193 protein-coding genes and 10 pseudogenes are annotated in these 225,049 nt (G+C 73.7%); 110 read left to right on the forward strand and 93 right to left on the reverse strand.

What is annotated here, in order from left to right; all coding sequences use genetic code 11:
* Positions 1-501: 501 nt before the first annotated feature.
* The 7 genes and pseudogenes from ACF1A5_RS14295 to ACF1A5_RS14325 all read left to right on the forward strand — a co-directional run.
* Positions 502-1,263 (forward strand): annotated as a pseudogene (locus tag ACF1A5_RS14295) (ribonuclease BN); the annotation flags it as partial.
* A 528-nt stretch (positions 1,264-1,791) separates the two neighbouring features.
* A complete protein-coding gene (dhaK, locus tag ACF1A5_RS14300) occupies positions 1,792-2,784 on the forward strand; it encodes a dihydroxyacetone kinase subunit DhaK (protein WP_392193142.1) in 993 nt (330 codons plus the stop codon).
* A gap of 61 nt (positions 2,785-2,845) precedes the next feature.
* Entirely contained in the window at positions 2,846-3,454 is a 609-nt protein-coding gene (gene dhaL, locus ACF1A5_RS14305; protein ID WP_392193143.1) for a dihydroxyacetone kinase subunit DhaL, read from the forward strand.
* Complete coding sequence (locus tag ACF1A5_RS14310) at positions 3,447-3,857, forward strand: PTS-dependent dihydroxyacetone kinase phosphotransferase subunit DhaM (RefSeq protein ID WP_392193144.1); 411 nt, start codon at positions 3,447-3,449, stop codon at positions 3,855-3,857. Before dhaL ends, ACF1A5_RS14310 begins: the two co-directional genes overlap by 8 nt.
* A gap of 350 nt (positions 3,858-4,207) precedes the next feature.
* Complete coding sequence (locus ACF1A5_RS14315; RefSeq protein WP_392193481.1) at positions 4,208-5,218, forward strand: fibronectin type III domain-containing protein; 1,011 nt, start codon at positions 4,208-4,210, stop codon at positions 5,216-5,218.
* A 79-nt stretch (positions 5,219-5,297) separates the two neighbouring features.
* Positions 5,298-6,239, forward strand: coding sequence for a LysR family transcriptional regulator (locus ACF1A5_RS14320; protein WP_392193145.1), 942 nt, complete (start codon positions 5,298-5,300; stop codon positions 6,237-6,239).
* 189 nt (positions 6,240-6,428) lie between these two features.
* A complete protein-coding gene (locus tag ACF1A5_RS14325; RefSeq protein WP_392193146.1) occupies positions 6,429-6,962 on the forward strand; it encodes a hypothetical protein in 534 nt (177 codons plus the stop codon).
* A gap of 46 nt (positions 6,963-7,008) precedes the next feature.
* On the opposite strand, the gene ACF1A5_RS14330 is transcribed toward ACF1A5_RS14325, so the two are convergent.
* Together ACF1A5_RS14330 and ACF1A5_RS14335 are read right to left on the reverse strand one after the other, a co-directional pair.
* Positions 7,009-7,560, reverse strand: coding sequence for a PadR family transcriptional regulator (locus ACF1A5_RS14330; RefSeq protein WP_392193147.1), 552 nt, complete (start codon positions 7,558-7,560; stop codon positions 7,009-7,011).
* 63 nt (positions 7,561-7,623) lie between these two features.
* Positions 7,624-9,639 (reverse strand): FAD-dependent oxidoreductase, encoded by a 2,016-nt coding sequence (locus ACF1A5_RS14335; RefSeq protein ID WP_392193148.1) that lies wholly within the window; start codon positions 9,637-9,639, stop codon positions 7,624-7,626.
* A 221-nt stretch (positions 9,640-9,860) separates the two neighbouring features.
* Here ACF1A5_RS14335 and ACF1A5_RS14340 point away from each other — a divergent pair, with 221 nt between their 5' ends.
* Complete coding sequence (locus ACF1A5_RS14340; protein WP_392193149.1) at positions 9,861-11,420, forward strand: PQQ-binding-like beta-propeller repeat protein; 1,560 nt, start codon at positions 9,861-9,863, stop codon at positions 11,418-11,420.
* Positions 11,421-11,492: 72 nt separating this feature from the next.
* Here the strand turns inward: ACF1A5_RS14340 and ACF1A5_RS14345 are convergent, their stop codons facing one another.
* Positions 11,493-11,861, reverse strand: a complete 369-nt coding sequence (locus tag ACF1A5_RS14345; protein ID WP_392193150.1) for a hypothetical protein — start codon at positions 11,859-11,861, stop codon at positions 11,493-11,495.
* 350 nt (positions 11,862-12,211) lie between these two features.
* Here ACF1A5_RS14345 and ACF1A5_RS14350 point away from each other — a divergent pair, with 350 nt between their 5' ends.
* Positions 12,212-14,290, forward strand: a complete 2,079-nt coding sequence (locus ACF1A5_RS14350) for a SpoIIE family protein phosphatase (protein ID WP_392193151.1) — start codon at positions 12,212-12,214, stop codon at positions 14,288-14,290.
* A 129-nt stretch (positions 14,291-14,419) separates the two neighbouring features.
* Here the strand turns inward: ACF1A5_RS14350 and ACF1A5_RS14355 are convergent, their stop codons facing one another.
* Complete coding sequence (locus ACF1A5_RS14355; protein ID WP_392193152.1) at positions 14,420-15,283, reverse strand: putative protein N(5)-glutamine methyltransferase; 864 nt, start codon at positions 15,281-15,283, stop codon at positions 14,420-14,422.
* A 298-nt stretch (positions 15,284-15,581) separates the two neighbouring features.
* Between ACF1A5_RS14355 and ACF1A5_RS14360 the strand changes: the two genes are divergently transcribed.
* Positions 15,582-16,088 (forward strand): MarR family winged helix-turn-helix transcriptional regulator, encoded by a 507-nt coding sequence (locus ACF1A5_RS14360; protein ID WP_392193153.1) that lies wholly within the window; start codon positions 15,582-15,584, stop codon positions 16,086-16,088.
* Positions 16,089-16,134: 46 nt separating this feature from the next.
* Here ACF1A5_RS14360 and ACF1A5_RS14365 read toward each other — a convergent pair.
* Positions 16,135-16,848, reverse strand: a pseudogene (locus ACF1A5_RS14365) (GNAT family N-acetyltransferase); the annotation flags it as partial.
* A gap of 186 nt (positions 16,849-17,034) precedes the next feature.
* Here ACF1A5_RS14365 and ACF1A5_RS14370 point away from each other — a divergent pair.
* From ACF1A5_RS14370 to ACF1A5_RS14385, 4 genes are all read left to right on the forward strand, one after another.
* Positions 17,035-17,640, forward strand: coding sequence for a sulfite oxidase-like oxidoreductase (locus tag ACF1A5_RS14370; protein WP_392193154.1), 606 nt, complete (start codon positions 17,035-17,037; stop codon positions 17,638-17,640).
* Entirely contained in the window at positions 17,633-18,388 is a 756-nt protein-coding gene (locus tag ACF1A5_RS14375; RefSeq protein ID WP_392193155.1) for a ferredoxin reductase, read from the forward strand. The genes ACF1A5_RS14370 and ACF1A5_RS14375 overlap by 8 nt, the downstream gene beginning before the upstream one ends.
* A gap of 327 nt (positions 18,389-18,715) precedes the next feature.
* Entirely contained in the window at positions 18,716-19,405 is a 690-nt protein-coding gene (locus ACF1A5_RS14380) for a hypothetical protein (protein WP_392193156.1), read from the forward strand.
* A 122-nt stretch (positions 19,406-19,527) separates the two neighbouring features.
* Positions 19,528-20,283 carry a GntR family transcriptional regulator gene (locus ACF1A5_RS14385; protein ID WP_392193157.1) on the forward strand — a complete coding sequence of 252 codons (756 nt, stop codon included), beginning with the start codon at positions 19,528-19,530 and terminating at the stop codon, positions 20,281-20,283.
* Positions 20,284-20,349: 66 nt separating this feature from the next.
* Here the strand turns inward: ACF1A5_RS14385 and ACF1A5_RS14390 are convergent, their stop codons facing one another.
* Together ACF1A5_RS14390 and ACF1A5_RS14395 are read right to left on the reverse strand one after the other, a co-directional pair.
* On the reverse strand, positions 20,350-21,081 hold the full coding sequence (locus tag ACF1A5_RS14390; protein WP_392193158.1) for a class I SAM-dependent methyltransferase: 732 nt from the start codon (positions 21,079-21,081) through the stop codon (positions 20,350-20,352).
* Positions 21,081-21,650 carry a PadR family transcriptional regulator gene (locus ACF1A5_RS14395; RefSeq protein WP_392193159.1) on the reverse strand — a complete coding sequence of 190 codons (570 nt, stop codon included), beginning with the start codon at positions 21,648-21,650 and terminating at the stop codon, positions 21,081-21,083. Before ACF1A5_RS14395 ends, ACF1A5_RS14390 begins: the two co-directional genes overlap by 1 nt.
* Before the next feature lie 74 nt (positions 21,651-21,724).
* Between ACF1A5_RS14395 and ACF1A5_RS14400 the strand changes: the two genes are divergently transcribed.
* Positions 21,725-22,123, forward strand: a complete 399-nt coding sequence (locus tag ACF1A5_RS14400; RefSeq protein ID WP_392193160.1) for a nuclear transport factor 2 family protein — start codon at positions 21,725-21,727, stop codon at positions 22,121-22,123.
* Between the two features lie 157 nt (positions 22,124-22,280).
* Here ACF1A5_RS14400 and ACF1A5_RS14405 read toward each other — a convergent pair whose 3' ends face one another.
* Positions 22,281-23,495: a cytochrome P450 gene (locus tag ACF1A5_RS14405; RefSeq protein WP_392193482.1), complete on the reverse strand. Its 1,215-nt coding sequence runs from the start codon at positions 23,493-23,495 to the stop codon at positions 22,281-22,283.
* 496 nt (positions 23,496-23,991) lie between these two features.
* Here ACF1A5_RS14405 and rho point away from each other — a divergent pair, with 496 nt between their 5' ends.
* Positions 23,992-25,137 (forward strand): transcription termination factor Rho, encoded by a 1,146-nt coding sequence (gene rho / locus ACF1A5_RS14410; protein ID WP_392193161.1) that lies wholly within the window; start codon positions 23,992-23,994, stop codon positions 25,135-25,137.
* Positions 25,138-25,404: 267 nt separating this feature from the next.
* Positions 25,405-26,100, forward strand: a pseudogene (locus ACF1A5_RS14415) (D-alanyl-D-alanine carboxypeptidase family protein); the annotation flags it as partial.
* A gap of 83 nt (positions 26,101-26,183) precedes the next feature.
* On the opposite strand, the gene ACF1A5_RS14420 reads toward ACF1A5_RS14415, so the two are convergent.
* The 11 genes from ACF1A5_RS14420 to ACF1A5_RS14470 form a co-directional block, all read right to left on the reverse strand.
* Positions 26,184-27,539, reverse strand: a complete 1,356-nt coding sequence (locus ACF1A5_RS14420) for a glycosyltransferase 87 family protein (RefSeq protein WP_392193162.1) — start codon at positions 27,537-27,539, stop codon at positions 26,184-26,186.
* The gene (gene mptB / locus ACF1A5_RS14425; RefSeq protein WP_392193163.1) at positions 27,536-28,930 is read right to left on the reverse strand and encodes a polyprenol phosphomannose-dependent alpha 1,6 mannosyltransferase MptB; all 1,395 of its coding nucleotides are present in this window, start codon (positions 28,928-28,930) and stop codon (positions 27,536-27,538) included. Before mptB ends, ACF1A5_RS14420 begins: the two co-directional genes overlap by 4 nt.
* Positions 28,931-29,078: 148 nt before the next feature.
* Positions 29,079-30,413, reverse strand: coding sequence for a hypothetical protein (locus ACF1A5_RS14430; RefSeq protein WP_392193164.1), 1,335 nt, complete (start codon positions 30,411-30,413; stop codon positions 29,079-29,081).
* Positions 30,414-30,520: 107 nt separating this feature from the next.
* The gene (locus ACF1A5_RS14435) at positions 30,521-31,453 is read right to left on the reverse strand and encodes a glutaminase (protein WP_392193165.1); all 933 of its coding nucleotides are present in this window, start codon (positions 31,451-31,453) and stop codon (positions 30,521-30,523) included.
* Positions 31,454-31,589: 136 nt separating this feature from the next.
* Entirely contained in the window at positions 31,590-32,606 is a 1,017-nt protein-coding gene (locus ACF1A5_RS14440) for an asparaginase (RefSeq protein WP_392193483.1), read from the reverse strand.
* 56 nt (positions 32,607-32,662) lie between these two features.
* Positions 32,663-33,388, reverse strand: a complete 726-nt coding sequence (locus ACF1A5_RS14445; RefSeq protein ID WP_392193166.1) for a FadR/GntR family transcriptional regulator — start codon at positions 33,386-33,388, stop codon at positions 32,663-32,665.
* Between the two features lie 157 nt (positions 33,389-33,545).
* Positions 33,546-34,382, reverse strand: a complete 837-nt coding sequence (locus ACF1A5_RS14450) for an undecaprenyl-diphosphate phosphatase (RefSeq protein ID WP_392193167.1) — start codon at positions 34,380-34,382, stop codon at positions 33,546-33,548.
* A 71-nt stretch (positions 34,383-34,453) separates the two neighbouring features.
* Positions 34,454-34,831, reverse strand: a complete 378-nt coding sequence (crcB, locus tag ACF1A5_RS14455) for a fluoride efflux transporter CrcB (protein ID WP_392193168.1) — start codon at positions 34,829-34,831, stop codon at positions 34,454-34,456.
* Positions 34,828-35,208 carry a DUF190 domain-containing protein gene (locus ACF1A5_RS14460; protein WP_392193169.1) on the reverse strand — a complete coding sequence of 127 codons (381 nt, stop codon included), beginning with the start codon at positions 35,206-35,208 and terminating at the stop codon, positions 34,828-34,830. The genes crcB (ACF1A5_RS14455) and ACF1A5_RS14460 overlap by 4 nt, the downstream gene beginning before the upstream one ends.
* Entirely contained in the window at positions 35,205-35,666 is a 462-nt protein-coding gene (crcB, locus tag ACF1A5_RS14465) for a fluoride efflux transporter CrcB (protein ID WP_392193170.1), read from the reverse strand. The genes ACF1A5_RS14460 and crcB (ACF1A5_RS14465) overlap by 4 nt, the downstream gene beginning before the upstream one ends.
* 273 nt (positions 35,667-35,939) lie before the next feature.
* Positions 35,940-36,227: an ArsR family transcriptional regulator gene (locus ACF1A5_RS14470; protein ID WP_392193171.1), complete on the reverse strand. Its 288-nt coding sequence runs from the start codon at positions 36,225-36,227 to the stop codon at positions 35,940-35,942.
* Between the two features lie 351 nt (positions 36,228-36,578).
* Between ACF1A5_RS14470 and ACF1A5_RS14475 the strand changes: the two genes are divergently transcribed.
* Both ACF1A5_RS14475 and ACF1A5_RS14480 read left to right on the forward strand, forming a co-directional pair.
* The gene (locus ACF1A5_RS14475) at positions 36,579-36,923 is read left to right on the forward strand and encodes a VOC family protein (RefSeq protein ID WP_392193172.1); all 345 of its coding nucleotides are present in this window, start codon (positions 36,579-36,581) and stop codon (positions 36,921-36,923) included.
* A gap of 59 nt (positions 36,924-36,982) precedes the next feature.
* The gene (locus ACF1A5_RS14480; protein ID WP_392193173.1) at positions 36,983-37,369 is read left to right on the forward strand and encodes a MarR family winged helix-turn-helix transcriptional regulator; all 387 of its coding nucleotides are present in this window, start codon (positions 36,983-36,985) and stop codon (positions 37,367-37,369) included.
* A 64-nt stretch (positions 37,370-37,433) separates the two neighbouring features.
* Here the strand turns inward: ACF1A5_RS14480 and ACF1A5_RS14485 are convergent, their stop codons facing one another.
* The 5 genes from ACF1A5_RS14485 to ACF1A5_RS14505 form a co-directional block, all read right to left on the reverse strand.
* A complete protein-coding gene (locus tag ACF1A5_RS14485; protein ID WP_392193174.1) occupies positions 37,434-37,835 on the reverse strand; it encodes an SseB family protein in 402 nt (133 codons plus the stop codon).
* 153 nt (positions 37,836-37,988) lie between these two features.
* Positions 37,989-38,126 carry a hypothetical protein gene (locus tag ACF1A5_RS14490; protein WP_392193175.1) on the reverse strand — a complete coding sequence of 46 codons (138 nt, stop codon included), beginning with the start codon at positions 38,124-38,126 and terminating at the stop codon, positions 37,989-37,991.
* Positions 38,127-38,344: 218 nt separating this feature from the next.
* Entirely contained in the window at positions 38,345-39,070 is a 726-nt protein-coding gene (locus ACF1A5_RS14495; protein ID WP_392193176.1) for a GNAT family N-acetyltransferase, read from the reverse strand.
* A gap of 480 nt (positions 39,071-39,550) precedes the next feature.
* On the reverse strand, positions 39,551-41,074 hold the full coding sequence (glpK, locus tag ACF1A5_RS14500) for a glycerol kinase GlpK (protein WP_392193177.1): 1,524 nt from the start codon (positions 41,072-41,074) through the stop codon (positions 39,551-39,553).
* 42 nt (positions 41,075-41,116) lie between these two features.
* Complete coding sequence (locus ACF1A5_RS14505) at positions 41,117-41,884, reverse strand: IclR family transcriptional regulator (protein ID WP_392193178.1); 768 nt, start codon at positions 41,882-41,884, stop codon at positions 41,117-41,119.
* 146 nt (positions 41,885-42,030) lie between these two features.
* Here ACF1A5_RS14505 and ACF1A5_RS14510 point away from each other — a divergent pair, with 146 nt between their 5' ends.
* The 8 genes from ACF1A5_RS14510 to sbnA all read left to right on the forward strand — a co-directional run bounded on the left by ACF1A5_RS14510 (position 42,031) and on the right by sbnA (position 54,091).
* The gene (locus ACF1A5_RS14510; RefSeq protein ID WP_392193179.1) at positions 42,031-42,459 is read left to right on the forward strand and encodes an ATP-binding protein; all 429 of its coding nucleotides are present in this window, start codon (positions 42,031-42,033) and stop codon (positions 42,457-42,459) included.
* Between the two features lie 116 nt (positions 42,460-42,575).
* The gene (locus tag ACF1A5_RS14515) at positions 42,576-43,730 is read left to right on the forward strand and encodes a Gfo/Idh/MocA family protein (protein WP_392193180.1); all 1,155 of its coding nucleotides are present in this window, start codon (positions 42,576-42,578) and stop codon (positions 43,728-43,730) included.
* Positions 43,731-43,949: 219 nt separating this feature from the next.
* Positions 43,950-44,636, forward strand: a complete 687-nt coding sequence (locus ACF1A5_RS14520) for a class I SAM-dependent methyltransferase (RefSeq protein WP_392193181.1) — start codon at positions 43,950-43,952, stop codon at positions 44,634-44,636.
* A gap of 177 nt (positions 44,637-44,813) precedes the next feature.
* A complete protein-coding gene (locus ACF1A5_RS14525) occupies positions 44,814-47,435 on the forward strand; it encodes a Pls/PosA family non-ribosomal peptide synthetase (protein WP_392193182.1) in 2,622 nt (873 codons plus the stop codon).
* A 13-nt stretch (positions 47,436-47,448) separates the two neighbouring features.
* A complete protein-coding gene (locus ACF1A5_RS14530; RefSeq protein ID WP_392193183.1) occupies positions 47,449-50,712 on the forward strand; it encodes an amino acid adenylation domain-containing protein in 3,264 nt (1,087 codons plus the stop codon).
* A gap of 219 nt (positions 50,713-50,931) precedes the next feature.
* Positions 50,932-51,936, forward strand: coding sequence for a TauD/TfdA family dioxygenase (locus tag ACF1A5_RS14535; RefSeq protein WP_392193184.1), 1,005 nt, complete (start codon positions 50,932-50,934; stop codon positions 51,934-51,936).
* On the forward strand, positions 51,933-53,012 hold the full coding sequence (sbnB, locus tag ACF1A5_RS14540; RefSeq protein WP_392193185.1) for a 2,3-diaminopropionate biosynthesis protein SbnB: 1,080 nt from the start codon (positions 51,933-51,935) through the stop codon (positions 53,010-53,012). The genes ACF1A5_RS14535 and sbnB overlap by 4 nt, the downstream gene beginning before the upstream one ends.
* A gap of 35 nt (positions 53,013-53,047) precedes the next feature.
* On the forward strand, positions 53,048-54,091 hold the full coding sequence (gene sbnA, locus ACF1A5_RS14545) for a 2,3-diaminopropionate biosynthesis protein SbnA (protein ID WP_392193186.1): 1,044 nt from the start codon (positions 53,048-53,050) through the stop codon (positions 54,089-54,091).
* A gap of 123 nt (positions 54,092-54,214) precedes the next feature.
* Here the strand turns inward: sbnA and ACF1A5_RS14550 are convergent, their stop codons facing one another.
* Positions 54,215-55,897, reverse strand: coding sequence for a hypothetical protein (locus ACF1A5_RS14550; RefSeq protein WP_392193187.1), 1,683 nt, complete (start codon positions 55,895-55,897; stop codon positions 54,215-54,217).
* Positions 55,898-55,937: 40 nt separating this feature from the next.
* Between ACF1A5_RS14550 and ACF1A5_RS14555 the strand changes: the two are divergent.
* The 7 genes and pseudogenes from ACF1A5_RS14555 to ACF1A5_RS14585 all read left to right on the forward strand — a co-directional run.
* Positions 55,938-56,519: pseudogene (locus tag ACF1A5_RS14555) on the forward strand (glycoside hydrolase domain-containing protein); the annotation flags it as partial.
* 118 nt (positions 56,520-56,637) lie between these two features.
* Positions 56,638-56,925: a metal-sensitive transcriptional regulator gene (locus ACF1A5_RS14560; RefSeq protein ID WP_392193188.1), complete on the forward strand. Its 288-nt coding sequence runs from the start codon at positions 56,638-56,640 to the stop codon at positions 56,923-56,925.
* 80 nt (positions 56,926-57,005) lie between these two features.
* Complete coding sequence (locus ACF1A5_RS14565; protein ID WP_392193189.1) at positions 57,006-57,425, forward strand: DUF302 domain-containing protein; 420 nt, start codon at positions 57,006-57,008, stop codon at positions 57,423-57,425.
* 85 nt (positions 57,426-57,510) lie between these two features.
* On the forward strand, positions 57,511-58,869 hold the full coding sequence (locus ACF1A5_RS14570) for a rhodanese-like domain-containing protein (RefSeq protein WP_392193190.1): 1,359 nt from the start codon (positions 57,511-57,513) through the stop codon (positions 58,867-58,869).
* A 44-nt stretch (positions 58,870-58,913) separates the two neighbouring features.
* Positions 58,914-59,279, forward strand: a complete 366-nt coding sequence (locus ACF1A5_RS14575) for a rhodanese-like domain-containing protein (protein ID WP_392193191.1) — start codon at positions 58,914-58,916, stop codon at positions 59,277-59,279.
* On the forward strand, positions 59,276-60,019 hold the full coding sequence (locus ACF1A5_RS14580; RefSeq protein WP_392193192.1) for a sulfite exporter TauE/SafE family protein: 744 nt from the start codon (positions 59,276-59,278) through the stop codon (positions 60,017-60,019). Before ACF1A5_RS14575 ends, ACF1A5_RS14580 begins: the two co-directional genes overlap by 4 nt.
* 104 nt (positions 60,020-60,123) lie before the next feature.
* Complete coding sequence (locus ACF1A5_RS14585; RefSeq protein ID WP_392193193.1) at positions 60,124-60,699, forward strand: rhodanese-like domain-containing protein; 576 nt, start codon at positions 60,124-60,126, stop codon at positions 60,697-60,699.
* Positions 60,700-61,018: 319 nt separating this feature from the next.
* Here ACF1A5_RS14585 and ACF1A5_RS14590 read toward each other — a convergent pair whose 3' ends face one another.
* Positions 61,019-62,287 carry an MFS transporter gene (locus tag ACF1A5_RS14590; RefSeq protein ID WP_392193194.1) on the reverse strand — a complete coding sequence of 423 codons (1,269 nt, stop codon included), beginning with the start codon at positions 62,285-62,287 and terminating at the stop codon, positions 61,019-61,021.
* A gap of 52 nt (positions 62,288-62,339) precedes the next feature.
* On the opposite strand from ACF1A5_RS14590, the gene ACF1A5_RS14595 reads away from it, so the two are divergent.
* Positions 62,340-63,011: an ArsR/SmtB family transcription factor gene (locus ACF1A5_RS14595; protein ID WP_392193195.1), complete on the forward strand. Its 672-nt coding sequence runs from the start codon at positions 62,340-62,342 to the stop codon at positions 63,009-63,011.
* Positions 63,012-63,144: 133 nt separating this feature from the next.
* Positions 63,145-64,536: an MFS transporter gene (locus tag ACF1A5_RS14600; RefSeq protein WP_392193196.1), complete on the forward strand. Its 1,392-nt coding sequence runs from the start codon at positions 63,145-63,147 to the stop codon at positions 64,534-64,536.
* 209 nt (positions 64,537-64,745) lie between these two features.
* On the opposite strand, the gene ACF1A5_RS14605 is transcribed toward ACF1A5_RS14600, so the two are convergent.
* The 4 genes from ACF1A5_RS14605 to lnt all read right to left on the reverse strand — a co-directional run bounded on the left by ACF1A5_RS14605 (position 64,746) and on the right by lnt (position 69,814).
* A complete protein-coding gene (locus tag ACF1A5_RS14605; RefSeq protein WP_392193197.1) occupies positions 64,746-66,725 on the reverse strand; it encodes a helix-turn-helix domain-containing protein in 1,980 nt (659 codons plus the stop codon).
* Positions 66,726-66,802: 77 nt separating this feature from the next.
* Positions 66,803-67,603 (reverse strand): 3-hydroxybutyrate dehydrogenase, encoded by an 801-nt coding sequence (locus tag ACF1A5_RS14610; protein ID WP_392193198.1) that lies wholly within the window; start codon positions 67,601-67,603, stop codon positions 66,803-66,805.
* 54 nt (positions 67,604-67,657) lie between these two features.
* Positions 67,658-68,137: an NUDIX domain-containing protein gene (locus ACF1A5_RS14615; RefSeq protein WP_392193199.1), complete on the reverse strand. Its 480-nt coding sequence runs from the start codon at positions 68,135-68,137 to the stop codon at positions 67,658-67,660.
* 66 nt (positions 68,138-68,203) lie between these two features.
* Positions 68,204-69,814 (reverse strand): apolipoprotein N-acyltransferase, encoded by a 1,611-nt coding sequence (gene lnt / locus ACF1A5_RS14620; protein WP_392193200.1) that lies wholly within the window; start codon positions 69,812-69,814, stop codon positions 68,204-68,206.
* Between the two features lie 540 nt (positions 69,815-70,354).
* Here lnt and ACF1A5_RS14625 point away from each other — a divergent pair.
* On the forward strand, positions 70,355-71,344 hold the full coding sequence (locus ACF1A5_RS14625) for an O-antigen ligase family protein (protein WP_392193201.1): 990 nt from the start codon (positions 70,355-70,357) through the stop codon (positions 71,342-71,344).
* 47 nt (positions 71,345-71,391) lie between these two features.
* Here the strand turns inward: ACF1A5_RS14625 and ACF1A5_RS14630 are convergent, their stop codons facing one another.
* Both ACF1A5_RS14630 and ACF1A5_RS14635 read right to left on the reverse strand, forming a co-directional pair.
* Complete coding sequence (locus ACF1A5_RS14630) at positions 71,392-71,934, reverse strand: hypothetical protein (protein ID WP_392193202.1); 543 nt, start codon at positions 71,932-71,934, stop codon at positions 71,392-71,394.
* A gap of 106 nt (positions 71,935-72,040) precedes the next feature.
* A complete protein-coding gene (locus ACF1A5_RS14635; RefSeq protein ID WP_392193203.1) occupies positions 72,041-72,826 on the reverse strand; it encodes a glutamate racemase in 786 nt (261 codons plus the stop codon).
* Positions 72,827-72,883: 57 nt separating this feature from the next.
* Here ACF1A5_RS14635 and ACF1A5_RS14640 point away from each other — a divergent pair, with 57 nt between their 5' ends.
* Positions 72,884-74,290: a glycosyltransferase gene (locus ACF1A5_RS14640; RefSeq protein WP_392193204.1), complete on the forward strand. Its 1,407-nt coding sequence runs from the start codon at positions 72,884-72,886 to the stop codon at positions 74,288-74,290.
* Between the two features lie 39 nt (positions 74,291-74,329).
* On the opposite strand, the gene ACF1A5_RS14645 is transcribed toward ACF1A5_RS14640, so the two are convergent.
* Positions 74,330-75,673 carry a TerD family protein gene (locus ACF1A5_RS14645; RefSeq protein WP_392193205.1) on the reverse strand — a complete coding sequence of 448 codons (1,344 nt, stop codon included), beginning with the start codon at positions 75,671-75,673 and terminating at the stop codon, positions 74,330-74,332.
* A gap of 312 nt (positions 75,674-75,985) precedes the next feature.
* Here ACF1A5_RS14645 and ACF1A5_RS14650 point away from each other — a divergent pair, with 312 nt between their 5' ends.
* The 4 genes from ACF1A5_RS14650 (at position 75,986) to ACF1A5_RS14665 (ending at position 80,601) form a co-directional block, all read left to right on the forward strand.
* Positions 75,986-76,417, forward strand: a complete 432-nt coding sequence (locus tag ACF1A5_RS14650; protein ID WP_392193206.1) for a DUF6643 family protein — start codon at positions 75,986-75,988, stop codon at positions 76,415-76,417.
* A gap of 39 nt (positions 76,418-76,456) precedes the next feature.
* Positions 76,457-77,281, forward strand: a complete 825-nt coding sequence (locus ACF1A5_RS14655) for an MOSC domain-containing protein (protein ID WP_392193207.1) — start codon at positions 76,457-76,459, stop codon at positions 77,279-77,281.
* Between the two features lie 168 nt (positions 77,282-77,449).
* Positions 77,450-78,055 (forward strand): hypothetical protein, encoded by a 606-nt coding sequence (locus ACF1A5_RS14660; RefSeq protein ID WP_392193208.1) that lies wholly within the window; start codon positions 77,450-77,452, stop codon positions 78,053-78,055.
* 107 nt (positions 78,056-78,162) lie between these two features.
* Positions 78,163-80,601, forward strand: coding sequence for a right-handed parallel beta-helix repeat-containing protein (locus ACF1A5_RS14665; protein WP_392193209.1), 2,439 nt, complete (start codon positions 78,163-78,165; stop codon positions 80,599-80,601).
* Here ACF1A5_RS14665 and ACF1A5_RS14670 read toward each other — a convergent pair.
* Positions 80,571-83,030, reverse strand: coding sequence for a hypothetical protein (locus tag ACF1A5_RS14670; protein WP_392193484.1), 2,460 nt, complete (start codon positions 83,028-83,030; stop codon positions 80,571-80,573). The genes ACF1A5_RS14665 and ACF1A5_RS14670 overlap by 31 nt on opposite strands.
* Before the next feature lie 395 nt (positions 83,031-83,425).
* Between ACF1A5_RS14670 and ACF1A5_RS14675 the strand changes: the two genes are divergently transcribed.
* On the forward strand, positions 83,426-84,271 hold the full coding sequence (locus ACF1A5_RS14675; RefSeq protein WP_392193210.1) for a DeoR/GlpR family DNA-binding transcription regulator: 846 nt from the start codon (positions 83,426-83,428) through the stop codon (positions 84,269-84,271).
* A 116-nt stretch (positions 84,272-84,387) separates the two neighbouring features.
* On the opposite strand, the gene ACF1A5_RS14680 is transcribed toward ACF1A5_RS14675, so the two are convergent.
* Positions 84,388-85,512: a PLP-dependent cysteine synthase family protein gene (locus ACF1A5_RS14680; protein WP_392193211.1), complete on the reverse strand. Its 1,125-nt coding sequence runs from the start codon at positions 85,510-85,512 to the stop codon at positions 84,388-84,390.
* A 381-nt stretch (positions 85,513-85,893) separates the two neighbouring features.
* Between ACF1A5_RS14680 and ACF1A5_RS14685 the strand changes: the two genes are divergently transcribed.
* Both ACF1A5_RS14685 and ACF1A5_RS14690 read left to right on the forward strand, forming a co-directional pair.
* Positions 85,894-86,217, forward strand: coding sequence for a hypothetical protein (locus ACF1A5_RS14685; RefSeq protein ID WP_392193212.1), 324 nt, complete (start codon positions 85,894-85,896; stop codon positions 86,215-86,217).
* Between the two features lie 183 nt (positions 86,218-86,400).
* Positions 86,401-86,937: an ATP-binding protein gene (locus ACF1A5_RS14690; protein ID WP_392193213.1), complete on the forward strand. Its 537-nt coding sequence runs from the start codon at positions 86,401-86,403 to the stop codon at positions 86,935-86,937.
* A gap of 15 nt (positions 86,938-86,952) precedes the next feature.
* Here ACF1A5_RS14690 and ACF1A5_RS14695 read toward each other — a convergent pair.
* From ACF1A5_RS14695 to ACF1A5_RS14705, 3 genes and pseudogenes are all read right to left on the reverse strand, one after another.
* Positions 86,953-89,548 (reverse strand): annotated as a pseudogene (locus ACF1A5_RS14695) (ABC transporter permease).
* Positions 89,545-90,294, reverse strand: a complete 750-nt coding sequence (locus tag ACF1A5_RS14700) for an ABC transporter ATP-binding protein (protein ID WP_392193214.1) — start codon at positions 90,292-90,294, stop codon at positions 89,545-89,547. Before ACF1A5_RS14700 ends, ACF1A5_RS14695 begins: the two are co-directional and overlap by 4 nt.
* On the reverse strand, positions 90,291-90,605 hold the full coding sequence (locus ACF1A5_RS14705; protein WP_356179923.1) for an SHOCT domain-containing protein: 315 nt from the start codon (positions 90,603-90,605) through the stop codon (positions 90,291-90,293). The genes ACF1A5_RS14700 and ACF1A5_RS14705 overlap by 4 nt, the downstream gene beginning before the upstream one ends.
* Before the next feature lie 160 nt (positions 90,606-90,765).
* On the opposite strand from ACF1A5_RS14705, the gene ACF1A5_RS14710 reads away from it, so the two are divergent.
* On the forward strand, positions 90,766-91,344 hold the full coding sequence (locus ACF1A5_RS14710; protein WP_392193215.1) for a TetR/AcrR family transcriptional regulator: 579 nt from the start codon (positions 90,766-90,768) through the stop codon (positions 91,342-91,344).
* 64 nt (positions 91,345-91,408) lie between these two features.
* Entirely contained in the window at positions 91,409-92,005 is a 597-nt protein-coding gene (locus ACF1A5_RS14715; RefSeq protein ID WP_392193216.1) for a DUF4865 family protein, read from the forward strand.
* Positions 92,006-92,140: 135 nt separating this feature from the next.
* Here ACF1A5_RS14715 and ACF1A5_RS14720 read toward each other — a convergent pair whose 3' ends face one another.
* A complete protein-coding gene (locus ACF1A5_RS14720) occupies positions 92,141-93,379 on the reverse strand; it encodes an ROK family protein (RefSeq protein ID WP_392193217.1) in 1,239 nt (412 codons plus the stop codon).
* Positions 93,380-93,427: 48 nt separating this feature from the next.
* Positions 93,428-94,078, reverse strand: coding sequence for an alpha-ketoglutarate-dependent dioxygenase AlkB family protein (locus tag ACF1A5_RS14725; RefSeq protein ID WP_392193218.1), 651 nt, complete (start codon positions 94,076-94,078; stop codon positions 93,428-93,430).
* Between the two features lie 113 nt (positions 94,079-94,191).
* On the opposite strand from ACF1A5_RS14725, the gene ACF1A5_RS14730 reads away from it, so the two are divergent.
* Positions 94,192-95,352 (forward strand): methyltransferase, encoded by a 1,161-nt coding sequence (locus ACF1A5_RS14730; protein ID WP_392193485.1) that lies wholly within the window; start codon positions 94,192-94,194, stop codon positions 95,350-95,352.
* On the opposite strand, the gene ACF1A5_RS14735 is transcribed toward ACF1A5_RS14730, so the two are convergent.
* Together ACF1A5_RS14735 and ACF1A5_RS14740 are read right to left on the reverse strand one after the other, a co-directional pair.
* Entirely contained in the window at positions 95,342-96,214 is an 873-nt protein-coding gene (locus tag ACF1A5_RS14735; RefSeq protein ID WP_392193219.1) for a ketose-bisphosphate aldolase, read from the reverse strand. The genes ACF1A5_RS14730 and ACF1A5_RS14735 overlap by 11 nt on opposite strands.
* Before the next feature lie 64 nt (positions 96,215-96,278).
* The gene (locus ACF1A5_RS14740) at positions 96,279-97,160 is read right to left on the reverse strand and encodes an SIS domain-containing protein (protein WP_392193220.1); all 882 of its coding nucleotides are present in this window, start codon (positions 97,158-97,160) and stop codon (positions 96,279-96,281) included.
* 136 nt (positions 97,161-97,296) lie between these two features.
* Between ACF1A5_RS14740 and ACF1A5_RS14745 the strand changes: the two genes are divergently transcribed.
* Positions 97,297-98,094, forward strand: a complete 798-nt coding sequence (locus ACF1A5_RS14745; RefSeq protein WP_392193221.1) for a DeoR/GlpR family DNA-binding transcription regulator — start codon at positions 97,297-97,299, stop codon at positions 98,092-98,094.
* Positions 98,095-98,129: 35 nt separating this feature from the next.
* Here the strand turns inward: ACF1A5_RS14745 and ACF1A5_RS14750 are convergent, their stop codons facing one another.
* On the reverse strand, positions 98,130-98,507 hold the full coding sequence (locus tag ACF1A5_RS14750; protein WP_392193222.1) for a luciferase family protein: 378 nt from the start codon (positions 98,505-98,507) through the stop codon (positions 98,130-98,132).
* Positions 98,508-98,801: 294 nt separating this feature from the next.
* Here ACF1A5_RS14750 and ACF1A5_RS14755 point away from each other — a divergent pair, with 294 nt between their 5' ends.
* Both ACF1A5_RS14755 and ACF1A5_RS14760 read left to right on the forward strand, forming a co-directional pair.
* On the forward strand, positions 98,802-99,629 hold the full coding sequence (locus ACF1A5_RS14755) for an MIP/aquaporin family protein (protein WP_392193223.1): 828 nt from the start codon (positions 98,802-98,804) through the stop codon (positions 99,627-99,629).
* 168 nt (positions 99,630-99,797) lie between these two features.
* Entirely contained in the window at positions 99,798-100,379 is a 582-nt protein-coding gene (locus ACF1A5_RS14760; protein WP_392193224.1) for a hypothetical protein, read from the forward strand.
* Positions 100,380-100,403: 24 nt separating this feature from the next.
* On the opposite strand, the gene htpG is transcribed toward ACF1A5_RS14760, so the two are convergent.
* On the reverse strand, positions 100,404-102,335 hold the full coding sequence (gene htpG / locus ACF1A5_RS14765) for a molecular chaperone HtpG (protein WP_392193225.1): 1,932 nt from the start codon (positions 102,333-102,335) through the stop codon (positions 100,404-100,406).
* 66 nt (positions 102,336-102,401) lie between these two features.
* A complete protein-coding gene (locus tag ACF1A5_RS14770; protein ID WP_392193226.1) occupies positions 102,402-104,924 on the reverse strand; it encodes an ATP-dependent Clp protease ATP-binding subunit in 2,523 nt (840 codons plus the stop codon).
* A 153-nt stretch (positions 104,925-105,077) separates the two neighbouring features.
* Between ACF1A5_RS14770 and ACF1A5_RS14775 the strand changes: the two genes are divergently transcribed.
* Entirely contained in the window at positions 105,078-105,815 is a 738-nt protein-coding gene (locus ACF1A5_RS14775; RefSeq protein ID WP_392193227.1) for a maleylpyruvate isomerase family mycothiol-dependent enzyme, read from the forward strand.
* A 40-nt stretch (positions 105,816-105,855) separates the two neighbouring features.
* Here ACF1A5_RS14775 and ACF1A5_RS14780 read toward each other — a convergent pair whose 3' ends face one another.
* The 3 genes from ACF1A5_RS14780 to ACF1A5_RS14790 form a co-directional block, all read right to left on the reverse strand.
* Entirely contained in the window at positions 105,856-106,521 is a 666-nt protein-coding gene (locus ACF1A5_RS14780; RefSeq protein ID WP_392193228.1) for a response regulator, read from the reverse strand.
* A complete protein-coding gene (locus ACF1A5_RS14785; protein WP_392193229.1) occupies positions 106,518-107,750 on the reverse strand; it encodes a sensor histidine kinase in 1,233 nt (410 codons plus the stop codon). The genes ACF1A5_RS14780 and ACF1A5_RS14785 overlap by 4 nt, the downstream gene beginning before the upstream one ends.
* Positions 107,751-107,944: 194 nt before the next feature.
* On the reverse strand, positions 107,945-108,634 hold the full coding sequence (locus tag ACF1A5_RS14790) for a TetR/AcrR family transcriptional regulator (protein ID WP_392193230.1): 690 nt from the start codon (positions 108,632-108,634) through the stop codon (positions 107,945-107,947).
* Positions 108,635-108,763: 129 nt separating this feature from the next.
* Here ACF1A5_RS14790 and ACF1A5_RS14795 point away from each other — a divergent pair, with 129 nt between their 5' ends.
* Complete coding sequence (locus ACF1A5_RS14795) at positions 108,764-109,216, forward strand: nitroreductase family deazaflavin-dependent oxidoreductase (protein ID WP_392193231.1); 453 nt, start codon at positions 108,764-108,766, stop codon at positions 109,214-109,216.
* Here the strand turns inward: ACF1A5_RS14795 and ACF1A5_RS14800 are convergent.
* Entirely contained in the window at positions 109,206-110,468 is a 1,263-nt protein-coding gene (locus tag ACF1A5_RS14800; RefSeq protein WP_392193232.1) for a geranylgeranyl reductase family protein, read from the reverse strand. The two genes, ACF1A5_RS14795 and ACF1A5_RS14800, sit on opposite strands and share 11 nt — an antisense overlap.
* A 215-nt stretch (positions 110,469-110,683) precedes the next feature.
* Between ACF1A5_RS14800 and ACF1A5_RS14805 the strand changes: the two genes are divergently transcribed.
* Positions 110,684-112,039, forward strand: a complete 1,356-nt coding sequence (locus ACF1A5_RS14805) for a dipeptidase (protein ID WP_392193233.1) — start codon at positions 110,684-110,686, stop codon at positions 112,037-112,039.
* Positions 112,040-112,106: 67 nt separating this feature from the next.
* Positions 112,107-112,809: pseudogene (locus tag ACF1A5_RS14810) on the forward strand (MBL fold metallo-hydrolase).
* 242 nt (positions 112,810-113,051) lie between these two features.
* Here the strand turns inward: ACF1A5_RS14810 and ACF1A5_RS14815 are convergent.
* From ACF1A5_RS14815 to ACF1A5_RS14830, 4 genes are all read right to left on the reverse strand, one after another.
* Positions 113,052-114,092: an NUDIX domain-containing protein gene (locus ACF1A5_RS14815; protein ID WP_392193234.1), complete on the reverse strand. Its 1,041-nt coding sequence runs from the start codon at positions 114,090-114,092 to the stop codon at positions 113,052-113,054.
* A gap of 146 nt (positions 114,093-114,238) precedes the next feature.
* On the reverse strand, positions 114,239-114,433 hold the full coding sequence (locus tag ACF1A5_RS14820) for a hypothetical protein (RefSeq protein ID WP_392193235.1): 195 nt from the start codon (positions 114,431-114,433) through the stop codon (positions 114,239-114,241).
* 217 nt (positions 114,434-114,650) lie between these two features.
* Positions 114,651-115,910 carry an MFS transporter gene (locus ACF1A5_RS14825; RefSeq protein ID WP_392193236.1) on the reverse strand — a complete coding sequence of 420 codons (1,260 nt, stop codon included), beginning with the start codon at positions 115,908-115,910 and terminating at the stop codon, positions 114,651-114,653.
* Positions 115,911-116,609: 699 nt separating this feature from the next.
* The gene (locus tag ACF1A5_RS14830; protein WP_392193237.1) at positions 116,610-117,563 is read right to left on the reverse strand and encodes an ROK family protein; all 954 of its coding nucleotides are present in this window, start codon (positions 117,561-117,563) and stop codon (positions 116,610-116,612) included.
* A gap of 178 nt (positions 117,564-117,741) precedes the next feature.
* On the opposite strand from ACF1A5_RS14830, the gene ACF1A5_RS14835 reads away from it, so the two are divergent.
* On the forward strand, positions 117,742-118,818 hold the full coding sequence (locus ACF1A5_RS14835; protein ID WP_392193238.1) for a LacI family DNA-binding transcriptional regulator: 1,077 nt from the start codon (positions 117,742-117,744) through the stop codon (positions 118,816-118,818).
* A 57-nt stretch (positions 118,819-118,875) separates the two neighbouring features.
* Positions 118,876-119,604: pseudogene (locus ACF1A5_RS14840) on the forward strand (hypothetical protein).
* Positions 119,605-119,880: 276 nt separating this feature from the next.
* Here ACF1A5_RS14840 and ACF1A5_RS14845 read toward each other — a convergent pair.
* From ACF1A5_RS14845 to ACF1A5_RS14865, 5 genes are all read right to left on the reverse strand, one after another.
* Positions 119,881-121,185, reverse strand: a complete 1,305-nt coding sequence (locus tag ACF1A5_RS14845; protein WP_392193239.1) for a DUF6986 family protein — start codon at positions 121,183-121,185, stop codon at positions 119,881-119,883.
* A 190-nt stretch (positions 121,186-121,375) separates the two neighbouring features.
* Positions 121,376-122,338 (reverse strand): electron transfer flavoprotein subunit alpha/FixB family protein, encoded by a 963-nt coding sequence (locus ACF1A5_RS14850; protein ID WP_392193240.1) that lies wholly within the window; start codon positions 122,336-122,338, stop codon positions 121,376-121,378.
* A 74-nt stretch (positions 122,339-122,412) separates the two neighbouring features.
* A complete protein-coding gene (locus ACF1A5_RS14855) occupies positions 122,413-123,198 on the reverse strand; it encodes an electron transfer flavoprotein subunit beta/FixA family protein (RefSeq protein WP_392193241.1) in 786 nt (261 codons plus the stop codon).
* Positions 123,199-123,419: 221 nt separating this feature from the next.
* A complete protein-coding gene (locus tag ACF1A5_RS14860; protein ID WP_392193242.1) occupies positions 123,420-123,929 on the reverse strand; it encodes a flavin reductase family protein in 510 nt (169 codons plus the stop codon).
* A 217-nt stretch (positions 123,930-124,146) separates the two neighbouring features.
* Positions 124,147-124,554 carry a TlpA family protein disulfide reductase gene (locus ACF1A5_RS14865; RefSeq protein WP_392193243.1) on the reverse strand — a complete coding sequence of 136 codons (408 nt, stop codon included), beginning with the start codon at positions 124,552-124,554 and terminating at the stop codon, positions 124,147-124,149.
* Between the two features lie 250 nt (positions 124,555-124,804).
* Between ACF1A5_RS14865 and ACF1A5_RS14870 the strand changes: the two genes are divergently transcribed.
* Positions 124,805-125,527 (forward strand): lysophospholipid acyltransferase family protein, encoded by a 723-nt coding sequence (locus ACF1A5_RS14870; RefSeq protein ID WP_392193244.1) that lies wholly within the window; start codon positions 124,805-124,807, stop codon positions 125,525-125,527.
* A gap of 67 nt (positions 125,528-125,594) precedes the next feature.
* Here the strand turns inward: ACF1A5_RS14870 and ACF1A5_RS14875 are convergent, their stop codons facing one another.
* From ACF1A5_RS14875 to ACF1A5_RS14895, 5 genes are all read right to left on the reverse strand, one after another.
* Positions 125,595-126,290, reverse strand: a complete 696-nt coding sequence (locus ACF1A5_RS14875; RefSeq protein ID WP_392193245.1) for a B3/4 domain-containing protein — start codon at positions 126,288-126,290, stop codon at positions 125,595-125,597.
* Between the two features lie 8 nt (positions 126,291-126,298).
* The gene (locus ACF1A5_RS14880; protein WP_392193246.1) at positions 126,299-126,892 is read right to left on the reverse strand and encodes a transglutaminase domain-containing protein; all 594 of its coding nucleotides are present in this window, start codon (positions 126,890-126,892) and stop codon (positions 126,299-126,301) included.
* Positions 126,893-126,997: 105 nt separating this feature from the next.
* Positions 126,998-128,068, reverse strand: coding sequence for a threonine aldolase family protein (locus tag ACF1A5_RS14885; RefSeq protein ID WP_392193247.1), 1,071 nt, complete (start codon positions 128,066-128,068; stop codon positions 126,998-127,000).
* On the reverse strand, positions 128,065-128,829 hold the full coding sequence (locus tag ACF1A5_RS14890) for an SDR family NAD(P)-dependent oxidoreductase (protein ID WP_392193248.1): 765 nt from the start codon (positions 128,827-128,829) through the stop codon (positions 128,065-128,067). Before ACF1A5_RS14890 ends, ACF1A5_RS14885 begins: the two co-directional genes overlap by 4 nt.
* A gap of 32 nt (positions 128,830-128,861) precedes the next feature.
* The gene (locus ACF1A5_RS14895; protein WP_392193249.1) at positions 128,862-130,259 is read right to left on the reverse strand and encodes a DUF6421 family protein; all 1,398 of its coding nucleotides are present in this window, start codon (positions 130,257-130,259) and stop codon (positions 128,862-128,864) included.
* A gap of 519 nt (positions 130,260-130,778) precedes the next feature.
* On the opposite strand from ACF1A5_RS14895, the gene ACF1A5_RS14900 reads away from it, so the two are divergent.
* Positions 130,779-131,462: a glycerophosphodiester phosphodiesterase gene (locus ACF1A5_RS14900; RefSeq protein WP_392193250.1), complete on the forward strand. Its 684-nt coding sequence runs from the start codon at positions 130,779-130,781 to the stop codon at positions 131,460-131,462.
* Positions 131,463-131,534: 72 nt separating this feature from the next.
* Here the strand turns inward: ACF1A5_RS14900 and ACF1A5_RS14905 are convergent, their stop codons facing one another.
* Positions 131,535-132,098 (reverse strand): GNAT family N-acetyltransferase, encoded by a 564-nt coding sequence (locus ACF1A5_RS14905; RefSeq protein WP_392193251.1) that lies wholly within the window; start codon positions 132,096-132,098, stop codon positions 131,535-131,537.
* A 70-nt stretch (positions 132,099-132,168) separates the two neighbouring features.
* Here ACF1A5_RS14905 and ACF1A5_RS14910 point away from each other — a divergent pair, with 70 nt between their 5' ends.
* Together ACF1A5_RS14910 and ACF1A5_RS14915 are read left to right on the forward strand one after the other, a co-directional pair.
* Positions 132,169-132,561 (forward strand): VOC family protein, encoded by a 393-nt coding sequence (locus tag ACF1A5_RS14910; protein ID WP_392193252.1) that lies wholly within the window; start codon positions 132,169-132,171, stop codon positions 132,559-132,561.
* Between the two features lie 262 nt (positions 132,562-132,823).
* Positions 132,824-133,630: a VOC family protein gene (locus ACF1A5_RS14915; RefSeq protein WP_392193253.1), complete on the forward strand. Its 807-nt coding sequence runs from the start codon at positions 132,824-132,826 to the stop codon at positions 133,628-133,630.
* A 77-nt stretch (positions 133,631-133,707) separates the two neighbouring features.
* On the opposite strand, the gene ACF1A5_RS14920 is transcribed toward ACF1A5_RS14915, so the two are convergent.
* A complete protein-coding gene (locus tag ACF1A5_RS14920) occupies positions 133,708-134,409 on the reverse strand; it encodes a MarR family winged helix-turn-helix transcriptional regulator (RefSeq protein ID WP_392193254.1) in 702 nt (233 codons plus the stop codon).
* Positions 134,406-136,085 (reverse strand): FUSC family protein, encoded by a 1,680-nt coding sequence (locus tag ACF1A5_RS14925; protein ID WP_392193255.1) that lies wholly within the window; start codon positions 136,083-136,085, stop codon positions 134,406-134,408. Before ACF1A5_RS14925 ends, ACF1A5_RS14920 begins: the two co-directional genes overlap by 4 nt.
* A 186-nt stretch (positions 136,086-136,271) precedes the next feature.
* Here ACF1A5_RS14925 and ACF1A5_RS14930 point away from each other — a divergent pair, with 186 nt between their 5' ends.
* From ACF1A5_RS14930 to ACF1A5_RS14970, 9 genes and pseudogenes are all read left to right on the forward strand, one after another.
* Entirely contained in the window at positions 136,272-136,823 is a 552-nt protein-coding gene (locus tag ACF1A5_RS14930) for a DUF5134 domain-containing protein (protein ID WP_392193256.1), read from the forward strand.
* Between the two features lie 159 nt (positions 136,824-136,982).
* A complete protein-coding gene (locus tag ACF1A5_RS14935) occupies positions 136,983-137,918 on the forward strand; it encodes a M56 family metallopeptidase (protein ID WP_392193257.1) in 936 nt (311 codons plus the stop codon).
* A 96-nt stretch (positions 137,919-138,014) separates the two neighbouring features.
* Positions 138,015-138,716, forward strand: a complete 702-nt coding sequence (locus tag ACF1A5_RS14940) for a phosphatase PAP2 family protein (RefSeq protein WP_392193258.1) — start codon at positions 138,015-138,017, stop codon at positions 138,714-138,716.
* A gap of 9 nt (positions 138,717-138,725) precedes the next feature.
* Positions 138,726-139,424, forward strand: a complete 699-nt coding sequence (locus ACF1A5_RS14945; protein ID WP_392193259.1) for an HAD family hydrolase — start codon at positions 138,726-138,728, stop codon at positions 139,422-139,424.
* Between the two features lie 241 nt (positions 139,425-139,665).
* The gene (locus ACF1A5_RS14950) at positions 139,666-140,367 is read left to right on the forward strand and encodes a TetR/AcrR family transcriptional regulator (protein WP_392193260.1); all 702 of its coding nucleotides are present in this window, start codon (positions 139,666-139,668) and stop codon (positions 140,365-140,367) included.
* 131 nt (positions 140,368-140,498) lie between these two features.
* The gene (locus ACF1A5_RS14955; RefSeq protein ID WP_392193261.1) at positions 140,499-141,851 is read left to right on the forward strand and encodes an FAD-dependent oxidoreductase; all 1,353 of its coding nucleotides are present in this window, start codon (positions 140,499-140,501) and stop codon (positions 141,849-141,851) included.
* Between the two features lie 144 nt (positions 141,852-141,995).
* Positions 141,996-142,424: pseudogene (locus tag ACF1A5_RS14960) on the forward strand (solute carrier family 23 protein); the annotation flags it as partial.
* Positions 142,425-142,715: 291 nt separating this feature from the next.
* A complete protein-coding gene (locus ACF1A5_RS14965; RefSeq protein ID WP_392193262.1) occupies positions 142,716-144,704 on the forward strand; it encodes a recombinase family protein in 1,989 nt (662 codons plus the stop codon).
* Positions 144,689-145,294 (forward strand): annotated as a pseudogene (locus tag ACF1A5_RS14970) (solute carrier family 23 protein); the annotation flags it as partial. The gene ACF1A5_RS14965 and the pseudogene ACF1A5_RS14970, both read left to right, overlap by 16 nt.
* Here ACF1A5_RS14970 and ACF1A5_RS14975 read toward each other — a convergent pair.
* Positions 145,247-145,606 carry an ArsR/SmtB family transcription factor gene (locus tag ACF1A5_RS14975; RefSeq protein ID WP_392193263.1) on the reverse strand — a complete coding sequence of 120 codons (360 nt, stop codon included), beginning with the start codon at positions 145,604-145,606 and terminating at the stop codon, positions 145,247-145,249. The pseudogene ACF1A5_RS14970 and the gene ACF1A5_RS14975 overlap by 48 nt on opposite strands.
* 146 nt (positions 145,607-145,752) lie before the next feature.
* On the opposite strand from ACF1A5_RS14975, the gene ACF1A5_RS14980 reads away from it, so the two are divergent.
* Positions 145,753-146,832 (forward strand): NADH:flavin oxidoreductase/NADH oxidase, encoded by a 1,080-nt coding sequence (locus ACF1A5_RS14980; RefSeq protein WP_392193264.1) that lies wholly within the window; start codon positions 145,753-145,755, stop codon positions 146,830-146,832.
* A 115-nt stretch (positions 146,833-146,947) separates the two neighbouring features.
* On the opposite strand, the gene ACF1A5_RS14985 is transcribed toward ACF1A5_RS14980, so the two are convergent.
* From ACF1A5_RS14985 to ACF1A5_RS14995, 3 genes are all read right to left on the reverse strand, one after another.
* Positions 146,948-151,273, reverse strand: a complete 4,326-nt coding sequence (locus tag ACF1A5_RS14985; RefSeq protein ID WP_392193265.1) for an HAD-IC family P-type ATPase — start codon at positions 151,271-151,273, stop codon at positions 146,948-146,950.
* Between the two features lie 9 nt (positions 151,274-151,282).
* Positions 151,283-151,987 (reverse strand): hypothetical protein, encoded by a 705-nt coding sequence (locus ACF1A5_RS14990; RefSeq protein WP_392193266.1) that lies wholly within the window; start codon positions 151,985-151,987, stop codon positions 151,283-151,285.
* Positions 151,988-152,209: 222 nt separating this feature from the next.
* Positions 152,210-152,959: a PaaX family transcriptional regulator C-terminal domain-containing protein gene (locus ACF1A5_RS14995; protein WP_392193267.1), complete on the reverse strand. Its 750-nt coding sequence runs from the start codon at positions 152,957-152,959 to the stop codon at positions 152,210-152,212.
* A gap of 72 nt (positions 152,960-153,031) precedes the next feature.
* On the opposite strand from ACF1A5_RS14995, the gene ACF1A5_RS15000 reads away from it, so the two are divergent.
* Positions 153,032-154,846 (forward strand): acyl-CoA dehydrogenase family protein, encoded by a 1,815-nt coding sequence (locus tag ACF1A5_RS15000; protein ID WP_392193268.1) that lies wholly within the window; start codon positions 153,032-153,034, stop codon positions 154,844-154,846.
* Positions 154,847-155,277: 431 nt separating this feature from the next.
* Here ACF1A5_RS15000 and ACF1A5_RS15005 read toward each other — a convergent pair whose 3' ends face one another.
* Positions 155,278-155,907, reverse strand: coding sequence for a hypothetical protein (locus ACF1A5_RS15005; RefSeq protein WP_392193269.1), 630 nt, complete (start codon positions 155,905-155,907; stop codon positions 155,278-155,280).
* 225 nt (positions 155,908-156,132) lie between these two features.
* Here ACF1A5_RS15005 and ACF1A5_RS15010 point away from each other — a divergent pair, with 225 nt between their 5' ends.
* The 4 genes from ACF1A5_RS15010 (at position 156,133) to ACF1A5_RS15025 (ending at position 160,450) form a co-directional block, all read left to right on the forward strand.
* On the forward strand, positions 156,133-157,290 hold the full coding sequence (locus tag ACF1A5_RS15010) for a WD40/YVTN/BNR-like repeat-containing protein (protein WP_392193270.1): 1,158 nt from the start codon (positions 156,133-156,135) through the stop codon (positions 157,288-157,290).
* 203 nt (positions 157,291-157,493) lie between these two features.
* Positions 157,494-158,171: a uracil-DNA glycosylase gene (locus tag ACF1A5_RS15015; protein WP_392193271.1), complete on the forward strand. Its 678-nt coding sequence runs from the start codon at positions 157,494-157,496 to the stop codon at positions 158,169-158,171.
* Positions 158,172-158,335: 164 nt separating this feature from the next.
* Entirely contained in the window at positions 158,336-159,334 is a 999-nt protein-coding gene (locus ACF1A5_RS15020; RefSeq protein WP_392193486.1) for an N-acetylglucosamine kinase, read from the forward strand.
* Positions 159,335-159,526: 192 nt separating this feature from the next.
* Entirely contained in the window at positions 159,527-160,450 is a 924-nt protein-coding gene (locus tag ACF1A5_RS15025) for a sirohydrochlorin chelatase (RefSeq protein ID WP_392193272.1), read from the forward strand.
* 88 nt (positions 160,451-160,538) lie between these two features.
* Here ACF1A5_RS15025 and ACF1A5_RS15030 read toward each other — a convergent pair whose 3' ends face one another.
* Positions 160,539-161,579, reverse strand: a complete 1,041-nt coding sequence (locus tag ACF1A5_RS15030) for a lactonase family protein (RefSeq protein ID WP_392193273.1) — start codon at positions 161,577-161,579, stop codon at positions 160,539-160,541.
* Between the two features lie 690 nt (positions 161,580-162,269).
* Positions 162,270-163,766, reverse strand: coding sequence for an FUSC family protein (locus ACF1A5_RS15035; protein ID WP_392193274.1), 1,497 nt, complete (start codon positions 163,764-163,766; stop codon positions 162,270-162,272).
* Between the two features lie 328 nt (positions 163,767-164,094).
* Here ACF1A5_RS15035 and ACF1A5_RS15040 point away from each other — a divergent pair, with 328 nt between their 5' ends.
* Positions 164,095-164,571 carry an Lrp/AsnC family transcriptional regulator gene (locus ACF1A5_RS15040; RefSeq protein ID WP_392193275.1) on the forward strand — a complete coding sequence of 159 codons (477 nt, stop codon included), beginning with the start codon at positions 164,095-164,097 and terminating at the stop codon, positions 164,569-164,571.
* Positions 164,572-164,582: 11 nt separating this feature from the next.
* Here the strand turns inward: ACF1A5_RS15040 and ACF1A5_RS15045 are convergent, their stop codons facing one another.
* On the reverse strand, positions 164,583-165,425 hold the full coding sequence (locus ACF1A5_RS15045; RefSeq protein ID WP_392193276.1) for a LysR family substrate-binding domain-containing protein: 843 nt from the start codon (positions 165,423-165,425) through the stop codon (positions 164,583-164,585).
* Positions 165,426-165,483: 58 nt separating this feature from the next.
* Between ACF1A5_RS15045 and ACF1A5_RS15050 the strand changes: the two genes are divergently transcribed.
* The 4 genes from ACF1A5_RS15050 (at position 165,484) to ACF1A5_RS15065 (ending at position 171,709) form a co-directional block, all read left to right on the forward strand.
* Positions 165,484-165,879 (forward strand): DUF5997 family protein, encoded by a 396-nt coding sequence (locus ACF1A5_RS15050; protein WP_392193277.1) that lies wholly within the window; start codon positions 165,484-165,486, stop codon positions 165,877-165,879.
* Positions 165,880-166,198: 319 nt separating this feature from the next.
* Complete coding sequence (locus tag ACF1A5_RS15055) at positions 166,199-167,632, forward strand: cytochrome P450 (RefSeq protein WP_392193278.1); 1,434 nt, start codon at positions 166,199-166,201, stop codon at positions 167,630-167,632.
* Positions 167,616-168,620 (forward strand): (-)-alpha-amorphene synthase, encoded by a 1,005-nt coding sequence (locus ACF1A5_RS15060; RefSeq protein WP_392193279.1) that lies wholly within the window; start codon positions 167,616-167,618, stop codon positions 168,618-168,620. The genes ACF1A5_RS15055 and ACF1A5_RS15060 overlap by 17 nt, the downstream gene beginning before the upstream one ends.
* A gap of 176 nt (positions 168,621-168,796) precedes the next feature.
* Entirely contained in the window at positions 168,797-171,709 is a 2,913-nt protein-coding gene (locus tag ACF1A5_RS15065) for an ATP-binding protein (protein ID WP_392193280.1), read from the forward strand.
* A gap of 270 nt (positions 171,710-171,979) precedes the next feature.
* On the opposite strand, the gene ACF1A5_RS15070 is transcribed toward ACF1A5_RS15065, so the two are convergent.
* Genes ACF1A5_RS15070 through ACF1A5_RS15085 form a run of 4 tightly spaced genes read right to left on the reverse strand, consistent with a single transcriptional unit; the run spans position 171,980 to position 176,895 of the window.
* Positions 171,980-173,137 (reverse strand): XdhC family protein, encoded by a 1,158-nt coding sequence (locus ACF1A5_RS15070; protein ID WP_392193281.1) that lies wholly within the window; start codon positions 173,135-173,137, stop codon positions 171,980-171,982.
* A complete protein-coding gene (locus tag ACF1A5_RS15075; protein WP_392193282.1) occupies positions 173,130-175,271 on the reverse strand; it encodes a xanthine dehydrogenase family protein molybdopterin-binding subunit in 2,142 nt (713 codons plus the stop codon). The genes ACF1A5_RS15070 and ACF1A5_RS15075 overlap by 8 nt, the downstream gene beginning before the upstream one ends.
* Positions 175,268-176,281 (reverse strand): FAD binding domain-containing protein, encoded by a 1,014-nt coding sequence (locus ACF1A5_RS15080; protein ID WP_392193283.1) that lies wholly within the window; start codon positions 176,279-176,281, stop codon positions 175,268-175,270. Before ACF1A5_RS15080 ends, ACF1A5_RS15075 begins: the two co-directional genes overlap by 4 nt.
* A complete protein-coding gene (locus tag ACF1A5_RS15085) occupies positions 176,278-176,895 on the reverse strand; it encodes a 2Fe-2S iron-sulfur cluster-binding protein (protein WP_392193284.1) in 618 nt (205 codons plus the stop codon). Before ACF1A5_RS15085 ends, ACF1A5_RS15080 begins: the two co-directional genes overlap by 4 nt.
* Before the next feature lie 369 nt (positions 176,896-177,264).
* Here ACF1A5_RS15085 and ACF1A5_RS15090 point away from each other — a divergent pair, with 369 nt between their 5' ends.
* From ACF1A5_RS15090 to ACF1A5_RS15100, 3 genes are all read left to right on the forward strand, one after another.
* A complete protein-coding gene (locus tag ACF1A5_RS15090) occupies positions 177,265-177,852 on the forward strand; it encodes a TetR/AcrR family transcriptional regulator (protein ID WP_392193285.1) in 588 nt (195 codons plus the stop codon).
* Positions 177,853-178,036: 184 nt separating this feature from the next.
* On the forward strand, positions 178,037-178,885 hold the full coding sequence (locus tag ACF1A5_RS15095) for a patatin-like phospholipase family protein (protein ID WP_392193286.1): 849 nt from the start codon (positions 178,037-178,039) through the stop codon (positions 178,883-178,885).
* A gap of 78 nt (positions 178,886-178,963) precedes the next feature.
* A complete protein-coding gene (locus ACF1A5_RS15100; protein WP_392193287.1) occupies positions 178,964-179,704 on the forward strand; it encodes a class I SAM-dependent DNA methyltransferase in 741 nt (246 codons plus the stop codon).
* A gap of 151 nt (positions 179,705-179,855) precedes the next feature.
* On the opposite strand, the gene ACF1A5_RS15105 is transcribed toward ACF1A5_RS15100, so the two are convergent.
* The 3 genes from ACF1A5_RS15105 to ACF1A5_RS15115 form a co-directional block, all read right to left on the reverse strand.
* The gene (locus ACF1A5_RS15105) at positions 179,856-180,470 is read right to left on the reverse strand and encodes an SH3 domain-containing protein (protein ID WP_392193288.1); all 615 of its coding nucleotides are present in this window, start codon (positions 180,468-180,470) and stop codon (positions 179,856-179,858) included.
* Positions 180,470-182,206, reverse strand: coding sequence for a lamin tail domain-containing protein (locus ACF1A5_RS15110; protein ID WP_392193289.1), 1,737 nt, complete (start codon positions 182,204-182,206; stop codon positions 180,470-180,472). Before ACF1A5_RS15110 ends, ACF1A5_RS15105 begins: the two co-directional genes overlap by 1 nt.
* A 225-nt stretch (positions 182,207-182,431) precedes the next feature.
* The gene (locus tag ACF1A5_RS15115) at positions 182,432-182,887 is read right to left on the reverse strand and encodes a hypothetical protein (protein ID WP_392193290.1); all 456 of its coding nucleotides are present in this window, start codon (positions 182,885-182,887) and stop codon (positions 182,432-182,434) included.
* Positions 182,888-183,339: 452 nt separating this feature from the next.
* Between ACF1A5_RS15115 and ACF1A5_RS15120 the strand changes: the two genes are divergently transcribed.
* From ACF1A5_RS15120 to ACF1A5_RS15150, 7 genes are all read left to right on the forward strand, one after another.
* Positions 183,340-183,984 carry a pyridoxal 5'-phosphate synthase gene (locus ACF1A5_RS15120; RefSeq protein WP_392193291.1) on the forward strand — a complete coding sequence of 215 codons (645 nt, stop codon included), beginning with the start codon at positions 183,340-183,342 and terminating at the stop codon, positions 183,982-183,984.
* A gap of 907 nt (positions 183,985-184,891) precedes the next feature.
* A complete protein-coding gene (locus ACF1A5_RS15125) occupies positions 184,892-184,999 on the forward strand; it encodes a keywimysin-related RiPP (RefSeq protein ID WP_116152784.1) in 108 nt (35 codons plus the stop codon).
* A 356-nt stretch (positions 185,000-185,355) separates the two neighbouring features.
* Positions 185,356-187,011, forward strand: coding sequence for an asparagine synthase-related protein (locus ACF1A5_RS15130; protein WP_392193292.1), 1,656 nt, complete (start codon positions 185,356-185,358; stop codon positions 187,009-187,011).
* Between the two features lie 131 nt (positions 187,012-187,142).
* The gene (locus ACF1A5_RS15135) at positions 187,143-187,403 is read left to right on the forward strand and encodes a lasso peptide biosynthesis PqqD family chaperone (RefSeq protein ID WP_392193293.1); all 261 of its coding nucleotides are present in this window, start codon (positions 187,143-187,145) and stop codon (positions 187,401-187,403) included.
* A 90-nt stretch (positions 187,404-187,493) separates the two neighbouring features.
* Positions 187,494-187,910 (forward strand): lasso peptide biosynthesis B2 protein, encoded by a 417-nt coding sequence (locus tag ACF1A5_RS15140; protein ID WP_392193294.1) that lies wholly within the window; start codon positions 187,494-187,496, stop codon positions 187,908-187,910.
* Positions 187,911-187,913: 3 nt separating this feature from the next.
* Positions 187,914-189,908, forward strand: a complete 1,995-nt coding sequence (locus ACF1A5_RS15145; protein ID WP_392193295.1) for an ABC transporter ATP-binding protein — start codon at positions 187,914-187,916, stop codon at positions 189,906-189,908.
* 366 nt (positions 189,909-190,274) lie between these two features.
* Positions 190,275-191,000 (forward strand): Pr6Pr family membrane protein, encoded by a 726-nt coding sequence (locus ACF1A5_RS15150; protein WP_392193296.1) that lies wholly within the window; start codon positions 190,275-190,277, stop codon positions 190,998-191,000.
* A 229-nt stretch (positions 191,001-191,229) separates the two neighbouring features.
* Here ACF1A5_RS15150 and ACF1A5_RS15155 read toward each other — a convergent pair whose 3' ends face one another.
* Both ACF1A5_RS15155 and ACF1A5_RS15160 read right to left on the reverse strand, forming a co-directional pair.
* On the reverse strand, positions 191,230-192,270 hold the full coding sequence (locus ACF1A5_RS15155) for a M4 family metallopeptidase (protein WP_392193297.1): 1,041 nt from the start codon (positions 192,268-192,270) through the stop codon (positions 191,230-191,232).
* Positions 192,271-192,481: 211 nt separating this feature from the next.
* The gene (locus tag ACF1A5_RS15160; RefSeq protein WP_392193298.1) at positions 192,482-192,904 is read right to left on the reverse strand and encodes a secondary thiamine-phosphate synthase enzyme YjbQ; all 423 of its coding nucleotides are present in this window, start codon (positions 192,902-192,904) and stop codon (positions 192,482-192,484) included.
* A 226-nt stretch (positions 192,905-193,130) separates the two neighbouring features.
* Between ACF1A5_RS15160 and ACF1A5_RS15165 the strand changes: the two genes are divergently transcribed.
* Positions 193,131-194,210 carry an NAD(P)-binding domain-containing protein gene (locus ACF1A5_RS15165; protein ID WP_392193487.1) on the forward strand — a complete coding sequence of 360 codons (1,080 nt, stop codon included), beginning with the start codon at positions 193,131-193,133 and terminating at the stop codon, positions 194,208-194,210.
* A 24-nt stretch (positions 194,211-194,234) separates the two neighbouring features.
* On the opposite strand, the gene ACF1A5_RS15170 is transcribed toward ACF1A5_RS15165, so the two are convergent.
* Entirely contained in the window at positions 194,235-196,037 is a 1,803-nt protein-coding gene (locus ACF1A5_RS15170) for an ABC transporter ATP-binding protein (protein ID WP_392193299.1), read from the reverse strand.
* 114 nt (positions 196,038-196,151) lie between these two features.
* Here ACF1A5_RS15170 and ACF1A5_RS15175 point away from each other — a divergent pair, with 114 nt between their 5' ends.
* The gene (locus ACF1A5_RS15175) at positions 196,152-196,610 is read left to right on the forward strand and encodes a MarR family winged helix-turn-helix transcriptional regulator (protein ID WP_392193300.1); all 459 of its coding nucleotides are present in this window, start codon (positions 196,152-196,154) and stop codon (positions 196,608-196,610) included.
* Positions 196,611-196,637: 27 nt separating this feature from the next.
* Here the strand turns inward: ACF1A5_RS15175 and ACF1A5_RS15180 are convergent, their stop codons facing one another.
* Together ACF1A5_RS15180 and ACF1A5_RS15185 are read right to left on the reverse strand one after the other, a co-directional pair.
* On the reverse strand, positions 196,638-198,287 hold the full coding sequence (locus tag ACF1A5_RS15180) for a peptide-N4-asparagine amidase (RefSeq protein WP_392193301.1): 1,650 nt from the start codon (positions 198,285-198,287) through the stop codon (positions 196,638-196,640).
* Between the two features lie 122 nt (positions 198,288-198,409).
* On the reverse strand, positions 198,410-199,159 hold the full coding sequence (locus ACF1A5_RS15185; RefSeq protein WP_392193302.1) for a L,D-transpeptidase family protein: 750 nt from the start codon (positions 199,157-199,159) through the stop codon (positions 198,410-198,412).
* A 291-nt stretch (positions 199,160-199,450) separates the two neighbouring features.
* On the opposite strand from ACF1A5_RS15185, the gene ACF1A5_RS15190 reads away from it, so the two are divergent.
* The 3 genes from ACF1A5_RS15190 to ACF1A5_RS15200 all read left to right on the forward strand — a co-directional run bounded on the left by ACF1A5_RS15190 (position 199,451) and on the right by ACF1A5_RS15200 (position 204,123).
* Positions 199,451-201,361: an ABC transporter ATP-binding protein gene (locus ACF1A5_RS15190; protein WP_392193303.1), complete on the forward strand. Its 1,911-nt coding sequence runs from the start codon at positions 199,451-199,453 to the stop codon at positions 201,359-201,361.
* Complete coding sequence (locus tag ACF1A5_RS15195; RefSeq protein WP_392193304.1) at positions 201,358-203,271, forward strand: ABC transporter ATP-binding protein; 1,914 nt, start codon at positions 201,358-201,360, stop codon at positions 203,269-203,271. The genes ACF1A5_RS15190 and ACF1A5_RS15195 overlap by 4 nt, the downstream gene beginning before the upstream one ends.
* Before the next feature lie 384 nt (positions 203,272-203,655).
* On the forward strand, positions 203,656-204,123 hold the full coding sequence (locus ACF1A5_RS15200; RefSeq protein WP_392193305.1) for a DUF5709 domain-containing protein: 468 nt from the start codon (positions 203,656-203,658) through the stop codon (positions 204,121-204,123).
* Between the two features lie 89 nt (positions 204,124-204,212).
* Here the strand turns inward: ACF1A5_RS15200 and ACF1A5_RS15205 are convergent, their stop codons facing one another.
* Entirely contained in the window at positions 204,213-205,007 is a 795-nt protein-coding gene (locus ACF1A5_RS15205; RefSeq protein ID WP_392193306.1) for a metal-dependent hydrolase, read from the reverse strand.
* A gap of 145 nt (positions 205,008-205,152) precedes the next feature.
* Between ACF1A5_RS15205 and ACF1A5_RS15210 the strand changes: the two genes are divergently transcribed.
* Together ACF1A5_RS15210 and ACF1A5_RS15215 are read left to right on the forward strand one after the other, a co-directional pair.
* Positions 205,153-207,666, forward strand: a complete 2,514-nt coding sequence (locus ACF1A5_RS15210) for a DEAD/DEAH box helicase (protein ID WP_392193307.1) — start codon at positions 205,153-205,155, stop codon at positions 207,664-207,666.
* Between the two features lie 19 nt (positions 207,667-207,685).
* A complete protein-coding gene (locus ACF1A5_RS15215; protein ID WP_392193308.1) occupies positions 207,686-208,552 on the forward strand; it encodes an acyl-CoA thioesterase in 867 nt (288 codons plus the stop codon).
* 40 nt (positions 208,553-208,592) lie between these two features.
* Here ACF1A5_RS15215 and ACF1A5_RS15220 read toward each other — a convergent pair whose 3' ends face one another.
* Both ACF1A5_RS15220 and ACF1A5_RS15225 read right to left on the reverse strand, forming a co-directional pair.
* A complete protein-coding gene (locus ACF1A5_RS15220) occupies positions 208,593-209,510 on the reverse strand; it encodes a DUF6397 family protein (protein ID WP_392193309.1) in 918 nt (305 codons plus the stop codon).
* A 120-nt stretch (positions 209,511-209,630) separates the two neighbouring features.
* Positions 209,631-210,044, reverse strand: a complete 414-nt coding sequence (locus tag ACF1A5_RS15225) for a roadblock/LC7 domain-containing protein (protein ID WP_392193310.1) — start codon at positions 210,042-210,044, stop codon at positions 209,631-209,633.
* Between the two features lie 94 nt (positions 210,045-210,138).
* On the opposite strand from ACF1A5_RS15225, the gene ACF1A5_RS15230 reads away from it, so the two are divergent.
* Positions 210,139-210,567 (forward strand): PPOX class F420-dependent oxidoreductase, encoded by a 429-nt coding sequence (locus ACF1A5_RS15230; protein ID WP_392193311.1) that lies wholly within the window; start codon positions 210,139-210,141, stop codon positions 210,565-210,567.
* Between the two features lie 49 nt (positions 210,568-210,616).
* Here ACF1A5_RS15230 and ACF1A5_RS15235 read toward each other — a convergent pair whose 3' ends face one another.
* A complete protein-coding gene (locus ACF1A5_RS15235; RefSeq protein WP_392193312.1) occupies positions 210,617-211,222 on the reverse strand; it encodes an ATP/GTP-binding protein in 606 nt (201 codons plus the stop codon).
* Positions 211,223-211,504: 282 nt separating this feature from the next.
* Here ACF1A5_RS15235 and ACF1A5_RS15240 point away from each other — a divergent pair, with 282 nt between their 5' ends.
* Positions 211,505-212,104, forward strand: coding sequence for a class I SAM-dependent methyltransferase (locus ACF1A5_RS15240; RefSeq protein WP_392193313.1), 600 nt, complete (start codon positions 211,505-211,507; stop codon positions 212,102-212,104).
* Between the two features lie 72 nt (positions 212,105-212,176).
* Here ACF1A5_RS15240 and ACF1A5_RS15245 read toward each other — a convergent pair whose 3' ends face one another.
* Complete coding sequence (locus tag ACF1A5_RS15245) at positions 212,177-213,082, reverse strand: oxygenase MpaB family protein (RefSeq protein ID WP_392193314.1); 906 nt, start codon at positions 213,080-213,082, stop codon at positions 212,177-212,179.
* Between the two features lie 98 nt (positions 213,083-213,180).
* On the opposite strand from ACF1A5_RS15245, the gene ACF1A5_RS15250 reads away from it, so the two are divergent.
* From ACF1A5_RS15250 to ACF1A5_RS15260, 3 genes are all read left to right on the forward strand, one after another.
* Positions 213,181-213,492: a hypothetical protein gene (locus tag ACF1A5_RS15250; RefSeq protein ID WP_392193488.1), complete on the forward strand. Its 312-nt coding sequence runs from the start codon at positions 213,181-213,183 to the stop codon at positions 213,490-213,492.
* Between the two features lie 120 nt (positions 213,493-213,612).
* On the forward strand, positions 213,613-214,491 hold the full coding sequence (locus tag ACF1A5_RS15255) for a hypothetical protein (RefSeq protein ID WP_392193315.1): 879 nt from the start codon (positions 213,613-213,615) through the stop codon (positions 214,489-214,491).
* 179 nt (positions 214,492-214,670) lie between these two features.
* Entirely contained in the window at positions 214,671-216,059 is a 1,389-nt protein-coding gene (locus tag ACF1A5_RS15260) for a tannase/feruloyl esterase family alpha/beta hydrolase (protein WP_392193316.1), read from the forward strand.
* A 4-nt stretch (positions 216,060-216,063) separates the two neighbouring features.
* Here ACF1A5_RS15260 and ACF1A5_RS15265 read toward each other — a convergent pair whose 3' ends face one another.
* Positions 216,064-216,246, reverse strand: a complete 183-nt coding sequence (locus tag ACF1A5_RS15265; protein WP_392193317.1) for a hypothetical protein — start codon at positions 216,244-216,246, stop codon at positions 216,064-216,066.
* A gap of 275 nt (positions 216,247-216,521) precedes the next feature.
* Between ACF1A5_RS15265 and ACF1A5_RS15270 the strand changes: the two genes are divergently transcribed.
* A complete protein-coding gene (locus ACF1A5_RS15270; RefSeq protein ID WP_392193318.1) occupies positions 216,522-217,862 on the forward strand; it encodes an esterase-like activity of phytase family protein in 1,341 nt (446 codons plus the stop codon).
* Between the two features lie 309 nt (positions 217,863-218,171).
* Here the strand turns inward: ACF1A5_RS15270 and xylA are convergent, their stop codons facing one another.
* Complete coding sequence (xylA, locus tag ACF1A5_RS15275; protein ID WP_392193319.1) at positions 218,172-219,338, reverse strand: xylose isomerase; 1,167 nt, start codon at positions 219,336-219,338, stop codon at positions 218,172-218,174.
* 181 nt (positions 219,339-219,519) lie between these two features.
* On the opposite strand from xylA, the gene xylB reads away from it, so the two are divergent.
* The 6 genes and pseudogenes from xylB (at position 219,520) to ACF1A5_RS15305 (ending at position 225,041) form a co-directional block, all read left to right on the forward strand.
* On the forward strand, positions 219,520-220,965 hold the full coding sequence (xylB, locus tag ACF1A5_RS15280) for a xylulokinase (RefSeq protein ID WP_392193320.1): 1,446 nt from the start codon (positions 219,520-219,522) through the stop codon (positions 220,963-220,965).
* 187 nt (positions 220,966-221,152) lie between these two features.
* Positions 221,153-222,385: an ROK family protein gene (locus tag ACF1A5_RS15285; protein ID WP_392193321.1), complete on the forward strand. Its 1,233-nt coding sequence runs from the start codon at positions 221,153-221,155 to the stop codon at positions 222,383-222,385.
* Between the two features lie 16 nt (positions 222,386-222,401).
* A complete protein-coding gene (locus ACF1A5_RS15290; RefSeq protein WP_392193498.1) occupies positions 222,402-222,659 on the forward strand; it encodes a hypothetical protein in 258 nt (85 codons plus the stop codon).
* Positions 222,641-223,000, forward strand: a pseudogene (locus tag ACF1A5_RS15295) (acetamidase); the annotation flags it as partial. The gene ACF1A5_RS15290 and the pseudogene ACF1A5_RS15295, both read left to right, overlap by 19 nt.
* Positions 223,001-223,050: 50 nt before the next feature.
* Complete coding sequence (locus ACF1A5_RS15300) at positions 223,051-223,650, forward strand: N-acetylmuramoyl-L-alanine amidase (protein ID WP_392193322.1); 600 nt, start codon at positions 223,051-223,053, stop codon at positions 223,648-223,650.
* Between the two features lie 113 nt (positions 223,651-223,763).
* Positions 223,764-225,041 carry a GAF domain-containing protein gene (locus ACF1A5_RS15305; protein WP_392193489.1) on the forward strand — a complete coding sequence of 426 codons (1,278 nt, stop codon included), beginning with the start codon at positions 223,764-223,766 and terminating at the stop codon, positions 225,039-225,041.
* Positions 225,042-225,049: the final 8 nt, after the last annotated feature.

Below are 225,049 nucleotides of genomic sequence, written 5' to 3' on the forward strand. Positions count from 1 at the left end.
ACGCACTCCAGGACCTGCTGAGGTGCTGGACCGGCACCTGCACCACCTGCGGCCGGACCCTTCCCAGAAACAGCCGCAGAAGCAGAAGCAGAACCGACCTGTCCGGCGGATCAAGTCGCAGAGAGGCAACGGCGCCTCATCAGCGCAGGTGAGCGGGGGTCTGGGGCCTCCAGCTGCAAGGCGGAGGAGGGCGTCGGCGCGGAGCGTCGGCAACCGACGACAACGCCGCAGATGGGCCTGCAGGACCCCGCGTCTGCGGCGTGATCCACCGGACCGACCCCAGCCCCCGTCACCCCCTCCCCCGCCCGGGGCACGCGTCCCCTCGTCCCGGCTCCCGGATGCGGCGCGACGGTCCCGTCGCGATGATGGGGGTGCGCGGCCGCGCGCCGGTTCAGCCGGGGTCCGGAGAGGAGGCGCCGTCGCCATGTCACGCCTGCCCCGCCCGCCCGGCCCGACGCCGGGCACCGCCGGTCACGGAGACGGACACCGCCGGCGGCGGCGTTGAGCGGCGAGCGGCCCGGCGACCGCCCCGCGGCAGCCCCTGGGTGGGCCGCCGAGCTCTACCGGCGCGGCAAGGAACTGGAGCTGATGCACCGGGCGCTCGGCTTCGCCACGCTCGCGCTGGTGACGCTGGCCCCGCTGCTGATCGTCGTCGCGGCGGCCGATCCCCTGCACCACGGCGGGTTCGCGCTGTGGCTGGTGGACGGCATGGACCTGTCCGGCCGGTCCGAGCGGGTGCTGTCGGAGGCGTTCAGCCCGTCTCACAGGGTGGTCGGTACGCTCAGCGTCTGGGGCGGTGTGCTGCTGGCCCTGTTCGGTCTGTCGTTCGCCTCCAGCGTGCAGAACGGCTACGAGCGGGTGTGGCGGCTGCCGGCCGGCCCCTGGCACCGGATCTGGCGGCAGGCCGTGTGGCTGCTCGCGCTCATGACGTACCTGTACGTGCAGGTGCAGACCCGCACGGTGCTGGCGGGGACGTACCGGATGCTGCTCAGCCTGGCGATCGGCGTGCTGTTCTTCTGGTGGGGCCCGCACTTCCTCCTCGGCCGCCAGGTGCGCTGGCGGCTGCTGCTGCCCGGCGCCGTCGCGACCATGGCGGGCCTGGTGGGCCTGCGGGCGTTCTCGTACCTGGTGTTCACCCCGCTCATCGTGACCAACGCGGTCAGCTACGGAGCCGTGGGTACGGTCCTGATCGTGGAGTCCTGGCTCGTCGGGGCCGGATTCGTGGTCCACGGGGGCGCGCTGGTGGGCCATCTGTTCTGCGACCGCGCGGGGCACCTGCTGGCGCACGAGGAGCGTGGGGTGGCCGAGGGGGCCGACCGGATCCACGAGATCGACGGCATCGGCGCGAGCGGCAGGACCCACGTGACCCGCCGGACCCACGGGACCGAGGAGAACACGGACGTCGCGACGCCCGGCGGGCCCGAGGAGCCGGAGACCGGGAAGCACGGGGCGACCGGGGAGGACAAGGGGACCCGGGAGACCAGGGAGCCCGGGGAGTATGACGGGACCAGGCAGGACAGGGAGCCGGGGAAGGACGGGCCTTCCGGGCGGCACGACGGCACCGGCGGCTGATCCGCGCCCGCGCCCTCCCGCGCACGGCGGCCGAACCGCCGGGGCAGACAGTACAGGTGACCATCTCCGCCACAGGGCCGATACTGCGGAGAGCGGGCGGCCGGGCCCGCGCACGACGCCCGTCCGACGGCGAGGGACGGGCGCCCCGACCACCGGACCTCGCCCACGACGCACGGAAGCCGGACCGAGACAGCCCACCGGGCTCACCAGGAGGCAGCCATGAAGATGCTCATCAACGTCGCGGAGACCGTGGTCGCGGACGCGTTGCGCGGTATGGCGGCCGCCCATCCCGAGCTGACCGTCGACGTGGAGAACCGGGTGGTCGTACGGCGGGACGCGCCCGTGGACGGGAAGGTCGCCCTGGTCTCGGGCGGCGGCTCCGGGCACGAGCCGCTGCACGTGGGGTTCGTCGGCCCGGGGATGCTGTCGGCGGCCTGCCCGGGAGAGGTCTTCACCTCGCCGGTCCCCGACCAGATGCTGAGGGCCGCCGCGGCCGTGGACAGCGGGGCGGGCGTGCTGTTCGTCGTGAAGAACTACACCGGCGACGTGCTGAACTTCGACATGGCGGCCGAGCTGGCCGAGGACGAGGGCATCCAGATCGCCAAGGTCCTCGTCAACGACGACGTGGCGGTCACCGACAGCCTGTACACGGCAGGCCGGCGCGGCACCGGGGCGACACTGTTCGTGGAGAAGATCGCGGGCGCCGCCGCCGAGGGGGGACAGCCCCTGGAGCGGGTCGAGGCGATCGGCCGGCAGGTCAACGAGAACTCCCGCACCTTCGGTGTCGCGCTCAGCGCGTGCACCACCCCGGCCAAGGGCAGTCCGACCTTCGACCTGCCGCCGGGCGAACTGGAGCTGGGCATCGGCATCCACGGCGAGCCGGGCCGTGAGCGGCGGGCGATGATGACCTCGCGCGAGATCGCCGACTTCGCGGTGCACGCGATCCTGGAGGACATGAACCCGCGCAACCCGGTCCTGCTGCTGGTCAACGGCATGGGCGCGACGCCGCTGCTGGAGCTGTACGGCTTCAACGCCGAGGTGCACCGGGTGCTCGCCGAGCGCGGTGTGCCCGTCGCCCGGACCCTGGTCGGCAACTACGTCACCTCCCTGGACATGGCGGGCGCCTCGGTCACCCTGTGCCAGATCGACGAGGAGCTGCTGCGGCTGTGGGACGCGCCGGTGAACACGGCGGGCCTGCGCTGGGGCATGTGACACGGCGGCGGCCCCCTCGCACGCGAGGCGCGTCAACGTACCTACCACGCAAGGAGATGCAGTGCTCGACGCCGATTTCTTCCGCCGTTGGATGACGGCGACCGCCGCGTCCGTCAACCGCGAGGCGGAGCGGCTCACCGCCCTCGACTCCCCCATCGGGGACGCCGACCACGGCGCCAATCTGCAGCGCGGGTTCACGGCCGTACGGGCCGCGCTGGAGAAGGAGGAGACGCAGACGCCCGGTGCCGTCCTCACCCTCGCCGGACGGCAGTTGATCTCCACTGTCGGCGGCGCCTCCGGCCCGCTGTACGGGACGCTGCTGCGCCGGGCCGGCAAGGCGCTCGGGGACGCCGCCGAGGTCGGCGAGGAGCAGCTCGCCGAGGCTCTGCGGGCGGGCGTCGACGGGGTGATGACCCTGGGCGGGGCGAAGCCCGGCGACAAGACCATGGTCGACGCGCTGCTGCCGGCCGTGGACGCGCTCGGCGACGGTTTCGCCGCAGCGCGGACCGCCGCCGAGGAGGGCGCCGTGGCCACGACGCCGATGCTGGCCCGCAAGGGCCGGGCGAGCTACCTCGGGGAGCGCAGCATCGGGCACCAGGACCCCGGCGCCACCTCCTCGGCACTGCTCGTCGCCGCGCTGGCCGAAACCGCGGAGGCCGACGGTGAGTGAGGAGAGGCTGGTCGGGATCGTGCTGGTGTCGCACAGCGCCGAGGTCGCCGAGTCCGTGGCGCGGCTGGCGCAGGGACTGGCGAGCGGGGGCGCGGCGGTGCCCGTGGCCCCGGCGGGCGGCCGGGAGGGCGGCCGGCTGGGCACCAGCGCCGAGCTGGTCACCGCCGCGGCCGCGTCCGTGGACCGGGGGGCGGGGGTGGCGGTCCTCACCGACCTCGGCAGCGCCGTGCTCACCGTGAAGGCGCTGCTCGCGGAGGGTGACGAACTGCCGGGCAACACACGTCTGTTGGACGCCCCGTTCGTGGAGGGCGCGGTGGCCGCGGTCGTCACGGCGGCGACGGGGGCCGACCTGGACGAGGTGGAGGCGGCGGCCACGGAGGCCTACGGCTACCGGAAGGTCTGAGGCGCGGAGGGGCCCGGAGAGGCCCGGAGTCCGAAGGCCGCGCCCTCGGTTCAAGCGTCACGCGTGCCGGGTGGCCGGGGGCCGGAACCCGTGTCGGTTCCGGCCCCCGGCCACCCCTGCCGGCGCGGCATCAGCGACGACAGCGGTCCGCGCCGCAGCGTGAAGTCCCCTGCCCTCGGGGCCTGTTCAGCCGAGACGACACCAGCATACGTAACCCTCCCGGACACTCACCGGCGACCGCCCCCTTGAGGGGGACCCCACCGGCGGTGCATATTGGTCCGGACCATTGCGGGGCGGCGTCCGCGCCGCTCTCGCCGCCGTTTCCGGGGGAGGCCGTTCTCGTGCGACGCGTGCCCGGCCGGACCCTCCTCCCCCGCCGCGTTCCCGCGCGTACCGTCGCGGCCTGCGCCGCACTACTGGTGCTCGGCGGCTGCGGAGGGGACGGCTCCGGCGACGGCGGCGGCCCGCTGCCCGGGGCGCCCACGGGCGTCACCGCGGTGGCGGGGAGCGCGACCAGCGTGCACGTGATGTGGAACGCGGTGTCCGCGCCGTCCGGCATCGCCGGGTACGAGGTGTACCGGGGCACGGCCGAAGTGAGGGACGTACCGGCGTCCGCGCACATGGTGGACGTCCCCCGGCTCAGACCGGCGACCACGTACGTCTTCACGGTGCGGGCCCGCGACGCGGACGGCCGGCTCGGGCCCCGCAGCCGCGCGGTCCGGGCGACCACGCCCGGCGCCGCTCCGGCGGACGGCTCGGCGCCGATCACGCCGGGCGCCGTGCGCGGCCGGGCGGCGGGGAGCCACGCCGTCCGGCTGTCCTGGTCCCGCTCGGCGGACGACCGGGGCGTGGTCTCGTACGACGTCCTCCAGGGCGGCACGAAGATCCACAGTGTGCGCGGGGACGGGACGGGGACGGTGGTCACGGGGCTGCGGGCCGGGACGCGGTACTCCTTCACCGTCCGGGCCCGCGACGCGGCCGGGAACCTCTCCCCGGCCGGCGCCCCGGTCCGCGTCACCACCGCGCCGGGCTCCGACGACGGCCGGGACCTCGCGCCCCGCGGCTTCCGCGCCGGCACCCACCGGGCCGACGGGGCCTACTACCTCGACCTCTCCTGGGTTCCGCCGCGCACGGACGGGGTGGTGACGGAGTACCAGATCCAGCTCGACCGGCGTCCGGCCACCTCCCTCGTCTGGGGCGGCACGGCACCGCGCGGGAGCGCGCGGTACAGCTTCTACGTGGGGCGGGAGGCCGGGGTCGGCCACCGGGTGCGGATCAGGGCCAGGCTCCCGGACGGAACCTGGGGCGGCTTCTCGGCCGAGCGAACGGTGACCACCGGCCCGCGGGCGAGCACACGGTGACCACCGGCCCGCGGGCGAGCGCACGGTGACCACCTGCCCGCGGGCGGGGCGGCCATAGACCGACCGTAGTATCGAGACCATGGCCCATAGGAATTCCGATGGCCGGGCGGGTCCGCAGGCACCCCTGGACCTGTCCCTGCTGCGCACCTTCCTCGCCGTGCACCGCGCCGGTTCGTTCACGGCGGCGGCGCGGCTGCTGGGGCTCGCGCAGCCGACGGTGACGGCACAGATCCGTGCTCTGGAGGAGCAGCTCGGGCGGGAACTGTTCGAGCGTCAGTCGCGCGGCGTGGCGCCCACCCCGGTGGCTGACCAGCTGGCCGGCCGGGTGGCGGCACCGCTGGACGCGCTCGCCGCCGTCGCGGATCCCGGCGGTCTCGGGGCCGACCGGCCGCCGGAGCCGGTCCATCTGGCGGGTCCGGCCGAGATCCTGTGCACCCATGTGCTGCCCGCGCTGGCCCCGCTGGTCGCGCGGGGCGTACGGCTGCGGGTCGGCACCGGGCTCACCGACGATCTGCTGGCCGAACTGCGGGCCGGCCGCCACGACCTGGTGATCGCCACCTCCCGGCCGCGCGGCCGCACACTGACCTGGGTCCCGCTGATGGACGAGGAGTTCGTGCTCGTGGCGGCACCCGCCTGGGTGGAGCGCATCGGCACCGGACGGATCGCCGCCGAGGGGCCCGCCGTACTGGCCGAGGCGCCCCTGGTCACCTACGCCGAGGACCTGCCGATCGCCCGGCGCTACTGGCGGCACGTCTTCGGCACCCGGCTGACCGGCCAGGCCGCCGTCACCGTGCCGGACCTGCGGGGCGTGCTGTCCGCGGTGGCCGCCGGGGCCGGGATCACCGTGCTCCCCCGCTACCTGTGCCGCGCCGAACTGGCCTCCGGCGCGCTCGTGCCCCTGCTCTCCCCGGAGGACCCCCCGATCAACACCGCCTATCTCACCCAGCGTCCGGGAGGCCCGGACCACCCCCACGTCGCCCTGGTCCGGGAGCGGCTGCTCCAGGCCGCTCCGGCCTGGTGAGCGAGCCGGGCGACCCGCCCGGCCCGGCGCGTGCGCACCCGGCCGCGCCTCAGCGTTACCCGACCGGGTGCGCCCCGGCTGCGGGAGACGGCCCGGGGACATTGGCTGCCCCTGGGGCAGCACGGGCCTTTCCCTATCTCCGGCGGTACACGGGACGGACCGCCGACCGTGCCGCCGGAGGACAGTCCGATGCGCATTTCTCAGCCGTTGCTCCGCTCCGTCCCCGTCGCGGCGGCCGCCGCGCTCGCGCTCGGCGTGGCCGCCGGGCCCGCCGGCGCGGGGCCGGGAATCTCCGTCGCCACCAGCGGTTCCACCGTCTCGGTCACCACCAGCGCGTGCAGCGCCGTCGACGGCGACTGGGGCACCGCCTCGCTGTTCGGCGGCGACCGGCCGGACCTCGGCCCGGGGCGCCAGGTGCCGCTGCGGGGCACCAGCGTGAGCCAGTCCGCCGCCTGGCGGGGCGTCACGCCGGGCACCTACACGGTGGTCGTCGTGTGCGCGCACTACCTCACCGCGGGCAGCCAGTCCGTCGTCGTCCCCGAGCCCCCGGCGCGCACGTCCCCGGCCGCCTCCGCGCCGCCGCGCGGGGTGGCGGGCGGTCTCGGTGGAGACACCGGGGGCCACGGCACGGCCGCCTACGCGGTGGGGGGCGCGCTGGCGGCAGCGGCGCTGGCCGCCCTGGGAGGGGTGCTGCGGCGCCGCCCGAAGCCGTACCGGCTCTGAGCGCCGTACCGGCTCCGAGCGGAGGACCGGCTCGGAACGGCCGGGGTCACGCCGGGTCGTGGCCGGGCAGTTCGGCGAACTCCTCCAGGGCGTGCCTGAGCCACCCCGTCCAGAACGTCTCCAGGTCGATCCCGGCCCGCAGCACCAGATGCTGCAACCGCTCCTGGGGGCCGTCCTTCCCGGGTGGGAAGTCGCGCCGTTCGATCTCCCGGTAGGTGGCCAACTGCTCCTCGTGCAGCTCCAGATGGCGGCGGAGGTCGACCTCCAGGCCGGCCGTGCCGACCACGGCCGCGGCACGCAGCCGCAGCAGCAGCGCGTCGCGGTGCGGCTTGGGTTCCTGGTGCGCCGCGGTCCAGCGGGCGAGTTCGGCGCGGCCCGCGGGCAGCACCTCGTAGCTCTTCTTCTGTCCGCGGGCGGGCTGTTCGGCCGGCAGTGCGCGGATGAGTCCATCGGTCTCCAGCCGTCCCAGCTCGCGATAGATCTGCTGATGCGTCGCCGACCAGAAGTAGCCGATCGACTTGTCGAAGCGGCGCGTCAGCTCGAGCCCCGACGAAGGCTTCTCGAGCAGGGCGGTGAGGATCGCGTGCGGGAGTGACATGAGGTCATCCTAGGGACGGGCCGCGGGGGGCAGCCCCTGCGGCCCGTCCGGTCCGGGCGACGGCTACAGGGCCGCCGCGACCTCCGTGCCCTGCTTGATCGCGCGCTTGGCGTCGAGCTCCGCGGCGACGTCGGCGCCGCCGACGAGGTGGGCGCTGCGCCCGGCCGCGATCAGCGCCTCGTACAGGTCCCGGCGCGGCTCCTGCCCGGTGCACAGCACGATCGTGTCGACGTCGAGGACGCTGCTGACGCCGTCCACGGTGATGTGCAGCCCGGCGTCGTCGATCCGGTCGTAGCGCACACCCGGGACCATGGTGACGCCCCGGTGCTTGAGCTCGGTGCGGTGGATCCAGCCGGTGGTCTTGCCCAGGCCCGCGCCGACCTTGGTGGTCTTGCGCTGGAGCAGGTGCACCCGGCGCGGCGGGGCGGGACGCTCCGGGGCGGCGAGGCCGCCGGGCGCGCGGTAGTCCATGTCGACGCCCCAGGCCCGGAAGTACGTCGCCGGGTCCTCGCTCGCCTTGTCGCCGCCGTCGGTGAGGTACTCGGCGACGTCGAAGCCGATGCCGCCCGCGCCGAGGATCGCCACCCGGTCGCCGACGGGAGCGCCGTCGCGCAGCACGTCCAGGTAGCCGAGGACGCGCGGATGGTCGGCGCCGGGGATGTCGGGGACGCGCGGGGTGACGCCGGTCGCGACGACGACCTCCTCGAAGCCGTCGAGGCCGCCGGCCTCCACCCGGGTGCCGAGGCGCACGTCGACGCCGTGCTCGTCGAGCCGGTGGCGGAAGTAGCGCAGCGTCTCGTCGAACTCCTGCTTGCCGGGGACCTTGCGGGCGACGTTGAGCTGGCCGCCGATCTCGCTCGCCGCGTCGAACAGGGTGACCGCGTGGCCGCGTTCGGCCGCCGACACTGCGCAGGCGAGTCCGGCGGGTCCGGCGCCGACCACGGCGACCCGCTTGCGCAGCCGGGTCGGAGACAGCACCAGCTCGGTCTCGTGGCAGGCGCGCGGGTTGACCAGGCAGGACGTGATCCGGCCGCTGAAGGTGTGGTCGAGGCAGGCCTGGTTGCAGCCGATGCAGGTGTTGATGGCCTCCGGCCGCCCGGCGGCGGCCTTGGCGACGAAGTCGGGGTCGGCGAGCATCGGGCGGGCCATCGACACCATGTCGGCGTACCCGTCGGCGAGCAACTGCTCGGCCAGTTCGGGAGTGTTGATGCGGTTGGTGGTGACGAGGGGGACCGAGACCGCGCCCATGAGCTTCTTCGTGACCCAGGTGTAGGCGCCACGCGGCACGGAGGTGGCGATGGTGGGGATGCGGGCCTCGTGCCAGCCGATGCCGGTGTTGATGATGGTCGCCCCGGCCGCCTCGACGGCGCGGGCGAGCGTGACCACCTCCTCCAGGGAGGAACCGCCGGGCACCAGGTCCAGCATGGACAGCCGGTAGACGATGATGAAGTCCTCGCCGACCGCCTCACGCACCCGGCGCACGATCTCCACCGGGAAGCGCATCCGGTTCTCGTAGGAGCCGCCCCAGCCGTCGGTGCGGTGGTTGGTCTGCGCGGCGACGAACTCGTTGATGAGGTAGCCCTCGGAGCCCATGATCTCCACGCCGTCGTAGCCGGCCTGCCGGGCGAGGAGGGCGGTGCGCGCGTAGTCGTCGATGGTCCGCTCGACGTCTGCGTCACCGAGCTCGCGCGGCACGAAGGGGCTGATCGGCGCCTGGAGCGGGCTCGGGGCGACCAGGTCGCGGTGGTAGGCGTACCGGCCGAAGTGGAGGATCTGCAGCGCGATCCGGCCGCCCTCGCGGTGGACCGCGGCGGTCACGCCGGCGTGCTGCTCGACCTCCGCCTCGGTGGTGAGCTTGGCTCCGCCCTCGTAGGGCCGCCCCTCCTCGTTGGGCGCGATGCCGCCGGTGACGATCAGGCCCACTCCCCCGCGGGCCCGGGCGGCGTAGAACTCCGCCATCCGCTCGAAGCCGCGCTCGGCCTCCTCCAGGCCCACGTGCATCGAGCCCATGAGGACGCGGTTGGGCAGGGTGGTGAAGCCCAGGTCGAGCGGGCTCAGCAGGTGCGGGTAACGGCTCATCGGCCCCTCCGTGCGCGGTGTCGTGCCTGTAGTTGTAGAGGACGGAGCCCCCCTTATGCAACTAGTTGCACAAAGCCTCGCCCGCGAAGGCCCGGAACCGGCGCCACGGTCGTCCGCGAGGACTGCTGACGTGATCCACTCGCCCGGGTTATGCTCCAGCGCCGGTCGGGGGCGGGCGGTGGCGCGAGGAGGCGCCGGGGACGCACGGGGGTGGGCGCACGATGGTCGAGGACAGCAGACCGCGCGGAGGAGGAAGGCTCGCGTGGCCCGTCGCGGCGGCTCTCGCGGTCCTGGCGGCGGGCGCGGCCCTCGGACTGGCGGTGGAGTTCCACTTCCTGGGGTGGACGTCCCTTCCCGGTAACAGCTGCGGCGGCCGCTACGCCCCCTGCCCGGACGGCACCATGCCGACCCTGCTGCTCGCGTTCCTCTTCACCTTCACCGGCTTTCCGGCCGCCACGGCCGCCGTCGCCGCGCTCACCAAGGCCCGCCCGGGCAAGGTCCTGCCCGCCGTGCTGCTGACGGCGGGCGTGCTGCTGGCACTGTGGCCGGGGCGGCAGGCCTACCTGTGGATGCGGGGCCCGGTGCTCGACGTCGCCTGGAAGGCGGGCCTGGACCGCCCGCCGACGGTGCGCGGCCTCGGGGTGTGGACCGTGGGCCCCGGGTCCGCGACAGTGGTACGGGTCCGCAGTGACGCGCTCGTCGCCTACGACGCCCGCGGCGGTGATCGGGCATGGACCCTGCGGGCCCCGGTGCGCGAGTCGGTGTGCGGGATGAGCAAGTCGGTGACCGACGGGATCGGCCTGGTCGCCTTCGGGCGTTTCGCCAAGCCGTGCGACACGGTGTGGGGCGTCGACGTGCGCAGCGGCCGCAAGGTGTGGGAACGCGGGATCGACGGGGTGCCCGATGCCACCGAGGCCCGCGACAGCCTGCTCACGGCCGACGCCGGGGTGGCCGTGACCCTGGCCGACGGCTCGGTCCGCGGATTCGGGCTCGCCGACGGGGCCCCGCGCTGGACGGTGAAGGTCACCGATGCGGGTGCCCGGAAGGACGACGTGGAGTGCGTGCCGCTCGCCGTCTCCGCGGCACGCGGCACGACCCGGGTGGTGGTCACGTGCTCGTCGTCGGCCGGCGACCAGCGGACGGCGCGGCTGCTGACCCTGGACACCGCCACGGGCCGGGAGATCGGACGCCGCCCGCTGCCCGTGGAGAGCACGGTGAGCACGGCCGTGGTGGTCTCGGCCGAGCCGTTCACGCTGCTTCTCCAGGAGGAGGACAAGCGCGGGCTCGCCGCCGTCCTGTCCTGGAGCAGCACCGGTGGCGAGCCGGTGAACATCCCCCTCGCCACCGACGACGAGGACCTGGCCGTCCTCCCCGACGACGGCTCCTTCCCCGCCCGTCCGGCGCTGTCCGCCGTGGTCGAGGGCCGCTCGCTGGTCGTCGCGGCCACCGTGCCGGGCCGGGCCGACCCCGAGCGGATCTCCGCCTACTCCCTGACCGACGGTCGGCCGCTGTGGCACACGGACCTGGGCACCCCGATCGCCGCGCTGGCACCGGCGGACCGCGGCGAGCTCGCCGTCCTCGGGTCGGACGCCCGGCTGTACACGCTCGACGAGCGCGACGGAGGCCGCCGGGGAGAGGACGACGGCACGACGGTGCGCGGAGCCAACGGCGACTACGGCGACCTGGCGGGCGGCTCGCAGCTGCTCCGGGCGGGCGGCACCTGGATCGTCGTCAATTCCACCGGCAGCAGCAGCCCGCCCGTACTCGGGCTGAGGCCCTGACGACCGCGGCGGCGGCAGCGGGACGCCCGGCGCGGCCCGTGCGGCTCGGCGGCCGTCCAGGCGTCGTAGGGCTCAACGGCTCTCCAGGCGTACGTGCAGTTCTCGCTCCTGGTCCCCGGAGGCGGTGCACAGGTCCTGGACGGTGAAGAGGGAGTCCAGGGTCGTACGGAACCGGTCGATCGCCCAGTAGCCGCCCTGGACGTCGGCCGTGACGGACGCCCCGAGCCGGCCGGGGCCGTGGGCCCGGTGGGCGTCGGCCACGTCGAAGGTGCCGAGCCACACGGTCGGACGCACCTCGTCGTAGTCGCGGGGCACGTCGTCCGCGCCCCGGTCGGACGAGAAGCACGCGCACAGGGCGTCGAAGACGATCCTGGCGTCCTCCTTGGTGCAGCCGCTCAGTTCCACCGAGACGGGCTCCGGGTGCGGTCGCTCGCTGTCCATGGTGATCGCTCCTCTCCTGGCCGCGCCGCACTACGGCGGGAGCCCCGCGGAACCGCACCCGCCGTCAGCACGGCACCACCTTCCAGGAGAGCACCACACGCGCCGGCGCACATCCTCGGGGCCCTGGCGGGCACCCGAGTGTCAGGGGCCGCGTGCGGCGCCGACCATCCCGCGCGCCCCCGTCCCCGTGCGCTGCCGTCCGGCCGACTCGGGGGGACGGCCCCCGCTTCGTTGAGAGATGGTGGAGGAAGGCGCCGAACCGTCGGTGAGATACCGGCGGGCGCGGTACAACAGGGTGTGTCGGCACCGGGGACGGCGGGCCGCGCGGACAGGCGAAGGCGGTGCGTGGGATGACTGCAGCCGGGGCTCCCTTGGCCGAGGGCGATGAGCCGGTGCGCGGGCCCGTCCGGGCGAGCGGGCTGCTCGACGTGCTGGGCGTGGCCTCGGTCGTCCTCGACGCGAAGGGCCGCATCGTGCTGTGGAGCCCGCAGGCCGAGGAGCTGTTCGGCTACACGGCCCAGGAGGCGCTGGGCCAGTACGCGGCCCGGATCATGGTCCACGAGCAGCACCTCGACCTGGTCGTCAAGCTCTTCGCCGACGTGCTGGAGACGGGCGAGGGCTGGGCCGGCGCCTTCCCCATCCGGCGCAAGGACGGCACCACACGGCTGGTGGAGTTCCGCAACATGCGGCTGCTGGACGACCGGGGGGCCGTCTACGCACTCGGCCTCGCCGCGGACCAGTCGACCGTGCAGCGGCTGGAGCGGGACCTGGCGCTGTCGGCGCGGATCGTCTCGCAGTCGCCGATCGGCCTGGCCGTCCTGGACACCCGGCTGCGGTACGTCTCGGTCAACCCGGCCCTGGAGCGGATCAACGGCATGACGGCCGGGGAGCACCTCGGCCGCACCGCCCGCGAGGTGCTCCCGCAGTGGGACACCGACGCGCTGGAGGACGCGGCGCAGCGGGTGCTGGAGACCGGGCAGCCCCTCATCGACGTGTCGGCCGTGGGCCGCACCCCGGCCGATCCGGACGAGGACCACGCCTGGTCTCTCTCGCTGTACCGGCTGGAGGACGCCCTGGGGCGGGTACTGGGGGTGGCCGCCTCGGTCGTGGACATCACCGAGCAGTACCGGGCGGGCATCGAGGCGGAGGCCGCGCGGCGGCGCCTGGCCCTCATCGCCGACGCCTCCGCCCGGATCGGCACCACCCTCGACCTGGAGCGCACCGCCCGCGAGCTGGCGGACGTCGCCGTGCCGGAGCTGGCCGACGTGGCCGCCGTGGACCTGCTGGAGGAGATCGTCGGGGGCCGCCGCCGCAGTCTGGGGCCCGCCGAGCCGGCGGTGATCCGCGCCCTGGCCGTGCGCGCCGAGTACGCCACGGACGCCCTGGAGGCGGCCGACCCCCCGGGCCGGATGGCCCGCTACGGCCCCGACCGCCTCGTCACCGAGTGCGTGCGGACCGCGGGCCCGGTGCTCGTGGCCCAGGTGAAGGACGAGGACCTGGCGAGGATCGCCCGCTCGGCGGAGGCGGCCGTGCTGCTGGCCCGCGCCGGCGTGCACTCGTACCTGGCGGTGCCGCTGATCGCACGCGGGGAGGTGCTGGGCGCCCTCGACCTCAAGCGCACCCGCAACCCGCTGCCGTTCAGCGAGGACGACGTGCTGCTGGCCCGCGAGCTGGCGGCGCGCGCGGCGGTGCAGATCGACAACGCCCGCTGGTACCAGAGCGCCCGCGACACCGCCCTCACCCTCCAGCGCAGCCTGCTGCCCAGCCTGCCGTCCGTCACCGGCGGGCTCGAGGTCGCCTCCCGCTACCAGCCCGCGGGCGCGACGATCGAGGTGGGCGGCGACTGGTTCGACGTGATCCCGCTGGAGGACGACAAGACGGCGCTCGTCGTGGGCGACGTCATGGGCAGCGGGATCAACGCGGCCGCCACGATGGGCCGGCTGCGCACCGCGACGAACACCCTCGCCTCGCTCGACCTCGATCCGGCGCGGCTGCTCGAACACCTCGACCGGATCACCGACCAGCTCGACCAGGCCATCGCCACCTGCCAGTACGTCGTCCACGACCCCCGCCGGCGGCAGTGCCGGATCGCCAACGCGGGACACCTGCCACCGGTCCGGGTCCGGGTGGGCCGCCCCCCGGAGCTGCTCGACCTGCCCACCGGGGCGCCGCTGGGCGTGGGCGGCGTCGAGTTCTCCACCACCACCGTCGATCTGGACCCCGGTGACCAGCTCGTGCTGTACACCGACGGCCTGGTCGAGACCCGCCGGCATCCGCTGGACGAGCGCCTGGAGGCCCTGCTGGCCCTGCTCGACGACCCGTCTCGTCCCCTGGAGGACGTCTGCGACCTCCTGCTGCGCCGGATGCACGAACCGGACAACCACGACGACGTGGCCCTGCTGATCGCCCGCGCGCGGGAGCTGCCGTAGCCGCGCGGACACCGCCGCGGAGCGCGCGACCCGCCCTGGAGCGCCCGGGCACCACCCTGGGGCGCTCGGGCCCTGCCGTGGAGCGCGCGGGCACCGCTCGCGGCTACGGGCCCGCGGAGGCGGGCGGGCTCAGCGCATCGGGCCGGCCGTGCCCACCACGACGTTCGCGCACAGCTCCTCCGAGACGGCCAGACGGGGCGTCAGCCCGGCCCGCCGGAAGGCCTCCAGTGCGCCCGGCGCCTGGCGTTCGCTCGTCTCGACCAGCAGGCAGCCGCCCGGAGCGAGCCAGTCGCCCGCCCCGGCGGTGACCCGGCGCAGCACGTCGAGGCCGTCGGCGCCGCCGTCGAGGGCGGCCCGTGGTTCGTGGTCGCGGGCCTCGGGCGGGAGCAGGGCGACCTGCGCGGTGGGCACGTAGGGGACGTTGGCCGCGAGGACGCCGATGCGGCCGCGCAGCGCGGCGGGGAGTGCCTCGAACAGGTCGCCGGTGTGCACCCGGCCCCCGGCGGGGCCCACGTTGCGGGCCGCGCAGCGCACCGCGGCCGGATCGATGTCGGCTGCGTGCAGCTCCACGGGGCCGAGCGCGGCGGCCAGCGCCACGCCCACCGCGCCCGAGCCGCAGCACAGGTCCACCACGACGGAGGCGTCCGGCGCCTGGGCGACGGCCTGGTCGACCAGGAACTCGGTACGGCGCCGGGGCACGAAGACGCCGGGCTCCACGACGATGCGCAATCCGTGGAACTCGGCCCAGCCCAGGACCTGTTCGAGGGGCAGCCCGGCGGCACGCCGCTCGACGAGGGCGGTGACCTCGTCCGGCGTCCGGGCGCCGGCGAGGATCAGCTCCGCCTCGTCCTCGGCGAACACACAACCGGCGGCGCGCAGCGCGGTGACGACCGCGTCCCGCAGGGCCCGCGAGAACGGGGACGGAGATGACGAAGAGGGCGAAGTGGGCGAGGAAGACGGAGAGGACGGGATCGGGGACGACAGTGGAGGCATGGAGGCCGAGAACCTTTCGGGAGCCGCAGGGCGCCCTCGCGGTCACCTGCTTCCGGTGATCCGCGCCGTCTTGAGGTGAGAGCACCCGGTCTGACACGTGGTGATGGGTCCCACCTCCTCCGCTCGCCTCGGCCGGGAGCGTCCACGACCGGACGGCAACCCTACCCCAACACCGGGCCGCTCACGGTCTCTTCGACCCCTTCCACTCGGGCCCGCCCGGCACTTCGGTTGTACGGTGCCACCAGGGGCTCGCCCGCAGGACGAGACGACGACGCGCAGGGGGGAAGGGAGGAACGCCGTGACAGCAGCCGAAGGGACCGACGCGGAGCCGGCCGGAGAGGCGACCGGAGAGGCGACCGGGGGGACGGCCGCGGCGACGGCCGTGGAGACCATCCAGCGCGAAATGACGATCTTCGCCCGCCGGGCCCGCGCCTCCGCGGGACGTATGCATCCCGAGCTGTCGCTGGTGTCGTACACGCTGCTCGGGCATCTGGAGGAGAGCGGCGGCTGCCGCACCACCGACCTGGCCGCGCACTACGCGCTGGACAAGTCCACGGTCAGCCGCCAGGTGTCCGCCCTGGAGCGCGCCGGGCTGGTCGAGCGGCGCCTCGACACGGACGACCACCGGGTCCAGGTGCTCCATCTGACGGAGGCGGGCCGGCGGATCCTCGCCCAGGTCACCGAGAGCCGCCGGGCGGCCCTCCGCGAGCGGCTCGCGCACTGGCCGGCGGAGGACCTGGAGCGGTTCGCGGGCTACCTCGCGCGCTACAACGCCTGGCCCGGGCACCGCCCGGAGGACGGCTGACCGGACGCAGGGCCGGGCGCACACCCCGCCCCACCGGTACGGCGACCCGGCCGTCCGCCGGCCGTTCGGGCGCGCGGGCCGCGAGGAAGGCGGTACGACGCCGCAGCCGGAAGCCCAGCGACTCGTAGAGCCGGATCGCCCGCGTGTTCTGGGCGCCGGTGTGCAGGAACGGGGTCTCGCCACGGGCGCGGATGCCGTGGACGACGGCGAGGACCAGCCGGGACGCGAGGCCCTGGCCGCGGACGGACGGGTCGGTGCACACCCCGCTGATCTCGGTCCAGCCCGGCGGCCGCAGCCGCTCCCCCGCCATGGCGACGAGCGCACCGTCACGGCGTATGCCCAGGTAGGTGCCCAGTTCGATGGTGCGGGGCAGGAACGGGCCGGGCTGGGTGCGGGCGACCAGGTCGAGCATCTCGGGCACGTCGGCCGGGCCGAGGCGGACCGCCTCCGGGTCGGGTGCGGCGGCCAGGCCGTCGTCGACGAGCTGCACGCCCTCGGTGTGGAAGGTGATCTCCCAGTCGTCCGGGACCCGCCCCACGAACCCGAGCAGCGGGACCTCGCTGCCGGGGCCGGCCAGGGCCGCGACGTCCGCCCAGTCGTCGGCGTCGGGCTCGGGGGGCAGCGCCAGCCACGGCGTGACGTCGGCCGGGTAGCGCAGCACGCGGCCACGGCGCTCGGCGAAGTGCGCGTGCGGTCCGCTCAGAGAGGTGAGGGCGGGATGGTCGAGGACATGACCGGGGGCGGTGTCGGCGGTGCTCATACGGCGTCCATTGTCCTCCACGGTCGCGCGGGCGCCGGTCGCGGGGCCCGTCGCAGGGTGCGCCGGAGCCAGGGTGGTCCCGCGGCCGGGGCGGCCGTGCCGGGCGCGTACGGTTGAATGCGTAAGCAATCATCACGTTCGACCGGCGGGCCGCGCGCGCGGCGGCGGCCTGGAGGCACCACCCCCATGAACGTCACCCGAGGCTTCACCGGGCGCCCCCGCGTGGCCGACCCGGGCCTGCCACCCGGGCAGTACGACGCGGGCGACGACTGGCCCGTGCTGTCCGCGGAGGTCACGCCGGACCTCGTCCCCGAGGACTGGACCTTCCGCGTCGACGGCCTGGTGGCCGCGCCCCGCACCTGGACCGGGGAGCAGGCCCGGCGGCTGCCGGACTCGGCGTACGAGGGCGACATCCACTGCGTGACGGGCTGGTCGAAGTTCGGGGCGCGGTTCGGCGGTGTGTCGCTGGACGTGTTCCTGGAGGCGGTGCGGCCCGACGCCTCGGCCACCCACGCGGTCGCCTGGTCCCACACCGGGTACACCACGAGCCTCCCGCTGGCGGACCTGACCGGCGGGCGCGCGTGGATCGCGTTCACGTACGACGGCAGGCCGCTGGCCCCGGAGCACGGCGGCCCGGCGCGGCTGCTGGTGCCGCACCTGTACTTCTGGAAGAGCGCCAAGTGGATCGCCGGGCTGCGGCTCCTGGACCACGACGAGCCGGGCTTCTGGGAGCAGAACGGCTACCACGCCCGGGGCAACCCCTGGGAGGAGCAGCGGTACTCCGGTGACTGAGACGTTCACACCCCCCACGCGTTTCGCGGTGCCGGGACGCATCGCCGTCGGCGAGCAGGTCGCCGCGGCCTGGCAGACCGCCACGCTCGCCGAGATCCGGCGGGAGACCCCGCGGGCGGCCACCTTCCGCTTCGCGGTGCCGGGCTGGGCGGGGCACCTGCCCGGCCAGCACCTGATGCTGCGGCTGACCGCCGAGGACGGTTACGTGGCCCAGCGCCACTACTCGATCGCGTCGGCGCCCGACGACTCCGGGCACATCGAGCTGACCCTGGACCACGTCGACGGCGGAGAGGTGTCCGGCTGGTTCCACACCGTCGCCCGGCCCGGTGACCGGGTCGAGCTGCGCGGCCCGCTGAGCGGTTTCTTCGCCTGGCCCGGCGACCGGCCCGCGCTGCTGATCGGCGCGGGCTCCGGGGTCGTACCGCTGATGTCGATGGTGCGGCACCACCGGGCGCGGCGGCTGTCCGTGCCGCTCAGGCTGCTGGTGTCCGCGCGCAGCCCCCAGGAGCTCATCTACGCGCGCGAGTTGGGGGCGGAGACCACACCGGTGTTCACCCGGAGCGCTCCCCCGGGCACGCGGGTGGGGCGGATGACGGCCGCCCAGGTCGCGCCCCTGCTGTCCGAACGGCCGCCGGACGGCTGGGAGGCGTACGTGTGCGGGTCCAACGCCTTCGCCGAACACGCCTCCCGGCTGCTGGTCGCGGCGGGACAGCCCGTGGACCGCATCCGGATCGAACGCTTCGGCTGACGACGGGTCGGGTGCGGGCGCCCGGAGTCCGGGGCCCCGGGGGCGCTCCCTCAAGTGCCCGGTCCGCGCGGGCGGATGAGGCAGGTGGCCCGCAGTACCGCGGCGGGCCCGGGCGTTTGGGGGCGGTACCGCTGGGGACTTGGCCGGGGTACGGAAACCGCCCCCTGCCCCGGGCCGTGCGCCGGTTCTTGGACATGGGGCTCCTCGCGTGGAGAGACCTGCGCTCGCCGCGCCGCCTCGGGGGCGCGCGGAGCGGTCGCCGCGGCGCGCCCGCCGCTCCACGTGCGTCAGCGGGTGGAGGGCGACCGCGGGAAGGGGTCGGGAGCGATGCGCAGGGAGGAGCCGGACGGCCGCGGGCACACGCGCGGCCCGGACGGCCTTGGCCGCGGCCACGCCGGGGCTTGCGGTCCCGTCGGCGGCGGGAGGGCCGGGTCGCGGACCCGGCTGCGGGGCCGGCGTCGGCGGCACAGTCCGCTGCGGCGCCGCTCGGACGTCGTGGAGGCGTGGACGACGCTGGCCGTCGCGGTTCTGCTGTTCCTGGGCGCGCCGCTGGCCGGGGTCGCCGCGGCCTGGTGGGCACACGACGCGGCACGTGCCGTCGCGGCGGTCGAGCGGGCCGACCGGCACCGCGTCCCGGCCGAGGTCGTGGGCAGGGTGCCCGGCTCGCCGACCCCGGCGCGGAGCGGCGGCGAGCACACCGCGCGGGCGAAGGTGCGCTGGGGCGGGCCCGGCCGGGAGGCGCGCACCGCGGTGGCGCGTGTTCCGGCCGCGGCGCGGCACGGTGACCGGCTGGACGTGTGGCTCGACTCCCGCGGCCGGGCCGTGCCCCCTCCGCCGGACGGCACCACGGTCTGGCAGAACACCCTGACCGTGGGCGCCGCCGCCACGGGCGGCACCGCCGCCCTCGTCCTCCTCGTCCACTCCGCGGTCCGGCGGGTCGCGCTGCGGCGTCGGCTGGCCGAATGGGAGCGGGAGTGGGCCCGGCTGGGGCCGGAATGGACCCGGCGCCGGGCGTGAGGGCGCGGGCCGGTTTCGGCCGAAAGGCCGGACCGCTCTTCCTTGGTGGTTTAGACCAATGCTAGACCTGGTGGCGCAATGAGCCCGCACGGCTACGGTACGTCACCCACAGGAGGCGCGGCATGGCCCGCACCACCCCGCACGACCACCCCGCGACGGAAGGAACGACCGACGGAGAGCCGCTGTACTGGAGGGTCGCCGGCCGGCTGCTCGGCGCACTGCGCGACGGCACCGTCGCACCCGGCGAACGGCTGCCGGGCGAGCGGCACCTGGCCGCGCACTTCGGGGTCAGCCGGGAGACCGTACGGCAGGCGCTGGAGGTGCTGCGCCGCGACGGCCTGGTCGCCACCGACCGGCGCGGCAGCCACGCCACGCTGCCCGGGCTGCCGGTGGAGGCGCCCTCCTCGCTGACCTTCCCGGTCGGCGCCCGCACCGCCGAGGCCGCCGCCTTCGACCGGACGACGGTGACCTGGGAGGCGCCGCCGCCGGAGCACGCCGAGGCTCTCGGACTCACCCCGCACCGGCCCACCCTGGTGCACCGCTACCGGTCCGCCGCCGCCGACGGCACCTCCCTGCGCACGGCGGTGACGTCGTTCTCCGCCGTGGCGCTGCGCGAGGTGGAGGAGCTCGCCCGCTACCGGGACCGCGCGGACGGCTCGGGTGCCGCGCAACTGCGGCGCGCCTACGACTGGATGCGCAGGGCGGGCCTGACCCTGCACCACCGGGACGCCATCACCCGCTTCCCGGACGGGCCGTCGATGCGGGTGACCCGCCGTGTCCACGACCAGTACGCGCGCCCGCTGGAGATCACCGACCTGGTCGTGGACACCCGCCAGGACGCCCTGGTCTACGAGTTCACCCTGCCGGCGGCGGTCTGACCGGCGCCGGGTGCGTCCCGTGGGGAACCGGACGCGCGTACGGCGGAGGTGCGACGACAGAGCGCCCTACGGCAGCCTGCGGGCCGCGACCATGCGGACCCGCGGGCTTCCGTCGCCGCGCCGCCCGAACTCCGGCAGCACGTGGAGCTCCACCCGGAACCCGGCGCACTCCAGCTCCCGTTGCACGTCCCCGAGCCGGAAGGAGCGGTAGTACATGACGAAGGGCGGCCGCCACAGGGCGTTGCGCACCCGCATCACCGCGTCGAAGCCGAGCAGCATCCAGAAGGCGGCCGAGGTGGGCCGGGGAGGCGCGAGCACGGGGAAGGCGAACAGGCCGCCGGGGCGCAGCACGGCGTGGACCTGGCCGAAGAGGCCCGGCAGCTCGCGCGGCAGGAAGTGCCCGAGCGCGCCGAACGTCACCACCAGGTCGAAGGCGGCCCGGAACGGCAGGGCACGGGCGTCCCCGCGCACCCAGGCGGTCCGCGGCCCCGCGCCCCGAGCGGCCTCGCGAGCACGGGCCACGGCGAGCATTCCGGCGCTGAAGTCGACCCCGGTGGCACCCTGCCGGCACACCCGCTCCACCACCCTGGTGCCGGCGCCGGTGCCGCAGCACAGGTCGAGTCCGTCGTCGAACGGCCCGAGCCGTTCCAGCGTCGAGGCGACGGAGTCGAGCACCGGCTCCGGCGTACGGAAGGGGGTGCGGTCGAACTTCGGCGCGAGCAGGTCGTAGCCGTGCTCGACCGAGGACAGCGCCTGGACGGCTAGTTCACGCAGGCTCGGGCCTCCGGGAGCGAACATCACGCCCCCTTCAGGGCGGCGCGCTGCCGGAGGATCCGCAGCGCGCGCTCGCACCAGCGCAGGTTCTCCCGCTCGAAGGCGATGCCCGCCATGAGCGTGAGGTACGGGCCGACGCGCTCGGCGTCCCGCAGGTACTCCTCCTCGTCGCGGCCGGCGAGGAGACGCTCGCGCACCCTTTCGTAGCGGCCGAGCTTGCCGCGCGCCCAGGACGTGCGCTCCTCGAGCATGTCGGCCGCGACCGCGGGATCCGCGCCGTCCATGGCCTGGATCTTGATCAGGAGTTCGTCGCGGATGGCGGTGGGGCGCCGGGGCGGCTCGGCCGCGAAGGCGCCGAGGTCGCGCCGGCCGGCCTCGGTGAGCGTGAACATCCGTTTGTTGGGGCGGCGCTCCTGCCGCACCACCCGCGCCTGGACCAGTCCGTCCTGGGACAGGCGCTCCAGCTCCCGGTACAGCTGCTGCGGCGTGGCCGGCCAGAAGTTCGCCAGCGAGACGTCGAACACCTTGGACAGTTCGTAGCCCGACGCCTCCCCTTCGAGGAGGGCCGCCAGCACGGCGTACTTGAGAGACATGTGGACACCGTAGCAACCGGTGATTATTCTCTCCCGCACCTATTCAAATAATTGACTATGACCGGGGTGATCCAATGCGCGCGTTCCGCGAGGCGGTCGAGGCGCACGACCTCGACGCCGTCGAGGCGCTGCTGGCCGAGGACGTCGTCTTCACCAGCCCTGCCGTGTTCAAGCCGTACTCGGGCAAGCCGATCACCACGGCGATCCTGCGCGCCGTCGCCGAGGTCTTCGAGGACTTCCGCTACGAGCGGGAGCTGAGCGGCGCGGACGGCCGCGACCACGCGCTGGTCTTCGCCGCGCGGGTGGGCGACCGCTCGCTCGAGGGCTGCGACTTCCTCCATGTCGGCGAGGACGGGCTGATCGACCGGCTGACCGTGATGGTCCGCCCGCTGTCGGCCGCGCAGGCGCTGGCGGCGGCCATGGGCGCGCGGTTCGAGCAGATCGCCGCGGAGGCGGCGGCACGGTCGGTCTGAGGGACGCGGGGCGCGGGCCGGACGGGGGCCCGTTCGGGCGCCGGTCCGGGGGGTCGGGCCGCGGACCGGACCGGGTGCCCGTTCAGGGGCCGGTCCAGGAGTCGGGGGCACAGGCCCCGCCAGGAGCCGGGGCGGCGCGCCGCCCCGGCGATCCGGCTCAGGGTGTCAGACGCACCGGGAGGGTGCGCACGCTGTTGCCCACGAAGCCGGCGTGCGGCGCGAGTTGGGGTTCGGGCACGGCGAGGTCGAGAGCGGGGAAGCGGGTGAACAGCCGCTCCAGCGCGACGGTCGCCTCCAGCCGGGCCAGCGGAGCACCCAGGCAGTAGTGGGCGCCGTGCCCGAGCGAGAGGTGCCGCACCGCGTCCGGCCGTGCGGGCCGGGTGACGTCGAACCGGTCGGCGTCCGGCCCGTGCACGGCCGGGTCCCGCCCCGCGGCGGAGTAGCCGGCCAGGACCGGCGTGCCCCGGGTGACGACGGTCCCGCCGACGGTCAGGTCCCGCACCGGATACCGGAACGGGAAGTAGCTGACGGGCGCGTCCCAGCGCAGCGTCTCCTCGACCACGTCGGCCCAGCTCGCCGTCCCCGCGCGGACGAGGCCGAGCTGGTCCCGGTGCCCGCACAGGGCCCGTACCGCGTTGGTGATCAGGTTCAGCGTGGTCTCGTGCCCGGCGACGACCATCAGCACGAGGGTGCCGATCAGCTCCTCGTGGCTGAGCCGGCCGCCGTCCTCGTCGCGGGCGGCGATCAGCGCGCCGATCAGGTCGTCGCCGGGCTGTTCGGCCTTGGCGGCGGCGATCGCGCCGAGGACGGCGAGGAGTTCGCGGTTGGCGGCGACGACCTGCTCGGGCCCCAGGTCGGTGGCGACGACCTGGCTGGAGAGCGCGTGCAGCCGGTCGCGGTGTTCGGCGCCGACGCCGAGGAGTTCGCCGATGACTCCCATCGGCAGGGGCATCGCGAAGTGACGGCGCAGATCGGCCACTTGGCCGTTGGTTTCGGCGGCACGGGCAAGACCGTCGAGCAGCCGGTCGGTCAAGGCCTCCACAGGGGGCCGCAGTTCCGCCACCCGCCGGGCGGTGAACGCCTGGCTCACCAGTGACCGCAGCCGCCGGTGGTCGGACCCGTCCGCGGTGGTCATCCCCCGCACCGTCGCGAAGGTCAGCAGCGGCCATCCCTCGGCGATCCGCCCCTCGCGCAGGGCGGTGAAGTGCCGTGCGTCCTTGGCGACTTCGGGGTGCGCGAGGAACTCCTTCAGCGCCTCGTGCCCGAGGACGACCGCTCCGTCGATCTCCCCCGGCAGAACCACCGGGGCGACGGCGCCCCGGGCGAGCAGCCGTGCGTTGACGGGGTGCGGGCAGCCACCGGACGGGTCCATGCGGTGCGGCGCGGAGCGGGAGGTGTCCACCGGTGCGTTCCTCTGCGTCGGGGCCGGATCGAGGCCGTACGGCAGTCGATTCTGCCTGCCCGGCGCACGCCGCGCAGCACCCCCGCCCGGCCTGCCGTGCCGGACGGTTCCTCCCTTCCCGTCCGGGTCGGCGGAATCAAAGCGGCCGTCCTGACGTTGACCCTCTCGAAAGCGGATCGTTCCCCCACCGGCGTTCCCGGTGCTACAGTGCGGTCAGCACCCGTGCACGCCCTGTCGTGGGCGCCGGTGTGATCTTCTGCGAGTTCGCCGAGCCGTTCCGCCGCTCGTGTCGGCACCATCGGCTTCTTCTCCCCGTCCCTGAGCGACGTCATCCCGCCGCCCCCGGCGGTCTTCCGCACTCAGGTGGTGTTCCCCGCCGCCGGAGGCCCGTGTCCCGCGCCTCCCGCCCGCGGCTTCTCCCCCTCCCCCGCACGTCCCCCGTTCACCGTCCGTGAAAGGACCGCCCATGACCACCACACTCGAACATCCCCCCGTACGACAGCGGCCTCCGGCCGTGCAGCCCGTCACCGGTGTCCTGGACATCGACGCGAGCGGCAAGGGCCGGCTGCGTCCCGGGGACTGCCTGCCCGCCCCGTCCGACCCGCAGGTCTCCCCCGCGCTGATCCGGCGCCACGGCCTGCGCAGGGGCGATCTGGTCGGAGGCGTGCGCGACGGCCGTGGCGCCCTCACCGAGGTCGCGGCCGTGAACGGGCACACCCCTGGCGAGCTGCGCGGCCGCCGCCACTTCCACGACCTGACTCCGCTGCACCCGCGGGAGCGGATCCGCCTCGAACACCCCGCCGCCGGCCTGGCCGGGCGGGTGGCCGACCTGATCGCGCCCGTCGGCAAGGGGCAGCGCGGGCTGATCGTCGCACCGCCCAAGACGGGCAAGACGGTGCTGCTCCAGCAGATCGCCGCCGCGGTGGCCGGGAACCACCCCGAGTGCCACCTCATGGTGGTGCTGCTCGACGAGCGCCCCGAGGAAGTCACCGACATGCGGCGCTCCGTGCGCGGCGAGGTGTACGCCTCCACCTTCGACCGGGCGCCCAAGCAGCACATCGCGCTCGCCGAACTCGTCGTCGAGCGGGCCAAGCGGCTCGTCGAGGCGGGCGAGGACGTCGTCGTCCTCCTCGACTCCCTGACCCGGCTGTGCCGGGCCCACAACAACGCGGCCGCGGCGGGCGGCCGCACCCTCAGCGGCGGTGTCGACGCGGCCGCGCTGCAGGGCCCCAAGCGGCTCTTCGGCGCCGCCCGCCTGGCCGAGGAGGGCGGCTCGCTCACCATCCTCGCCACCGCGCTGGTGGAGACCGGCTCCCGGGCCGACGACTTCTTCTTCGAGGAGCTGAAGGGGACCGGCAACCTGGAGCTCCGGCTGAACCGCGAACTCGCCTCACGCCGGCTCTTCCCGGCCGTGGACATCAACCCCTCCGGCACCCGCCGCGAGGAACTCCTCCTGTCCCCCGCCGAGTTGGCCACCACGCAGGGGCTGCGCCGCGCGCTGCAGTCCCGCGACGGCCAGGCCAACCTGGAAACCCTCCTGGAGCGGCTGCGCGCCACCCCCGACAACGCCACGTTCCTGCAGCGGATCCAGCCGACCCTGCCCACCGGCTGACCCGGCACCGGTGCCGCCTCAGCCGCGGGCCCCGCGGAGCGTCCGCTAGCGCATCCGGGTGCCCGCGCCCCCCGTTCGGCCCTCGGCAGCAGCCCCGTACCGCCGATGACTTCCTACGTTGGCGGTATGACGATCGGAATCCTTTCCCGGACTGCCGTGGCGACCTGCGCTCTGTGTGCGGCGGGCGCTCTGGCACTCGCCTCCCCGGTCGCGGCGGCGGGCGGCGGCGGGGCGGACCCCGGCCCACCGGGGCGGTCCCGGGCGGCCATGCCCGCCCCCGCCCTGCTGGAGCGCTCCGGGACCCATGTCCGGCTCCGTGCAGGCGCCCCCGAACTCCCGGAGGTCACGGCGCTGTCCTGGCTGGTGTCGGACGCGCGCACCGGCGAGGTGCTCGCCGCGCACGACGCGCACCGCAGGCTGCCGCCCGCGAGCACCCTGAAGACACTGTTCGCGCTCACCGTACTGCCCACCCTCCCGGCCGACGTCCGGCACACCGTCAGCTCGGAGGACCTGCGCGGCATCGGCGAGGGCAGCAGCCTGGTCGGGGTCACCGAGGGCCACACCTACCGGGTGTCCGACCTGTGGCGCGGAGTGTTCCTCAACTCCGGCAACGACGCCGTGCACGTGCTCGCCGCGCTCAACGGCGGCTGGCACCACACGGCGCGGCAGATGCAGGCCAAGGCCCGGGCCCTGGGCGCGCTCGACACCCACGTCCTCTCACCGGACGGCTACGACGCCGACGGGCAGGTGTCCTCGGCGTACGACCTGGCCGTGTTCGGACGGGCCGGGCTGCGCAACGCGGACTTCGCCCGCTACTGCTCCACCGCGCAGGCCGCCTTCCCCGGCGACGGGGGCACGTACGAGATCGCGAACACCAACCGGCTGCTGACCGGCGCGAACGGGGTGGTGCCCTATCCGGGTCTGATCGGCATCAAGAACGGCTACACCAGCCACGCGGGCAACACCCTCGTCGCGGCGGCCCGGCAGGGCGGGCGCACCTTCGTCGTGACCGTGATGAACCCTCAGGAGGGCGGCGGCCTCGCCGTCTACGAGGAGGCGCGCGAGCTGCTCGACTGGGGGTTCGCCGCCGCCGACCGGGTCGATCCGGTCGGTTCGCTCGACGGGATGCGCCCCGTCGCGCACGGGCCCTCGGTCGTCGCCCCGGCCGCGGCGGCCGCCGGGGACACGCCGGACTGGCCGCTGACCGGGACGATCGCGGGCGCGGCCGGGCTGGGCGCCGGGGGCGTGCTGCTGGCCCTGCGGGCCAGGGCCCGCAGGGGCACGCGCGGCTGACCGGCCGGCAGGCCGAGCAGCAGGCCGAGCGCGATCCAGGCGTACGCGTTGCCGCCGAGGAAGCCGTCCGGACCGGAGGCGTCGTCGACCCACAGCCAGACCACGCTGCTGCACAGCACGGCGTACAGGGCGGCCGCGGTCCGGACCCGGCCCGCGCGCAGCAGGACGGCCAGCGCCGGCAACAGCCACACCAGGTGGTGCACCCAGGTGACCGGGCTGACCAGGCAGGCGGCCGCCCCGGTGAGGGCGAACGCGGCCGGCCAGTCGCCCGCCGCCACCGCTCGCCGCGCCCGCCACGCCCAGAGGGCCAGCAGCAATGCGACCGCCGCCGCCCACACCGGGCGGCCGGTCTCGCCGAGCCGGGCCAGGACGCCCTGCGCCGACTGGTTGGAGACGTAGGCGAGACGCCCGACCCGGCTCGTGTCCCACAGCGCCCCGGTCCAGTAGACCCGCGAGGCGTCCGGGTCCGCCACGGCGGCCAGGGCGGTCGCTCCGGCGGCGACCGCGGTGGCGACGCCCGTGGCCCGCCACCGTCTCGCCACCAGCAGCAGGCAGATGAAGAGCGCGGGCGTGAGCTTGATGGCGGCGGCCAGGCCGGTGCCGACGCCGGCCCAGCGGCCGCGTCCGGTGGACAGCGCAAGGGCGTCGGTCAGCACCAGCGCCAAGAGCAGAACGTTGACCTGGCCGAAGCTGAAGGTGTCCCGCAGCGGTTCGAACAGCGCCAGCAGGCACACGGCCGTCGCCACGCGGAACCAGCCGGGGCGCAGCCGACCGGGACCGGCCAGGACATGGAGCACCACGGCCAGGGCCGCCAGGTTCAGCAGCAGCGTGACGGCGACGGCGGTGTCCCATCCGACGAGCGCCATCGGCAGCATGCAGACGGCCGCGAACGGCGGGTAGGTGAAGCCGTACGCCGTCCCCGGCACCCGGTAGTCGTAGATCCGGCCGCCGTGGTGGACCCAGCTGTCGACGGTGCCGTAGTAGACCCTCAGGTCGAACCAGTCGCGCAGCAGCGGCACGGTGGCCGTGAAGACGGTGACGGCGGCGGCCAGCGCGAGAACGGCGAGTGCCCGGCCCAGCGGGCGGCGGGCGGTGTGCGGTCCGCTCATGCGGTACGTCCCAGGGCCGGGGCCAGGGCCGCCTGGTGGGCCTGCCAGAGGACGACCACGCCGAGCGCGCCGCCGCACACCGCGAGGACCAGCTGTCCGGCGTCGGCCGGGCCGCCACCGGGCAGGACGGCGAGCGCGAGTACGGCGGTGGCGGTGGCGGTCCGGTGGCCCACCGGGGTGCTGGGCGCGGCGGCGGCGATGAGGAACAGGCCCCACAGGGCGTACCAGGGGCGGATCGCCGGGCCGAGCGCGGCCACCGCCGTCAGGCTGAGGCCGAGGGCGTAGAGGGGGCGGGGGCGCAGCCGCGCCCAGATGACGACGACGGCGGCCGCGGTGGCCACGAGTCCCAGCAGGTGCCAGGCGGGGACCGCCAGTGGGGCGAGGCCGCTGCCGAGCCGGGTCAGCAGCGCGCCGGTGGCCCGGCCGAGCAGGCTGGTGAGCGCCCAGTTCCGCGGGGACACCGGCGTGTCCAGGGCCCGTATCCAGCCGTAGCCGGTGCCCGCGGCGGCCGTGGCTGCGACGGTGGTGGCGGCGGCCGCGGCCGTGGTCGTGAGAACCGCCCGCGCCGGGTGGTGGCCGGCGAGCAGCCGCAGCGCCACGACCGCGGCGAGACCGAGCACGGCGGGCGCCTTGACCAGGGCGGCCAGTGTGACGAGCACGGCGCCCAGGACCGGGCGGCGGCCGACCGCGGCGACCAGTCCGGCGCCCAGCAGCCCGAGCATGATCGCGTCGTTGTGGGCACCGGTCACCAGGTGCAGCAGCACCAGCGGATTGAGGGCGCCCAGCCACAGCGCGGCGGAGGGGTCGGCGCCGCTGTGCCGGGCCAGCCGGGGCAGCGCGGCGGCCATCAGCGCGACCCCGAGCAGAGCGAGCAGGCGCATGCCGAGGAGTCCGGCGGGCACCTGCCCCCGGGTCAGGCCGGACAGCACGGAAGCGGCGGCGAGGAACACCGGGCCGTACGGGGCGCCGGTGTGCCGCCAGAGGGGGGCGACCTCGTCGGCCAGGGGGCCGCCGAGCCGGGCGGGGCCGTACGCGTGGACGTCCATGTGGGCGTCGACCATCGCGCCCTGCGCCAGGTAGCTGTACACGTCCCGGCTGAACAGCGGCGGCGCGATGAGCAGCGGGGCCGCCCAGACGGCGAGCACGAGGAGCAGGGCGCGCGGCGTCGGCGGCCGGGGGCCGTGCACCAGCCGCCCCAGCAGCGCCCAGGCGGCGATCAGCAGGACGATGCCGAAGTACACCCCGACCAGGCCCAGGGAGGCGCGGGCCGAGGACGGCGCGAGCAGGTCCCGCACGGGGAGCGCCCCCGCCGTCCCACCACCAAGCGCGAGGCAGGTGGTACCGGCCAGTCCGAGCACCTGGCAGCGGCGGAGATCGACGGGAAAAGCCATGGCCAACACTCGGTCAGCCTGCCGACGCCCGGTGGCCGGAAGGCGACCACCCGGCTTCCGGCCGACGGCTCCCACATGACCGGCGCGTGATCGTCTCCGGGCCGGCGCCCACGGCCGGCCGGACGCCGCAGGCGGCGCCCGCCCGCCGTCAGGCGAACCGGGAGCTCGGTACGGGCCCGGAGGTCCTGAGGCCCGACCGGTCCCCGTGCAGCCAGGCGCTGTGGACCGCGCTCACGAAGCCGGTGAGGTCCTCGACCGTGTCCTTCGGGGCCCCCTCGTCGCCCTCGTCCGGCGCCGCCGGGTCGGCTCCGTCCGGCGCCGCGGCGATCTCCGCCGCGATCTCCTCCGCCGGACGGTCGTCGGCGGGCGACCGCTCGACGCCGCCGTCGTCCCCCTGCCGCAATTGTCCCTCCCAGGGGGCCACCACCGACTGGTGCAGGAGCGTGACGCTGTCGGCGGTGACGACCGGCGGATCGGTCCAGTTGCTCGCGTGCTCGTGGAGCACCTGGCCGGGCGCGCGCTCGAAGAGCCGCGCGAGGATCTCCGGGCCCTCGTCCACCGCCGCCACCTCGTTGAGGTCGTACGCGACGACGACGGTGTCCTGCCGCCCGGGTTCGAAGGGCCCCGCCGGCAGGTCCAGCACCTCGGCGGCCGCCAGGCCCAGGATGCGGCTCGCGCGGTCGGGCAGCAGGGACACCGAGCGCGGTCGCGCGCCGGCGGCGTCGAGGACGGCCCTCAGCCGCAGCAGTCCGCGCAGGCACTGGCCCGGGGAGTCCTGCAGCCAGGCGTACCGGCCGGTCATCCCCGCGTCGAAGCCGAACGGCGAGAGCGTGCCGAGCACCGTTCCGCCCATCACGAACTGCCATCCGCGCAGGTCGGTCAGGTCCAGCGCGCTCACGGACCCGACGCGGTCGGCCCGCTGGAGCATCCGGCCCTGCCGCTGGTGCGGGGGCAGCCATCGCGGGTCGTCCGGCTCCGGCAGCAGTGCCCGGTGGCGGCGGGCCAGGGCCAGGTCGCCCGCCATCACCGCGTTGTGGACCAGCAGGTAGCGGCCGGTCCAGTCGGCGGGGCCGCTCTCGTGGGCGGTCAGCGCCTCGACGGCCTCCCGGTGGCGGCCCTCGCGCTCGTACGCGGTGACCAGTTCGTGCAGCACCGCCGCCGAGTCGGGTGCCTGGCGCAGGGCCTCGCGCAGCGCGGGGACCGCCAGACGCGCTGCGCCGCGCTCGACGCACGCGTGGCCGAACCGGTACTGCTCCCGCGCCCCGTCCGGCCGCGCGGCCAGGGCCGCGGCGGCCTCCCGCAGGTCGTCGAAGCCGGCCGCCCCGGCCGCCCGGCCGACCACGAGGGCGACCTCGCCGAGCGGCTGCGACTCGGCGGCGGAGCGCAGCAGGCGCAGCGCTCCGGGGACGTCGCCTGCGTCCAGGCGCTCCCAGGCTTCGAGGAGTTCCGGGGACGTCGGACGGCGGTTTCTGCGCGAGAACATGCGGTGATCTTCGACCACGAACCGGCTTGCCGACAAAGGGTTTTCGAGGGCCGGCGCGCCGTACGCGCACCGAGCCCGGGGGGTTCGGGACGGCAGCCGGGAGCGGTTCAGAAAACCGACAGTCCGGTGAGGGTGGTGAAGCGGTCCAGGGCCGCGACCCCCGCCACCGAGTTGCCCCGCTCGTCCAGCCCCGGGCTCCACACGCACAGCGTGCACCGGCCCGGCACGACCGCGATGATCCCGCCGCCCACCCCGCTCTTGCCGGGCAGGCCGACCCGGTAGGCGAAGTCGCCCGCCGCGTCGTAGGTCCCGCACGTCAGCATCACCGCGTTGACCTGTTTGGCCTGGCTGCGGGTGAGCAGCCGGGTGCCGTCGGCACGGGTGCCGTGCCGGGCCAGGAAACCGGCGGCGAGGGCCAGGTCGGCGCAGGACGCGGCGACCGAGCACTGCCGGAAGTACTGGTCGAGCAGGACCGGCACCGGGTTGTCGATGTTGCCGTAGGACGCCATGAAGTGGGCGAGCGCGGCGTTGCGGTTCCCGTGCGTGGTCTCGGAGGCGGCGACCTCCTCGTCGAAGTCCAGCCCGGGGTTGCCGCTCTCGGCGCGCAGGAAGGCGAGCAGTTCGCCCGCCGCGTCGCCGGTACGGGTCTGTAGGCGGTCGGTGACCACCAGGGCGCCCGCGTTGATGAAGGGGTTGCGCGGGATGCCGCTCTCGTACTCCAGCTGCACCAGGGAGTTGAACGGGTTGCCGGACGGCTCTCGGCCCACGTGCTCCCAGAGTTCGTCGCCCTCGCGGGCCAGGTCGAGCGCCAGGGTGAACACCTTGGTGACGGACTGCGCGGAGAACGGCTCCCGCCAGTCCCCCACGCCGTACACCGTGCCGTCCGGCTCCGCGACGGCCATGCCGAACGCACGCGGGTCACGGGCCGCGAGCGCCGGAATGTAGTCGGCGGGCCGCCCGCGCCCGGGCGTCCGCTCGATCTCCTCCGCGATGCGCTCCAGGACCGGCTGGAAGGAGGGGGACAACGTCATGATCACCATTGTGCTCTGTGGTCGGTACCGGTGCGTGGTGCGGGCGGGGGCGGGGCCCCGCGGGCCCGGGCCGGCGAGGGACGAGCTCGTCCCCGGGAAGCGGGTGTGGCCGGCCGGGCGGCTCCCCGGGCGAGTGGACCGGGACTCAGGCGCAGGCCGTCAGCGGGGCCGGGGCCAGAGCGGGGACCGGGCGGACGCGGCCGACCGGGCGGCCGCCGCCGAGCAGGGGTTCGCCCGCGAACGCGGTGAGCAGGGACGGGTCGACGCCGGCCCGCGCGAGTGCGGCGGCGGCGACCGGGACGCGGGCCCGGACCGCGCCGTCGGCGATCTTCACGGCGATCGCCCTGCCGTCCGGCAGGGCAGCGACCTGGACGCCCTCGAAGCCGTCCTTGGCGAGCAGTCCGGGCACGGCCCGCATCAGAGCGGCCACGTCCCGGCCGGAGCCGGAGGCCATCTCGGCATGCTCGCGCATCGCGTCCGCCACCCGGGCCTCGGGGGTGCCGGGCGCGGCGGTGGTGAGGCGGGCTGCGGCGCGGGCCAGGCCGTGCAGGGAGACGGAGAACAGGGGGGCGCCGCAGCCGTCGACGGTGACCTGGGCGATGCGCTGCCCGGTGAGCTCCTCCACGGTCGCGGCGATCGCCCCCTGGAGGGGGTGCGCCGGGTCGAGGTAGTCGTCCAGGGACCAGCCGCCCAGCACACAGGTGTACAGCATGGCCGCGTGCTTGCCGGAGCAGTTCTGGGCGAGCCGGGAGGGCCGGCGGCCCTGGCGTACCCAGGTGTCCCGGACGACCGGGTCGTAGGGCAGGTCCGGCACGTTGCGCAGGTCGTCCTCCGTCAGGCCGGCCCGTTCGAGGATCCGCCGGGCGCCGGCGAGGTGGCGTTCCTCGCCGGAGTGGCTGGCGGCGGCGAGCGAGAGCAGCTCGCCCTCCAGCGGGAGCCCGGCCCGCAGCATGGCGACGGCCTGGAGGGGTTTGAGGGCGGAGCGCGGATAGCAGGCGGCCTCGATGTCGCCGAGCCGGCAGCGGACCTCGCCGTCCGCGCCGAGCACGACGACGGAGCCGTAGTGGACGCCCTCGATCATCCCGCCGCGTATGAGGTGGGCGACCGGGACGTGGTGGGGTTCACGGATCGCGGGCGCCTCCGCGAGGGGGGTGCCGTCGATCGCGTGCACCTCCGCCCCCGCCACCGGGGCCGGCGCGTTCCTCGGGGAGTGCTCGTTCAACGTTCGGTGCTGCCTTCCAGGGGGGTGCGCGCCGCGCGCACGATGTCGGTGAGGGTCGTCTCCACGCGGTCGAGGTGGTGGGACATGGCCGCCACGGCCGCGTGTTCGCTGCCTTCGGCCAGTGCCTCGAGGATCGCCCGGTGCTCGCGGTTCGACTGGTCGCGCCGGCCGCCCAGCTCGTTGAGGAAGGCGGACTGGCGGGCCAGCGCGTCCCGGATCTCCTCGATGACCCGGCGGAAGACCGGGTTCCGGGCGGCCTGGGCGACGGTCAGGTGGAAGAGCGTGTCGAGCGCGACCCAGGAGGTGGTGTCGGTCTCGCTCTCCATGCGGGCCAGCAGGTGCGTGAGGCGGTCGAGGTCCTCGGGCGTGCGGCGCGCGGCGGCGTAGCCCGCGACGGGCACCTCGACGTGCCGGCGCACCTCCAGCAGGTCGCTGGCCGCGTAGTCGCCGAAGGTGGGGTCGTCCGCCGTCGCGGCGACCACGAAGGTGCCCCTTCCGGTCCTCGACACGGTGAGCCCCATGGTCTGCAGGGCGCGCAGCGCCTCGCGCAGCACGGGCCGGGACACCTCGAGCGTGCGGCAGAGCTCGGCCTCGGAGGGGAGCTTGTCGCCGATTGCGTAGTCGCCGCGCTCGATGGCGGTGCGCAGGTGGGTGAGCACCGCCTCCATCGCGCTGACGCGTCGCGGTACCCCGCCACCTGTCTGGCTGTCTGACAGGTTCACGGGCCGATGGTGCGGCGTACGGGAGGGAACTGTCAAGGCGGGACCGCAGGGGCGGGCGGCCCCCGGCACCGGCGCACGGGGGGCGGCCCCGGAAAACCCGGCGGGGTGCGACGCCGGCGGCCGGCGTCGCACCCCGTCGCGGTGGGGCCGGGGGATCTCAGCTCTCGAGCACGCCCGCGCCCAGCAGACCGAAGAGCAGCACGCCGACCACGATCCGGTAGATGACGAAGGCGTTGAAGGAGTGCTTGGCGACGAACTTCAGCAGCCAGGCGATGGAGGCGTAGGCGACCACGAAGGAGACGATCGTGCCGACGGCCAGCGGGGCGGCGCCCACACCCGTACCGAGGGCGTCCTTCAGCTCGTACAGGCCGGCGCCGGTGAGGGCCGGGATGCCGAGGAAGAAGGACAGGCGGGTGGCGGCGACCCGGTCCAGGTCGAGGACGAGCGCGGTGGACATGGTGGCGCCGGAGCGGGAGAAGCCGGGAAAGAGCAGCGCGAGGATCTGCGAGCAGCCGACCAGCATCGCGTCCTTGAAGGAGGTGTCGTCCTCACCGCGCTTGTGGCGGCCCATCTGGTCCGCGGCCCACATCACGCCGCTGCCGACGATGAGCGAGCCCGCGACCACCCACAGCGAGGCCAGTGGGCCCTCGATGAGGGGCTTGGCGGCCAGGCCCACCACGACGATCGGGATGGTCGCGTAGATGACCCACCAGGCGAACTTGTAGTCGTGGTGGTAGCGCTCCTCGCGGTTGGTCAGCCCGCGGAACCAGGCGGAGACGATCCGCACGATGTCCTTGAAGAAGTACACGAGCACGGCGGCGATGGCGCCGACCTGGATGACGGCCGAGAACCCGACGACCGCGTTGTCGTCGACGGGAATCCCCATGAGCCCCTCGGTGATCTTGAGGTGGCCGGTGGAGGACACGGGGAGGAATTCGGTCACCCCCTCGACTGCTCCGAGGACGACGGCCTGACCGACGGAGATGGCGCTCATGGGATCCAGTTCTGAGGAGAGTTGGTCGACAGTGCTGTAGACAGTCTTACTACGCCGAGATGAAGGCAGGGTTATCCGGGCCACAGAGCGCCGGCGGCGGACGCCCCGGCGAACGCGGCGCCGAGGCCCGCCGCCACGCTCACGACGGCGTTGGCCGCAGCGTAGAGCCCGGCACCGGTCTCGGTAAGCCTCAGGGTCTCGTACGAGAAGGTCGAGTACGTCGTCAGGGCCCCGCACAGGCCGGTGCCCAGCAGCAGCTGCAGGTGGGGTCCCGCGGCGCCCGCCGAGACTGCGCCGGTCAGCAGGCCGAGGACCAGGCAGCCGGTGACGTTCACCACGAACGTGCCCCAGGGGAAGACCGAGTCGTGCCGGGACTGCACCGCCCGGTCGGTGAGATAGCGGAGAGGGGCTCCGACCATGGCTCCCCCGACCACCAGCAGCCAGTTCACAACGACTTCTTACCCTTCCCGCCCGCCTCCGCGGGACCGCCCGGGCGCCCGGCGTACCGGATGACCTCGCACGCGTCGAGGGTCACGAGCCCCTCGGCGACCAGCTCGTCCAGCTGCGGCAGGAACGCCCGCACCCGCTCCTCGGTGTCCACGATCACGACCGCCACCGGCAGGTCCTCGCTCATCGACAGCAGCCGCGAGGTGTGGATCAGGGAGGAGGCGCCGAAGCCCTCGACGCCCCGGAAGACGCTGGCGCCCGCGAGGCCCGCGGCATGGGCCCGGTGGACGATCTCGGAGTAGAGGGGCCGGTGGTGCCAGGTGTCGTTCTCGCCGATGAACACGGTCAGGCGCAGGGCGCTGCCGGTGAGTCTCGTCATCGCTGCCTCCGGGCCAGGACGCGGCGGGCCGCCGTCACCGCGAGCCACACCGCCGCGAGCGCCGCGAGCAGGGTCGCGGCCAGGTAGGCCAGCCCGGTGCGGGCGTGGCCGGAGTCGACCAGTTTCTGCACGTCGACGGCGTACGTGGAGAAGGTGGTGAAGCCGCCGAGCACGCCGGTGCCGAAGAACGGCCGGACCAGGCGGTGCGCGGCCCACACGTCGGTGATGACCACCATGAACACGCCGATCACCGCGCAGCCGGTGACATTGGTCCAGAACGTCGCCCACGGGAAGCCGCCGGGCGGTGCCGGCCAGCACAGCGAGGCCGCGTAGCGGGCGGTGGCACCGACGGCGCCGCCGAGCGCGACGACCGCGACCACAGGGGTCTGGGCACGCCAGGCCCGCCGCCCGGGGCGGCTCGCGGGGGCCCGGAGGCTCTCGGTGCGCGGGGCTGTCATGGTCGTACGTCTCCTACTCGCCCGGACATGCGGGGCCGCTGCCTTCGCAAGCAGGGACCGCCGTCGGCGACGGTGCCGCGGTTCGGGTACTGCGGGCCCCACCGCCGCGCCGCGGGCTGATCGCGGCCGGGTACAGACTAGCGCCGGGGGCGCGAGGGGGTAACTTCGAGCCCGTCCGCCGCCGCACGCCGCCGCCGCACGCCGCCGCCGCACGCCGCCGGCACCCGTCGCCGCGGCCGGCCCCGCTCTCCCGGCCGGTCGTGCCGGGGCCGCTCACCACCCCTTCTCGAACAGCCGGGCCACTTCCGCGATACGGATGTCGTCACGGCGGTAGTAGGTGCGGCGCCGGATGCGGCGGGTACGCAGCAGGCCGAGGTCGGCGAGCAGCGCGAGGTGGGTCGCGGCGACCCGGCGGGGCACGCCGAGCTTGGCGGCGACGGCCCGTTCGGTGACACCGTCGAGGGCGGGGTCGCCGTGCCGCTGCCGGGGGAAGTGGGCGGCCGGGTCCTTGAGCCACTCCAGGATGACCCGACGTGTCTGGCCGGCGGGAGTCCTCAGCATCGCCGCCTCCTCCGTCGATGGCGTCCCGTCCCCATTTTTTCCACTCTCGCGCGGCCGGACCCGCCACGTCCCGGACTCGGCGTCCCTTGTCCGGTACCGAACGCCCCTGGTGCGCCCGGTTCGGCGCGTGCGCGGGGCGCGCGGCGCCAGGGGCGGGGTGCGCGCCCGGGGGTGGGGTGCGCGCCCGGGGGTGGGGGGCGCGCCCGGCCGTGATCGGGAACGCTGTCGCGAACGTGGTCAGGATCGGAGAAGCCGCCCGGCGCTCCCCCGTCCTAGCGTGGGGCCACCGCCCGAAAGCGTCGGGCGCGTCCGACGGATCCCCGTCGGCCCCAGCTCACCGAGGAGTAGGCCATGACCGCCGGCCTGAGGACGATCGTCTACCCCGTCAAGGACCTGGACCGGGCGAAGGCCCTGTTCAGCGCACTGCTGGAGGTGGAACCGTACGCGGACGAGCCTTACTACGTCGGGTTCAAGGACTCCGGCCAGGACGTCGGTCTCGACCCGAACGGGCACGCGAAAGGGATGACGGGACCGGTGCCCTACTGGCATGTCGCCGACATCCGGGAGCGGCTGCCCGCGCTGCTGGCGGCGGGCGCCGAGCTGCTGCAGGACGTGCAGGACGTGGGGGGCGGGCGGCGGATCGCCTCGGTGAAGGACGCGGACGGCAACCTGGTCGGCCTCGTCCAGGACGCCTGAGCCTCTGAGAGGCCGCTCGGCCGTGCCGATGTCGATGCACGCGCATTAACATTGGGTGTATGGGAGCGAACGCGGCCGAGGCCCTCGAGGAGCGGTGGCGGGGCATCCTGTCGGTGCACGCCCGCACGATGTGCGAGATCGACCGGGTGCTGCATCCCCACGGGCTGGGCGCGAGCGACTTCGAGGTGCTGGACGTCCTGGCGTCCGCGCCGCCCGGTCAGGGCGGCCACTGCCGCGTCCAGAACCTCGTCGGCCGGGTCCACCTGAGCCAGAGCGCGCTCTCCCGCCTCATCGGCCGGCTGGAGAGAGAGGGCCTGGTGGTGCGGACGGTGTGCGCGGAGGACCGGCGCGGGGTGTGGGTCGCGCTGACCGGCAAGGGCCGTGACCTGCATACCGAGGTGCTGCCGCTGCAACGCGCGGTACTGGCCCGTACGTTGAGCGGCTGACCCGGGCCGGGAGGACCCACCCCGTCCCCGTCCCCGGTTGACCTCCCTCCCGGTCCGCCCCGTCCTACCGGCGGGCCAGCAGGGTGCGCACCCCCTCCGAAGTGAGGGTCAGGCCGTGCGGGGAACTGGCGTCGATGGTGAGCGACAGGTCGTCGTCCGGCCACTGGGAGGCCAGGGCCCCCAGGGGCACCAGCCGGTAGCGGGAGACGAACGGCAGCAGCTCGGTCATCTCCATCTCGGAGGTGAACACGGGCACCATCGGCGCCCCACCCGGCTGCTCGAGAACCGGCAGCGCCACGGCGGAGGGATTGGTGGCCTCCTCCTCGCTCGCGTCGTCCGGCACGGGCACCAGCACGTCGCTGCTCGCGAGCGTGTCCAGTGCCACCGCGTCCTCGGCGTTGTCCACGAGCACGTCCAGCGCTCGCTGAGCGGGCGTGGCGGTGTTGTCGTTGGCGGGTGTATCCATGGCAGATCCCCTGGTCGCGGTGGTCGTGCGGCCTCCCGGGACGTGATCGCCCGCGGGACGGTTCTGCTCGCGTACCCGAACGGACGGGGCGCAACCGTCGCTCCCCGAAGAATGCGGGGGTGAAGTGGTGAAACGTTGCTTCACAGATCGGTCTCACTCCGGCACGGACTGCTCCGGGATGGCCGCGTCCTGCGGCGGGTCGGGGCGGCGCAGCAGACGGGTTTCCAACGCGTCCAGTCCGAACAGCATCAGCATCAGTGCCACCGGGACGAGCAGAGCCAGGGCGATCACGATGCCTCCCGACGGAGCAGTGATCAAAGCTGCGCGTTGCGGCAGCCCGGTTCACCCCAGCCTGCGTCCGAACGGGCTACGGCGCACGCCCGGGGCCGGGGGCCCGTAGGCCGTTCGGGTGAAGCGGAGAGGCGGCGCGCCGGGCCACCGGTGCCCCGCCCCCCGTCACCCCGGTGCGGTGGGTCGGCGTCACCCGGGTGCGGTGGATCCAGCCGGGCTCACACCCCGACGAGCCGGCCGTCGAGTTCGCCCGGCCGCGGGCCGGAGCCCTTCGGCGTCCGGACCGGTGCGGCCGGGGAGCCGGCGGCGAGGCGCAGCTCGATGACGGCGCGGACGGCGGGCCACTCGTCGTCCAGGATCGAGTAGAAGGCGGTGCTGCGCACGGCGCCGTCCAGGCCGCGGGAGTGGGCACGCCGGACACCCTCGCAGGTCGCGCCGAGCCGTTCGATCGCCGTGCACGAGCGACGGTTGCGGGCGTCGGCGCGCAGGGAGATCCGGCGCACCCGCCAGGTCTCGAAGGCATGGCGGAGCATGAGCAGCTTCGCCTCGGTGTTGATCCCGGTGCCCTGTGCGTAGGGGGCGAGCCAGGTGTTCCCGATCTCGGCGGCGTCCGGCACGGCGGTGACCGGATCGCCGTACGGGACGCCGGTCGCGGCGGGCCACACCAGTGGGCCCTGCCAGTAGTCGAGTTCGAGGAAGCGGGTGGAGCCGACGACCAGTCCGTCGGCGGCGCGCAGCACGGCGAACGGCAGTGCCCGGCCGGCCGCCTGCTCGGCGAGGGCGCGGTCGACGTAGCCGCGGGCCGCTTCGAGGTCGTGCGGCACGGGGGTGAAAGCGTAGGAGGAGCGGTCCTCGGCCCCGGCTCGGGCCAATCCCTCGGCGTGGTGCGGAGCGAGGGGTTCCAGCCGCGTCACACGGCCGGTGAGAACGACGGGTACGGGCACAGGGCCTTCGGTCTTTCTGCGAAAGGGGGGTGGAACTGCCCGCCACCGGAACCCCGGTGCGGGGCGGTGGTACAGGGTGCGTCAGAGATCCCGTTGAGCGAGGAACGGGGACGTGAAGGACAGTAGACGGTCCGATGACGCCCCGCGCAAGACCCTCCACCCGGTTCTCTCCGACGGGGCCCGGGAGTCCGCCCGGAGTGCCCCCGGCAGCGGCGGCACGGCTGCCGGTCGCCGGTCGCGGCGGGCCCTCCGCCGTGTGCAGCGCGGAGGGCCCCGGGGCTCACTTCCGAACCCTCTGCTGTCTGGGTAACCACCCCCGCGGCCCCCGATTCGTCCTGTGCGCCACTTCCTGGAAAGCCCCGCCCCCCAGGGATGCCTCGCCGCTTCCTGCCGGGCCAGAGCCGCCACGTCCTGCCGGGCCAGGCCCGCCGCTTCCTCCCGCGCCCCGGTACGCCCCGGGCGGCTCGCCCGGCGACGGCGTCAGCGCCGCCGGTGCGGCGGTGGCTGCCTGACCCAGTCCAGGGAGCGCTCGACGGCCCGCTTCCAGCAGCCGTACTCCCACTCGCGCCATTCGGGGTCCATGTCCGGCAGCCACTGGGCGGCGCGGTGCCAGTTGCGGCGCAGGACCTCCAGGTCGGGCCAGTAGCCGGCCGCGAGCCCGGCGGCGTAGGCCGCGCCCAGGGAGACCGTCTCGGCCACCAGCGGTCGTACGACGGGGACGTCGAGGACGTCGGCCAGGAACTGCATGAGCAGGTTGTCCGAGGTCATGCCACCGTCGACCTTGAGTTCCTTCAGGGCGAGCCCGGAGTCGGCGTTCATGGCGTCGACCACCTCCCGGGTCTGCCATCCCGTGGCCTCCAGGACCGCCCGGGCCAGATGCCCCTTGGTGATGTACGAGGTCAAGCCGACGATGACGCCGCGGGCGTCGCTGCGCCAGTGCGGTGCGAACAGGCCGGAGAACGCGGGGACGATGTAGCAGCCGCCGTTGTCCTCGACGGTGCGGGCCAGGGTCTCGATCTCGGGCGCGCTGTGGATCAGGCCCAGGCGGTCCCGGAACCACTGGACCAGCGAACCGGTCACGGCCATCGGCCCCTCCAGGGCGTAGACCGTGGGCTCGTCGCCGATCTTGTACGCGACGGTGGTGAGGAGCCCGTGCCGGGAGCGTACGACGTCGGTGCCGGTGTTCATCACCAGGAAGCTGCCGGTCCCGTAGGTGCACTTGGCCTCGCCGGGCGAGAAGCAGGTCTGCCCGAACAGGGCGGCCTGCTGGTCGCCGAGGGCGGCCGTGATGCGGACGCCGGGGAGCAGCGCGCGGGCCTCGCCGTAGCTCTCGGCCGAGGACCGGATCTCCGGCAGCATCGGGCGGGGCACCCCGAAGAACTCCATCAGCTCCGGTTCCCAGGTCAGGGTCCGGATGTTGATCAGCATGGTGCGGCTGGCGTTGGTGGGGTCGGTGATGTGCAGGCCGCCGTCCTTGCCGCCGGTGAGGTTCCAGATCAGCCAGCTCTCCATGGTGCCGAACAGCACCTCACCGTTCCGGGCGCGCCCCTCCAGGCCCTCCACGTGTTCGAAGAGCCAGCGGATCCGGGGGGCGGAGAAGTAGGTGGAGGGGGGAAGGCCGCAGCGGTCGAGGAAGAACTCGTCCCCGGGCCGTTCCCTGAGCTCCTCGACGAGTGGGGCGGTGCGGGTGTCCTGCCACACGATGGCCCGGCCGTACGGCGCCCCGGTCCGCCGGTCCCAGAGCACGGTCGTCTCCCGCTGGTTGGCGATCCCGACGGCGGCGATCTGGGCGGCGTCCACCCCGGCGGCGTCCAGCGCCTCTGGCACGATGCGCCGGACGTTCTGCCAGATCTGGACGGCGTCGTGCTCGACCCAGCCCGGCCGGGGGAAGAACTGCTGGTGCTCGCGCTGCGCGACCGACACCAGCCGGCCCCGATGGTCGAACAGGATGCATCGCGTGGAGGTGGTGCCCTGGTCGACGGACAGCACGTAGCGTTCAACCATGATCGGGCCTGCCTTCCGATGCGTCGCGCGGGGTGCGGGGATCTACCAGCGGGCCGCTCCCAGGTCTCTGGAGATCGCCCGGGCCGCCTCCCGGAGCAGGGCGATCAGGGCGGGCTGGGGCCTGCCCTTGGTGTCACAGATGCGCTCGACCGGTCCGGAGAGGCCGATCGCGCCGACCACGAGGCCGCCGTGCCCCCGGATCGGCGCGGCCACCCCGGCGTCGCCCATGCTCATCTCCTGCACCTCGGCTCCCCAGCCGAGTTCCCGGATCTCGGCGAGCGCCCCGTTCAGGTCCTCCGGGAGCACCAGGGTGTGCCGTGTGTACGCGTCCAGTTCCGTCCTGAGCAGGGGTTCGACGGGCGCGGCTCCGAAGGCCAGCAGGACCTTGCCGAGCGAGGAGGCGTGCAGTGGCAGCAGCGCGCCCACGTCGAGGGTCTGGAGGGTGTCGTCCGGCCGGAAGACGTGGTGCACGATGAGCACCTTGCCCTCCAGCGGAGTGCCCAGGCGGACGGCCTCCCCGCTGCGGGCGGCGAGGGCGTCGGCCCAGTTGAGGGAGCGCGAGCGCAGCTCGTTGACGTCGAGGTAGCTGCTGCCCAGGTGCAGCAGCGCCGCGCCGAGCTGGTACTTTCCGGTCGCTTCGTCCTGCTCCACGAAGTCCACGTGCTGCAGGGTGCGCAGAATGCCGTGGGCGGTTCCCTTGGCCAGACCGAGCGACGACGCCACCTCGCCGAGCCCCAGCCTGCGCGGGCCGCCGGCGAGCAGGCGCAGGATCGCCGCCGCCCGTTCGATGGACTGCACCGGTCCGGCCATGCAGCGATCGTAGCCCGATTTGCCCTGAACCGGACTACTGTTCGGCAATGCCGACCGTTGTTCATTGACCGGACGCGTTTCCTTCCCTAGCGTGCCATATCGCGTCCGTACTCCGGTCGGACGCGCCGCCCGGAGGAGGAGGGCACATGACCGCAGCGCAACTCGCCGCAGCGCCTCGCGAGGAAGCAGACCAGGTCTTCCCGCTGCCGCCCGCCCCAGGGGCCGTCTCGGTCGTACGCCGTCGCGTGCGCGCGGTCCTGGGTGGCTGGAACCTGCCCGCCGACGCCGTCGAGGACGTGCTCCTGGTGGTGTCGGAGCTGATCACGAACGCTCTGGTGCACGCCCTGCCGCCGGCGACCCTGCGGCTGTGGCGGATCCCCGTGGACGGACGCGCCGGGGTGCGTGTCGAAGTGACCGACCGGGGCCCCGCCGCTCCGCCCGGCCCCAGGAAGTCCGCTCCCGACCCCGACGAGCACGGCCGTGGCCTCGGGATCGTCGCCGCCCTGTCCGCCCGGTGCGGTGTGCTCGCGCACCCCGCCGCGACCAGCCGGTGGGCGGAGGTGCTCACGGGCTGAGCCGGCCCGGCGGCGCCGAACGGCGCCGCCGGGGCGCGGCTCCCGCTTGACTCCTCGCGAAAACGCCGTCCAGGGTGGGCCACCAGGCCTGTGGACCGGTCCGAAGAGGGGCTGTCATGGTGGATGCGCTCGGCGTCGCCGTCGTGGGGTTCGGCTGGATGGGACGGGTGCACACCCAGGCGTACGCCCGACTGCCGCACCACTTCCCGCAGCTCACCGTGCGGCCGCACCTGGTCGCCGTGGCCGACGAGGTGCCCGGGCGGGCGGAACGGGCGGCCGGGCAGTACGGCTTCGTCTCGGCGACCCGCGACTGGCGGGAGATCGCCGCCGATCCCCGGGTGCGGGCCGTCAGCGTCACCGCGCCGAACTTCCTGCACCGCGAGATCGGCGTCGCCATGGCCCGGGCGGGCAAGCACCTCTGGATCGAGAAGCCGGTCGGCCTCACCACGGCGGACGCCCGCGCCGTCGCCGACGCCGCCGCGGAGTCGGGCGTCCGGGGCACGGTCGGTTTCAACTACCGCAACGCGCCCGCCGTGGCCGCCGCCCGCGAGATGCTCGCCGCCGGCGACATCGGCACGGTCACCCATGTCCGCATCCGGCTGTTCAGCGACTATGCCGCCCACCCCGAGGGCGCGCTGACCTGGCGGTACGAACGGGAACGCGGCGGGAGCGGGGTGCTCGGCGACCTCGCCTCGCACGGCGTCGACCTGGGCCGGCACCTGCTCGGCGAGATCGGCTCGCTGACCGCCGACACCGCCGTGTTCGTGCCCCGGCGGGCCCGCCCCACCGACGCCACCGCCGGTCACAGCCGCGCGACCGGCGGGGAGCCCGGTCCGGTGGAGAACGAGGACTACGTGAACTGCCTGCTGCGCTTCACCTCCGGCGCCCGCGGAGTGCTGGAGGCGTGCCGGGTCTCGGTCGGCGAGCAGAACGCCTACGGCTTCGAGATCCACGGCACCACCGGCGCCCTGTTCTGGGACTTCCGCCGTATGGGCGAACTCGGCGTCAGCCGCGGCACCGCCTACCAGGACCAGCCCGTCAGCACCGTCCACGTCGGCCCCGGGCACGGCGAGTACGCCGCCTTCCAGCCCGGGGCGGCCAACGCCATGGGCTACGACGACCTGAAGGTGATCGAGGCGTACCACTTCCTGCGCTCGATCACCGGGCCCGATGCCCGCGGTGCCACCCTCGACGACGCGGTGGCCGCCGCACAGGCCCTGGACGCCATGGCCCGCTCCGCCGAGGACGGGACCTGGGTGCACCTGGCGTAGGCGGCCGCCCACGGCGTTTCGGCCACGCCGCGCCGCGCGCTCGCCCCAGGGAGCGGGGGCGGCCGCGGCACGCGCCCCGGGATTCCACGGCGGGGACGCGACTCAAACCCGTGCGTTCGAAACGGCGACCGGTTCGTTGTCCCTGTCGGCATCAGCCCACCCGGCATCCGCCCGAGCCTCATCCCGTCCCCGCCCCCTGTGCCGAGGAGCGCGACCACCGTGATCAGCGACCTGGTGAATCTGCGTGCCTGGACGGCGTACGGCCGGTTCCAGATCGATCGAGGATTCCGGCCGCCGGAGCCCGCACGGCTCCACTGGGGCGCTCCCGGCGCGGACGGGCCCGGGACCGAACTGCTCGGTGACATCTCCGGCCTGCGGCTGCTCGACGCCGGCAGCGGCGCCGGGCACTACGCCGCGCATCTCGCCACCCGGCACGGCGCCCAGGTCGACGCCGTCGACGTCTCACCCACCCAGCACCGCCGCGCGGTCACGCAGTACGGCACCACCCCCGGCGTGCGCTACCTGCTCGGGGACGTCGTCGAACACCTGCGGCGCTGCGAGCCCTACGACCTCGTGTACTCGATCCACGGGCTCGGCTTCCTCGACCCCCGCCGCAGCCTGCCCGCCCTGCGCGCCGCCCTGCGCCCCGCGGGCCGGCTGGTCTTCTCCGTCCTGCACACCGATCTGCACCGGCGGGCCCCGTCCGCCGACGTCCGGCCCCGCTCGCTGCGTGTGGGACTGGCGGGCATGGAGCCCCGGGAGGTCCACATGTGGGTGCTCGCCCCGGAGTTGTGGGAGGACGTCCTCACCGCGCACGGTTTCGCCGTGGACGCCGTCGACCTGCTTCCCCGCCCGGACGGCGATCCCGTCGTCGACCAGGTCGTCCGGGCGCGCCTTCGCGGGTGAACCTCCATACGGGTGATCCACTCCTCCCTCCAGCGGGGCGGATCGGCGGAAACACCGGCATTTCTGTGGACGTGGTCGTCCCATCTCGATCGCATTCGAGTGGCAACGCGGAAGTGGCCGCACAAGACTGAGCGCCGTACGGGCCGACGTTTCGCGGGATTTCCTCGAGGAGCTCGAATGGTAGAGAAGTCCGCCGACACCCTGATAAACGCGACGGCAGAATCCGCGACCGCCGGGCGCGGCGGCGACGGCCGGACGGCGGCGGACACCGAGACGGAACTCGCCGGAATACTGGCCGGTCTCCTGTCCGTGGCGGAGGTCGCGGGCACCAGCAACTTCTTCACCGATCTCGGCGCCAACTCCCTGGTCATGGCCCAGTTCTGCGCCCGGGTCAGGAAGCACCCGGATCTGCCGTCCGTCTCCATGAAGGACGTCTACCGGCACCAGACGATCCGGGATCTGGCCGGCGCTCTGGCCGCCGCCGCACCCGCTCCAGCCGACCCGGAGCTCCCGGTGCCGCCGTCGGCCACCCGACCGGCGCCCGTGCCGGTGCAGGCCCCGGAACCGGTCACCCCGGCGAGCGATCTCGGTTACGTCCTGTGCGGAACACTCCAGTTACTGGTCTTCCTCGGCTACTCCCTCGCCACCGGATTCGCCGCCGACTGGGGGTACTCGTGGATTGCCGAGGGCTCGGGTCCGGCCGCCGTCTATCTGCGTTCCGTCCTCGCCGTCAGCGTCACATTCCTCGCCCTGTGCGCCTTCCCGGTCCTGGCGAAATGGATTCTCGTCGGACGCTGGAAACCGCGTGAGATCCCGGTGTGGAGCCTGGCGTATCTGCGGTTCTGGATCGTCAAGGTGCTGCTCCACGCCAATCCGATCGTGCTCTTCATCGGCAACCCCCTGTACGTGCTCTATCTGCGGGCGCTCGGCGCACGGATCGGCAGGAACGTCACGATCCTCTCCCGCACCGTGCCGGTCTGCACCGACCTGCTGACGATCGGCTCCGGCACCGTGGTCCGGAAGGACTCCTACTTCCTCTGCTACCGGGCGCACGCCGGGCGCATCCAGACCGGACGGGTCACCCTCGGCCGGGACGCGTTCGTCGGCGAAAAGACGGTGCTCGACATCGACACCGTCCTGGGCGACGGAGCCCAGCTCGGCCATACGTCCACCCTGTACCGGGGCCAGTCCGTCCCGGACGGCGCGCGGTGGCACGGGTCCCCGGCGGAGCCGACGGACGTCGACTACGTGAGGGTCGCACCCGCCCGCTGCGGCACGCTGCGCCGGGCCGGGTTCGGTCTGCTCTCCCTCGTGCAGATGTTCTTCCTCTACCTGCCCCTGACCGTGGGCGGCTTGTACATGATCGCCACCGGGGTTCCGGCGTTCGGCAGGTGGCTGAACCGGGAGGCGGCCCGCGTCTCCTCGGCGGAGTTCCTGCTCGACGCGCTCGTCGTCTCCGCCCTGCTGTACTTCGGCACCGTCGTCGTGGGGCTCGCCGTGCTGTTCACCGTTCCGCGCCTGCTGAACCTGGTCATCACGCCGGACAAGGTCTACCCGCTCTACGGCTTCCACTACGGGGTGCACCGGGCGATCGCCCGGATGACGAACCTGAAGTTCTTCGCCTGGCTCCTCGGCGACAGCTCCTACATCGTCCCCTATCTGCGACGCCTCGGGTACGACCTGTCCCGCGTCGAGCAGACCGGGTCCAACTTCGGCACAGAGGTGCAGCACGAGACCCCGTTCCTCGCGTCCGTCGGCACCGGGACAATGGTGGCCGACGGACTGTCCCTGATCAACGCGGACTTCACCAGTACGTCCTTCCGGGTCACCCGGGCGACGATCGGCCCGCGCAACTTCCTCGGCAACAACATCGCCTATCCGGCCGGAGCCAGGACGGGCGAGAACTGCCTGCTCGCCACGAAGGTGATGGTCCCCCTCGACGGGGAGATCCGCGAAGGCGTCGGACTGCTGGGCTCACCGTCGTTCGAGATCCCGCGCACGGTGGAGCGGGACACCCGGTTCGACCATCTGAGGACCGGGGACGAACTGCGGCGCCGGCTGGCCGCCAAGAACCGCTACAACCTCCGCTCCATGGCGCTGCATCTGCTCCTGCGGTGGCTGCTCACCTTCTTCCTGACGGCGCTGGGGCTGGCGTGCCTGACCCTCTACGGCACTCTCGGGCACCTGGTGATCGGCGCGTACCTGGCACTCACGGTCGCCCTCACCGCCGCCTTCCACGTCCTGGTGGAGCGGTGCGTCGGCGCGTTCCGCCCGCTGCGCCCCCGGTTGTGCTCCATCTACGACCCGTACTTCTGGTGGCACGAGCGGCTGTGGAAGGTGCCGGTCGAATACCTCAACCTGTTCAACGGGACCCCGTTCAAGAACATCGTCTGGCGCGCGCTGGGCGTCCGCGTCGGACGGCGGGTGTTCGACGACGGCTGCTATGTGACGGAGCGGTCGCTCACCACCGTCGGCGACGACTGCACCCTGAACGCGGGCAGCAAGATCCAGTGCCATTCCCAGGAGGACGGCACCTTCAAGTCCGACCACTCCGTGCTGGGTGCCGGCTGCACCCTCGGGGTCGGCGCCCATGTGCACTACGGCGTGACGATGGGTGACGGCGCCCAACTGGCCGCCGACTCCTTCCTGATGAAGGGCGAGGAGGTCCCCCCGTACGCGCGGTGGGGCGGAAATCCCGCGGTGGAGAGGCCGGATTCCCCCAGTGGCCCCGGCCGGGGCCACTCGGCCACGGCAGCAGGAACGTCCTCGGCGAACGGCGCCGCGGCGACGGCGCGTTGAGGAAGGCCATTCGATGGGAACGCAGGCGCAGGCGGACCGGCAGTTCTGGAGCGACGTGGTGACCGCCGGCGGCGTCACCGCCGTCCCGCGGTGGACCCGGCAGCCGGTGGCGGGTACGGCCGAGCACCGTGTCGTGGTGCCGGACGGCGTGGCGGGGGCGGTGCGTGCGCTGGCCGCCGCGTCGGACGTGCCGTTGAGCGCGGTGCTGCTGGCCGCGCACGCCAGGGTGCTGGCCGCGGTGTCGGGCGAGCGGGAGGTCGTCACGGGGTACGTGCCCGGGCCCGGACACGGCCCGCTGCCGTGCCGGCTGACCGTCCCCCCGGGGTCGTGGCGCGGCCTGGTGCTGAGCGCGCACCGGACCGAGGCGGAGGTGCTGGCGCACCGTGACTTCCCGGTGGACGAGCTGCGCCGGGAACTGGGCGTGAGCGAGCCGTCGTACGAGGTCGTGTTCGGCCCTGCGGGGTTCGACGGCGAACTGCCCGCCGAGGTCGTGCTGGCCGTGGACTGCCGTACCGAGGACGGGCGGTCGGTCCTGCGGCTGCGGTACCGCACCGAGGTGCTGGACGCCGCGTGCGCCGCCCGCCTCGGCGGCTACCACCTCACCGCGCTAGGCGCCCTCGCCGCCGACCCGGACGCGGAGCACACCGGGTGGAGTCTGCTCGCGGCCGACGAGGTCCGGTACCAGCTCGAAGGGCTCGCCGGGCCGCACCGCGAACTGCCGCCGATGCGGGCGCACGAGCTGTTCGAGCAGCGCGCGCGGGCGCACCCGGAGGCGGTGGCCGCGGTGCACGGCGCACGCTCGTGGACGTACGGCGAGCTCAACGCGCGCGCCAACCGGCTGGCGCGGGCCCTGCTGGCCAGGGGGCTGAGCAGGGAAGACGTGGTGGCGGTGGTCACCGAGCGCAATCTGGACTGGCTGGCCTCGGTGCTGGCGGTCTTCAAGGCCGGAGGCGTCTACCTGCCGATCGAGCCGCACTTCCCCGCGGGCAGGATCGCGGCGACCCTGTCGCGCGCCGGATGCCGGCTGGTGCTGACCGAGCCCGGCAGCGACCGCAACCTCACCGAGGCCCTGGGCACGCTGCCGGGGGTGCGGACGCTGCCGGTCGGTACGGCGTACGACGAGCAGGACGCCGACGGCGACGTGGGCGTGGCGGTCGCCCCGGACCAGCTGGCCTACATCTACTTCACCTCCGGCTCCACCGGGGAGCCGAAGGGCGCGATGTGCGAGCACGCGGGGATGCTCAACCATCTCCACGCCAAGATCGACGACCTGGGCATCGGTCCGGGCCGGGTGGTGGCGCAGACCGCGCCGCAGTGCTTCGACATCTCCCTGTGGCAGTTGCTGGCCGCGCTGCTGGTGGACGGGCGGACCCTGCTGGTCGAGCAGGACGTGATCGTGGACGTCGAGCGGTTCGTCGACACCCTCGTCCGCGGCCGCGTCGGGGTGGTGCAGGTCGTGCCCTCCTACCTGGAGGTGGTGGTGTCCTACCTGGAGCGGCACCCGCGCGAACTCCCCGACCTGGCCTGTGTGTCGGTGACCGGCGAGGCGCTGAAGCGGGAGCTGGTCCAGCGCTGGTTCGCGGTCCAGCCGAGGATCAGACTGGTCAACGCCTACGGGCTGACCGAGACCTCCGACGACACCAACCACGAGGTCATGGACCAGGTGCCCGAACGGGTGCTGCTGGGACGTCCGGTGAACAACGTGCGCGTCCTCGTCGTCGACGAGCGGCTGTCCCTGGTGCCGCTGGGCGCACCCGGGCTGATCGCGTTCTCCGGCGTGTGCGTGGGCCGCGGGTACGTCAACGACCCGGAGCGCACGCTCGAGGCGTACCGGCAGGACCCGTACCGCCCCGGCGAGCGGCTCTACCTGGGCGGCGACTGGGGGCGCTGGCACCCGGACGGCAAGCTGGAGTTCCTCGGCCGCCGGGACAACCAGGTCAAGATCCGCGGCTTCCGCATCGAGATCGGCGAGATCGAGAACACCCTGCTGCGGGTGCCCGGAGTGCGCGACGGCGCGGTGGTCGTCGCCGAACTCGCCGGCCACAGCACGCATCTGATCGCCTTCTACAGCGGTCGCCGCCAGGACACGGACGCGCTGCGCGAGGCGCTCGGCGCGGCGCTGCCCGCGTACATGGTCCCGAGCGCCTTCCATCGGCAGGACAGCCTGCCGCTGACCGCCAACGGCAAGATCGACCGGAAGGCCCTGACCGCGCTGGCCGAACGGGCCGCGGCGGACGCCGAGGGTGCCGGCGCCACCGGAGAGCGGAACGTCCCGCGCACCCCGGCCGAGCGCAGGCTCGCGGCCGCGTGGGCCGGGCTGCTCGGGGTGCCGGAGGAGCGGATCGGCAGGCGGGACCACTTCTTCGACTCCGGCGGCACCTCGCTGACGGCGGTGAGACTCACCCTCGCCCTGGAGCGCGCGGTGTCCCTGAAGGACATCACCCGCCATCCGGTGCTCGCCGACCTCGCCGCCCTGCTGGACGGCACGGGACGGCGGCGCGCGGAACTGCTGCAGCCGCTGTCGGTGCCGGAGGGGACCCCGGAGTGCGCCCTGGTCTGCTTCCCCCACGCGGGCGGCAACGCGGTCAACTTCCAGCCGCTGGCGAGCGCCCTGGCGGGCCACGGTCCCGCGGTGTACGCCGTCGACCCGCCGGGGCACGACCTGGCCGCCCCCCACGAGGCGTTCATGCCGCTGGAGGAGCTGGTGGAGCGGGTCGTCGCCGAGATCACCGCGCGCGGTCTGACCGGGGTCATGCTGTGGGGCCACTCCTCGGGTGCCGCGCCGGCCGTGGAGACGGCGCGGCGGCTGCGGGATCTCGGCGTCGACGTGCCCCGGGTCTTCCTCGGCGCGCAGCTCCTCGGCACCGCGAGCGAGCGGCGCGCCGCCGTCGGCGAGCTGACCTCGCTGAGCGACGCGGAGATCGCCGCCCGGCTGAGCGCGGAGGGCGGCCACACCGAGCTGGGCGAGCTCGACGCGCGGCAGGCCGAGCGCGTCGGCGCCGCCTACCGGCACGACTGCGTGGCCGCGGACCGCTACTTCGCCGCGGCTCTGGAGGCCCCGCCGGCCGACAGGCTGTCCGCCCCGGTCACCGTGGTCGTCGCGGACGACGATCCGCACACCGCGCAGGCCCCCGACCCTCACCTGGGGTGGCGGCTCCTGGCCGAACGGGTGGACCTGCACCGGCTCGCCGAGGGCGGCCACCACTTCCCCCGCACCCGTCCCACCGACGCGGCACGGGCCGTCCTCGGCGCCGCCGAACTGATGGCACCGTCCTGAGCCCGCCGCGTCCCGCGAGCTCCACGGTCCCGCGGCGAGGCCCCGCGGCACTTCGGCAGCCCTCGCGGACGCGGCCGTCCCGTCCCCAACCTCGCGAAAACGGCCTTCGCGGACCCAGCCGTCGCGGACAGCGCCCTCGCGGACCCGCCGACCCGCCAGACCTTCGCAGACCTCGCGGACCGGAGAGATCCTCCGCGGTGACGAACGAGAGGAAACCAGATGTCGTTCTCTTCCCCGGCATCCCTGCTCGAGGTGGAGCTTGAGCCGGACAGGCCCCCGGTCCTGCACGTGGACCCGCCCGAGGACGCGCCCCGCTGGGCGGCCGAGCACCGCGAGGGACTGCGGGCGCGGGTCGCCGAGCACGGAGCGCTCCTGGTCCGTGGTCTGCAAGTGCGGGAACCCGCGTCCGCCGGTGCGGTCTTCGCGGGGCTGGCCGGCGGCCTGATGACGGAGCGTGAGACCTTCGCGCCCCGGCAGCGCTACAGCCCGGGGCTGTACGCCTCCACCACCTGGCCGGCCAACCAGCCGATGTGCATGCACCACGAGCTGAGCTACGCGCTGGAGGTCCCCGGGCTGATGCTCTTCGCGTGCCTGACCGCGCCGGCCGCGGGCGGGGCGACCGCGGTGGCCGACTCCGAGCGCGTGCTCCAGGCGCTGCCCGCGGCGGTCGGCGAGCGGTTCGAGCGCGAGGGCTGGATGCTCACGCGCTCCTACAACGACGAGATCGGGGCGTCGCTGGAGGAGTCGTTCGGCACCGCCGACCGCGCCGCCGTGGAGCGCTACTGCCGCGCCAACGCCATCGAGTTCACCTGGCAGCCCGACGGCTCCCTGCACACCCGGCAGCGCCGCAGCGCGGTGGTGCGCCACCCGGTCACCGGCCGCCGCTGCTGGTTCAACCAGATCGCCTTCCTCAACGAGTGGACGCTGGCCCCGGAGGTGCGGGAGTACCTGGTGGACGTCTACGGCGAGGAAGGGCTGCCGTTCAACACCCGCTACGGGGACGGCAGCCCGATCGGCGAGGACGTGGTCGAGCTCCTCAACGCCACCTACGAGGAGCACACCCGGCGCGAGCCGTGGCAGGCCGGCGACGTGCTGATGGTCGACAACATCCGCACCGCGCACAGCAGGGAGGCCTTCACCGGCGAACGCCAGGTCGTGGTCGCCATGGCCGAGCCGCAGCGCCTGCCCGAGAGCCGTCCCGCCGGGGAGGGGAGCCGCCGATGACCTCCGTGACCTCCCCCGCCCCCCACCACACCGCCCCGCGCCCGGCGCCGGTGCCGAGCTTCTCGGTGATCTCCGGCGCCCAGGTGCGGCAGGCCCTGGAAGGCCGTGAGAAGCAGATCGTGGAACTGGTCGAGTCCGCCTACCGGCTGCACGGCCGGGGCGACTCGGTGAACCCGCCGTCGTACTTCCTGCGCTTCCCCGACCGTCCGGGTTCCCGCATCATCGCGCTGCCCGCCTCCCTCGGCGGACCGGTGGGCGTGGACGGCCTGAAGTGGATCTCCAGCTTCCCGGACAACGTGGCGGCCGGCCTGCCCCGGGCGTCGGCGGTGCTCATCCTCAACGACCGTGAGACCGGCTACCCGTTCGCCTGCCTGGAGAGCTCGATCATCAGCGCGACCAGGACCGCGGCCTCCGCCGCGCTGGCCGCGGACTGGCTCACCCGCGGCCGGTCCCGCCCCACCCGGGTCGGGTTCTTCGGCACGGGCCTGATCGCCCGCTACATCCACACCTTCCTCGTGGGCACCGGCTGGACGTTCGACTCCGTCGGGGTGCACGACCTGTCCGCCGACAGCGCCGCGGGCTTCCGCGGCTACCTGCGACAGGACGGCCGCGCCGGGCACACCGGTCGGGTCACCGTCCACGACAGCGCCGAGGAACTGATCCGCTCCAGCGACCTGGTGGTCTTCGCCACCGTCGCCGGACAACCCCATGTCACCGACCCGGCCTGGTTCGCCCACCACCCCGTCGTCCTGCACGTCTCCCTGCGCGACCTGGCCCCCGAGATCCTGCTCGCCTCGGCGAACGTGGTCGACGACGTCGAGCACTGCCTGAAGGCCGACACCTCCCCCCATCTGGCCGAGCAGCTCACCGGCAACCGCGACTTCCTGGACGGCACACTCCACGACGTCATGACGGGACGAACGAGCCTGCCCACCGACCGAACCGTGATCTTCTCGCCCTTCGGGCTCGGCGTCCTCGACCTCGCCGTCGGCAGTTACGTGCACGACGAAGTGGCCCGGACCGGAGCCCTCCACGTCATCGACGACTTCTTCCACGAGCTGCGCCGGTACGGCTGAGCGGTTTCCCTCAGCCCTGGCATGAGGAGGCCAGCGTGCCCGTCATTTCCGCTCCCCACGCGTACAACGAGGGCCAGCTCTACATCGACTTAGAGCCGATCATGGGGCGTTCCCTCTTCCTGAAGTGCGAGGGGTTCAACTTCGCCGGCTCGATCAAGCTGAAGGCCGCGGTAGAGATGGTGGAGGCCGCCGAGCGGGACGGGCTGCTGACGCCGGACTCGGTGCTGATCGAGTCCTCTTCCGGCAACCTGGGCGTGGCGCTCAGCATGATCGCGGCGAGCAAGGGCTACCGGTTCCTGTGCGTGACGGACTCCCGGTGCAATCTGTCGACGCGGCTGCTGATGGAGGCGCTGGGCAGCGAGGTGCACGTCATCGCCGACCTGGACGCCAACGGCGGCTTCCTCGGCGCCCGCATCGACTACGTACGCGCGCTGTGCGCCGCCGACGACCGGTACGTGTGGCTCAGCCAGTACACCAACCCGGGCAACTGGCGGGCGCACCACCGCACGACGGCGCCGGAGATCGCCCGTCAGTTCCCGCAGCTGGACGTGCTGTTCGTGGGTGCGGGAACCACCGGGACCCTCATGGGCTGCGCCCGGTTCTTCCGCGCCTGGCACCGGCCCGTGCGGGTCGTCGCGGTGGACACCGTCGGCTCGGTGACCTTCGGCGGCGAACCGGGCCGCCGGATGATCCCGGGAATCGGCATGAGCATGCGCCCGCCCCTGCTGGACGAGTCCTACGTCGACGAGGTGATCAAGGTCGAGGAGGCCGACACCATCCGCGTCTGCCACCGGCTGGCCCGGCGCGGGTTCCTGTTCGGCGGCTCCACCGGGACGGTGGTCAGCGGGGCGATGGACTGGCTGGCCCGGCACGACGACATGGGCGAGCTCACCGCGGTCGCCATCGCCCCGGACCTCGGTGAGCGCTATCTCGACACCATCTACCAGACCACCTGGCTCGAGGACCTCTACGGCGAGCACGTCCTCGGCGGTGAGGAGGTGACCGCCGGTTCCCCGGCGGCCGAGCCGGGGCTGCGCACACCGGTGGGCGGGCGCGAGCCGCTGAACGGCACGCCGTAGGCGGGTGCCCGGCCGGTTCCGCACCGGGCGTCCGGTGCGGAACCGGCCGGGCGCTCGATGCGGGGCGCCTCGGGACGGTGGTGCGCCTCGGGACGGTGGTGCGCCTCAGGACGGTGGTGCGCCTCAGGACGGTGGTGCGCAGCAGCCGTCGTCCGGGGCGGTGTCCAGGCGGCAGAAGCAGGACGCCGTGATCGGCACGTCGGCCACCGCGGTCGCGATCTTCAACTGCTGGGCGACGATCCGTGCCTCGGCGGTCCGGCCGAGCCGCAGCAGGCACTCGTGGAATCCGTGCAGTGCCCAGACGTTGCCGGGGTGCTGCAGCGGGCGGGGAAGCGTGTCGTCGAGCCCCAGGTCGGCCCGGTAGACCGCCTCGGCCTCCTCGACCCGTCCCCGCTCCAGGAGCAGCGCGCCGTAGGCGTGCCGGGTGGGCTGCATCCAGCCCCACGGCTCGTCGTACGGGAGGCCGTCGTCCAGTTCGATCGACCGGCGCAGCGCGGTGAAGGCCGCGTCGTGATCGCCCCGGCGGTAGTCCAGTTCGCCGTCGAGCATCGCCGAGGCGATCGCCAGGATGTCCGCGCAGGTGTTGTTGAACAACATGCGGGTCTGCGGGACTTGGGCGGCATCCTGCCGGAAGAGGGTGCGTTCCGCCTCGGCGTCGGCGATCCTGCCGGTGGCGGAGAACGCGACGCCGCGCGCGTAGTGCCGCATCGCCGTGCTCACGCAGTACAGCCGCGGGTCGGCCGGCGGCGGCAGACGCAGGATGTCGTCCCAGCGCCCGAAGCGGATCAGGACGTGCACCCGCATCGCGAGAAAGCCCTCCAGCCAGTCGGCCATCGGCGGGCTCTCCACGCGCAGCAGTTCCTCGGGCACGGCGGCCTCCAGCCGATCCGCCGTCTCCAGCGCGTCCTGGAGGCGGCCGAGGAACATCGCGCCGTAGATCCTGAAGTGGAGGTTGTGGCACCGGTAGAGGGTGTAGAAGTTCATCGCGCCTGCCCGGGCGAGGTACTTCTCGTCGGCGGCGATGGCCGCGGCGTTGTCGGAGAGCACCCGCCGGTAGTCGCCGCAGAGCACCTCCAGGTGGGACGGCATGTGCTGCAGGTGCCCGGCGTCGGGCACCAGGCCGCGCAGCCGGTCGGCGGCGGGCAGGGCGGTCTCGGGGGCCGGGGACATCTCCATCAGGTGGACGTACAGGTGCAGCAGGCCGGGGTGCCGGGTGCCCGCCCGTGTCGCCATCGCCCCTTCGAGCACGGCCCTGGCCTCGGGCGTGCGCGCGCCGGGCGCGGGGCGGCCGGTGCGGATGTCCCACAGCTGCCAGGGGGTGAGGTTCATCAGGGCGTCGGCGTACAGGGCCGCCACCTCGAGGTCGTCGGGCGCCAGCCGGTGTACGGCCCCCATGCTGTCGGCGTAGGCCGCGTTCCACACCGAGCAGTCCTCGGCGTCCTCGGCCTCCGCCCGTGGGTAGCGGGCGCGCAGCGCCTCGATGAGCGCCCGTTCCACGGGGGACGCGGACGCCGCCTTGACGTGCGCCCGCTCCACCGCGGCGTGGGTGCGCTCCACCGTCCGCGCGAGGTCCCGCTCGTCGAAGAACCCCCAGGGCTTGTTGTAGTTGGGGCCCAGGGCGTAGGCCACGCCCCAGTCGGCCATGGCGCAGTCGGGGTCCGCCGCGGCGGCCGCCTCGAAGCAGCGGACGGCCTCCTCGTGGTTGAAGGCGTACGTCCAGTTCAGCCCGCGGTCGAACCACGACTGGGCCTCGGGGGACGACGTCGTCACGCGCCGGGAGTGGCTGCCCAGGTCGTAGTAGCTCACATGTCCCGACCCTAGCGGGACTTGAAGCAAAACGTACCGATTCGCCTACGACCGGCTCGTGCGGGACCCGGCGAGAACCGCCCGCGAGGTGTGGGTGAACGGCCCCTACGACTACTACAACGCGGACAAGTACAACCCGCAGAACGAGCCCGACCTCATCGCCCCGTACACCTACCTCTCGACCGGCGAGCCGTGGAAGACCACCGACGTGGTGCACGCCGCGCTCACCCTCTTCACGGACACCCCCACCGGCATGACCGGCAACGACGACCTCGGCACCATGTCCGCCTGGAACGTGCTGTCGTCCATCGGCCTCTTCCCGGTGCAGCCCGGCTACGACACCTGGGGCCTGTCCACCCCCGTCTTCGAGCGCGTCGACCTCACCCTCGACCGGCGCCACTACCCCCGCGGCGCGCTCACGATCACGGCCCCCGCCACCTCGGACGCCCGCCGCTACATCCGGTCGGCCCGCGTCGACGGCACCCCGTACGACCGCACCTGCCTGACGACCGACGCTCTGCGGGACATGCGGTGGCTCGCGTTCACCACCGGCGCCGAGCCGTCCGCCTGGGGAACGGCCGCCGAGGCCGGACCGCCCGCGCTGAACCGACACGGAGGCTGATTCCACAGCGAAGCTGGAGGCCGCCCGAGTCCCGTCCCCTCCCCCCGGGGGAGGGACTCAGGCGTGTCCGGGGCGTACAGTGAGAGTACCCCTGGGGGTATTTTTCAAGGAGAAAACCGTGGAACTGGAGCTTGAAGGCCCGAACCTGAAGTCCGTACTGAACCGGCTGCGCCGCGCACAGGGCCAGATATCCGGCGTCATCCGGATGATCGAGGAGGGGCGCGACTGCGAGGACGTCGTCACCCAACTCGCTGCGGCGTCGCGCGCCCTGGACCGGGCGGGCTTCGCGATCATCGCCAGCGGCCTGCAGACATGCGTGGCCGACATCGACGCCGGCGGGGCGAACGGCGACGACGCCGGGCGGATCCGCACCCGACTGGAGCGGCTGTTCCTGTCGCTGGCGTGAGCCGGCACGCCCTTGGCCCGCCGATCCCTGGACACCCGTCCCACCCTGTCCCCCGCGAACCGACAGAAAGGCCACACCCCATGCGCTACGACCGCACCGTGCACCTCGACGCCGGCTTCGCCACCACCGTCGAGCGCGTCCGGGAAGCCCTGGCCGCGCAGGGCTTCGGCATCCTCACCGAGATCGACGTCACAGCCACCCTCAAGGCCAAGCTCGACCAGGACATGGAGGACTACGTCATCCTCGGCGCCTGCAACCCGCCGCTGGCGCACAGCGCACTGGACACGGACCGCACCATCGGGCTGCTGCTGCCCTGCAACGTGGTCGTCCGCACCGAGGGCGACGGCACCACCGTCCAGGCACTCGACCCCGACACCATGGTGACGCTGACCGGGCTCGACGCCCTGCGCCCCGTCGCCGACGAGGCGACCCGCCGCCTCGACGCGGCCCTCGCCTCGCTCACCGCACGGACCCCCGAGGGCACTTCGCGGGCGGACTGACCGCTACGAAATACCCCCGGGGGTACTTGTGCTACGGTGGTACACATACCCGGGGGGGTAATTTCCGTGGGAAAGGAACATCTCCGTGTTCTTCATCGACACCATTGAGCTCGAGGGCCTCGGCAACCGCCACTACCTGGCCGGCGGCAAGGAGACGGCCGTGGCGGTGGATCCGCCGCGCGACTTCGACCAGGTGCTGGTGGCGGCGGCCCGGCGCGGGGTGCGGATCACCCACGTCGTGGAGACCCACATCCACAACGACTACGTCACCGGTGGTCTGGAGCTGGCCCGGGTGACCGGCGCCGCCTACCTGGTCCCGGCCGGTGCGCACGTGGCGTTCGAGCGGGTGCCGGTCGCCGACGGCGACACCGTCGCCCTTGACGCCGGACTCGAACTGCGGGCCGTCGCCACCCCCGGGCACACCCCGCACCACACCTCCTACGTCCTGCAGGACAGGGGCGTGCCGGTGGCCGCGTTCACCGGCGGTTCGCTGCTGATCGGCACCGTGGGTCGCCCCGACCTCGTCGAGCCGCGCCTGACCGAGCAGCTGGCCCGCGCCCAGCACGCCTCCGCGCACCGTCTGGCGGCCGAGCTGCCGGACGAGACCTCCGTCCTGCCCACGCACGGTTTCGGCAGCTTCTGCTCCTCGGCGCAGGCCGAGGGCGACGCCACCACGATCGGCAAGGAGAAGGCCGTCAACGCGGCGCTGACCTCCGACGTGGACTCCTTCGTGGCCCGGCTGCTCGCCGACCTCGACGACATACCGGCGTACTACACGTACATGGGCCCGGCCAACGCCGCCGGCCCGGCCCCGGTGGACCTGACGCCGCCGGCCGTGGCGGACGCGCGGGAGATCGCCTCCCGGCTCGCCGCCGGCGAGTGGGTCGTGGACCTGCGCAACCGGGTCGCCTTCGCCGACGGCCACGTGGCCGGGTCGTTCAACTTCGAGGCGGACGGCAAGATCGCCACCTACCTGGCCTGGATGATCCCGTGGGGCAAGCCGGTCACGCTGCTCGCCGAGTCCCCGGAGCAGCTGGCCGCCGCGCAGCGGGAGCTGGTCCGGGTCGGCATCGACCGGCCCGCCGCCGCGGCGACGGGCGGGCCCGAGGAATGGGTCGCCGAGGGCGAACGTCCGGCCTCCTTCCCGCGGTCCACGTTCGCGGGGCTGGCCGAGCAGGGTACGGACGGGATCGTCGTCCTGGACGTCCGCCGCGACTCCGAGCGGGCCGGCGGACACATCGAGGGCTCCGTGCACATCCCGATCCACCAGCTGCACAAGCGGCTCGGTGAGGTGCCGGCCGGCACGGTCTGGGTGCACTGCGCCGGAGGAATGCGGGCGGGCATCGCCGCCTCGCTGCTGGACGCCGCCGGGTGGGACGTGGTGGCCGTCGACGACGGCTTCGACAACGCTCCCGGGGCCGGACTGTCGATCGTGACCGGCTGAACGGGCCCGTCGTACCCCCTTACTAGTTCTTGCGAGGTTGTGTGATGTTCCTCTTCCGTCGCGGCAGGAGCCGCGTCACCGTCGACGAAGCCCGCCGACGCACCCAGGGCACCGGCGCCCAGGCCGTCCTGCTGGACGTACGCGAGCAGCGCGAGTGGAGCGCCGGGCACGCGCCCGGCGCGGTCCACGCGCCGCTGTCCGTCCTGCAGGCCGGGGCGGCCCTGCCCGGCGCGGCCCAGGGGCGGCCTCTGGTGGTGATCTGCCGCAGCGGGAACCGCTCGCAGCGGGCGGCGGAACTGCTGACCGGACGCGGCGTGGACGCCGTGGACGTCAAGGGCGGCATGAGCGCCTGGGCCGCAGCCGGTCACCCGGTCGTCGACGAACGCGGGAACCGCGGCTCGATAGCATGACCGCTCTGATCGTCGCGCTCGTGGCCGGCGCCGTCATTGGCCTGGCCCTGGGCGGCCTCGGCGGGGGCGGCAGCGTCCTCGCCGTTCCCGCCCTGATCTACCTCCTCGACTTCACTCCGGCGGCCGCCACGACCGCCAGCCTGATCATCGTGACCATCACCTCGGTCACCGCACTGGTCGGGCACGCCCGGGACGGCAACGTGGCCTGGCGCACCGGCCTGCTGTTCGCCGCGGCGGGCATCGTGCCCGCGATGCTCGCCGGTGCCCTCTCGAGCCACCTGCCCGAGGCCGTGCTCACCGTCGCCTTCGCCGTCATCGCGGCCCTGGCGGCCCTGCGGATGCTGCGTCCCCAGCACACCGCGCGGTCCGGCCGGGTGCACGCCGGGAAGGCGGGAGCCGCCGGTGCCGGGCTGGGCGCGGTGACCGGATTCCTGGGTGTGGGCGGCGGCTTCCTGGCCGTCCCCGCGCTGGTGAGCGTGCTGGGTCTGACCATGCGCCTGGCCGTGGGCACGAGCCTGCTGGTCATCACGATCAACTCGCTGGCCGCGCTCACCGCCCGGGCGGGCAGCGGGGTGCAGCTGAACTGGGCGGTCATCGCGCCGTTCACCGCGGCGGCGATCCTCGGCGCCTGGGACGGCAAGCGCCTGTCGAAGAAGATCAAGGGCAAGACGCTCCAGCGCGTCTTCGCCTATGTGCTGCTCGCCGTCGCCGCCTTCATGCTCGTTGACGTGATCGCCTGACCACGTCATGACCACGCCACCCCCCTGATACCCCGCGGGGTACCCGTACTACTCTCCTCCTACCCCCCTCGAAGCCCCTTCGACGCACAAGGATGACTCGCCTCATGACGACCCCCACCACTCTCGATCCCGGCCAGGCCCGCACCCGCCTCCACGAGCTGACCGTCATCGACGTCCGCACGCCCGGCGAGTACGCCGGCGGCCACATCCCCGGCGCCCTCAACATCCCGCTCGACCAGCTGGACGGGGCCATGGCCGACATCCGCAGCGCGGCCCAGCGTGGCGAGGTCCTCGTCGTCTGCGCCTCGGGGGCCCGTTCGGAGAACGCCTGCCGGATGCTCTCCGAGAACGGCATCCACACCGCCACCCTCTCCGGTGGAACCGATGCCTGGGCCGCCCAGGGCCACGACCTGCAGCGCCCCCGGGGAGCCGCCAAGGCGAAGTGGGCCATGGAGCGCCAGGTCCGCCTGGTCGCCGGTTCGCTCGTCCTGACCGGCCTGCTGCTCGGTCTGTTCGTCCACCCGGCCTTCCAGCTGCTGTCCGCGGGTGTCGCGAGCGGGCTGGTCTTCTCGGCCCTGACCAACACGTGCGGCATGGCCGTCGTCCTCGGCAAGCTCCCGTACAACCGCAGCCGCCAGTGCGACCTGGACAGCGCGCGGGCCCGCCTTCGCAACAGCTGAGCCGCGTGTCGCCGCCCGGCGACTGATCGCGCGGCCGGCCCCGCGCAGCGAGATGCCCCGGACGCCTGAAGGCGTCCGGGGCATCTCGCTGCGGTGGCTTCGGGGTGGGAGACCGGCTGCTCGCCTCCGGTCCCACGGGGGCGCGCGTCCTTCACCACCGTCCTCCCCCCGGATCAGGCGAAGGGCCCCGGCAGCTGTGCCACAGGGTGGCTTCATGGCTTCGGGTCGGGAGACCGACATCTCGCGTCCGGTCACCCGAAGGTGCGTCAGTCGCCGCGTGCTCCGCCCCGGCTGAGGACGCCGGGCGCCGGCGCAAGTGCTACGGGGTGTGGGTCTCGTACATGCGGAGTGCGACCACGATCCCGGACGCGGCGGTCAGCGCGGCGACGGCCCAGACGGCGGTGGTCAGGCCGTAGGCGTCGGCGAGCGCCCCGGCGAGCAGGGCGCCTACGGCGAATCCGCCGTCGCGCCACAGCCGGTAGACGCCGACCGCGCGAGCCCGCCAGGCGGGGTGGGCGACGTCGCCGATGGCGGCGAGCAGCGTCGGGTAGACCATGGCGGTACCGGCGCCGAGCAGGACCTGCGCGAGGGCCCACACCGGGAAGGTGGTGCCGAGCGCGACCAGCCCGATGGCGACGGCCTGCAGCAACATGCCCGCGGTGATCAGGTGCTTGCGGCCGACGCGGTCGGACCACCAGCCGGTGAAGAGCTGACCGAGGCCCCATACGGCGGGGTAGAGCGCGGCGAGGATGCCGATCGCGGCGACGGACAGTCCGTGGGCCGCGTAGAGCAGGGGAAAGATGCCCCAGGCGAGGGCGTCGTTGAGGTTGTTGACCATGCCGGCCCAGCTCGCCGCCGACAGCGCCCGGTCCTTGGCGCTGGTGATCCAGGCGACCTGCCCGGTGGTCAGCTCGCCGTGGTGGTCCGGGTTCTTCGCGGGGCCGTGCTGGGCGGCCTCCAGCCGGGCGTGCGCGTGGGTCTCGCGCACGGCGAGGACCGAGAGCCCCAGCCCGACGGCCGCGTAGGCGATGCCCAGGAAGAACGGCTGCGGCCGCAGCGCGGAGTGGGCGGCGATCGCGCCGGTCGCCATGGCGGTGGCGGCGAGCGCGGCGTATCCGGCGGCCTCGTTGAATCCCATGGCGAGCCCGCGCCGCGCGGGGCCGACGAGGTCGATCTTCATGATGACGGTGGTGGACCAGGTCAGCCCCTGGTTGACGCCGAGCAGGACGTTGGCGAGGACCACCCAGCCCCAGGACGGCGCCCAGATCAGCAGCAGCGGCACCGGAAGGGCGATCACCCATCCGGCGACAAGGACCGGTTTGCGGCCGAAGCGGTCGGACAGGGTGCCCGCGAAGAAGTTGGTGATCGCCTTGGTCGCCCCGAACGCGACGATGTACGTCAGGGCCGCGGTGTAGGCGGAGAGGTGGAAGACGCTGTGCGCGAGCAGCGGCAGGACGGTGCGTTCCTGCCCGAGCATCCCTCCGACCAGCGCGTTCACAGCTACCAGCAGGGAGAACTGGGCGAGATTGGCGCGCAGACCGAGGCGGATTCCGCCGTCGGCCGCCGGGGAGGGGGCGGAGGTGTTCATGATGTCCTTGAACCGCTATTACAATAATCCATGGATTTATGGAGGATGTCATATGGGAGATCCCGCCCGCAAAGCGGAGCTGTTCGCCGCCGTCGCCCAGACCGGCAAGGCCCTGGCCCACGGCAAACGGCTGGAGCTGCTCGACCTCCTCGCCCAGGGCGAGCGCAGCGTCGACGCGCTCGCCCGGGCCGCCGGGCTCGGCCTGACCACGGCGTCCGCCCATCTGCAGGCGCTCAAGCGGGCCGGGCTGGTCACCACCCGCCGCGAGGGCGTCCGCATCCACTACCGTCTCGCCGGCGACGACGTCGCCGCCCTCTACGCGCTGCTGCAGCGGGTCGCCCGCGCCCACCGCGCGGCGGCCGGCGCGGCTCGCGCCGCCTATCTCGGCCCCGACGACACCGACTGCCTGACCCGCGAGGAACTGCTGGAACGGGTCAGATCCGGCACCGCCACCGTGATCGACGTACGGCCGCCCGAGGAGTACGCCGCCGGCCACATCCCCGGTGCCCTGTCCGTCCCGCTCGACGAGCTCGAGGCGCGCCTCGCGAGCCTCCCGGCCGAGGGAGAGATCATCGCCTACTGCCGGGGCACGAACTGCGTCCTCTCCCACGACGCCGCCCGTCTACTGGCCGCCCACGGGCGCCGCGCGGCCCGCCTGGTCGACGGCATGCTCGAATGGCGGCTCGCCGATCTCCCGGTCGAGGCGGGCACCGCGCTCTCCTGAGCGACGCATGGGGGCCGCACTTACACCCCGCACCAGAACTATGGTGTCCCACCACATGTGCGCCTGATCTGCGTCTTCCTACGGTGTGCCGACACGTACACCCGTCCCCACCGCACACGAGGAAGTGGCGCACATGGCCTCCGCAGCAACCGCTCCGCCGAAACCGGCGAACCTTCCCCGCATCGTCGCCGCCAGCCTCATCGGCACCACCATCGAGTGGTACGACTTCTTTCTGTACGGCTCCGCCGCCGCGCTCGTGTTCAACACGCTGTTCTTCCCGAACAGCGACCCGCTGGTCGGCACGCTGCTGTCGTTCCTGACGTACGCGGTCGGTTTCGCCGCCCGGCCGATCGGCGCCCTGGTGTTCGGGCACTACGGGGACCGGCTGGGACGCAAGAAGCTGCTGGTGCTGAGCCTGCTGATGATGGGCGGCGCGACCTTCGCGATAGGCCTGCTGCCCACGTACGCGAGCATCGGGGCCGCGGCTCCGATCCTGCTGACGGTGTTGCGCCTGGTCCAGGGCTTCGCGCTCGGCGGTGAGTGGGGCGGGGCCGTACTGCTGGTCTCCGAGCACGGGGACGCGCGGCGGCGCGGTTTCTGGGCCTCCTGGCCGCAGACCGGGGCGCCGGCCGGGCAGCTGCTCGCCACCGGTGTGCTGTCGCTGCTGACCGCCCTGCTCTCCGAGCAGGCGTTCGGCAGCTGGGGCTGGCGGATCCCGTTCCTGCTCTCCGGTGTCCTGGTGATGGTCGGTCTGTGGATTCGTCTCTCTGTCGACGAGTCGCCCGTCTTCAAGCAGGCGCTGGCCCACGCCGAAGCCCGCAAGGCGGCCCAGGGCGCCGAGGCCGCGACGGAGAAGCTGCCGCTGGTGTCCGTGCTGCGGCACCACTGGCGCGACATCCTGGTGGCCATGGGAGCGCGCATGGCGGAGAACATCAGCTACTACGTCATCACGGCCTTCATCCTCGTCTACGCCGTCACCTCCGCCGGTGTCTCCAAGGGGACCGCGCTGAACGCCGTGCTGATCGCCTCCGCCGTGCACTTCGCCGTCATCCCGGCCTGGGGCGCGCTGTCGGACCGGATCGGACGTCGCCCCGTCTACCTGCTGGGCGCGGCCGGGGTCGGGCTGTGGATGTTCCCGTTCTTCTCGCTCATCGACACCGGTACGTTCGTCAACCTGCTCATCGCGGTGACCGTGGGCTTGGTGCTGCACGGCGCCATGTACGCCCCGCAGGCCGCCTTCTTCTCCGAGATGTTCGCGACCCGGATGCGCTACTCCGGCGCCTCGATCGGCGCGCAGTTCGCCTCGGTCGCCGCGGGCGCGCCCGCGCCGCTGATCGCCACCGCCCTCCTCGTCGACTACGGCAGCTCCACCCCCATCGCCCTGTACGTCATCGCGGCGGCCGTCCTGACCCTGATCGCCGTCGGCGTGGCCAGCGAGACCCGGCACCGGGACCTCACCGCCGTGGAGACCTCCGACCGGACCGAGCCCGCTGCGACCGCGGCGACGGACGCCCGCACCGCCTGACGCGCCGGGCGCGCCTGGCGCGCCGACGGCCGCATCGGGTGACGGCCGTGCCGGCCGACGCCCGGGCCGTACGGACTGCGCGCCGCCCGACGGCCCCGCGCAGTCCGACGCAGCCCGACCGTCCGGCCCGGCCCCCGTACGCCCCGCGCGTACGGGGGCCTTCGCGTACGGGGGCCACGCGCGTACGAGGTCGTACGCGCGGCGGGGGGTCAGTGCTGTGCCGGTGCCGACAGCCGGTGCAGGCGCAGGGCGAGCTGGATCTCCAGGGCGCGGGCGGGTGTCTGCCAGTCGTCGCCGAGCAGGCGGCCGACGCGCTCGAGGCGCTGGGCGACCGTGTTCACGTGGACGTGCAGGGCGTCCTTGGTGCGGGCCGGGCTCATACCGCAGGCGAAGTACGCGTCCAGGGTGTGCACCAGGTCGGTGCCGCGCCGCTCGTCGTAGGCGACGACCCGGCCCATGGTGCGGTCGACGAAGCCGGCGATGTCCCGGTCGCCCGCGAGCAGCAGGCCGAGGAAGCCGAAGTCCTCGGCGGCGGCGCCGTCGCCGGAGCGCCCCAGCAGCCTCAGGGCCTCCAGGCAGCGCCGGGCCTCCGCGTAGGCGGCGGCCACGCCGTCGGGGTGGGCGGCGAGGTCCTCCACCGGCGCGGAGGCCCCGACGGTGACCGCCTCGTGCACGGCGGTGCCGAGGTGGCGGGCGGTGCGGCGGGCAACCTCCGTGGCGGTGTCACCGCGGCCCAGGGGCAGCAGCAGGACCGTGCCGCCGTCGCGGGCGGCGGCCAGTCCCTGCCGGGTGGCGGCCAGATGGGAGGCGGCCGACCACAGCCGGCGCCGGGCGTCGGCCTCCTGGTCGGCGTCGGCGGCCGGCACGTCGAGGCGGGCGGCGAGCACGACCTGGGGGGAGTCCAGGTCGGCGCGCAGCCGGGACGCCCGCTCGCGCAGCAGGCGCGGGTCGCGGTCGCGGCCGTCGAGCAGGTCGTCGAGCAGCTCGCCGCGGACGCGCTGCTCGGCCTCGGCGGCCGAGCGCCGGGCGAGCAGCAGCAGGGAGGTGACCATCGCGGCGCGCTCCAGGGTGCGCTGGTCGACGGGATCGAGTGCGGGGTGGCCGCGCAGCACCAGCGCGCCGAGCAGTTCGCCGACCGCCGCGACGGCCGCGACCCAGTCGTCCCCGTGCCGCACCGCGTGCCCGTCGGCCCGGGACGCCTCCAGCGCCTCGGCGGGTACGGCGCCGGCCTCGGTGAACTCGACCGTGCCGTCGAGGACCTCGGAGACCGCGGACGCCACGTCGTGGACGCCGCCGCCGCGCAGGACGAGCTCGGCGAGCCGGTCGTGGACGTCGGAGGCCCGCTCGATGACGGCGCTGCGGTCGCGGATGATCTCGCTGGCCTTCTCCAGACCGGCCAGGGCCGAGCGGGTCTCGGTGAGTAGGTTGGCGCTGTCCAGGGCGGCCGCGGCGAGGGCCCCGAAGGAGCCGAGCAGCGCGATCTGCTCCCGCTCGAAGTGCCGCTCCCGCCGGTCCGCCGCGAACAGCACCCCGATCACGTGCGACCCGAGCACCAGGGGCACGCCGAGGATGGCGACCAGGCCCTCGTCCCGCACACCGGTGTCGATGGTGCCGGTGTGCTGGAAGCGGGGGTCCTTGAAGTAGTCGTCGGTGACGTAGGGGCGGGCCGTCTGCGCGACCAGGCCGCCGAGGCCCTCCCCCATGCCCAGGCGCAGCTGCTGGAAGCGGGCCGCCACCGAGCCCTCGGTCACGCGCATGTACGTGTCGCCCCGGTCCCGGTCGTGCAGGGTGAGGTAGGCGACGTCCGTGCCGAGCAGGGAGCGGGCGCGCTGCACGATGGCCTGGAGCACCGAGTCCAGGTCCCGCAGGCCGGCCAGGTCGTGGGCGGTCTCGAACAGGGCGGACAGCTCCGCCTCGCGGCGCCGGCGCCCCTCCAGCTCCGCGCGCACGCGCAGGGCGAGGGCCTTGGCGTGGTCGAGTGCGGCGATCCACGCGTCCGGCCGGCCCTCGGCGCGGGCGAGCAGCACCGGCTGTTCGTAGGCCTCCGCGGACGCGCCCCGGGCGAGCAGTTCGAGGAAGGGCGCTTCCGCGCCGTCGGCCGTGACGCCGGAGGTGACGTCGGCAGGGCCGGCCGGCGCCCCGGTGCCGTTGGCGGGGCGCCCGGCGGACCGCACGTGATCGCTGGACATGCTCACAGGATTCCCCATCCTCCGCCCGTCCGCCGAGCCCTGTGGACAACTCGGCGGACGGGCGGACGCCGGGTCGGTCAGTGCGCGGTCCAGCCGCCGTCCAGCACCAGCGAGGTGCCGGTGACGAAGGACGCCTGCGGGCTGCACAGATACGCCACGGCCTCCGCGACGTCCTCCGGCTCGATCAGCCGCTTGACCGCGCTGTCCTGCAGGAGCACCTCGGTCAGGACGCGCTCCTCCGGGATGCCGTGCGCCTGCGCCTGGTCGGCGAGCTGCCTCTCGACCAGCGGCGTGCGGACGTAGGCGGGGTTCACGCAGTTGGAGGTGACGCCGTGCGGGGCGCCTTCGAGGGCGGCCGTCTTGGACAGTCCCTCCAGGCCGTGCTTGGCCGCGACGTACGCCGACTTGAAGGCGGAGGCACGCAGGCCGTGCACGGAGGAGATGTTCACGATGCGGCCCCAGCCCTGCCCGTACATGTGGGGCAGCGCGCCGCGGATGAGCCGGAACGGCGCCTCCAGCATCACGGTCAGCACCGTGTGGAACACCTCGGGCGGGTACTCCTCGATGGGGCGCACCAGTTGCAGGCCCGCGTTGTTGACGAGCACGTCCGTGCCCGCGGCCGCCTGCTCGGCGGCGTCGAGGTCGGTGAGGTCCAGGACCTGCGGCTCGAGGGTGCCCGCCAGAGCGGCGGACTGCTCGGCGAGCGCGTCCAGGCCGGCCGCGTCCCGGTCGACGGCTCTGACCTTCGCCCCGGCGGCGGCCAGCCGCAGCGCGCAGGCGCGGCCGATCCCGCCGGCGGCACCGGTGACGAGAGCCGTGCGACCGCCGAGGTCGAGCGAGGGGGCGTGGGGGGCCGGAAGGGCGTCGGGCGTGGTCATGTGCCGACCCTAGGCACGCCCCCACCCCTGCCACATGTGGCAGCAACCCATACTTCAGCCGGAGTGCATGGGGTCGAACCACGTGGGTGCGTCGGCCATGGACTGCTTGATCCGGAACAGCCCGAACTCGTTGAGCTCGGGCAGCGCGTCCACCGGGAACCAGCCCACGTCCAGGGACTCGTCGTCGTTGACCCGTGCCTCGCCCCCCACCGCGCGGCAGCGGAAGGTGATGTCCATGTACTGGCAGATGTCGCCGTTGCCGTAGGTGACCGGTTCGAGCGCCTGGACCAGGACGACCCGTTCGACGACGCAGTGCACGGCCGTCTCCTCGTGCACCTCGCGGACGGCGCAGGCGGCGGGCTGCTCCCCCGGCTCCGGGATGCCGCCGATCACCGACCACCTGCGGGTGTCGGCGCGGCGGCCGAGCAGCACCCGCCCCTCGTCGTCGAAGACGATGGCGGTGACCCCCGGGAGCCACAGCAACTGCTGCCCCGCGGTGGCCCGGATCGTGCGGATGAAGTCAGGAGTGGCCATGGCCCGACCCTAGCGGGCCGGCCCGGCTCCCTTGGCGCGCGGCGGGGGCGTACGGCCGGCGTACGGCTACGCGTCACCGGCGCGCCGGCCGCGCGCACCGGCCCCGATCGCCCAGCCGAGGCCGCCGGCGGCGACCAGGACGAGGGCGATCTCCGGCAGGATGCCCAGCCGGGTGGCGGGCGTCTCGGAGGAGCGCAGCGGCACCTTCTGCACCAGGGAGTCGGCCACGTACATGCCCGTCCTGCGGGTGATCCGCCCGTCGGGCATGATGATCGCGCTGACGCCGCTGGTCACCGGGACGGTCACGGTCCGGCTGTGCTCGACCGCGCGGATCCGGGACATGGCGAGCTGCTGGTAGGTCATCTCGCTGCGGTCGAACGTCGCGTTGTTGCTCGGCACGGAGATCATCTGCGCGCCGTGGGTGACCGTGTCCCGCACGGCCCAGTCGAAGGCGGCCTCGTAGCAGGTGGCGAGGCCGATCCTGGCGCGGCCGACCGTGAACACACCCGGTTCCGCGCCCCGGCTGAAGTCCTGGCGGACCATCGACGTCCAGTCCTTGTTGACGGCGCCGAGCAGCGAGCGCAGCGGCAGGTACTCGCCGAACGGCTGGACCTGCCGCTTGTCGTACGTCTGCACGGGCCCCTTGGCCGGGTCCCACAGGATCTGCTCGTTCAGGAGCCTGCCGTCCCGCTCCACGACGGAGCCGACGGAGACGGGCACGCCGACGGCCTTGGTCGCCTCCTCGATCACCATGCGCGCGTCGGCGTTGGCGAAGGGGTCGATGTCGGAGGAGTTCTCCGGCCAGAGCACGACGTCGGGCCGGGGGACCTTCCCTGTCTTCACCCGCTGTGCCAGCCGGACCGTCTCCCTCGCGTGGTAGTCGAGGACGGCCCGCCGCTGCGCGTTGAACTCCAGGCCGGAGCGGGGCACGTTGCCCTGGACGACCGCGACGGTCGCGGTCCCGTCCTCCGCCGTGTCGCTCACCAGGGGGCGGGCCGCCACGGCGCCCGCGACCGGGACGGCCACGCTCAGCAGCGCCGCGGCGGCGGCCGGCCGCCGTAGGGAACCGGTGCGCCGGCCCTGACCGGCCAGCCGTACGACCTCGTAGAGGCCGAAGCCGCACAGCACGACGCCGAAGCCGAGCACCGGGGTGCCGCCCACCGCGGCCAGCGGCAGGAACACGCCGTCCGCCTGGCCGAAGGCGATCTTGCCCCAGGGGAAGCCGCGGAACGGCACGCGCGCGCGTACCGCCTCACCGGCGATCCAGACGGCCGCCGCCCACAGCGGCCAGGCGGGCAGCCGGGACACCGCGGCGATACCCGCGCCCACCAGCGCGACGAACACCGCCTCCACCGCGACGAGCGCCAGCCAGGGGCCGGAGCCCACCTCCACGCCCGTCCACACCAGCAGCGGCAGCAGGAAGCCGAGGCCGAAGAGGTAGCCGAGGCCGAGAGCCGCCTTCCAGCCACGGCCGCGCAGCACCCGGCCGAGAACGGCGAAGGCCGGCAGCGCCAGCCACCACAGGGTGCGCGGCGGGAAGCTGACGTAGAGGAGCACCCCGGACAGGGTCGCGGCGATGGCGGGCACGAGCCGTACGAGCTTCGCGCGCCAGGGCGCGGGGGCGGTCTGCGGTCGCAGCCGGTCCGACTCGTCGACGGAAGTTGCGGTGACGGTCACCCCGGGAGTCTACGGCGCGTGACCAGGGGGCCGTCAGCACGGTCCGTGACCGGGCCCCGGCCTCCGGCGGCTTCCCGGCCGCCGGACACGGCGGCCACATCGTCCGCAACGGCATCGGTCCCGCACGAGACGTCCCCAATCCGGTCATCAGCCGTTACGGTGTGCCGGAGCCCCTGTCGTGCGGCCGTTCCGGCCGGGCGGCCGGGGTCCGGTCACGGGCGGGGAGCGGCCGGCGTGCGGGGGCGCGGCCGGGGGCAGGGGTGCGGGGGGCGAGGGGTGCGAACCACGGACATGACGTCGGCCGACGGGGCGGACAGCGGAAGCGGAAGACGGACCGGCGGTGCCGGCCGGGGCGGGAACGGGCGGGACAGCGGCGGGCGGAACCGAAGCGGCCAGGACACTGACGGCCGGGAGCGGAACAGCGGGGACACCGACGGCCGCGCCGGGACCGGCCGTGTCGCCGACGGCCACGGTGGCGGCCATGGTGAGGGTCTCGGCGACAGTCACAGACGAATCGTTTCTGATGCGAGCGGCGTCGTAGTGCTCGGTGCCTGCGCCACCTGGTCGCTGATCACCGGCACGCTGCACGACGGCCGCCCCGAGGGTGTGCTGCTCGCCGTGCTGGCCGTGGCCGCCGGATACGCCACGGGCCGGATCTGCGGGGCCCTGCTGCCGGTCGCCGCCCCCTGCGCCGGGGCGCTGGCGGGACTGGGGCTGGCGCTGGCGGTCCCTGGGCTGGTCCCCGGACCGCAGTTCGCCGCCCCGCTGGGGCACGCCGGGGCCACCGCCGCCGTACTGACCCTGTCCGCGGGCGCCGCCTGCTGCGCCGCCCGGGCCGCGTCCGCCCCGGCCCTCCGGCTCGCGCTCGGGGCCCTGGCCGTCGCCGTCGCGGTGGCCGCGGCGGTGCTCGGTTCCGCCCTCGGCCTCGTCTGCTGCGGCGCGGTGCTGCTCGTCTCCCTGGCGGCAGGCCGCGTGCGGCGCCGCGGGGCGGCCGTCGCGGGCCTGGCCGTGGCCGCGGCCGGGGTGGCGGGACTGGCCTGGGCGGTCGCGGCGCGTGTCCTGCCCGACGGGCTCGCCCTGTCCGCGGAGGGTCAGCTGACGCGGCACCGGATCGAGCTGTGGCGGGACGCGCTGCGCCTCGCCCACCGGAACACGGGCCTGGGCGTGGGTCCGGGCCGGTTCGTGGAGTTCAGCCCGGCGGCCGCCCAGTCGCTGCAGCCGGACGGCAAGCCGCACTCGGCCCTGTTGCAGCAGGCGGCCGAGCAGGGACTGACCGGCGTGCTCCTGCTGGCGGCGGCGTACGGCTGGCTGCTCCACGCGCTGTGGCGGACCGCGCGCCCCACGCCGGTGGCGCTCACCGCCGGGGCGGCCCTGACGGCGGTGGCGGCCATCGCCGCGGTCGGTAACGCGCTCAGCTTCACCGCCGTGACCGTGGGCGTGGGACTGCTGGCGGGGACGGCCACCGCACGCCCGCTGGCCGAGGAGCCGGGGCCCTCGGGGGCGGAGCCGCGGTCACGTGCAGCGCCCTGAGCCGCGCCGGAGGAGCGGTCGCGCCGGGGCCCGGTCGGGAGCGGCGCTCAGGCCGCGCCCGGTGACGGCGGCCGCAGGCGGTCCCTGATCACACGGACCGCAGACTCGGCGTTGTCGACCGTGATCGTGAAGGTGTGGCCGTCCCACAGGCGCAGCACGACGCCCTCGCCCCGCCGTACGACGACCGCGGTGCCCTTCTCGGGCCGCCAGCGATAGCCCCAGCCGCCCCAGTGACGCGGGGTGACGTGCGGGTCGAAGTCGGCGCCCGCGACATGGGCGAGGGGAATGCGGCGGCGCGGCAGGCCGATGTGGCCGCAGCGCACCTCCAGCGACTCGGTGTCGACCCTCAGCGCCACGTGCACGAAGGCGAGGGTTCCGAAGAGGACCAGCAGTCCGGCCGCGATGCAGCCCACCACGGACATCACCAGCGGGGCGACGCCGGAGGTCCAGGCGGAGTCGACGGCCAGCTCGATGCCGAGAGCCATGCAGCCGGCGCCGACCAGCGCCAGCAGCCACTGGAACCGGTTGGTGGCGCGTCCGGTCCAGACCTCGGAGTGGGGGGTGTTGTCGCCGCGGGGGTGGTCCCTCATGCCAACGAGGTTACTCAGGTTTCGCCGCGCGGGTAGGGCGATGCGGAGCGTGACCGGCCCGCGCGGACGCGCGGCGGAGGGCCCGCGTCCGGTGCGTTCCGACCGGTCAGCGGGCGGGGGTGACCACCTGGAGGAGGCGGCCCTCCTCGTAGCTGAGGGCGGTCTCGGGCAGCTCGGCCTCGCGGCCGCTGAGCAGCACCGTCAGCGCGCTGTCGACGTCGGCCTCGGGTACCGGGTCGGCACCGATCCGGCGCAGCGCCTGGGCCGCCACCGCACCGGCGGAGCCGTGCAGGATGAGCGGCGGCTGCCCGGGCCGCTGAACGGCGGTGCGGATGCGCTCGGCGACCAGTTCGTAGTTGGTGCATCCCATGACGACGGTCGTCACGTCGTCGGGGGTGCGGGCGGCGGCCGCGGCGATCGCCGCCTCGACGGCCGCCTCGTCGGCGTGGTGCACGGCGTCCGCGAGGCCGGGGCACGGCACCTCGGTGACGGTCACCCCGTCGGCGAACCGCTCGATCAGGTCGCGCTGGTAGGGGCTGCCGGTGGTGGCGGGCGTGGCCCAGATCGCGACGGGTCCGCCGCCCGCCGCGGCGGGCTTGATCGCGGGCACCGTGCCGATGATGGGCAGGCGGGGTTCGAAACGGGCGCGCAGCACGGGCAGGGAGTGCACCGAGGCGGTGTTGCAGGCGACGATCAGGACGTCCGGCTCGTGGGCGGCCGCGGCCCCGGCGACGTCCAGGGCCCGCTGCGTGATGTCCTCCGGGGTGCGCGGCCCCCAGGGCATCCCGTCGGGGTCCCAGGAGAGCACGAGATCCGCGTCGGGCCGCAGCCGGCGTACCGCGGCGGCGGCGGGAAGAAGGCCGATTCCGGAGTCCATGAGCGCGATCTTCACCCGGCCACGATAGACGATGGGCCCCGACGGCCCGGCCGGGTGGGGCAGACTGCGCGAGTGAGCGCGATCGTGTGGACCGCCGCCGGATCACTCGCGGCCTGGCTGTGGCTGCTGCTCGGCCAGGGCTTCTTCTGGCGCACGGACGTCAGACTGCCGCCGGGCGGAGAGCCACCGGGCGAAACCCGGCCGGTCGAGGAACGGTCGGGCGAAGCCCGGCCGGGCCGGGATCGGGCGGGCGAGACCCCGGGGCCGGACGGACGGCCGCCGATGTCCGGCCCCCCGGACGGACGGCCGGCAGTGAGCAGCCCTGCGGACGGACCGCCGCCGGAATGCGCCGCCCCCCGCACACGGCCGCAGGCGTGCACCGGTGCGGACGACTGGCCGCCGGTCTGCGTCGTCGTTCCCGCGCGGGACGAGGCCGACGTCCTGCCCCGGAGCCTGCCGTCGCTGCTCGCGCAGGCGTATCCCGGGCGGGCGGAGGTCTTCCTCGTCGACGACGGCAGCTCCGACGGCACCGGGGAGCTGGCCCGCACGCTGGCTCGGCGGCACGGCGGCCTGCCGCTGACCGTGGCCTCGCCGGGCGAGCCGCCCGCGGACTGGACCGGCAAGCTGTGGGCCGTACGCCACGGCATCGCCCTGGCACGCGCGCGTGCCCCCCGCTACCTCCTCCTGACGGACGCGGACATCGCCCACGACCCGGACAGCCTGAGCCGACTGGTGGCGGCGGCCCGCGCCGGGAACTTCGACGTCGTCTCGCAGATGGCCCGGCTGCGGGTGGAGAGCCTGTGGGAACGGCTCGTGGTGCCGGCCTTCGTCTACTTCTTCGCGCAGCTCTATCCCTTCCGCCGGATCGCCCGGGCGGGCACGCGGACGGCGGCCGCCGCGGGCGGCTGCGTGCTGCTGGGCGCCGAGGCCGCCGAGCGGGCGCGGATCCCGGACGCGATCCGGCACGCCGTGATCGACGACGTGGCGCTCGCGCGGGCCGTCAAGGGCGGCGGGGGCCGCGTCTGGCTGGGCCTCGCCGACCACGTCGAGAGCGTGCGCCCCTACCCGCGGCTGCACGACCTGTGGCGGATGGTCTCGCGCAGCGCGTACGCCCAGCTGCGGCACAACCCGCTGCTGCTGCTCGGCACGGTGGCCGGGCTGGCCCTCGTGTACCTCGCGCCGCCCGTGACCCTGGTGGCGGGCCTGGTGACGGCGAGCCCGGCGGCCGCGCTCGCCGGTGGGCTCGCCTGGCTGGTGATGACGGCGACGTACGTCCCGATGCTCCGCTATTACCGCCAGCCGCTGTGGCTCGCTCCCCTGCTTCCCCTCACCGCGTTCCTCTATCTGCTGATGACGGTCGACTCGGCGGTGCAGCACCACCGGGGCCGGGGCGCCGCCTGGAAGGGCCGCACCTACGGCCGTCCGGACGCCGTGGCCGACGCGGCGGCCGGCGTGGACGCCGTGGCAAAGGAGGGCTGATCCCTGCTTCCCGGCGTCCGTGCCTCCCGCCGGCGGCGGTCACTTGCGGCCGGGGGTCCAGTTCATGCCCCAGCCGTAGGCGCGGTCGACGGTCCGCTGCGGGCTCACCCCGCGCTCGGGCACCAGGTATTGGGCCTCCCGCCGGACGACGAGCTCGCCGCCGGTGTTGGTGATCAGGGCGAGCGCGCAGACCGTCGAGGGGACCGTGCACTCGTCCAGGGAGAAGTCGATCGGGGCGCCGTGCTGGGGGCGGAGGGTGACGGTGGCGTGCAGGTCGGCAAAGGAGCGGGCCCCCTCGTAGATCGTGACGAAGACCAGGACGCGCCGGAAGTCCTGGGTGTGGTCGAGGTTGATCGTGAGGTTCTCGCCGTCGGCCGAGGCGCCGGTGCGGTCGTCGCCGTCGAGGTGGATGTACGGAGGCCGGTGCAGCGCCCCGAAGGCGTTGCCGAGAGCCTGGACGACTCCCTTGCGGCCGTCCGCGAGTTCGTACAGGGCGCACAGGTCGAGGTCGAGGTCCGCGTGCAGGGCGACCGCCCGTCCGCGCTTGCCGCCCCAGCCGGAGAACTGCTTGCGCACCTGCCAGTTGAGGTTCACGCGCATGGCACCCGAGGTTCCGCCCTGCTTGGCCAGCGACACCGACGGGGCGGCCTTGGTGAGCGTCACCTTGGTCAGGCGGACCGGCGCCGCGGGCGGTGCCGGCGGCGGGGGCGCCGTGGGCGGGGGCACGGTGACCGGGAGCGCGACCGGCGGCGGAAGCGGCACGGACGGCCCGGCGGGCGGGGGCGCGGTGACTGGTGTCGTCGGCGGGGCAGCCGTGACCGGGGCGGAGGGCGCCGCCGGGGGCGCCATGTGCTGCTGCGGCTCGTCCACGGTGATGCCGAAGTCCGTGGCCAGCCCCTCCAGTCCGCTGCTGTAGCCCTGGCCGACGGCCCGGAACTTCCAGGCGCCCTGGCGGCGGTAGAACTCGCCGAGCACGAACGCGCTCTCCACGGTGGCGCCGGGGCTGTCGAAGCGGGCGACCACGGTGTCCCGGTCGGCGTCGCGGACCTCGATGTACAGGTCCGGCACCTGCCCGAACGTGCCGCCGTCCGCGGAGGCGGCGAGCACCACCCGCTCGACCGCGGGCCCCACGCGCGCGAGATCGACGAGGAGGGTGTCGGTGACCCGGCCGCCGAGATCGCGCTTGCCCTCGTGGCGGACCGTGCCGGAGGGGTGCACCGGCTGGTTGTAGAAGACGAAGTCCGCGTCGGAGCTCACCTTTCCGCCTGTCAGCAGCAGCGCCGAGGCGTCCGCGTCGGGCACCCCGGGCCCCGGCCGCCATCCCAGCTCGACCCGCAGGGCCGTGCTCGGCACCGGCGTGTTCGACCCCTTCGTCAATGACATGTACGCCCCCATCACGTCTTCCGCCGACCGATGCCGCGGCAGTCCACCGGCTCCCTACCCGCCCAACCTATTCCCGGGGACCGCGAACTCCCATGAGAAGCACCGGAACAGGTCCGGTGAGGAGCACCGGAACGCGTCAGGCCAACCGCCGGTAACCCGCCGGGAACTCGGGCTTTACACGATCGAGCCACGAATCGGTGCCCCTTTTCGACAAATTCGCTCACATTGGGGATCCCGCGTCACCGCCGACACGGAAAACAACCCTCTTATCGGTCTCCCCAACCAGCACATCGTGGGCTTAACTTATGTGCCATGACCTCCCCCCGCTCCACTTATGGCGGCGGCTACTACTCCGCCTCCTTCCCGGACACTCCGATCTACGACTCGCTCGTGGCCGAGCGGGGCACCCCGCAGATCGCCCCGATCCGGGTCCCCGCGCAGTACGACGCGGGAAGTCACCTTCCCGCGCTCCCGTCGGCGCTGCCCGCCCTCCCGGCCGGCCCGTCCCAGCCCTCCTACGGGTACCCGCAGATGCCGCAGCCCGCCCCGCTGCAACAGGCGCCCGCGGCGTACATCCCGCAGCAGGCCACCGCGCCGCGCGGATACCCCGGCCCGCAGCAGCCCCAGCCGATGCGCCCGATGGCGGCCAACACCGGCTACGAGGCGATGCGTCCGGCGGCTCCTCGGCCCGTTCCCGCGCCGTACCAGGACCCCTACGGCAACCAGCAGTACCGCGGCTACTGATCCCCACCGACCGTCCCTGCCACCTGGCAGGATGAGGTCATGGGGAACGCGGAGCTGCACTCACTGCACATCCACCCGGTCAAGGCGTTCCGGGGCGTGGGGCTCCGGAGCTGCGCCGTGGAGCCCTGGGGACTGGCCGGGGACCGGCGCTGGGTGGTGATCGACGACGGGGGAAAGGTCGTCACCCAACGCGGGCAGCCACGCCTCGCACTGGCCGCCGCCGAGCTACGGTTCGACGGCGGCCTTCGGCTGTCCGCACCGGGGCGCGGGGCGGTCACGGTGCCCGTCCCGGAGCCGGGCGCCACGGTGACGGTGGACATCTTCGGCCAGAAGGTGGAGGCCGTGCCGGCCGCGGCCACCGCGCACGCCTGGTGCAGCGGCTACCTCGGCGCCGACGTCCGTCTCGTCCACATGGACGATCCCGCCCGGCGCCGGCCCGTCGCGCCCGAGCACGCCCTGCCGGGAGAGACGGTCAGCTTCGCCGACGGCTTCCCGCTGCTGCTCACCACCGTCGCGTCGCTGGACGCCCTCAACTCGCTGATCGCGCGGGGCGACCACACAGGCGAGGGCCCGCTGCCCATGAACCGCTTCCGGCCGAACGTCGTGGTGGCGGGCACCGCCGCCTGGGCCGAGGACGGCTGGTCCCGCATCGCGATCGGCGAGGTCGCCTTCCGGGTCACCAAGCGCTGCGGCCGCTGCGTGGTGACCACGACCGACCAGCGCACCGCCGAGCGCGGCAGGGAGCCGCTGCGCACCCTCGCGCGCCACCGCCGCGTCGGAGGCGACCTGGCCTTCGGCCAGAACCTGGTGCCCGAGCGCACCGGCACGATCCGGCTCGGCGACCCGGTCACGATCCTCGGGTGATCTCCGGGCGGCCGGGAACCCGCGGCCGGGTCCCGGCCGTTGGACGGATGACACGGCCTTCGTCGAAGGACCCGGGCAAGAGGTGACGTCGCTCTCTCTTCCCGGGGTTCGGCAGGCGCACGGCGCGTGCGGGGGCTGTCACGGAGCTGGGAAGGGGGGTGCGGGACGGTGCGGGCGATCAGCGGACTCTGGCGCTGGCGGCACAACCCGCTGCGGCGCGGGACCGATCTGGCCGAGTCGTGGGTGGCGCTGGTGGCGCTGCTGCTCGTCCTGGTCGCCGCCCCCGTCGTCGGCTCGCTCGTCGGCAACCTCGCCCAGGACACCCTGCAGCGCTCCGTCCGGGACCAGCGTCAGGACCGGCACCTGGTGACGGCCACCGTGGTGCGAGGGCTCGAGCGCATAGTGGTGGAGCCCGATCCGGAGACCTCGTCGGGGCGGGAGGTCCGCAGCCGCGTGGTCGCCGACTGGACGGCCCCGGACGGCACCCGGCGGCACGCGGCGATCACCTGCGCCCTGAAGAACCCCCGTCCGGGCGACCACTTCCCGCTGTGGACGGACCGGCACGGCCGCATCACCGCCCGCCCCCTGGACTCCGCCACGGCCACGACCCACGCCGTGCTGGCCGGACTCGGCGCGTCCGCGCTGACCGCCGGCGCCGTGGAGGGCATACGCCGGCTGATCGTCCGGCGCATGGTCCGCCGGAGGTACGCACGTTGGGACCAGGCCTGGGACCGCGCGGGCCCCGACTGGGGCCGCACCGGGACCGGCAGCTGACGGCCTTCCGGCTCTGGTCAACCGACCGCCCGCGCGCACGCTACGGTGGTCCGGCCGACGCACTCGGCATCAACCCGCGTACGACGAGCTGGGGGCACAGCAACACCATGGCACAGGGCACGGTCCAGGTGACGCACACCGGCACATCGCGGTGGCGGCGCCGCACAGGTGAGTACGCATCGCTCGCCGCCGCCCTGGAGGCCGCGGCGGACGGCGACGTCCTCACCGTCGCCCCGGGCACCTACCGCGAGAACCTCGTGGTCCACCGGGCGGTGACCCTGCGCGGCCCCGAGGGCTCCCCCGGCTCGGTGCGCATCGCGCCCGTGGACGGCGTGCCGCTGACCGTGCGCGCCGCGGCCGTTGTCCAGGACCTGCACGTGGAGGGGCAGGACGCCGCCGCGCCGGCGCTGCTGGTGGAGGAGGGCACGCCCGAACTGCGGGACGTGCGGATCGTGACCAGGTCGGCGGCCGGCATCGAGGTGCGCGGCGGCGCCAGGCCGACCGTGCGGCGCTGCACCGTCGACAACCCGGCGGGCATCGGCATCGCCGTACTCGACGGCGGCGGCGGGGTGTTCGAGGAGTGCGAGGTGGTGGCCGCCGGGCAGGCGGGGGTCGCGGTGCGCGGCGGCGCCCACCCCCGGCTGGAGCGCTGCCGGGTGCACCACGCCTCGGGCGCGGGCCTCACCGCGACCGGCGACAACTCCGCCCTGGAGGCGGTGGGTTGCGAGGTCTACGAGGTCCGGGGCAGCGGTGTGCAGGTCACCGGCCGGGCCACGGCCCACCTCACCGACTGCGATGTGCACCGCACCACCGCGGACGGGGTCACCCTCGACACGGACGCCGTGCTGACCCTCGCCGACTGCCGCATCCACGACATCCCGGAGAACGCGGTGGACCTGCGGTCGCGTTCCGTGCTGACGCTGACGCGGACGACGGTGCGTCAGTTCGGGCGCAACGGCCTGTCGGTGTGGGACCCGGGCACCCGCGTGGACGCCAACCAGTGCGAGATCTTCGACAGCACCGGCGACTACCCGGCCGTATGGGTCAGCGACGGTGCGACCGCGGTGCTGGAGTCCTGCCGGGTGCACGACGTGCCGGACGCGCTGTTCGTGCTGGACCGCGGCTCCCGCGTGGACGTCGTCGACAGCGATCTGTCCCAGGTGCGCAACACGGCCGTTTCGGTGAGCGACGGCGCGACCGCGCAGCTCGACGACTGCCGGATCAGGGAGGCGGGCACGGGCGCCTGGTTCCGCGACCACGGCAGCGGCGGCACACTGAACAACTGCACGCTGGACGGCACACAGACCGGCGTGATCGTCACCAAGGGCGCCGACCCGACCATCGAGCGGTGCACCGTCTCCTCCCCCGCCGAGGCCGGCTTCTACGTGTCGGCCGGGGGCCGCGGCAGCTTCGTCGGCTGCCGGGTGACCGGCAGCGGCGGCTACGGCTTCCATGTGATCGACGGCTGCCGCACGACGCTGCGCAAGTGCCGCACGGAGCGGTGCGCGCGCGGGGGGTACGAGTTCGCGGACGGCGGGCCGGATGCCTCGGGCGGTGCGGGGCCCGTGGTCGAGGACTGCACCAGCGACGAGAGCGGGGGCCTGCGGCCGCCCGTGGCGCGGGAGACGGCCGCGCAGACGGTGAGCCCGTCGACGGGACTGCTGGGCGCGATCCCCGGCCAGCGCACCACCGAGCCGGAGGCGCCGGTCACCGCCCTACCGCCCGCCGAGCCCGCCCGGACCGCGAAGGACGTGCTCGGCGAACTCGACGCGCTGGTGGGCCTGGAGAGCGTCAAGCGGGAGGTCCGCGCCCTCACCGACATGATCGAGGTGGGCCGGCGCCGCCGGGAGGCGGGCCTGAAGGCGGCCTCCGTCAAGCGCCACCTGGTCTTCACCGGCTCCCCCGGCACCGGCAAGACCACGGTCGCGCGGCTGTACGGCGAGATCCTCGCCTCCCTCGGCGTGCTGGAGAAGGGCCATCTCGTCGAGGTGTCCCGCGTCGACCTGGTCGGCGAGCACATCGGCTCCACCGCGATCCGCACCCAGGAGGCGTTCGAGCGGGCGCGCGGCGGGGTGCTGTTCATCGACGAGGCCTACGCGCTCTCCCCGGAGGACGCCGGACGCGACTTCGGCAAGGAGGCCATCGACACGCTGGTGAAGCTGATGGAGGACCACCGGGACGCTGTGGTGGTGATCGTCGCGGGTTACACCGCCGAGATGGAGCGCTTCCTGTCCGTCAACCCGGGTGTGGCCTCCCGCTTCTCGCGCACCATCACCTTCGGCGACTACGGCCCGGAGGAGCTGCTGCGCATCGTGGAGCAGCAGGCCGAGGAGCACGAGTACCGGCTGGCCCCGGGCGCGGCGGAGGCCCTGCGGACGTACTTCACGGAGATCCCCAAGGGTCCCGCGTTCGGCAACGGGCGCACCGCCCGCCAGACCTTCGAGGCGATGGTGGAGCGGCACGCGAGCCGGGTCGCCCAGGTCGACGACCCGAGCACGGACGATCTGACGCTGCTCTACCCGGAGGACCTGCCCGAGCTTTCCTGAGGTTCCCCGTCCGGGCCCGCGGGCCGGTCCCCCGGGGTGCCGGGAGGCCTGGTGGGGTGCCCGCTCCCGTGGCGGGGCGCGGGCAGGTCCGGTCGCAGCCGGGCCAGCAGACGCTCGCGTTCCTCGGCGAACGCCGGGTCCGCCTGGTAGTCGGAGTGGCCCAGGATCGGCGCGGGCAGCGGATGCCGCGTGGTCCGGCCGTAGGCGAGCGGGTCCTTCAGCGGGGCGCGGTCCACCTCGGGGCCGCGGTCGCCGGGCAGCCGGACGGGGCCGCCGATGGGGTCGGTGCGCCGGTAGAGGTTGCGCCAGCAGTCCACGTCGTGGTGCAGGGCGCTGAGGGCGGCGGGCCCGAAGTGGGCCGGGAACCAGCGGCCGTAGAGGCGCTCGAGCGGTGAGCCGTACGTCAGCAGCGCGACCCGGGCCCGGACCGGCCCGGTGAGCTGCCAGGCCGCGGCGGCGGCCAGCACGCTGCCCTGGGAGTGCCCCGACAGCACCAGCCGCCCGCCCGTGGCGCGCGTCCAGGTCGCCATCCGCCAGGTGAGGTCGGGCACCGCGCGTTCGGCGTAGCACGGCGGGGCGAAGGGGTGCGCGGCACGCGGCCAGAAGGTTCCGACATCCCAGAGGATGCCGATGGTGCGGCGCGCGGAGGCGTCCTTGTAGGCGCGCCGGCCCCAGGTGACGAAGAGCAGGAAGCCGAGCCCTATCAGCCAGGAGCCCAGGGCCTGCGCGGTCTCGGCCGCCCCGCGGACGACGGGGTACGCGTGCTCGGCGGCCCGTACCGGGGTCCGGTCGGTCCTCAGGGCTCCCACCAGCGCCACGGCGCCCAGCAGGAGGGTGGCCGCGGAGGTGACGCCGACAAGGAGGGGGCCTGCGTCGGTGAGCGTCGCCATCGCGCGGGTCCGCGCGATCCGGCGGGTGCGCTCCGGGTCCTCCGGCTCGCCCGGGTGCTCGCGCTCCACCACGGCGTGCTCGGCGCGGGCCAGCCGCCGGGTGCGCAGGGCGAGCAGGCCGCAGAGCACGAGCAGCGCCACGAGCACCGGCGGGACCACCGACGCCTGCCAGGTGAGCAGGACCGGAGGGCCGTCGATGGACGCGTGGGTGCCGTCGAGCCAGTCGGCCACCCGCTGCGCGACCCCGCCGGACATCACGCCGCCGAGCGCGCAGGCCAGAGTGGCGACCGCGGGGCCGCCCAGGCCGCGCAGCGCGGCACGGGGGTCGGGGCGGGTGCGGTGCAGCATGTGTGCGACGGCGCCGAGGGCGAGGACCAGCACCCCCTGCACCAGCGCGATCCCTCCGAAGGTGGCGTCGCCGGGCAGCCGTCCCGTCGCCTGCCAGCCGGGGCGCGACCAGCCGGCGTAGACCGCGGCGAGCAGGAGCAGGACCAGGGCGCCGAGCGGCAGCCGCCGTACGAGGGGAGGGTCGGTCCCCCGGTCGGGCCGGTGCTCGCTGCGGCCCCTGCCGCACACCACCGCCACCGTGAGGCCCGCCACGACGACGAGACCGGCGTGCAGGAGCCAGCCCAGGGCGTCCAGGAGCGCGGGGCCCGAGGGGCGGCGGTCGAAGCGCGCCGCCGGGCCGGCGACCGCGGCGGCGACCGTCAGCAGGCCGGCCGCGGTGTGGGCGGAGCGCAGCCGGGCGACCAGCCGGCGCCCGTACCAGAAGCCGGGCCGGCCCAGGGAGGTACGCCCGGTGTCCCCGGTGTCCTCCGTGGGTCCGGGCCCGCCCGGCCGGGGGCCGCCGGTGTCCGGCACGCTCTGGGAGGCCGGATCGGGCTCCCCGACCGACCCGGCTTCCGGTAAGTGCGCCGGCCGGCCCCGGGACGCGAGGCCGGCGCCGTGCCCGCTCGCGGGGCCACGGCCGGGGTCGTGCGCCGGCTCCGGCCGGTGGAACATGGGCTGCTGGGACTCGTAGGCGCTCCAGGTGCGGTGGGACAGGTACCACAGCAGTGCGGTGAGCGCGGTGGGCACCAGGGCGGCGAGGGCCAGCCGGCGGCCCGGTGCGCTCCACCAGCCGCCCTCGGCCGGGGACAGGAAGCCCAGCCAGGAGTGCCGGGCGGCGCACGCGCGGGTGCCCGCGCACTGCCGGGCCGCGAGGTCGAGGGCGACCTCGCAGGCGGCGGCGACGAGGAGCACCGTGAGGGTCAGGCCCGCCAGACGTACGAGCAGTCCGTACAGGCGCACCGCACGGGTGCGGTCGGGGCCCGCGGGGCGCATCCAGTGCGCGAGGTTGACCACCATGAACGGCAGCAGCAACAGCCACAGGGCCCGGGTGCCGTTGCCGGAGGTGAGGTTGCACCACACGTACGCCTCGGGCACCGGTCCGCCGCGGTGCTCGGCGGGCCGGGTCTCGGCGTCGACGTCGGCGGCGCGCCGGAAGACGGCCGCCGTGTCGTCGCCGGTGACCCGCACCGTGCGCGGGTCGTCGAGCATGCGGTCGGGTGTGGTGCCGCCGACCCCGTGGACCAGGAGTTCCAGGGCGGTGCCGTCCGCTCCGTCCGGCGCGGCACCCTGCTGAGCGCGTTCCGCTGGTTCCACCGTTCGCACTCCCCCGTGACGCGCCGTCGGCCTGTGTCCGTGCGGCCACCAGGATGTCCGACCCCGGCAGCGGGCGCAGCCGGCGTCACGGAATCTCCCCGATCCGGGTGACGGCCGGGCCCCGGCGGGACGGCTGTGACATGCGCCCGCCGGGGCGGGCGATGGCGCGACGGGCGGCGAGCCGTGAAAGGATGGGACGCCCGCGCACCGGGGACGCGACGGACCTTCTCGTCGGCGGCGGGTGCGCCGGGCGGGTCGGACGGCTCGAGGCGAAAGGAACCGGAGCCCACGTGAGTGAGAATCAGAACCTCCTCGCGGAGCAGCGCCGCGCCCTGATCCTCGACGAGGTCCGGCGCCGCGGCGGTGTCCGGGTCAACGAGTTGACCCGGAAGCTCGGCGTGTCGGACATGACGGTGCGCCGCGATCTGGACGCGCTGGCCCGTCAGGGCGTGCTGGAGAAGGTGCACGGCGGGGCGGTGCCGCTGGTGGAGGCGAGCACGCACGAGCCGGGCTTCGAGGCGAAGTCGGGGCTGGAGCTGAGCGCCAAGGAGGACATCGCCCGAACAGCGGCCGAGCTGGTGGCGCCGGGCACGGCGATCGCGCTCTCGGGCGGGACGACGACGTACGCGCTGGCCCAGCACCTGCTGGACGTGCCGGATCTTACGGTGGTCACCAACTCGGTGCGGGTGGCGGACGTCTTCCACGCGGCGCAGCGCACCTCGGGCCGGCGGCCGGGCGCGGCGACGGTCGTGCTGACCGGCGGGGTGCGCACCCCGTCCGACTCGCTGGTCGGTCCGGTGGCCGACCAGGCGATCGCGGCGCTCCATTTCGACGTGCTGTTCCTCGGTGTGCACGGGATATCGCTGGAGGCGGGCCTGTCGACGCCGAACCTGGCGGAGGCCGAGACCAACCGGCGTCTGGTGCAGTCCGCGCGGCGGGTCGTGGTGGTCGCCGACCACACCAAGTGGGGTGTGGTGGGTCTGAGTTCCTTCGCCGGGCTGGAGCAGGTCGACACCCTGGTGACGGACGCCGGGCTGCCGTCCGACGCGCGCGCCGAGGTCGCCGAGAAGCTGCGCCTGGTGGTGGCGGGCGAGCGGGCCGACCGGACCACCGCGGCGGACGGTACGGACGTCTGACGGCCCGCCGGCCATCTGACGTGCTCCCGCCGGCCGGCCTCTCGACCGGCGGCTGACGGCTCCTGACCCGCCGCGGACGCTGCCCCACGCACTGGGCGGGGCGCACCACCCCCGGCTCAGTCCGGCCACACTCCGGTCGCCAGGAACGACTCGATCGCCGCCGTGTACGGCGCGATGTCCAGGCCCTGGGCGGTGAGCCAGTCGTCCGAGTAGTACTTGTCCAGATACCTGTCCCCGGGGTCGCACAGCAGTGTCACCACGCTGCCCTGCCGTCCCTGCGCCACCATCTCGGCGACGATCTTCAGGGCGCTCCACAGGCCGGTGCCGGTGGAGCCGCCCGCCTTGCGGCCGATGGCCTGCTCCAGGGCGCGGACGGCGGCGACGCTGGCCGCGTCCGGCACCTTCATCATCCGGTCGATGGCGCCGGGCACGAAGCTCGGCTCCATGCGCGGCCTGCCGATGCCCTCGATGCGGGAGCCGCAGTCGCAGGTGACGTCCGGATCGCCGGTGGTCCAGCCCTCGAAGAAACAGGAGTTGTCCGGGTCGGCGACACAGATGCGGGTGTCGTACTGCATGTAGTGGACGTAGCGCGCGATGGTCGCGGAGGTGCCGCCGGTACCCGCGGTGGCGACGATCCACGCCGGCTCCGGGAACCGCTCCAACTCCAGCTGGCGGAAGACGGATTCGGCGATGTTGTTGTTGCCGCGCCAGTCCGTGGCCCGTTCCGCGTAGGTGAACTGGTCCATGTAGTGGCCGCCGGTCTCTCCCGCGAGGCGGGCGGACTCCTCGTACATCGTGCGGGGGTCGTCCACGAAGTGGCACCGGCCGCCGTGGAACTCGATCAGGCGGCACTTCTCGGCGCTCGTCGTGCGCGGCATCACCGCGATGAAGGGCACGCCGATCAGCTTCGCGAAGTACGCCTCGGAGACGGCGGTCGAGCCGCTGGATGCCTCGATCACCGGGCGCCCCGGCCGGACCCATCCGTTGCACAGGCCGTAGAGGAACAGCGAGCGGGCCAGCCGGTGCTTGAGGCTGCCGGTCGGGTGGGTCGACTCGTCCTTCAGGTACAGGTCGATGCCCCACTCCTCGGGCAGCGGGAAGCGCAGGAGGTGGGTGTCGGCCGAGCGGTTGGCGTCGGCCTGGACCTTGCGGACGGCCTCTTTGAGCCAGACGCGGTAGCCGCTGTCGGTCCGGTCGGCGTCGAGGGTTTCGCCGGTCCGGGTCTGTGGGGTGGTGCTCACGGCGGGACTCCTTACGCTGAGCGCCGACGGCGTGGAGCGCGGCCGGACGCCCCCGATGATAGACACCTTCCGGCACGCTTCCCACCTGCATAAACGCGCCTTTGAGCGGCTCAAAGGCGCCCCTGGGGCGGCCGTCGCGTACCCGTTCCCGGACGCCACGCGTTCCCGGGTGGGGGCGCACTTCGCGCGAGTGCTCCGGGCACCGGCGGCGACCGGGGCGCGCGCACTGGTGCTGCCCGGCGAAGGGCGGCAGACTGCACCGGCAGGAGGAGGCCGGGGCCGCCGCGGCACATGCGGAGCCCGGCGGGCGGACCGGCTCCTCGGCCCGCCGGCACGCGGGACGAAGCCCACGACGAGCGATGCGCAAGGGGGCGGGAAGGGATGGCGGAACCGGAATTCACGGCCAAGGGCGTGCGGATCGAGCAGCGGCTGCGTTCGCTCACCCGGGCCGGGCAGATCCGGATCAGCGGCGGCAGGCTGGAGTTGCTCACCAGTTACGGCAGCGAGATCGACAGCGCGCCGGTGCGGGCGGTGCGGGCGTCGAAGCCCTGGTTCGCCCCGGACGACCGGGCGCTCGCCGACCTGAACGGCAAGCGGTACCTGCTGACCCTCGGTGACCACGACCCCGCTCCGGGCGAGACCGGGCCGCCCGCCGCGCGCCGGTTCATCGAGGCCGTCCGCCGGGCCGCGCGACACGACCGCTAGGAGACGCGAGTTGCGGGACTTGGCCCCTTGCGTCACGCTGGTCACACGTCACTCTGGGTTTACCGGCGATAACGCTGCGAACCAGCCCGCCGGCCACGACAGCAGGCGGCAGTGTCACGCAGGCGTCCTGCTGCATTCGAAACGTCGTGTTCTTCCGGACCTCTACGTCGGGGAGTCGCAGCCGTGACCAGTCACCCAAGCAGGCACTGCACGGTGGAGCTCCAAGCCCTGCCGTCGCGGATCGGCCAGGTCCGCAGAATCGTATCGGCGCACTTGCGCTACTGGCAGCTCAACCCTCTGATAGACCGGGCCGCGCTCGGTGTGACGGAGCTGTTGACCAACGTCCACCAGCACGCCCGGCCCGACAAGTTGTGCACCGTGGAGCTCGAGGTGCTGCTGGACCGGCTGACGGTCTCGGTGCGCGACCACGACCCGCGCCTTCCCGTCGTGGAGGACGTCGAGCCGCTCGCCACCGGTGGCCGTGGGCTGGCGATGGTGGCGGCGATGAGCGAGAGCTGGGGCGCGCGCCCGGACGGGGAGCGGGGCAAGGTCGTCTGGTTCACCCTGCCCACCGCCGCGTCCGCGCTGGTGGTGCCCGCCCTGGTGCCGCGCCTGACCGCCGGGGAGACGTCCGTGCGCCGGTTCACCCAGGTCGAACCCGCGCTCGACGGCGCCGCCCGGCCGGCGCGCGCTCCCGCCCGGTCGGCCGTTCCCGGCTGAGCGGGCGGTGAACGGTCACTGCGCGGCGACGGCCCGCAGTACGTCCAGGCGGGCCGCGCGCCGGGCCGGGCGCAGTGCGGCGAGGACTCCGGCCGTGACGCCCACCAGCGCCACCGCCACGAGGCGCACCGGCGGGACGGCGAACGCGAACGCGGTGCCACTCGCGCCCTCGGAGGCCTTCACCAGCACCCAGCCGAGGCAGGTGCCGAGGGCGAGCCCGCCGGCCGTGCCGAAGGCGGCGATCAGGACCGATTCCCAGCGGACCATGGCGCGCAGCTGGGCGCGGGTCTGGCCGACCGCGCGGAGCAGCCCCATTTCGCGGGTGCGTTCGTGGATCGCCAGGGTCAGCGTGTTGGCGATGCCGAGCAGGGCGATGAGGACCGCCAGGGCGAGCAGGGCGTAGACGAGCGTGAGCATCATGTCGATGCCGCCGGCCGAGGACTGCGCGTACTCGGCGCGGGTCTGCACCTGGGGGTTGCCGTACCGGGCGGCCACCCGCTGGACCGCCTTCCTGCCCGCGTCGGCGCCCACCCCGTCCTTGAGGGAGACGGCGACCAGGGTGTCGGCGTCCTGGGTGCGGTGCGGGGCCCAGGCGGCGCGGGTGACGACGTAGTCGCCGACGAGTTCGGACTGCCCGTAGACCGCGCGGACGGTGAACGCGGCGGACCTGCCGTCGGTGAAGGTCAGCCTCGTCCGGTCGCCGGTGGTGAGGACGCGTGCGTCGGCCTCCTTCCGGCTGACGGCGATCCCGTCGGTGCCGAGGTCGCGGAGGCTGCCCCGTACCCGGCCCAGGTCGAAGGTGCGGGCGAGGGCGCCGGGGTCGGTGACGGTCAGGGATCGCCCCCTGCCGTCGACCTCCGCCACGCCCCGGCCGAGCCCGACGGCGGTGTCCACCTCGGGCAGCCGCTGCACGGCGGCGGCGAGCCCGGGGCTCAGCCCGCTGCCGCCCGCGCCGAAGGACGGGGTGCTCACCGCGAGGTCGCCCGCGAAGGAGCGGGACACGGTCTGGTCCATGGTGGCCTTGAGCGAGGCTCCGAAGACGGTGAAGAGCGACACGACGGCGACCCCGATCATCAGCGCGCCCGCGGTCGCGGCGGTGCGCTTGGGGCTGCGCAGCGCGTTGCGCCGGGCGAGGGCGCCGGTGACGCCGCGCAGCCGGTCGAGCGGGCCGCCGAGGAGCCGTACGACGGCGGTGGAGGCGACCGGGCCGAGGACCACGAAGGCGGCCAGGGCCAGTACGGCGCCCAGTCCGGCCGCCCACACCGACCGGTGGACCAGCACGCCGGCCAGGGTGACGGCGACGGAGACGGCCGCGAGGGCGGTGCCGGTGACTGCGCGGGTGCGGGAGGCCCCGGAGGAGTCGACGGCGCTCTCGCGCAGCGCCGCCAGGGGCGCCGTCCGGCCGGCCCGTACGGCGGGCAGCAGCGCGGAGCCCAGGCAGACGACGACGCCGACCGCGAGCGGCAGCAGCATCGACCCGGGCGTGACGACGAGGCCGCCATCGGGGAAGGGGAACCCGATGGCCGGGAACAGCGCCTGCAGTCCCGCGGCGATCCCGATGCCGCCCGCGAGTCCCCCGGCGGAGCCGGCGGTCGCGACCGCGCTCGCTTCGACGAGGGTGGCGGCGGTCACCTGGCGGCGGGCGGCCCCGAGGGCGCGCAGCAGGGCGTTCTCCCGGGTGCGCTGGGCCACGACGATCGCGAAGGTGTTGTGGATGGAGAACGTGGCCACCAGCAGCGCCACTCCGGAGAACACCAGCAGGAACGTGGTGAACATGGTCAGGAACTGACTGGAGATCATGTCGGTGTTCTCCTGGGCCGACTCCTGTCCGGTGATGGCCTCGACGCCGCGCCGACTCCTGTCCGGTGATGGCCTCGACGCCGCGGGGCAGGACGGGCGTCAGGCGGCGCACCAGATCGTGCCGGTCGACGCCCGGCTCGGCCCGCACCAGGATGCTCGCCGCCTGGCCGGGCCGGCCGGTCAGGTACCTCTCCGCGTCGGCGCGGGTCATGCCGGTGAACGTCACCTGGGCCATGCCGTCCTCGCCGCCGAACGTCGCGAGGCCCACGATCGTCACCCTGACCGGGTCGGGCGTGCGCAGCGTCGTCGTGTCGCCGATGCGCAGGCCGCCCGTGCGCGCGGCGCCGCGGTTGACGACGACCTCGCCGGACTTCGCGGGCGCGCGGCCCTCGGCGAGCCGGTACGGGTTGAGCTCCGGGTCGGTGATCCAGTTGCCGGCCAGGGTGGGCGGCCCCTGGCCGCCCACGGCCGCCCCGTTCCTGCCGACGAGTTGGCCCGCCCCCTGGATCTCGGGGGCGGCGGCCGCCACGCCGGGGACCCGCGCCACGGCCGTGAGCAGGGAGGTGTCGACGGGCCGCCGCACGCCCCGGCTCTCGCCGGGTGTGGTGATGACGTCGGCGCCCCGGACGACGGCGTCCGTGCCCCGGGCCGCCGTGCCGAACATCGAGTCGAAGCTCGCGCGCAGCGTGTCGCCCATGACCAGGGTGCCGGTCAGGAAGGCGACGCCGAGGAACACGGCGAGGAAGGTGCCGGCGAAGCGCCGCCGGTGGGCGCGCAGGGAGGACAGACTGAGGCGGACCGTGGCGTTCACGACCTCACCTCGAAGGCCTTCATACGGTCCAGGACCGAGTCGGCGGTCGGGGACTCCATACGGTCGACCGGGCGCCCGTCGGCGAGGAAGAGGACCTCGTCGGCGTGGGCGGCGGCGACGGGGTCGTGGGTGACCATCACCACGGTGCGGTCCATGTGGCGCACGGCGCGGCCGAGCAGGCCGAGCACCTCCGCGCCGGCGCGGGAGTCGAGGTTTCCGGTCGGTTCGTCGGCGAAGACCACATCCGGCCGGCCGGCGAACGCCCGGGCCACGGCCACGCGTTGCTGCTGTCCGCCGGAGCACTGGGAGGGCCGGTGGTGCAGCCGGTCGCGCAGGCCGACGACGTCGACGAGCGCGTCGATCCACTCCTCGTCCCCGCCGCGGCCGGCGAGGTCCAGCGGCAGTGTGATGTTCTCCGCGACGGTCAGCGTCGGCACGAGGTTGAACGCCTGGAAGACGAAGCCGACCCGGTCGCGGCGCAGCAGGGTCAGCCGGCGGTCGTCGAGGCCGCTCAGCTCGGTGCCGCCGATGTGGGCGGTGCCGGAGGTGAGCGTGTCGAGCCCCGCCGCGCAGTGCATCAGGGTGGACTTGCCGGAGCCGGAGGGTCCCATGATCGCGGTGAAGCGCCCGGCCGGGAAGTCGACGCTCACGCCGTCCAGGGCCCGCACGGCGGTGTCGCCGGCGCCGTACACCTTCACGGCGTCGACGACCCGCGCGGCCGTCCGGGTCCCGGTCACGGTGCTCATACGGCACCGCCCTTGCCCGTGCGGCCGAACTGCTCCTCCAGCACCGACAGCCGACGCCAGTACTCGTCCTCGTCGATCTCGCCGGAGGCGAAGCGGCGGCCGAGGAGGGCGAGGGGCGAGTCGGGGGCGGGGCGGCCGTCCGTGCCGCGCCACGGTCCGCGGTCCGTGCCGCGCCAGGACCCGCCCCGGCCACCGCTCCAGGCGGCGCGGCGCAGGACGGTGACCGCGCCGACGATCACGGCCGCCCACATCAGCGGGAAGAAGAGGATCCACGGCCCGGGGCCGCCGTCCCAGTTCGCCAGGGTCTGCATCTCGGCTCATCTCCTCGGAGGCTCTGCGGTGATGTTCCGAGAGTGGCTCCGGGAGGGGGCCCGGGTCGTCGTACGGCCGGCGGCAGTGCGCGTACCTCCCGGGAAGTACGGAGCGCGCCCGCGCCTGCTCCTCCCGGTCTCGACTTCTGTACCTACTAGTATGTACATTGTCGTCGTGAGCACTTCGGAGCGACTGATCGAGTCCACCCGCGAGCTGCTGTGGGAGCGCGGGTACGTGGGCACCAGTCCCAAGGCGATCCTGGAGCGGGCGGGCGCCGGGCAGGGCAGTATGTACCACCACTTCAAGGGCAAGCCCGACCTGGCGCTGGCGGCGATCCGCCGGACGGCCGAGGAGCTGCTGGCCACCGCGGAGGGCGTGCTCGGCGGCCCGGGCACGCCGTACGACCGCATCGAGGCGTATCTGCGGCGCGAACGCGACGTGCTGCGCGGCTGCCCGGTGGGACGTCTGACGATGGACCCCGACGTCGTCGCCGACGACGAGTTGCGCGCGCCGGTCGACGAGGCGCTCGACCGGATCCGTGAGCGGCTGGCCGGACTCGTCGAAGAGGGCCAGGAGCAGGGCCAGTTCGCGCCCTCGCTGGACGGCGAGGAGATCGCGGCGGCGGTCGTCGCCACCGTTCAGGGCGGTTACGTCCTCGCGCGCGCCTCCGGCTCCCCCGCCGCCTTCGACGCCGCTGTCCGCGGCCTGCTCTCGCTGCTCGCGCCGCGGAACCCCTGAGACCTCGGGGAGCCGGCGGCCGCGGGGCCGCAGCGGACCCGACCCAGCCGAAAGGACCCGATCCATGCACGCCATGCAGTACGAGCTGACACTCCCCGCCGACTACGACATGGACGTCGTGCGCGGCCGTGTGGCGCGCCGCGGGCATCTGCTGGACGACTGGGAGGGCCTCGGCCTCAAGGCGTACCTGATGCGCGCACGGGGAGTGCACGGCTCACCGGTCAACCAGTACGCGCCGTTCTACCTGTGGAACACCGTCGAGGGCATGAACTCCTTCCTCTCCGGCGGCTTCCAGGGACTCGTCGACGACTTCGGGCGGCCCGCCGTGCGGCAGTGGACCGGGGTGGCGTTCGAGGAGGGCACCGCCACCGACTCCCCCGCCGCCCTGGCCGTACGGCACCGGCAACCCGTCCCGGACGGCGTGGAGTCGGCCGCGTTCATGGACGACGCGGCCCGGGAGACGGCGCGGCTGGCCGGTCTGGACGGCGCGGTCCTGGCGGCGGCCGCCCTGGACACCCACGGCTGGGAGTTGGTGCACCTCTCCCTCTGGACCCGGCACCCCGCCGCAGCCGGCGTCCCGCAGCCCGACGGCGACATCTTCCGGGTCCTCCACCTGTCCGCCCCCGGACGAAAGACCCTGCGGCCCGGCCGCCATTGGTGACCACGGCCGGCTCGGCAGCCGCACGCCGGTCTCGTCGGAGCCGGAGGCCGGACCCGGTGGAGCCGGGGTCGGTGGTGGGTGGGGCGGGGGTCGCGGTGGCGGCGGGGGTCGCGGTGGCGGCGGGGTGGGGGTGGGTCATGCCAGGGCGCCCAGGGGATCGTCGAGGACCGGCTGCCAGGCCAGTTCGGCGGCGCCCACCAGGCTGTTGTGGTCGAGGGTGCAGGGGAGGATCGGGACGCCGCCGCTCTGGCCCCACAGGCTCCGGTCGGCGACGACGGCGCGCAGCCGGTCCGGGGCGGCGTCGAGCAGGGTACGGTGCAGGCCGCCGAGGATGATCCGGTCCGGGTTGAGGATGTTCACCAGACCGGCGAGGCCGAGGCCCAGGCGGTCGACGAGGGCCTCGACGGCCGCGCGGACGGCGGGGTCGTCGTAGTGGTCGCGGATCAGGTCGTGCGCCTGCTTCAACAGCGACACCTCGGGGCCCACCTCGCGGCCCGCGGCGGTGAGGAAGGCCAGTGGGTCGGCCTCGACGTCGAGGCAGCCCCGGCTGCCGCAGTGGCAGGGGCGTCCCTCGGGGTTGACGGTGAGGTGGCCGACCTCCAGGGCCAGACCGGAACTACCCGTGTGCAGCCGCCCGTCCAGCACCAGCGCGCCGCCCACGCCCCGGTGGCCGGTGGCCACGCACAGCAGGTCGCGGGCGCCCCGGCCCGCGCCGTGCCGGTGCTCGGCCAGCGCCGCGAGGTTGACGTCGTTGGCCGCGAAGGCCGGGCCGGTGATCCCGGCGGCGCGCACGCACTCGGCGAAGATCCGGCGCACGGGCGCGCCCGCGGGCCACGCCAGGTGCAAAGGGTTCAGCGCGAGCCCCTCCGGCTCGGCGACCGCCGACGGCACGGCGAGCCCGGCGCCCACGCAGCGCCGCCCGGTCGCCCGCAGCAGTTCGGCGCCGGCCTCCACGACGGAGCCGAGCACCTTGGCCGGGTCGGCGTCGACGGTCTCGCAGCCGGGCGCGGTGGCGACGATCCGGCCGCCCAGGCCCACCAGGGCCGCGCGGAACCCGTCGGCGTGCACCTGCGCGGCCAGCGCGACCGGGCCGTTCTCGGCGACCGCGAGCCGGTGCGAGGGACGCCCCTGCGACCCGGCCGCCGCGCCCGGGCGGGCGTCCACCCGGATAAGGCCCAGCGCCTCCAGCTCCGCCGCCACCGCGCCCGCCGTCGCCCGGGTCACACCGAGCTCGGCGGTGAGCACGGCCCGGGTCGGGGCGCGTCCGGTGTGCACGAGCTCCAGCGCGGGGCCGAGCGCACCGCGCCCCCGGTCCAGCCGCGTCCTCGAGGTGGTCCCTTCCCCCGCCGCCCGGGGGTCCGCCTTGCCGCTCATGAGGGCGAGTCTCCCATGATCCTCCGGTGCCGTGACCGGCGCCGTGAGTCAGAAGCCGCTCACCCGGAGGGTGATGTTCAGCCGTCCGGTCAGCGTCAACTCGGGCGGCGCGGTGCCCGGGTGGACGCGGGGCACGCCGTGGTGGGCGAGCCGGGCGGGGCCGCCGAACACGAACAGGTCGCCGCTGCGCAGTTCGACGTCGGTCCACGGCCGGGTCCGGGTCTCGGTGTTGCCGAAGCGGAACAGGCAGGTGTCGCCGAGGCTGAGGGAGACCACCGGCGCGGTCGACTTCTCGTCGCCGTCGCGGTGCATGCCCATACGGGCGCCGGCGTCGTAGAAGTTGATCAGCGCGATGTCGTACGCGGCCGCCGGTACCGCCTCCGGGCCCAGCGCGTCGGCCACCGCGCGCCGGCCCAGTTCGCCCAGCCAGGCCGGGAACGGCTTCACCGGCGCCCGGTCGCCGTCCACGACGGTGCGGGCGTAGGCGTAGGGGTACCAGTGCCAGCCCAGGCACACCTGTCGTGCGGTCATCGTGCCGCCGCCGGGGGTGCGCACCGTGCGCAGGCCGGCCGGCGGGCGTGCCCACTCCCGGCAGGCCGTGAGCAGCTCGCGCTGCCGCTCGCCGTCCAGCCAGTCGGGCACGTGCACGGCACCGGGCACGATCTCCGTACGCGCCCGGGGGAACAGCTCGGCGTCCATGCCGTCCATCCTCTCGCACCGGCCGCGGCGGGCCCCGGGGTACGCGGCGCCCGCCCCGGCCGACCGGGCCTGAGCTGCGGCTCCGCTAGCCTTGTCGGACGATGAACGACCGTATGACGACGCCCTGGGGCGAGCTGGAGCTGGCCCGCTTCCCCGAGGACCCCCGCGACCGGCTGCGCGCCTGGGACGCCTCCGACGAGTACCTGCTGCGGCATCTCGCGCAGCGGGAGCCGGACGAGCCGGGGCGGGAGACCGGGACGGGGCTGTCCGGGACCGTCGTGGTGGTCGGGGACCGCTGGGGCGCGCTGGTCACGGCGCTGGCCGCGCACCGGCCGGTGCAGATCACCGACTCGTTCCTGACCCAGGAGGCGACCCGCGCCAACCTCGCCCGCAACGGCGTGGAGACCGGTGCGGTGCGTCTGCTCACCACCCAGGATCCGCCGCCCGGTCGCGTCGACGCCCTCCTGGTGCGGGTGCCCAAGAGCCTGGCCCTGCTGGAGGACCAGCTGCTGCGGCTGGCGCCCGCGGTGCACGAGGGCACGCTCGTCGTCGGTACCGGGATGGTGAAGGAGATCCACACCTCCACACTGCAACTGTTCGAGCGGGTGCTCGGACCGACCCGGACCTCGCTCGCGGAGCGCAAGGCACGGCTGGTCTTCTGCACCCCGGACGCGTCCCTGCGGCCGCCCGCCAACCCGTGGCCGCACCGCTACGCGCTGCCCGAGGGGATCGGCGCCGTCTCCGGCCGGACCGTCGTCAACCACGCCGGCGTCTTCTGCGCGGACCGGCTCGACATCGGCACCCGCTTCTTCCTCGGGCACCTTCCGCGAAGCCGTGGGGCGCGGCGGGTGGTGGACCTGGGCTGCGGCAACGGCGTGGTGGGGACGGCCGCGGCGCTGGCGAACCCCGAGGCCGAGGTGCTGTTCGTGGACGAGTCGTTCCAGGCCGTGGCCTCGGCGGAGGCGACGTACCGGGCGAACGGCGTGCCGGGGCACGCCGAGTTCCGGGTCGGCGACGGACTGGCCGGGATACCGGACGGCAGTGTGGACCTGGTGCTCAACAACCCGCCGTTCCACTCCCACCAGGCGACGACCGACACGACGGCGTGGCGGATGTTCACCGGGGCGCGGCGCGTGCTGCGCCCCGGCGGCGAGCTGTGGGTGATCGGCAACCGGCATCTGGGGTACCACGCCAAGCTGCGACGCCTGTTCGGTGCCTGTGAACTGATCGCGAGCGACCCGAAGTTCGTGGTGCTGAGGGCCGTCAGGAGTTAACCGGCGGGCGGCCGGACGCGAGGAGCGCGACGAGCCGCCGCACCTCCGCCACCATGGCCTCACGTCCCACCCCGAGGTAGGTGCGCGAGTCGACCGCCTCGGGCCGGCCGGCGAGGAAGTCGCGGATCGCGCCGGTCATCGCGATGTTCAGGGCGGTGCCGACGTTGACCTTGGCGATGCCGCCGGCGACGGCCGCGGTCAGTTCGGCGTCGGGCACGCCGGAGGAGCCGTGCAGGACGAGGGGCACGTCCAGCGTGCCGGCGAGGCGTTTGATCAGGTCGTGGTCGAGGGCGGCGGTGCGCTCGGTCATGGCATGGGCGTTGCCGACGGCCACGGCCAGCGCGTCCACCCCGGAGTCGGTCACGAACGCGTGCGCCTCGGCGGGGTCGGTGCGGGCGCCGGGGGCGTGGGCGTCGAGCGGCGGCCGCCCGTTCTTCCCGCCGATCTCCCCCAACTCGGCCTCGGTCCACAGCCCTTGGGCGTGCGCCCATTCGGCTGCGGCCCTGGTGGCGGCGAGGTTCTCGGCGTAGGGCAGCCGGGAGGCGTCGTACATGACGGAGCTGAAACCCGCGTCACAGGCCTGGCGCAGCAGGTCGTCGCTCTGCACGTGGTCGAGGTGGAGGGCGACCGGCACGCGGGCGCGTTCGGCGGCGGCGACGGCGGCGCGGGCGAGCGGTAGCACCCGCCCGTAGCGGAACTTGACCGCGTTCTCGCTGACTTGGAGGACAACGGGGGTGCCGGCCGCCTCGGCGCCGGCGACGACGGCCTCGACGTGCTCCAGCGTGATGACGTTGAAGGCGGCGACGGCGGAGCGCGCGGCGGCGGCCGCGGTGACCAGCTCGCCGGTGGCTGCAAGCGGCACGGCCTGTCCTTTCGGGGACTCGGATCAGGAGGTGTGGTCCAGGAGTTCGGGTCAGGGGTCCGGCTCAGGGGTTGAGGATCACCGAACGGGTCAGGTGGCGCGGCCGGTCCGGGTCGAGACCGCGGGCGGCGGCGACGGCGACGGCGAGGCGCTGGACGCGGACGAGTTCGGCGAGGGGGTCGAGTTCGCCCTGGATCCACCGGCCGCCGGTGGCGCGCACCTGGTCGGCGAGCCCCTCCGGTGCCCGGCCGAGCATCCAGGTGGCCGTGGAGCGGGTGGTGATGCTGATGGGCCCGTGCCGGTACTCCATCGCCGGGTAGGCCTCGGTCCAGGACAGCGAGGCCTCCCGCATCTTCAGCCCGGCCTCGTTGGCGAGCCCCACGGTCCAGCCGCGGCCGAGGAAGGTGAACTGGGTGCGGTCCACGAGCCCTTCGGGCAGCGGCTCGGCGAGGGCGGTGCGCGCGTCGTCGACGACGTTGTCGGTGTGCAGCCCGAGGTGGGCGCGCAGCAAGGTGAGCGCGGTGGTCGCGAACCGGGTCTGCACCACGGAGCGTTCGTCCGCGAAGTCGAGCACCACGACGTCGTCGGCGACTCCCATGACGGGCGTGTCCGGGTCCGCGGTGACGGCGGTCGTGCGCGTACGGCCCTTCAACCGGCCGAGCAGATCGAGGACTTCGGTGGTGGTGCCGGACCGGGTGAGGGCGAGCACCCGGTCGTAGGAGCGGCCGTACGGGAACTCGGAGGCGGCGAAGGCGTCCGTCTCGCCCTCCTCGGCGCCCTCGCGGAGCGCGGCGGCAGTCTGGGCCATGAAGTACGAGGTGCCGCAGCCGACGATCGCGACCCGCTCCCCCGGCGCCGGGAGGGCCCGGCCCTGCTCGGTGGCCTCGGCCGCGGCGCGGGTCCAGCACTCGGGCTGGCTGCTCAGCTCGTCCTCGACATGGGTCATGCCGCCCTCACTCTTCCCCTGGGGGTGCTGGTGATTGTTCCTGCAAGATAGCGCTCCGTTTCGCGCACAATCAAGCATCTCGGCGGGTGCCGCGTGCGTTAGGGTCGCGGGAGATCGAGGGAATGGAGGCCCGCGGATGTCGCGCGACGCCCGCTGGAAGGCGCTGCTGGAGCTGCTCGTCGAGCGCGGCCGGCTGGACGTCGAGGAGGCGGCGTCCGAGCTGGGCGTGTCGGCCGCGACCATCCGCCGGGACTTCGACCAGCTCGCCGAGCAGCAGATGCTCGTGCGCACCCGGGGCGGGGCCGTCGTGCACGGCGTCTCCTACGAGCTTCCGCTGCGGTACAAGACGGCCCGCCGCGCCTCCGAGAAGCAGCGGATCGCCAAGGCGGTCGCGGACCTCGTGTCGCCCGGTGAGGCGGTGGGCCTGACCGGCGGCACGACCACGACGGAGGTGGCCCGTGCCCTGGCGGTGCGCGGCGATCTGAGCTCCGCCGCCCCGGGGCCCTCCGGCTCCCCGGCGCTGACGGTGGTGACCAACGCGCTGAACATCGCCAATGAGCTGGCCGTACGGCCCCAGTTCAAGATCGTGGTGACCGGCGGCGTCGCGCGCCCGCAGTCGTACGAGCTCATCGGGCCGCTGGCGGACGGGGTGCTGGGGCAGATCACCCTGGACGTGGCGGTGCTCGGGGTGGTCGCCCTCGACGTCGCGCACGGCGCCGCGGCGCACGACGAGGCGGAGGCCGCCGTCAACCGGCTGCTGTGCGAGCGCGCCGAACGGGTCGTCGTCGCCGCCGACTCCAGCAAGCTGGGCCGGCGCGCCTTCGCCCGTATCTGCGCGGCCGAGTCGGTGGACACACTGGTCACGGACACGGCGGCGGGGCAGGACACGGTGCGGCGGTTCGAGGAGGCGGGCATCCGGGTCGTCACCGTCTGACGGCTCGTCCCGCGCCCCGGGCCCGCCCGTTCCGCTCAGGCGCGGAAGAAGCCCACACCGCGGCAGTCGTTGCACCCCGGGACGGGCCGGGCGTCCTCCGGTGCGCGCTGCTGGGCCTGGAGGGCGACGCTCACCAGGGTCACGAGGAGATCGACGTCCGCGGAGGCGTCCAGACGCAGCGTCACCCACTGCGAACCGGGCACGAGCCGGATCGCCGCGAACCGCCGCAGGTCCCCCGCGAGCCGCCGGATGGCCCCGGCGGTGAGCCGGAGGTCGACGTCCCGGTCGGAGTGGAAGTGGGCTATCTCGCCTTGAGCGGAGCTGAGGGCCTGCCCCGTACCGCAACTCGGCGCCGCCTCCATCAGGTCGGGCCAGGAAGTCAGTTGGGCAAGAGCACGTGCGGCCAACGTCATGGTTCCATCATGGCGTGCTCACCGTTTGGACACCGATACGTGAGCGAGCCTTAACCGATCCGTGTCCGACCACGTCCCGCCGCCCGGGCACGCCCGCCCGCGCACGCCCCCACCGCACGCCCGGCGGGGCGTCGCCACGGCACCCGCCGGGCGAACTCGCCGCACCTCACCGCACGTACACGAAGTGAGAGAGGCAACTTCCGCTTGGCGTCCGCCCCCTGGACGTCCGGCACCACATCGGTACGCTCGCGGCCGAAACGCGCCCAACCTCGTGCGAGTGGAAGGCGGTGCCCCATGGCAGACGGGACGTCCGGACGGGGACTGGTCGGCGAGCTCACGGCCGAGTTCCTGGGCACAATGGTCCTCATCCTGTTCGGCTGCGGTGTGGTCGCGCAGGTCGTGGCCGGGAAGCTCGGAGATCACGACAGCATCACCTGGGCATGGGGCATCGGCGTCACGCTCGGTGTCTACATCGCCGCCCGTGTCAGCGGCGCCCACCTCAATCCCGCGGTGACCCTGGCACTGGCCTGCTTCAAGGGCTTCTCCTGGCGCAAGGTCCTGCCCTACGCACTGGCGCAGACGCTCGGCGCTTTCGCCGCGGCCCTGCTGGTGCGCTGGAACTACACCGAGATCCTCGCCGAGGCCGACCCCGGCCACACGATCAAGACCCAGGGCGTCTTCTCGACCCTCCCCGGCAACGGCGTCTTCCCGGTCAGCGAGTGGGGCGCGCTGCGCGACCAGATCATCGGCACCGCGATCCTGGTCCTGCTGATCTTCGCCGTCACCGACCTGCTCAACACCCCGCCGGGCGCCAACCTCGCGCCCCTGGTCATCGGCTTCCTGGTCGTGGCCATCGGCATGGCCTGGGGCGCGGACGCGGGCTACGCCATCAACCCGGCCCGCGACCTCGGCCCCCGTCTCGCGAGCTACCTCACGGGATACGGCACGGCCTGGCGGGACCAGTACGGGAACCTCTACTTCTGGGTGCCGATCGTCGGTCCGCTGGTCGGCGGCGTGATCGGCGCCCTGGCGTACCGCCTGCTCGTCACCCCGCACCTGCCGGTGACGCCCGCGGAGCAGGAACCCGGACGGGTCCCGACGCCCGACTCCGCGAGTGCGTGACGGAGAGTGACGAACGAGGACCCGGTTCCAGGCTCGCCCGCCACGGGACGGGCCCTCCGGGCGGGCCCGCGCCCCCATCCGGGAGCACACTGGCATGAGGAGCCGCCAAGCGTCGGGGAACGACAGGTGCCCCGAGCGGCCGTCGGTGCTCACGAGGGGGTGTCGAAGGTGACACGTCGTGCGGGAGAGTGGCAGCGTCGGCTGTGGCGGTGGCGGCGCAGTCCGCTGCGGCGGACCAGTGATGTCGTGGAGGCGTGGATCCTGGTCGCGGCCTGCCTCCTCGCCGTGGCCGGCGGTCTCCTCGCGGGGCTCCTGACGGCGGGCGCGATGCGGCAAGGCGCCGACGGGGTGCGCGACCGGAGCCGGCCGGTGTCAGCCGCGCTGACGCAGGAGGCAACGTGGGGCGCCGCCCGGCCCACGAGCAGCGCCCTGGTGTGGGGCACGGTGCGCTGGACCGACCGGGACGGCGCGGCGCACACGAGCCGCGCCAGGGTCCCGGCCACCGCACGGCCCGGCAGCCACGTCACGGTGTGGACGGACGGGCACGGCCGCCTGACCCCACCGCCCGTCTCGCACGCGGAAGCCGCCTTCCAGGCGGCCCTCGGCGGACTCTGGGCCGCGACGGCCGCCGTGGGCGTGGTCATCGGCGGCGCCAAGCTGGCCCGGGCCCGGCTGGACCGCCACCGTATGGACCAGTGGGCCGAGGAGTGGGCCAGGGTGGACACACGGTGGGGGCGCAAGACGGGCTGACCCGGTCCCGCCGTCCGCCGGCGGCTACAGCGCGCGCTCCAGGCGCTCGGCCACCAGCTTCACGAACTGTGCCGGGTCCTTCGGCCGGCCGCCCTCGGCGAGCACCGCCAGGCCGTACAGCAGTTCGGCGGTCCCGGTGAGGCCGGCCCGGTCCTCGCCGTCCCGGAAGGCCTGGTTCAGGCCCTTGACGAGCACATGGCCCGGGTTGAGCTCCAGGATCCGCTTGGCGGCCGGCACCTCCTGGCCCATCGCGCGGTACATGCCCTCCAGGGCCGGGGTGAGGTCGTGCGCGTCGGAGACCACGCAGGCCGGGGAGACGGTCAGGCGCGAGGACAGACGTACCTCCTTGACGTCGTCCGCGAGCCGCTCGGTCAGCCAGCCGAGCAGCCCGGCGTACTCCTCGGCCTGCTTCTCCCGCTCGCCGCCGGAGGGCTCCTCGGGCTGTGCGCCGAGGTCGATCTCGCCCTTGGCCACGGAGCGCAACCGCCGGCCCTCGTACTCGCCCACGGCGTCGACCCACACCTCGTCGACGGGGTCGGTGAGCAGCAGCACCTCGATGCCCCGGTCGCGGAACGCCTCCATGTGCGGGGAGTTCTCGACGCTCTGCCGGGACTCGCCGGTCAGGTAGTAGATGTCCTCCTGCCCGTCCTGCATCCGTTCCGCGTAGCTCTTCAGCGTGACCGGCTCGCCGTCGCCGTGCGTCGTCGCGAACGACGCGACGGCGAGGAGGGCGTCGCGGTTCTCGGAGTCGGTCACCAGCCCCTCCTTGAGCACGGGGCCGAACTCCCGCCACAGCGAGGCGTAACGCTCCGGGGCCTTGGTCATCATGTCCTTGACCGAGGACAGGACCTTCTTCGTCAGACGGCGCCGCATCATGCGGATGTGCCGGTCCTGCTGAAGGATCTCGCGGGAGACGTTGAGAGAGAGGTCCTGGGCGTCGACGACGCCCTTGACGAAGCGGAGGTAGGACGGCAGCAGCGCGTCGCAGTCCTCCATGATGAGGACGCGCTTCACATAGAGCTGCAGGCCGCGCCGGGCGCCCTGGGTGAACAGGTCGTGCGGGGCGTGCGCGGGCACGAACAGCAGGGCCTGGTACTCGAAGGTGCCCTCCGCCTGCAGCCGGATCGTCTCCAGCGGGTCGCGCCAGTCGTGGCCGAGGTGCTTGTAGAGCTCGTGGTACTCGTCGTCGGACACCTCCTCGCGCGGGCGCGCCCACAGCGCCTTCATCGAGTTGAGCGTCTCGGGCTCCGCCGGGGCGTCCTCCCGCGCCGGGGCGTCCTGGTCCGTCGTACCGGCCCCGGCAGGCGGGGGGACCAGCCGGATCGGCCAGGTGATGAAGTCCGAGTACCGCTTGACGATCTCCCGGATCTTCCAGGCGGAGGTGTAGTCGTGGAGCTGGTTGTCCGGGTCGGCCGGCTTGAGGTGCAACGTGACCGCGGTGCCCTGCGGCACGTCCTCGACCCGTTCCAGCGTGTACGTGCCCTCGCCGCGGGACGTCCAGCGGGTGCCCCGGCTCTCACCGGCGCGCCGGGTCACCAGGGTCATCTCGTCGGCCACCATGAAGCCCGAGTAGAAGCCGACGCCGAACTGGCCGATCAGGCCCTCGGCTCCGGCCGCGTCCTGGGCCTCCCGCAGCTCCTGGAGGAAGGAGGCCGTACCGGAGTTGGCGATGGTGCCGATGAGCTGCCCGACCTCGTCGTACGACATGCCGATGCCGTTGTCCCGCACGGTGAGGGTGCGGGCGTCCGGGTCGGCCTCGATCTCGATGTGCGGATCGGACACGTCGGCGTCCGGGACCTCCTCCCGCAGGCCCGCCAAGCGCAACTTGTCCAGCGCGTCGGAGGCGTTGGAGACGAGCTCACGCAGGAAGACATCCTTGTTCGAGTAGACCGAGTGGATCATCAGCTGGAGCAGCTGACGGGCCTCTACCTGGAACTCAAACGTTTCGGTCGGCATGGTTCGCGCGTACCTCACAGATCGCCGTGTCGCCGTGACTGACGGCAGTCACTGTAGGACACCCGGTCAGCTCTCCGGGCCGCGGACCCGCTGTGCCGGCGCCGGGTGGTGGACGCGGCAGACGAGGGCGTCGTCCACCACGTCGGCCACGATCGTGTCCCCCGGGCCGGCGGAGTCGCTCAGCAGCAGGTCGGCGATGCGGTTGTCCAGCTCCGCCTGGATGGTGCGGCGCAGCGGACGGGCGCCGAACTCCGGCTGGTGGCCGTGCGCGACGAGGAGTTTCTTCGCCGGTTCGGTGACCTCCAGCTCCAGGCCCTGCGCCCGTACCCGGCGCCGGCTCCGCTCCAGCAACAGGTCGACGATCCGGCCGAGTTCGCCCTCGCCCAGACCGTGGAAGACGATGATGTCGTCGATGCGGTTGAGGAACTCGGGCAGGAACCGGGCCCGCAGGTCCGCCATCAACTGCTCCCGGACGGCGCCGACATCACCCCCGTGGGCGAGGATCCGCCGGGCGCCGATGTTGGAGGTCATGATGACCACGGTGTTGCGGAAGTCGACGGTGCGGCCCTGGGCGTCGGTGAGCCGCCCGTCGTCGAGGACCTGGAGCAGCGTGTTGAAGACGTCCGGGTGGGCCTTCTCCACCTCGTCGAAGAGCAGCACGCTGTAGGGCCGGCGGCGCACCTTCTCGGTGAGCTGGCCGGCCTCCTCGTGACCGGCGTAGCCGGGAGGGGCCCCGACGAGCCGGGAGACCGTGTGCTTCTCCTGGAACTCGCTCATGTCGAAGCGGACCATGCGGTTCTCGTCGCCGAAGAGCAACTCGGCCAGGGCCTTGGCCAGTTCGGTCTTGCCGACCCCGGGCGGGCCGAGGAAGAGGAAGGACCCGACGGGGCGGTCGGAGTCGCTCATGCCGGCCCGGTTGCGGCGCACCGCCTGCGCGATCGCGGTGACGGCCTCGTCCTGGCCGACGACCCGGGAGTGCAGCGCCTCCTCCAGCTTCAGCAGCCGTTCCTTCTCGGTCTCGGTCAGCTGCGCCACGGGGATGCCGGTGCGCCGGGACAGTACGTCGGCGATGTCCTCGACGGTCACCTCCAGCACGCCCTCGCGGCGCTCGGCGAGGCCCGCCAGCTCCGACTCCACCTCCGCGACGCGGTCCTTCAGCTCGGAGGCCCGTTCGAAGTCCTCGGCGGCGACGGCCTGGTCCTTCTCCCGGCGCAGCTTGGCGAGCCGGTCCTCGCGCTCGACGACCTCGGTGGACCGGCCCAGGGACCGCAGCCGCACCCGGGCCCCGGCCTGGTCGAGCAGGTCGATGGCCTTGTCGGGCAGGAAGCGGTCGGTGACGTACCGGTCCGACAGCTCGGCCGCCGCGACCAGCGCCTCGTCGGTGTGGCGCACCTGGTGGTGGGCCTCGTAGGAGTCACGCAGGCCCTCCAGGATCTGCACCGTCTCCTCGACGGTCGGCTCGGGCACCATCACCGGCTGCAAGCGGCGCTCCAGGGCGGCGTCCTTCTCAACGTAGCGGCGGTACTCGTCGAGTGTGGTGGCGCCGACGACGTGCAGTTCGCCCCGGGCGAGCGCCGGTTTGAGGATGTTGCCCGCGTCCATCGAGCCCTCGCCGGTGGCGCCGGCACCGACGACGGTGTGCAGTTCGTCCAGGAACAGGATCGTCGACTCGGAGGCGGCCCTGACCTCGTCGATGACGTTCTTCAGGCGCTCCTCGAACTGGCCCCGGTACTGCGCTCCGGCCACCAGCCCGGTGAGGTCGAGGGCGACCACCCGCTTGTGCTCCAGCGTCCTGGGCACGTCGCCGGCGACGATCCGCTGGGCGAGGCCCTCCACGATCGCGGTCTTCCCCACGCCCGGCTCCCCGATCAGGACGGGGTTGTTCTTCGCGCGCCGGGAGAGGACCTCGACGGTCTGCTCGATCTCCACGGCACGCCCGACCACCGGGTCCAGCTTCCCGGCCCGCGCCTCCTCGGTCAGATCGCGCCCGTACTGGTCCAGGGTCGGCGTGGCGCTCGTGGTCTCGCCCCCGTCCGGCGCGGCCTCGACGCGGGCGGCCGTCTCGGAGGTGCGGCGCAGCCCGTCGAGGTCCATGCCGTGGGCGGCCAGGACACGGGCCGCGGCGGCGCCGGGCGTGTCGAGCAGCGCCCCGAGGATGTGCTCGGGCCCGATGTACGACACTCCGGACGCCTGTGAGCGCTCGTGGGCGCGCAGCAGCACGCGCTTGGCCGCCGGGGTCAGGCCCGGCTGCGCGGACGGGGTGCCGCTCTCGCCGGGCAGCGCCACGGCGAGCGCCCGGCCGAGGTGGTCCGGATCGGCTCCGGCCCGGTCGAGCAGGCCGCGGGCGGGCTCCACCTGCGTGCACGCCCACAGCAGGTGCTCGGTGTCCAGGTCGGAGCTGCCGCCCTCGGCCGCCCGCCGGGTGGCGAGGTTGATCAGCTCGTGCGCGGACTCGGTCAGCAGCCGCCCGATCGGCACCCGCTGCACCTGCGGGGGCGAGGCGGCCGGGGTCATGCCGAAGAAGCGGTTGAGGATCTCGGAGAACGGGTCCGGGCCCCCGAAGGAGGCGCCGAAGGGGGACATCGTCATGATCGCCGTCCGCAGCGTGGGGAATGAGTCCCCACCAGCCCAACCCGCCGAATGGCCCACCGCAACGCGGCATACGCCGACCCGGTGCCGTACCGGACGCCGGCACCCTCCCCCGGTCTCCCCCGACCGGGTTCCGTCCGGCACACTCCCCGCATGGAGACCACCGATTTCGTCGACACACTGGACCGGGAGGGCAGGCTGCTGGCCGCGGCCGCCGAGGAGGCGGGCACCGCCGCCGAGGTACCGGCCTGCCCGGGGTGGCGGGTGCGGGACCTGCTGCGGCACACCGGCGTGGTGCACAGCTGGGCCGCCGGCATCGTGGCCGAGGCGTGCGCCTCCCCGCGCCCCATGGGCGATCCGCCGGACCTGGACGGTGACGCGCTCGTGTCCTGGTACCGCGACAGCCACCGGGCGCTCGTCGAGACCCTGGCCGCGGCGCCCGCCGTCCTGGAGTGCTGGACGTTCCACCCCGCGCCCTCTCCGTCCTCCCTGGCCTTCTGGGCCCGGCGGCAGGCGCACGAGACGACGGTGCACCGTTACGACGCCGAGTCGGCGCGCGGCGGCGCCCCGACGGCGATCGGCTCGGAGTTCGCCGTGGACGGCGTCGACGAGCTGCTGCGGGGCTTCCACGCCCGGTCCCGGAGCCGGGTCCGCACGGAGAAGCCGCGGGTGCTGCAAGTGCGGGCCACGGACACGGAGGCGGCGTGGACCGTACGGCTGTCGGACGCACCGCCGGTCGCCGCGCTCGGGCTCTCGGGCGAGGCGGACGCCGAACTGGCGGGTCCGGCAGAGCAGTTGTACCTGGCACTGTGGAACCGGGTACCGGTGCCGAGCGTGACGGGCGACGCCGCGCTCGCCGGGCTGTGGCGGGAGACGTCGGCGATCGTCTGAGACTCCCCCTCGGGCCCGTGGGGCGTCCCGGCAGGCGCCCTCAGCCCAGCCAGCCCGGCCGCACCAGCCCCGACTCGTAGGCGAGGACGACCAGTTGGGCGCGGTCGCGGGCACCGAGCTTCACCATGGCGCGGCTGACGTGGGTCTTGGCGGTGAGCGGGCTGACGACCAGGCGGCGGGCGATCTCCTCGTTGGACAGGCCGATGCCGACCAGGGCCATCACCTCGCGTTCGCGCTCGGTCAGCCGGGCGAGGGCGTCCGCGGCGGCCGGCTCCTTGGAGCGGGCGGCGAACTCGGCGATCAGCCGACGGGTCACGCCCGGCGACAGCAGCGCGTCTCCGGCCACCACCGCCCTTACCGCGCGCAGGAGTTCCTCCGGTTCGGTGTCCTTCACCAGGAAGCCGGAGGCGCCCGAGCGGATCGCCTCGAAGACGTACTCGTCGAGTTCGAAGGTGGTGAGCATGACCACTTTGACGTCCGTCAGCTCCGTGTCGCCGGTGATGCGGCGGGTAGCGGCCAGTCCGTCCAGCAGGGGCATCCGGATGTCCATGAGCACGACGTCGGGATGCAGTTCGCGCACCCCGCGCACCGCCTCCTCGCCGTCCGCGGCCTCCCCGGCCACCTCGATGTCCCGCTGGGCGTCGAGCAGCGCCTTGAAGCCGGCCCGCACCAGCGACTGGTCGTCGGCGAGCAGTACGCGGATCACCGGTCCTCCTCCGTCTTGAGGGGCAGTACGGCGAGCACCCGCCAGCCGCCGCCGGGCCGCGGGCCCGCCTCGATGCCGCCGCCGAGCGCGGCGGCCCGCTCGCGCATCCCGGCCAGGCCGTTGCCGCTGCCGCCCGCGTCGGCGCCGGTCGCGGGCCCGTCGTCGTCGACGCGCAGGCGCAGCGCGCCGCCGTCCCCTTCGATGTCCATGCGCACGCGCGCGTGCCGTGAGCCCGAGTGGCGTATGACGTTGGTGAGGGCCTCCTGGACGATCCGGAAGGCGGCGAGGTCGGTGCCGGGCGGCAGCCGGGGCGGCTCGCCCTCGACCTCGACGTCGAGACCGGCGCCGGCCGCGGCCTCGACCAGTTCCGGCAGCCGGTCGAGACCCGGCGCCGGAGCGCGCGGCGCGTCGCCGGGGGCGCGCAGGGTGGCGAGCACCTGGCGCACCTCCCCCAGCGCCTCCTTGCTGGCGTCCTTGATCGTGGTGAGCGCCGTACGCGCCTGCTCCGGGTCGCTGTCCAGGAGCGCGAGGCCGACGCCCGCCTGCACGTTGATGACGGAGATGCTGTGCGCGAGGACGTCGTGCAGTTCGCGGGCGATCCGCAGCCGTTCGGCGTCCGCGCGCCGCCGGGCCGCCTGGGCCCGCTCGGCCCGTTCCTTCGCCCACTGCTCACGGCGGACGCGGGCCAGTACGGAGACCGCGACGACGGCCACCACCCAGGTGCCGATGACGAGTTGCTGGCCCCAGGAGGAGGCGGCGTCCCCGGCGGGCGGCAGCCACCGGTAGAGCCAGAGCGCCATGACCGCGTGTCCGGCCCAGAGCGCGCCCACGGCCGCCCAGGCGGCCCGGGGGTGCCCCGCGACGACGGCGCTGAAGCAGGCCACCGCGACGGCGAGGAAGACCGGCCCGTACGGGTATCCGGCGGCGAAGTAGGCCAGGGTCGCCGCGGCCGTGCCGAAGACGACGAACACCGGGTACCGCTTGCGCCACAGCAGCAGTCCCGAGGCCACGCACAGCAGCAGGACCGCGTACGCGTCCAGCGGCTCCCGCCGGATCTGGTTGTGGGCGGAGAAATGGGTACCGAGGAGCACGAACGCCGTGAACATCACGGTGGACGGCCAGGGCCAGCGGCCGGGGCGCGCCTCATCGCCGTCCGGGCGGTTCCACCAGGGCGGTCCGTGCCGCCACCACTGCGGCGGGCCGCCCCCGCGTACGTGCTGTTCTGCCATGTCCGCCACGCTAGACGGCCGGTGCCGCCGGCGACGTCAGCCTGGCGTCGTGATCACCGGTACTCCCCGGAGAGTACGCCCGTCCTCGGAGAGCGGCCCTGGCCCCGCCCGGGGTGACGCCTGCAGGAGGCGAGGGGCCGGCACGTCGCGGAGCTGGACGGCAGGACGTCGGCGGCGTCAAGGCGTCAGCGGCGTCAAGGCGCCAGCCCGACCCCGAGCGCGAGTCGGACCGCCGCGTGCCGGAAGAACGGCGCACGGTCCTCCACCACCCGGTGGAACTGCCCAAACAGCTCGAACCCGACCAGCCCGAACAGCTGCGCCCAGGCCGCGACCAGCGCCGCCGCCGCCCCCGGCGGAAGGTCTGGGGCGAGGTCGGCGGCGATCCGCCCGGCCTCCTCGCGCAGGTCGGCGGGCAGCGGCGGTCCGGTCAACGCACCCTTTTCATGGGCGTCGCGCACGACGCCGATGAGGAGGAGGCCGACCCGGGACGCGGCCGGAACGGTGGTCTCGGGCGCGGTGTAGCCGGGCACGGGCGAGCCGTAGATGAGGGCGTACTCGTGCGGGTGCGCGAGCGCCCAGCCGCGCACCGCCTCGCACACGGCGGTCCAGCGCTCCAGCGGGGCGGCCTCCGCCACCGCGGCGTGCGCCGCCTCCGCGGCCTCGCCCAGGGAGTCGTAGGCGTCGATGATGAGCGCGGTCAGCAGGTCGTCGCGGCTGGGGAAGTAGCGGTAGAGCGCGGAGGAGACCATGCCGAGCGCGCGGGCCACGGCGCGCAGCGAGAGCTTCGCCGCTCCTTCGGCAGCGAGCTGTCTGCGCGCCTCGTCCTTGATCGCGGCGGTGATCTCCGTCCTGGCCCGGGCGCGGGCTCCCTGTGCGGTGCTCATACGACCAGTGTTCCACGTTTTCAGAGCACCGCACACAAATCAGAGCACTGCTCTTGCCCTGGTGTGCCGACCCGGGGCACACTGCTCTCAGAACGAGAGCAGTGCTCTCCCGAACCCGTGGGGGTAACCATGTCGTCGTCGCCGTACTACCTCAAGGGCAGCCGGACGACCGTCCGGCTGAACAGCGTCATCGGCTGGCTGGCGCGGCACGGCCTCAGCCTCGCCGGCAGCGCCGAACTGTCCGTGCGCGGCCGGAAGTCCGGCGAGATGCAGCGCATCCCGGTCAATCCGCACACCTACGAGGGCGCCCAGTACCTCGTCTCGGCCCGCGGCCACTCCCAGTGGGTGCGCAACATGCGCGCCGCCGGCGGCGGCGAACTGCGCGTCGGGCGCAAGGTCCGCGCGTTCACCGCGGTGGAGCTTCCCGACGCCGAGAAGCTCCCCGTGCTGCGGACCTACCTGGACAGGTGGGGCTGGCAGGTCAACGACTACTTCCGGGGTGTGACGGCCGCGTCCTCCGACGAGGAGATCCTCGCCGCCGCCCCCGACCACCCCGTCTTCCGGATCACGGTCAAGAAGTGACCGCGTCCTCCGCGTCCGCGACGGCGCGCGTGTCCGGCGTGACCGGCCGCCGGTCCAGCGCGGTCAGGGCGCGCTGGGCCAGGGGGTGGCTGCGCACCAGCTCGCCCAGCGAGGTGGCGCCCTGTGTGATGTCCTTGAACGCCTTCCACGCGGGGCGGAACCCGGTCAGCACGGCGTGGAAGAGTCCGGGACGGCGCTCGAAGACCGCCAGCATGCTCCGGCCGACGGCCATCTCGACCCCGAGCCCGGCCTTGATCGCGAACGCGTAGTTCAGCGCCTGGCGCCGGGCGTCCACCGCGTCGTGCGCCTCGGCGATCCGCACCGCCCACTCCCCCGCGAGCCGGCCCGACCGCAGGGCGAACGAGATGCCCTCCCGCGTCCACGGCTCCAGCAGCCCCGCCGCGTCCCCGCACACCAGCACCCGCCCCCGCGAGAGCGGGGAGTCCTCGGCCCGGCACCGCGTCAGATGACCGGAGGAGATGCTCGGTTCGAAGCCGGCCAGACCCAGCCGGGCGATGAAGTCCTCCAGGTACCGCTTGGTGGCGGCGCCTTCGCCGCGGGCGGAGATCACTCCGACCGTCAGGGTGTCCCCCTTCGGGAACACCCAGCCGTAACTGCCGGGCATCGGACCCCAGTCGATGAGGACCCGCCCCCGCCAGTCCTCGGCGACGGTCTCCGGCACCGGGATCTCCGCCTCCAGACCGAGGTCGACCTGGTCGAGCTTGACCCCGACGTGCGCCCCTATACGGCCGGCGCTGCCGTCGGCGCCGACCACCGCGCGCGCGAGCACGGTCTCGCCGCCCTGGAGCACCACGGCGACCGTGCGCCGGTCCGGCACCGCCGAGCCGTGCTGCTCGACCCGCGAGACCGTGACGCCCGTGCGCAGTTCGGCGCCCGCCTTCTGCGCGTGCTCGACGAGCTGCTGGTCGAACTCGGGCCGGTTGATCAGCCCGAACAGCATCCGCTTGGAACGGCGGGTGCGCGTGAAACGGCCGTTGTTGGAGAACGTGACGGCGTGCACCCGATCCTTGAACGGCAGCTCGAAGCCGGGCGGCAGCGCGTCGCGCGAGGGTCCGATGATGCCGCCGCCGCACGTCTTGTAGCGGGGCAGCTCCGCCTTCTCCAGCAGCAGCACGCGCCGCCCCGCGACCGCCGCCGCGTAGGCCGCCGAAGCCCCTGCCGGTCCCGCGCCCACCACGACGACGTCCCACACCCGCTGCACGTCGTCCGCCGAAGAGTTCTCGCTGCTCACGATGGTCTACTGCTCCCGATCAAGCCGGCTTCCGCTGCTGTCTCCCGCATCCTACGGCGGCCGTCGCCGACGGCCGCTGTGGGAGGATCGGCAGGCGCACGCCCCCGCTCACCGGCGGGCGCCTACGCTGACACGATCAACCCGGACCACAGACGTGCCCCGAGTCCCACCCAGGAACTCACCGGCACGACGTCGCACCCACAAGGAGCGTGCCCATGTCGTCGAATCCGGTCGCCGAGACCGTCGCCTCCCTGATGCCCAGGGCGCGCGAGGAGCTCGCCGAGCTGGTGGCCTTCAGGTCGGTGGCGGACTTCGACCAGTTCCCGAGGAGCGAGAGCGAGGGCGCCGCGCGCTGGGTCGCCGACGCGCTGCGCGCCGAGGGCTTCGAGGACGTGGCCCTGCTCGACACCCCGGACGGCACGCAGTCGGTGTACGGCCACCTGCCCGGCCCCGAGGGCGCGAAGACGGTCCTCCTCTACGCCCACTACGACGTGCAGCCGCCGCTGGACGAGGCCGGGTGGACGACCCCGCCGTTCGAGCTGACCGAGCGGGACGGCCGCTGGTACGGGCGCGGGGCCGCCGACTGCAAGGGCGGCGTCATCATGCACCTGCTGGCGCTGCGCGCGCTGAAGGCCGACGGCGGCATACCGGTGAACGTCAAGGTGATCGCCGAGGGTTCGGAGGAGCAGGGCACGGGCGGCCTGGAGCGCTACGCCGAGCAGCACCCGGAGCTCCTGGCGGCGGACACCATCGTGATCGGCGACGCGGGCAACTTCCGCGTCGGCCTGCCCACGGTCACCAGCACCCTGCGCGGCATGACCATGGTCCGCGTGCAGATCGACACGCTCGAGGGCAACCTGCACTCAGGTCAGTTCGGCGGTGCGGCCCCCGACGCGCTGGCGGCGCTGATCCGCGTCCTGGACTCGCTGCGGGGCGAGGACGGCTCGACGACCGTGGACGGGCTCGCCGGCGACTCCGCGTGGGAGGGCCTGCAGTACGACGAGGAGCAGTTCCGCAAGGACGCCAAGGTGCGCGACGGCGTCGGGCTGATCGGCTCCGGCACGGTCGCCGACCGGATCTGGGCGCGCCCGGCCGTCACCGTCCTCGGCATCGACTGCCCGCCGGTCGTCGGCGCCACCCCGTCCGTGCAGGCCGCTGCCCGCGCGCTGATCAGCCTGCGCGTGCCGCCGGGCGTCGACGCGGCCGAGGCGACCAAGCTGCTCCAGGCCCACCTGGAGGCGCACACCCCGTGGGGCGCGCGGGTGCGCACCGAGCAGATCGGCCAGGGCCAGGCCTTCCGCGCCGACACCACCAGCCCGGCCTACCAGGCCATGGCCGACGCGATGGCGGTCGCCTACCCGGGCCAGGAGATGCAGTACGCCGGCCAGGGCGGCTCCATCCCGCTGTGCAACACCCTCGCGGCCCTCTACCCGAGCGCGGAGATCCTCCTCATCGGCCTGAGCGAGCCAGAGGCGCAGATCCACGCCGTGGACGAGAGCGTCTCCCCCGAGGAACTGGAGCGGCTGTCGGTCGCGGAGGCCCTGTTCCTGCGCAACTACGCGGCGGGCTGAGCACCGGCTCTGCCCACGGCAGAGGGCCCTCGCCTCACGGCGGGGGCCCCGCCCTACGGTCGTCCTCATGGACGTCGTCGAACTCCTCCCCCACCTGCACCTGCTGCGCTTCCCGGTCGGGCAGGCCTACCTCTGGCGCGACATCGACGGCGACGCGCTGACGCTCGTCGACGCCGGCCCGAAGGGTGCCGGCGCGAGCATCGCCGAGGCGATCAGAGCCCTGGGCCGGGACCCCGCGGACGCGCGCCGTCCGGTGCTCACCCACTTCCACGCCGACCACGCGGGCGGGGCGGGCGAGTTCGCCGCGCTGAGCGGTGCGGCGGTGCCGGCCCACCACCTGGACGCGCCGGTCGTACGGGGCGAGGCGGCCGGCCCGCCCCCGGTCCTGGAGGACTGGGAGCGCCCCATCCACGCGGAGGCCGCCGGACGCCTGCCGCCGGGCGCACCGGTCCGCCCGGCGGTGGTCACCGAGCTGTCCCACGGCGACGTGCCGGACTTCGGCGGCGGCGCCCGGGTCGTCCACGTCCCGGGCCACACCCACGGCAGCATCGCCCTCCACCTCCCGCGCCACGGCGTGCCTGTTCACCGGAGACACGGTGGCCGCGTCTCCGGAGGACGGCACGGTGATGCCGGGGGTGTTCCACCTCGACCGGCCTCAGGCGGCCGACTCCTTCCGCCGGCCGGCCGCGCTGGCCCCGGAGGTGGCCTGCTTCGGCCACGGCGCTCCGGCGCTCGGCCGACGGGCGTGGAGCGGGGCCGACGGCCGGTAGCCAGCCACGCGGCCGCCCGCCGTCCCCGGCGGTTCCCCATCGGCCGGAGCAGCGGGGCGGGAGCGGCCGCGGGCAGCGGGGGCGAGGCCCGGAGACGGGGCCGTACTCAGGGCGGCACCGGCGGCACCGGCGGCAGGACCGCACGCCGCAGGAACCGCAGGACCGCCGGACCGGCACGGCCGCCGGACCGCCGGACCGGGCACGGCCGCCGGACCGCCGGACCGGGCACGGCCGTAGGAACGTCAGCCGAGGGGGACGCCCGCTTCCAGGTACAGTGCGGCGCCGCGTTCGCGGGCGCGCAGGGCCCAGCGCAGGCGTTCGAAGCGGACCGGTGGGAGCAGGTCGGCGGCCTCACGTTCGCTGACGAAGCGGCAGTCCCGCAGTTCGGGGCCAGGCAGCAGCAGGCGCCCGGCCGACTCGGAGTCGAGCCGGCCGCCGTCGAAGAGCAGCCGCAGACCGCCGTAGCCGGGGGGCGCGGGCGGTTCCCAGTCGACGACCAGCAGCCGGGGCACGTCGTCCAGGACGATCCCCGTCTCCTCGGCGACCTCGCGCATCCCGGCGCGGGCCGGGGCCTCGCCCGGCTCGACGACCCCACCGGGGAACTCCCAGCCGGCCTTGTAGGTGGGATCGACGAGCAGCACCCGGTCCTGTTCGTCGAAGAGCAGGACGCCGGAGGCGAGGGTCTCCGCGGTGGGCTCGGGCGTCTGCACGATGTCGCAGGCGGGCAGGGTCCCGCTGCCGACGGCCTCGGCGATACGGACGGCCGTCTGGTACGGGGTGAGCGCGCTGGTGTCGACGAGGTGGGCGTCGGCGGTCAGCCAGGAGGCCAGGGCGGCGCGGTAGGGCTCGATGTGGTCGTAGGCCCACTGGCGCACCCGCGTCTCGCCGTCGGGGAGGTCCGGCGGGACCTCCCGGCCGGCTATCCGCTCGCGCAGGATCGTTTCAGCCGGGGCGAGGAGCAGATGGTGGACGCCGATCCGGCGGGCCGCGAGACCACCGAAGATCTCGTCGCGGTACTCCTGGCGCAGCAGGGTCATGGGGACGACGAGGGTTCCGCCCACCTCCGCGAGCATCGCGGCCGCCGTGTCGATCACCAGCCGCCGCCAGATCGGCAGGTCCTGGTAGTCGCCGACCTCGGCGAGGTGTTTGGCCGGCAGCAGGTACCTGAGCGCGCCGCCGATGACCTCGGGGTCGAAGAGCGTGCTGTTCGGGATCAGTTCGATCAGTTCCCGTGCGGTGGTGGACTTCCCCGCACCGAACGCACCGTTGATCCAGACGATCACGGGTCCCCCTCTTCTGTTTGGCCCCCTGTGGCTTGCCCGCTCCACCCTGCCACGGAAACCGGCTCCCGTTGAGGGCGCCTGCGCGACGGTGCCGGCGTCCCCACCCCACGGGGCGGGCACGCCGGCACCGGGACGGGCCGGCTGCCTCAGGCGTTGTCCCCGAGGACCTCCTCGCCGGCCGACAGGCCGTCGTGGCCGACGACGTCGTCGACGCTGCCCACGGTGTCCTTCGTGTTCAGGTCGCCGAGCGGCTCGTGACCGGAGGCGTGGGAGGGGGTGATGGCGGCCACCACGAAACCGGTGGCGAGGGAGGCGATGGCGAGCATGCTGCGCTTCTTCATGACCGGTTCAACCGATGGAACCGGCTCGGGGTCACGCCCTGTCCCCGACCGGAGCAGACGCTCCGGATGGGACAGCGGCACCGAGCGGAGCAGATACTCCGGACGGAACAGGGCCTCGGCCGGAATGGACGCCCCGGCGGGAACAGAGCCCCGACCGGAGCAGATGTCCCGGCTGGGAACAGGGCCCCGACCGGAGCGGAGGTCGCCGCGGGCGGCGTCAGCCGGTCGTGCCACGGCGGCGGTCGAGCAGTGCGACCGCGGCGAGCAGGGCAAGGACGACCCCGGTGAACCAGGTCATCGCGGTGGTCAGGCTCGTGTAGCGGGTCGCCAGGCCGAGGCCGACGGGCAGCAGGGCCAGGCCGACGTAGGAGACCAGGAACAGCCCGGCCAGGGCCTCGCCGCGGCGCTCCGGGGCGGCCATGGCGGCGACGGCCGCGACGGCCGACTTGAACAGCACCCCGGCGCCCGCGCCCGCGACGATCCCGGCCAGCAGGAACACCGGCAGGCTCGCCGTCCGCACGCCCACCGCGAGGACCGCCACCCCGGCGGCCTGGGCGAGGAGCCCCACGGTGCGCCGGGTACGGTCGCCGAGCCGGCCGGAGAGCGTCTGGGCCGTCGCGGCGGCGCCGAACACGGCGAACACGATCAGCCCGGCCAGCGCCCGGGACGGATGGTGCAGGGTGCCGCCCACGAAGCCGGGGACCAGGGAGGTGAACAGCCCGAAGACCGCCAGGCAGGCGAAGCCGGCGGCGCTCGCGGCGAAGTACCCCGCCCGGTCGCCGTGGTCGGCGCTCACCCGCTGCGGACGGTACGCCGGGCGGACCGCGGGCTTGTCGACCGTCTCCGGGGTGCTCAGCACCGCGGCGATCCCGGCCAGCAGCAGGGCGCCGAAGACGGCGTAGGGCAGCCGCAGCGGAGCGCCGAGGTACTGGGCGAGGCCGCCGGCGATCAGCGGGCCGAGGCCGAGGCCGCCGATGTTGGCCGCGGTCGACACGATCTCGAACCGCTGCGCCGGGGCGCCGGGCCGGTGGGCACCGTGCAGCTCGTGCAGATGGGCGGTGGCCGTCGCGGTCAGCACTCCGACGCCGAGGCCGGTGATCAGCCTCGCGACGATCAGCACCCAGAGCGCGGACGAGGCCAGGAAGAGCGCGGCGGCGGCGAGTTCCAGTGCGAGCGCCGCGACCAGGACCTTCCTGCGGCCGGCCCAGTCCGAGACGTGCCCGGCCAGCAGCAGACTGGCCAGGACACCGACGGCGTACACCGCGAAGACGACGGTGACGGTGAACGTGGAGAAGCCGTCGTGCTCCTGGTACAGCGGGTAGAGCGGCGTCGGGACGGTGGAGAAGGCCATGGCCGTGACGAACACCGCGGCGACCGTCCAGAACCCGGCCCCGTACCGGCGGGCCGTCCCGCGCCGGGAGCCGGGCGCCGCCGTGCCGTCGGCCGGCGCGCGGCGCGTGGTCGGGGACATCGGCATGTCTGCGCTCCGATCCGCTGAGGTGGGCCGGACGGCCCGTTCACCGCCTACCCCTTCCAACCGGTTCCTCCCGCTCCCGCTTCCCGCGTTGTGGAGATGATCGGATGTGACGGTGATCTCCGCAGGAGACGGGCACGGGTCGCTCGGCGGGCGGAGACGGCAGGGAGCCGCGCCGGACGGAGGGCGTCGCCGCGGTCGCCGAGGAGGGCACTTCCGCGGCGGCGGCCTGGTGCCTGCACGGGGTGCGGTCGGCGGTCTCCGGCACGGGGCGAGCGCCGGAGCGCGAACTCGCCCACCGCCGCGCACGCCCCGAGGGGGACGCTCCCGCAGCGGCGGCCCGGTGCCCGCACGTGGTGCGGTCGGCGGTCTCCGGCACGGGGCGAGCGCCGGAGCGCGAACTCGCCCACCGCCGCGCACGCCCCGAGGGGGACGCTCCCGCAGCGGCGGCCCGGTGCCCGCACGTGGTGCGGTCGGCGGTCTCCGGCACCGGGCGAGCGCCGGAGCGCGAACTCGCCCACCGCCGCGCACGCCGAACCCGCGCACGCCGGACTGCGCACGGGCAGCTGCGCCCGCCGCCGACCCGCCCGAGCGGAATCCCCGCGGCGCCCGCCGGCCCGCCCTCAGGCTCCGACCGCCGTGACGCCCGGACTCCCACCGCCGTGACGCCGTGATGCCTCGGACTCCGCCCGCCGGGGCGCCTCAGACTCCGGCCGCCGTGGCGTTCGTCCGGGCGGTGAGCGCGGCCGCAGCCGCTCCCACGAGACCGGCGTCCGTGCCCATCTGCGCGGGCACGACCGTCAGGCCCCGCACGAAGGACAGGGTGGCGTACTCCCGCAGCGCCTTCCGCAGTGGCGTGAGGAGCACGTCGCCCGCCTTGCCCACACCCCCGCCGACGACGGCGATGTCGATCTCGACCAGGGTGGCGGTGGCCGCGATGCCGGCGGCCAGGGCCTGGGCGGCGCGCTCGAAGGAGGCGCCGGCGACGGGGTCCCCGGCGCGGGCCGCGGCGGCCACCGCGGCGGCCGAGGTGTCGCCGTCCGGGCCCGGCCGCCAGCCGTCGTCGAGCGCCCGGCGCGCGATGTTGGGTCCGCTCGCCAGGCGTTCCACGCAGCCGCGCGAGCCGCACGGGCAGAGGTCCCCGTCGAGGTCGACGCTGATGTGGCCGATGTGACCGGCGTTGCCCGTGGGGCCGGGGTGCAGCCGCCCGTTCAGCACCAGACCGCCTCCCACGCCCGTGGAGACCACCATGCACAGCGCGTTGTCATGGCCGCGAGCGGCGCCCTGCCAGTGCTCGGCGGCGGTGATGGCCACGCCGTCGCCGATCAGCTCGACCGGCAGCCCGCCGACCGCGGCCCGCGCCCGTTCGACCAGCGGATAGCCGCGCCAGCCCGGCACGTTCACCGGGCTCACCGTGCCCGCGGACGCGTCCACCGGGCCCGCGCTGCCTATGCCGAGGGCCGTGACGCGTCCCCACAGCGGCCCCGCGGCCAGCTCGCCGAGGACCCGCTCCACCGCCCGCATCACGGTGTCGCCGTCCTCCTGCGCGGGCGTCGCGCGCTGTGCGCGCACCAGGATGCGGCCGTGCCCGTCCACCAGGGCACCGGCGATCTTGGTGCCGCCGATGTCGAGCGCGGCCACGAGGTCGGTGTGCATCAGAGTCAGATCTCCCCGTCAGCCATGTGAGAAACCAAGGGTGGGCGCAGGCCGGTCTCGCGGTGGGGGCGCAGGCCGGGGATTGCGGTGGACAGTCTCTCCCGTGCATGACAACGTTGTCCAGGCTCTATGCTCGACGCCACATCCTCATACAGCCCCATGGTTCGCCGCATCCCCCGTGGACGACAGGACAGGACGCCGCATCGTGCCCGAGACCGCCCGCCGAGCAGACCGCCTCGCCGCCAGCCGCTACGGCAACCGTCCGACCATGAAGGACGTGGCAGCCCGCGCGGGTGTCGGGCTCAAGACCGTCTCCCGCGTGGTCAACGGCGAGCCGGGCGTCACTCCGGACACCGAGCGCCGAGTGCAGGAGGCCATCGAGGCGCTGGGCTTCCGCCGCAACGACAGCGCGCGCGTCCTGCGCAAGGGCCGTACGGCGAGCATCGGGCTGATCCTGGAGGACCTCGCCGACCCGTTCTACGGTCCGCTCAGCCGCGCGGTCGAGGAGGTGGCCCGCGCGCACGGCGCCCTGCTCATCAACGGCTCCAGCGCGGAGGACCCGGACCGCGAGCAGGAGCTCGCCCTGGCGCTGTGCGCGCGGCGGGTGGACGGTCTGGTCGTCATCCCGGCCGGGGACGACCACCGGTATCTGGAGCCGGAGATCAAGGCGGGTGTGGCCACCGTCTTCGTGGACCGCCCGGCCGGGAAGATCGACGCCGACGTGGTCCTCTCGGACAACTTCGGCGGTGCCCGTGACGGTGTCGCCCACCTCATCGCCCACGGCCACCGTCGGATCGGCTTCATCGGCGACATGCCCCGCATCCACACGGCGGCCGAGCGCCTGCGCGGCTACCGGGCGGCGATGGAGGACGCCGGAATACCGGTCGAGGATTCCTGGATGTCGCTGGGTGTCACCGACCCCGAGCGGGTGCGCGGGGCGGCCGAGGCGATGCTGTCCGGGCCCGAGCCCGTCACCGCCGTCTTCACGGGCAACAACCGGGTGACGGTCACCGTGGTCCGTGTCCTGGCCGAGCACCGCCGCCGGGTGGCGCTGGTCGGTTTCGACGACATCGAGCTGGCCGACCTGCTGGAGCCGGGCGTCACCGTGGTCGCCCAGGACGCGGCGGCCCTCGGCCGTACCGCGGCGGAGCGCCTGTTCCGCCAGCTCGACGGCACCCTCGTCGCCCCGGAGCGGATCGAGCTGCCGACCCGCCTGATCACCCGCGGCTCCGGCGAGCTGCCGCCGGCGGACTGAGCGGCCGTGGCGAACCACGCGAACGGGCGGGCGGGGGCGCACCGGGACGACCTCTCCCTGGAGGCGCTCGGCCTGGCCGAGGCGCCGCGCGACCATCCGCTGCTGTACCCCGGGGCCTGGCCGGAGCGGTCCGGGCTGCTGCACGGGGACCGCCTGCTGCCCCTGGACCGTTTCTCCCGTGCCGGCCGGCACCCGGTCCTCGCCGTCGGCTCCAACGGCTGCCCCGGCCAACTGCGCCACAAGATGGCCGAATCCGGCGTCGACGAGCCGCTGCCGATGTAGAAGGCCCGGGTCACCGGCGTCGACGTGGGCGTCTCGGCCCATGTGAGCCGCATGGGATACGTCTCCGCGTCGCCGGTCAGGGCGCCCGGGACGGTGCGGGAGCTGTTCGTCCTCTGGCTCGACGAGCGGCAACTGGCCGCCATCGACGCGAGCGAGGGGGTGCCGGTGCCCACGGGCAACTTCCGTCGCGCCTGGCTGCCCGCGCCCGACGCACTGATCGAGCCGGAGCACGGCGCCCCCCTCTCCGGCGCGCACGTCTACGTCAACCGTCACGGCGTGCTGCACGACGGCGCCGACACCCCGCGCAGACACCCGGGCGAGCGCGCCCTGCTCACCGAACTGCTCGTGGAGTCGGTCCGGTTGCGGGAGCTGTTCGGCGACACGCCCGAGCTGTTCTGCGCCCGGGCGCGGGCGGACCTGCGGCTGTGCGCGCGGGGCACACAACTGTTCGCGCAGGAGCGGCGGGTGACGGCGTCCGGCCTGGAGGCGTACGTACGGCCCTGACCGCGGCGGCGCGGGACGGGCGTACGCCCTCGACCACCGCGCGGTGGGACGGGGGCGGAGCTTGGCCGTGCGGCGCCGGACGGGCGTTCGGCGCAGACCACCGTGCGGCGCGGGGCGGGCGTACGACCTCGACCACCACACGTGCGGGACGGTCGTACCGCCACGCGCGCAGGATCCCCGACCGGGCGCACCCGTGCCGGGCGGTCCGCGGCGGACGACGGCCGCCGGTCCCGTGGCTCCGGTCCCGCTCCCGGGCGGCAGGTCCCTTCGGCCGGCTCAGCCGGCTGAGGCCGTGAGGTCGCCCCGGCGCGGCGCGGCGAAGCCCTCCAGGTCGGCCCGGGTGAGGCCGGTGAGCCGGGTGACCTCGGCGGATTCGAGCGCGCCGCAGTCCAGGCCGCGCAGCAGATAGCCGCTGAGTGCCTTGGCGGTGGCCGGTTCGTCCATCACGTCGCCGCCGGTCCGGTCGACGTAGCGGGCGAGGCGGGCGGCGGCCTGCTCGAACCCCTCGCGGTAGAAGGCGAACACGGCCGCGTACCGGGTGGGAAGGTGGCCGGGATGCATGTCCCAGCCCTGGTAGTAGGCGCGCGCCAGGGCGCGGCGGGTCAGGCCGTAGTGCAGCCGCCAGGCGTCGTGCACCTTCTCGGTCGGGCCGACAGGGAGCACGTTGGTGGAGCCGTCCGAGACACGTACGCCGGTGCCCGCGGCGGCGACCTGCATGACCGCCTTGGCGTGGTCGGCGGCGGGATGGTCGCTCGCCTGGTGGGCGGCGGAGACACCGAGGCAGGCACTGTAGTCGAAGGTGCCGTAGTGCAGGCCGGTGGCGCGGCCCTCGGCGGCCTGGATCATGCGGGCGACGGTGGCGGTGCCGTCGGCGGCGAGGATGGCCTGGCTGGTCTCGATCTGGATCTCGAAGCCGAGCCGTCCGGGCTCCAGTCCGTGGGCGCCCTCGAACGCTTCGAGCAGCCGGACCATCGCGGTGACCTGCTCCGGGTACGTCACCTTCGGAAACGTCAGCAGCAGCCCGCCGGGCAGGCCGCCGGCCTCCATCAGGCCGGTGAGGAAGATGTCGAGGGTGCGGATGCCCCGGTCGCGGACCGCGGCCTCCATGCACTTCATGCGGATGCCCGTGTACGGGGCAGTCGTGCCCTTTTCGTGCCCCTCGGCGATCAGGCGCGCCGCGCGGGCCGCGGCCCGGTCCTCCTCGGCGTCCGGGCGGGGGCCGTAGCCGTCCTCGAAGTCGACCCGAAGGTCCTCGACCGGTTCGCGTTCCAGCTTCGCGCGGACCCGGTCGTACACGGGCGCGGCGAGGGCGTCGTCCAGGCCGAGCACGGCGGCGAAGGCGGCTGCGTCGGGGGCGTGTTCGTCGAGCGCGGCGAGGGCGGCCTCGCCCCAGACGCGGACGGTGTCGGCGGTGAAGAGGTCGCCGGGGACGTAGACGGTGTGGACGGGCTGGCGGGTGCCGGGGTCACCGGGGTAGCGGCGCTCCAGCTCGGCGTCGACCGCCGCGAGGGAGGCGCTGATCTCCTCGCTGACGGCGCCCGAGAGACTGGTCGCCACCTTTTCCTGCCCGCCCTGGCCCATGCCGCACCCTCCGTTTTCCACTCTACGGAATCAACAATCCGTTGAATGAAGTTATCCGTGGATCTTCCCGCGGGTCAACACCCAGGCGTCCGGGCGGCGCGGCCCGTGGCACGGCCGAGGCCCCCGTGACCACGACGGTCACGGGGGCCTCGGCGGGTCCGGGTGGCCCGGACGTCGGCAGGGAGGGTGATCAGCCCTTGCGCGCCTTGATCTCCTCGGTCAGCTGCGGGACGACGTCGAACAGGTCGCCGACGACGCCGTAGTCGACCAGGTCGAAGATCGGGGCCTCGGCGTCCTTGTTGACGGCCACGATCGTCTTCGAGGTCTGCATACCGGCGCGGTGCTGGATCGCGCCGGAGATGCCGTTGGCGATGTAGAGCTGCGGCGAGACGGACTTGCCGGTCTGGCCGACCTGGTTGGTGTGCGGGTACCAGCCGGCGTCGACCGCGGCACGCGAGGCGCCGACGGCCGCGCCGAGGGAGTCGGCGAGCGCCTCGATGACCGAGAAGTTCTCCGCGCCGTTGACACCGCGGCCACCGGAGACCACGATCGCGGCCTCGGTCAGCTCCGGACGGCCCGTCGACTCGCGCGGGGTGCGGCCGGTGACCTTGGTGCCGGTCGCCTGGGCGGAGAAGGAGACGGACAGGGCCTCGACCGCGCCCGCGGCCGGGGCGGCCTCGACGGCGGCCGAGTTCGGCTTGACCGTGATGACCGGGGTGCCCTTGGAGACACGCGACTTGGTGGTGAAGGACGCGGCGAACACCGACTGGGTGGCCACGGGGCCCTCGTCGCCGGCCTCGAGGTCGACGGCGTCGGTGATGATGCCGGAGCCGATGCGCAGCGCCAGACGGGCCGCGATCTCCTTGCCGTCGGCGGAGGACGGGACGAGCACGGCGGCCGGGGAGACGGCCTCGACGGCCGCCTGCAGGGCGTCGACCTTCGGGACGACCAGGTAGTCGGCGTACTCGGACGCCTCGTGGGTGAGGACCTTCACCGCGCCGTGCTCGGCGAGCGTGGCGGCGGTGTCGGCGGCGCCGTTGCCCAGCGCGACGGCGACCGGCTCGCCGATGCGGCGGGCCAGGGTCAGCAGCTCCAGGGTGGGCTTGCGGACGGCACCGTCCACGTGGTCGACGTAGACGAGAACTTCAGCCATGGGATTGCTCTCCTGCGGATGTGCGAAGTCTGAGGGGCGGTCAGGGGAGGGAGCCGCTATTGGGCTTCCGGCCCTTAGATGAACTTCTGGCTCGCGAGGAACTCAGCGAGCTGCTTGCCGCCCTCGCCCTCGTCCTTGACGATCGTGCCGGCCGTGCGGGCCGGACGCTCGGCCGCGGAGTCGACCTTCGTCCAGGCGCCCTCGAGCCCGATCTCCTCGGCCTCGATCTCCAGGTCCTCCAGGTCCCAGGACTCCACCGGCTTCTTCTTGGCCGCCATGATGCCCTTGAAGGACGGGTAACGCGCCTCGCCCGACTGGTCGGTGACGGAGACGACGGCCGGGAGCTGGGCCTCCAGCCGCTCGGTGGCGGTGTCACCGTCGCGGCGGCCCGTGACCGTGCCGTCCTCGACGGAGACCTCGGACAGCAGCGTGACCTGCGGGACGCCCAGACGCTCGGCGACCAGCGCCGGTACGACGCCCATGGTGCCGTCGGTGGAGGCCATGCCGGAGACCACCAGGTCGTAGCCGGCCTTCTCGATCGCCTTGGCCAGGACCAGGGAGGTGCCGATGGCGTCCGTGCCGTGCAGGTCGTCGTCCTCGACGTGGATCGCCTTGTCGGCGCCCATCGACAGGGCCTTGCGCAGCGCGTCCTTGGCGTCCTCGGGACCCACCGTCAGGACGGTGACCTCGGCGTCGTCCGCGTTCTCCGCGATCTGCAGCGCCTGCTCGACCGCGTACTCGTCCAGCTCGGAGAGCAGACCGTCCACGTCGTCGCGGTCGACGGTCAGGTCATCGGCGAAGTGCCGGTCGCCAGTGGCGTCGGGCACGTACTTCACAGTGACAACGATCCTCAAGCTCACGCCGGCTCTCCTACTGCAATCGTCATTTCCAGGGCTGCCTTCTTGCAGGCAGCATAGGCGCCTCAAGCGGCCGATCCCGGTTGGGGCGACCAGGCGCTCCGACCGAAATATTACTCGTCAGTACACCCAGTTCATTCCCGCTAAGCAAGCGCTTTGAACTGTGACCTTTGCAACGCAGCGTAACCGGAACTCGACGGCCCCGCGGAAGGCGGAGCCGTGGATCAGTCGCGCAGCCCGTGGAAACGCCCCTGGTGGTACAGCAGGGGGCGCCCGGCGCCGGCGGGGTCGCCGAGGACGACCTCGGCGACCACGATGCGGTGGTCCCCCGCCGGGACGCGTCCCACGATCCGGCAGACGAGCCAGGCGAGGACGTCGTCGAGGACGGGCACGCCCTCGGGGCCCTCGCGCCAGGCGGTGGCCGGCCCGAAGCGGTCGGCGCCGCTGCGGGCGAAGCGGGCGGCCAGTTCCCGCTGGTGCTCACCGAGTATGTGCACGCCGACGTGGTCGGTGCCGGAGATCGCCGGCCAGCTGGAGCCGCCGGTGCCGATGCCGAAGGAGAGCAGCGGCGGGTCCGCGGAGACGGAGGTGAGGGAGGTCGCCGTGAAGCCGACCGGGCCGGCGTCGCCGCGGGCGGTGACGACCGCGACACCCGCCGCGTGCCGCCGGAAGACGGAGCGCAGCAGGTCGGGTGAGGCGGGCCGGACGGTGCCGAGGCCGGAGGTGGCCGACATGGAGTTGTCCTTCTGCTGAGGGGAGCGTGTGGGGCCGGAGCTGCTCAACGGCCCGGACAGCGCTCGCTCGCGGTGGGGGCGAGGGCTCCGGTCCGACGACGTCCGCATCCGTGGAGAAGGATTTCCGAGGGCATACGGTCAGGCTGACGAGAGCGGATGAGCACCGTCAAGTTCGTCCCATCAGGTGGGAGATGTGTCACCGTCACCGGAACGGGCGTCACACCGCCTCCCCGAGGGCGGCGATGATGTCCGCCTTGCGCGGCTGACCGGCGGCGCGCCGCACCACCCGTCCGTCCGCGTCGAGCACGAGCACCGTGGGGGTCCTGAGGATGCCGTGCGCGCGCACCAGGTCCAGTCGGGCCTCCGCGTCGATCTCGACGTGGGTCACTCCGGGGACCATGTCGGCGACCTCCCCGAGGATCCGGCGGGTGGCCCGGCACGGGGCGCAGAAGGCGCTGGAGAACTGCACCAGGGTGGCGCGCTCGCCGAGACCCTCGCCCAGCTCGGCCGTACCGAGCCGTCCGCACTCGTCGCGCCCGTGCACCCGCACTCTCCCGTTCCGCCGCCGCGGCGGCACTCCGTGGGCACCCGCCGCCGCGAGCACCGCCGTCCGGTCATCGCCCACCTCAGCGTTCCCGAGGTCGTGGGGATTCCCGGCCCTCCGCACAAGTGTGCCCCGAGGAGGGCGGCGGGCTCGCCGGCCCCGCCGCGGGCGGACGCTGGGCCGACGTGACGAGGATCTCGCCCCGTGCGGGCACGTGGGCTGGCTCCCCGGCCGTTATTGGGGCACGATCTGCGGGATGCCGTAAACCTACGGCTCCGTAACTTCCGCCGAGAACCCCTTTGCGCGGCAGAGAGAAGGGTCCGCCCCGCCCATGGCAGAGCTTGTCTACCGTCCCGTCATCGGTCTCGCCCGCACGATGTTCAAGGTGTGGGACCTCAAGATCGACTGCGCGGGTTCGGAAAACATCCCGCGCTCGGGCGGCGCCGTGCTGGTGAGCAACCACATCAGCTATCTGGACTTCATCTTCAACGGGCTGGCGGCCCTTCCGCAGAAGCGGCTGGTGCGCTTCATGGCGAAGGACTCCGTCTTCCGGCACCGGATCTCCGGCCCGCTGATGCGCGGCATGAAGCACATCCCGGTGGACCGCGCCCAGGGCGAGGCGGCCTTCGCCCACGCCCTCGACTCGCTGCGGTCCGGCGAGATCGTGGGCGTCTTCCCGGAGGCCACCATCTCGCAGTCCTTCACCCTCAAGGCCTTCAAGTCCGGCGCCGCCCGGCTGGCGCAGGAGGCGGGCGTCCCGCTGGTCCCGATGGCCGTGTGGGGCACCCAGCGGCTGTGGACCAAGGGCCATCCGCGCAACTTCAAGCGCAGCCACACCCCCATCACGATCCGGGTGGGCGAGGCCGTCGAGGCCACCCGCGACCAGTACGCGGGCGCCCTCACCCGCCGCCTGCGCGAGCGCGTGCAGGAAATGCTGGAGGCGGCGCAGCGCGCCTACCCGGCGCGCCCCAAGGGCGCCGACGACACCTGGTGGCTGCCCGCCCACCTGGGCGGGACGGCGCCGACGCCGGAGCAACTGCGCACGGCCCACTGACCCGCCGGCCTCCGGGCGTCGCTGCGGACACACCCGCGGGGCCCGGTCCCCGGCCCTCCGGGAGCCTCTAGGACGCCGGGGGCCGGACCGTGATCCGCGCGCCCGGACTGAACTTCTCCAGCAGCTCGGCCAGTTCGGCGGCCGCCGCCTCCACCTCGGTAACCGGCATCGGTGCCAGGCTCTCCAGCAGGAACAGCGCGGAGGTGGTCCGCTCGGTCAGGCGGGTGCGCGGGCCCTGGCGCCAGTTCCAGCGCCGGCAGGTCACGCCCGCCCCGTCGCACCAGACGACCTCGCCGGCGTCGGGGTGCTCGATGCTCTCCGCACTGTCGGCGACGGTCGCGAACTCCTCGTCGCCCGTGGCGCGCACCAGGCGCATCCCGCCCTGGATGCGGTCGAGGTCCTCGCCGCCGACCGGGACGAGGTGGGCGACGCTGACGGCGTTGTAGAGGTCGACGAGCGCGTTGATGCGCGGCAGACCGGCCTCCGACAGCGCCCTCCTGGCGAGCGCCTCGGCGGAGTTGCGGGTGCGGGAGGGCTTGGCGCCGAACGCCGTGTAGGCCGCGCGCCAGGCCGCCACATGCGGGTCCTCGTGCGGGGCACGGCCGTCCAGACGGGCCGCGAGACGGCGCGCCGCCTCGTCCAGCAGCGCGGAAGAGGCCTCCGTGCTGGGACCGTTGACGAGGCCGTGCGCCTCGACGGCGACATGGGTGAAGCCGGGCGCGAGGGCGCGCACGTCGTCGGACACGGTCAGGGTGAGCGTCATCGCCTGCCTCAGAGTGCGGTGGGGAGCGTCTGCCAGAGAGCCGACCGGTCGCGCGCGGCCCGGAGAGCCCCGAGCACCGCCGGATGAGGTTCAGCGTACAGGTCTGGATAGTCCACCTCATTGGACTTCGCGTCGGGAACCCAGGCCAGCCGCTCACCCTCCAGGGAGAACCGGGCGTCGACCCCCGGCTTGTTGCCACGGGGGTCCTGCCGGTGCCAGGCGCCGTGGAACCGCACGGCCACCAGGCCGTGCACGGCATGACCGGGGCCGTCGTCGCGCGCCAGCCGCTGGTAGCACAGGGCGGCCGGGATGTCCTCGGCGCGCAGCAGCGCGGCCAGCGCGTGCGCCTTGGCATGGCAGATCCCGGTGCGCCGCCGGAGGACGTCCGAGGCGCGCCAGGTGACGCGCGGATCCCCGCTGTCGGCGGAGTGCGGGATCGTGTCGCGCACGAACTCGAAGGCCGCCTGCGCATAGGCATACGAGTCGGCCACCCGTCCGGCCAGACGGGCGGCCGTGTCGCGCACCACCGGATGATCGTGGTCGATGACCTCGTCGGCGGCCAGATAGGCGGAGAGGTCCGGGTCCTGCTGGATCAGCTGCATGCGCGGGAGCATAGGAATGTGACCGGCCGTCAGTCAATGACTTTCCGATCGCCCGCATATCCATGCAGAATCAGTGACGACACCCGCGATCGCAGGACCGCCTCGCTAGCGCGCCATCTCCTCCTTGAGCGCGGCGACGAACGCGTCCACGTCGTCCTCGGTGGTGTCGAAGGAGCACATCCACCGGACCACACCGTCGGCCTCGTCCCAGAAGTAGAAACGGAACCGCTTCTGCAGGCGCTCGCTCACGTCGTGCGGGAGGCGGGCGAAGACGCCGTTGGCCTGCACCGGGTAGAGGATCTCCACGCCGTGCACGGCGCGCACGCCCTCCGCCAGCCGCTGGGCCATCTCGTTGGCGTGGCGGGCGTTGCGCAGCCACAGGTCCTTGGCGAGCAGGGCCTCCAGTTGCACCGACACGAAGCGCATCTTGGAGGCGAGTTGCATGGACATCTTCCGCAGGTGCTTCATGTGCCGGACGGCGTCCTGGTTGATGACGACGACCGCCTCGCCCAGCAGGGCACCGTTCTTCGTCCCGCCCAGCGAGAGGATGTCGACGCCGACCGCGTTGGTGAACGTCCGCATGGGGACGTTCAGCGAGGCCGCCGCGTTGGCGATCCGGGAGCCGTCCAGGTGCACCCGCATCCCGCGGGCGTGGGCGTGCTCGCAGATCGCGCGGATCTCCTCGGGCGTGTAGAGGGTGCCCAGCTCGGTGCTCTGGGTGATCGAGACCACCTGCGGCATGGCGCGGTGCTCGTCCTCCCAGCCGTACGCCTGCCGGTCGATCAGCTCGGGTGTGAGCTTGCCGTCCGGCGTGGGCACGGTGAGCAGCTTGAGGCCGCCCATCCGTTCCGGGGCGCCGCCCTCGTCGACATTGATGTGCGCGCTCTCGGCGCAGATCACCGCGCCCCAGCGGTCGGTGACCGCCTGGAGCGCGACGACGTTGGCGCCGGTGCCGTTGAAGACCGGGAAGGCCTCGGCGGTGGCACCGAAGTGGCTGCGGACGATCCGCTGGAGGTTCTCGGTGTAGGCGTCCTCGCCGTACGCGACCTGGTGCCCGCCGTTGGCCACGGCCAGGGCGGCGAGCACCTCCGGGTGGACCCCGGCGTAGTTGTCGCTGGCGAAACCGCGGACCTCCGGGTCGTGATGGCGACGCGCGTCGGTCCTGGGAGGGTTCACGGCTTCTCGGTGAGCCACAGACGGTTTCCGTTCACTTCCGCGGCGGGCTTGTCCCAGACGCCGGCGATGGCCTCGGCGAGGTCCTTGACGTCCGTGAAGCCCGCGAACTTCGCGTTGGGGCGCTCGGCGCGCATCGCGTCGTGCACCAACGCCTTCACCACCAGGATCGCAGCCGCGGACGTCGGCCCCTCGGCGCCCTCGGCCTTCCCGGCCTTGCGGAAGTAGTCGGCCATGGCCAGCGTCCACGCCTCGGCCGCGGCCTTCGCCGCGGAGTAGGCCGCGTTGCCCGCGGTGGGCTTGCTCGCGCCCGCCGCGCTGATCAGGAGGTACCGGCCGCGGTCGCTGCGCTGCAGCGCCTCGTGGAAGGCGAGGGAGGTGTGCTGCACGGTCCGGATGAGCAGCTTCTCCAGCACCGACCAGTCGCTGAGGCTGGTCTTGGTGAAGGTCTCGCTGCCGCGCCAGCCTCCGACGAGGTGGACCAGGCCGTCCACCCGGCCGTACTCCTTCTCGATGTGCGCGGCCCAGTCGCGGGTGGACTGCAGGTCGAGCAGGTCGACCTTCTCGCCGGTGACGGTGGCGCCGCCGGAGGCGTAGCGCGCCGCGTCGACGGCCTCCGCGAGCCGCTCCGGGTCGTTGTCCGAGCCGACGACGGTCGCGCCCGCCTCGGCGAGGCGCAGCAGCGTGGCCCGGCCGGCGGGTCCGCCCGCGCCGGCCACCGCGATCACCGCACCGCTCAGTGCCCTGTTTCCGTTCCCCACCATGTTCTCCTCCCGAGCAGTCTGGGCGCGGTCGCTCACGCGGCGATCCGCTCGGCGCCGTCCGCCGTGATGCCCTTGGTGGAGGCGATCACGTTCTTCAGCTTCTTGGACAGGGCCTCGTAGAACATGCTCAGCGGAAACTCGTCCGGAAGCACGTCGTCGACGAGCTTGCGCGGCGGCTGGGACAGGTCGAGGGCGTCGGGGCCCTTGGCCCACTTCGAACCCGGGTGCGGGGCGAGGTAGCCGGCGACCAGTTCGTAGCCCGCGAACCAGTGCACCAGCTTCGGGCGGTCGATGCCGTCGCGGTAGAGCTTCTCGATCTCGGCGCAGAGCTGGTTGGTGACCTGCGGGGCGCGCTGCCAGTCGATGAGGAGCTTGTTGTCCGTCCAGCGCACGACGTCGTGCTTGTGCAGGTAGGCGAAGAGCAGCTGGCCGCCGAGGCCGTCGTAGTTGCGCACGCGCTCGCCGGTGACCGGGAAGCGGAACATGCGGTCGAACAGCACCGCGTACTGCACGTCACGGGCCTGCGGGACGCCGTCGGTCTCCAGCTTCACGGCCTCCTTGAAGGCGGTGAGGTCGCAGCGCAGCTCCTCCAGGCCGTACATCCAGAACGGCTGACGCTGCTTGATCATGAAGGGGTCGAACGGCAGGTCGCCGTGGCTGTGGGTGCGGTCGTGGACCATGTCCCAGAGCACGAAGGCCTCTTCGCAGCGCTTCTGGTCGTGCACCATGGCGGCGATGTCCTCGGGCAGCTCGAGGCCCAGGATGTCGACGGCGGCTGCGGTCACCCGGCGGAAGCGGGCGGCCTCGCGGTCGCAGAAGATGCCGCCCCAGGAGAACCGCTCCGGCGCCTCGCGCACGGCGATCGTCTCGGGGAAGAGCACGGCGGAGTTGGTGTCGTACCCGGCCGTGAAGTCCTCGAAGGTGATGCCGCAGAACAGCGGGTTGTCGTACCGGGTGCGCTCCAGCTCGGCCAGCCAGTCCGGCCAGACCATGCGCAGCACGACCGCCTCGAGGTTGCGGTCCGGGTTGCCGTTCTGCGTGTACATCGGGAAGACCACGAGGTGCTGGAGGCCGTCCTCGCGGTGGGCGGCGGGCTGGAAGGCCAGCAGCGAGTCGAGGAAGTCCGGTACCTGGAAGCCCCCGTCGGCCCAGCGGCGCAGATCCTTGACCAGGGCCTCGTGGTAGGCCGCGTCGTGCGGAAGCAGCGGGGCCAGCTCCTCGACCGCCCGGAGCACGCGGTGCACGGCGCCCTCGGCGTCCGCGCGCTCCGGCGCGCCCTCGGCCTCGAAGTCGATCGAGCCGTCCTTCGACTGCCATGGCCGGATCTGCTCCACGGCATCCTTGAGCACGGGCCACGCCGGGTGCTCCACCACCCTGGTCGCGGAAGGAACCTGCCCCTCCGAACCCGACTGCACAAGAATTTCCGTCATGTCCCATCCTCCACAGGAGAACCTCGCGTAAGCAGACCGTATACATACGAGCTTTCTCCCAGCAAGGGGGGCCTCGGGAAATTATTCTGCTCACACCCTCCGCCACCGCTCATTTTCCTGCCGGAGGCTCGCATGGGCGCGCCTACCCTAGTCCGTCCGGGTGATGCGCCCCGCCGAGCGTGATCTGGCACATTTCGGCCATACCGAAGCTGGGCGCGGGTGGAGGTGGCTGCCGCGGTGGCGGTGGCGACGGCGGGTCGGGCGGCGACGAGGGCGGCCAGGCGTCAACGGCAGGGGGAGGGCGACGGTCAGGGCGGTCAACCCCACGGGGGACTCGCCCCCCTCCGGGTGATCGCCTCGCTCGGCACGGCCGGGCGTTTCCCGCCCGTCACCCCACTGCCCCGTGTACGCGCGGGTCCATCGCCGGTCGGGGCCGTTAGGCTGCGGCACTGCCGCGTGGAGGACGTCCGTCCGGTCCGCGTGCGCGCCGAGCCGCCGTCGACGGAAGCGAGTTGAACCTTGAACTTCCTTACCATCGGTCACCGCGGAGTCATGGGTGTCGAGCCCGAGAACACCCTCCGTTCCTTCGTCGCCGCCCAGCAGGCCGGCCTCGACGCCATCGAACTCGATCTGCATCTGAGCAAGGACGGCGCGCTCGTCGTCATGCACGACGCGGAGGTCGACCGCACGACCGACGGAACAGGTCCGATCGCCGACAAGACCCTCGCCGAGCTGCGCTCCCTGGACGCCGGCCGCGGGGAGCGGATCCCGGTCTTCGAGGAGGTCCTGGAGGCCGTGCGGGCGCCGCTGCAGGCCGAGATCAAGGACGTGGCCGCGGCGCGGGCGCTCGCCGAGGTCATGCACCGGCACGACCTGGTGTCCCGGGTCGAGGTCTCCTCGTTCCACGACGAGGCGATCGCCGAGATCGCCCGTCTGGTGCCCGGGGTACGCACCGCACTCGTCGCCAGCCGCTACGGCGCCGACGTCGTCGAGCGCGCCACCGCGGCCGGCGCCGCCACCGTCTGCCTCAACATCCGCCGGCTCACCCTGGAGGTCGTCGAGCAGGCGCGCAAGGCCGACCTGAGGGTCATCGGCTGGGTGGTGAACACCCTGGACCACCTGCGGCTCGTCCGCGCCCTGGAGCTGGACGGGGCGACCACCGACTACCCGGAGATCAAGCGCACCGGCCGCTTCACGGCCTGAGGCACTGTCGGGCTGTGGCCTTTCTTTCGGATCACGCCATGACCCCGGCAAGATCCGAAAGAGAGGGCCTAGCTAGGCCTGCCCGCCGGGCGTGTCCTGGCCGAGATCCTTGACCAGCAGTTCGAACTGGAGGTCGTCGCGCTGCGGGATGCCGAAGCGCTCGTCGCCGTACGGGAAGGGGGTCGTGATTCCCGTACGGCGGTAGCCGCGGCGCTCGTACCAGGCGATCAGGTCCTCGCGTACGGAGATCACGGTCATGTGCATCTCCCGCACGCCCCAGGTGAGGCGGGCCTGCCGCTCCGCCTCCGCGATGATCACCTTTCCGAGGCCCGCGCCCTGGAGCGCCGGGCTGACGGCGAACATGCCGAAGTACGCGTGGGCGCCGCGGTGCTCGAGCTGGCAGCAGGCGACCACGCGGCCGTCCCGTTCGACCGTCAGCAGCCGGCTGTCGGGCGTGTTGATCACCGCGAGCACACCCTCCGGGTCGGTGCGCTGCCCCTGGAGGATGTCCGCCTCGGTGGTCCAGCCGGCCCGGCTGGCGTCCCCGCGGTACGCCGACTCGATCAGCGCCACCAGGGCGTCCACGTCGGCATCGGTGGCATCGCGGAAGGTGAGTCCGCTGACGGCGGTGTCCATGGGGTCCCTTTCGGTTTTCCTGGCGCGCTGGGCGGTGATGAGGGTAACCCTGCCACTAGGGTGCGGATGCATGGTGCACGTACTCAGCAGCCGGATCCTGCTCCGGCCCACGGACCCAGAGCGCTCCCGCGCCTTCTACGGCGAGCAGCTCGGCCTCGCCGTCTACCGCGAGTTCGGCACGGGCGCGGAGCGCGGCACCGTCTACTTCCTCGGCGGGGGCTTCCTGGAGGTGTCGGGACGCTCCGACACCCCGCCGCCCCCGGCCGTGCGGCTGTGGCTCCAGGTCGCGGACGTGACCGCGGCCCACGACGAGCTGCGGGCACAGGGCGTGCCGATCGTGCGTCCGCCGGTGCGGGAGCCGTGGGGACTGGTCGAGATGTGGATCGAGGACCCGGACGGCACGCCCGTCGTGCTGGTCGAGGTGCCGTCCGACCATCCGATGCGGTACCGGCCGGGCATCTGAAGCGCAGCTCACGGCAGGACACGGAGGTGGCTCCCGGCGCGGGGCGAGGGGCGGCTCGCGCCAGGGGACGAAAGTGACTGTCCCCGGGCCCGGACGCGGTCTCGGGGCGGCTCCGGCACGATCCGCGCGGGCTCCGGCACCGGTTCCGGGCACGACTCGCGCGGGCCTCCGGCACCGGTTCCGGGCACGTACGGCTCCCGCTGGCCGCGGTCGGTGACCGGGGCTAGCGTGCTGATGGGAGCGGCCTTTCCGGAGGAGTGCCATGAAGTTCGACAAGCCGGTGATCGGCGGGCCCTGCTGGGCGGAGCTCGGTACCAGCGATCTGGAGGCGGCCAAGCGGTTCTACACGGCGGTGTTCGGCTGGCGCACACAGACCGCCCTGCGCGCGGAGGCGGGCGGCTACACCATGGCGCGCCTCGGGAACTCGCTGGTCGCGGCCATCATCCCGCGGTACCAGGAGTCGCAGCCGGTGGCGTGGAACGTCTCGTTCGCCGTCGCGGACGCCGACGAGGTGGCGAACAAGGTGGTGGACGCCGGCGGGACGGTGATCCAGGGGCCGGTGGACGTGTTCGACGAGGGCCGCTTCGTGGTCGCGCTGGATACGTGCGGTGCCGCCTTCCAGATGTGGCAGGCGCGGGACTTCACCGGTGCCGAGGTGTTCAACGAGCCCGGTTCGCTGGGCTGGGTGGAGCTCGCGACCCGCAATGTGGAGCGGGCGCGGGACTTCTACACGACGGTGTTCGGCTGGAGCGTCAACGCCTCGGAGTGGTACACGCAGTGGGGCCTGCACGGCGGGGACTTCGGCGGCGTACGGGCCCTGGGCGACCGTGTCCCGGCCGACGTGCCGCCGCACTGGCTGCCGTACTTCGCGGTCGAGGACGTGGACGCGACGGCCGAGATCGCGCAGCGGGAGGGCGCCAAGGCAATGCTGGAGCCGACCACCGAGGGGGACGGCCCGCGCATCGCGCTGCTGCGGGACCCGCAGGGCGCTGCCTTCGGCATCTACCAGGCCCGGACGGAGACCGGGGCGGGCCGGGAGGGAACCGGGGCCGGGCAGGACGGAGACTGACGCGGACGCCCCGGCGCGATGGGCCGCGGCACGGCCCGGTACCCACCCGGCGGGCGCGAGGGACGAGCCGTACCGGCTCAGCCCCTCCCCGCGCCCGGACGGCCCTCCAGCCGGCCCAGCAGATCCCCCAGGAGACCGGCGAGCTCGTCGCGCTCTCCGGTCTCCAGCCCGGCCAGGACGGCCCTTTCGTAGGCGAGCTGCTCGGGCAGGACGCCGTCGACGAGTTCCCGTCCGGTTTCGGTGAGGCGGAGGTGGGCGACGCGCCGGTCGCGGGCGTCGCCGCGGCGCTCAACGAGGCCCCGCTCGGTCAGCTGCTTGAGGCGCTTGGTGACGGCGGCCCCCGAGGAGAACGTCTCCCGGGCCAGTTCGCTGGGGGTGAGTTCGTCCCCGGTGCGGCGCAGCGCTCCCAGCAGGTCGAACTCGGGCCGGCTCAGCCCCGCCCGGCGCAACGGCGCGTCCTCGGCCTGCTGGAGCAGGGCGGCGCAGCGGTTGATCCGGCCGATGATCTCCATGGGGGCGGTGTCCAGGTCGGGATGGACGGCCCGCCACTGCCGCACGACGGCGGCCACGGTGTCGCCCCCGCCGACGTTGCCGCCGCCCCGCTCTCCTCCACCCGGCCCCCACGGTCCGGGCCCCACGGTGACGTCCTCGCGCCTGCCCGGCGGCGTCTCCCGGCCCACCGCTCCCCCGTCCGCGGGGGCCGTTCCCGCCCGTCGCCCCCGGGGCGCGCCCGTGCCCGGCGGGTTGTCGTCCGTCGGCCGTCCGTCGGTCCCCGTCATGGCCGTACGTCCTCCGTCGTCATGTCCGTGCCCGCCCGGGTGTGCAGGCCCTGGCGTCGTGCCGTCGCGGCGAGCGTACGGTGTCCTGACTGCTCGGTGAGCACGACCCGCTCGTGCGGCAGGGCGCGCTGCCACCACTCGCCGGAGGCGGCGTCGACGGTGGCGCGCAGTTCCACCAGCGTGGCGACCAGGCGCCGGCGGGCGGCCTCCAGCGCGGCGGGCGCGGGACGCGGTTCGGCCAGCAGTCGGGCGGCCTGTTCGCGCGCCCGGTCGACGGCCGTCAGCGCGTGCTCGACACGGTCGCCGGCCCGCCGGTTGGTGACGGCGACGGCGGCCACGAAGCCGGCCAGGGCTCCGACGAGGGTGTCCAGTGCCCGCTGGGTGATCAGTTCACCGGGCTGCTGGTAGCCCGCGAACTCGGTGATGAGCAGCGCCATCGGGGTCACGCAGACGCTGCCGAGCCAGTAGTTGCGGCCGATGAGGGCCTCGGCGCCGAAGTTGAGGGCCAGGCAGCACAGGACCAGGGCCGCCGCGCCGAGGTGCGCAAGCGGGGCGATCGCGGCGAAGGCGAGGATGCCGACGAGGTTGCCGACGACGCGCTGGACGCCCCGGCTCCAGGTCAGGGTGAGGTTGGCCTGGTAGAGGGAGGCGGCGGTGACGAGGGCCCAGTAGGGGCGGCCGACCCCGAGGGCGAGGGAGACGTACCCCGCGAGCGCGCAGCCGAGGGCGGTGCGGACGGCGATCGGGGCGAGCGGGCCGAGCCGACTCCACCACGGCCGGTGCGGGGCGCCGGCCTCGGCGTCGACGCCGAGCAGCTCGTCGGCACCGGCCCGCGACTCGGCGGCCCGGGGAATGGGGCCGCGGCCGCACAGCTCACGGGCCCAGGTCCGCAGCCGCTCGGGTTCCGTGTCCGCGGGGGCGGCGAGCGCGACCTCGGCGCGTACCAGAAGCCGTCCGAGCGCGTGCCGGGGCGTGGCACGGGCGCCGGTGGACAGCAGCGTCCGCCAGGCGGCCTGGACGGCGGCGGCCGCGGTGGCACGGGCCCGGGCACGGCCCGCACCGGTGCCGCGAGTGGCGGCGTAGGCGGCCGCCGCGTGGAGCGCGTTCGCGGTGGCGCGGCGCTCGGGCCCGTGGGGGCGCAGGAGCCCGGGCGCCATGCCGACCAGCCAGGCCCAGGCGCCCGCCGCGAGGGCCAGCGCCAGATGACCGGGCACCTGGCCGAGGGTCTGCGGGACGAACAGCGAGGCGGAGCCGATGAAGGTGAGGACGACGTTGCCGGGCGGCCCGATGCGGGTCGCGTCGCACATCACCTTCTGCGCGGCGGCCAGGAAGGCGCCGACGGCGACCAGGACGACCGCGTCGTCGGTGAGCGAGGCGGTGAGCAGGCAGAGGGCGAGGCCGCCGACCATCCCGAGCACGACCCAGGCCAGCGCTCGGGCCCGGGCCGCGTAGGGACGGTTGTGGGCGTACAGGGCGCAGAGCGATCCGGCCATCGTGTACATGGCCAGGTCGAGCCGGCCGAGGGCGAGGAGGGTCAGGTTGGGCGGTGCGACCGAGGCGACCACGCTCAGCGCGGGCTTGAACCAGATGTCGGAGGGGCGGCCGAGGCGCAGCACGCCGGTGAGTGGCAGCCTCCGGACGCGCGGGGTCGAGAGGGTGGGGGTCGGACTGCTCATACTCATAAGCTTAACAGGTGTTTTACTGGTAAATCACCTTGCGTGCGGCCGTGACCTGCCGTACTCCCCCGGGTGCCCCCCGTGTACACCCTTGCGCTCGCGTGCGCGCCGCGTGGCCCGGGCATCCCTTGACCGACCGGACGGCCACCGCGCGGCGGACCGGCGGCACCGAACGGGGTGGTGGAGGTGCATGGACCGGCTTCGCCCGGCTGGCTGCTGTTCACGCTGTGCGCGGCGAGCGGGGCGTACTGCCTGCTGCGGACGCGCAGCGCCGTCGAGGAGCAGCGCCGTGCCGCGGGCGGCGAGGCGCTGATGGGCTTCGGCATGGCCGCCATGGCCGTGCCCGCGGCGGTGTTCACACCGCCCGCGTGGACCTGGCCCGCCTACGCGGTGGTGTTCACCGGGGCTGCGCTGCGCGCGCTGTGGGCCGCCCGGACCGGCCCGCACCATCTGCACCACCTGGTCGGCACGCTGGCCATGGTCTACATGGCCGTCGTGATGGCCGCCCCTCCCGGCGCCCACCACCCCGCGCACGGCGGGTCCGGCCTCCCCCTGGTCACCGGGGCGCTGCTGCTGTACTTCACGGGATACGTGCTGGTGTCGGGTGTGCGGCTCGTCCCCGTCGGGCCCGTCGCCCCGGGCGGCGCCGCCGTCGGGTGGGGCGACCGGCCGGAACTGGCGCGGGCGTGCCGGCTGTCGATGGGCATCGCCATGGTGGCGATGCTGCTGACCCTGTGAGACCGCTCCGAGCCGATCGACGAGCCCTGTGAGGTCGCTCCGGGACCGACCGGCGGCCCGTGTGAGACCGTTCCCGGACTGATCGACGGGCCGTGGTCTGTGTCACTTTGCCGCGGGGAGACGTACCCGTGGGCGACGGGGCGCTCATAGGGTGCTCGCATGATGGTCCCCGCGGTGCTGTTGCTGCTCGGCGCGCTGACCGCCGTCGCCGCTCCGCGACTGCTGGCGCGCGCCGACTGGACGGACCGTGAACCGGTGCTCGCGCTGTGGGTGTGGCAGTGCGTGGTGGCCGCCGTCCTCCTGTGCTGCGCGCTGTCGATGACGCTCAGCGCGGCGGCCGCCTGGCAGGCGGTGCGCGGCCACGTGTTCGGCACCGCCCCGCGTGCGGTGGTGGAGGCCTACGCGTTCGGCACGACCGGACCGTGGGCGGCGACGACCGCGGTGGCGCTCGCCTGCGGCGGGCTGTGGAGCGCGGCCATGCTGGTCCGCGAGGTCGTACGGACCCGGGCGCGGCGTCGGCTGCGCAGGGCCGAACTCCTCGTGCGCGCGCCGCGGTTGCCCGGCGAGGAGCCCGGGGGCGAGCGGCTCGTGGTGCTGGAGGGCGAACGGCCCGACGCCTGGTGGCTGCCGGGGACGCCGCCCCGGCTCGTGGTCACCACGGCGGCCCTGCGCCGTCTCAAGGGGCGGCAGCTGGACGCCGTACTGGCGCACGAGCAGGGGCACGCGCAGGCCCGCCACGACTGGCTGCTGCACTGCTCGGCCGCGCTGGCGGGCGGATTTCCGCGGGTCCCGGTGTTCGCCGCGTTCCGCGGCGAGATGCACCGCCTGGTCGAACTCGCCGCCGACGACATGGCCTCGCGCCGCTTCGGCCGGCTGACCACCGCGCTCGCGCTGGTCGAACTCAACGAGGACCGGGGTGTGTTCGGCCCCTGCCCCACCCCGCAGGCCCATGTACCGCAGCGCGTGCGCCGGCTGCTCACTCCGCCGGACCGGCTCACGGCGGCCCGCCGGCTGCGGCTGACCGCGGCGGCGTCGCTGGTGCCGGTGATTCCGGTGCTGGTGGCGCTGGTACCGGGCCTCAGGGCGCTCGGCTGACACCTCGGGGCGCCGGCAGCGGAAGGCCGGCCGGAGAAGCGCGGGACGGGGCCGGGCGGCACGTTTCCCGCTCGGCCCGGCGGCGAGGATCGCATCATGCGGCCCATGCCTGTCGACTCCCCGCCCCGCGCGCCGGGGCGCCGTGCCGCGGCCCGCGGCGCGGCGGCCCTCGGGCTGTGTTCGGCGCTGCTGCTGATCCTGGTCGCGATCCGCTGGCACCCGCTGACGGCCGTGGACGGGAGCGTCGCCCGCACCACCCATCACTGGGCGGTGGAGGAGCGCGGCCTCACGCACGTGTTCCGCGTCCTCACGGACTGGGTGTGGGACCCGCTGACGATGCGCCTGCTGGGCGTGGCGGTCGCGGTGTGGCTGGCGTGGCGCCGCTCGGCGTGGCGGACGGCCCTGTGGCTGGTCGCCGCCGGCGCCCTGGCCTCGCTGGTGCAGCAGGGCCTGAAGACCGTGGTGGGCCGGCCTCGCCCGCGCTGGCCGGACCCGGTCGACTCCGCCCACCACGCGGCCTTCCCGTCCGGTCACGCGATGACCGCGACGGCGGTCTGCGGCCTGCTCCTGTGGCTGCTCCACCGCTTCGGCGCGGGGCGCGCCCCGCGGCGCGCCGCGTGGGCCGTGGCCGCGGTCTCGGTGGTGGGCGTGGGCCTGACCCGGGTCTGGCTGGGGGTCCACTGGCTCTCGGACGTGGTGGGCGGCTGGCTGGTGGGTGCGACCGTGGTGGCCGCGGCGGTGACCGCGTACGACCGCTCATGGCCTGAACCCGCCCGTCACGGCCCGCGCGGCTCCTAGGATCGCCCCATGCTGGCCGTCCTCTTCGACTTCTCCGGGACCCTCTTCCGCGCGGAGTCCACCGAGTCCTGGCTGCGTGCCGTGCTGGACGAGACCGGACTTCCCCTGGAAGAGGGGGAGTTGCTCGGGCTGGCGCGGGCGCTGGACGAGGCCGGGGCGCTGCCGGGCGGGTCCCCACCGACGCGGCTGCCCGAGGAGGCCGCGGACACGTGGGAGATCCGGGACAGCAGCCCGGAGCTCCACCGGGCCGCCTACACCGCGCTCTCGCGTCAGGTGGCGCTGCCCGACCCGGCGTTGCACGACGCGCTGTACGACCGGCACATGACGCCGGACGCGTGGGCCCCGTACCCGGACGCGGCCGAGGTGCTGCGCGCGCTGCGCGGGCGCGGGATCGGGGTGGGCGTGGTCAGCAACATCGGCTGGGACCTGCGCCCGGTGTTCCGGGCGCACGGCCTGGACGCCTACGTCGACGCGTACGTCCTGTCGTACGAGCACGGCGCCCAGAAGCCGGACCCGCGGCTGTTCGAGACCGCGTGCGCGGCGCTCGGCGCGGCGCCTCGGGACGTGCTGATGGTCGGCGACAACCGGCGCGCGGACGGCGGGGCGGCGGCCCTCGGCTGCGCGGTGCACTTCGTGGATCCTCTGCCGGTGACCGAGCGGCCGGACGCGCTGCGGCCGGTGCTCGATCTGGTGGGCGGAGCCGTCTGAGCCGGGCCTGGGGCGACGGGACGGCCGGACGCCGGGCCACCTGGCCACCTGGCCACCTGGCCACCTGGCCACCTGCGGAAAAGTAGCCTCAGGCGACCACCCGGGCGAAAGAACGCCCGCCTCGGACGATCCCCCGCGTCGCCCGAGGCGGGACGGCAGCACGAACGGACCCGCGAGGGGGTTCCGTCCTGCTCCTGTTGAGTATAGTTGGCTGGCAGCCAGTCAACGCAGGAGTTACAGCATGTCCCCGCGCAGCGCCTCGGTCAATGAAGAGTTGCGGCGGCGTTCCCGGGAGCGGCTCCTGCAGGCGGCCGTGGAACTGGTCAACGATCGCGGGTACGACGCGACGACGCTCGGCGACATCGCCGACCGGGCCGGGTCGGCGCGGGGCCTGGTGTCGTACTACTTCCCCGGCAAGCGCCAGCTCGTGCAGTCCGCGGTGCACCGGCTGATGCACCGCACGCTGGAGGAGGCGCTGGAGCGCCGGCCGCACACCGAGGACGGCCGGGAGCGGCTGGCCCGGGCCATCGACGCGATCCTGGGCCTGGCGCGCGACCGGCCGGTGCTGATGCGCCAGCACATGGCGGGGATCCTGCAGGCAGAGGGCTTCGTCCAGTGCCCCGAGCAGCAGCGCCTGTCGCAGTTGCTGCGGGACACCGTGGCCCGGCGGGGCTCGTGCGACGTCGACGCCGACTATCCGATGCTGCGCGCCCTGCTGATGGGGTCGGTGTACGCGGCCCTGGTGCCGGGGGCGCCGATGCCGGTGCCGGCGCTGCGGAAGGAGCTGTTCAAGCGCTACCGGCTCGACTGGAAGATGGGCTTCCCGGAGGAGGCCGAGGCACCCGGCGACACCTGCGCGACCGACATCTCCCGCTTCTTCGCCACGGACGCCGCACACGTCACGGAGGCCACGGACCGGAAGCCGGCCGGCCGGGCCGAGTGAGCCCCCGCCCCCGGATCGGGCGCGCGACACGCGGGCGCCACGGTGCGGGCACTCTCCCGGGGCGGGCCCGTCGGTGCCATGCTGGAGCCATCAGCGATCTCCTCCGATCCACCGGGGTAAGGAGTTCCGCCGTGCTGCGTGTCGCCGTCATCGGCTCGGGGCCGAGCGGGTGCTACACCGTCCAGGGCCTCGTCGAGCAGGACGCCTCCGTGTGCGTCGACGTCCTGGACCGGCTGCCGTGCCCGTACGGGCTGGTCCGCTACGGCGTGGCGCCCGACCACGAGAAGATCAAGTCACTGCAGAACAACCTGCGCACGGTCCTGGAGCACGAGCGGGTCCGGTTCCTCGGCGGGGTCCGCATCGGCGGGCCCGGGGGGCTGCCCGCCGACCGGCTGCGGGAGCTGTACCACGCGGTGGTGTACTGCGTGGGCGCCTCGACCGACCGCCACCTCGGGATCCCGGGCGAGGAGCTGCCGGGCAGCTGGTCGGCGACCGAGTTCGTGTCCTGGTACAGCGCCCACCCCGACGCCGTGGAAGACGGTTTCCTGCAGGGCGTGCGCACCGCGGTCGTGGTCGGTGTGGGCAACGTGGCCGTGGACGTCACCCGCATCCTCGCCCGGGGCCCGGCGGAACTGGCGGGCACCGACATGCCGCAGGCGGCGCTCAGCGCGCTGACCGCGAGCCGGGTGACCGAGATCCACATGGTGGGCCGGCGCGGACCGTCGCAGGCCCGCTTCACCACCAAGGAGCTGCGCGAACTGGGCACACTGCCGGACACCGAGGTCGTCGTCGATCCGGCGGAGCTGGCGCCGGACCCGGCGTACGGGGACCCGTCGGCGCTGCCCGCCGCCCAGCGCCGCAACGTGGAGGTGCTGCGCGGCTGGGCGGCCGCGCCGTCGAGGGAGGCCGCCCGCCGGATCCGGCTGCGCTTCCACCTCCGCCCGGTCCGACTGCTGGCCGTGGACGGCCGCGTGGGCGCGGTGCGGTTCGAGCGGACGGTCCCGGACGGCCGCGGCGGCGTCACGGGGACCGGGCGGTACGAGGACGTCGAGGCACAGCTCGTGCTGCGGTCGGTGGGCTATCGCGGGGTGCCCCTGGAGGGGCTGCCCTTCGACGCGGAGAGCGGCACTGTGCCGCACGCGCGGGGGCGCGTGCTGCGCGACGGGGCGATCGCGCCGGGCGAGTACGTGGCCGGCTGGATCAAGCGCGGCCCGACGGGCGTCATCGGCACCAACCGCCCGTGCGCCAAGGAGACGGTGACCTCGCTGCTCGCCGACGCGCCCGCGCTCGTACGCGGGCAGCTGCCCCCGGATCCCCCGGACCCCCTTCCGGCGCTGCGGGCCGCGGGGGTCGAGCCGGTCGAGTGGGCCGGATGGCAGGCCATCGAGCGGGCCGAGGCGGCGCTCGGCGCCTCGCTGGGGCGCGGTGTGGTCAAGCTGCCGGACTGGGAGTCCCTGCTCACGGCGGCGCGCACGGCGATGTGACCGAACCCGGGGTCCCGTGAGGTCGACCGGCTTCGAATGGGCATGACACAGACCGGCAACACTCCGGAAATCAACAAACTGTTCAAGCGCCTTACGGTCTCGTGCTGTCCGAGCCCTTCCGCCCACCGCCGCTCAGGAGCGTCCATGGTCACGACCACACCCGTGCATCCCGTAGACGAGGTCCCACCCGTACGGCAGCTGGCCGCCTTCGGATTGCAGCACGTGCTCGCGATGTACGCGGGCGCGGTGGCCGTGCCGCTGATCGTGGGCGGCGCCATGAAGCTGTCGCCCGCCGACCTGGCGTATCTGATCACCGCCGACCTCCTGGTGTGCGGCGTGGCCACGCTGATCCAGTGCATAGGCTTCTGGCGCTTCGGCGTCCGGCTGCCGATCATGCAGGGCTGCACCTTCGCGGCCGTGTCGCCGATGGTGCTCATCGGGACCACGGGGAGCGGACTGCCCGCCGTCTACGGGTCGGTGATCGTCGCCGGGCTCGCGATCATGCTGCTGGCGCCGGTGTTCGGCAGGCTGCTGCGGTACTTCCCGCCACTGGTCACCGGCACGGTGATCCTCCCGCCCTTGGGGGGCGGGAGGAGGATGCGTGCAAGACGGCACAGACAAACCCGGGGACGAAGCCGGCCAGTGGCTGCGCGAGCACTTCGCCGACGACACCCACCCGAAGATCGACATCACGTGGACCGTCCGCGAAGAGCCCGACCATGCAGGGTTCGCCCGGCTGTTGGCCGCGCTGTTCACCCCACCCGTTGACGGTCCCACGCCATAAGATGCCCGCCACATGGGTGACCCCGGTCTCGCAGGCAGGCGGGACCGGGGTCTGATTCGCCAGTCGCAATGGGGACTGACATGACTCAGGCTCTCACGAGCAGCATCGGCGTAGTACAGCGGGCCGTCTCCGGGCAGCTGCGAGCGGTCGATTATCTGCGGGTCTCGACCGAAGAGCAGACCAAGGGCTACGGCATCACCTACACCGGCAAGAAGACCGCCGCGCATATCCGCCGCAAGGGCTGGGACCACGTCGGCACATTCAAGGACGAAGGCGAGTCGGGAACGCTGCCCTGGCAGGAGCGCCCGGACGCCAAGCGGCTGATGGCGATGGCCCGCCAGAAGCCCCGCTCCTTCGACCTGGTCACCGTTTACGAAACGCGTGCGCTCGGGCGTGAAGAGCGCGCCTTCTACCGCTGGTACTGGGAGCTGGAAGACCTCGGAATCTTCGTCGCCGTGGTGGATGAGGACATCGACACCACGACCGAAGAGGGCAAGGCCCGGATGCGGGACAAGGCCAACGAGGCGTTCAAGGAACTGATCCGCATCCGCAAGCGCACGCAGGACGGCCTTCAGGAGAAGGCCGAGGACGGCGGATGGGTCGGCGGCCAGCCGGCCTACGGTCTCCAGATCAAGAACCAGGGCAAGAAGGGCGAGTCCCTTTTGGAGGTCAACCCCCTTGAGGCCATCGTCCTGGAGAAGGCCGCGGAGCTAATCGTGGACCAGGGCAAGAGCGCCGACGCAACGGCAGCCGCCCTGAATGCGCTGGGATATCGCACCCGCACCGGATCGCAGTGGACCGGCGGCAACCTGAAGGCGAAGTTCGCCAACACCGCCATGCACGGCGTCGTCATCTTCCGCAACACCGACCCGAAGCTGAACAAGACTCGCGGAAAGCGCGCCACGCGCATGGACCGTGACGGCACTCCGGCCCACGGACCGACCGTCGAAATCCCCTGCCCCACGCCGCTGCCCATCGAGCGCCTGAGGGCCGTCAGAAAGGCGCTGGAGCGCCGGGCGAAGCCCAAGTCGGTCACCGGTCAGATCTACTCCCTGTCGACCCGTCTGACGGGCGCCTGCGGCGCCCACTATGTGGGCCAGTACCTGAAGGAGGAAGGTCGGCGGGCCTACCGCTGTGCCGGGAGCAAAGCGCACGGCTGCGGCGACTCGATCATCCTCGCGGATGAAGTCGAAGAGGCGGTGTGGGAATCGCTCGCCGACTACCTGTCGAACGAGGACACATTGCGTCAGCTGTCCGAGCGGTGGATCGGTGACATTCCCGACCACCGGGAGCAGTTCCGGGCCCGTGTCGAGACGCTGGATGCGGAGATCGAGAAGCTGACGAACGACTCGGCGCAGAAGCTGCTGGCGCTCACCTTGGGTGAGAGCGACATTCCTGAAGCGGTGCTCCAGGCGGCCATGGCGGGGCTGAACAAGCAGATCGGGGACAAGCAGAAGGAGCGGGAGCTGGCCGCGCAGATGCTGGGCGATGCGGAGAGGGCGGCCACGCGGGCCGCCGATATCGCTTCGCTGGTCGAGCTGGCCCGGATGAATCTGAAGCAGATCACCGGTGAGCGGCGGGCCGACATCATCGAGTTCATGGGTATCCGGGCGGTTGTCACGGGGCCGGTGCCGGTGCGCCACGGGGGGCGTGCGTGCTCGATCGAAGCGTGGTTCGCGCGGCAGTCGCAGGGTGTGCTGGATCTGACGGATGAATTGTGGGAGGAAGTCGCCAAGCGGGTTCCTCCGTATCACGTCCGCAAGAACAGTCTGAATCCGCGGGATGTCGTTGAGGCGGTGCTCTACAAGCTGCGCTCAGGGACGGGGTGGGAATCCCTGCCGGAGCGGTTCCCGCCGGGGACGTCGGTGCAGGCCCGGGTGAAGAGCTGGATTTCGTCGGGGGCGTGGGAGCGGATGATGGAGCCGTTGTTCTCGCCGCAGGCGGAGAGGTTCGGGCAGGCGTTGCTGCCGCCGTTGAAGGTGACGGGGGAGCTGGACCCGAACCTGGCGATCCTGGTCGACGGAGGGAACATTCTGGATCTTGATTCGGCGAAGCACACATCACGATGACGGAGACGACCGGCGACCTGATCGCGGTCGGCGAGCTGACCGGACGGAAGGTCCAGCCGCGCGCGCTCGCCGACGGGCTGCGGGCCGACGGCCTGTCCACCGTCCTCGGCGGCGTCTTCAACACCTTCCCCTACACGGCGTACGCGCAGAACGTGGGCCTGGTCGGCATGACCCGGGTGCGCAGCCGCTGGGTGGTCGCGGCCGCCGGCGGCATTCTGGTCCTGCTCGGGCTGGTGCCGAAGCTGGGCGCGGTGGTGGCGGCGGTCCCCGCTCCGGTGCTGGGCGGTGCGGGCCTGATGATGTTCGGGACGGTCGCGGCGAGTGGTGTGCGGACCCTGGGACAGGTCGACTTCAAGGGCAACCACAACCTGACCGTCGTGGCCGTGTCGGTGGCGGTCGGGATACTCCCGGTGGGCGTGCCGACGGTCTACGCGAAGTTCCCGGACTGGTTCCAGACGGTGATGAACAGCGGCATCAGCGCGGGCTGCCTGACGGCGATCGTGCTCAACCTGCTCTTCAACCACCTTCCCGCACAGGGCGGTTCACCCGCCGCCGAGGCGGAGAGCCTGCCGGTCGGCAGCGGCGAGTAGGCAGTCGAGCAGGCCCGGGAAGAGGTCGTCGAGGTCGTCCCGGCGCAGGCCGTTGAGCTTGGCCGTGCCCCGATAGACCTGCCGGATCACTCCGCTCTCGCGCAGCACCCGGAAGTGGTGCGTGGTCGTGGACTTGGTCACCGGCAGGACGAACTGCGAACAGGAGAGCTCGTCGCCGTCGGCGGCGAGCTCCCGCACGATCCGCAGCCGCAGCGGATCGGACAGCGCGTGCAGCACGGCTTCGAGCCGGATCTCCTCGCGGGCGGGGTGCGGAAGGTCCCGGCTGCCGGCACCGGGGGCGGAGAGGGTCACGTCGGCTCCACTTCGTACGAAGCCCTCATTCTACGAGAACCATCGTAGTTTGACATCTGCCGTACTACGAGGACTATCGTACGAGTCGGCCGAGGTTCCGTGAGGACCCGTGAGGCCCATGACGCCCGTGACGAATGGAGTCCGCCGTGAGTGCGCTCTTCGAGCCCTACACCCTGCGCGAAGTGACGATTCCCAACCGGATCTGGATGCCCCCGATGTGCCAGTACTCCGCCGCCCCCGAGGGCCCGTCGGCCGGCGCCCCCGCCGACTGGCACTTCGCCCACTACGCCGCACGTGCGGCCGGCGGCACGGGTCTGATCATCGTCGAGGCCACCGCGGTGTCGCCCGAGGGCCGGATCTCCCCGTACGACCTCGGCATCTGGAACGAAACCCAGGCCGAGGCGTTCCGCAGGATCACCGGCTTTCTGCGGAGCCAGGGCACGGTGCCCGGCATCCAGCTCGCGCACAGCGGCCGCAAGGCGTCGACCGACCGCACGTGGAAGGGCGGCGCGCCGGTGGGGCCCGAGGCGCACGGCTGGCAGCCGGTCGCGCCGAGCCCCGTCGCCTTCGGCGACCGGCACCCGGTGCCCACCGAGCTGACCGTCGAGGAGATCCAGCGGATCGTGGCCCGGTTCGCGGACGCGGCCCGCCGGGCCCTCGCCGCCGGTTTCGAGGTCGCCGAGATCCACGGCGCCCACGGCTATCTGATCAACGAGTTCCTCTCCCCGCACTCCAACCACCGCACCGACGTCTACGGCGGCTCCTACGAGAACCGCGTCCGCTTCGCGCTCGAGGTCGTCGACGCCGTACGGGCGGTGTGGCCGCAGGACAAGCCGCTGTTCTTCCGGATCTCCGCCACGGACTGGCTGGAGGACGGGGGCTGGACGGCCGACGACACGGTGCGCTTCGCCGCCGAGCTGCACGCCCACGGTGTCGACCTGCTGGACGTCTCCACCGGCGGCAACGCCTCCTCGGTGCGCATCCCGACGGGGCCGGGCTACCAGGTGCCGTTCGCGGCGCGGGTGAAGGCCGAGACGCCGATGCCGGTCGCCGCGGTCGGGCTCATCACCGACGCCGAGCAGGCGGAGAAGATCGTCGCCAACGGCGAGGCGGACGCGGTCCTCCTCGGCCGCGAACTGCTCCGCACCCCGACCTGGGCCCAGCACGCCGCCCGCGAACTGGGCGGCTCGGTCCACGTGCCGGAGCAGTACCACCGGTCGGTCTGAGCGGGGCGAGGCGCGAGGCTCGGCCGCGTGGTCGGGGCCGACCGCGCGCCGGCGGGCCGACCGGCAGGCTCGCTGGTTGGCCGGCCGGCCCCCTGCCGCAGGCGGCGCCCTGCCTCTACGAGCGCTCCGTCGGCAGCAGGCGGGTGATCGTCTCCTCCAGGCGGGGCAGGGTCCGTTGGCCCGCCAGGGCGAGGGCGATCGCCGCGGCGACGGCCGCCCAGGCCACCGGGCCGAGCGGGGTGCAGCCGACGAGGCGGCTGACCCCCGGGGTCTGGACCACGGCGACCAGGACGAGGGCGGAGCCCAGGGACGTCACCCGGACCAGGGTGCTGCCACGGCGGTCGAGCAGGGTCTGGGCGAGTTGGGTGCCGACCACCGCGCACAGCGCCATCGTGCTGGAACGGCGGGCGGTGCCCGGCGTGAAGCGGCCGATCAGCCAGGCCGTGACGGCGCCCAGGCAGGTGGTCAGGGCGCGATGGCGGATCTGCCGGATCAGCGGGTCGCCCAGGACCCCGCCGGCCACGTCCTCCGGCGAGCCGGCCCGTGCCTGCGCCGGGTCCTCCTTCGGTGTCACCGCCACCGCCATCGCCGGGAACAGGTCCGTGAACAGGTTCACCATGAGCATCTGACGGGTCGACAGCGGCGCGGTGCCCGACAGCAGGGTGCCGACCAGGCCGAAGCCGACCTCACCCGCGTTGCCGCCGATCAGGATGGCGATGGCGTCGGCGACGCTGTGCCACAGGGCGCGGCCCTCGCCGATCGCGTCGATCAGGACGGTCAGGTCGCCGTCGGTGAGGACGATGTCGGCGGCGTTGCGCGCGGCGGCCGAGCCCCGGGCGCTGATGCCGACGCCGATGTCGGCGGCGCGGATCGCGGCCGCGTCGTTGGCGCCGTCACCGACCATGCCGACCACCCGGCCCGCGTCGCGCAGCGCCTCCACCACCTGGAGCTTCTGCTCGGGCGCGACACGGGCGACCACCCCGGCGTCGCGCAGCATCCGCGCCCTGGCCGAGCGGTCGGCGGCGGCCAGTTCGTCCCCGGTGACCACGACCGTGTCCTCCGGCCAGCCCAGCTCGGTGGCGATGGCCCGGGCCGTCTGCGGGTGGTCGCCGGTGAGCATGACCGGACGTACGCCCTCCTCGTACAGTCCGCCCACCAGGACCGTGGAGGTCTCGCGCGGGACGTCCGACAGCGCCAGCAGCCCGGTGAACACCAGCTCCCGCGGCTCTTCGAGGGCGTCCGTCCCGGCCTCGTCCTCCCGGAGCCGGCGTTCGGCCACCGCCAGGACCCGCAGCCCGGCACCGGCCAGTTCGTGGGCGGCTTCGGAGGCATGGGCGGGAAGGCCGGCACAGGCGGGCAGCACGGTCTCCGGGGCGCCCTTGACCACCAGCACGCGCGGGCCGTCCGCGACCCGGCCCACGGCGGCGGCGTACCCCCGGCCGGCCTCGAAGTCGAGGCCCTCGAGCTGCGTCCAGTCCGGGTCCCGCCCGGCCGCGTCCAGGACGGCCTCGTCGGTGGCGTGCACCGGTCGGCCGGAGCCGCCGTCCGGCCGCGAGCCGCCGTTCAGCCGCGGACAGGCCCGCGCCGCCGTCCGCAGGGTGTCCGCCGAGGCCGCGTCACGCGCCCGGCGGACCGTGCCGCCGGCGTCGGCCACCCGCACCACACGCAGCCGGTTCTCGGTGAGCGTGCCGGTCTTGTCGAAGCAGAGGGTGTCCATCCGGCCCAGCGCCTCCAGCGTGCGCGGGGTGCGGACGAGGACCCCGCCCCGGCTCAGCCGCCGCGCGGCCGCCAGCTGCGCCACGGTGGCCACCAGCGGCAGGCCCTCCGGTACGGCGGCCACGGCGACGGCCACACCGCCGCTCACCGCCTCGCGGATGGCCGTACCGCGCAGCAGCGCCAGACCGGTCACGGCGGCGCCGCCCGCCAGGGTCAGCGGCAGTGCCTTGCCGGTGAGTTCCTGGAGCCTGGCCTGCACACCGCCCGCGGGGGGCCTGCGGGCGGCGAGGTGGACGGCGCGGGCGGCCTCGGTGCGCTCGCCGGTGTCCACCACGACGGCCCGGGCCTGACCGGCCACCACGGTCGTGCCTTCGAAGACCATGCAGCTCCGGTCGGCGACCGGGGCGTGCGGGGTCGGGTCCGTCTGCTTCTGCACCGGAAGGGACTCCCCCGTCAGCGCGGACTCGTCGACCTCCAGACCCTCCTCCCACAGCAGCCTGGCGTCCGCGGGCACCACGTCGTCGCCCTTCAGCTCGATCACGTCGCCCGGGCGGAGCTTGCCCGCGTCGACCGTCAGGGTGCCGCCGGCCGGTGCCTCCGTCTCCGGGGGCGCGACGCGCGCCTTCCGCTTCTGCTCCGCGACCAGCCCGGACAGCGCCCGCTCGGCGCGCAGCCGCTGGATGCCGCCGACCAGGGCGTTCAGATCGAGGGCGCCGACGACGAGCAGGGCGTCCACCACGGAGCCGAGGATCGCGGACGCGGCCGAGCCCACCGCGAGCACGGGGGTCAGCGGGTCGTGCAGTTCTCCGCGGACGGCCCCGCCCAGTTCCACGGTCCACCGCGCCGGGGCGACGACGGGGTGCCGGGTCACGCTGTGGACGGCCCTGCGCATCCGGGCCGCTGCCCGCTGGAACGGGGTGGGCACGGCGCCGGGTTCCCGCTCCAGCCGCAGCCGGGCCTCGTCCGGGTCCAGCTCGTGCCAGTGCACGCGCGGTCGCGGGTGCGGCGCACGCGCGGTCGCCACGCCGAGGGCGGCGCGCGCTCCGGACAGCAAGGCCGCCGCCGCGCCGATGTCGACCGGCGCGTGGCGCAGTCCGGGCAGCACGGTGCGCTTCCCCCGCCCGCGCTTGGACTCGCCGATGGCCACCAGCAGACCGGAGAGCGCGGCACCGGAACGGGCCAGGGTCTGCGACCGGTGCCCGATCTCGCGGGCGGGGGGAATGGCCGTCAGCAGCCGCCACACGTCGGGCAGTCCGTGCAGGGCCAGGAGGTCCGCGCCCCACACGACGGCGCTGTCCCGGTCCGTGAGGGCGACGGCGACGTCGCCGGCGCGCAGCCCGGCCAGCAGGTCGTGCTCGTCGGCGGAGCCCACGCGGGCGACCACGACGACAGTGCCCTCCTCACCGCGCAGCTCGTACACGACGTCGTCCAACGGGCGCCGCACGTCGACGACCTGGTCGGCGAGCGCGGTGAAGTCCTCCAGGACGGGGTCGTCCACGACCACGACCCGCAGCCCGGCCCGGCGCGCCGCGTCCATGACGGGCTCGACCCACGGATCGGCCTCGCCGTCCTTGGTGCGCAGCGCACTCGGGTGCAGGACGACCGTGTCGGCCATCTCCAGCTGCCGCAGCCGCTCGGGGGCGCGCACGAGGACGCCCGTCCGGGACAGAGCCGCGCTCAGCAGCGCGTGGAACACGGCCGGCCCGTAGCGCGCGGCCTTGGGCGAGCCGGCGAGCACCGCCTCGGCCGCCTCGGCGCCCTCGTGCTTGACCAGGAGCGTCGCCACGGCGCCCAGGACGCTGCCGGCGGAGGAGTGGGCGGCGTAGTCCTGGGCCGGGGACACCCGCAGGGGCGGGCGCGGGAAGCCGTTCCCGGCGACACTGACCCGGTCGGGTGCGCACAGCTCGTCGTGGACCGCGTCGAAGGCGGCCAGGCGGGCCACCGTCTCACCGAGCTGGCAGGTCCGCAGCGCTCCGTCGAGCACCAGCGAGGTGGGGGTCTGGCCCGCGCCGTGGGCGGCCGCGTTCACGCAGGCCAGCAGCAGATCCATACGGTCGCCGCCGAACCGGGCGTGCAGCCAGGCCCGGAAGCGCGGGTTCTCCCGCAGCAGGGTGACCGCGGCGGTCACCATCCGGGGCGACGGCGGCAGCCGCAGGGCGTACGCGGCGACCCCCGCGAGGATGCCCGTGACGTCGGCCGCGAGGGTGGCGGAGGCGGTGCGCACCCCGGCCGGGTCGGAGGGATGCGTGACCTCGTCCGGGAAGCCGCCCGCGAGGATCAGCCCGTGCTGCTCGGCGAGTTCGGCCGCCTGGTCCACGACCCGGTCGCCGAGCTCCTCCTCGGTCACGGTCACCACCAGACGCGCGAGTCCCTCGTCCCAGTACGCGAACGCCACGTCCGGATGCTCCGCCAGGGTCTCGGCGACCCGGCGTGCCAGATGCTCCCGGCCGCCCGCGCGCCGCACCTGTTCCGGTTCCGCGGGCCGCAGCGCCAGGTGCGCCCGCGCGCCCGACCGCCAGTGCCCTCCTCCGCCGGGCAGCGCGTGCCGGGCGACCCGCGCGACCCGCGCCGCCGAGTCCGCGCTCCGTACGCCGGCGCGTGCCGTGCCCGCCAGCGCCCCGGCGGCCACCCCGACCGCCGGCGCCGCGGCCCGCGCGAGCATGCCGGGGGCCGCGGGCAGCAGCCGGGCGGCGGCCGACGGCGCCGTCAGCAGTCGGAACCCCATGGCGCGCCCTCAGCGGGTGGTGCGGCCGGGCCGCGCCGTCGGGCCGAGGGGGCCGGTGGACGCGCCGGGCGCGGGCGCCTCGCCCTGCTCATCGGCGGACGTCTCTGCCGGGGGAGCCGCCTCTGGCGACGGCTTCTGTGCCGACCGGGTGGCGGTGGGCCGGGGCGCGTTGGGCGCCTGGGAGCGCGCCGGCGCGGGTGCCCGGCCGCCGGGCTTCGCGCCGGGCTCCTGGGTGGATCGCAGAGCCGCGGAGGCGACATCGCGCGCGGGCTCCGGGGCCGAGGGGGCGGGCTCCTGGGCCGAGGGAACACCCTGGCGCGCGGGCTCCTGGGCCGTGGGAGCGACCTGGCGCGCGGGCTCGTGAGGCCGGTGGGCGGCGGCTTCCGCCGGCTTCCGGGCCGAACGCGCGACACCCTGCGCGGGCTTCCCGGTCGCGGCCGGGGCACCCGTGGTCTCCGTGGGCCGGGGCCGGGTGAACCACGCAACGGCCGCGCCGGTCACGGCGACCGGCCACTCCACCACCCCCATGACACCGAGCACCCCGGCACCCGTGTAGACCACCAGCCGGCGCCCGCGTGGGGACACGGCGCCGATCTTGTCCAGCGTTCCCTGCGCCGTCCTGCCGACCGTCCCGGCGCCCGGCACCCTCCGCAGCACCGAGGTTGCGCCGCGCAGGGGCGCCGTAAGGACCGACGACGACTTCTGCTCAGCCATGACTCTCCTCGACCGTGGTGTGAGAGCGCTTTCCGTGGCCGCCCGGCACCCGGCAACGCGCTGGTCGTCCCGCTTTCTCCCAGGGAACGCCACGGACCGCACCCTCGCCACTGGGCACGGGCCGTCCCGGCACACCACGTACCGGGCGCGGAGGAATCGACGGACGCACGCGGCGCTCCCGACGGCACGGCGCGCGGCCGACGATGCGCGTCGGGCAGGCCCCTACCGCCCTGCGCGGCCGAGCATCTCCTCGGTCAACTCCCGCTGGTAGTCGGTGTACGCGGTGCGCAGGGCCGGTCCGGGCCAGTCCGCCGGGAGCAGTTCGGGCGGCAGGACCGGGTCGGCCAGCAGGTGCCGTACGACGGCAGCGAGAGCGGTGAAGCGGTCGGCCGGCCGGTCCGTCCGGGCCACGTGGGCGAGCAGCGCCCGTGCCGTGGCCGCCCAGGCGTCGAGCGGCCAGAGACGCGCGGACAGCTCGCGGGCGGGCCGCTCGGGGCGGGCGCGACAGCGCTCGGACACCCGGTCGAGGTCCTCGGGCCAGGGCCTTCGCAGATTGGCGGGCCGCAGCCAGACGCCCTCGCGCAGTTCGGCGAGGCGGAGCTCGGCAAGCCGCGCGCGCAACTCGGCCCGTTCGGCGGGTCCCCGGCCGGTCGCCGTCACGACGACCATCTCCCACTCCCCGTCCCAGCGCCGGGTCTCGGGGTGCACGGCCGCGTCCTGGCGGCGCTGGCGCTCCAGCAGCCGGTCGCTGAGGCGGTAGACGGTGTCCGTACGCCGCAGGTCCCCGGCCGCCACCATCCGGCTCAGCGCCGCCCTCAGGGTCGAGCCCGCGACGCCGAAGGGTTCGACCGCCTGGACGAGGACCTTGACGGGCAGCTCGGGCGGGTGGGTGCCCAGCAGCAGGCTGAGGACGACCGACCGCGCGGACAGCGGGCGCAGGCCGACCCCGGCGGGCTCCTCAGACACGTTCATGGTCGCCAACTGTACGGATCCGTTGATGTTGCATCATTGCTACGGTCGCAGCGAAAGTGCAACACTGACCGCATGGCCTCGACACTCCCGCACACACGACACGACCGGCAGGGCGGCCCGCAGGACGGGCACCAGGGCGAGCAGCCCGGCGGACGACGGCGCGACCCCTCCGACGGGGCTCAGCGAGGACACCCGGGCGGACTCCAGGGCGACCATCCCGGCGGGGACCAGGGTGCACACCCCGGCGAGTGGCCGCATGCGGGCACCCACGACGTCACCAACCAGGCCCCTCCCCTGGCCCCGTACGACGCCTCCGAGGACACGGCCCTGCTGGAGGGACTGCGGCGTGAGGGCGCGGGCTGGGCCGAGGAGGGACTCCGGCGGCTCGGGCTGCGGGCCGGCAGCGCCGAGGTGCAGGAGTGGAGCGAGCTGGCCAACCGGCACGAGCCGGTGCTCCGTACCCACGACCGGTACGGCAACCGGATCGACGAGGTGGACTTCCACCCCAGCTGGCACCACCTGATGCGGACCGCGGTCGCGGAGGGGCTGGCCGGCGCGCCGTGGGCGGACGACCGTCCCGGCGCCCACGTCGCCCGCACCGCGCGCGGTCTGGTGTGGGGCCACACCGAGGCGGGACACGGCTGCCCGACGTCGATGACGTACGCCGCCGTCCCCGCCCTGCGCGCGCAGCCCGAACTCGCCGCCGTCTACGAGCCGCTGCTGACCAGCCGCGTGTACGAGCCGGGGCTGCGGGTCCCGGCCGAGAAGCCGGGTCTGCTGGCCGGCATGGGGATGACCGAGAAGCAGGGCGGTTCGGACGTCCGGACGAACACGACGACGGCCACGCCCACCGCCGAGCCCGGCGTGTACACGCTGCGCGGGCACAAGTGGTTCACCTCGGCGCCGATGTGCGACGTCTTCCTGGTGCTGGCGCAGGCCCCGGGGGGCCTGTCCTGTTTCCTGGTGCCGCGCGTCCTGCCGGACGGCAGTCGCAACACCTTCCGCATCCAGCGGCTCAAGGACAAGCTCGGCAACCGGTCCAACGCCTCGTCCGAGCCGGAGTTCGACGGGACCGTGGCCTGGCTGGTCGGGCCCGAGGGGAGGGGCGTCCGGACGATCATCGAGATGGTCAACTGCACGCGGCTGGACTGCGTGATGATGTCGGCGGCCCTGATGCGCAAGACGCTCGTGGAGGCCGGCCACCACGTACGCCACCGCCGCGCCTTCGGCGCGCTGCTGGCCGACCAGCCGCTCATGCGGAACGTCCTCGCCGACCTGGCGCTGGAGTCGGAGGCCGCCACGACGCTCGCGCTGCGGCTGGCCGGTGCGGCCGACCGCGTGGTGCGGGGAGACGCCGGCGAGGCGGCGTTCCGGCGGATCGCGACCGCCGTCGGGAAGTACTGGGTCACCAAGCGCGGGCCGGCCTTCACGGCGGAGGCCCTGGAGTGCCTGGGCGGCAACGGCTACGTCGAGGAGTCCGGAATGCCCCGGCACTACCGCGAGGCGCCGCTGCTGTCGATCTGGGAGGGGTCGGGGAACGTCAACGCGCTCGACGTGCTGCGGGCGCTGGGCCGGGAGCCCGGCGCGGCGGAGGCGCTGTTCGCCGAACTCGGCTCCGCCGAGGGCGCCGACGCCCGGCTGGACGCGGCCGTGACCCGCTTGAAGGACCAGCTGACCGAGGCGTCCCCGGTGGGCGCGCGCCGCCTGGTGGAGCTGATGGCGCTGACCCTCCAGGCCTCCCTGCTGGTCCGGTACGCCCCGCCCGCGGTGGCCGACGCCTTCTGCGCGACCCGGCTCGGCGGCGACTGGGGACACGCCTTCGGCACGCTGCCCGGCACCGCGGACCTCGGCACGATCCTGGGACGGGCGTTGCCGGACCGGGACTGAACGCCGTCCGGCCCCCGGTTTCGGCGCGGCTCGGGCTCCGGCTCGGGTCACTGCCCGTCCGGCCCTCGGCTCCGGCTCTGCTTCGGGTTGGGGCATGACGGTCCAGCCCGCGGCTCCGGCGCGGCTCCGGCTCGAAGTGCCGCCCGTCCGGTCCCGGGCTCCGACGCGGCTTCCGGCTCGGAGCGCCGCCCATCCGGCCCCCGGGCTCCCGCTCTGCGTTGGCTTGGGCCGCTGCCCGTCCGACCCCCGGGCTTTGGCGCGCCTCGCCGCCCGCCCAGCTCCGGGCTCCGGCACGGCTCGGGCTCGGAGCGCCGTTCGCCCGGCCCCCGGGCTCCGGCACAACTCCAGCTCGGAGCGCCGTTCGCCCAGCCCGGGCTCCGGTGCGGCCCGGGCCGCCGCCCGTCCGGAGCCGGGCGGGCGGCGGGCCGGCTTCACCAGGTCTTACGGCCCCACAGCGGGCCGAAACGTGCCCACTCGGCGTCCCACTGATCCATCCGCCGGCGCTCCAGGCGGCGGCACAGGACCCGGCCGCCGATCAGGGGGAAGGCGGCCGCGGTCGTCCCCACCAGGCCGCCGATCACCACGGCTCGCGTCCGGGCCTGGGCGGCCGTGGCGGGACGGGTCACCAGCCGGCCCTGCGGGTCGGTCCACACGGTGACGGGCGTGCCGGCCGCGCTGCCGGGCCGGACCCTGACCTGGCCGGTGTGCGCGGAGCCGTCCGCGCCGTTCCACCGCACCTTCGTCCACACCCTCAGGCCGTCGCTCGCCCGGTCGCCGTCCTCCTCCCCGACCTCCCCGGCCCCCTCGTCGCGCGACTGGGTCCCGACGGAGATGCCGGGCGCCTGCCGCGCCACCAGGGCGAGCGTGGGCCGCCACTCGACACGCTCCCGGGCCAGCCCGTGCTCCACGGCCCGGGCCGCCGTCCATCCGGCGAGCACCCCGGCGAGGACGGTGCACAGCCAGGCGCCGAGCACCACCCAGGCCTCCACCGCGTCGGCGCGGCGTCTGAGCGGATTGCGGCGCCACCGCCACAGCCACACCTTCGGACCACGGAACGCCATCGAAGGCATCCTCCTCACGAGCGCACGGACATGCCGGACCGCCCTCCCATACGAAGGAGGGGTCCTCGATGCTCACGGTGATCCCCCCGAATCGACGTTCCCACGAGTCCCGGCCCTCACGCACGGTTCTGCCGGAATCCGTGGAAGCAGGCCGGGCCGGGATGGTAAGGCGTCTCGGTCTTGCCGCTCTGACCTGCGGCGACGCGGCTGCGGGGGTGACTGTCAGTGGTGGGGTGCAGACTGGCCGGTGTCCGGGACGAGGAGGTCTCGGACGACGATGTCGCGGAGGTGATCGGCATGACCGAGGTACTGCTCGCCGTAGGCACCCGCAAGGGCCTGTTCATCGGACGGCGGCGGGGCGGCTCCTGGGAGTTCGACGACAGCCCGTACTTCAACGCGCAGGCCGTCTATTCGGTCGCCGTCGACACCCGGGGCGGCACCACGCGGCTGCTGGCCGGAGGCGACAGCTCGCACTGGGGACCCTCCGTGTTCCACTCCGACGACCTGGGCCGCACCTGGACCGAGCCCGCCCGGCCGGCGGTCAAGTTCCCCAAGGACACCGGCGCTTCGCTCGAGCGCGTGTGGCAGCTGCACCCGGCCGCCGCCGAGCCGGACGTGGTGTACGCGGGCACGGAACCGGCCGCGCTGTACCGCTCCGAGGACCGCGGCGAGAGCTTCGAACTGGTACGGCCCCTGTGGGAGCACCCCACGCGGTCGAAGTGGGTGCCGGGCGGGGGCGGTGAGGGTCTGCACACCGTGGTGACCGACCGGCGCGACCCGAAGGCGGTCACGGTGGCGGTCTCCACCGCCGGGGTGTTCCGCACCGTCGACGGCGGCGCGAGCTGGGCGCCCGCCAACTCCGGTGTCTCCGCGGTGTTCCTGCCCGATCCCAACCCGGAATTCGGGCAGTGCGTCCACAAGGTGGCGCAGGACGCGACCGACCCCGACCGGCTGTACCTGCAGAACCACTGGGGGGTGTACCGCAGCGACGACGCGGGCGCGCACTGGACGGACATCGGCGCGGGCCTGCCCTCGACCTTCGGCTTCGCCGCGGCCGCCCACCCCCACCGCGGGGACACGGCGTACGTGTTCCCCATCAACGCCGACGCGGACCGGGTGCCCGCCGACCACCGGTGCCGGGTGTTCCGCACGGCGGACGCCGGCAAGAGCTGGGAGCCGCTGACGGCCGGTCTGCCCCGGGAGGACCACTACGGCACCGTGCTGCGCGACGCGCTGTGCACCGACGACGGGGACCCGGCCGGCGTGTACTTCGGCAACCGCAACGGCGAGGTGTACGCCTCGGCGGACGACGGCGACAGCTGGCGGCAGTTGGCGTCCCATCTGCCGGACGTGCTGTGCGTGCGCGCGGCGGTGATCGGTTGAGCACGTACGCGGAGGCCGGTGCCGTGCGCACGGACGCGGCCGCCCGGGTCCGGGGCACGCCGAGCGGGCCGCCGCCGGACTCCGGGGGCGTGAACTACCGGGAGAGAAGAGGTCGTTCACTTTCGGGGGCGGTTCGGTCATCTTCGGTCGCCGAGGGGCCACCGGTTGATCGTCGGCCGGTGCCCGGCAGTAGGGTGACGCCCGTGGCACCACGACCGTTGCATGAGATCGTCGAACCGGGCTGGGCGAAGGCGCTGGAACCCGTGGCAGGACGGATCGCCGGGATGGGCGACTTCCTGCGCGCGGAGGTCGCCGCGGGACGCACCTACCTTCCGGCCGGGCAGAACGTCCTGCGGGCCTTCCAGCAACCCTTCGACGACGTCCGCGTCCTGATCGTCGGGCAGGACCCGTACCCGACCCCGGGGCACGCGGTGGGGCTGTCGTTCTCGGTCGCGCCCGATGTGCGCCCCCTGCCCGGCAGCCTGATCAACATCCACCGGGAGCTCCAGAGCGACCTGGGGCTGCCGCAGCCGTCCAACGGGGATCTGACGCCCTGGACCCGCCAGGGCGTCCTGCTGCTCAACAGGGCGCTCACCACGGCCCCGCGCCGGCCGGCCGCCCACCGCGGCAAGGGCTGGGAGGAGGTCACCGAGCAGGCGATCCGCGCCCTGGCGGCGCGCGGCAAGCCGCTGGTGTCGATCCTGTGGGGCCGCGACGCGCGCAACCTCCGTCCGCTGCTGGGCGACCTGCCCTCGGTGGAGTCCGCCCACCCCTCCCCCATGTCGGCCGACCGCGGCTTCTTCGGCTCCCGCCCCTTCAGCCGTGCCAACGACCTGCTGATCCGGCAGGGCGGCCAACCGGTGGACTGGCGACTGCCGTGACGCCCGACGGCCCACCGGGACCGCCCCCGACCGAGCCCGGCGGGGCGGGCGCGGCGGGGGACGACCGGCAGGCCGGTGCCGAACGGGTCGCGCGCGCCGGTGCGGAGCGGCGGCCGGGTGGCGGGCCGGCGCCCGCGCCGTCGGCAAGCGGCTCGGCACCGCCGCTGTCGGCGGGCGGCGCTGCGCGCAGGTCCGACGTGTGCGGGTTTCTCGCCGTGGACTCGGGCGGGTCCGGGCTCCGGGCCGTCGTCGGAGTGCCCGGGGACGACCCGTCGGCGCGCCCGCAGCGGGGGTCCGGGGAACCGGTACGGACCGGCGCCCGAGGGATCGACCCCGCCCATCTGATGGACCAACTGGCCCCCATGGCATGGGCGCTGGCGGCCGAGGCCGGCGTGGGGCGACTGGGGACGGCCGTCGTCGGCGCCGCCGGGCTCGCCAGCCTGGGAGACGCCCTGCGCGCCGAACTGCCCGGCGCGCTGGCCCGGGAGCTCGGCGTGCGGACGGTCGCGCTGGTGGCCGACGGGGTCACCGCCTACACCGGCGCCCTCGGCGCACGGCCCGGCGCCGTGATCGCCGCCGGGACCGGACTCATCGCGGTCGGCACCGACCTGACCCGCTGGCGCCGCGCCGACGGCTGGGGCCACCTGCTCGGCGACTGCGGCGGCGGGGCGTGGATCGGCCGTGCGGGGCTGGAGGCCGCGCTGCGCGCCCACGACGGACGGGACGGCGGCTCGGCCCCCCTGCTCGCCTGCGCGGAAGAGGTGTTCGGGCCGATGCCGGAGCTGCCCGGAACGATCTACCCGCGGGCGGACCGGGCCGCCGTCCTGGCGTCGTTCGCGCCCCGGGTCGCCTCCTGCGCCCCGGCCGACCCCGTCGCGGCCGGGATCCTGCGCGCCGCGGCCCGGCACATGGCGGAGTCGGCCGCCGCCGTCTGCCCGCCCACGGGCGAGCCCCGGATCGCCCTCACCGGTGGCCTGTTCAAGATGGGCGACCCCCTTCTCGCACCCCTGGACCGGGAACTGGCCAGGCGGCTGCCGCACGCCCGGCGTGTGCCCGCCGAGGGGGACCCGCTCCACGGCTCCGTGCGCATCGCGACCGCCCTGGCCGAGGGCGTTCTCACCCTGCCGGGGGACGAGAGGATGCTCCACGTCGCCCACCCGTGAGGGAATCGAGCCCCACGTCCGCGCATGTCGGACAAGTGCGGCCATGTTCCAGGCAAGTTGTCACATCCGGCCCGATTCTGTGCGTCGGCGTTCGGATCCGTACGTAACTCAATCAGACAAAACCGGACGGATACCGTTCACCTGCACCCTCCCCGAACAGGGGAGCCCCGAAAGCCAGTAACATGCGGCGCCATGAGCTCCCCCACTGGGCCCGCGTCCGGCCTGCCAGTACGAATGCCGCGCCCCCGCCAGCCCGGACGGCACCGTCGTCCCGAACCGCTGGCGGCGCCCGAGGGCGCGCCCGCGCTCGTCCTCGCGGTGCCGGGCACGCCCGGCGCCGCCCCGCGCGGCCTCGTCGAGGAGGTCGTGAGCATCGCGCGCTCCGAGCTTCCCGGCCTCGACGCCCGGATCGGTTACGTCGAGGGGGACGACGCCGAGCACCCCTCGCTGCAGTTCGTGCTCGCGCAGGCCGCGGAGGAGCGCACCGCCCGCTACGAGCAGGCGGTCGCCGCCGGCCTGGAGGTCAAGGAGCCCGACGGCCCCGTCGCCGTCGTGGTCCCGCTGCTGGCCGGCCCGGACGGCGCGCTGCTGCGTCAGATCCGCCAGGCCGTCATGGACAGCCGGGTCGCTGCGGAGCTGACCGACGTGCTCGGTCCGCACCCGCTGCTCGCCGAGGCGCTGCACGTGCGCCTGTCCGAGGCCGGTCTGGCCCGCGCCGACCGCGCCCGCCTGTTCACCGTGGCGACCGCCGCGGACGGCATCGTCCTGGCCTCCGTCGGGGGCGAGGAGGCCGTGCAGGCCGCCGGTATCACCGGCATGCTGCTCGCCGCCCGCCTCGCCGTGCCGGTGATGGCGGCCGCCCTCGACCAGGAGGGCTCCATCACGGCCGTCGCCGAGCAGCTGCGCTCCTCCGGTTCGCAGCAGCTGGCGCTGGCGCCGTACCTGATCGGCCCGGAGATCGACGCCGGGCTGGTCGCGGCGGCGGCCGAGGAGGCGGGCTGCGCGGCCGCCGAGCCCCTCGGCCCCTACCCGGCGATCGGCAAGCTCGCCCTGGCCAAGTACACGACGGCCCTGGGTATCGCCCCGCAGCAGCCACAGGGCGCGCCGGTTCGCTGAGCAGGGCGTTCCACCGCACCACCCGTACGCCCAAGGGCCCCGCCCCTCACCGAGGAGCGGGGCCCTTCGCTTCGCCGCTCGCCCGCGGTCAGCCGAAGACCACGCAGGAAGCCGCCGGGATTCGCACCGCACCGGCGCGCACCGGCAGCCCGGTCTCCGGATCGAGGGCGAACCAGGTCACGTCCCCGGACCGCTCGTTCGCGACGTAGAGGAAGCCGTCGTGGAGGGCGAGGGCGCGCGGCCAGTGACCCCCGCACGAGACCGCCGCCACCAGCCGGAGCCGGTCCCCGCCCTCCTCCACGGCGAACAGGGACAGCACGTCCTCACCGCGCGTCGCGATCCACACGAACCGCCCGTCCGGCGCCACGACGATGCCGGAGGGGTACGCGTCACCGGCGGGGGCGTCCGGCAGCACCGGCGTCTCGGCCAGCGGCCTGAGCGAGCCGGCGGCGGCGTCCCAGCGGCAGACGGTGACCGTGGGGGTGAGTTCGTTCACGACGTAGGCATGGACGCCGTCCGGGTGGAAGGCCAGGTGGCGCGGGCCGGAGCCGGGGCGCAGCGCGATCTCCCGGTGCGGCAGGAGCTTGCCGTGCGTGAGCGTGCACACCCGGACCGAGTCCGTCCCGAGGTCGACGCTGACGACCCAGCCGCCGCTCGGATCCTGCTGCACCTGGTGGACGTGCGGGCCCCGCTGCCTGCGCTCGTGCGGTCCGGAGCCCGTGTGCTGGAGCACGTCGGACGGGCTGTGCGCGAGACGCCCGTCGGCCCGGACGGGAACGGCGCTGACGCTGCCGGAGCCGTAGTTGGCGGTCAGCAGATGCCCGTCCACCAGGCTCAGGTGGGTGGGGCCACTGCCGCCGACCCGTACCGGAGACCCGGCGAGCTCGACGGTGTCCCCCTTCACGCGGTAGGCGACCGCGGCTCCCTCGGCCGTCTCGCTGACCGCGTAGAGCGTGCCGCCGTCCGGCGACACGGCCAGGTAGGACGGGTCGCGCACTCCGTCCGTGCGGTTCAGCACGGTCAGCGCGCCGCCGTCCCCGGCCACGGCCGCGGTGACGACACCGGGGCCGCCCTCCGCCGTGAACGATCCGATGAAAGCCCGCCGTCGCCGCGTCGCGCCGTCCGCCACAGCTGTCCCCTCTCGCTCGCCCGTGCCGTTCGGGGCGACGGTAGCAGCCGATCAAGATCGGTCTAGACCAAGCGGAGAGACGCGCCGTCGCGGCACTTCGGCGGGCACGCACGCCTTCGGCGCGGGAGGCCCCGCGCCGCGCAGGCGGACGTAGACGTCGGAGGCCCTGCGCCACGTAGGCGACGTAGACGTCGGAGGCCCTGCGCCACGCGGGGTGTCGCAGGCCCTCCGTCACGCCGGCCCCTCGACCTGGTGCTCCGGCGTTCGAGGCGTCGCGCGGCCCCGGTCCGTCCGGGACCCCGGGATACCCCGGGCGCCCGGGACCTCCGCTGTCCCGGCGTTCGAGGACGGCCACGGCGGTAGGCGTTCGGGGCCCCGCGCCGCCGAGCGTCCGTGCGGCCCCGGCCACACGAGGGCCCGTACCGCCCCGGCTGTCGGGAGACTCCGTACTGTCCCGGCTCCTCTGGATCAGCGCCGACCCGGCCCTTGGAGCCCCGCCGGCGCTCCGGCGCTCCGGCGCTCGAGATTCCGCAACACCGCGGCGGCCGAGACCCCGGACCGCCCCGGCGTCCGAGACCCCGCGCCCCCTCCGGTCATGGGACACCCACGCGGCCCGGCCGTCCGACGGGCGCGCGGCCCTGCGGCCCGTTCGCGCCCGCGTGACGAGCCCCACGGCGCGAGGGACGGTCGTCAGGCGCCGACCAGGGGCGAGCCCGGCGGGGTCCGCAGGGGCTCGGCCAGGTCGGCGAGGGCCCGCTCCAGCCCGTGCAGGTGGGCGAGAGCGGGTTCCGCGATCGGCGGCCGGGCGGTGCCCACGTCGACGCGATCGGCGCCGCCGGTGGTCAGCGCCTCCACCGCGGCCTCCACGCGCCAGCACGCGGCGGCCAGCCGTGCGTCGTGGGAGGCCACCGGGTCGGCGGCGACGGAGACGAGGCCGCGGATCTCACGGGCGCAGTCGTCGAGCAGGGCGAGCACCCGGCGGGCGCGCCGCTTGCGGCCCAGCATGGGGTTCAGCGGGTGCACGAGCGGTGCCACGGACAGCCGCACCCGGCCGAGCAGTTGCTCCAGTTCGGCCACGCGCGGCGCGGGGTCGGCGTCCGCGGCACCCGCGAGGCGTGCCGCGGCCTCGCCGGTGCACGCGTGGACGCAGTGCAGGGCACGCTGGATCCAGGAGTCGGTGACGGCGTGGGTGGTGACCGGCAGGACGAAGAGCACGGCCAGCCCGGCTCCCAGCGCGCCGATGCCGGTCTCCACGAGCCGCAGGGCCAGCAGTCCGGGGCTCATCACGCCCAGAAGCCCGTAGAGCGACTCGGCGAGCAGCGTCACCCAGAGCATCATCCAGGTGTAGGAGACTGCGGCGGTGTAGAAGATGCCGAAGACGCTGACGGCGGCGAGGACTGCGGTCGGGAGCGGGGCTCCGTGCAGGGGGACGGCGACGAGGAAGCCGAGTCCGATGCCGATGACCGTGCCGAGGACGCGCCGGAAGCCGCGTACCAGGGTCTCGCCGCGCGAGGCGGTGTTCACGAAGACCCACCAGGTGGCGCCGACGGCCCAGTACCAGCGCTGCCCGGACATCAGCTGGCCCACGACCAGCGCGAAACCCGCGCCGGCTGTCGCCTGGACGGCCTGCCGGGTGGTCACGCGGGCGAGTCCGGTGCCGCCGGCCGGGGCGGGCACGGCGACCGGGGGCAGCCGGCGCTCGTAGCACCACAGCCCGAAGCGCACCGCCGCCGCGCTGAGCACGGACAGCAGTACGGCGGAGAACAACTCGGGCAGTCGGCCGGTCGTGGCGTGGAGGAACTGCGCCACGAAGAAGGTCATGAACGCGAACACGCCGAGGCTGTGCCCGCGCGGTCCCCAGCGGCGTGCGTAGACGCCCGCGCCGACCACGGCGAGGAAGGTCAGGTCACGCGCCACGGGGTGGGCGTGCAGTTCGGCCGCGGCGGCGAGCACGGGCAGGCCGACGACCGGCAGCAGCGCGGTGGTGACCGCCTGGCCGCGGACCGTGGCGTCGGCGACGGTGAAGAGGGCGAGCAGGGCGGCGAGGCCGCCGGTGACGGCGCCCACCAGGGAGTGTCCGGCCAGGCCGCAGACCACGACCGCGAGGCCGAGGCCAAGTACGGCCCGGGCGGCGAAGCGCAGTCGGATCCGGCCCGGGTCCGGAGCCGCGAACACCCTCTTCAGCACGGATTACCGCCCCCTTCGGAAGACCTGTGACCAGGCCCGTGACGGCGGGAACACCGCGGGCACGGGCACCGCCGGGGCCCCGTGGCGCACCGGCATGAAAAAGGCGCCGCGGGATCCGCAGCGCCATCGACGCGACCATGAGAGCATCCGGGCGGCCTCTGGCTCAAGTGTCCGGTGCACCACTGAGCCATTGGCCCACCTCGGGAGCGATGCAGGGGCCCGGCACCGGGCCAATGGACGCCTCCCTCTGGCTCACCCCGGCCGCACCCGTCTGAGCCATTGGTACAGTCGGAAGTGATCACACCGCACCAGGGAGGCCGGCACCATCGTGGCCGTGGACGAGCTCGACACCCGCATCCTGCGCCTGCTGCTGGAGCAGCCGCGCACCAGCGTGCGCGAGTACGCCCGGATCCTCGGTGTCGCGCGCGGCACGCTCCAGGCCCGCCTCGACCGGCTGGAACGGGACGGAGTGATCACCGGCACGGGCCCGACGCTCTCCCCCTCCGCGCTCGGCCACCCCGTCCTCGCGTTCGTCCACATCGAGGTCACCCAGGGTCACCTGGACGAGGTCGGCGACACGCTGGCCGGGGTGCCGGAGATCGTCGAGGCGTTCTCGATCACGGGCGGCGGCGACCTGCTCACCCGGGTCGTGGCCCGCGACAACGCCCACCTGGAAGACGTGATCCAGAAGCTCATCAGCCTCCCGGGCGTGGTCCGCACCCGCACCGAGGTCGCCCTGCGCGAGCGGGTCCCCTACCGTCTGCTGCCGCTGGTGGAGTCGATCGGCCGTACGGCCAAGAGGTGACGCGCGCCCCGCTACGAACGGCGGCGGGGCCGGCCGCGGCCGTCGCCCTTGGAGCCGCCGCCGGACGAGCCGCCGCGCCCGCCTCGGCCGCCGGACGTCTTCCTCCCCGCCGTGCCGCCGGTCCTGCCCGCCGCTCCGCCGGTCTTCCCGCCGGTCTTCCCGCCCGCCGTGGGCTTGCGGCGGGCGCCGGAGCCGGCGCCCTCGGACCGCTTGCCCCCCGCTTCCGCGGAGGACTGCTGGGGTCGGCGTCCCCGGGTGCTGTTGGCCGTCCGCCCGCGGACGATCCCGATGAAGTCGTCGACCAGATCGGTGGTCGCCTCCTCCGGCCAGCACAGCGCGACACCGGACTGCGGGGCGTCCACGACCGTCCGGTAGGTCAGGTCCCTGCGGTGGTGGAGACGGGCCAGGGACTGCGGGACGACCAGCAGGCCCACCCCCGCCGCCACGAGCTCGACGGCGTCCTCGGTGGTCGCCGGGCGTTCGAACGCCGGCTCGCCGGGAGGCCGCTCCCAGCCGAGCACGTCGTCGAGCGGATGGAAGAGGACCTCCTCGGCGAGGTCCTCGAGGTTCACCTCGTCCGCGGCGGTCATCAGGTGGTCCTTGGGCACGACCACCACCGTCGTCTCGGTGTAGAGGGGGATCGCGCTGAAGAACGTACGGTCCATCGGCAGCCGTACCACTCCCGCGTCCGCGTCGCCGCGCCGCAGCACATCGGATGCCTCGGCGGCCGGGACCTGGAGGAGGGTGAGCGGGACGTCGGGCAGGCGCTCGTTCCAGATCCGCACCCACTTGGCGGGCGTCACCCCGGGGACGTACGCGAGCCGGAACTGGGGGGATGCTTCCGAGCCTGTCACCCCGCCAGGTTACCCGGCGTGGTCGGAGGCCTTCTCCGCGGTCGATAGTCTGGGCACCATGAAGTCGCACCAGACCGCCCAGACGATGAAGCCCGCCACCGCGGCGAAGAAGCTGGGCGTGTACCTCCCCGCCACGCCCGCCGATTTCCAGGAGGGCGTCGTATCGCGCACCGAGCTCGACCAACTTCAGGCCGATCCGCCCGAGTGGCTGCGGGAACTGCGGCGCAACGGTCCCCATCCCCGCCCGGTGGTCGCGGCCAAGCTGGGTGTCTCCATCTCCGGTCTGGCGCGCGGTGGGATCACCGACGCGCTCACCACCGAGCAGATCGAGGCGCTGAAGGAGGAGCGGCCGGAGTGGCTGGAGAAGGAGCGCGCCACCCAGGCCGAGGCCCGCAAGGAGTCGGCACGCCTGAAGAAGCGGGACGCCGAGCGCGCCGAGCAGGATCGGGCGTAGCCCTCCGGGACGGTCCCCGGAATCCCTGACCCGTCCCTGCCGCCCCGGCTCCGGGCCCCGATCCCGGGCCCTGGCCCGGGGGCGGCGGTCTCACCCGTAGCCAGTCGCTGCCCCGCGTATCGAAGTCCGTTCGACGGGTGCCTCGTCGCGCTTCTGTGCGCCCCCACGGAGAGGGGGTGAGGAGGCCGAGAACACGTTGGACTGGGCAGGACTTGAAGCGAGCGCCAAGCCCTGAAAGATCGCACGTCCCGTGTGTGTCGACTGAGGCAGGTGGTTGTCGGTGAGCCGTGTCGCGCCCGAAGCGGACCGAACCTGGATTGTGGGTACTGCGCCCGGCATATTCCCCTTCCTGAGCCACGGTATCGCCTTGTTCCGTCGGCCGCTGGCTTTTCTCAATTCCTTACCGGCGCACGGGGATCTGGTTCGCATACGGCTGGGCCCCACGCGCGCCTGGGTCGTGTGCCACCCCGAGCTGGTGCACCGGATGCTCCTGGACACGCGCTCCTTCGACAAGGGCGGTCCGCAGTACGACAGGCTGCGGCTGCTGATGGGCGACGGACTGGTGACCAGCCGTCAGGAGACGCACCGCCGGCAGCGCCGGCTGCTGCAACCACGCTTCACCCCGGCCCGGATCGCCGCGCACACCCGTCTGATGGGCGAGGAGGCCGAGGCGGTGTGCCGGACGTGGCGGCCGGGGCAGCGGATCGACGTCAGCGCGCAGATGATGGCCCTGACCACCCGGGTGACCGGCCGCGTCCTGCTCTCCGACACTCTCGACGAGGCGACGGCGGCAGAGGTGAGGGGCTGTCTGTCCGCCATCGTGCGCGGCTTGTTCGCCCGCACCGTGGTCCCGGTGGACGCCCCCTTCCGTGTCCCCACCCCCGCGAACCGGCGCTACCGGAGCGCGGTCGCCCGGCTGCACGCGATCGTCACCTCGGCCGTCGCGGAACGCCGTGCGGGGCCCGACCACGACGACCTGCTCGGCACCCTGCTGGCGGCCGCGGACGGCGGCGACGGTGCTGCGGCGATCACCGAGCGGGAGGTCCACGACCACCTCATCACGCTCCTGCTCACCGGAGTCGAGACGACGGCACTGTGCCTGGCCTCCGCCTTCAGCCTGCTCGCCCGGCACCCCGAGGCCGAGGAGCGTCTGCACGCCGAGGTCGACACGGTCCTCGGCGGCCGCCGGCCCGGCCCCGACGACCTTCCCCGCCTCGTCCACACCCGCCGCGTCGTCACGGAGACGCTGCGCCACTCCCCGCCCGGCTGGCTCTTCACCCGTGTCACCATGAAGGAGACCGAACTCGGGGGGTGCCGCCTGCCCCGGGGGGCCACCGTGCTCTACAGCCCCTATCTGCTCCACCACGACCCCGCTTCCTTCCCCGAACCGGACCGCTTCCTGCCGGAGCGCTGGCTGCCGGACCGCGCCGGCGGCGTGCGGCACGGCGCGATGCTGCCGTTCGCCGCGGGCAGCCGGAAGTGCATCGGTGACTCCTTCGCCGTGACGGAGGCGATGGTCGCCCTGGCGGCCGTCGCGGCCCGCTGGCGGTTGCGCCACCCGGCCGGACCGGTCGCCGCGCCGCGCCCCGCGGTGACGCTGGGGCCGAGGTCGCTGGTGATGTGGTGCGCGCCGCGGGCGCAGGAACCGGTCCGCACACCGTGGCAGGCGCGTTCCCTCGCTCCCCGGGCGACGGTGGATTCCCGGGAACAGGACTCCCGAACGGCAGGTGACCGTGATGTCGACGACGCATGAGGAACGCACGCTCGCCGAGGGGCGCGGGAGGCCGACCGCCAGTCTGCGGGATCTGATCGACGCCCAGCTGCACATGCCCTTCCCGTTCCGCAGCAACCGTCACGAGACCGAGGCGGCGGCCGGCATGGACGTATGGCTGCGCGAGCGCGGGCTGACCGCGGAGCCGGAGGTGGCGGACATGATCACGCGGACCCGTCCGGCCCAGCTCGCGTCGTACACCAGCCCGACCGCCGATCCGGAGATCCTCCGCATCGTGGCGAACCAGATCGCCTACCAGTTCGTCTTCGACGACCGGGCGGAGGTGGTCGGCCGGCGGTCCCCGGAGCGGTTGCTGCCCATGCTGTGCGAGAGCGTCGCCGTACTGCGGGACGGCGAGGCGCCCACCACCGTGCTCGGCGCGGCCCTCACCGACCTCCACCGGCAGGTGCGGGAACGGTGCACCCCCGCGCAGGCGGCCCGCTGGGCGTGGCACAGCCGCGAGTACGTGCACGGTCTGATGTACGAGGCGGTGGCACAGGCCGGCTCCGCCCCGCTGCGGATGGGCGTGTGCACGTCGATCCGGTCGCTCACCGCGGGTGTCGAACCGTTCTACCCGCTCTACGAGGCGGCGCAGTCCTGCCCGCCGACGCCGGAGGACATCCATCACCCACTCGTGCAGCGGCTGCGACGGCTGTCGGTCGATGCCGCGGTGTGGACGGCGGACCTCTTCTCGGCGGTGAAGGAGCAGCGCGCCGGCGGAGTGATCAATCTCGCCCTGGCCCATCGGAGCACCCACCGGTGCTCGCTTCCGGTGGCCGTCATGCTGGCGATCCGTCAGATCAACCGGGCCGTCCGGGAGTTCGAGACGCTTCGCGCCCGAGTGGAGCCGGAGTTGACCCCGGCGGGTGTCGGCTATGTGGACGGCATGACCGGCTGGATCCGCGGGTGCTACCACTGGTCCCGGAGCGTGCCGCGTTACGCGGACGCGGCGACCTCGCCAGCCTTCTGACCAGACAGTCTGACTACTTTACCGAAAGGAGTGAGGTTCCGGGCCGCAACCGCCGACGATTCACCCTTCCTTGTCGTGACACCCCGGACCCGTTCAAGGGGCGCCCGGAAAGGCGTACGCTCACGCTGCCTCCCCGAAGGCCGAAAAAACCGGAAAAACAGGAAGCGGTACGGCAGATGGCGCATGGGCTGCGGCAACCGATCACCGGGCACCGGCCGCTGCTCGTCGAGCGCCATCGGGAGGTGCGCGCGCTGGAGACCGCGCTGGCGGGCCTGCGCGAGGCGGCCGACGCGGTGCCCGGGGCGCGGCACGGCGGACTGCTCGCCTTCCGCGGTCCGGCCGGGCTGGGCAAGACGGCGCTGATGGGCGAGGTCCGCGCCCGTGCCGCGGAGCACGGCTTCACGGTGCTCTCGGCCAAGGGCGGGGAGAACGAGCACGAGCTGGCGTTCCGGATGGTGCGCCAGCTCGTCCAGCCCGCGCTGGCGGCGATGGACGAGCCGCAGCGCCGGACGTTCCTCGGGAGCTGGTACGACATCGTCGCCACCGCGCTCGGTCTGGAGGCCTCGGACCCGTCCCCCGTCCCGGACCCGACCGGAGTGCGCGACGGACTCGACTGGGTCATGACCCGTCTCGCCGTGGTGAAGGCGCCCCTGGTCCTGCTCCTGGACGACCTGCACTGGGCCGATCTCGAGTCGCTGAGCTGGCTCACCTCGTTCGCGCCCCGGGCCGCCGGCCTCCCCCTGCTGATCGTCGTCGCCTACCGCCCGGACGAACTGCCGCCCGAGGCCTCCGGCTTCCGCGCCCTGGTCGAGGGCCACGGAAACCGCCCCCACACGCTCAAGCCGCTCACCACCGCCGGAGTGGCGCGGATCGTCAGGGAGCAGGTGGGAGAGGGTGCCGAGAACGCGTTCTGCGACGAATGCCGGGAGGTCACCAACGGCAGCCCGTTCGAGACCGTCGAACTCGCCATCCGGCTCGGCGAACGCGGTCTCAAGGGCACCCGGGACGACCTGCCCGCCATGCGGGACCTCGCCGCGGCCGTCAAGGGGCCGGGCCTCATCGACCAGTTGCACCAACTCGGCGTCACCACCGTCCACTTCGCGTGGGCCGCCGCCGTCCTGGGCACCTCCATCTCTCCCGACCTCGCGGCCACCATCGCCGTGGTCGGCATCGAGCAGGCCGCCGAGGCGACCGAGAGGCTGCGCGCCGCCCGGATCCTTGCCGCGGGTACCGGCCCCGGCGGCAGGCTGGAGTTCGTGCACCCGCTGACCGCCACGACGATCTACCGGTCCATCCCCCCGCATGTGCGCGTCGGTCTGCACAACGCGGCCGCCGATGCCGTCCGCGCGGCCGGGCACGGCCCCACGGCGGCCGCCCGGCACCTGCTGGAGGTGCCCTGCGACAACCGGCCCGAGGCGGTCGCGTGCCTGCGGGAGGGCGCCCGTGAGTATCTGCGGGCCGGGGCCCCGGAGGCGGCCCGGCGGCTGCTGCTGCGCGCGCTGCAGGAGCCGCCCCTGCCGGAGCAGCGCGCCGCTCTCCTGCACGAACTGGCCTGCTCGACCTTCCTGATCGAACCCACGGCCACGGTCAGCCACCTCCGGGAGGCGCTGGAGCAGCCGGGCGTCCATCCCGACCTGCGCGCCTCCATCGTCTACCGGCTGACCCAGGCCCTCGCGCACACCGACCGGATGGCCGAGGCCGCGACCGTGGCCGCCGAGGAGGCGCACCGCGCCCCCAACGGCCGTGTCCGGCTGCGGATGCAGGCCGACCACTTCGTGTGGAGCGCCTTCCGCACCGATGAGCCCGACTCGGCCGCCCGTTCGCGCCGCCTGGCACGGCTGGCGGAGCGGCTGACCGGCCGCAGTCTGGAGGAGCGGTACATCCTCGGCCTGCGGGCCTGGGACGCGCTGGTGCGCGGCGAGCCGCGGCGGACCGTGCTGTCCTGCGCCGAGGACGCCCTGCGAGGCGGTATGAGCTGGACCGACGAGAACCGGGGCTTCGAGGTGCCCGTCTCCGTCGCCCTCGCGTTCATGTACTGCGACCAGCCGCGGCGGGCCGAGGAGTTGTTCACCGCGGGCATCGCCGAATGCGAGAAGAAGGGCTGGCGCGGCTCGCACCTGGCCGTCGGGCAGACCCTCTTCGGTTACATCCGCTACCGCCGCGGAAGCCTGGCCGAAGCCGAGGAGCTGGTCCGGGCGGGACTGCGCACCGCCGACCGGGTGGAGGGCGCGGTGCCCGCCCAGTGGTTCGCGATCGGCGTCCTCGTCCAGACCCTGCTGGCCCGGGGGCGTGTCGGGGAGGCCCGTGAACTGGCCGACGCCTACCACTACGGGGACGTGGTCCCGAACGCCGTCATCTATCCCGACCCGCGCACGGTCTACGCCGAGCTGCTGCTGGCGGAGGGACGGCACCCCGAAGCGGCGCGGCTGCTGTCCGAGGTGGGTGACTGGCTGGACGCCCGGGCCTGGCGCAACCCGGCCTGGTGTCCATGGCAGTCGGACCTGGCGTCGGCGCTGGCGGCGACCGCGCCGGGCAGGGCGCTGAGCCTCGCCCAGGAGGCCGTCAAGCGTGCCCGGGACTTCGGGGCGGCCTCCGCGATCGGGGGCGCGCTGTGCACCCTGGCCGAGGTGACCGCCGGGCCGGCCGCACTCGACCTGTACGCGGAGTCCGTCGACCATCTGGAGCGCTCCCCCGCCGCCTACGATCTGGCCCGCGCCCTGGTCGGCCATGGCGCCGCGCTGTCCCGGAACGGCCGGCTGCAGGAGGCCGCCGACCGGCTCTACCAGGGGCTGGAGAGCGCCGTGCACTGCGGCGCCGAGGCGCTGGCCGGTCAGGCCCGGGAGGAACTCTCCGCCGCCGGACTGCGGCCGCTCCCGCTGCGCTACCCGCAGACGGACACGCTGACCGCTCAGGAACGCAGGGCCGCCGAGCTGGCGGCCCAGGGGCGACCGGTGGCGGCCGTGGCGCGGGAACTGCACCTCACCGGTCAGGGGGTGCGGCAGCTGCTCTCCTCCGTCTACCGCAAGGTCGGCACGGACGCCGTGGGCCTCGCCGAGGCACTGGAGACGTTTCCCCGCCCCAGGCAGTGAGGGGCGGGGCGGTCGCCGGAGGAACGCACTCACCGCGTTCTCCGCCCGCGCGACCGCCTCGGGCCCACCCCGGTGGTCCCGGCCCGGCAGTCGGGGGGCCGCCCCGGGCCCGCCGGTGCCCGCCCGTCGTCATCCCCCGTCCGCCGTCCCCCGTCCGCCCTGCGCCGTCCCCCGTCCGCCGTCCCCCGTCCGCCGTCCGCCGTCCGCCGTCCGCCGTCCGCCGTCCGCCGTCCATCGTCCGCCGCGCCTCCGCGAGGGGGCGGGGCCGGTTCAGGCGGCCTCGGCGCCGTCCCGTTCCGGCGCCTCCCGTTCCGTGCCGGGCCGGTGGATCGGGGTGTGCGTGCCCGTCAGCGGGACGCCCGTCCCTCCGCGCCGGACCGCGACGATCTCCGCCGCGATCGACAGGGCGGTCTCCTCGGGCGTGCGGGCGCCAAGGTCGAGGCCGATCGGGGATCTCAGCCGGGCCAGCTCGCGCTCGCTCAAGCCCGCCTCGCGCAGCCGCCGGTCGCGGTCCTCGTGGGTACGGCGCGACCCCATCGCGCCCACGAACGCGACGGGCATCCGCAGCGCCGTCTGCAGCAGCGGCACATCGAACTTGGCGTCGTGGGTGAGCACGCACAGCACGGTGCGTGCGTCGGTGGCGGTGCTCCGCAGGTAGCGGTGCGGCCAGTCGACCACGATCTCGTCGGCCTCGGGGAAGCGGGCGCGGGTGGCGAAGACGGGGCGGGCGTCGCACACGGTCACCCGGTACCCGAGGAACGTGCCCGCCCGTACGAGCGCCGCGGCGAAGTCGACCGCACCGAAGACGATCATGCGGGGCGCCGGCACGTTCGACTCGACGAGCAGGGTGAGCCCGCCGGGGCAGTGCGATCCGTCCTCCGCGAGCTCGACGGTGCCCGTGCGGCCGGAATCCAGCAGGACCCCGGCCTCGGCCGCCGCCGCCCGGTCGAGTTCAGCGACGCCGCCCAGCCCGCCGTCGAACGTGCCGTCGGGACGCACGAGGAGTGCCCCGCCGAGCAGGCCCGCGGGCCCGCGGACGACCCGGGCCACGGCTGCCGGCTCCCCCTGGGCGGCGGCCGACAGCGCCGCTCGGAGCACTTCCCGGACGGGCGCCTCCGTGCCGACCGGCGTGATCAGGACGTCGATGACCCCACCACAGGTCAGCCCGACGGCGAAGGCGTCCTCGTCGCTGTAGCCGAACCGCTCCACACGGGTCTCGCCGTCCTGGAGTGCCTCCACGCAGAGGTCGTACACCGCTCCTTCGACACAGCCGCCGGAGACCGAGCCGATGGCCGTGCCCTCGCCGTCGACGGCGAGGGCGGCACCGGGGCCACGCGGCGCGCTTCCGCCGACGGCCACCACGGTGGCGACGGCGAAGGCGCGGCCCTCCTCGGCCCAGCGGTACAGCTCCCCGGCGATGTCAAGCACGCGCCGCTCCCTGTCCGGCCGCCAGGACGCGGTCCGGCCGGATCGGCAGGTCGCGGTGCCGGACGCCGGTGGCGTGCCAGACCGCGTTGGCGATCGCCGCGGCGGCGCCCACGATGCCGATCTCCCCGATGCCCTTGATCCCCACCGGGTCGTCGGGATCAGGGTCGTCCACCCAGTCGGCCTCGACGAGCGGCACATCGGCGTGCGTGGCGACGTGATAGCCCGCGAGGTCGGCGCCGACATGTCCGCCGGAGGCGGAGTCGCGGACCGCTTCCTCGTGCAGGGCCATGGAGATGCCCCAGGTCATGCCGCCGACCAGCTGGTTGCGCGCGGTGAGCGGGTTGACGATGCGGCCCGCCGCGAAGACGCCGAGCATGCGGCGCACCCGCACCTCGCCGGTGGTGACGTCCACGGCGACCTCGGCGAACTGCGCGCCGAAGGAGTGCCGTTCCTTCTGTGCGAGGGCGCCGACGGCCGCGGAGGTGTCCGATCGGACGGTGATGCCCTCCGGGGGGATGTCGGCTCCCAGGTCGAGCCGCTCCCGCAGTTCCCCGGCCGCGGCCGTGACCGCCCAGGCCCAGGAGCGGGTGCCCATCGAACCGCCGGCGATCATGGCCGGTCCGAAGTCGCTGTCCCCGATGCGCACCCGGACCCGCTCCGGCGCCACCCGCAGCGCGTCGGCGGCGACCAGGGTGAGCGCGGTGCGTGCCCCGGTTCCGATGTCCGCCGCGGCGATCCGCACGGTGAAGTACCCGTCCGGCTCCGCGGTGAGGATGGCCGTGGACGGCGCGGCTCCGGCGGGGAAGGAGGCCGCCGCCGTACCGGTGCCGAGCAGCCAGCGGCCCTCCCGGCGCAGCCCGGGACGCGGGTCGCGCTCCGCCCAGCCGAACCGGCGGGCGCCCTCGTGGAAGCAGGCGCGCAGGTTGCGGCTGCCGAACGGCAGCCCGGACACGGGGCCCTTCTCGGGTTCGTTGAGCAGGCGCAGGTCGATCGGGTCGATCCCGCACCTCTCGGCCAGTTCGTCGAGCGCCGACTCCAGGGCGAACGACCCCGGTGCCTCGCCCGGCGCCCGCATCCAGGTCGGGGTCGGAACGTCGAGACGTACCACCCGGTTGGCCGTGTGGTGGGCGTCGGCGTCGTACATCGCCCGGGCCACCGCCGCGCTCGGCTCGACGAACTCGTGCACGGTCGAGGTGAGGCTGAGCGAGCGGTGTTCCAGCGCGCGCAGCCGTCCCTCGGCGTCGCAGCCGAGCCGGACGCGCTGGGTGGTGGGGCTGCGGTAACCGGCGAGGGAGAACATCTGGCGGCGGGTCAGGACGACGCGGACCGGCCGCTGCAGCACGGTCGCGGCCATCACGGCGGCCACCTGGTGGGCGCGGACCCCCTTGCTGCCGAAGCCGCCGCCGACGTGTTCGGACAGCACGCGCACGGCGGCGGGGTCGAGTGAGAACAGGTTGGCCAATTCACCCCGCACCCAGGTGGTGCCCTGGTTGGAGTCGACGACCTCGAGCCGGCCGCCGTCCCAGCGGGCCGTGGCCGCGTGCGGCTCCATCGGGTTGTGGTGCTCTTCGGGAGTGGTGTACTCGGCGTCCACGACGGCTGCGGACGCGGCGAGTTCGGTGTCGAGGTCCCCCTTGTCCGTCACCGCCGGCATGTGGCCGTCCGCCGGGTACGCGTCCGGACGACCGTCGGAGAAAGCCACGTCGTGCGGCTCGCTCTCGTAGTGCACGACGAGCGCCTCGGCGGCCTCCCGGGCCTGTTCGGACGTCTCGGCGACCACCAGGGCGACCGGCCAGCCCATGTGTGGCACCCGGTCGTGCTGGAAGACGGCGCAGGTGGGGTCCGGCCGGGATCCCAGCAGGCCGACGAAGTCGGTGTCGAGGCGCGGCGCGTTGCCGTGGTGCAGGACGGTGAGGACGCCGGGCATTGCGAGGACGGGCTCGTGTTCCACCGCGAGGATGCGGCCGCGGGCGACGGTGGACAGCACCAGCCAGCCGTGGGCGAGGTCGGCGAAGGGCACCTCGCCCGCGTACCGGGCGGCTCCGGTGACCTTGTCCCGGCCCTCCACTCGGGTGTGCGCGGTCCCCACGGCACCCTTCTCCGCCGAGGCCGGGGGGGTCGTGGCGGTGCTCATCGGCCGGTCTCCTCGCTGAGTCGGGCGTTGTCCTCGGCGAGTTCGGTCAGCACGGCCACGACGAGGTTGCGCATGAGTGTCACCTTGTATCCGTTGTGGGGCAGCGGCCTGGCCGCCGCGAGTTCGGCGTCCGCCGCGGCGGCGAAGGTCTCGGCGCAGGCCGGTGCGCCGGTCAGTACCCGCTCGGCCGTCCTGGCCCGCCACGGCCGGGAGGCGACCGCCCCGAAGGCCAGGCGCGCCTCGCGCACTTCGCCGTCGTGGACGTCGAGGGCGGCCGCGATCGAGCCGATGGCGAAGGCGTACGAGGCCCGTTCGCGCACCTTGCGGTAGCGGGAGCGGGCCGCGACCGGAGCGGGCGGCAGGGTCACGCCGGTGATCAGCGCTCCCGCCGGCAGGGCGGTCTCCCGGTGCGGGGTGTCGCCCACGGGCAGATAGAAGTCGGCCAGCGGCAGCTCACCCGGCCCTTCGGTCGTCTCGTACGACACGACCGCGTCGAACGCCGTCAGCGCCACGCCCATGTCCGAGGGGTGGACGGCCACACAGTGCTCGGAGGCCCCCAGGACGGCGTGGTTGTGGTGTTCGCCCTCGACGGCGGGGCAACCGCTGCCGGGAAGCCGCTTGTTGCAGGGCTTGGTGACGTCGGTAAAGTAGCCGCAGCGGGTGCGCTGGAGCAGATTTCCGCCGACGGTGGCCATGTTGCGCAACTGTCCGGAGGCGCCGGCCAGCACCGCCTGAGCCAGTGCGGGGTAGCGGCGGCGGACGTCGGGGTGCGCGGCGAGGTCGCTGTTGGTGACGGTCGCGCCGACGCGCAGGCCGCCGTCCGCGGTCGACTCGATCCCGTCCAGGGGGAGGTCACGGACGTCCACGAGCCGGGCGGGGCGCTCGACGCCGGTCTTCATCAGGTCGACCAGGTTGGTGCCGCCGCCGAGACAGCGCGCCTCCGGGTCGGCGCCGAGAAGCGCGACCGCGCCGGCCACGTCGGACGCCCTGGTGTAGCCGAACTCCCTCATGCCCCCGCCTCCGTGGAATCCGTGCTCCGTGCCCGCCCGCTGTCGTCCCCGGGGTGCGTCCTGTCCGTGTCGCCCCCGGTCCGCGCCTGGACGGCGGCCGCTCGGGCGACCGCCTGCACGATCGACATGTACGCGCCGCAGCGGCACAGGTTGCCGCTCATCCGCTCCCGGATCTCGTCGGCGGTGAGGGGTGGCGGCCCCGCCTCGGGCCGGACGTCGTCGGTGACCGCGCTCGGCCAGCCGGCCGCGTGTTCCTCGATCACCGCGACGGCCGAGCAGATCTGTCCCGGTGTGCAGTATCCGCACTGGTAGCCGTCGAGATCGAGGAACGCCTGCTGCACCGGGTGCAGCCGCTCGCCCGCTGCCACACCCTCGATGGTGGTGATCTCACGCCCCTCGGCCGCCACCGCGAACTGCAGGCAGGCCACGCTCCGGCGTCCGTCCAGCAGGACGGTGCAGGCCCCGCACTGTCCCTGGTCGCAGCCCTTCTTGGTGCCGGTCAGATCGAGCCGCTCACGGAGCGCGTCGAGCAGGGTGGTGCGGTGGTCGACGGACAGCGTGTACTTCTCGCCGTTGATGTTCAGGGTGACGTCGCTGGACGTCGGTGGGGCCATGATCAGCCTTCTTTCGCAGGTCCGGAGCACGTCGCGGGACCGTCCGGAGGTCCGTGCGTCCGCGGAGCCGCGGGGCCGGGCCCCCGGGGGCCGGTGCGTCCGGTGGTCTTCGGGTCCGTCCGCGGGTCCGGTACGGCAGACCCGTTTGGCGAACAGGGAGGTGGCGCTGTAGGGAGCGGTGGAGCTGGGCAGGCGTGCGGAATGCGGAGGCGGGAACGCCATGGCGGCGGCACCCGCCGGGTTACGTCGGCGGCCTCCACCGCTATGGTGGAGTCAAGTGGACAGCTGTCCGCTAGCAGGAAACCGTAGCGGACAACTGTCCGCTTAGCAAGGTCGGGTTCCGGACTCCAGACCCGGCGAGGAGGACGAGTGCAGCCGAAAAGGGACGCGAAGGATGCGCCGCTGCGCTCGGACGCGCAGCGCAACCGCGAGCGCATCCTGGAAGTGGCCCTCGCGGAACTGACCCGCTCCGCGGACACCCCGCTGAGCGTGATCGCCAAGAAGGCGGGCGTCGGCCAGGGCACGTTCTACCGGAACTTCCCGCACCGCGAGGCCCTCGTCCTGGAGATCTACCGGCACGAGATGCAGCAGGTCGCCGACAGCGCGGTCGAGCTGCTCGAAAGCCGGGAGCCGGACCAGGCCCTGCGGGAGTGGATGGACCACCTCGCCCGGTTCGCCATGGCCAAGGCCGGTCTGGCGGACGCGATCCGCCAGGCGACCAGCACGCCGGGAAGTCCCGCCAAACCCGGGCACACACCGGTCACCGCCGCGGTCGAACTCCTGCTTCGTGCCAACGAGGAGGCCGGCACGATACGTCCGGGGGTGACCCCGGAGGACTTCGTCCTCGCCATCGCCGGCCTCTGGCAGATGGACCCCCACAGCGACTGGCGGCCGCGCGCCGCCCGGCTCCTGGACCTCGTCATGGACGGTCTGCGGGCCGGGGCGCCCGGCCACTGACCCCGGTGCCGGCAGCGGCCGCGCCGACGCGGGACGCGGCTTCGGGCGCCGTGAGAACGGGCCCGCCCCGTCCTCCGGCTACGGCGCGGGGCGGCTTCAGGCCACACGTCCCATGCGGCGTACGAGTGAGCACTAGGGTTCACGTCGTCACATCGAGCGCGGGCAACAGGGGGCGGGCGACGAGATGGCCAGGACTGAGGCGCTTGTACTGGGCGGCGGCGGTGTCGGGGGCATCGCGTGGATCACCGGACTGCTGACCGGGCTGTCCGAGGTGGGCCGGGACGTCACGGGGGCCGACCTGATCGTGGGCACCTCCGCCGGCTCGACGGTCGCGGCGCAACTGGGCAGCGGGCTGGGCCTGGAGGAGCTGTACGCCCGCCAGGCCGACCCGGCTCTGCAGGCCGCCGAGATCATGGCGGAGATGGACCTGGAGGCTTTCGCCGCCGAGATCGGCGCGGCGCTGAGCAGTGCCGCCGACATCACGGAGATGCGGCGCGCGGTCGGGAAGTTCGCCCTCGGGACCGAGACCGTGCCCGAGAGGGAGCGCCTGGCGGTGATCGAGTCGCGGCTCCCCTCCCACGCATGGCCCGCGCGGGCGCTCAAGATCGTCACGGTGGACGCCGAGAGCGGTGAGCCGCGCGTGTTCGACCGCGCGTCGGACGTGAGCCTGGTCGACGCCGTCGCCGCCAGTTGCGCCGTCCCCGGCGTCTGGCCCCCGGTGACGATCGGCGACCGCCGGTACGTCGACGGCGGCGTCCGTTCCGTCGCCAACGCCGACTACGCGGCCGGCGCCTCACGCGTGCTGGTGATCGTGCCGATGGGCGCTTCCGAGCCGTTCCCGAGCGACCGTCCGCTGGAGCGGACCGTGGACGAACTGCGCGCCCAGGGCGCCGAGGTCGCTGTCGTCGAGCCGGACGAGGCGTCCAAGGACGCGATCGGCGCCAACGCGCTGGACCCGGCCACGCGCCGGCCGGCCGCCGAGGCGGGCCGCGCACAGGGCCACGCACTGACGATCGAGTGGCGCCCGGCCTGAGCCCCCTGGTGAGCGCAGCCGGCAGCCGGAGGTAATTCGGTGGCCGGCGCCCCACCGCACCCGGCAGAGTGGCCGACCGTGACGAGCAGTGAGCTGTGGAGCCGTGCGACCGCCGAACGCTACGACGCCGAGGAGGCCGGGATCTCCTCGGCCGCCGCACTCGGACCGATGCTCGACTTCCTCGCCGAACTCGCCGGTGAAGGACGGGCCCTGGAGTTCGCCATCGGAACCGGACGCGTGGGCGTCCCGCTCCGGGAACGCGGCGTTCCTGTCGTGGGCATCGAGTTGTCCGGCCCCATGGCGGCGGTTCTGCGCCGCAAGATCGACGAGGAGAGGCTCCCGGTCACCCTCGGAGACATGGCCACGACCGTCGTCCCCGGCGAGTTCACCCTGGTCTACCTCGTCTACAACACCATCACGAACCTGCTCACGCAGGACGAACAGGTCGAGTGCTTCCGCAACGCCGCACGCCACCTGGCGCCCGGAGGCCGGTTCGTCATCGAGCTGGGCGTGCCACCGCTGCGGTTCCTGCCGCCCGGGCAGGTCGCGGTGCCGTTCGACGTCTCCGAGCGGCATCTCGGCCTCGACACCTTCGATCTGGTGGAGCAGATCCTCGTCTCGCACCACCTCACCCTCGAGGGCGACGACGGCCGCTACCGCCGCGACGCCTCCCGGCACCGGTACGCGTGGCCGGCGGAGCTCGACCTGATGGCGCGGATCGCGGGACTGGAGCTGGAGCGGCGCGTCGCGGACTGGCAGCGGACGCCGTTCACCCAGGACTCCGCCCAGCACATTTCCGTGTGGCGCAAGCCGGTCTGAGGCCTGCCCCTCCCGACCGCGCTCGCCGAGCGGGCCGACCGAACACGTCTCATGCGCGAGCGGGTGCGCGATCGAGGGGAGGACGGGGCGAGCCGACGGGGGCCGGGGACGAACCCCCGGCCCCCGTCGGGAGCACCGTCGGCCGGCCGGCTCAGCCGTGCCTGTGGCTGTGTCGCTCAGACTCACGAGCCTTCGGGGACGCCGACGCGGTGGGCCGTCCGCAGCCGCTCCCGGGTGCGAGCTCCCGGACCGTGGAGCGGGCGACCCAGCCGTACCGGCCGGACCGGACGATCCTCACCTTCGCCTGCGTACCGCGGACGTCGAGGACCACGGCCTGCTCACCGGCGGCGAGCAACTGCCCCCCGATCCGGACCCGGCAGGTGGGGCCCGGCCCCACCAGGTGCACGGTGCCGCGCAGGTAGAAGTCGTCGACCCAGCCGTGGACCGACGCGTCCCCGACGGCGCGCACCTGGAGCCAGGTGCCCTCCGTCGAGACGACCCGGGCCAGGGTCCCGTCCTTCGCCTGGGCGACCGGCTCGCGATCCCCCGGATGCCCGTACAGCGCCACCCGCGCGGTCGCGACCAGGCCGTGGTCGTCGCGGCCGCTGATCAGCACCAGCCGACTCTCGTCCCCGCCCGGCGCCGTGGTGGCGCCGGCGGGTCCGGGGGTTCGGTCGGGCCGGCCGCCCGCGACCACGGTGGTGACCCCGACCACGGCCAGGGCGACGGTGAGGGCGCCGATAAGCGCGCCCCTGCCTCCCTTCATCACGGGCAGCTCGCCGGGTTGGGCGTGCCCTTGGTGACGTTGGCCGAGATGGTGTTGCACCACGCCCCGCCGTCACCGCTGCGGTGGAAGACCTTGTCGTACTGCGTCGAGCCGAGCGAGTACGAGTAGGTGTCGTAGACGGTCTCCACACCGCTCACGATCTTGAGGAACCGGACGGACTCGGAGCCGGTGTTGTTGAGGAAGCCGGAGGGGATGTCCATCACCCACCGCCCGCCGGCCGGGATGGTCGTACCCGCCGGGATCTGCTTCGGCGCCCCGCCGCCGGCGGCGACGTCGTCGATGTAGTAGCCGCTGACGTCCACGGCGCTCGCGGTGGGGTTGTAGAGCTCCACCCACTCGGTCCCCGTACCCGACGGCGCCATCAGGAACTCGTTGACCCGCACCTTGGTGGGGTCGCCGGTGCCGCCACCGCCACCGCTGGTCGTGGTGGTGTACGACCGGCTGCCCGCGTCGTAGTCGACGGTGAACTGCGCTCCGCTTCCGGACGTGGCGAGGTGCACGGTGCCGTTGTGGTTGTACGTGCCGGAGTAGTCGATCGCCGTTCCGTCCGTGTCCGTGGTGTCGCAGGGGTTGTTGGCGAGGTAGATGTCCGCCCCCACGGCGCGGAAGGCGTTGAGCGTGCGGTTGCCCGGGTGGCCGTAGGAGTTCGCACCGCAGGAGATGAAACCGACCTGAGGATGCGTCGAGTTGACGTAGGCGTCGGACGAGGAGTGACTCGAGCCGTGGTGGTTGGCCCGCAGCGCGTTCACCGTGCCCATCTTCTGGCCGAGCAGCTGCTCGATGTTGTTGTACGTGTAGCCGTTGGCGCTGGTGGCGTACTCGCCGTCGCTGTCACCGGCGGTCGCGTACGCGAACGGGCCGAAGGTGGTGCGCAGGCCGATCGAGTAGTCGTTCTCGCTCGGCGGGGTGGGGTCCGCGTCGTGGTCGCCGCTGACCGGGGTCACACCGTCGGCCTGCTTGACGTCCTTGCCGTTCGCCTCGACGACGTTCGAGGTCACGCCGGTGCCGAGGTCGATCGACGGCCACGGGTTGTCGTTGGTGATCCGCAGCACCTTGCCCTCGATGTCGGCGCGGTCGGCCTGTCCCGCCGGACCGTACAGCCAGCAGATCCACCGCTTCGACGTCAGCGAGGTGGTCCCCACGTTGTGCCAGGCGGTCTCGGTGCTCGGCGCGGTCGAGGTGCCGACGTCGCAGTCCTTGTCGCCGTTGCTGTCGGTCCACACACCGCCGTCGTGGTCGAGCAGCTGACCGACCGTGAAGCCGAATCCGCCGGAGGAGGTCGGAGTCAGCAGCTGGTAGAGGCCGTTGCCGTAGGCCGTGGTGTCGTTCGGATTGCCGGCGTATCCGATGTGGTCGAGGTGATGGTGGGAGGCCATCACGTAGTCCAGGTGCACCGGCCCGGAGGCGATGCCGCATATGGAGCGTATCTGGGCGGCGACACGGGTCGCGTTCGTGCTGGTGCCGGTCGAGTTGAACGCCGTCTCGCCGAGGTCGATGAGAAGGGTGCGGCCGGTCGGTCCGACGACGAGCTGGGAGTCGCCCTGCTCGACGTCGAACCAGTAGACGTTGAACTCACCCTGGCGCCACGTGCCGTTGGTCGAACAGTGCGGCGCGTCCGCCACCGCGGCGTGTGCGGCGGGAGGACTGACGAAGAGCGAGGTGAAGGTGAGCATCACCCCTGCGATCAGCAGGAGGAGCAGACGGGAACGGCGCACGTGGCCTCCGGGAACACTGGATCCATGGACGCAGTGGCCCGCGCCCGGCTGAGGATGACAGGCGGGGCGCCGAACGGAGGCAAGATTGAATGACGATCTGAAGAAGATCAGCTGACGGAACGATAAAGGCGTCACGCCACTTGGCCGACCGCCCAACCAGGCGTTCTGAAGGCCGAGTCGGCGATTTCGCGGCCAACCGGGACGATCTTGCTCAGCCCGGGAAGGTCAATCGTACATGACGGTTCGGATTGTCCCTGTCGGTGTCCAGCAGCGTCCGTCAGGACGGCCCCTGGCGCAGCCGCGAGGTGACTCGCCGTCGGCGGGCCGTGGGGGATCGAGGGTGTCGAAGCCGTGCTCAGTACGCCGCATGGGCTGCTGGAAGTTCACGTACCACCCGTCGAAGGTGTTGCCCTTCCAACGGGGCCACACCGCGTAGGCGGCAGCCGACCGCTGGATCTGGAGGACTCCGTCGGACTGCCAGAAGGGGTCGAGTTCGCTCCAGGGATGGGGGCCCCATCTGAACTCGCCGGTGCCGAAGGTCAGCGGGGTCCCCTCGGCCAGGTAGACGGCCAGCAGATCGCCTTCGTCGGCGACCACGCGTACCGGGTAGAGCAGCCATTCCCGGCCGTCCAGCATCTCGCGTCGTGCGATGACCTGTCCTGGGGTGAATCTCGCCTGCATGCGCCGACATTACCCTCCCCGGATCATCGTTGCGCTCCCCCCTCCGATCGGCCGCCGGCCTGCTCATTTACCCCGCGTCCGGGCGTAGTTGTCCTTCCTCGGCGTGATGGAGTACGTTGCCGTGGGCCTTCGGCCCCCAGGACATGTCGGGAAGTCCCCGCCGGCCTCGCGGAGTCGGGGCGGACGACGGGACTTCCCCGACAGGCCCCAGGGCGCCCTGTCCCGGCCGCACCACGGACAGGGACGGAGACAGCCGCCCGATCTCGCCGGGGCGCCGCCCCCTCCCGGCTCTCGCCCGCCCGTGACGCGGGCTCGCGGCGGGGATCGCCGGCTGCCCGGCGGGCCGGTGCGACCCGCCGCTGACCACGGTGCCGCCCGGCCCCGTATCCGCCTTCCTGCGAACCCTGAGTGGAGAAGCGAGTCGAATGCCCACCGAGCAGCAGTCGCCTACGATGCGTGAGGTACTCCGGAGCCTTGACGTGTTCTCGGGGGAGTTGCCCGACTTCCGTCCCGAGGTCGCACCCGACACGCCGCAGGAGCTGTTCACCGCGTGGCTGACGGAGGCCGTCGCAGCGGGCGTGCGGGAACCGCACGCCATGACGCTGTCGACCGTGGGGCAGGACGGCACGCCCTCCGCCCGGGTGCTGTTGCTGAAGGACGTCGGTGCGGGGGGCTGGAGCTTCGCCGCCCACGCGGCAAGCCCCAAGGGACGGGACCTGGCGGGCACGCCCGCGGCGGCGCTCACGTTCTACTGGCCGCTGCAGGCCCGGCAGGTGCGGTTGTGCGGCCCGGTCGCACCCGAGAGTCCGGAGGACAGCGCCCAGGACTTCCTCGCCCGGTCCCTGGGCTCCCGCGCCGAGGCACTCGTGGGCAGGCAGAGCCGCCCGCTCGACGACCCGGGGAGCGTTGTGGCAGCGACCGAGGAGTCGCTCGCCCGTCTGGAGCGTGAGCCGGATCTCGTCGCCGCGGAGTGGACCCTGTACACCCTGAGCCCGCGCAGCGTCGAGTTCTGGCAGGGCGACAAGCAGCGCAAGCACACCCGGCTCGCCTACCTGCGCTCCGGCGACGGATGGACCAAGCAGCTGCTGTGGCCCTGACCCGCGTGCGGCCGTCCACGAGCAACTCGCCCTCGCTGTGCCGGTGCAGCCGGGCGGGCTGCCCGCGCCGCCCGGCCGACATACGGCTGTTCCCGCCCGGTCACCGCCCGGGTCCGGCGGGGCGGCGCTCCGCTGCCTCCTGCGGTCGCGCCACCAGCAGGCAGCGGGGGCACCAGGGCCGTGGATTCCTGAGCGGCACTCGATTCATCTGACACGCCATCCGACCGTCTCTGTGCGCGCCGAAAGCGTCGCTCTCCCTGGCATCCGCCCTCGTTCCGCAGTCGTGAGTGGCGGGCCGGACGTACGCCACCACCCAGGCCATAAGGCCGGCGTCGCCACCTGACGGAAATTCGTGACAGTCTCCGCCAGTTCTCCATGGGAGAGCTGCGGATTGCCCGGAGAACTGACCGAAAACGTAGGCCAACGATTGTCGCCTCTGTAGTTGAATCCGGTGAGAAATCCTTCCTCCAGGTTCGCGGTCCTCGGGTCGCGGACGTCCAGGACGACCGATGGGGATCACGAGGTCCGGACAGCCGTTGACCTGCGTAAATGGGTCGGCGTAAGTCGACTTGTGCGCCCCGGAACCATCTGAGCTTGTTCAAGGGCAGCAGGAAAACCCTTCCCGGTACCCGCAAACCCCCTCTCCATGGCCCGCGTTCCGGCGCTTTCGGCGGCATCCGTTCCCGAACAGATGCAGAGTTCGCTTCCCGTGTGCCGTGATGCTCCTCCCGTGCACTGTTGTGGTGATCTGATTGCTGTCCCTAGGGTGACTTACCGAATTGGCCGTCCGCGGGTCCGGAACCGTGGTGAAAGCGTGCCGATTCGAGCAGGTGCCTGTGCCAACTTTTCATTCAGGCGACTGACACGGCGACAGCTGATGTCGTCGTGGACGAAAGGATGTGCGGCCATGACGTACGAGCGCCCGACCCTCACCAAGGCCGGCGGATTCCGCAAGACGACCGGGCTGGCGGGGGGTACCGCCAAGGACCTCACCGGCGGTCACCAGCTCATCTGACCTCGAGGCGACCGGGGCCCTTCTCTCGCCCCCGCGGCGTGAGGTGACCGGGCCCGTCCATGTCGGCGGAGGGCGGTCATCGACTGTCCTCCGCCGCTTCACCCCGCTCCTTCCCGCACCGGCGGACGCACCATCGACCGGAGGTACGTGAGTCCATGAACAGCCCTGCGTCACTCGCTCTGGTGCCCGCTTGGTTCGTGGTACTGCCCGATACCGACGCAGCGGCATCCGTAGCGGCAAGGGCCCTCCCGCACGCCACCGAGAGCCACACGCATGCCTCAGGCCGGCCGTGGTTGATGGGACGTTGGCATCCAGGGGAGCTGACGGTCGGCGAGTGCCGCGGAGTGCGTCTCGCGGTGTCGGGTGAGCACGCCGTCTCCCCCGAGGAAGCGGCCCGTGCGGCGGCCGCGGCCAACGATCTGGGCTCCCTCGACCGCTTCGCCCGTTCCTGGCACGGCAGCTACCACCTACTGGCCAGTCTGCACGGTCGGGTACGTGCTCAGGGCACGGTCACCGGTGTCCGCTCTCTGTTCCATGGCGGGGCGCACTCGGCGCACCTGGCGGCCGACCGGGCGGATGTCCTGGCCGACCTGATCGGGGCACCCCTCGACGAGGGTCGGCTTGCCCTCCAGATGCTCAGTCTGGGCGTGCTCCACCCGCTGTCCGCGCGACCCGTGTGGCGCGGGGTGGAGGCACTGCCCGGCCACGACTACCTGGTCCTGGAACGCGACGGCCACGCACAGCGGAAGCGTTGGTGGTGGTTGCCGCGTCGCGAGGTGCCGTTGGCCGAGGGCGCCGCGAGACTGCGGGACGAACTGCACCGAGCAGTCGAGATCCGTGTCCGGGACCGGGATGTGGTCTCAGCCGATCTGGGCGGTCTGGATTCGACCGCCGTGGTGTGCACCGCGGTGGGCGCCGGCGCCAAGGTCGTCGCCTACACCGCGGCGACCCACGACCCTCGCGGCGATGACGTCCACTGGGCTCGTCGCACGGTCGAGGACCTCCCATCGGTCGACGGCGCCGTGGGGCGCCTCGAGCACCACATCGTTCCGGCCGAGGACTTTCCGCTCACCTTCGACGGCGTGAACACGCTGACCGACGTACTGGACGCTCCGTCGCTGTACGCCGTGGACCGCAACCGGCGCATGAGCCTTCTCGACCTTGCGGCGGACCGGGGATCCACCGTCCACCTGAGCGGTTTCGGTGGTGACGAGCTGCTTGCGGGCGCCTCCGCCCGCATTCACGACCTGCTGCTGCGCCACCCGCGCACCGCTGTCCACCACGCCCGCGGATACCTGGCCAAGTACCGCTGGTCGCGGCGGCGAGCCGCACGGCAACTGCTGGACCGGCGCTCCTACGGGGCGTGGCTGGAGCAGATCGCGACGGACCTGACCGGCCCGCTGCCCTCGCTGGAGGAACCGCTGTTCCAGTGGTGCGCGCCGGCCAGGATGCCGCCGTGGGCCACCACGGACGCCGTCGACGCGGTGCGCGCACTCATCCGGCAGGAGGCTGTCGGGGCGCGGCCCCTGGGTCCGGGGCACGGGGAGCACCGCGAACTGGCCACCATGCAGGCGGTGTCCCGGTTCGCGCGGCACCTCAACCAGATGACGCGTCAGCGCGGCCTCCTCTTCGCCTCACCCTTCTACGACGACCGTGTGGTGGAAACCGGCCTGGCGGTGCGGCCGGAGGAGCGAGTGACTCCGTGGCGGTACAAGCCGCTCGTCGTGGAGGCCATGCGCGGCGTCGTCCCCGAGGCCAGCCGCACCCGCGCCACGAAGGCCAACGCCACACTGGAGGAGGAGGTCGGGCTGCGGCGGCACCGTGAAGCGCTGCTCGCCCTCTGCGAGGACTCCCGGCTGGCCGAACTGGGCCTGATCGACGCGCGGGCGTGGCGAGCCTGGTGCTCCGGTCCTGTGTCGGCGGAACTGGAGAACGTACTCCTTCATCCGACCGTCGGCTGTGAGGTGTGGCTGCGCACGCGGGAGGCGCTGCACCGTCGCTCGGACGGCTGACGCGTCAGCGGCCGTACGCCACCGATCTCGTGCCCTTCCCCGGCCCGGACGCCACCGACCGGCACCGCTGTGGCACACCCGACAACCCCCTGCCACCACCGACGAACGTCCCTCGCTACGGAGGTCTTCCGATGAACCTGGAGTTGCGCGGCGGCATCCTGATGGCCGAGACCGAGTACGGCCTGGCCCTGCTGGACGAGAACAGCGGCGAGTACTGGACCCTCAATCCCACCGCCGCCGTGGTCCTGGAAACGCTGCTGGCGGGCCGGGGCACGGAAGAGGCTGTGCATGCTCTGACCGAGCGGTACGACGTCAACGACGGCCTCGCCCAGCAGGATGTCGACCGCATCCTCTCGGAACTGCGATCGGCCGGGCTCATCAGCGGGCGCTGACAGGCGGAGTGGCCGGCGGCCCGAGAAGCCGGAGCACTCCCCTCACGACTTCCGCACACGCAGAGTCCGAACACGCAGAGAGGAATGGCCATGTCGACGCCCGAAGCGGTCCCCTACCGGCCTCGTTCCGTACCGCTGCCGACCCGGTTGGCGGCCCGTCTCGCCGTGTGTTGCGCCCACCTGCTGGCGACTCAGCCACCCGCCCGCATACGCAGCGTGCTGCGGCAGGTGCGCCGTGGCGCACGTCCGGCCTCGGTGGCACAGACCGCGGCTGCCCTGGACACCGTCCTGGCCGTGAGCCTGATGGCCGGTGGCCGCAAGGGATGCCTGCCCAGGTCGCTGGCGACCGTCCTGCTGTGCCGGATGCGCGGCCAGTGGCCCACCTGGTGCGTGGGTGTGCGCAAGCAGCCGCCGTTCGCCGCGCACGCCTGGGTGGAGGCGGATTCACAACCGGTCGGCGAGGACTGCCCCGCCGATTACTTCCAGCGTTTCCTCGCGGTCGACTGACCCATGGCCGGACAGCTGCCCGCCACCACGCGCCCCGGCACCGGGACGACAGCCCGGACCACGCCGCCCGTCCCCGTAGACGGGGCCAGGGCCGCAGTGCCGGTCACGATCGCCGGGGGCGAAGGCGCCGCCTCCCCCAGGGGCGTCCTCAGGGCCCCCTCCGGCTACCGGGCCCTGGCGACCCTGCTGCGGCCCCACCGCCGCGCCGGCCTGGCCGGGGCACTGCTCGGACTGATCGGCAGCGCCCTCGGCCTGGCCCAGCCCCTGGCCGCCAAGCGGTTGATCGACAACCTGGGCACGGGACGCACGCCCATCGGTCCGGTGGTGTTCCTGACCGTGCTCCTGCTCGGCGCCGCGGCCTTCTCCGCCCTGGGTCAGTACGTCCTGCACCGCACCGCCGAGTTCGTCGTGTGTTCCGCCCGCCGGCGGATCACCGGGCGCCTGCTCCGGTTGCCGGTGCCCGAGCTGGACCGGCACGAACCGGGTGACCTGATCTCCCGTGCCACCTCCGACACCATGCTGCTGCGTCAGGCCGCCACCCAGTCCGCGGCACCCGCCGTCACAGGCGTCGTCGTACTGGTCATGACGCTGGTGCTGATGGGCCTCGTCGACCTGGTCCTGCTCTCCGTCGCGCTGACCGTCATGGTGTTCCTGGGAGCGGTCGTAGGGGCTGCGGCGCCCGCCATCGGACGGGCCACCCGGCAGGCGCAGGAGTCGGTCGGCGAGATCGGTGCGGCTCTGGAGCGGGCCCTCGGGGCGGTGCGCGCGGTCAAGGCCGCCGGAGCCGAGCGGCGGGAGTCGGCCGCGCTGGACCACATGGCGGAGGACGCCCGTCGCACCGGCGTGCGCGCCGCCGGCTGGCAGGCGCTGTCGGCGGCCGCCTCCGGCGTGGCCGGGCAGGCGTCCTTCCTGGCGGTGCTCGGTGTGGGCGGTGCCCGCGTCGCCTCCGGGACGATCAGCGTGTCCACCCTGGTCGCCTTCCTGCTGTATCTGTTCGCGCTGGCCCCGAGGATCAGCCAGCTCGTCGAGGCCGTGGGGCAGCTCCAGGTCGGCGCGGCCGCCGCGCGGCGTATCGAGGCGGTTCAGCACATGGACGTGGAGACCCCCGAACCGTCTGTCCCCGGCACATCGCCCACCAGCGCCGGCGAGGCCGCGCGGCGGCCTCGCCGGCCGGCAGCCACCGTGCGCTTCGAGCAGGTGGGCTTCCGTTATCGGCCCGGGCTGCCCGCCGTCCATCACAGCGTCTCCTTCACCGTGCCCGCCCGAGGGCTGACGGCCCTCGTGGGCCCCTCCGGTGCGGGCAAGACCACCATCTTTTCCCTGCTCGAACGTTTCTACGACCCGGACACCGGTCGCATCTTCCTGGACGGGCTCGACCTGAAACAGTGGCCCCTGGCCGAACTGCGCGCAGCGATCGGTTACGTCGAGCAGGACGCGCCCGTCCTGTCCGGCACACTGCGCGAGAATCTGACCCTTGGCGCACCGCACACCCCGGACGACGCCCTTCACGAGACGCTGCGCCGCGCCCGGCTGGATTCTGTGGTCGCCCGTCTTCCGCAGGGGCTGGACACCCTGGTCGGCCACCGGGGCAGCCGGCTGTCCGGAGGTGAACGCCAGCGCGTGGCGATCGCCCGTGCTCTCCTGCGCCGCCCTCGGCTACTCCTCCTGGACGAGGCCACGTCGCAGTTGGACGCCGACAACGAAGCGGCGCTGCGGGAGACCGTGGCGGAGGCGGCACGGGACATCACGGTGCTCGTGGTGGCGCACCGGCTGTCCACGGTCACCACCGCTGACCGCATCATCGTCATGGAGGCGGGCCGGGTCCGGGCCGTGGGCAACCATGCGGAACTGCTCGAGACCGATTGCCTCTATCGCGACCTGGCCACGAGTCAGATGCTCACCGCCGGGCCGACGCCCGCCACCCCGGTGACGTCCGGTGCCTCGTCACGCCATCGGCCGTCGGCTGGGGGCGGCTCGGTGTCGAAGAGCGCGGGCTGAGGCGGGCCCGGCTTCGGGGACGGAGGGCCGTCGAGGGCGGTGGGCGCGCGCTGCGGCGACTGCACCGGCGCGGCGGGCCGCGTTGGCGTCGTGCGCCGCGTCGCTCCGGTCCGACGTTGCGGAGAAGGCGGCCGTCGGCCAGGCGGCGCGGTCGGCGCGGTCGGCGCGCAGACAGTCGAGGTCCGCCTGGCAGGCTGCGAGCACGGCGTCCCGCAGCGCGGGTCGGGGGTGCGGGTCCAGCTGGTGGTAGGCGCTGCCCTCCTCGGCGCGTTCCGCGGACGGCTGTGGACAACCGGGGACTCCCTGGTTTCCGGTGAGTAACATGCTCGCTCCAAGGCACCTTCTCATCTCTTTCACGGAGCATTCATGGCACCAAACCACGGACCGAACGGTGCGCGTCTCATAGCCTTTCGTTCGGCGCTCTGTCTGGCCGGTACAGCTGGGCTCGCCGGCACCACGGCCAAAAGCCTCGCGGGGCCCGGTCCCGCCGAGTTCTGGATCTACTTCACCGTCCAGAGCAATCTGTTCCTCAGCGTGTTCTTCGCGGCGCTGGTGGTGCGTCCGTTGCGGGGCACGGATACCGAAGGGGCCTTCCTGGCATCGGTCAAGGGCGCGGTCACTCTCTACATCGTGATCACCGGCACCGTCTTCAACCTGCTGCTCGCCAATCCGGCCAGCCCCTTCTACCAGCAGCAGAAGGAGTCGCACTACACCTGGGACAGCGTGCTGCTGCACGTGGTCACACCGCTGATGGCCCTGCTGGACTGGCTGTTCTTCGGCCCGAGGGGTGCCCTGCGTCCGCGGCACGCAGCGCTGTGGCTCGCCTATCCACTGGCCTATCTGGTCTTCGCGCTGGTCAGGGGCATTGTGGTGACCAGCGGTACGCGCTACCCGTACCCCTTCCTCGACGTCGCCGGTTCCGGATACGGGCAGGTGAGCGTCAACTGCCTCCTGCTGGCGTCCGCCTTCTACCTGCTGGGTCTCGGGCTCGTCGCCCTCGACCGCCGCTTCACGCCGCGCGCCGCCCCCGCGCTCACCGTCAATCAACGGCCGGAGCCGGAAGAGGCCTCGTCGGCGGGCGCGCGGGCGTGAAACGCCCGCACTCGCAGCCCCGGCTTGCAGAGCGAACCGTTCGGCGTGGCCGGACGTCCCGCCCAGAGTTCCGCGGTACCGCCGAGGAACGAGAGCCGGACCTGACGGTTCGTCGAGATCGGCCTCGCCGATCTCGCGCCCCTCGGCCCTCGCCTTCCGGACCTTGGCGACGGCCGTCAGGAGGCCGCTCCGCCGGGTCCTCGTCACGGACCCGGCGGGGCGCGGAGCGTCACACGCCGGGGATGCCCCGGGCAGCGAATGCCTGGCGGACCGCTTCGGCCTCGTGAACGCCGTACATGTCCTGGGCGGTGGCGATCGTCTTCAGCGCCGCGTCCTTGAAGCTGGTGTCAGGCGCGAAGCCGAACTGGGCGTTGACGATGATCCGGTCCGCGGTGCGCGCCCCCAGTGTTGTGCGGATGTCGAAAAGGGCGCGGGACCAGATCTCCCCGTCCGCGTGCACCTCCCCAACCTTGTCCGCGTAGGTCTTGTCGCCGTCCACCCTGCGCAGACAGTGCGGCGTACGGGACGTGTAGCTGACGGAGTCCCAGTCGGCGACGCAGGCGAGATCGGTGCGGCGCGGCCAGCCGTACTTCGCGTCGGCGTGGTCGCCCACGGAGACGGCCAGGTAGTCGCCGAACGCCTCCCCGATGGAGCCGGCCTCCTCGGACGTGCCGAAGCCGGGGACCTGGGCATTGTGCACGGCGTGGCCGTACTCGTGGACGATCACCTCGGCGTCCTCGGCGTCGTCCACACCACCCTTGCCGAAGCGGATCTCGGCCTTCTTGTCGGTGAAGAAGCTGTTGTCAGCGCCCCACTGGTTGATGCGCACCGGCTGCTGCCGCGCGTTGGCGGCGGGCAGTTCGCTGCCGAAGCCGAGGCTCTGCAGGTACTCCTGCGCCTCGTTGACCCAGAAGTAGGCCATTACCTGCTCGAACTGGTCGCTGCTGCGGTCGTAGACGTAAGCGCCGTCGACCGCGCGCGCCGCGGAGCCGGTCTCGGACCGGATGCTCACCCACCTGCCGCTCAAGGCTCCGCTGCCGTCGAGGTTGCGCAGCGCCGCAGTGGCGTAGGCCGACGGCGGCACGGCGCCGGCCGCGTCCCTGTCGTCGGTCAGGCCCTGGTCACCGGTCGCCTGCACCGGGTTGACCATGAAGACCCGGGCCGAGGGGTCCTGTGCGGCCGAGGCGGGAGACTGCGGTCCGAGAGCGGCGACCGCCGCCAGGACGCCGATCGAGGCCTCGAGCAGCCGGCGGTTGATGCGATGGGGCATGGTCTTCCTCCAGAACCCGAGGGGGGTGGCGTCGCGCCGCGGCAGTCTGCCCCATCCGGATCCTGCTTGACCAGTGCATGGACGCCCTCTGCGCGACACCCCGGCCCTCTACCCGCCCCCTCGGACGACTGAGCGCCCACACCACGAGAAGGGACATGACCCGCCACTTTTGGTCGGCCGGATATCAGCCCTGCGGTCGTGGCCGCTCGCGCTACCCGAGGAACGACAAGCGGACCTGACGGTGTGGATTATCGACATTCGTGTCCACCAGGCAGACCGACTGCCAAGTCCCCAGCTCCAGCCGTCCGCTGACCACCGGGATCGTCGCGTGCGGCGGAACGAGCGCCGGGAGGACGTGGTCACGGCCGTGTCCCGGGCTGCCGTGCCGGTGCTGCCAGCGGTCGTCGGCGGGGAGGAGGGTGTGCAGGGCGGCGAGCAGGTCGTCGTCGCTGCCGGCGCCCGTCTCGATGACGGCGATGCCGGCGGTCGCGTGCGGCACGAACAGGTTGAGCAGGCCGTCGCGCCCGGCGGCGGCCTCCCGCAGGAAGGCCTCGCAGTCACGGGTCAGGTCGACGACGGACTCGCTGGAGCCGGAGACGACGTTGAGCACTCGGGTGGTGAAGACATCGGACATGCCCCCATCCTGACCCCTGAGCCGGCTTTCACACGCGCATGACCCCTCCGTGGTGTCCCTCCCGTGCGCACGCGCCGTTCCGTTGTGTCCTCCGTGCGCACGCGCTCTCGCGGTGTCTTGTGTTCCGGCCTCGCCGGTCTTCCCGTAGCACCGGGAAGATCCGCCATCGCCGGGAAGGAGTGCCACCGGCGGGAAGATCCGCGTCCCCGGCGCGGTTGGCAGAGGCCTGAACGATGCGCGCGAGGTCGAGGTGGTCGTCGTAGGCGCCGGCCAGGCCGGGCTCTCCAGCGCCTATCATCTGCGGCGCGCCGGATACGAGCCGGGGCGCGGCTTCGTGGTGCTCGACCACTCCCCCGCCGCCGGTGGCGCCTGGCAGTTCCGCTGGCCGTCGCTGACGTACGGCAAGGTGCACGGGATGCACGCGCTGCCGGGCATGGAGCTGACGGACGCCGATCCCGCGCGGCCCTCGTCCGCGGTCGTCGGAGAGTACTTCGCCGCCTACGAACGCCGCTTCGATCTGCGGGTGCGCCGGCCGGTGGACGTGCGGGCCGTCCGGGAGGGTTCCGGCGGGCGGCTGCTCGTCGCCACCTCGGTCGGCGCGTGGCGGGCGCGGGCGCTGATCAACGCCACCGGCACCTGGGACCGGCCCTTCTGGCCGCGCTGTCCGGGGCAGGAGACCTTCCGCGGGCGGCAGTTGCACACCGCGCAGTACTCCGGGCCGGAGGAGTTCGCGGGGCTGCGGGTGGTCGTGGTGGGCGGGGGCGCGTCCGGGACCCAGCACCTGCTGGAGATCGCGCCGGTCGCGGCCGCCACCACCTGGGTGACGCGACGGCCCCCGGTCTTCCGGGAGGGCCCGTTCGACGAGAACGCGGGCCGGGCCGCGGTCGCGCTCGTCGACGAACGGGTGCGGCAGGGGCTGCCGCCCACGAGCGTGGTCTCGGTCACCGGGCTGCCCCTCAACGAGGCCGTCCGGCAGGGTCTGGCGGACGGGGTCCTGGACCGGCGGCCGATGTTCGACCGGATCACTCCGGACGGCGTGGAGTGGGGGGACGGGCGGCACGTGGACGCCGATGTCATCCTGTGGGCGACCGGATTCCGGGCCGCCCTCGGCCACCTGGCGCCGCTGGGGCTGCGCGAGCCGGGAGGCGGAATCCGTGTCCACGGCACCCGCGTGGTCGCCGATCCGCGCGTCCACCTCGTCGGCTACGACCCGTCGGCCAGCACCGTCGGCGCCAACCGGGCCGGCCGCGCCGCCGTCCGGGACATCGGGCGCCTGCCTGCGTCGCCCCCGACGGCCGCCGCCTGAGCCACCGCCGTCAGCACGGTCGCCTCAGCACGTCGGCTCCAGCCGCGCGTCCCTGCGGACCAGCGCCGCGTAACGCCCGTCGAACTCCAGCAGTTCCTCGTGCGTGCCGCGCTCGGCCACGCGCCCCGAGTCCAGGACCACGATCTGGTCGGCGCCCCGGACGGTGGACAGGCGGTGCGCGATGGTCAGCGTGGTCCGGTTGGCCGACAGTGCGTCGATGGCCTCCTGCACGGCGGCCTCGGTACGCGTGTCCAGCGCGCTGGTGGCCTCGTCGAGGATCAGCACCGGCGGGTCGCGCAGGATGGTGCGCGCGATGGCCAGGCGCTGCTTCTCTCCGCCGGAGAAGCGGTGGCCGCGCTCGCCGACGATCGTGTCGTACCCGTCGGGCAGGGCCGCGATGTGGTCGTGGATCTGGGCCGCCCTCGCGGCCGCCCGCAGTTCCTCGTCGGTGGCGTCAGGCTTGGCGAAGCGGAGGTTGTCGGCGACCGAGGCGTGGAAGAGGTACGTCTCCTGGGACACGACGCCGACGGCACGGGCGAGGGTGTCGAAGTCGAGGTCGCGGACGTCGGTCCCGTCGAGGGTGACCCGGCCGCCCGTCACGTCGTACAACCGGGGCACCAGGTAGCCGAGGGTGGACTTGCCGGCTCCGGTCGGGCCGACGATCGCGAGGCTGCTGCCCGCCGGGACGGTGACGTCGACGCCGTCGAGGACGGGGCCGCTCTTGTCGTCGTAGTGGAAGGCGACGGTCTCGAAGCGGACCTCGCCCTTGACGCGGTCGAGGTGGATCGGCGCCTCGCGCTCGGTGATGTCGATCGGCAGGTCCAGGTACTCGAAGATGCGCTGGAAGAGCGCGAGCGAGGTCTGGATCTGGACGCCGGTCGACAGCAGGCCGACGGTCGGCCGGAAGAGGCCCTGCTGGAGCGAGACGAAGGCGACGATCGTGCCGATGGAGACCTGGGGGCCGCCGAGCCCGAGGGTGACGCCGGCGGTCCAGTAGATGACGGCGGGCATGGCGGCCATGACGATCGTGATCACGGCCATGCGCCAGCGCCCGGCCATGTTCGACCTCACCTCAAGGTCCACCAGCCGCTCGGACTCCTCGGCGAAGGAGGCGGTCAGCGAGTCCGAGCGGCCCATCGTCCGGCCGAGCAGGATGCCGCTGACGGAGAGCGACTCGGTGACCGTGGCGGCCATGGCGGCCATCTGCTTCTGGCGCTCGGTGGTGATCTTCTTGCGCTCGTTGCCGACGCGGCGGCTGATCCACACGAAGACCGGCAGCAGGAGCAGCGAGACGACGGTCAGCCGCCAGTCGAGGGCGACCATCGCGACGATGGTGGCGACCACGCTGGTGAGGTTGGAGACCAGCGAGGTGGCGGTGGAGGTGACGGTGGCCTGCATCCCGCCGATGTCGTTGGCGATGCGCGACTGCACCTCGCCCGTGCGGGTGCGGGTGAAGAAGGCGAGCGACATGCGCTGGAGGCGGCCGTAGACGGCGGTGCGCAGGTCGTGCATGACGCGCTGGCCGACGGTCGTCGAGATGAGGGTCTGCAGGACGCCGAAGACGCTGGAGAGGACGGCGCTGAGGATCATGCCGAGGGCGAGCAGGCTCAGCAGGCCGGTGCGGCCCTGCGGGATCGCGACGTCGAGCGTCGCCTTCAGCAGGAATGGCGTGGCGACCGAGACCAGGGACGAGGCGCCGACCAGCAGGCCGACGACCGCGAGGCGGCCGCGGTAGGGGCGGAACAGGGCGAGGATCCGGCGGACCTGCCGGGGCTGGTCCTTGGCGTCGGCAGGTGGTGTCCAGGAGGGTTGACGGTCGGGGTGCATGGGCTCCTACGGAGGTGGGCGGGCGCCGGCGCGGACGTGACCGGCGACGACTGACGGATCATAACTCATTGTTACCTATACTCACAATGAACGGCATCCTGATATTGTTCCCGCATGAGCACCCCCGACGCCGACGGACTTCTCGCCGAGCAGTTGCTGCGGCTCACCCGTCGGGTGCACCGCATCCAGAAGCACCATCTGGAGCAGCACGACCTGGGCATCACGCCGGCCCAGTCCCGGCTGTTGCGCACCCTCGCGCACTTCGGCGAGCCGCCCCGCATGGCGGATCTCGCCGCCGCCCTGGAGGTCGTGCCCCGCGCGGTGACCACGCTCGTGGACGGGCTGGAGGCCGGCGGCAAGGTGCGCCGGGCCCCCGACCCGGCCAACCGACGGGTGATCCGCATCGAACTCACGGACGACGGCCGCAGGGCGCTGCGCGAGCTGCGCGGCGCGCGCCGAGCGGCCGCCAAGGAGATCCTCGCTCCCCTGACGGACGATCAGCGTCAGGCTCTCGGCTCGCTGCTGGACACCTTGGTGGGCGCGGGGCCCGAGTCCGGGGCGCGTCACCCCTGAGCCGGGGCCCCGGCCCGTGCGGCCCGTTCAGCAGCCGCTGCGGTCCTCCGTCAGCACCCCCTGCACGGTGGTGAGCGTGCGGTCGTAGCACCCGCCCGAACCGTACAGCCGGTAGCGCTCGCCCGTCGTGCCGACGGCGTGCCGCCGGTCGCGCGGCACGTTCAGCGTGTACGCCGCGTCGCCCGTGTAGGTGTCGTCCAGCCGCGACCAGCCGAGGCGCCGGCCGTTCCGCGCCTCGACGACCGATGCCCGGTCGCCCAGGGTGAGCACCGTGCGCAGCCGGTCGTCGGCGGAGACGATCGTGGTGCCGTTCATGGTGTAGGTGCGGCGGGTGTGTGTCGACGTGGCCGGGCCGGCGTGCCCTGCGACGGTGACGGTCTCGTCGTCGGTCCAGGTGGCGTCGAGCCCGTCGGTGTCCTCCCCGTCGGTCCAGCGGTGCGTGGAGGTGTCGGCCAGGCGGCGGCTGACCGTGGTGGTCACGCGGCCGTGCGAGGTGTCGACGTACCCGGCGACGGTCAGCCGGTGGCGGCCCTCGGTGTCCACCCGGTGCGGCGATCCGGGTGTGTACGTCGAGGAGTCGGCCAGGTCGCCCGCCCGGTCGGCGGTGAGGCGTCCGGTGACCCGGGTGCTGCGTGCGTCCTGCCACACCAGCACGTTCACGGGGGTGCTCCAGCCGGACTGCCCCTGCGGCACTCCGGTGACGGAGACCTCGACGCGGTGCGGACGGCCGTCGTCGAGGAGTCCGACGAAGGGCGTGAGGTCGTACTCGATCGGTTTGACGTCGAAGGCGCGCGGCCCGGGGACGACGTACCAGAGGAAGGGGTTGGACCAGCCGCCCGTCCAGACGGTGGGGAACGGTGCGGCGATTCCGGCGAGGCGGCCGTCCACGGTGATCTGCACCTCCCGGTAGGGCCCGCGGTCCGCCTGGCAGGAGTACGGCGCCTGCCGCGGTACCGCGAGATACCAGAACTCCTCGCAACCGCCGCCGGATCCGGTGGCGTACACCTCGGCGACGACGCGTTCGCTGTTGCGCGGGGTGGTGAGCGTCGTCCCGTCGGCGAGGGTGAGGACACGGTCGGGGGCCGTGGCGGACCGGAAGTGCCGGCCGGCGGCGTAGAAGGTGAGGGTGACCCTGACGTCGATGACTCCGGTGTACGTGTCGTCGACAACGTTGCCGATGAGCATCTCGACGTCCTGGGCGCGACGGAAGGTGTCGCTGTAGCGCATGACGTCCTTCTCGACCGACCACTCGATGCCCTCGGGCGAGGGCTCCGGCGTGGAGGTGCGCAGGATCTCGACGCCGCCGACGCGCAGGTATCCGAGCCGGTCGAACTGCCGCCCCCTGACCTTGCCGTCCAGTCGCAGCACCACCTTGCTCCAGCGGTGGCCGCACCCGTTCGGCGGGGCGTAGGTGCCCCGGTAGGGTGTGAAGTCGCGGAACCGCGCCTCGGCGAGGGTGATCCGGCAGGACTTCCCCGAGGGCGTCGTGACGGGCGGAGCCGCGGTGACGGGGTCGTGCCAGTCGGTACCGAACTCGTCCGGTGGCCCGGCGGGTTGGCCGACGGCGCCGGGCATTCGGGCGGAGCCGTCCGCCGGCCGGGCGGGGCTCGCGCCGAGCAGGGTGCCCGCGAGGAGGGTCGCTCCGACAAGCATGGACATGACTATGCGATGTCTCATGGCCGGTGTTTCTACGGGGACTTGGCCGCCACCGCAATGACGCGTCGTACCGGTGCCCCCCGGACCGGCCACCGCCGTCCCGCGTTCGGGCCTTGGTCACGCGGTACGGCCCGGGGCGACCGTCAGGCCGCGAGGTTCGCCCGGTCGCCCATCACCATCACGGGCCGGTCCTGCGGGTCGAGCCTGCGCAGCAGATACGTCATCGCGGACTCGGGGACGCTCACGCAACCCAACGTGCCGTCTCCGTGGTCCAGATGCAGCCAGATGCCCCCGCCCTTCGCCTGCCCCAGGGGGCGGGTCCCGTCGTCCGGACGGGTGCCCGGCAGCCGGTTGTAGTCGATCGCGATGACGTAGTCGAAGTCGTGCCAGTGCGCCTCGTCCCAGTAGTAGGGAGATGCGAAGGCCTCGTCGTCCTGGGTGTACGGCAGCAGGGCACCCGGGTCGTCGCGGAGACCGCCGGCGTCGGAGAGCGTGAACACGCCGACCGGACTGCGCTCGTCGCCCTCGTGGTGGTCGATGGTCCAGCCCCGCTTGCCGTTGTGCGCGGGCCAGTCGGCCACGCGCTCCCAGTCGCTCCCGTGCTTCTCGTACAGGACGAGCGTGGAGTCCGGGGAGTCGCCGTGCTCGCCGTAGACCGCCACGACCTGGCGGGTGCCGGCCGGGACCTGCCGCCACAGCCGGTCGCCGACCCCCGGAACGCGGGGCGGTTCCACCTGGCTGGGCCGGGGGCTCCCGTCCATGCCGACGGGTCCGGGAACAGCGCCGGCCCGAGGGGCCACCGTCGGCGGGCCGCCGCACGCGGCCAGAACCGCCAGCAGGAAACCGCAGGTCGCCGCCGCGACCGTCGCACGCCTTGTACCACGCCTCTCCATGATCCCATGGTGGCACCGGGTTCCGGACGAACCACTTGGGATTGGGCCAAACAGTCTCATCCACTGTCATGTGGCGCACAGGGTCCCCGACTTGCGGCCGTCCCCGGACCGTTGCCCAGTTCCACCACGCAGTTCTCGGCAGGGACGCGGAACCAGCCGGTTCCGTTCCCCGGGCGTGGAAAACCGTTTGCCTCCGACCACGCTGCGACGCGACCCTGTCACGGCTTGTTCCCTCCTCCCTCCTTCTCCCCCCGCCCCTCGACACGAGTTGACACGAGCCACTGGGACGTCATGCGAATCCAAGACCTTCCATATCCCGACCCCGGTGTGCCGGACGCACGCTCGGGTCCCCGATTCCTGTGGTGGCTCGGACGGAACCAGCTGGGCGGCCAGCTGACGGCGCTGGCCTGGGGGCTGCTGCACTTCGTCTCGGTCTCCGCCCTCCCGTTCTGCGTGGGCCTCGCCGTCCAGGCGGTCGTCGAGCGCTCCGGCGCACAGCTCGCCCTGGCGGGCGGCCTGATGGCGCTGTGCTGCGCCGGCAACGCGCTCGGCGACACCTTCCTGCACCGTGCCGCGGTCACCAACTGGATCACCGCCGCCGCCCGTGTCCAGCAACTGCTGGCCCGCAAGGCCGCCCATCTCGGCGCGGCCCTCACCCGACGGGTCGCCGCCGGTGAGGTCGTGGCCGTCTCCACGGGCGACGTCGAGAAGATCGGCTGGTTCGTGGAAGCCGCCTCCCGGTTCACCGCGGCGGCGGTCACCCTCGTACTGGTCTGCGCCGGACTGCTGGTCTACCAGCCGGCGCTCGGGGTGGTCGTCGCCGTCGGCCTGCCGGTGCTGGCGCTCGCGGTGCTGCCGCTGCTGCCCCGGGCCACCCGCCGTGCCGACCTCCAGCGCGAGAAGGCCGGCCGCGCCACCGAACTCGCTTCCGACACGGTCGCCGGTCTGCGGGTGCTGCGCGGCATCGGCGGCGAGGAACTGTTCCTCGACCGCTACCGCCGCGCCTCCCAGGACGTCCGGCACGCGGCCGTGCGCAGCGCCCGCATGTGGTCCCTGATCTCCGCGATCCAGGTACTGCTGCCGGGTCTGCTGCTGATCGCGGTCGTCTGGCACGGCGTGCACCTGGCCCGCGCGGGCCGGATCACGGTCGGGGAACTGGTCACCGTCTACAGCTCGGTCATGGTGCTCACCTATCCGCTGCGGCACTTCGAGGAGATCGCCATGGCGTACTCCTTCTCCCGTCCGTCGGCCACCCGGGCGGCCCGGGTGCTGTCGCTGGAGCGGGCCACGGACACCGCCGGGACCCGCGCGGCCGACGCTCCCGGGGGCGATCTGTACGACCCGGTGACAGGGCTGCTGGCACCCGCCGGACGCCTGACCGCCGTGGTGTGCGGCGACCCGGACACGGCGGGCCGGCTGGCCGAACGGCTGGGCGGCCACCCGCCCGAACCCGATGCCTCGGTCCTGCTCGGCGGCGTACCGCTCGACGAACTCCCCATCGACTCCGCGCGCGCGGCGGTGCTGGTCCAGGACAAGGAACCGGTGCTGCTGTCCGGCTCGCTGCGCGACCTGCTCGACGTGCCCCGCTCGGGCGGGGTCGATGCCCAGGAGGCACTGACGGCCGCACAGTGCGGGGACGTCCTGGAGGCGCTCGCGCAGGCGTCGCTGGGTGCCGAGGACCCGATGGACGTACGGATCACCGAGCGGGGCAGGTCCCTCTCCGGCGGCCAGCGCCAGCGTCTCGCCCTGGCCCGGTCCCTGATCACCGACCCCGAGGTGCTCGTCCTCGACGAGCCGACCTCCGCCGTCGACTCCCACACCGAGGCGCGGATCGCCGAGGGGGTGCGCAGCCTGAGGGCCGGGCGCACCACGGTGGTGTTCACCTCGTCCCCTCTCGTCCTGGACCTCGCGGACCGGGTGGTGCTGGTGCACGACGGCGAGGTCACGGCGGTCGGCGCACACCGCGAGCTCCTGCACTCCGAGCCGCGGTACCGGGCGGTGGTCACCCGGGAGACCGACGAGGAACGCGCCGGGAGCGCGGCGGGCCGCCCGGACCCTCCCGGGGACGGCGGAGGCGCACCGCGCGGCGACCGGGACACCCCGCACCACGCGTTGCGGAACCGCGAAGACGCTCTGCGCGGCGTCTTGCGGAACGACGGCGCCCTGCGCGGCGCACTGGAAGAGATCGAGGAAACCGCATGATCGGCGTGGTGCCCCCGGCGTACGACCCGGCGGCCCCGACGACGGCGAACACCCTGCCCGTCGGTGCCCCCGCGACCGTGCGCGCCTACGTGGTCGAACTGTTCCGCCGTCACCGGCGCGCCTTCCTGCTCCTCGTCACCGTCAACACGGTGGCCGTGCTCGCCTCCATGGCGGGCCCGTGGCTGCTGGGCGGCCTGGTCGAACGGGTGGCCGACGGCTCTCGCGAGCTGCGGCTCGGGCTGACGACCACGCTCTTCGTGCTGGCCCTGCTCGCGCAGGCCGCGTTCGTCCGCGAGGTACGGCTGCGCGGCGCGATGCTCGGCGAGCGGATGCTGGCCGACCTGCGCGAGGACTTCCTCGTACGCTCGGTCGGTCTGCCGCCGGGTGTCCTGGAACGAGCCGGCACCGGGGACCTGCTGTCCCGCATCACCACGGACATCGACCGGCTCGCCAACGCGATGCGCGAGGCCGTGCCGCAGCTGGCGATCGGTGTGGTGTGGGCCGCTCTGCTGCTCGGCGGCCTGGTGGTCACGGCGCCGCCGCTCGCCGCCGCCGTGCTGCTCGCCCTGCCGCTGCTGGTGATCGGCTGCCGCTGGTACTTCCGGCGCGCGCCGTCCGGCTACCGCTCGGAGGCCGCCGGATACGCGGCCGTGGCGGCGGCCTTCGCCGAGACGGTCGACGCCGGGCGGACCGTGGAGGCGCACCGCCTGGGCGACCGCCGCGTCGCGCTGTCGGAGCGCCGGATCAGGGAGTGGACGGCGTGGGAGCGCTACACGCTCTGGCTGCGGTCGGTGCTCTTCCCCGTCATCAACGTCACGCATGTGACCGTGCTCGGCTCCGTGCTCATGGTGGGCGGCGTCTTCGTCCTGCGGGGCTGGATCGGGGTCGGCCAGCTGACGACGGGCGCGCTCATCGCGCAGATGCTCGTCGACCCGGTGGGTCTGATCCTGCGCTGGTACGACGAGCTGCAGGTCGCCCAGGTGTCGCTGGCCCGGCTGGTCGGGGTGCGGGACATCGAGCCGGAGGCGGGCGACGCCTCGCTGGGCCCCGACGGACGGGACGTGCACGCGGACCGGGTGCACTTCGGCTACCGCGAGGGCGTCGACGTGCTGCGCGAGGTGTCCCTGAAGGTCGCGCCGGGCACCCGGCTGGCGCTGGTCGGCCCCTCTGGCGCGGGCAAGTCCACGCTGGGCCGGCTGCTGGCCGGTATCTACGCGCCCCGGGACGGCCGGATCACGCTCGGCGGCGCCGAGCTCGCCCGGATGCCCGCCGAACAGGTCCGCTCCCACGTCGCCCTGGTGAACCAGGAGCACCACGTCTTCGTCGGTTCTCTTCGCGACAACCTGCTGCTCGCCCTGCCACCGTCCCGGCTTCCCTCCCACGGGACCTCCACCGCCGTCGACACCCCGAGTGGAGAGGCCTCGCACCACGTGGCCTCGAAGGGACGGGCCGCAGGCGACGCCACCGGCGCCCCGCGCGGGGGCGCCTCCCACGACGCCGTCGACGCCGAGCTGTGGGCGGCGCTGGGCGCGGTCGACGCCGACGGCTGGGCCCGCGCGCTCGCCGAGGGTCTGGACACCGAGGTCGGCTCGGGCGGTGTCGCGCTCACCCCGGCACAGGCCCAGCAGATCGCCCTGGCCCGTCTCGTGCTCGCCGATCCGCACACGCTGGTCCTGGACGAGGCGACCTCGCTCCTCGATCCGCGGGCGGCGCGCCACCTGGAGCGGTCCCTGGCGCGCGTCCTCGACGGCCGTACCGTCGTCGCCATCGCCCACCGGCTCCACACGGCCCACGACGCGGACGTCATCGCCGTCGTCGAGAACGGCCGCATCAGTGAGCTGGGCCGCCACGACGAGCTCGTCGAGGCAGGGGGCGCCTACGCGGCCCTGTGGAGGTCGTGGCACGGGTGAGAGGGAACGAGCGCGGCCCCGGCCGGGGGCGGGGCGGGTGAGGCGCGCTGCGCGGCGGCCGGTCGGGCACGCTCCGCAGCGTGCCGTCCCGGGGCGGCGGCGCTGCTGCCGCCCCGCGGGAGCAGTCGCCCGCAGCCGCGGCGGGCGGTGCGACGGCGGGCCGGGACCGGACCCCTCCGCGGCTCGGTCCGCGGGCCGGGCGACGGCTCGGTGCCGTGCCGTTGCGCGGTGACGAACTGGGGTGGAAGGCTGGAAACCGGCACCGGTTCGGGGAACGCCCGGGAACCCTGTGGTTCGCGCCCGGTGAGACCTGTGCCCCGCGCACCGGCGGCAGACCGCCGCCCGCGGTGAGAACGGGCCCGTCCCCACCCTCTGGAGGTACCCGTGGACAGCGCCGACGGATGGGGAGACGACGTCTACCAGCCCGATGACACTTCCGAGGTCCGGGAGGACACGGGGATCCTCGACTCGGAGGACACGCTGGAGTACGACGGTGTCGAGGACCCCCTGGACCGGGGCTGGTCCCCTCCGGAACGGCCCTGGGCGGTGGAGCACGAGGGCGTGACCGCGGCGGAGCGCCTGCAGGGCGAGACCCTCGACCAGCGTCTCGCCGAGGAGCTGCCGGATCCCGTCACTCCCGATGGCGACGACATCGGCGACTGCCAGGGCACCGACGGGGAACCCCTCGACAACGAGGTCGGCGCGGCCCGCTCCGGCCGCCTGGTCGCGCCGGACGAGGGTGCGCACGAGGACGAGGAGAGCGCGCTGATCGCCACGGACGTCGGCATCGACGGCGCGGCCGCCTCCGCTGAGGAGGCCGCGATGCACGTAGTCGACGAGGAGACGCAGTAAGGCTGACCGGCGGCCGGACGCCGCGGTCGACGACGGTGTCGTCCTCTCCCCCGGCGCCCAGGGAGCACCCGGGGCGTTCGGGCGGCGTCTCAGATGAAGTTCAGCGCGGCCGCGCAGCCCACGCCGCCGAGCATCATGAACACGGGCATCAGCACCTTGAGCTCCACCCAGCTGCCCGCCCGGAACCGCATCCCCTTCGGAGGGCCGACGGGATACCAGCGCTTGCGGCCGACCGGTATCGGCCACAGGATCGGGCAGCCGGAGACGGTCAGCGCGTCCCCGATGTCGTGCACCAGCGCGCCCAGCACGATCGGCAGCCCCAGCCACAGGTACTCCTGGCCCGGCGCCGTGAACAGCCAGCCCGCGCCGTTGCCCGGCTCGTCGAGAATGCCGGCGATGATCCACGCACTCGTCCCCGCCAGCAGCCACACGAGGACGTCGCTGCTGGACCCTCGGGCCGCCCGCCACAGCAGTCCCTCGATGGCCAGCACCATGTGGACGAAGAGAATCGCCAGCACCGCCCAGCGGCCCCCGGTGATCGCGGCGGCGGAGGAACCCGCACCGATCAGCACCGCCCACAGCCAGGTGTGCGTCAGCGTCCGGTGGCCGCCGGAGCGGCGCGGGTCGCCCTGCTTCCTCGTCGCCTTGTAGACGGCGTACGAGAGCTTGTCGACGATCTCGCAGATCCAGCGCGAGATCGGTCCGAAGGATCGCGAGATGGTGGCGGCCTTGTGATCGAGGTCGGGGGCGAGCGCGGCGCCGGCGCAGATCAGGGCGCCCGCCAGCAGCACCGGCCAGGGCATCGGGTGCCCGGTCGCGGCGGCCGCGGCTCCGACGCCGAGCCAGGCCGCGGCGCCCGACAGTGAGTGTGCTGGTCCCATCATGGCCGTTCCCCGCCCCATTTCTCCTGCGCCGCTGTCCAGTTGATCCGCTGCGTTCACGCTGCGTCGGCGACACAGCGTAGCGGTCGTGATCTTCGCCTCGGCATCCGATTCCCGCCTCGGCACGCTCGCCAGGCAAGATGGGGGCGTGACCCTCATCGATCAGCTGCCGCCGACCGCAGACCCCGACGCCCTCTACGAAGCCTTCGAGTCGTGGGCCCAGGACCGCGGTCTCACGCTCTACCCCCACCAGGAGGAGGCGCTGATCGAGGCGGTCTCGGGCGCGAACGTGATCGTCTCGACGCCGACCGGCTCCGGCAAGAGCATGATCGCCGCGGGTGCGCACTTCGCGGCGCTGGCCCGGGACGAGGTCACCTTCTACACCGCTCCGATCAAGGCCCTGGTCTCGGAGAAGTTCTTCGAGCTGTGCAAGCTCTTCGGCACCGAGAACGTCGGCATGCTCACGGGTGACGCCTCCGTGAACGCCGACGCGCCCGTCATCTGCTGCACCGCCGAGGTGCTGGCGTCGATCGCGTTGCGCGACGGCAGGAACGCGGACGTCGGCCAGGTCGTCATGGACGAGTTCCACTTCTACGCGGAGCCCGACCGCGGCTGGGCCTGGCAGATCCCGCTGCTGGAACTTCCGCAGGCGCAGTTCATCCTGATGTCGGCCACGCTCGGCGACGTCTCCTTCTTCGAGAAGGACCTCACCCGCCGCACGGGACGCCCCACCGCTGTGGTCCGCTCGGCGACCCGCCCGGTGCCCCTGTCCTACGAGTACCGGCGCACCCCGCTCACCGAGACGCTCACCGACCTGCTGCAAACCCAGCAGGCTCCGGTCTACATCGTGCACTTCACCCAGGCCCAGGCCGTGGAGCGGGCGCAGGCGCTGATGAGCATCAACATGTGCTCGCGCGAGGAGAAGGAGCAGATCGCCGAGCTGATCGGCAACTTCCGCTTCACCACCAAGTTCGGCCGCAACCTCTCCCGCTACGTACGGCACGGCATCGGTGTCCACCACGCCGGCATGCTCCCCAAGTACCGGCGTCTGGTGGAGAAGCTCGCCCAGGCCGGCCTGCTGAAGGTGATCTGCGGGACGGACACGCTCGGCGTGGGCGTCAACGTCCCGATCCGCACGGTGCTGTTCACGGCGCTCACCAAGTACGACGGCAGCCGGGTGCGCACCCTGCGTGCCCGTGAGTTCCACCAGATCGCCGGCCGCGCGGGACGTGCGGGTTTCGACACGGCGGGCTTCGTGGTGGCGCAGGCCCCCGAGCACGTCATCGAGAACGAGAAGGCGCTCGCCAAGGCGGGTGACGACCCCAAGAAGCGGCGCAAGGTCGTCCGGAAGAAGGCGCCGGAGGGTTTCGTCGGCTGGTCCGACACCACCTTCGACAAGCTGATCGCCTCCGAGCCCGAGCCGCTGACGTCCCGCTTCCGGGTGACGCACACGATGCTGCTGTCGGTGATCGCCCGCCCCGGCAACGCCTTCGAGGCCATGCGGCGTCTGCTGGAGGACAACCACGAGCCGCGCAAGCAGCAGCTGCGGCACATCAGGCGTGCGATCGCCATCTACCGCTCCCTGCTGGACGGCGGCGTCGTCGAGAAGCTCGACCGGCCGGACGCGGAGGGCCGCATCGTCCGCCTCACCGTCGACCTGCAGCAGGACTTCGCGCTCAATCAGCCGCTGTCCACCTTCGCCCTGGCCGCGTTCGAGCTCCTCGACCCGGAGTCGCCGTCCTACGCGCTGGACATGGTCTCGGTCGTGGAGTCCACGCTGGACGATCCGCGGCAGATCCTCGCCGCCCAGCAGAACAAGGCGCGCGGGGAGGCCGTGGCCGCGATGAAGGCGGACGGCGTCGAGTACGAGGAGCGCATGGAGCGGCTCCAGGACGTCACCTACCCGAAGCCTCTGGAGGAGCTCCTCTTCCACGCGTACAACACGTACCGCAAGAGCCACCCCTGGGTCGGTGACCATCCGCTGTCGCCGAAGTCCGTCATCCGGGACATGTACGAACGGGCGCTCTCCTTCACGGAGTTGGTCTCCTTCTACGAGCTGGCCCGCACCGAGGGCATCGTGCTGCGCTACCTGGCCGGTGCCTACAAGGCCCTGGAGCACACCATCCCGGACGACCTGAAGTCCGAGGATCTGGAGGACCTGATCGCCTGGCTCGGCGAGACGGTGCGTCAGGTCGACTCCAGCCTGCTGGACGAGTGGGAGCAGTTGGCCAATCCGGAGGTGATGACCGCCGAGGAGGCCCAGGAGAGGGCCGACGAGGTCAAGCCGGTCACCACCAACGCCCGTGCCTTCCGCGTCCTGGTCCGCAACGCGATGTTCCGCCGCGTCGAGCTCGCCGCGCTCGACCAGGTCGAAGAGCTCGGCGAGATGGACGGCGAGTCCGGCTGGGACGCCGAGGCCTGGGGGGAGGCGATGGACAAGTACTGGGAGGAGTACGAGGACCTCGGCACCGGTCCCGACGCCCGCGGTCCCAAGCTGCTCGTGATCAAGGAGGAGGCGCAGAACGGCCTGTGGCGCGTGCGGCAGATCTTCGACGACCCGAACGGCGACCACGACTGGGGCATCAGCGCCGAAGTCGACCTCGCCGCGTCCGACGCCGAGGGCCGGGCGGTCGTCCGGGTCACCGAGGTCGGCCAGCTGTGAGCACAGGAGAAGCCCCGTCATGACGAACCCGGCCGAACGACTCGTCGATCTGCTCGACCTGGAGCAGATCGAGGTCAACATCTTCCGCGGCCGCAGCCCGCAGGAGTCCCTGCAGCGGGTCTTCGGCGGACAGGTGGCGGGCCAGGCCCTGGTGGCCGCCGGTCGCACCACGGACGGCGAGCGGCCGGTGCACTCGCTGCACGCGTACTTCCTGCGCCCCGGCCGGCCAGGGGTGCCGATCGTGTACCAGGTCGAGCGGGTCAGGGACGGGCGGTCCTTCACGACCCGCCGGGTCACCGCCGTGCAGCAGGGCCGCACGATCTTCAATCTGACCGCCTCCTTTCACAAGCCTGAACAGGGAAGCTTCGAACATCAGCTGCCGCCGGCCCGCGAGATCCCGGACCCGGCGTCGCTGCCGACGGTCACGGACGAGATCAGGGAGCATCTGGGCGCGCTGCCGGAGCAGTTGGAGCGCATGGCGCGCCGCCAGCCCTTCGACATCCGGTACGTGGACCGGCTTCGCTGGAGCGCGGACGAGGTGAAGGATGCCGAGCCGCGCAGCGCCGTGTGGATGCGCGCGGTCGGACCGCTCGGCGACGACCCCCTCGTCCACACCTGCGCGCTGACCTACGCCAGTGACATGACGCTGCTGGACGCGGTGCGCATTCCGGTCGAGCCGCTGTGGGGGCCTCGTGGCTTCGACATGGCGTCGCTGGACCATGCGATGTGGTTCCACCGGCCGTTCCGCGCGGACGAGTGGTTCCTGTACGACCAGGAGTCGCCGATCGCCACCGGCGGCCGGGGCCTGGCCCGCGGGCGCATCTACGACAGGGAGGGGCGGCTGCTCGTCTCCGTCGTCCAGGAGGGGCTCTTCCGGGCGCTGTAGGCAGGTGCGGGTCACGTCCGTGAGCTGCGGCGCAGGTGGCTCAGGCACCTCTGCGGAAGAGCCGGCCCAGCAGTCCGCGTGGACGCTCCGGCTGCCGGGGCGCCACCCGGTGCTCCTCCGGTGCCCGAGCGGTGTGTCGACCGGGCGGGCGGGGCGCGGGCCGGTGGGTTCGCGCCTCTTCCAGCGTCCGCGCCAGGTCGGCCCGGAGCCGGCCGGTCTCGTCCGGACTGTCAGCCGTCATGATCCGCTCGGTGAGGTGGGCGGTGGGCGATCCGGGCGCCCCGTGGGCGGGGAGCTGTGGCCCGAAGCGACGCAGGTGGGCGCGTTCGTAGGGATCCCTGACGACATCCGACACCTGGAGCGGGGCGAGCAGTGAGGCCACGGCGGCGGCCCGCTCCCAGGGGTCGTCGGCCTGGCGCAGCAGAAAGTCCAGGTGGCGTCCGCGCCAGTTGCGGGGGCGGAGAACCAGGCCCCCGTCCAGTTGGTCGCGCAGGCCCTCGGGCAGGGGGCGGCTCAGCAGCGAGGCGTTCTTCGCGTCGGCCCTGAACTGCCTTAGTTCGTCGGCCAGATACAGCCACACCACGGCCCGGTAGCGGTTGAAGGAGAAGCTGACCGGCACCAGCAGGCCCAGGCGGGCAAACCTGGTGAACCTGGCACCGGTCACGTCCATGGTGGCCGCGCCCTGCCCGGTGCCGACGGCTTCGACGCGCTGGTGCAGTGTTCGGGGAAAGCCGTCCTGAGCGCGCAGCCGGTCGACCTCGGCGCGGGCGACGCGGCGTCCGCCGCCGCCCTCGTCGGGGACGGTGCGGATATGGCCGAGGTGGACGGCGAGGTCGAATGCGCCGCGCTTCAGGCCCAGTTCGCGCGCGGCGCGGCTCTGCGTGAAGTCCGCTTCCCGCTTCCGGCCGGTCTGCGCGACCGCGGGCGTGACCTCGTGCGTGATGGTGTTGCCGGACATGTCGCCCCCGTGGAGTGTGTGGCTCGCGCCGTGTGCGCCCGCCCGGAAAAACGGTAGCGGGGGTCGCGGATCTCGGCGCGCCCCTGTGGACAACTCCACGGGGGACGACGAACGTGCAGGTCAGAGGTCCGAGGCCGGAGCCCGCTCGGGTTGGCGGGCGTCCACGTCGAGATGCTCGCCGACCCGGTTCACGAGCAGGGTCATCTCGTAGCCGATCTGGCCTATGTCGGCCTCGGCACCGCTGAGCACGCACAGGCAGCTTCCCGCGCCGGCCGCCGTGACGAACAGCACCGCGTCGTCGAACTCGACCATCGTCTGACGCACTCCGCCCGCGCCGAAGTGACGTCCCGAGCCCTTGGCGAGGCTGTGCAGCCCGGAGGAGACGGCCGCCAGATGCTCCGCGTCCTCCCGTCGCAGCCCGGTACTCGCCCCCGTGACCAAACCGTCGTTGGACAGGACCAAGGCGTGCCGTACGTGTTCCACCCGTCCGGTCAGATCGTCGAGCAGCCAGCCGAGCGTCTGGTGCTGTGCCATGATGCGGTCTCCCCGTGTGATGTCTCCTCCTGGTCCGGGAGGATCTCCCGCCAGCCTTCCCCAGGACCGCGGTCCCGGCAAGGAAGATGGGGACATGGCACAGAAGATGTCCGATGAGGAATGGCGGGCGTTCGTCTCCCACGGGACCCGCACCGGCAAGCTGTCGACCGTCCGGGCCGACGGAAGCCCGCACGTGGCGCCGATCTGGTTCCTGCTCGACGGGGACGAGGTGGTGTTCAACACGGGGAAGGAGACCGTCAAGGGGCGCAACCTGGCCCGCGACGGCAGGGTCGCCCTGTGCGTGGACGACGACCGGCCACCGTTCACGTTCGTCGTGCTGCACGGCCGGGCCCGGCTCTCGGAGGACCTCGACGAGGTGCGGCGCTGGGCCACCCGCATCGCGGGCCGCTACATGGGCGAGGACCGCGCCGAGGAGTTCGGTGCCCGCAACGGCGTACCCGGCGAGCTGCTGGTGCGGGTCGCCGTCGACAAGGTGGTGGCGCTGAAGGATCTGACCGACTGAGGACGGCCGGCCGGAGTCGGGACCCGTCGACCGCCGAAGCGGGGCCGGGTCACCCGACGGAGGCGAGCAGCCGGGCCGTGTGCATGCGCCCCGCGTACTCGACGAGTTGGATGAGCACGTCCTTGCCGGAGGCACGGTCGCGGGCGTCGCAGACGACGACCGGCGTGCCCTCGTCGAGGTCGAGGGCACGGGAGACGTCGTGGGCTCCGTAGACGCGGGCGCCCGAGAAGCGGTTGACGGCCACCACGAACGGGATCTGCCGGTGCTCGAAGTAGTCCACCGCCGGAAAGCAGTCCTCGAGCCGCCGGGTGTCCGCGAGGATCACCGCGCCCAGGGCACCCCGCGCCAGTTCGTCCCACAGGAACCAGAAGCGGTCCTGCCCCGGCGTCCCGAAGAGGTACAGGAACAGGTCGGACCGGATGGTGATACGGCCGAAGTCCATGGCGACGGTCGTGGTGACCTTCCGGTCCACCCCATGGGTGTCGTCCACCAGCCGGCCCGCCTGGCTGAGCACTTCCTCGGTGCGCAGCGGACGGATCTCGCTGACCGCGCCCACCAGGGTGGTCTTGCCCACGCCGAAGCCGCCGGCGACCAGTATCTTCAACGCCAGGGGAGCCGTCTCGCCGTCCGGGGCAGCGGAGTGCTCGGGGACCATGGATCACTTCTCTCAGGAGGGGCGGCAACGGTCGACGTCGGTGACGCATCCGGCGCACCCCTGTGGCGTCCGCGTGCGACGGGGTGCGGCGATGCGAAGTCAGCATGATGACAACTACGCCACCTGTTCGAGGGATTGGACCGCAATTTCTCCGATGTGATCGTCTCGCGCCCGTTCGGGGCCGGGACGCGCCCGCACCTGGGACCTGTGCCGTCGCATGAAGGTCCGATCCTGCACCCGTGCCCGCGTCGCCGTCCGCGGCGGTGCGGGATCATGCGGAGCATGAGCGACGACCACACACACGTCCGAGAGTTCTTCACCGCGCGGGCCGCCGACTGGGACAGCCGCTTCCCCGACGACGCCCCCGCCTATGCGGCCGCGGTGGCCGAGCTGGGGTTGCGCCGGGGCGACCGCGTGCTCGACGCGGGCTGCGGCACCGGCCGCGCGCTGCCCCCGCTGCGCGCGGCCGTGGGCCCCACGGGGGTCGTGGTGGGGGCCGACCTGACTCCTGCCATGCTGCAGGCCGCGGTGCGGGCCGGGCGGGACCGGGACGGGCGGCTGGTGCTGGCCGATGTCAGTGCGCTTCCGCTGCGGTCCGGGTCGCTCGACGCCGTGTTCGCCGCCGGTCTCATCGCGCATCTTCCGCATCCGGCCGGGAATCTTCGGGAGTTGGCGCGCGTGGTGCGCCCCGGCGGCACGCTGGCGTTGTTCCACCCGATCGGCCGCGCGGCACTCGCCGCCCGTCAGGGCCGCAGCATCACACCGGACGACCTGCGTGCGGAGCCCAACCTGCGCCCGCTGCTGGCCGGTTCGGGGTGGCGCATGACGTCGTACGCGGACGAGAACACGCGCTTCCTGGTGCTGGCCGTGCGCGAAGGCTGACCCGGCGGCGTCCTCACCGCCGCGCGGGCCACGCCGCGGGCCGGACTCGTCTGGCCACGCGCCGTGATCGCGTCACTCGTCGGGGGCGCCTGACGAAGCGCCGTTGTGGCGCACCGGGCAGCCGCGCACGCCGGGGACCGGACGCGTGCCGAGGTCGGCCAGCCCGTAGCCGCCCGGGTAGCTCTTGATCTCCCAGTTCTGCCGCGCGAAGTGCGGAGCCCTGCGCGGCGGAAGCAGGCGCACGGCGCGCCCCCGGGCCCGCACGGCGCCGCGTACCACCGCTCGGGCGAAGGCGGGCGGGGGCGCGTAGCGGAAGGCCCGCAGCAGGGGTTCGTCGAGCAGGGCGAGGGTCGAGGCGCGCAGCACCGGCGCGAGGGGGCGCGGATACCAGGAGGTCATCAGGTCGAGGGTGGCGTCGGAGACCTGCCGGGCCTGCTCGTCCCAGCCGAAGTGGGCCTTCTCGTAGGCGTCGAGGTGCGACTCGAACTCCTCGTAGGACTCGGGGATGTCCTTGATGCCCATGTGACGGCCGAGCGTGCGGTAGTGGACGGCGGACGCGACGACTTCGTGCTTGGAGAGCCTGCGCCATCCGTAGGCGTCGATCCAGCGCCGGGGCATGACCACGAAGGTGCAGAGCACGTAGCGCATGTCGTCGTTGCTGATGTCGTAGCTGCGGTGCATCTGGTTGATGCGGCGGATGGCGGTGCGCGCCTGATCGCTGCCGAAACCGTGCTCCACGACGGCGTCGAGGAGGAGCGCGGTGTCGTCGTAGCGCTTCTGTGAGCGGCCGGTGAGTTCGGCCGTCTCCGCGAGCAGCCGGCCGATGCTCGGTACCGCATAGGTGCGGTAGAGCGCCAGTTCGAGTGAGCGGGTGAAGTCCCAGGGGAACTCGTAGGCGGCGGTGAGTCTGAGGATCTCCGTCGCGTCGGCCACCGGGTCCATCCGGCGAATCCGCCCGAGCCGCTCGAAACGCTTCACCCCGCCGCCCCCTTATGCCGTCGGAGCTTCAACTCTACGTTGAGGAGCAGCACATGAGCGATCGTCGCCGCACACCACACTGGGGCAAGGTGGTCCGCATGTTCAGCAACCTCCGCACGTCCTTCACCAGGATCTTCACCTCTTCACGTACGGAGCCGAAGCGGGGGCGGGACACGCGCACCCCCAACCTCTTCGAGGCCGCTGCCGCCTATGTGTCGGCCTGCGCGGAGGACGACCAGGACCGGATGGACGAGGCCGCGACCTGGGTCTCTCCTGAGGCGCTGTCCTTCGGAGTGAGGGAGCTGGCGTGCCGTGCGGTGATCGTCCTGGCGCGGGAGCGCGACGAGCCGCCGGGGAGGGTGGCGCGGACCCTGCTCGGGCTCCCGGCGGCCCGGACCATGGACGCGTGACGGCCGTTTCGCCCACCTCCAGGCGGAAAACTGCAGGTCCGCCCGCACACGGAGTCGTGACAAGCGCCTTCCGCTCGCACTAGGGTGCGCGCCGTTGGACGAACCGATGGGGAGGCTGGGATGGCCGGGACGGACGAGGAAGCCGTCGCCGCCGCGGACGACGCGCTCTATGTGCTCACGGCGGTACTGCTGACGCCTGCGCAGTTCCCGAGTGTGCTGGGCGACGACTATCCGGAGGCATGCGCGGCGCTCGGTCTCGCGCCGCGGGCCGACGGGTACGGGCTGGTGCTCGGCCAGGACGGTGCCGGGGCGCGGTGGACGGTCGTCATCGACGACGTGTCGCTGGTCGCCGTGGCCATCGCCTCCTGGGACTGCGGGATGGAGTACGACCTGTCGCCCGACGAGCGCACGGTCGTCGCCGCCCTGCCGGGCTGGCCGCTCGCGGTCGCCGTCGCGGCTCCCGGGGTGCCCGCGCCCCACGATCCCGGACCGGAAGCCGCGGACGGGCCGCCGCTGGCGCCGCCGGACACCAGCGTCTGGGGGCCGGCACAGCGCCGGCTGGGCGCCGACGAGATCGCGTTGCAGTGGGCGGTGTGGCGCGGGCAGATCGACGACACCGGATTCTCCGCTCGGGACGGTGGGTCCGCGGAGGGCGACGGCCCGTCCGGGACGGCCGGCGAGGCAGCCGCTGAGAAGGCCGGTGAGAAGGCCGGTGGGATCGGCTCCGGGGGACACGGCGGCATCCGGCGCGTCCTGGCGGAGGCGCACGCCTACGTCGACTCGCCACCGCCGCTCGGCCGCGTCAGGTCCTCCTTCGCTCCCGGGGACGCGCGGACCCTGCGGGTGGACGGCCCCGGCTGGTCGATGGTGGCCCGGACCGACGACATCGCCTTCGTCCTCCTCGACGAGGAGCCCGGCGAAGTCCTGCCGGTCGGCCGCGGCCCGGAGCTGCCCCGTCTGCTGGAGGCCCTCGACAAGCTGGCGGTGCGCCCCAGCTGAATTCGGCTGCGCCGCACGGCAGTTCGACACCGAAGCATGTCTTCCTCCGCCATGCCGGGTTCTCACTCCATGTGGTGCCGGCCCATGGATGACACGGATGCGGGACAGCACCATGGGGCAGCTCCGGGCTCCACGGCCCGGTGCTGTCACGCCCGCCCCGTCGTGCCCTGGAGGCTTTCATGCGTCTGTCCCGAGGTGTCCCACTCGTTGCCGCCGCCCTGGTGGCGGCGGCCCTCACGTGGCCGGTTCCCGCCGGCGCCGCGGCCGGCGCCGCCGGGCACTGTGTCCGCCAGGAGCGGGTACGGGTGCCGGGCGCGGCCTTCCAGCAGAGCGCCTGCCTGCCGGACCTGACCACCACGGGGCTCGCCGGAACCCCGTACACGGACACCGCCGACCAGGCGGGGCTCACGGCCCGGGAGACGCGGACGCCCTCGGGGGTGCCCGGTGTGCAGATCGACGGCTACTTTCCCGACTCCTCCCAGTTCAACGCCACGCACGGCTGGAAGCACGACGCGCAGTTCGTGATCCGGCTGCCCGATCACTGGAACGGCGGGCTCGTCGTCACCGGGGCGCCCGGCACCCGCAAGCAGTACGCCACCGACAAGGCGATCTCGGACCAGGTGCTGGCGCGCGGCTACGCCTACGCGGCGACCGACAAGGGCAACAGCGGGGCCGACTTCTACCGCGACGGCACCCGGCCCGGTGACGCCATCGCGGAATGGAACGCACGGACCACGCAGCTCACCCGGGCCGCCAAGCGCGCGGTCGCCCAGCGCTACGGGCACGCCCCGCGCCGTACGTACATGACCGGCATCTCCAACGGCGGCTACCTCACCCGCTGGCAGCTGGAGAACCACCCGGAGCTGTACGACGGCGGCGTGGACTGGGAGGGCGCCCTGTGGACGGCAGACGGCCCCAACCTGCTCACCTCGCTCCCCGCGGCGGTCGGGCACATCCTGGGCTCGGCCGGCGACGAGGACCTGTACGCGGTGGGCTTCGCGCGGGGCTCGGAGTTCCTGTGGCCTTACCACGAGAAGGTGTACTGGGGCGTCACGCAGAAGATCTACCGCGCCGAGTTCGACCCGGGATACGACGCCGGCTGCCCGGGCCCGTCCGCGGGGAGCACCGCGGAGCAGATCCTGGCGCCGTGCGCCTCCGACGCGGCGTACGACTACGCGTCCCGTCCGGCGTCCGTCCACCGGGCCGTGGAACGCGTCGCGCTGACCGGCCGGATCGGAAGGCCGCTGATCACACTGCACGGCGACCTGGACGCCCTGCTGCCCAAGGCCGCGGACTCGGACGTGTACGCGCGCATGATCGACGCGAGCGGACGGGGACGCATGCACCGGTACTACACGATCCAGGACGGCACGCACGTCGACGGGCTCTACGACACGTATCCGGACCGGCTCCGGCCGATCCTGCCGTGCTACCGGTCGGCGTTCGACGCGCTGGTGTCGTGGGTGGAGCGCGGCACCGAGCCGCCCGCGGACCGGACCGTGAGCAGGACCGCGGGCGAGGACGTGGTGAACTCCTGCGACGTGGGCGGGACCACGCCGGGGCGGTGACGCCTCAGCGGCCCAGCTCCTTGCGGCTGACGCGGCGCAGCCGGCGTCGCTGCGAGGGGTCCAGCGCGAGGTAAGCGGCGGCCGGGACTCCCAGGACGATCAGCAGCGCGGCCCACCAGGGCAGCCAGATCAGCAGGATGAGCCCGGCCGCCACACCTCCCGCGGCGATCTTCGCGTTCTTCGACATCTGTCGCCTCCTTCGCGGCCACTGCCGCTCTCTGTGGTGAGAACGGGCCCGCGCGTCCGGCAGTTCCGGAACACGACCCCGAGATGCCCCTGAGACAGCCCTGAGGCGCCCCGGGGACGTGACCGGGCCGGAGAGGTGCCCACTCCGCCCCGGGCTCACCCACCGGGGGCAGGCCGACCGGTGGCGGATGCCCGGCATTCACCCACCCGTCGCCAGGTGTTGCCTCCGAGGGCCAACTCTGACGGCAGTCAGCACACTGGCCTCAAGGAGGTTCGATGTCCCCCTTCGCCCCGGTCCGGCGCCGCGTCCACCACTCCCTCGCCGCGGGGGTTCCCCTCGCCCTGGTGGGCGTCCTCACGGCGGCGGGAGCCGCGGCGGCAGCCCCGTCCGGGGGCGTCTCCGTCACCCGCACGGCGACACTCGGCGACATCCCCCTCGGCGCGTTCAGCAACGCGCTCCTCCCGGGCACGGTGGACGACGACCGGGGTGTGGACCTCGGCGGCATCGGCAGCGACATCTACCCGGCCGGCCGCAAGGGCGAGTTCTGGACGGTCACCGACCGCGGGCCCAACGGACAGATCAAGGTGGACGGCAAGAAGCGCCGCACGTTCCCCGTGCCGGGCTTCGACCCGGCGATCGTGAAGGTGCGGGTCTCCGGGCACAGGATCGAGGTGCTGGACGCGATCGCCCTCACCACGTCCTCCGGCGAGCCCGTCACCGGGCTGCCGAACCAGGCCGGACGCGACGAGGCGCCGTACTCCTTCGACGCGGGCACGCAGCTGTCGTACGACCCGAACGGTCTGGACACCGAGGGCGTCGTCCGGGCCGGGGACGGCTCCTTCTGGCTGGTGGACGAGTACGGCCCCTCCCTCGTCCACGTCTCCGCGCGCGGGAAGGTGCTCACCCGCTACGTGCCCAAGGGGCTCGGTCTCACCGGCGCCGGCTACCCGGTGGTGGAGGCACTGCCGTCCGTCTTCCTGCACCGGAAGATCAACCGCGGGTTCGAGGGATTGGCCCAGCTCCCGGACGGCGACCTCGTGATGGCCCTGCAGAGTCCGCTGTCCCTGCCCGACGCCGACGCGGGAAACGCCTCGCGCACCACCCGGCTGCTGCGCTTCTCCCCGGCGAAGCAGGCGGTCACCGCGGAGTACGCCTACCGCTTCGATCCGGTGAACGTGGTCGATCCGGGCGAGGACGACCCCTCCGAGCTGAAGACCTCCTCGGTGGTCGCCGTGGGCCGGAACCGCCTGCTGGTCGAGGAGCGCACCGACAGGAGGGCCCGACTGCGGCTGGTGAAGCTGGAGCGCGACGCGGACATCCTCGGTGGCCCCTGGGACGACGACAAGACGTCCCCGTCGCTGGAGCAGCTGGACGACCCGGCGGCATCCGGGGTGCCGGTGCTCACCGGGCGCCTGCTCGCCGACCTGGGCCCGGTCGCCGCAGTGCCGGGGAAGATCGAGGGCATCGCGCGCGTGGGCGACGACTCCCTCGCCCTCATGAACGACAACGACTTCGGGATGACCGACGGCCCCGACGCGTTCGACGCGCAAGGCCGGCTGGTCGACAGCGGCACCGAGACCACGGTGACCTACGTCCGGCTGCGGCACCGCATCTGATCGGCCGCCAGCCGGTTCTGATCGGCCGTCACCGCGGGCCACGGCCGTCGCGCCGGAAGCGGGGACTCGCGGTCGCCCGGGCGGCCGAAGGTTCGCCGTCCACGGTCGCTGCGCCCGGCCCGCGCTGGGCGCCGCGCGGGCCGGCACACCCTTCGCGCCCGACACCGGGCGAGCTCCCACTGGTGCCGTACGGGCGCACGCGGGCCGGCACCCGATCCGTACCGAACGCGAGTCGGCACCCGAGGCGCACGTGCGCGTTGCGGGCCGGCAGGAGCCCCGCAATGCGCGCGTGCACCTCGGTCGCCGACCTCAGCCGCGCGCGCCCAGCAGATGGTCCATCGCCAGCTGGTCCAGCCGTTCGAAGGCCATCCCCCGTGCGGCGGCCGCCTCCACGTCGAAGTCCTCGAAGGCCGACCGGTCCGTGAGCAGCGCCTGCAGACCGTCCGCGGCCGTGGGCTGGGCCAGCTGGTCCAGCCGGGACGCCCGCAGGGCCTCCTGGACCTCCGGGTCGGCGCGGAAGGCGGCCGCGCGCTCCTTGAGGATGAGGTAGTTGCGCATGCAGCCCGCCGCCGACGCCCAGACGCCGTCCAGGTCCTCGGTCCGCGGCGGCTTGAAGTCGAAGTGGCGCGGGCCCTCGTAGCCGGCGCTCTCCAGCAGGTCGACGAGCCAGAAGGCGGCACGCAGGTCACCCGCGCCGAAGCGGAGGTCCTGGTCGTACTTGATGCCGGACTGGCCGTTGAGGTCGATGTGGAACAGCTTGCCCGCCCACAGGGCCTGCGCGATGCCGTGCGGGAAGTTCAGCCCGGCCATCTGCTCGTGGCCGACCTCCGGGTTCACGCCGTAGAGCTCCGGGCGCTCCAGGCGCTCGATGAACGCCAGGGCGTGGCCGACGGTGGGCAGCAGGATGTCGCCGCGCGGCTCGTTCGGCTTGGGCTCGATGGCGAAGCGCAGGTCGTAGCCCTGCGCGACGACGTACTCCCCGAGGAGGTCGAACGCCTCCTTCATGCGGTCGAGGGCGAGGCGGACGTCCTTGGCGGCGCCGGACTCGGCGCCCTCGCGCCCGCCCCAGGCCACATACGTCCTGGCGCCCAGTTCCGCCGCCAGGTCGATGTTGCGGATCGTCTTGCGCAGCGCGTAGCGGCGCACGTCACGGTCGTTCGCGGTGAAGGCGCCGTCCTTGAAGACGGGGTGCGTGAAGAGGTTGGTGGTCGCCATCGGCACGGTCATGCCGGTGGTGTCGAGTGCCTGACGGAAGCGCTTGATGTGCGACTCGCGCTCGGTGTCCGAGGACCCGAAGGGGATGAGGTCGTCGTCGTGGAAGGTCACCCCGTGGGCGCCGAGTCCGGCCAGGCGTTGCACCGTCTCGACCGGGTCGAGGGCGCGGCGCGTGGCGTCGCCGAACGGGTCCCGTCCCTGCCAGCCGACGGTCCACAGGCCGAAGGTGAACCTGTCCTCGGGGGTGGGCTGGTAGCTCATGCCGCGGCTCCTTGCTCGCTTGCGACCATTTCGTCATGGCGATTTACAAATTAGTATGCGGACGCTTCCCTGGGAAGGGACCAGATGACCCCGACGGGGCAGATGCGCGGGTCGACGCGACCCGGGCACCGTGAGAACACCAGGTCAGATCCCCGCGAGCCGCGGAAAGAGGGAGAGCCCGATGTCAGCAGCCGAGGGTCCGCTCGTCGTCGGCGTGGACTCGTCCACCCAGTCCACCAAGGCGCTCGTCGTCGACGCGGCCACCGGGCAGGTCGTGGCGAGCGGCCAGGCACCGCACACCGTGTCCTCGGGGGCCGGCCGCGAGAGCGACCCGCGCCAGTGGTGGGACGCCCTGTGCGCGGCACTGCACCAGTGCGGTGAGGCGGCGCACGAGGCCGCCGCCGTGTCCGTCGCCGGCCAGCAGCACGGACTCGTCACCCTCAACGCCCGGGGCGAGCCCGTGCGGCCCGCTCTGCTGTGGAACGACGTGCGCTCGGCCGCGCAGGCCCGCCGCCTGGTCGAGGAGCTGGGCGGCCCGAAGGCCTGGGCGGAGCGCACGGGCAGCGTGCCCGGCGCCTCCTTCACCGTCACCAAGTGGGCGTGGCTGGCGGAGAACGAACCGGAGGCGGTGCGGTCGACGGCGGCCGTACGTCTCCCCCACGACTACCTCACCGGGCATCTGACCGGGCTGGGCACGACCGACCGCGGTGATGCCTCGGGAACGGGCTGGTGGGCGTCCGCCACGGAGTCCTACGACGACCAGATCCTCGACCGCGTGGGACTCGACCCCGCGCTGCTGCCCCGCGTGGTGCGGCCCGGCGAGGTGGTGGGGACCGTGCGCGACAGCCACGACCTGCCGTTCTCCAGGGGAACCCTGGTCGCGCCGGGCACCGGCGACAACGCCGCGGCCGCCATCGGTCTGGGGCTGCGCCCCGGGACGCCGGTGCTGAGCCTCGGTACGTCGGGCACGGTGTACGCGGTGTCGCGCCACCGTCCCGCCGACCCCTCCGGCACGGTGGCCGGCTTCGCCGACGCCCGCGGGGAGTGGCTGCCGCTGGCCTGCACCCTGAACTGCACACTCGCCGTCGACCGCATCGCCGCGCTGCTGGGCCTGGACCGGGAGGCCGTCGAGCCCGGGGCCGGGGTCACCCTGCTCCCGTTCCTGGACGGCGAACGGACCCCCAGCCTGCCGCACGCCTCAGGCCTGCTGCACGGACTGCGTCACGACACGACCGCGGGTCAGTTGCTGCAGGCCGCGTACGACGGCGCCGTCCACTCCCTGCTCGGCGCGCTCGACCTGGTCCTCGACCGGGACGCAGACCGCACCGCGCCCCTTCTGCTGATCGGCGGCGGTGCCCGGGGCACCGCCTGGCAGCAGACCGTGCGGCGCCTGTCCGGGCGGCCGGTCCAGGTGCCCGAGGCCCGGGAGCTGGTGGCGCTGGGCGCCGCGGCCCAGGCGGCCGGCGTGCTGACCGGCGAGGACCCGGCCGCGGTCGCCCGGCGCTGGAAGACGGCCGACGGTCCGGTGCTGGACGCGGTGGAGCGGGACGAGGCGGCGCTGACCAGGATCGCCGGGGTACTCTCCGACGCGTCGCCCCTGCTGGAGCGGGAGGCGGGCGCTCGATGACGGACACCGTGTGACGAACCCGCCGGGAAGGACACCACGAGCCGGGCGCGCCGCCACAGGCGTCCGGTGACAGACGTCCGGCCGGACCGGTGACGGACACCTGCCCACCGGACACGACCTCCGGCCACGGCCGACCGGCACGACTGACGGACATGACGGACGGACACGATCGAGGACGGACGGAGGCATGACCGCACCGCTGCACGAGACCCGCACGGCCGGTCCCGGGGGCGCCCGCGCGACCGGTCCCGGGCGTGCGCTGCCCGACACCCAGCAGGGCATGCGCCGCCGCAACCTCGCCCGGGTCATGCACACCGTGAGCGCCGGGGGCCCCGTGTCGCGCGCCGCGGTCGCCTCCCGCATCGGACTCACCCGTGCGGCGGTGTCGACCCTCGTCGACGAACTCATCCGCTGGGGCCTCCTGGAGGAGCTCGGCCCCGAGCGGCCCGGCCGGGTGGGCCGCCCCGGTTCGGCACTCGCCGTCAGTGGACACGGCCCGGCGGGGCTCGGCGCGGAGGTGGGCGTCGACCACCTGGCGGCCTGCGTGGTGGATCTGCGCGGTGAGGTGCGGGCGCGCACCGTCCGGCACGGCACCAACCGGGGACGCTCCCCCGGCCCGGTTACGAGGGAACTCAACGCGCTGATACGTCAGGTCGCCGCCGAGGCGGAGCAGCAGGGCCTGTGGCCGGCGGGGCTCGCCGTCGCGGTGCCCGGTCTGGTCGCCCGTGACGGCCGGACAGTCGTCCGCGCCCCCAACCTCGACTGGCGCGACACCGACCTCGGTGCCCTGCTGCCGGCCACGTACCCGCTGACGGTGGACAACGAGGCCAACTTCGGCGGTTTGGCGGAACTCTGGCTCGGCGAGGGCACACCACGGGACTTCCTGCACGTGTCGGCGGAGATCGGCATCGGTGCCGCGGTGGTCGTCGACGGGCAGGTGCTGCGTGGAACGCGTGGTTTCGCGGGCGAGTTGGGCCATGTACCGGTCCAGCCCGAGGGGCCGACGTGCCCGTGCGGCGGGCGCGGATGCCTGGAGCAGTACGCGGGCGAGGAGGCGGTACTGCGAGCGGCGGGCCTGGAACCGGCCGAGGACCGGGTCGGGTTGCTGGCCCGGCGCGCCGCCGGGGGCGACGAAGACGTACGGCGGGCCCTGCGCGCGGCGGGTACGGCGCTCGGTGTCGCGCTGACCGGGGCCGTCAATCTGCTCGACCCCGAGGCCGTGGTGCTGGGCGGCGCGCTGGCCGGGCTCGCGCCCTGGCTCCTGCCGTCGCTGGAGGCCGAGTTGGCCGGGCGCACCGCCGGGCCCGTCTGCCCGGTGTCCGTCTCCCGGCTGGGCCCCGAAGGTCCGCTGCTGGGTGCCGCCCACTCGGTGGTGCGTGCCGTCCTGGACGACCCGGCGGCCGTGGCCGGACACGGCTGATCCGATCCCGCGGACAGTGTGCCCCCTGCCGGGCACCGCGGCCTTCGTCCCGGCGCTGCTCACCGCGGCCGGACTGCCCGTCTTCGACTTCGCCTCCGAGCTGAAGGCGCCCGTCTCGTACACCGGTGCGATCGTCGGCGTCTGGATGGCGGCGGGTCTCGCGGTACTCGTCGTCCCGATGCGGCGTCACCCCGAGCGCGTGGCCTGGACCGTCCGCGTCCACCTCGACGATTCCCCCTCCACCCGCCACAGGCAGCCGTCGAGTGGGCGATGAACACGGTCGTGATCGTGGAGCTCCCCAGGGGTGTGGTCACCCCCTGGCCGCGTCCGGAGTCGGACACGCACGTCATCTCCACCGGCTCGGCCCGTCCGCTGGAGGACGCCTTCCGGATGTCCCAGTTCGACCTGGTGCAGTGGCTGGTGCGCGACTACGGCTTCAGCGGGCTGGACGCGTACCAGTTCGCGAGCCAGGCCGTGGAATCGCCGCCGGCCAACGTCTGCGACACCAACTACACGTGCGTGGCCAAGCTCCGCAAGGAGTGGCTGCCCGTGCGCGAGACTCACCGCGGACTGCACGCGCGGCTGCGCGAGACGGCGGCGGCACTCCGGCGCTGACCGCAGCCTGTGCGCCGAGGGACATCCCCCACGAGAAAGGCCCCTCGCACATGGACGGAGCACGACCCCTCCCCAGCAGACGACGGCTTCTGAAGGGCGCCGCCCTGGCCGCCGTACCCTTCGCGTTGCTCCCCGCCACGCGGGCCGGGGCACGACCTCAGGCCGTGGACTACCCGTCGGCCGACTGGCGGCCGGCGAGCAGTTCCAACTACACGGCCTCCGACCGGCCCATGTCCTACTCCATCGACCGGGTGATCATCCACGTCACGCAGGAGACGTACGCGGACACCCTCGCCGTCTTCCAGAACGAGACGACGAAGGTGTCCACCCACTACGTCGTCCGGTCCGCCGACGGACACATCGCGCAGTGCGTCCGCGAGTCGGACGTCGCATGGCACGCCGGCAACTGGGAGTACAACACGCGCAGCATCGGCATCGAGCACGAGGGCTGGGTGGACCAGCCCGTCTGGTTCACCGACGCCATGTACGAGCAGTCGGCCAGGCTCACCGCGGCCGTCTGCGACGCGTACCGCATCCCCAAGGACCGGGCGCACATCATCGGGCACTTCGAGGTGCCGGGCTCGGACCACACCGATCCCGGACCGAACTGGGACTGGGTCCGCTACATCAGACTGGTCAACCTCACCTGACGTCGGGAGCACGGGCCGCCGCATCGTCCGAGAACCCCGTGTCGAAGAGGTTGTCCGGGCGCACACCGGGAGTGACGATGTCCCCGAGCCGCATCGCCGTCCGGGAGGCCGAGTTGTCCGATCCGTGGGTTGCCCTGGAGCCGGGGGCCGACCCTGCCGAGCGCGTACGGGTGCTGCGCAGCGCGCACGAGACGTTCACCGCCGGGGGCACGATGCCCAGACCGGTGCGTCCGGTGGTGGCCGACTCATGGCGGCGGTCCGCGCGAGCGGGCGTCGGACCGGACGGCGCCGCGAGCGTGGAGCTCGCGGACGGCGACCTCGGCGCCTACCGGGCGGAGCATCCGCTGGCCGCGGTGATGCCGCTGTTCCGGGAGTTGCTGGGCACGTTCGCCGCCGACGGGGAGCACCTGCTCGCGGTGTGCGACGCGCACGGCAGACTGCTGTGGGTCGAGGGCCATCCGGCGACCCGGCAGCGGGCCGGGCGGATGAACTTCGTGCCGGGTGCCCGGTGGGCGGAGTCCGCGGTCGGCACGAACGCTCCGGGCACGGCTGTCATGGTCGACCGGCCGGTGCAGGTCTTCGCGGCCGAGCATTTCATCCGGCAGGTGCAGCCCTGGACGTGCGCGGCGGCCCCGGTGCACGACCCGCGCACCGGACGGGTGCTCGGGGCGGTGGACATCACCGGCGGGGACCGACTCGCGCATCCGCACAGTCTGGGGTTCGTGCAGGCGGTGGCGCGGGCGGCCGAGTCGCACCTGGCGCTGCTCGGCCCGCCCGGGCCGGCCGCCGACACGCCGGAGCTGACCGCGCTGGGCCGCGACGAGGCCCGGCTCCTGGTGGACGGCCGCACGGTCCGGCTGAGCCGCCGGCACAGCGAGATCCTGGTGCTGCTCTCCCGCCACCCGGAGGGCCTGACCGGTGACGAGCTGTTGTGCGCGCTGTACGAGGACGAGTCGGTCACGCCGGTGACGCTGCGGGCCGAGCTGGCCCGGCTGCGCAGGGTCCTCGGCCCGGGCCTGCTGGCCTCGCGGCCGTACCGGCTCACCGTTCCCCTGGGGTCCGACGCGGCCGTCGTGGAGCGGCGGCTGGAGACGGGGGCGGTCGCGGCCGCGGCGACCGCCTACGCCGGTCCGCTGCTGCCGGCCTCTCAGGCTCCGGCGGTGGTACGGCTCAGGCGGCGCCTCGCCGACGGCCTGCGCTCGGCGCTGATCGCCCGCCGCGACCCGGACCTGCTGGCCGACTGGGCGCACGCGCCGTGGGGGGAGGACGACCTCGACGTGTGGCGGGCCCTGGCCGCCGTACGGCCCACGGCGCCGGTGCGCACCCGACTCGCCGCCCTGGAGGCGGAACTGGCGGCACCCTCCAATCCGCCCCGGCCCTCACCCCGCTGAACCGCCGA

The organism is Streptomyces sp. NPDC014864, assembly GCF_043081525.1.
In the GTDB taxonomy this organism is placed as follows: domain Bacteria; phylum Actinomycetota; class Actinomycetes; order Streptomycetales; family Streptomycetaceae; genus Streptomyces.

What these genes read in the sequence shown, in the direction of transcription:
- ACF1A5_RS15175 (WP_392193300.1), top strand. Translation starts at nt 196,152, where the DNA reads ATGAGCACCCCCGACGCCGACGGACTTCTCGCCGAGCAGTTGCTGCGG.
- ACF1A5_RS14605 (WP_392193197.1), bottom strand. Translation starts at nt 66,725, where the DNA reads ATGTCCAGCGATCACGTGCGGTCCGCCGGGCGCCCCGCCAACGGCACC.
- ACF1A5_RS15255 (WP_392193315.1), top strand. Translation starts at nt 213,613, where the DNA reads ATGGCCGGGACGGACGAGGAAGCCGTCGCCGCCGCGGACGACGCGCTC.
- ACF1A5_RS14345 (WP_392193150.1), bottom strand. Translation starts at nt 11,861, where the DNA reads ATGGACAGCGAGCGACCGCACCCGGAGCCCGTCTCGGTGGAACTGAGC.
- ACF1A5_RS14405 (WP_392193482.1), bottom strand. Translation starts at nt 23,495, where the DNA reads ATGGACCCGTCCGGTGGCTGCCCGCACCCCGTCAACGCACGGCTGCTC.
- ACF1A5_RS14880 (WP_392193246.1), bottom strand. Translation starts at nt 126,892, where the DNA reads ATGCAGCTGATCCAGCAGGACCCGGACCTCTCCGCCTATCTGGCCGCC.
- ACF1A5_RS14525 (WP_392193182.1), top strand. Translation starts at nt 44,814, where the DNA reads ATGGTAGAGAAGTCCGCCGACACCCTGATAAACGCGACGGCAGAATCC.
- ACF1A5_RS14965 (WP_392193262.1), top strand. Translation starts at nt 142,716, where the DNA reads ATGACTCAGGCTCTCACGAGCAGCATCGGCGTAGTACAGCGGGCCGTC.
- ACF1A5_RS14995 (WP_392193267.1), bottom strand. Translation starts at nt 152,959, where the DNA reads ATGAACGTGTCTGAGGAGCCCGCCGGGGTCGGCCTGCGCCCGCTGTCC.
- ACF1A5_RS15190 (WP_392193303.1), top strand. Translation starts at nt 199,451, where the DNA reads ATGCGAATCCAAGACCTTCCATATCCCGACCCCGGTGTGCCGGACGCA.
- ACF1A5_RS14715 (WP_392193216.1), top strand. Translation starts at nt 91,409, where the DNA reads ATGCACGCCATGCAGTACGAGCTGACACTCCCCGCCGACTACGACATG.
- ACF1A5_RS14460 (WP_392193169.1), bottom strand. Translation starts at nt 35,208, where the DNA reads ATGACGAGACTCACCGGCAGCGCCCTGCGCCTGACCGTGTTCATCGGC.
- ACF1A5_RS14845 (WP_392193239.1), bottom strand. Translation starts at nt 121,185, where the DNA reads ATGGGCCAGGGCGGGCAGGAAAAGGTGGCGACCAGTCTCTCGGGCGCC.
- ACF1A5_RS15060 (WP_392193279.1), top strand. Translation starts at nt 167,616, where the DNA reads ATGTCGACGACGCATGAGGAACGCACGCTCGCCGAGGGGCGCGGGAGG.
- ACF1A5_RS14575 (WP_392193191.1), top strand. Translation starts at nt 58,914, where the DNA reads ATGTTCCTCTTCCGTCGCGGCAGGAGCCGCGTCACCGTCGACGAAGCC.
- ACF1A5_RS14985 (WP_392193265.1), bottom strand. Translation starts at nt 151,273, where the DNA reads ATGGGGTTCCGACTGCTGACGGCGCCGTCGGCCGCCGCCCGGCTGCTG.
- ACF1A5_RS14650 (WP_392193206.1), top strand. Translation starts at nt 75,986, where the DNA reads ATGACCTCCCCCCGCTCCACTTATGGCGGCGGCTACTACTCCGCCTCC.
- ACF1A5_RS15145 (WP_392193295.1), top strand. Translation starts at nt 187,914, where the DNA reads ATGGCCGGACAGCTGCCCGCCACCACGCGCCCCGGCACCGGGACGACA.
- ACF1A5_RS14785 (WP_392193229.1), bottom strand. Translation starts at nt 107,750, where the DNA reads ATGGCAGAACAGCACGTACGCGGGGGCGGCCCGCCGCAGTGGTGGCGG.
- ACF1A5_RS14470 (WP_392193171.1), bottom strand. Translation starts at nt 36,227, where the DNA reads ATGCTGAGGACTCCCGCCGGCCAGACACGTCGGGTCATCCTGGAGTGG.
- ACF1A5_RS14505 (WP_392193178.1), bottom strand. Translation starts at nt 41,884, where the DNA reads ATGGCCGGACCGGTGCAGTCCATCGAACGGGCGGCGGCGATCCTGCGC.
- ACF1A5_RS14340 (WP_392193149.1), top strand. Translation starts at nt 9,861, where the DNA reads ATGGTCGAGGACAGCAGACCGCGCGGAGGAGGAAGGCTCGCGTGGCCC.
- ACF1A5_RS15080 (WP_392193283.1), bottom strand. Translation starts at nt 176,281, where the DNA reads ATGAGGGAGTTCGGCTACACCAGGGCGTCCGACGTGGCCGGCGCGGTC.
- ACF1A5_RS14925 (WP_392193255.1), bottom strand. Translation starts at nt 136,085, where the DNA reads ATGAGCAGTCCGACCCCCACCCTCTCGACCCCGCGCGTCCGGAGGCTG.
- ACF1A5_RS14380 (WP_392193156.1), top strand. Translation starts at nt 18,716, where the DNA reads ATGCGCAGGGAGGAGCCGGACGGCCGCGGGCACACGCGCGGCCCGGAC.
- ACF1A5_RS15170 (WP_392193299.1), bottom strand. Translation starts at nt 196,037, where the DNA reads ATGCACCCCGACCGTCAACCCTCCTGGACACCACCTGCCGACGCCAAG.
- ACF1A5_RS14895 (WP_392193249.1), bottom strand. Translation starts at nt 130,259, where the DNA reads ATGACGGAAATTCTTGTGCAGTCGGGTTCGGAGGGGCAGGTTCCTTCC.
- ACF1A5_RS15160 (WP_392193298.1), bottom strand. Translation starts at nt 192,904, where the DNA reads ATGTCCGATGTCTTCACCACCCGAGTGCTCAACGTCGTCTCCGGCTCC.
- ACF1A5_RS14665 (WP_392193209.1), top strand. Translation starts at nt 78,163, where the DNA reads ATGGCACAGGGCACGGTCCAGGTGACGCACACCGGCACATCGCGGTGG.
- ACF1A5_RS14820 (WP_392193235.1), bottom strand. Translation starts at nt 114,433, where the DNA reads ATGAAGAAGCGCAGCATGCTCGCCATCGCCTCCCTCGCCACCGGTTTC.
- ACF1A5_RS15075 (WP_392193282.1), bottom strand. Translation starts at nt 175,271, where the DNA reads ATGAGCACCGCCACGACCCCCCCGGCCTCGGCGGAGAAGGGTGCCGTG.
- ACF1A5_RS15265 (WP_392193317.1), bottom strand. Translation starts at nt 216,246, where the DNA reads ATGTCGAAGAACGCGAAGATCGCCGCGGGAGGTGTGGCGGCCGGGCTC.
- ACF1A5_RS14630 (WP_392193202.1), bottom strand. Translation starts at nt 71,934, where the DNA reads ATGAGGGACCACCCCCGCGGCGACAACACCCCCCACTCCGAGGTCTGG.
- ACF1A5_RS15230 (WP_392193311.1), top strand. Translation starts at nt 210,139, where the DNA reads ATGGCACAGAAGATGTCCGATGAGGAATGGCGGGCGTTCGTCTCCCAC.
- ACF1A5_RS14825 (WP_392193236.1), bottom strand. Translation starts at nt 115,910, where the DNA reads ATGCCGATGTCCCCGACCACGCGCCGCGCGCCGGCCGACGGCACGGCG.
- ACF1A5_RS14385 (WP_392193157.1), top strand. Translation starts at nt 19,528, where the DNA reads ATGGCCCGCACCACCCCGCACGACCACCCCGCGACGGAAGGAACGACC.
- mptB (WP_392193163.1), bottom strand. Translation starts at nt 28,930, where the DNA reads ATGGCTTTTCCCGTCGATCTCCGCCGCTGCCAGGTGCTCGGACTGGCC.
- ACF1A5_RS14565 (WP_392193189.1), top strand. Translation starts at nt 57,006, where the DNA reads ATGCGCTACGACCGCACCGTGCACCTCGACGCCGGCTTCGCCACCACC.
- ACF1A5_RS14805 (WP_392193233.1), top strand. Translation starts at nt 110,684, where the DNA reads ATGTCGTCGAATCCGGTCGCCGAGACCGTCGCCTCCCTGATGCCCAGG.
- ACF1A5_RS15235 (WP_392193312.1), bottom strand. Translation starts at nt 211,222, where the DNA reads ATGGTCCCCGAGCACTCCGCTGCCCCGGACGGCGAGACGGCTCCCCTG.
- ACF1A5_RS15180 (WP_392193301.1), bottom strand. Translation starts at nt 198,287, where the DNA reads ATGAGACATCGCATAGTCATGTCCATGCTTGTCGGAGCGACCCTCCTC.
- ACF1A5_RS14400 (WP_392193160.1), top strand. Translation starts at nt 21,725, where the DNA reads ATGCGCGCGTTCCGCGAGGCGGTCGAGGCGCACGACCTCGACGCCGTC.
- ACF1A5_RS14740 (WP_392193220.1), bottom strand. Translation starts at nt 97,160, where the DNA reads ATGACCCATGTCGAGGACGAGCTGAGCAGCCAGCCCGAGTGCTGGACC.
- ACF1A5_RS15105 (WP_392193288.1), bottom strand. Translation starts at nt 180,470, where the DNA reads ATGAAGGGAGGCAGGGGCGCGCTTATCGGCGCCCTCACCGTCGCCCTG.
- htpG (WP_392193225.1), bottom strand. Translation starts at nt 102,335, where the DNA reads ATGCCGACCGAAACGTTTGAGTTCCAGGTAGAGGCCCGTCAGCTGCTC.
- ACF1A5_RS15000 (WP_392193268.1), top strand. Translation starts at nt 153,032, where the DNA reads ATGGCCTCGACACTCCCGCACACACGACACGACCGGCAGGGCGGCCCG.
- ACF1A5_RS14830 (WP_392193237.1), bottom strand. Translation starts at nt 117,563, where the DNA reads ATGCACACCGACCTCGTGGCCGCGCTCGACATCGGCGGCACCAAGATC.
- ACF1A5_RS15270 (WP_392193318.1), top strand. Translation starts at nt 216,522, where the DNA reads ATGTCCCCCTTCGCCCCGGTCCGGCGCCGCGTCCACCACTCCCTCGCC.
- ACF1A5_RS15155 (WP_392193297.1), bottom strand. Translation starts at nt 192,270, where the DNA reads ATGCCCCATCGCATCAACCGCCGGCTGCTCGAGGCCTCGATCGGCGTC.
- ACF1A5_RS14670 (WP_392193484.1), bottom strand. Translation starts at nt 83,030, where the DNA reads ATGCTCGACGACCCGCGCACGGTGCGGGTCACCGGCGACGACACGGCG.
- ACF1A5_RS14655 (WP_392193207.1), top strand. Translation starts at nt 76,457, where the DNA reads ATGGGGAACGCGGAGCTGCACTCACTGCACATCCACCCGGTCAAGGCG.
- ACF1A5_RS14705 (WP_356179923.1), bottom strand. Translation starts at nt 90,605, where the DNA reads ATGCAGACCCTGGCGAACTGGGACGGCGGCCCCGGGCCGTGGATCCTC.
- ACF1A5_RS14755 (WP_392193223.1), top strand. Translation starts at nt 98,802, where the DNA reads ATGGCAGACGGGACGTCCGGACGGGGACTGGTCGGCGAGCTCACGGCC.
- ACF1A5_RS15125 (WP_116152784.1), top strand. Translation starts at nt 184,892, where the DNA reads ATGACGTACGAGCGCCCGACCCTCACCAAGGCCGGCGGATTCCGCAAG.
- ACF1A5_RS14450 (WP_392193167.1), bottom strand. Translation starts at nt 34,382, where the DNA reads ATGAGCGCCATCTCCGTCGGTCAGGCCGTCGTCCTCGGAGCAGTCGAG.
- ACF1A5_RS14615 (WP_392193199.1), bottom strand. Translation starts at nt 68,137, where the DNA reads ATGGCCACTCCTGACTTCATCCGCACGATCCGGGCCACCGCGGGGCAG.
- ACF1A5_RS14990 (WP_392193266.1), bottom strand. Translation starts at nt 151,987, where the DNA reads ATGGCTGAGCAGAAGTCGTCGTCGGTCCTTACGGCGCCCCTGCGCGGC.
- ACF1A5_RS15115 (WP_392193290.1), bottom strand. Translation starts at nt 182,887, where the DNA reads ATGCAGGCGAGATTCACCCCAGGACAGGTCATCGCACGACGCGAGATG.
- xylA (WP_392193319.1), bottom strand. Translation starts at nt 219,338, where the DNA reads ATGAGCTACCAGCCCACCCCCGAGGACAGGTTCACCTTCGGCCTGTGG.
- ACF1A5_RS14905 (WP_392193251.1), bottom strand. Translation starts at nt 132,098, where the DNA reads ATGGACACCGCCGTCAGCGGACTCACCTTCCGCGATGCCACCGATGCC.
- ACF1A5_RS15205 (WP_392193306.1), bottom strand. Translation starts at nt 205,007, where the DNA reads ATGATGGGACCAGCACACTCACTGTCGGGCGCCGCGGCCTGGCTCGGC.
- ACF1A5_RS15065 (WP_392193280.1), top strand. Translation starts at nt 168,797, where the DNA reads ATGGCGCATGGGCTGCGGCAACCGATCACCGGGCACCGGCCGCTGCTC.
- ACF1A5_RS14920 (WP_392193254.1), bottom strand. Translation starts at nt 134,409, where the DNA reads ATGACGGGGACCGACGGACGGCCGACGGACGACAACCCGCCGGGCACG.
- ACF1A5_RS14870 (WP_392193244.1), top strand. Translation starts at nt 124,805, where the DNA reads ATGGCAGAGCTTGTCTACCGTCCCGTCATCGGTCTCGCCCGCACGATG.
- ACF1A5_RS14770 (WP_392193226.1), bottom strand. Translation starts at nt 104,924, where the DNA reads ATGACGATGTCCCCCTTCGGCGCCTCCTTCGGGGGCCCGGACCCGTTC.
- ACF1A5_RS14320 (WP_392193145.1), top strand. Translation starts at nt 5,298, where the DNA reads ATGGCCCATAGGAATTCCGATGGCCGGGCGGGTCCGCAGGCACCCCTG.
- ACF1A5_RS15300 (WP_392193322.1), top strand. Translation starts at nt 223,051, where the DNA reads ATGGACGGAGCACGACCCCTCCCCAGCAGACGACGGCTTCTGAAGGGC.
- ACF1A5_RS15135 (WP_392193293.1), top strand. Translation starts at nt 187,143, where the DNA reads ATGAACCTGGAGTTGCGCGGCGGCATCCTGATGGCCGAGACCGAGTAC.
- ACF1A5_RS14720 (WP_392193217.1), bottom strand. Translation starts at nt 93,379, where the DNA reads ATGAGCGGCAAGGCGGACCCCCGGGCGGCGGGGGAAGGGACCACCTCG.
- ACF1A5_RS15150 (WP_392193296.1), top strand. Translation starts at nt 190,275, where the DNA reads ATGGCACCAAACCACGGACCGAACGGTGCGCGTCTCATAGCCTTTCGT.
- ACF1A5_RS14745 (WP_392193221.1), top strand. Translation starts at nt 97,297, where the DNA reads ATGTCGCGCGACGCCCGCTGGAAGGCGCTGCTGGAGCTGCTCGTCGAG.
- ACF1A5_RS14850 (WP_392193240.1), bottom strand. Translation starts at nt 122,338, where the DNA reads ATGGCTGAAGTTCTCGTCTACGTCGACCACGTGGACGGTGCCGTCCGC.
- ACF1A5_RS14420 (WP_392193162.1), bottom strand. Translation starts at nt 27,539, where the DNA reads ATGAGCGGACCGCACACCGCCCGCCGCCCGCTGGGCCGGGCACTCGCC.
- ACF1A5_RS15285 (WP_392193321.1), top strand. Translation starts at nt 221,153, where the DNA reads ATGACCGCACCGCTGCACGAGACCCGCACGGCCGGTCCCGGGGGCGCC.
- ACF1A5_RS14685 (WP_392193212.1), top strand. Translation starts at nt 85,894, where the DNA reads ATGGCGGAACCGGAATTCACGGCCAAGGGCGTGCGGATCGAGCAGCGG.
- ACF1A5_RS14510 (WP_392193179.1), top strand. Translation starts at nt 42,031, where the DNA reads ATGACCGCAGCGCAACTCGCCGCAGCGCCTCGCGAGGAAGCAGACCAG.
- ACF1A5_RS14580 (WP_392193192.1), top strand. Translation starts at nt 59,276, where the DNA reads ATGACCGCTCTGATCGTCGCGCTCGTGGCCGGCGCCGTCATTGGCCTG.
- ACF1A5_RS14790 (WP_392193230.1), bottom strand. Translation starts at nt 108,634, where the DNA reads ATGAGCACCGCACAGGGAGCCCGCGCCCGGGCCAGGACGGAGATCACC.
- ACF1A5_RS14590 (WP_392193194.1), bottom strand. Translation starts at nt 62,287, where the DNA reads ATGAACACCTCCGCCCCCTCCCCGGCGGCCGACGGCGGAATCCGCCTC.
- ACF1A5_RS14725 (WP_392193218.1), bottom strand. Translation starts at nt 94,078, where the DNA reads ATGGACGCCGAGCTGTTCCCCCGGGCGCGTACGGAGATCGTGCCCGGT.
- ACF1A5_RS15185 (WP_392193302.1), bottom strand. Translation starts at nt 199,159, where the DNA reads ATGGAGAGGCGTGGTACAAGGCGTGCGACGGTCGCGGCGGCGACCTGC.
- ACF1A5_RS14710 (WP_392193215.1), top strand. Translation starts at nt 90,766, where the DNA reads ATGTACATTGTCGTCGTGAGCACTTCGGAGCGACTGATCGAGTCCACC.
- ACF1A5_RS14335 (WP_392193148.1), bottom strand. Translation starts at nt 9,639, where the DNA reads ATGAGCCGTTACCCGCACCTGCTGAGCCCGCTCGACCTGGGCTTCACC.
- xylB (WP_392193320.1), top strand. Translation starts at nt 219,520, where the DNA reads ATGTCAGCAGCCGAGGGTCCGCTCGTCGTCGGCGTGGACTCGTCCACC.
- ACF1A5_RS14595 (WP_392193195.1), top strand. Translation starts at nt 62,340, where the DNA reads ATGGGAGATCCCGCCCGCAAAGCGGAGCTGTTCGCCGCCGTCGCCCAG.
- ACF1A5_RS14730 (WP_392193485.1), top strand. Translation starts at nt 94,192, where the DNA reads ATGACGACGCCCTGGGGCGAGCTGGAGCTGGCCCGCTTCCCCGAGGAC.
- ACF1A5_RS14485 (WP_392193174.1), bottom strand. Translation starts at nt 37,835, where the DNA reads ATGGATACACCCGCCAACGACAACACCGCCACGCCCGCTCAGCGAGCG.
- ACF1A5_RS14600 (WP_392193196.1), top strand. Translation starts at nt 63,145, where the DNA reads ATGGCCTCCGCAGCAACCGCTCCGCCGAAACCGGCGAACCTTCCCCGC.
- ACF1A5_RS14350 (WP_392193151.1), top strand. Translation starts at nt 12,212, where the DNA reads ATGACTGCAGCCGGGGCTCCCTTGGCCGAGGGCGATGAGCCGGTGCGC.
- ACF1A5_RS14700 (WP_392193214.1), bottom strand. Translation starts at nt 90,294, where the DNA reads ATGAGCACCGTGACCGGGACCCGGACGGCCGCGCGGGTCGTCGACGCC.
- ACF1A5_RS14950 (WP_392193260.1), top strand. Translation starts at nt 139,666, where the DNA reads ATGTCCCCGCGCAGCGCCTCGGTCAATGAAGAGTTGCGGCGGCGTTCC.
- ACF1A5_RS15005 (WP_392193269.1), bottom strand. Translation starts at nt 155,907, where the DNA reads ATGGCGTTCCGTGGTCCGAAGGTGTGGCTGTGGCGGTGGCGCCGCAAT.
- ACF1A5_RS14480 (WP_392193173.1), top strand. Translation starts at nt 36,983, where the DNA reads ATGGGAGCGAACGCGGCCGAGGCCCTCGAGGAGCGGTGGCGGGGCATC.
- ACF1A5_RS14330 (WP_392193147.1), bottom strand. Translation starts at nt 7,560, where the DNA reads ATGTCACTCCCGCACGCGATCCTCACCGCCCTGCTCGAGAAGCCTTCG.
- ACF1A5_RS14515 (WP_392193180.1), top strand. Translation starts at nt 42,576, where the DNA reads ATGGTGGATGCGCTCGGCGTCGCCGTCGTGGGGTTCGGCTGGATGGGA.
- ACF1A5_RS15095 (WP_392193286.1), top strand. Translation starts at nt 178,037, where the DNA reads ATGGCCAGGACTGAGGCGCTTGTACTGGGCGGCGGCGGTGTCGGGGGC.
- ACF1A5_RS14430 (WP_392193164.1), bottom strand. Translation starts at nt 30,413, where the DNA reads ATGTTCTCGCGCAGAAACCGCCGTCCGACGTCCCCGGAACTCCTCGAA.
- ACF1A5_RS14435 (WP_392193165.1), bottom strand. Translation starts at nt 31,453, where the DNA reads ATGGTGATCATGACGTTGTCCCCCTCCTTCCAGCCGGTCCTGGAGCGC.
- glpK (WP_392193177.1), bottom strand. Translation starts at nt 41,074, where the DNA reads ATGGTTGAACGCTACGTGCTGTCCGTCGACCAGGGCACCACCTCCACG.
- ACF1A5_RS14860 (WP_392193242.1), bottom strand. Translation starts at nt 123,929, where the DNA reads ATGTCGGCCACCTCCGGCCTCGGCACCGTCCGGCCCGCCTCACCCGAC.
- ACF1A5_RS15225 (WP_392193310.1), bottom strand. Translation starts at nt 210,044, where the DNA reads ATGGCACAGCACCAGACGCTCGGCTGGCTGCTCGACGATCTGACCGGA.
- ACF1A5_RS14390 (WP_392193158.1), bottom strand. Translation starts at nt 21,081, where the DNA reads ATGTTCGCTCCCGGAGGCCCGAGCCTGCGTGAACTAGCCGTCCAGGCG.
- ACF1A5_RS15240 (WP_392193313.1), top strand. Translation starts at nt 211,505, where the DNA reads ATGAGCGACGACCACACACACGTCCGAGAGTTCTTCACCGCGCGGGCC.
- ACF1A5_RS14585 (WP_392193193.1), top strand. Translation starts at nt 60,124, where the DNA reads ATGACGACCCCCACCACTCTCGATCCCGGCCAGGCCCGCACCCGCCTC.
- ACF1A5_RS14325 (WP_392193146.1), top strand. Translation starts at nt 6,429, where the DNA reads ATGCGCATTTCTCAGCCGTTGCTCCGCTCCGTCCCCGTCGCGGCGGCC.
- ACF1A5_RS15025 (WP_392193272.1), top strand. Translation starts at nt 159,527, where the DNA reads ATGAGCTCCCCCACTGGGCCCGCGTCCGGCCTGCCAGTACGAATGCCG.
- ACF1A5_RS14750 (WP_392193222.1), bottom strand. Translation starts at nt 98,507, where the DNA reads ATGACGTTGGCCGCACGTGCTCTTGCCCAACTGACTTCCTGGCCCGAC.
- crcB (WP_392193170.1), bottom strand. Translation starts at nt 35,666, where the DNA reads ATGACAGCCCCGCGCACCGAGAGCCTCCGGGCCCCCGCGAGCCGCCCC.
- ACF1A5_RS14945 (WP_392193259.1), top strand. Translation starts at nt 138,726, where the DNA reads ATGCTGGCCGTCCTCTTCGACTTCTCCGGGACCCTCTTCCGCGCGGAG.
- ACF1A5_RS14875 (WP_392193245.1), bottom strand. Translation starts at nt 126,290, where the DNA reads ATGACGCTCACCCTGACCGTGTCCGACGACGTGCGCGCCCTCGCGCCC.
- ACF1A5_RS15215 (WP_392193308.1), top strand. Translation starts at nt 207,686, where the DNA reads ATGACGAACCCGGCCGAACGACTCGTCGATCTGCTCGACCTGGAGCAG.
- ACF1A5_RS14535 (WP_392193184.1), top strand. Translation starts at nt 50,932, where the DNA reads ATGTCGTTCTCTTCCCCGGCATCCCTGCTCGAGGTGGAGCTTGAGCCG.
- sbnB (WP_392193185.1), top strand. Translation starts at nt 51,933, where the DNA reads ATGACCTCCGTGACCTCCCCCGCCCCCCACCACACCGCCCCGCGCCCG.
- ACF1A5_RS15050 (WP_392193277.1), top strand. Translation starts at nt 165,484, where the DNA reads ATGAAGTCGCACCAGACCGCCCAGACGATGAAGCCCGCCACCGCGGCG.
- ACF1A5_RS14370 (WP_392193154.1), top strand. Translation starts at nt 17,035, where the DNA reads ATGAACGTCACCCGAGGCTTCACCGGGCGCCCCCGCGTGGCCGACCCG.
- ACF1A5_RS14795 (WP_392193231.1), top strand. Translation starts at nt 108,764, where the DNA reads ATGTCGTCGTCGCCGTACTACCTCAAGGGCAGCCGGACGACCGTCCGG.
- ACF1A5_RS15120 (WP_392193291.1), top strand. Translation starts at nt 183,340, where the DNA reads ATGCGTGAGGTACTCCGGAGCCTTGACGTGTTCTCGGGGGAGTTGCCC.
- dhaK (WP_392193142.1), top strand. Translation starts at nt 1,792, where the DNA reads ATGAAGATGCTCATCAACGTCGCGGAGACCGTGGTCGCGGACGCGTTG.
- ACF1A5_RS15250 (WP_392193488.1), top strand. Translation starts at nt 213,181, where the DNA reads ATGTTCAGCAACCTCCGCACGTCCTTCACCAGGATCTTCACCTCTTCA.
- ACF1A5_RS15260 (WP_392193316.1), top strand. Translation starts at nt 214,671, where the DNA reads ATGCGTCTGTCCCGAGGTGTCCCACTCGTTGCCGCCGCCCTGGTGGCG.
- ACF1A5_RS15140 (WP_392193294.1), top strand. Translation starts at nt 187,494, where the DNA reads ATGTCGACGCCCGAAGCGGTCCCCTACCGGCCTCGTTCCGTACCGCTG.
- ACF1A5_RS15220 (WP_392193309.1), bottom strand. Translation starts at nt 209,510, where the DNA reads ATGTCCGGCAACACCATCACGCACGAGGTCACGCCCGCGGTCGCGCAG.
- ACF1A5_RS14610 (WP_392193198.1), bottom strand. Translation starts at nt 67,603, where the DNA reads ATGACCACGCCCGACGCCCTTCCGGCCCCCCACGCCCCCTCGCTCGAC.
- ACF1A5_RS14475 (WP_392193172.1), top strand. Translation starts at nt 36,579, where the DNA reads ATGACCGCCGGCCTGAGGACGATCGTCTACCCCGTCAAGGACCTGGAC.
- ACF1A5_RS14395 (WP_392193159.1), bottom strand. Translation starts at nt 21,650, where the DNA reads ATGTCTCTCAAGTACGCCGTGCTGGCGGCCCTCCTCGAAGGGGAGGCG.
- ACF1A5_RS14775 (WP_392193227.1), top strand. Translation starts at nt 105,078, where the DNA reads ATGGAGACCACCGATTTCGTCGACACACTGGACCGGGAGGGCAGGCTG.
- ACF1A5_RS14915 (WP_392193253.1), top strand. Translation starts at nt 132,824, where the DNA reads ATGAAGTTCGACAAGCCGGTGATCGGCGGGCCCTGCTGGGCGGAGCTC.
- rho (WP_392193161.1), top strand. Translation starts at nt 23,992, where the DNA reads ATGACCACCACACTCGAACATCCCCCCGTACGACAGCGGCCTCCGGCC.
- ACF1A5_RS15085 (WP_392193284.1), bottom strand. Translation starts at nt 176,895, where the DNA reads ATGGCCCCACCGACGTCCAGCGACGTCACCCTGAACATCAACGGCGAG.
- ACF1A5_RS14935 (WP_392193257.1), top strand. Translation starts at nt 136,983, where the DNA reads ATGATGGTCCCCGCGGTGCTGTTGCTGCTCGGCGCGCTGACCGCCGTC.
- ACF1A5_RS14910 (WP_392193252.1), top strand. Translation starts at nt 132,169, where the DNA reads ATGGTGCACGTACTCAGCAGCCGGATCCTGCTCCGGCCCACGGACCCA.
- ACF1A5_RS14645 (WP_392193205.1), bottom strand. Translation starts at nt 75,673, where the DNA reads ATGTCATTGACGAAGGGGTCGAACACGCCGGTGCCGAGCACGGCCCTG.
- ACF1A5_RS14890 (WP_392193248.1), bottom strand. Translation starts at nt 128,829, where the DNA reads ATGGTGGGGAACGGAAACAGGGCACTGAGCGGTGCGGTGATCGCGGTG.
- ACF1A5_RS14355 (WP_392193152.1), bottom strand. Translation starts at nt 15,283, where the DNA reads ATGCCTCCACTGTCGTCCCCGATCCCGTCCTCTCCGTCTTCCTCGCCC.
- ACF1A5_RS14530 (WP_392193183.1), top strand. Translation starts at nt 47,449, where the DNA reads ATGGGAACGCAGGCGCAGGCGGACCGGCAGTTCTGGAGCGACGTGGTG.
- ACF1A5_RS15195 (WP_392193304.1), top strand. Translation starts at nt 201,358, where the DNA reads ATGATCGGCGTGGTGCCCCCGGCGTACGACCCGGCGGCCCCGACGACG.
- ACF1A5_RS14940 (WP_392193258.1), top strand. Translation starts at nt 138,015, where the DNA reads ATGCGGCCCATGCCTGTCGACTCCCCGCCCCGCGCGCCGGGGCGCCGT.